Origin of the sequence: Nocardia sp. NPDC050799, assembly GCF_040654015.1 — a bacterium.
Taxonomy (GTDB): Bacteria; Actinomycetota; Actinomycetes; order Mycobacteriales; family Mycobacteriaceae; genus Nocardia.
This window is the reverse complement of the sequence record NZ_JBFAHF010000010.1, coordinates 1-215,745: the sequence shown is the minus strand read 5'-3', so window position 1 is coordinate 215,745 and position 215,745 is coordinate 1. Positions and strand designations below refer to the sequence as shown.

At 68.5% G+C, this 215,745-nt stretch carries 212 protein-coding genes, 1 tRNA gene, 2 pseudogenes and 1 riboswitch; of the genes and pseudogenes, 130 read left to right on the top strand and 85 right to left on the bottom strand.

The features are described from left to right. Positions 1–228 precede the first annotated feature (228 nt). From AB0H42_RS13455 to AB0H42_RS13440, 4 genes are all read left to right on the top strand, one after another. Entirely contained in the window at positions 229–819 is a 591-nt protein-coding gene (locus AB0H42_RS13455; RefSeq protein ID WP_030523257.1) for an ATP-dependent Clp protease proteolytic subunit, read from the top strand. 88 nt (positions 820–907) lie between these two features. After that, positions 908–1,573, top strand: a complete 666-nt coding sequence (locus AB0H42_RS13450; protein ID WP_357054507.1) for an ATP-dependent Clp protease proteolytic subunit — start codon at positions 908–910, stop codon at positions 1,571–1,573. A 360-nt stretch (positions 1,574–1,933) separates the two neighbouring features. Next, positions 1,934–3,214 carry an ATP-dependent Clp protease ATP-binding subunit ClpX gene (gene clpX, locus AB0H42_RS13445; RefSeq protein WP_357054558.1) on the top strand — a complete coding sequence of 427 codons (1,281 nt, stop codon included), beginning with the start codon at positions 1,934–1,936 and terminating at the stop codon, positions 3,212–3,214. Positions 3,215–3,315: 101 nt separating this feature from the next. Beyond that, on the top strand, positions 3,316–3,780 hold the full coding sequence (locus tag AB0H42_RS13440) for a hypothetical protein (protein ID WP_357054503.1): 465 nt from the start codon (positions 3,316–3,318) through the stop codon (positions 3,778–3,780). Positions 3,781–3,795: 15 nt separating this feature from the next. Here AB0H42_RS13440 and AB0H42_RS13435 read toward each other — a convergent pair whose 3' ends face one another. Together AB0H42_RS13435 and AB0H42_RS13430 are read right to left on the bottom strand one after the other, a co-directional pair. Then, positions 3,796–4,365 carry a carboxymuconolactone decarboxylase family protein gene (locus AB0H42_RS13435; protein WP_265806482.1) on the bottom strand — a complete coding sequence of 190 codons (570 nt, stop codon included), beginning with the start codon at positions 4,363–4,365 and terminating at the stop codon, positions 3,796–3,798. A gap of 212 nt (positions 4,366–4,577) precedes the next feature. Continuing rightward, on the bottom strand, positions 4,578–4,955 hold the full coding sequence (locus AB0H42_RS13430) for a nuclear transport factor 2 family protein (protein ID WP_357054500.1): 378 nt from the start codon (positions 4,953–4,955) through the stop codon (positions 4,578–4,580). 453 nt (positions 4,956–5,408) lie between these two features. On the opposite strand from AB0H42_RS13430, the gene mihF reads away from it, so the two are divergent. Both mihF and AB0H42_RS13420 read left to right on the top strand, forming a co-directional pair. Continuing rightward, positions 5,409–5,723 carry an integration host factor, actinobacterial type gene (mihF, locus tag AB0H42_RS13425; protein WP_030523251.1) on the top strand — a complete coding sequence of 105 codons (315 nt, stop codon included), beginning with the start codon at positions 5,409–5,411 and terminating at the stop codon, positions 5,721–5,723. Between the two features lie 173 nt (positions 5,724–5,896). Next, complete coding sequence (locus tag AB0H42_RS13420; protein WP_357054497.1) at positions 5,897–6,334, top strand: hypothetical protein; 438 nt, start codon at positions 5,897–5,899, stop codon at positions 6,332–6,334. A 36-nt stretch (positions 6,335–6,370) separates the two neighbouring features. Here the strand turns inward: AB0H42_RS13420 and AB0H42_RS13415 are convergent, their stop codons facing one another. Then, positions 6,371–7,138 (bottom strand): TetR/AcrR family transcriptional regulator, encoded by a 768-nt coding sequence (locus tag AB0H42_RS13415; protein ID WP_357054494.1) that lies wholly within the window; start codon positions 7,136–7,138, stop codon positions 6,371–6,373. Between AB0H42_RS13415 and AB0H42_RS13410 the strand changes: the two genes are divergently transcribed. Continuing rightward, positions 7,115–7,843, top strand: a complete 729-nt coding sequence (locus AB0H42_RS13410; protein WP_357054491.1) for a hypothetical protein — start codon at positions 7,115–7,117, stop codon at positions 7,841–7,843. The genes AB0H42_RS13415 and AB0H42_RS13410 overlap by 24 nt on opposite strands. A 136-nt stretch (positions 7,844–7,979) precedes the next feature. Here the strand turns inward: AB0H42_RS13410 and fdhD are convergent, their stop codons facing one another. The 3 genes from fdhD to AB0H42_RS13395 form a co-directional block, all read right to left on the bottom strand. Continuing rightward, positions 7,980–8,807: a formate dehydrogenase accessory sulfurtransferase FdhD gene (gene fdhD, locus AB0H42_RS13405; protein ID WP_357054488.1), complete on the bottom strand. Its 828-nt coding sequence runs from the start codon at positions 8,805–8,807 to the stop codon at positions 7,980–7,982. Next, positions 8,804–11,104, bottom strand: coding sequence for an FdhF/YdeP family oxidoreductase (locus tag AB0H42_RS13400; RefSeq protein ID WP_357054555.1), 2,301 nt, complete (start codon positions 11,102–11,104; stop codon positions 8,804–8,806). Before AB0H42_RS13400 ends, fdhD begins: the two co-directional genes overlap by 4 nt. A 109-nt stretch (positions 11,105–11,213) precedes the next feature. Next, positions 11,214–12,326, bottom strand: a complete 1,113-nt coding sequence (locus AB0H42_RS13395; RefSeq protein ID WP_357054485.1) for an FHA domain-containing protein — start codon at positions 12,324–12,326, stop codon at positions 11,214–11,216. A gap of 339 nt (positions 12,327–12,665) precedes the next feature. Between AB0H42_RS13395 and AB0H42_RS13390 the strand changes: the two genes are divergently transcribed. Next, entirely contained in the window at positions 12,666–13,154 is a 489-nt protein-coding gene (locus AB0H42_RS13390) for a GNAT family N-acetyltransferase (RefSeq protein WP_357054482.1), read from the top strand. Positions 13,155–13,156: 2 nt separating this feature from the next. On the opposite strand, the gene AB0H42_RS13385 is transcribed toward AB0H42_RS13390, so the two are convergent. Then, a complete protein-coding gene (locus AB0H42_RS13385; RefSeq protein ID WP_357054479.1) occupies positions 13,157–14,707 on the bottom strand; it encodes a glycerol-3-phosphate dehydrogenase/oxidase in 1,551 nt (516 codons plus the stop codon). Positions 14,708–14,807: 100 nt separating this feature from the next. Beyond that, positions 14,808–15,380 (bottom strand): helix-turn-helix domain-containing protein, encoded by a 573-nt coding sequence (locus AB0H42_RS13380; protein WP_357054476.1) that lies wholly within the window; start codon positions 15,378–15,380, stop codon positions 14,808–14,810. A gap of 119 nt (positions 15,381–15,499) precedes the next feature. Here AB0H42_RS13380 and AB0H42_RS13375 point away from each other — a divergent pair, with 119 nt between their 5' ends. Together AB0H42_RS13375 and AB0H42_RS13370 are read left to right on the top strand one after the other, a co-directional pair. Beyond that, positions 15,500–17,077, top strand: a complete 1,578-nt coding sequence (locus tag AB0H42_RS13375; RefSeq protein ID WP_357054552.1) for an FAD-binding oxidoreductase — start codon at positions 15,500–15,502, stop codon at positions 17,075–17,077. Further along, positions 17,074–17,997 carry a diacylglycerol kinase family protein gene (locus tag AB0H42_RS13370; protein WP_357054474.1) on the top strand — a complete coding sequence of 308 codons (924 nt, stop codon included), beginning with the start codon at positions 17,074–17,076 and terminating at the stop codon, positions 17,995–17,997. The genes AB0H42_RS13375 and AB0H42_RS13370 overlap by 4 nt, the downstream gene beginning before the upstream one ends. A gap of 9 nt (positions 17,998–18,006) precedes the next feature. Here the strand turns inward: AB0H42_RS13370 and AB0H42_RS13365 are convergent, their stop codons facing one another. Beyond that, positions 18,007–18,693, bottom strand: coding sequence for a hypothetical protein (locus AB0H42_RS13365; protein ID WP_357054471.1), 687 nt, complete (start codon positions 18,691–18,693; stop codon positions 18,007–18,009). A gap of 589 nt (positions 18,694–19,282) precedes the next feature. Here AB0H42_RS13365 and AB0H42_RS13360 point away from each other — a divergent pair. The 9 genes from AB0H42_RS13360 (at position 19,283) to proB (ending at position 32,247) form a co-directional block, all read left to right on the top strand. Continuing rightward, positions 19,283–21,961, top strand: a complete 2,679-nt coding sequence (locus AB0H42_RS13360; RefSeq protein ID WP_357054468.1) for a valine--tRNA ligase — start codon at positions 19,283–19,285, stop codon at positions 21,959–21,961. An 86-nt stretch (positions 21,962–22,047) separates the two neighbouring features. Beyond that, complete coding sequence (locus tag AB0H42_RS13355; protein ID WP_357054549.1) at positions 22,048–23,418, top strand: folylpolyglutamate synthase/dihydrofolate synthase family protein; 1,371 nt, start codon at positions 22,048–22,050, stop codon at positions 23,416–23,418. A gap of 39 nt (positions 23,419–23,457) precedes the next feature. Beyond that, positions 23,458–23,877: a DUF4233 domain-containing protein gene (locus AB0H42_RS13350; protein WP_357054464.1), complete on the top strand. Its 420-nt coding sequence runs from the start codon at positions 23,458–23,460 to the stop codon at positions 23,875–23,877. 123 nt (positions 23,878–24,000) lie between these two features. After that, a complete protein-coding gene (gene ndk / locus AB0H42_RS13345) occupies positions 24,001–24,417 on the top strand; it encodes a nucleoside-diphosphate kinase (RefSeq protein ID WP_357054461.1) in 417 nt (138 codons plus the stop codon). 402 nt (positions 24,418–24,819) lie between these two features. Then, positions 24,820–28,443, top strand: a complete 3,624-nt coding sequence (locus tag AB0H42_RS13340; RefSeq protein WP_357054458.1) for a translation initiation factor IF-2 N-terminal domain-containing protein — start codon at positions 24,820–24,822, stop codon at positions 28,441–28,443. 358 nt (positions 28,444–28,801) lie between these two features. Continuing rightward, positions 28,802–29,113, top strand: coding sequence for a 50S ribosomal protein L21 (gene rplU, locus AB0H42_RS13335; RefSeq protein WP_030523233.1), 312 nt, complete (start codon positions 28,802–28,804; stop codon positions 29,111–29,113). A gap of 45 nt (positions 29,114–29,158) precedes the next feature. Next, positions 29,159–29,425 carry a 50S ribosomal protein L27 gene (gene rpmA, locus AB0H42_RS13330; RefSeq protein ID WP_063129452.1) on the top strand — a complete coding sequence of 89 codons (267 nt, stop codon included), beginning with the start codon at positions 29,159–29,161 and terminating at the stop codon, positions 29,423–29,425. 203 nt (positions 29,426–29,628) lie between these two features. Beyond that, the gene (gene obgE, locus AB0H42_RS13325; protein ID WP_357054455.1) at positions 29,629–31,086 is read left to right on the top strand and encodes a GTPase ObgE; all 1,458 of its coding nucleotides are present in this window, start codon (positions 29,629–29,631) and stop codon (positions 31,084–31,086) included. A gap of 39 nt (positions 31,087–31,125) precedes the next feature. Beyond that, complete coding sequence (gene proB / locus AB0H42_RS13320) at positions 31,126–32,247, top strand: glutamate 5-kinase (protein WP_357054452.1); 1,122 nt, start codon at positions 31,126–31,128, stop codon at positions 32,245–32,247. A gap of 40 nt (positions 32,248–32,287) precedes the next feature. On the opposite strand, the gene AB0H42_RS13315 is transcribed toward proB, so the two are convergent. The 6 genes from AB0H42_RS13315 to AB0H42_RS13290 all read right to left on the bottom strand — a co-directional run bounded on the left by AB0H42_RS13315 (position 32,288) and on the right by AB0H42_RS13290 (position 37,304). Further along, on the bottom strand, positions 32,288–32,947 hold the full coding sequence (locus AB0H42_RS13315; RefSeq protein ID WP_357054449.1) for an endonuclease V: 660 nt from the start codon (positions 32,945–32,947) through the stop codon (positions 32,288–32,290). Positions 32,948–32,956: 9 nt separating this feature from the next. Next, positions 32,957–33,841 carry a hypothetical protein gene (locus tag AB0H42_RS13310; protein WP_357054446.1) on the bottom strand — a complete coding sequence of 295 codons (885 nt, stop codon included), beginning with the start codon at positions 33,839–33,841 and terminating at the stop codon, positions 32,957–32,959. Between the two features lie 195 nt (positions 33,842–34,036). After that, on the bottom strand, positions 34,037–34,186 hold the full coding sequence (locus AB0H42_RS13305) for a hypothetical protein (RefSeq protein ID WP_357054443.1): 150 nt from the start codon (positions 34,184–34,186) through the stop codon (positions 34,037–34,039). 262 nt (positions 34,187–34,448) lie between these two features. Next, positions 34,449–35,225, bottom strand: a complete 777-nt coding sequence (locus AB0H42_RS13300; protein WP_357054440.1) for an ABC transporter ATP-binding protein — start codon at positions 35,223–35,225, stop codon at positions 34,449–34,451. 46 nt (positions 35,226–35,271) lie between these two features. Further along, positions 35,272–36,228 carry an iron chelate uptake ABC transporter family permease subunit gene (locus AB0H42_RS13295; RefSeq protein WP_357054546.1) on the bottom strand — a complete coding sequence of 319 codons (957 nt, stop codon included), beginning with the start codon at positions 36,226–36,228 and terminating at the stop codon, positions 35,272–35,274. A gap of 92 nt (positions 36,229–36,320) precedes the next feature. Then, the gene (locus AB0H42_RS13290) at positions 36,321–37,304 is read right to left on the bottom strand and encodes an ABC transporter substrate-binding protein (protein ID WP_357054543.1); all 984 of its coding nucleotides are present in this window, start codon (positions 37,302–37,304) and stop codon (positions 36,321–36,323) included. Between the two features lie 86 nt (positions 37,305–37,390). Further along, positions 37,391–37,524: riboswitch (cobalamin riboswitch) on the bottom strand. A 136-nt stretch (positions 37,525–37,660) separates the two neighbouring features. Here AB0H42_RS13290 and AB0H42_RS13285 point away from each other — a divergent pair. After that, positions 37,661–38,398, top strand: a complete 738-nt coding sequence (locus AB0H42_RS13285; protein WP_357054437.1) for an SDR family NAD(P)-dependent oxidoreductase — start codon at positions 37,661–37,663, stop codon at positions 38,396–38,398. 17 nt (positions 38,399–38,415) lie between these two features. On the opposite strand, the gene AB0H42_RS13280 is transcribed toward AB0H42_RS13285, so the two are convergent. Next, complete coding sequence (locus AB0H42_RS13280; RefSeq protein ID WP_357054540.1) at positions 38,416–39,207, bottom strand: aminoglycoside adenylyltransferase family protein; 792 nt, start codon at positions 39,205–39,207, stop codon at positions 38,416–38,418. 201 nt (positions 39,208–39,408) lie between these two features. Between AB0H42_RS13280 and AB0H42_RS13275 the strand changes: the two genes are divergently transcribed. Continuing rightward, positions 39,409–39,606, top strand: coding sequence for a hypothetical protein (locus AB0H42_RS13275; protein WP_357054434.1), 198 nt, complete (start codon positions 39,409–39,411; stop codon positions 39,604–39,606). A 133-nt stretch (positions 39,607–39,739) separates the two neighbouring features. Here the strand turns inward: AB0H42_RS13275 and AB0H42_RS13270 are convergent, their stop codons facing one another. The 3 genes from AB0H42_RS13270 to AB0H42_RS13260 all read right to left on the bottom strand — a co-directional run bounded on the left by AB0H42_RS13270 (position 39,740) and on the right by AB0H42_RS13260 (position 42,298). Then, positions 39,740–40,810, bottom strand: coding sequence for a hypothetical protein (locus AB0H42_RS13270; protein WP_357054431.1), 1,071 nt, complete (start codon positions 40,808–40,810; stop codon positions 39,740–39,742). A 333-nt stretch (positions 40,811–41,143) separates the two neighbouring features. Next, positions 41,144–41,518, bottom strand: a complete 375-nt coding sequence (locus AB0H42_RS13265) for a hypothetical protein (RefSeq protein ID WP_357054427.1) — start codon at positions 41,516–41,518, stop codon at positions 41,144–41,146. An 81-nt stretch (positions 41,519–41,599) separates the two neighbouring features. After that, positions 41,600–42,298 carry an ESX secretion-associated protein EspG gene (locus AB0H42_RS13260; RefSeq protein ID WP_357054424.1) on the bottom strand — a complete coding sequence of 233 codons (699 nt, stop codon included), beginning with the start codon at positions 42,296–42,298 and terminating at the stop codon, positions 41,600–41,602. 342 nt (positions 42,299–42,640) lie between these two features. Here AB0H42_RS13260 and AB0H42_RS13255 point away from each other — a divergent pair, with 342 nt between their 5' ends. The 4 genes from AB0H42_RS13255 (at position 42,641) to AB0H42_RS13240 (ending at position 49,528) form a co-directional block, all read left to right on the top strand. Then, on the top strand, positions 42,641–44,158 hold the full coding sequence (locus AB0H42_RS13255; protein WP_357054421.1) for a PEP-utilizing enzyme: 1,518 nt from the start codon (positions 42,641–42,643) through the stop codon (positions 44,156–44,158). 10 nt (positions 44,159–44,168) lie between these two features. After that, entirely contained in the window at positions 44,169–45,128 is a 960-nt protein-coding gene (locus AB0H42_RS13250; RefSeq protein ID WP_357054418.1) for a nucleoside-diphosphate kinase, read from the top strand. A 58-nt stretch (positions 45,129–45,186) separates the two neighbouring features. Then, positions 45,187–47,046, top strand: a complete 1,860-nt coding sequence (locus tag AB0H42_RS13245) for a Na+/H+ antiporter (protein WP_357054415.1) — start codon at positions 45,187–45,189, stop codon at positions 47,044–47,046. A gap of 352 nt (positions 47,047–47,398) precedes the next feature. Then, positions 47,399–49,528, top strand: a complete 2,130-nt coding sequence (locus AB0H42_RS13240) for a RecQ family ATP-dependent DNA helicase (RefSeq protein ID WP_357054412.1) — start codon at positions 47,399–47,401, stop codon at positions 49,526–49,528. On the opposite strand, the gene AB0H42_RS13235 is transcribed toward AB0H42_RS13240, so the two are convergent. Continuing rightward, complete coding sequence (locus AB0H42_RS13235; protein ID WP_357054409.1) at positions 49,452–49,916, bottom strand: Pr6Pr family membrane protein; 465 nt, start codon at positions 49,914–49,916, stop codon at positions 49,452–49,454. The two genes, AB0H42_RS13240 and AB0H42_RS13235, sit on opposite strands and share 77 nt — an antisense overlap. A gap of 88 nt (positions 49,917–50,004) precedes the next feature. On the opposite strand from AB0H42_RS13235, the gene AB0H42_RS13230 reads away from it, so the two are divergent. Next, positions 50,005–50,757, top strand: a complete 753-nt coding sequence (locus AB0H42_RS13230; protein ID WP_357054406.1) for an isocitrate lyase/phosphoenolpyruvate mutase family protein — start codon at positions 50,005–50,007, stop codon at positions 50,755–50,757. A 36-nt stretch (positions 50,758–50,793) separates the two neighbouring features. Here the strand turns inward: AB0H42_RS13230 and ligD are convergent, their stop codons facing one another. Next, entirely contained in the window at positions 50,794–51,756 is a 963-nt protein-coding gene (gene ligD, locus AB0H42_RS13225) for a non-homologous end-joining DNA ligase (RefSeq protein ID WP_357054403.1), read from the bottom strand. 172 nt (positions 51,757–51,928) lie between these two features. Further along, entirely contained in the window at positions 51,929–52,810 is an 882-nt protein-coding gene (locus AB0H42_RS13220; RefSeq protein ID WP_357054400.1) for a helix-turn-helix transcriptional regulator, read from the bottom strand. Between the two features lie 102 nt (positions 52,811–52,912). Between AB0H42_RS13220 and AB0H42_RS13215 the strand changes: the two genes are divergently transcribed. Further along, positions 52,913–53,668: an SDR family oxidoreductase gene (locus AB0H42_RS13215; protein ID WP_357054397.1), complete on the top strand. Its 756-nt coding sequence runs from the start codon at positions 52,913–52,915 to the stop codon at positions 53,666–53,668. A gap of 62 nt (positions 53,669–53,730) precedes the next feature. Here AB0H42_RS13215 and AB0H42_RS13210 read toward each other — a convergent pair whose 3' ends face one another. Next, positions 53,731–54,252 carry a MauE/DoxX family redox-associated membrane protein gene (locus AB0H42_RS13210; protein ID WP_357054394.1) on the bottom strand — a complete coding sequence of 174 codons (522 nt, stop codon included), beginning with the start codon at positions 54,250–54,252 and terminating at the stop codon, positions 53,731–53,733. A 298-nt stretch (positions 54,253–54,550) separates the two neighbouring features. On the opposite strand from AB0H42_RS13210, the gene AB0H42_RS13205 reads away from it, so the two are divergent. Further along, on the top strand, positions 54,551–55,315 hold the full coding sequence (locus AB0H42_RS13205) for a hypothetical protein (protein WP_357054391.1): 765 nt from the start codon (positions 54,551–54,553) through the stop codon (positions 55,313–55,315). Positions 55,316–55,488: 173 nt separating this feature from the next. Here the strand turns inward: AB0H42_RS13205 and AB0H42_RS13200 are convergent, their stop codons facing one another. Together AB0H42_RS13200 and AB0H42_RS13195 are read right to left on the bottom strand one after the other, a co-directional pair. After that, complete coding sequence (locus tag AB0H42_RS13200) at positions 55,489–56,706, bottom strand: RtcB family protein (RefSeq protein WP_357054388.1); 1,218 nt, start codon at positions 56,704–56,706, stop codon at positions 55,489–55,491. Between the two features lie 154 nt (positions 56,707–56,860). Beyond that, positions 56,861–57,745 (bottom strand): ribokinase, encoded by an 885-nt coding sequence (locus AB0H42_RS13195; RefSeq protein ID WP_357054385.1) that lies wholly within the window; start codon positions 57,743–57,745, stop codon positions 56,861–56,863. A 63-nt stretch (positions 57,746–57,808) separates the two neighbouring features. On the opposite strand from AB0H42_RS13195, the gene AB0H42_RS13190 reads away from it, so the two are divergent. From AB0H42_RS13190 to holA, 12 genes are all read left to right on the top strand, one after another. Further along, positions 57,809–59,074 (top strand): glutamate-5-semialdehyde dehydrogenase, encoded by a 1,266-nt coding sequence (locus AB0H42_RS13190; protein ID WP_357054382.1) that lies wholly within the window; start codon positions 57,809–57,811, stop codon positions 59,072–59,074. Between the two features lie 248 nt (positions 59,075–59,322). Further along, on the top strand, positions 59,323–60,216 hold the full coding sequence (locus tag AB0H42_RS13185) for a MoxR family ATPase (protein WP_357054379.1): 894 nt from the start codon (positions 59,323–59,325) through the stop codon (positions 60,214–60,216). A gap of 5 nt (positions 60,217–60,221) precedes the next feature. After that, positions 60,222–61,625, top strand: a complete 1,404-nt coding sequence (locus tag AB0H42_RS13180) for a VWA domain-containing protein (RefSeq protein WP_357054376.1) — start codon at positions 60,222–60,224, stop codon at positions 61,623–61,625. 104 nt (positions 61,626–61,729) lie between these two features. Beyond that, entirely contained in the window at positions 61,730–62,395 is a 666-nt protein-coding gene (gene nadD / locus AB0H42_RS13175) for a nicotinate-nucleotide adenylyltransferase (RefSeq protein WP_357054373.1), read from the top strand. Between the two features lie 73 nt (positions 62,396–62,468). Beyond that, positions 62,469–62,873, top strand: coding sequence for a ribosome silencing factor (gene rsfS, locus AB0H42_RS13170; RefSeq protein ID WP_357054370.1), 405 nt, complete (start codon positions 62,469–62,471; stop codon positions 62,871–62,873). After that, a complete protein-coding gene (locus AB0H42_RS13165) occupies positions 62,870–63,529 on the top strand; it encodes a histidine phosphatase family protein (protein WP_357054367.1) in 660 nt (219 codons plus the stop codon). The genes rsfS and AB0H42_RS13165 overlap by 4 nt, the downstream gene beginning before the upstream one ends. Next, positions 63,519–63,695 carry a hypothetical protein gene (locus tag AB0H42_RS13160; RefSeq protein WP_156059065.1) on the top strand — a complete coding sequence of 59 codons (177 nt, stop codon included), beginning with the start codon at positions 63,519–63,521 and terminating at the stop codon, positions 63,693–63,695. Before AB0H42_RS13165 ends, AB0H42_RS13160 begins: the two co-directional genes overlap by 11 nt. Positions 63,696–63,854: 159 nt before the next feature. Further along, positions 63,855–64,589: a diglucosylglycerate octanoyltransferase gene (gene octT, locus AB0H42_RS13155; protein ID WP_357054537.1), complete on the top strand. Its 735-nt coding sequence runs from the start codon at positions 63,855–63,857 to the stop codon at positions 64,587–64,589. Between the two features lie 3 nt (positions 64,590–64,592). Then, on the top strand, positions 64,593–65,435 hold the full coding sequence (locus AB0H42_RS13150) for a DegV family protein (protein WP_357054364.1): 843 nt from the start codon (positions 64,593–64,595) through the stop codon (positions 65,433–65,435). A gap of 118 nt (positions 65,436–65,553) precedes the next feature. Further along, complete coding sequence (locus AB0H42_RS13145) at positions 65,554–66,453, top strand: ComEA family DNA-binding protein (RefSeq protein ID WP_357054361.1); 900 nt, start codon at positions 65,554–65,556, stop codon at positions 66,451–66,453. 346 nt (positions 66,454–66,799) lie between these two features. Further along, positions 66,800–68,431: a ComEC/Rec2 family competence protein gene (locus AB0H42_RS13140; protein ID WP_357054358.1), complete on the top strand. Its 1,632-nt coding sequence runs from the start codon at positions 66,800–66,802 to the stop codon at positions 68,429–68,431. Between the two features lie 395 nt (positions 68,432–68,826). Further along, positions 68,827–69,798 carry a DNA polymerase III subunit delta gene (gene holA, locus AB0H42_RS13135; protein WP_357054355.1) on the top strand — a complete coding sequence of 324 codons (972 nt, stop codon included), beginning with the start codon at positions 68,827–68,829 and terminating at the stop codon, positions 69,796–69,798. Positions 69,799–69,831: 33 nt separating this feature from the next. Here the strand turns inward: holA and AB0H42_RS13130 are convergent, their stop codons facing one another. After that, positions 69,832–70,077: a hypothetical protein gene (locus AB0H42_RS13130; RefSeq protein WP_030523189.1), complete on the bottom strand. Its 246-nt coding sequence runs from the start codon at positions 70,075–70,077 to the stop codon at positions 69,832–69,834. A 148-nt stretch (positions 70,078–70,225) separates the two neighbouring features. Further along, positions 70,226–70,486: a 30S ribosomal protein S20 gene (rpsT, locus tag AB0H42_RS13125; RefSeq protein ID WP_357054352.1), complete on the bottom strand. Its 261-nt coding sequence runs from the start codon at positions 70,484–70,486 to the stop codon at positions 70,226–70,228. A 109-nt stretch (positions 70,487–70,595) separates the two neighbouring features. Between rpsT and AB0H42_RS13120 the strand changes: the two genes are divergently transcribed. Then, positions 70,596–70,883 carry an aquaporin gene (locus AB0H42_RS13120; protein WP_357054349.1) on the top strand — a complete coding sequence of 96 codons (288 nt, stop codon included), beginning with the start codon at positions 70,596–70,598 and terminating at the stop codon, positions 70,881–70,883. Between the two features lie 11 nt (positions 70,884–70,894). Here the strand turns inward: AB0H42_RS13120 and AB0H42_RS13115 are convergent, their stop codons facing one another. After that, a complete protein-coding gene (locus tag AB0H42_RS13115; RefSeq protein ID WP_357054346.1) occupies positions 70,895–71,476 on the bottom strand; it encodes a type II toxin-antitoxin system PemK/MazF family toxin in 582 nt (193 codons plus the stop codon). A gap of 121 nt (positions 71,477–71,597) precedes the next feature. Here AB0H42_RS13115 and lepA point away from each other — a divergent pair, with 121 nt between their 5' ends. The 3 genes from lepA to AB0H42_RS13100 all read left to right on the top strand — a co-directional run bounded on the left by lepA (position 71,598) and on the right by AB0H42_RS13100 (position 77,973). After that, positions 71,598–73,475, top strand: coding sequence for a translation elongation factor 4 (gene lepA / locus AB0H42_RS13110; protein WP_357054343.1), 1,878 nt, complete (start codon positions 71,598–71,600; stop codon positions 73,473–73,475). A gap of 191 nt (positions 73,476–73,666) precedes the next feature. Then, entirely contained in the window at positions 73,667–76,066 is a 2,400-nt protein-coding gene (locus AB0H42_RS13105) for a hypothetical protein (protein WP_357054340.1), read from the top strand. A gap of 101 nt (positions 76,067–76,167) precedes the next feature. Next, a complete protein-coding gene (locus AB0H42_RS13100) occupies positions 76,168–77,973 on the top strand; it encodes a dynamin family protein (protein ID WP_357054336.1) in 1,806 nt (601 codons plus the stop codon). 10 nt (positions 77,974–77,983) lie between these two features. Here AB0H42_RS13100 and AB0H42_RS13095 read toward each other — a convergent pair whose 3' ends face one another. Together AB0H42_RS13095 and AB0H42_RS13090 are read right to left on the bottom strand one after the other, a co-directional pair. Beyond that, on the bottom strand, positions 77,984–79,996 hold the full coding sequence (locus tag AB0H42_RS13095) for a glycoside hydrolase family 15 protein (RefSeq protein WP_357054333.1): 2,013 nt from the start codon (positions 79,994–79,996) through the stop codon (positions 77,984–77,986). Between the two features lie 42 nt (positions 79,997–80,038). Continuing rightward, positions 80,039–80,701, bottom strand: coding sequence for a class I SAM-dependent methyltransferase (locus AB0H42_RS13090; RefSeq protein WP_357054330.1), 663 nt, complete (start codon positions 80,699–80,701; stop codon positions 80,039–80,041). Between the two features lie 83 nt (positions 80,702–80,784). Here AB0H42_RS13090 and AB0H42_RS13085 point away from each other — a divergent pair, with 83 nt between their 5' ends. From AB0H42_RS13085 to AB0H42_RS13055, 7 genes are all read left to right on the top strand, one after another. Beyond that, complete coding sequence (locus AB0H42_RS13085) at positions 80,785–80,994, top strand: hypothetical protein (RefSeq protein ID WP_030523180.1); 210 nt, start codon at positions 80,785–80,787, stop codon at positions 80,992–80,994. A gap of 163 nt (positions 80,995–81,157) precedes the next feature. Continuing rightward, positions 81,158–82,165: a sulfate ABC transporter substrate-binding protein gene (locus tag AB0H42_RS13080; protein ID WP_357054326.1), complete on the top strand. Its 1,008-nt coding sequence runs from the start codon at positions 81,158–81,160 to the stop codon at positions 82,163–82,165. 168 nt (positions 82,166–82,333) lie between these two features. Next, a complete protein-coding gene (cysT, locus tag AB0H42_RS13075) occupies positions 82,334–83,089 on the top strand; it encodes a sulfate ABC transporter permease subunit CysT (RefSeq protein ID WP_357054534.1) in 756 nt (251 codons plus the stop codon). After that, complete coding sequence (gene cysW / locus AB0H42_RS13070) at positions 83,086–83,892, top strand: sulfate ABC transporter permease subunit CysW (RefSeq protein ID WP_357054323.1); 807 nt, start codon at positions 83,086–83,088, stop codon at positions 83,890–83,892. The genes cysT and cysW overlap by 4 nt, the downstream gene beginning before the upstream one ends. Positions 83,893–83,914: 22 nt before the next feature. Continuing rightward, positions 83,915–84,910: a sulfate ABC transporter ATP-binding protein gene (locus tag AB0H42_RS13065; protein ID WP_357054320.1), complete on the top strand. Its 996-nt coding sequence runs from the start codon at positions 83,915–83,917 to the stop codon at positions 84,908–84,910. 335 nt (positions 84,911–85,245) lie between these two features. Then, a complete protein-coding gene (locus AB0H42_RS13060; RefSeq protein ID WP_357054317.1) occupies positions 85,246–86,259 on the top strand; it encodes a diiron oxygenase in 1,014 nt (337 codons plus the stop codon). A 17-nt stretch (positions 86,260–86,276) separates the two neighbouring features. Continuing rightward, a complete protein-coding gene (locus AB0H42_RS13055; RefSeq protein ID WP_357054314.1) occupies positions 86,277–87,869 on the top strand; it encodes an FAD-dependent oxidoreductase in 1,593 nt (530 codons plus the stop codon). A 250-nt stretch (positions 87,870–88,119) separates the two neighbouring features. Here AB0H42_RS13055 and AB0H42_RS13050 read toward each other — a convergent pair whose 3' ends face one another. Further along, on the bottom strand, positions 88,120–88,959 hold the full coding sequence (locus AB0H42_RS13050) for an NAD(P)H-binding protein (RefSeq protein ID WP_357054311.1): 840 nt from the start codon (positions 88,957–88,959) through the stop codon (positions 88,120–88,122). Positions 88,960–89,021: 62 nt separating this feature from the next. Here AB0H42_RS13050 and AB0H42_RS13045 point away from each other — a divergent pair, with 62 nt between their 5' ends. Continuing rightward, complete coding sequence (locus AB0H42_RS13045) at positions 89,022–89,417, top strand: helix-turn-helix domain-containing protein (RefSeq protein WP_357054309.1); 396 nt, start codon at positions 89,022–89,024, stop codon at positions 89,415–89,417. Positions 89,418–89,502: 85 nt separating this feature from the next. Here AB0H42_RS13045 and AB0H42_RS13040 read toward each other — a convergent pair whose 3' ends face one another. Beyond that, entirely contained in the window at positions 89,503–90,453 is a 951-nt protein-coding gene (locus tag AB0H42_RS13040; RefSeq protein ID WP_357054306.1) for an Lrp/AsnC family transcriptional regulator, read from the bottom strand. Between the two features lie 601 nt (positions 90,454–91,054). On the opposite strand from AB0H42_RS13040, the gene AB0H42_RS13035 reads away from it, so the two are divergent. After that, complete coding sequence (locus AB0H42_RS13035) at positions 91,055–93,160, top strand: Hsp70 family protein (protein ID WP_357054303.1); 2,106 nt, start codon at positions 91,055–91,057, stop codon at positions 93,158–93,160. Between the two features lie 83 nt (positions 93,161–93,243). After that, a complete protein-coding gene (locus tag AB0H42_RS13030) occupies positions 93,244–94,041 on the top strand; it encodes an HAD family hydrolase (protein ID WP_357054301.1) in 798 nt (265 codons plus the stop codon). A 126-nt stretch (positions 94,042–94,167) separates the two neighbouring features. Here the strand turns inward: AB0H42_RS13030 and AB0H42_RS13025 are convergent, their stop codons facing one another. The 6 genes from AB0H42_RS13025 to AB0H42_RS13000 all read right to left on the bottom strand — a co-directional run bounded on the left by AB0H42_RS13025 (position 94,168) and on the right by AB0H42_RS13000 (position 99,890). Then, positions 94,168–94,917, bottom strand: a complete 750-nt coding sequence (locus AB0H42_RS13025) for a CbiX/SirB N-terminal domain-containing protein (protein ID WP_357054298.1) — start codon at positions 94,915–94,917, stop codon at positions 94,168–94,170. After that, a complete protein-coding gene (locus AB0H42_RS13020) occupies positions 94,917–96,245 on the bottom strand; it encodes a GTP-binding protein (protein ID WP_357054295.1) in 1,329 nt (442 codons plus the stop codon). Before AB0H42_RS13020 ends, AB0H42_RS13025 begins: the two co-directional genes overlap by 1 nt. Before the next feature lies 1 nt (position 96,246). Further along, the gene (gene cysD, locus AB0H42_RS13015; protein ID WP_357054292.1) at positions 96,247–97,179 is read right to left on the bottom strand and encodes a sulfate adenylyltransferase subunit CysD; all 933 of its coding nucleotides are present in this window, start codon (positions 97,177–97,179) and stop codon (positions 96,247–96,249) included. After that, positions 97,176–97,904 carry a phosphoadenylyl-sulfate reductase gene (locus tag AB0H42_RS13010; RefSeq protein WP_357054289.1) on the bottom strand — a complete coding sequence of 243 codons (729 nt, stop codon included), beginning with the start codon at positions 97,902–97,904 and terminating at the stop codon, positions 97,176–97,178. The genes cysD and AB0H42_RS13010 overlap by 4 nt, the downstream gene beginning before the upstream one ends. Before the next feature lie 32 nt (positions 97,905–97,936). Beyond that, on the bottom strand, positions 97,937–99,670 hold the full coding sequence (locus AB0H42_RS13005) for a nitrite/sulfite reductase (RefSeq protein WP_357054286.1): 1,734 nt from the start codon (positions 99,668–99,670) through the stop codon (positions 97,937–97,939). Between the two features lie 127 nt (positions 99,671–99,797). Beyond that, complete coding sequence (locus AB0H42_RS13000; protein ID WP_357054283.1) at positions 99,798–99,890, bottom strand: Ms4527A family Cys-rich leader peptide; 93 nt, start codon at positions 99,888–99,890, stop codon at positions 99,798–99,800. A 198-nt stretch (positions 99,891–100,088) separates the two neighbouring features. On the opposite strand from AB0H42_RS13000, the gene AB0H42_RS12995 reads away from it, so the two are divergent. The 16 genes from AB0H42_RS12995 to AB0H42_RS12920 all read left to right on the top strand — a co-directional run bounded on the left by AB0H42_RS12995 (position 100,089) and on the right by AB0H42_RS12920 (position 115,579). Further along, positions 100,089–100,295 (top strand): hypothetical protein, encoded by a 207-nt coding sequence (locus AB0H42_RS12995; RefSeq protein ID WP_357054280.1) that lies wholly within the window; start codon positions 100,089–100,091, stop codon positions 100,293–100,295. 72 nt (positions 100,296–100,367) lie between these two features. Beyond that, positions 100,368–101,528: a radical SAM family heme chaperone HemW gene (gene hemW, locus AB0H42_RS12990; protein ID WP_357054531.1), complete on the top strand. Its 1,161-nt coding sequence runs from the start codon at positions 100,368–100,370 to the stop codon at positions 101,526–101,528. A 213-nt stretch (positions 101,529–101,741) separates the two neighbouring features. Further along, positions 101,742–102,773, top strand: a complete 1,032-nt coding sequence (gene hrcA, locus AB0H42_RS12985) for a heat-inducible transcriptional repressor HrcA (protein WP_357054277.1) — start codon at positions 101,742–101,744, stop codon at positions 102,771–102,773. Positions 102,774–103,362: 589 nt separating this feature from the next. Beyond that, the gene (dnaJ, locus tag AB0H42_RS12980) at positions 103,363–104,520 is read left to right on the top strand and encodes a molecular chaperone DnaJ (protein ID WP_357054274.1); all 1,158 of its coding nucleotides are present in this window, start codon (positions 103,363–103,365) and stop codon (positions 104,518–104,520) included. Positions 104,521–104,525: 5 nt separating this feature from the next. Then, entirely contained in the window at positions 104,526–105,278 is a 753-nt protein-coding gene (locus tag AB0H42_RS12975; RefSeq protein WP_357054271.1) for a 16S rRNA (uracil(1498)-N(3))-methyltransferase, read from the top strand. Between the two features lie 162 nt (positions 105,279–105,440). Next, positions 105,441–106,541 (top strand): PhoH family protein, encoded by a 1,101-nt coding sequence (locus AB0H42_RS12970; protein WP_357054268.1) that lies wholly within the window; start codon positions 105,441–105,443, stop codon positions 106,539–106,541. Positions 106,542–106,599: 58 nt separating this feature from the next. Then, complete coding sequence (ybeY, locus tag AB0H42_RS12965) at positions 106,600–107,169, top strand: rRNA maturation RNase YbeY (RefSeq protein ID WP_357054265.1); 570 nt, start codon at positions 106,600–106,602, stop codon at positions 107,167–107,169. Beyond that, positions 107,166–108,497, top strand: coding sequence for a hemolysin family protein (locus AB0H42_RS12960; RefSeq protein WP_357054262.1), 1,332 nt, complete (start codon positions 107,166–107,168; stop codon positions 108,495–108,497). The genes ybeY and AB0H42_RS12960 overlap by 4 nt, the downstream gene beginning before the upstream one ends. After that, positions 108,490–108,840, top strand: coding sequence for a cytidine deaminase (locus AB0H42_RS12955; protein WP_357054259.1), 351 nt, complete (start codon positions 108,490–108,492; stop codon positions 108,838–108,840). Before AB0H42_RS12960 ends, AB0H42_RS12955 begins: the two co-directional genes overlap by 8 nt. Continuing rightward, positions 108,833–109,747 carry a GTPase Era gene (era, locus tag AB0H42_RS12950; RefSeq protein ID WP_357054256.1) on the top strand — a complete coding sequence of 305 codons (915 nt, stop codon included), beginning with the start codon at positions 108,833–108,835 and terminating at the stop codon, positions 109,745–109,747. Before AB0H42_RS12955 ends, era begins: the two co-directional genes overlap by 8 nt. Before the next feature lie 342 nt (positions 109,748–110,089). Then, entirely contained in the window at positions 110,090–111,682 is a 1,593-nt protein-coding gene (locus AB0H42_RS12945; protein ID WP_357054253.1) for an ATP-binding protein, read from the top strand. A 2-nt stretch (positions 111,683–111,684) separates the two neighbouring features. Next, the gene (locus tag AB0H42_RS12940; RefSeq protein ID WP_030523153.1) at positions 111,685–112,098 is read left to right on the top strand and encodes a roadblock/LC7 domain-containing protein; all 414 of its coding nucleotides are present in this window, start codon (positions 111,685–111,687) and stop codon (positions 112,096–112,098) included. Continuing rightward, the gene (locus tag AB0H42_RS12935; protein ID WP_357054249.1) at positions 112,095–112,454 is read left to right on the top strand and encodes a DUF742 domain-containing protein; all 360 of its coding nucleotides are present in this window, start codon (positions 112,095–112,097) and stop codon (positions 112,452–112,454) included. The genes AB0H42_RS12940 and AB0H42_RS12935 overlap by 4 nt, the downstream gene beginning before the upstream one ends. A gap of 52 nt (positions 112,455–112,506) precedes the next feature. Then, positions 112,507–113,064, top strand: a complete 558-nt coding sequence (locus tag AB0H42_RS12930) for an ATP/GTP-binding protein (protein ID WP_357054528.1) — start codon at positions 112,507–112,509, stop codon at positions 113,062–113,064. After that, positions 113,061–114,344: a cytochrome P450 gene (locus AB0H42_RS12925; RefSeq protein ID WP_357054246.1), complete on the top strand. Its 1,284-nt coding sequence runs from the start codon at positions 113,061–113,063 to the stop codon at positions 114,342–114,344. The genes AB0H42_RS12930 and AB0H42_RS12925 overlap by 4 nt, the downstream gene beginning before the upstream one ends. A 41-nt stretch (positions 114,345–114,385) precedes the next feature. Then, complete coding sequence (locus AB0H42_RS12920; protein ID WP_357054243.1) at positions 114,386–115,579, top strand: cytochrome P450; 1,194 nt, start codon at positions 114,386–114,388, stop codon at positions 115,577–115,579. Between the two features lie 85 nt (positions 115,580–115,664). On the opposite strand, the gene AB0H42_RS12915 is transcribed toward AB0H42_RS12920, so the two are convergent. Further along, the gene (locus AB0H42_RS12915; protein WP_357054241.1) at positions 115,665–116,543 is read right to left on the bottom strand and encodes a LysR family transcriptional regulator; all 879 of its coding nucleotides are present in this window, start codon (positions 116,541–116,543) and stop codon (positions 115,665–115,667) included. 108 nt (positions 116,544–116,651) lie between these two features. On the opposite strand from AB0H42_RS12915, the gene AB0H42_RS12910 reads away from it, so the two are divergent. The 4 genes and pseudogenes from AB0H42_RS12910 (at position 116,652) to AB0H42_RS12895 (ending at position 119,680) form a co-directional block, all read left to right on the top strand. Further along, positions 116,652–117,149 carry a cupin domain-containing protein gene (locus tag AB0H42_RS12910; RefSeq protein WP_357054238.1) on the top strand — a complete coding sequence of 166 codons (498 nt, stop codon included), beginning with the start codon at positions 116,652–116,654 and terminating at the stop codon, positions 117,147–117,149. 88 nt (positions 117,150–117,237) lie between these two features. Beyond that, a pseudogene (recO, locus tag AB0H42_RS12905) lies at positions 117,238–117,963 on the top strand (DNA repair protein RecO); the annotation flags it as partial. Positions 117,964–118,442: 479 nt separating this feature from the next. After that, on the top strand, positions 118,443–119,258 hold the full coding sequence (locus AB0H42_RS12900) for an isoprenyl transferase (protein WP_357054235.1): 816 nt from the start codon (positions 118,443–118,445) through the stop codon (positions 119,256–119,258). Beyond that, positions 119,255–119,680, top strand: a complete 426-nt coding sequence (locus AB0H42_RS12895; RefSeq protein ID WP_357054232.1) for a hypothetical protein — start codon at positions 119,255–119,257, stop codon at positions 119,678–119,680. Before AB0H42_RS12900 ends, AB0H42_RS12895 begins: the two co-directional genes overlap by 4 nt. Before the next feature lie 5 nt (positions 119,681–119,685). Here AB0H42_RS12895 and AB0H42_RS12890 read toward each other — a convergent pair whose 3' ends face one another. Beyond that, a complete protein-coding gene (locus tag AB0H42_RS12890) occupies positions 119,686–120,339 on the bottom strand; it encodes a TetR/AcrR family transcriptional regulator (RefSeq protein ID WP_357054229.1) in 654 nt (217 codons plus the stop codon). Positions 120,340–120,443: 104 nt separating this feature from the next. Here AB0H42_RS12890 and AB0H42_RS12885 point away from each other — a divergent pair, with 104 nt between their 5' ends. Next, the gene (locus AB0H42_RS12885) at positions 120,444–121,424 is read left to right on the top strand and encodes a hypothetical protein (protein WP_357054226.1); all 981 of its coding nucleotides are present in this window, start codon (positions 120,444–120,446) and stop codon (positions 121,422–121,424) included. Between the two features lie 80 nt (positions 121,425–121,504). Here AB0H42_RS12885 and AB0H42_RS12880 read toward each other — a convergent pair whose 3' ends face one another. Continuing rightward, on the bottom strand, positions 121,505–121,948 hold the full coding sequence (locus AB0H42_RS12880; RefSeq protein ID WP_174561188.1) for a Fur family transcriptional regulator: 444 nt from the start codon (positions 121,946–121,948) through the stop codon (positions 121,505–121,507). Between the two features lie 3 nt (positions 121,949–121,951). Beyond that, positions 121,952–122,305 carry a metalloregulator ArsR/SmtB family transcription factor gene (locus tag AB0H42_RS12875; protein ID WP_030523140.1) on the bottom strand — a complete coding sequence of 118 codons (354 nt, stop codon included), beginning with the start codon at positions 122,303–122,305 and terminating at the stop codon, positions 121,952–121,954. Positions 122,306–122,580: 275 nt separating this feature from the next. On the opposite strand from AB0H42_RS12875, the gene AB0H42_RS12870 reads away from it, so the two are divergent. Then, positions 122,581–123,966, top strand: coding sequence for a glycine--tRNA ligase (locus AB0H42_RS12870; RefSeq protein ID WP_357054223.1), 1,386 nt, complete (start codon positions 122,581–122,583; stop codon positions 123,964–123,966). A 99-nt stretch (positions 123,967–124,065) separates the two neighbouring features. Here AB0H42_RS12870 and AB0H42_RS12865 read toward each other — a convergent pair whose 3' ends face one another. Further along, positions 124,066–124,332 carry a WGxxGxxG family protein gene (locus AB0H42_RS12865; protein ID WP_357054220.1) on the bottom strand — a complete coding sequence of 89 codons (267 nt, stop codon included), beginning with the start codon at positions 124,330–124,332 and terminating at the stop codon, positions 124,066–124,068. Between the two features lie 140 nt (positions 124,333–124,472). Here AB0H42_RS12865 and AB0H42_RS12860 point away from each other — a divergent pair, with 140 nt between their 5' ends. Then, positions 124,473–125,150, top strand: coding sequence for an MBL fold metallo-hydrolase (locus AB0H42_RS12860; protein WP_357054217.1), 678 nt, complete (start codon positions 124,473–124,475; stop codon positions 125,148–125,150). 85 nt (positions 125,151–125,235) lie between these two features. Further along, positions 125,236–125,781: an HD domain-containing protein gene (locus AB0H42_RS12855; protein ID WP_357054214.1), complete on the top strand. Its 546-nt coding sequence runs from the start codon at positions 125,236–125,238 to the stop codon at positions 125,779–125,781. Here AB0H42_RS12855 and AB0H42_RS12850 read toward each other — a convergent pair. Further along, on the bottom strand, positions 125,774–126,244 hold the full coding sequence (locus tag AB0H42_RS12850) for an NUDIX domain-containing protein (protein WP_357054212.1): 471 nt from the start codon (positions 126,242–126,244) through the stop codon (positions 125,774–125,776). The two genes, AB0H42_RS12855 and AB0H42_RS12850, sit on opposite strands and share 8 nt — an antisense overlap. Next, the gene (locus tag AB0H42_RS12845; RefSeq protein ID WP_357054209.1) at positions 126,241–126,996 is read right to left on the bottom strand and encodes a helix-turn-helix transcriptional regulator; all 756 of its coding nucleotides are present in this window, start codon (positions 126,994–126,996) and stop codon (positions 126,241–126,243) included. The genes AB0H42_RS12850 and AB0H42_RS12845 overlap by 4 nt, the downstream gene beginning before the upstream one ends. 143 nt (positions 126,997–127,139) lie before the next feature. Between AB0H42_RS12845 and AB0H42_RS12840 the strand changes: the two genes are divergently transcribed. The 13 genes from AB0H42_RS12840 (at position 127,140) to AB0H42_RS12780 (ending at position 136,984) form a co-directional block, all read left to right on the top strand. Then, positions 127,140–127,361, top strand: a complete 222-nt coding sequence (locus AB0H42_RS12840; protein WP_357054206.1) for a helix-turn-helix domain-containing protein — start codon at positions 127,140–127,142, stop codon at positions 127,359–127,361. A gap of 303 nt (positions 127,362–127,664) precedes the next feature. Continuing rightward, entirely contained in the window at positions 127,665–128,018 is a 354-nt protein-coding gene (locus tag AB0H42_RS12835) for a hypothetical protein (RefSeq protein ID WP_357054203.1), read from the top strand. Between the two features lie 20 nt (positions 128,019–128,038). After that, positions 128,039–128,347: a hypothetical protein gene (locus AB0H42_RS12830; RefSeq protein ID WP_357054197.1), complete on the top strand. Its 309-nt coding sequence runs from the start codon at positions 128,039–128,041 to the stop codon at positions 128,345–128,347. Between the two features lie 163 nt (positions 128,348–128,510). Beyond that, positions 128,511–128,924: an RRQRL motif-containing zinc-binding protein gene (locus AB0H42_RS12825; RefSeq protein ID WP_357054194.1), complete on the top strand. Its 414-nt coding sequence runs from the start codon at positions 128,511–128,513 to the stop codon at positions 128,922–128,924. Beyond that, positions 128,921–129,286 (top strand): hypothetical protein, encoded by a 366-nt coding sequence (locus AB0H42_RS12820; protein WP_357054191.1) that lies wholly within the window; start codon positions 128,921–128,923, stop codon positions 129,284–129,286. Before AB0H42_RS12825 ends, AB0H42_RS12820 begins: the two co-directional genes overlap by 4 nt. Then, positions 129,283–130,098, top strand: coding sequence for a hypothetical protein (locus tag AB0H42_RS12815; RefSeq protein WP_357054188.1), 816 nt, complete (start codon positions 129,283–129,285; stop codon positions 130,096–130,098). Before AB0H42_RS12820 ends, AB0H42_RS12815 begins: the two co-directional genes overlap by 4 nt. 137 nt (positions 130,099–130,235) lie before the next feature. Then, the gene (locus AB0H42_RS12810) at positions 130,236–132,218 is read left to right on the top strand and encodes a hypothetical protein (RefSeq protein ID WP_357054185.1); all 1,983 of its coding nucleotides are present in this window, start codon (positions 130,236–130,238) and stop codon (positions 132,216–132,218) included. A gap of 20 nt (positions 132,219–132,238) precedes the next feature. After that, positions 132,239–132,751: a hypothetical protein gene (locus tag AB0H42_RS12805; RefSeq protein ID WP_357054182.1), complete on the top strand. Its 513-nt coding sequence runs from the start codon at positions 132,239–132,241 to the stop codon at positions 132,749–132,751. Between the two features lie 90 nt (positions 132,752–132,841). Further along, positions 132,842–134,284 carry a hypothetical protein gene (locus AB0H42_RS12800; protein ID WP_357054179.1) on the top strand — a complete coding sequence of 481 codons (1,443 nt, stop codon included), beginning with the start codon at positions 132,842–132,844 and terminating at the stop codon, positions 134,282–134,284. After that, complete coding sequence (locus AB0H42_RS12795) at positions 134,281–135,267, top strand: hypothetical protein (RefSeq protein ID WP_357054176.1); 987 nt, start codon at positions 134,281–134,283, stop codon at positions 135,265–135,267. The genes AB0H42_RS12800 and AB0H42_RS12795 overlap by 4 nt, the downstream gene beginning before the upstream one ends. Next, positions 135,264–135,641, top strand: coding sequence for a hypothetical protein (locus AB0H42_RS12790; protein WP_357054173.1), 378 nt, complete (start codon positions 135,264–135,266; stop codon positions 135,639–135,641). Before AB0H42_RS12795 ends, AB0H42_RS12790 begins: the two co-directional genes overlap by 4 nt. After that, positions 135,638–136,495 carry a DUF2637 domain-containing protein gene (locus tag AB0H42_RS12785; protein ID WP_357054171.1) on the top strand — a complete coding sequence of 286 codons (858 nt, stop codon included), beginning with the start codon at positions 135,638–135,640 and terminating at the stop codon, positions 136,493–136,495. Before AB0H42_RS12790 ends, AB0H42_RS12785 begins: the two co-directional genes overlap by 4 nt. 33 nt (positions 136,496–136,528) lie before the next feature. After that, entirely contained in the window at positions 136,529–136,984 is a 456-nt protein-coding gene (locus AB0H42_RS12780) for a hypothetical protein (protein ID WP_357054168.1), read from the top strand. Between the two features lie 1,168 nt (positions 136,985–138,152). Here the strand turns inward: AB0H42_RS12780 and AB0H42_RS12775 are convergent. Beyond that, positions 138,153–140,018 carry an ATP-binding protein gene (locus AB0H42_RS12775; protein WP_357054165.1) on the bottom strand — a complete coding sequence of 622 codons (1,866 nt, stop codon included), beginning with the start codon at positions 140,016–140,018 and terminating at the stop codon, positions 138,153–138,155. A 136-nt stretch (positions 140,019–140,154) separates the two neighbouring features. Here AB0H42_RS12775 and AB0H42_RS12770 point away from each other — a divergent pair, with 136 nt between their 5' ends. Then, on the top strand, positions 140,155–141,270 hold the full coding sequence (locus AB0H42_RS12770) for an RNA-binding domain-containing protein (RefSeq protein WP_357054162.1): 1,116 nt from the start codon (positions 140,155–140,157) through the stop codon (positions 141,268–141,270). Between the two features lie 56 nt (positions 141,271–141,326). Here AB0H42_RS12770 and AB0H42_RS12765 read toward each other — a convergent pair whose 3' ends face one another. Further along, positions 141,327–142,769 (bottom strand): recombinase family protein, encoded by a 1,443-nt coding sequence (locus AB0H42_RS12765; protein ID WP_357054159.1) that lies wholly within the window; start codon positions 142,767–142,769, stop codon positions 141,327–141,329. 30 nt (positions 142,770–142,799) lie between these two features. Here AB0H42_RS12765 and AB0H42_RS12760 point away from each other — a divergent pair. Beyond that, positions 142,800–142,985: pseudogene (locus AB0H42_RS12760) on the top strand (MBL fold metallo-hydrolase); the annotation flags it as partial. Between the two features lie 263 nt (positions 142,986–143,248). Then, positions 143,249–144,109 carry a hypothetical protein gene (locus AB0H42_RS12755; protein ID WP_357054156.1) on the top strand — a complete coding sequence of 287 codons (861 nt, stop codon included), beginning with the start codon at positions 143,249–143,251 and terminating at the stop codon, positions 144,107–144,109. Positions 144,110–144,289: 180 nt separating this feature from the next. Here AB0H42_RS12755 and AB0H42_RS12750 read toward each other — a convergent pair whose 3' ends face one another. Continuing rightward, on the bottom strand, positions 144,290–145,192 hold the full coding sequence (locus tag AB0H42_RS12750; RefSeq protein ID WP_357054153.1) for a cutinase family protein: 903 nt from the start codon (positions 145,190–145,192) through the stop codon (positions 144,290–144,292). Between the two features lie 453 nt (positions 145,193–145,645). Between AB0H42_RS12750 and AB0H42_RS12745 the strand changes: the two genes are divergently transcribed. The 4 genes from AB0H42_RS12745 (at position 145,646) to dnaG (ending at position 150,308) form a co-directional block, all read left to right on the top strand. Next, positions 145,646–146,128 carry a hypothetical protein gene (locus tag AB0H42_RS12745; protein ID WP_357054150.1) on the top strand — a complete coding sequence of 161 codons (483 nt, stop codon included), beginning with the start codon at positions 145,646–145,648 and terminating at the stop codon, positions 146,126–146,128. Positions 146,129–146,353: 225 nt separating this feature from the next. After that, positions 146,354–146,926 carry a YdcF family protein gene (locus AB0H42_RS12740; RefSeq protein WP_357054525.1) on the top strand — a complete coding sequence of 191 codons (573 nt, stop codon included), beginning with the start codon at positions 146,354–146,356 and terminating at the stop codon, positions 146,924–146,926. Between the two features lie 55 nt (positions 146,927–146,981). Continuing rightward, the gene (locus AB0H42_RS12735; protein WP_357054522.1) at positions 146,982–148,238 is read left to right on the top strand and encodes a deoxyguanosinetriphosphate triphosphohydrolase; all 1,257 of its coding nucleotides are present in this window, start codon (positions 146,982–146,984) and stop codon (positions 148,236–148,238) included. A 144-nt stretch (positions 148,239–148,382) separates the two neighbouring features. After that, the gene (gene dnaG, locus AB0H42_RS12730) at positions 148,383–150,308 is read left to right on the top strand and encodes a DNA primase (RefSeq protein ID WP_357054147.1); all 1,926 of its coding nucleotides are present in this window, start codon (positions 148,383–148,385) and stop codon (positions 150,306–150,308) included. A 5-nt stretch (positions 150,309–150,313) separates the two neighbouring features. Here the strand turns inward: dnaG and AB0H42_RS12725 are convergent, their stop codons facing one another. Further along, positions 150,314–150,562 (bottom strand): hypothetical protein, encoded by a 249-nt coding sequence (locus AB0H42_RS12725; RefSeq protein ID WP_357054144.1) that lies wholly within the window; start codon positions 150,560–150,562, stop codon positions 150,314–150,316. 198 nt (positions 150,563–150,760) lie between these two features. On the opposite strand from AB0H42_RS12725, the gene AB0H42_RS12720 reads away from it, so the two are divergent. The 3 genes from AB0H42_RS12720 (at position 150,761) to AB0H42_RS12710 (ending at position 153,522) form a co-directional block, all read left to right on the top strand. Next, a tRNA-Asn gene (locus AB0H42_RS12720) sits at positions 150,761–150,833 on the top strand. 342 nt (positions 150,834–151,175) lie between these two features. Continuing rightward, the gene (locus AB0H42_RS12715) at positions 151,176–152,852 is read left to right on the top strand and encodes a hypothetical protein (RefSeq protein ID WP_357054141.1); all 1,677 of its coding nucleotides are present in this window, start codon (positions 151,176–151,178) and stop codon (positions 152,850–152,852) included. Between the two features lie 283 nt (positions 152,853–153,135). Then, on the top strand, positions 153,136–153,522 hold the full coding sequence (locus AB0H42_RS12710; protein ID WP_357054138.1) for a YbaB/EbfC family nucleoid-associated protein: 387 nt from the start codon (positions 153,136–153,138) through the stop codon (positions 153,520–153,522). Between the two features lie 444 nt (positions 153,523–153,966). Here the strand turns inward: AB0H42_RS12710 and AB0H42_RS12705 are convergent, their stop codons facing one another. Continuing rightward, positions 153,967–154,209 carry a hypothetical protein gene (locus AB0H42_RS12705; protein WP_357054135.1) on the bottom strand — a complete coding sequence of 81 codons (243 nt, stop codon included), beginning with the start codon at positions 154,207–154,209 and terminating at the stop codon, positions 153,967–153,969. A gap of 1,321 nt (positions 154,210–155,530) precedes the next feature. Between AB0H42_RS12705 and AB0H42_RS12700 the strand changes: the two genes are divergently transcribed. Further along, the gene (locus AB0H42_RS12700; protein WP_357054132.1) at positions 155,531–157,861 is read left to right on the top strand and encodes a zeta toxin family protein; all 2,331 of its coding nucleotides are present in this window, start codon (positions 155,531–155,533) and stop codon (positions 157,859–157,861) included. Between the two features lie 480 nt (positions 157,862–158,341). Here the strand turns inward: AB0H42_RS12700 and dhaL are convergent, their stop codons facing one another. From dhaL to AB0H42_RS12680, 4 genes are all read right to left on the bottom strand, one after another. Continuing rightward, positions 158,342–159,019, bottom strand: a complete 678-nt coding sequence (gene dhaL / locus AB0H42_RS12695; protein ID WP_357054129.1) for a dihydroxyacetone kinase subunit DhaL — start codon at positions 159,017–159,019, stop codon at positions 158,342–158,344. A gap of 10 nt (positions 159,020–159,029) precedes the next feature. Beyond that, positions 159,030–160,031, bottom strand: coding sequence for a dihydroxyacetone kinase subunit DhaK (locus AB0H42_RS12690; RefSeq protein WP_357054126.1), 1,002 nt, complete (start codon positions 160,029–160,031; stop codon positions 159,030–159,032). 326 nt (positions 160,032–160,357) lie between these two features. Next, positions 160,358–160,816: a hypothetical protein gene (locus tag AB0H42_RS12685; RefSeq protein ID WP_357054123.1), complete on the bottom strand. Its 459-nt coding sequence runs from the start codon at positions 160,814–160,816 to the stop codon at positions 160,358–160,360. A 26-nt stretch (positions 160,817–160,842) separates the two neighbouring features. Further along, complete coding sequence (locus AB0H42_RS12680) at positions 160,843–161,091, bottom strand: hypothetical protein (protein ID WP_357054120.1); 249 nt, start codon at positions 161,089–161,091, stop codon at positions 160,843–160,845. 192 nt (positions 161,092–161,283) lie between these two features. Between AB0H42_RS12680 and AB0H42_RS12675 the strand changes: the two genes are divergently transcribed. Then, the gene (locus tag AB0H42_RS12675; RefSeq protein WP_357054117.1) at positions 161,284–162,117 is read left to right on the top strand and encodes a sigma-70 family RNA polymerase sigma factor; all 834 of its coding nucleotides are present in this window, start codon (positions 161,284–161,286) and stop codon (positions 162,115–162,117) included. Positions 162,118–162,168: 51 nt separating this feature from the next. Here the strand turns inward: AB0H42_RS12675 and AB0H42_RS12670 are convergent, their stop codons facing one another. Continuing rightward, a complete protein-coding gene (locus AB0H42_RS12670) occupies positions 162,169–162,609 on the bottom strand; it encodes a PaaI family thioesterase (protein ID WP_357054114.1) in 441 nt (146 codons plus the stop codon). Next, positions 162,606–163,445, bottom strand: coding sequence for an amidohydrolase family protein (locus AB0H42_RS12665; protein WP_357054111.1), 840 nt, complete (start codon positions 163,443–163,445; stop codon positions 162,606–162,608). The genes AB0H42_RS12670 and AB0H42_RS12665 overlap by 4 nt, the downstream gene beginning before the upstream one ends. Positions 163,446–163,502: 57 nt before the next feature. Between AB0H42_RS12665 and AB0H42_RS12660 the strand changes: the two genes are divergently transcribed. After that, positions 163,503–163,973 (top strand): MarR family winged helix-turn-helix transcriptional regulator, encoded by a 471-nt coding sequence (locus tag AB0H42_RS12660; protein WP_357054108.1) that lies wholly within the window; start codon positions 163,503–163,505, stop codon positions 163,971–163,973. Between the two features lie 18 nt (positions 163,974–163,991). Here AB0H42_RS12660 and AB0H42_RS12655 read toward each other — a convergent pair whose 3' ends face one another. Genes AB0H42_RS12655 through AB0H42_RS12645 form a run of 3 tightly spaced genes read right to left on the bottom strand, consistent with a single transcriptional unit; the run spans position 163,992 to position 165,804 of the window. After that, on the bottom strand, positions 163,992–164,870 hold the full coding sequence (locus AB0H42_RS12655) for a bile acid:sodium symporter family protein (RefSeq protein ID WP_357054106.1): 879 nt from the start codon (positions 164,868–164,870) through the stop codon (positions 163,992–163,994). A gap of 47 nt (positions 164,871–164,917) precedes the next feature. Continuing rightward, positions 164,918–165,565, bottom strand: coding sequence for a MarR family transcriptional regulator (locus AB0H42_RS12650; RefSeq protein ID WP_357054103.1), 648 nt, complete (start codon positions 165,563–165,565; stop codon positions 164,918–164,920). Further along, positions 165,466–165,804, bottom strand: coding sequence for a hypothetical protein (locus tag AB0H42_RS12645; RefSeq protein ID WP_357054100.1), 339 nt, complete (start codon positions 165,802–165,804; stop codon positions 165,466–165,468). The genes AB0H42_RS12650 and AB0H42_RS12645 overlap by 100 nt, the downstream gene beginning before the upstream one ends. A gap of 326 nt (positions 165,805–166,130) precedes the next feature. On the opposite strand from AB0H42_RS12645, the gene AB0H42_RS12640 reads away from it, so the two are divergent. Then, entirely contained in the window at positions 166,131–166,598 is a 468-nt protein-coding gene (locus tag AB0H42_RS12640; RefSeq protein ID WP_357054097.1) for a hypothetical protein, read from the top strand. Here the strand turns inward: AB0H42_RS12640 and AB0H42_RS12635 are convergent. Together AB0H42_RS12635 and AB0H42_RS12630 are read right to left on the bottom strand one after the other, a co-directional pair. Then, complete coding sequence (locus AB0H42_RS12635) at positions 166,575–166,838, bottom strand: hypothetical protein (RefSeq protein WP_357054094.1); 264 nt, start codon at positions 166,836–166,838, stop codon at positions 166,575–166,577. The two genes, AB0H42_RS12640 and AB0H42_RS12635, sit on opposite strands and share 24 nt — an antisense overlap. A gap of 196 nt (positions 166,839–167,034) precedes the next feature. Further along, positions 167,035–168,288: a cytochrome P450 gene (locus AB0H42_RS12630; RefSeq protein ID WP_357054091.1), complete on the bottom strand. Its 1,254-nt coding sequence runs from the start codon at positions 168,286–168,288 to the stop codon at positions 167,035–167,037. A 221-nt stretch (positions 168,289–168,509) separates the two neighbouring features. Between AB0H42_RS12630 and AB0H42_RS12625 the strand changes: the two genes are divergently transcribed. The 4 genes from AB0H42_RS12625 (at position 168,510) to AB0H42_RS12610 (ending at position 172,181) form a co-directional block, all read left to right on the top strand. After that, entirely contained in the window at positions 168,510–168,899 is a 390-nt protein-coding gene (locus AB0H42_RS12625) for a cupin domain-containing protein (protein WP_357054088.1), read from the top strand. A 217-nt stretch (positions 168,900–169,116) separates the two neighbouring features. Next, positions 169,117–169,929 (top strand): methyltransferase domain-containing protein, encoded by an 813-nt coding sequence (locus AB0H42_RS12620; protein ID WP_357054085.1) that lies wholly within the window; start codon positions 169,117–169,119, stop codon positions 169,927–169,929. A 90-nt stretch (positions 169,930–170,019) separates the two neighbouring features. Continuing rightward, positions 170,020–170,535, top strand: a complete 516-nt coding sequence (msrA, locus tag AB0H42_RS12615; protein WP_357054082.1) for a peptide-methionine (S)-S-oxide reductase MsrA — start codon at positions 170,020–170,022, stop codon at positions 170,533–170,535. Positions 170,536–170,684: 149 nt separating this feature from the next. Continuing rightward, positions 170,685–172,181 (top strand): phosphatase PAP2 family protein, encoded by a 1,497-nt coding sequence (locus AB0H42_RS12610; RefSeq protein WP_357054080.1) that lies wholly within the window; start codon positions 170,685–170,687, stop codon positions 172,179–172,181. A 108-nt stretch (positions 172,182–172,289) separates the two neighbouring features. Here the strand turns inward: AB0H42_RS12610 and AB0H42_RS12605 are convergent, their stop codons facing one another. Beyond that, positions 172,290–172,715, bottom strand: a complete 426-nt coding sequence (locus AB0H42_RS12605) for a VOC family protein (protein ID WP_357054076.1) — start codon at positions 172,713–172,715, stop codon at positions 172,290–172,292. A 321-nt stretch (positions 172,716–173,036) separates the two neighbouring features. Here AB0H42_RS12605 and AB0H42_RS12600 point away from each other — a divergent pair, with 321 nt between their 5' ends. Next, positions 173,037–174,476 (top strand): glutamate decarboxylase, encoded by a 1,440-nt coding sequence (locus AB0H42_RS12600; RefSeq protein WP_357054073.1) that lies wholly within the window; start codon positions 173,037–173,039, stop codon positions 174,474–174,476. Positions 174,477–174,579: 103 nt separating this feature from the next. Here AB0H42_RS12600 and AB0H42_RS12595 read toward each other — a convergent pair whose 3' ends face one another. From AB0H42_RS12595 to AB0H42_RS12585, 3 genes are all read right to left on the bottom strand, one after another. Continuing rightward, positions 174,580–175,008: a hypothetical protein gene (locus tag AB0H42_RS12595; protein WP_357054070.1), complete on the bottom strand. Its 429-nt coding sequence runs from the start codon at positions 175,006–175,008 to the stop codon at positions 174,580–174,582. Positions 175,009–175,187: 179 nt separating this feature from the next. After that, a complete protein-coding gene (locus AB0H42_RS12590) occupies positions 175,188–176,393 on the bottom strand; it encodes an NADH:flavin oxidoreductase (protein ID WP_357054067.1) in 1,206 nt (401 codons plus the stop codon). Continuing rightward, positions 176,390–176,968, bottom strand: a complete 579-nt coding sequence (locus tag AB0H42_RS12585; protein WP_357054064.1) for a TetR/AcrR family transcriptional regulator — start codon at positions 176,966–176,968, stop codon at positions 176,390–176,392. The genes AB0H42_RS12590 and AB0H42_RS12585 overlap by 4 nt, the downstream gene beginning before the upstream one ends. A gap of 213 nt (positions 176,969–177,181) precedes the next feature. On the opposite strand from AB0H42_RS12585, the gene AB0H42_RS12580 reads away from it, so the two are divergent. After that, positions 177,182–178,036, top strand: coding sequence for a 3-hydroxyacyl-CoA dehydrogenase (locus AB0H42_RS12580; protein WP_357054061.1), 855 nt, complete (start codon positions 177,182–177,184; stop codon positions 178,034–178,036). A 54-nt stretch (positions 178,037–178,090) separates the two neighbouring features. On the opposite strand, the gene AB0H42_RS12575 is transcribed toward AB0H42_RS12580, so the two are convergent. From AB0H42_RS12575 to AB0H42_RS12550, 6 genes are all read right to left on the bottom strand, one after another. Continuing rightward, entirely contained in the window at positions 178,091–178,528 is a 438-nt protein-coding gene (locus tag AB0H42_RS12575) for a hypothetical protein (protein ID WP_357054058.1), read from the bottom strand. A 39-nt stretch (positions 178,529–178,567) separates the two neighbouring features. Further along, positions 178,568–179,266 carry a hypothetical protein gene (locus tag AB0H42_RS12570; RefSeq protein ID WP_357054519.1) on the bottom strand — a complete coding sequence of 233 codons (699 nt, stop codon included), beginning with the start codon at positions 179,264–179,266 and terminating at the stop codon, positions 178,568–178,570. Between the two features lie 145 nt (positions 179,267–179,411). Beyond that, the gene (locus AB0H42_RS12565) at positions 179,412–180,239 is read right to left on the bottom strand and encodes a CbbQ/NirQ/NorQ/GpvN family protein (RefSeq protein WP_357054055.1); all 828 of its coding nucleotides are present in this window, start codon (positions 180,237–180,239) and stop codon (positions 179,412–179,414) included. A gap of 89 nt (positions 180,240–180,328) precedes the next feature. Beyond that, on the bottom strand, positions 180,329–181,858 hold the full coding sequence (locus tag AB0H42_RS12560; protein WP_357054516.1) for a VWA domain-containing protein: 1,530 nt from the start codon (positions 181,856–181,858) through the stop codon (positions 180,329–180,331). A gap of 191 nt (positions 181,859–182,049) precedes the next feature. Beyond that, complete coding sequence (locus tag AB0H42_RS12555) at positions 182,050–182,658, bottom strand: TetR/AcrR family transcriptional regulator (RefSeq protein WP_357054052.1); 609 nt, start codon at positions 182,656–182,658, stop codon at positions 182,050–182,052. 237 nt (positions 182,659–182,895) lie between these two features. Next, positions 182,896–183,246 (bottom strand): DoxX family protein, encoded by a 351-nt coding sequence (locus AB0H42_RS12550; protein ID WP_357054049.1) that lies wholly within the window; start codon positions 183,244–183,246, stop codon positions 182,896–182,898. 157 nt (positions 183,247–183,403) lie between these two features. Between AB0H42_RS12550 and AB0H42_RS12545 the strand changes: the two genes are divergently transcribed. Continuing rightward, the gene (locus tag AB0H42_RS12545; protein WP_357054046.1) at positions 183,404–184,303 is read left to right on the top strand and encodes a LysR family transcriptional regulator; all 900 of its coding nucleotides are present in this window, start codon (positions 183,404–183,406) and stop codon (positions 184,301–184,303) included. A 102-nt stretch (positions 184,304–184,405) separates the two neighbouring features. Next, complete coding sequence (locus AB0H42_RS12540) at positions 184,406–185,875, top strand: class I adenylate-forming enzyme family protein (RefSeq protein ID WP_357054043.1); 1,470 nt, start codon at positions 184,406–184,408, stop codon at positions 185,873–185,875. Here AB0H42_RS12540 and AB0H42_RS12535 read toward each other — a convergent pair. Then, positions 185,863–186,117, bottom strand: coding sequence for an acyl carrier protein (locus AB0H42_RS12535; RefSeq protein WP_357054040.1), 255 nt, complete (start codon positions 186,115–186,117; stop codon positions 185,863–185,865). The two genes, AB0H42_RS12540 and AB0H42_RS12535, sit on opposite strands and share 13 nt — an antisense overlap. 77 nt (positions 186,118–186,194) lie before the next feature. Here AB0H42_RS12535 and AB0H42_RS12530 point away from each other — a divergent pair, with 77 nt between their 5' ends. Next, positions 186,195–187,550, top strand: a complete 1,356-nt coding sequence (locus AB0H42_RS12530; protein ID WP_357054037.1) for a hypothetical protein — start codon at positions 186,195–186,197, stop codon at positions 187,548–187,550. Here AB0H42_RS12530 and AB0H42_RS12525 read toward each other — a convergent pair. Together AB0H42_RS12525 and AB0H42_RS12520 are read right to left on the bottom strand one after the other, a co-directional pair. Further along, a complete protein-coding gene (locus AB0H42_RS12525) occupies positions 187,507–188,820 on the bottom strand; it encodes a cytochrome P450 (RefSeq protein ID WP_357054034.1) in 1,314 nt (437 codons plus the stop codon). The two genes, AB0H42_RS12530 and AB0H42_RS12525, sit on opposite strands and share 44 nt — an antisense overlap. A gap of 329 nt (positions 188,821–189,149) precedes the next feature. Then, positions 189,150–189,584 carry a MerR family transcriptional regulator gene (locus AB0H42_RS12520; protein ID WP_357054031.1) on the bottom strand — a complete coding sequence of 145 codons (435 nt, stop codon included), beginning with the start codon at positions 189,582–189,584 and terminating at the stop codon, positions 189,150–189,152. 56 nt (positions 189,585–189,640) lie between these two features. Here AB0H42_RS12520 and AB0H42_RS12515 point away from each other — a divergent pair, with 56 nt between their 5' ends. Next, positions 189,641–190,258, top strand: coding sequence for a class I SAM-dependent methyltransferase (locus tag AB0H42_RS12515; protein ID WP_357054028.1), 618 nt, complete (start codon positions 189,641–189,643; stop codon positions 190,256–190,258). A gap of 148 nt (positions 190,259–190,406) precedes the next feature. Here AB0H42_RS12515 and AB0H42_RS12510 read toward each other — a convergent pair whose 3' ends face one another. Further along, positions 190,407–191,174, bottom strand: coding sequence for an IclR family transcriptional regulator (locus tag AB0H42_RS12510; protein ID WP_357054025.1), 768 nt, complete (start codon positions 191,172–191,174; stop codon positions 190,407–190,409). 165 nt (positions 191,175–191,339) lie between these two features. Between AB0H42_RS12510 and AB0H42_RS12505 the strand changes: the two genes are divergently transcribed. The 7 genes from AB0H42_RS12505 (at position 191,340) to AB0H42_RS12475 (ending at position 197,429) form a co-directional block, all read left to right on the top strand. Then, entirely contained in the window at positions 191,340–192,134 is a 795-nt protein-coding gene (locus AB0H42_RS12505) for a fumarylacetoacetate hydrolase family protein (RefSeq protein WP_357054513.1), read from the top strand. Then, entirely contained in the window at positions 192,131–193,090 is a 960-nt protein-coding gene (locus AB0H42_RS12500; protein WP_357054022.1) for an acetaldehyde dehydrogenase (acetylating), read from the top strand. Before AB0H42_RS12505 ends, AB0H42_RS12500 begins: the two co-directional genes overlap by 4 nt. A gap of 190 nt (positions 193,091–193,280) precedes the next feature. Next, positions 193,281–194,327, top strand: a complete 1,047-nt coding sequence (dmpG, locus tag AB0H42_RS12495) for a 4-hydroxy-2-oxovalerate aldolase (protein WP_357054019.1) — start codon at positions 193,281–193,283, stop codon at positions 194,325–194,327. Between the two features lie 187 nt (positions 194,328–194,514). Then, positions 194,515–195,705 (top strand): FAD-dependent oxidoreductase, encoded by a 1,191-nt coding sequence (locus AB0H42_RS12490; RefSeq protein WP_357054016.1) that lies wholly within the window; start codon positions 194,515–194,517, stop codon positions 195,703–195,705. A gap of 10 nt (positions 195,706–195,715) precedes the next feature. Then, positions 195,716–196,657 carry a sigma-70 family RNA polymerase sigma factor gene (locus AB0H42_RS12485; protein ID WP_357054012.1) on the top strand — a complete coding sequence of 314 codons (942 nt, stop codon included), beginning with the start codon at positions 195,716–195,718 and terminating at the stop codon, positions 196,655–196,657. A gap of 22 nt (positions 196,658–196,679) precedes the next feature. Further along, a complete protein-coding gene (locus AB0H42_RS12480) occupies positions 196,680–196,967 on the top strand; it encodes a hypothetical protein (RefSeq protein ID WP_357054009.1) in 288 nt (95 codons plus the stop codon). A gap of 36 nt (positions 196,968–197,003) precedes the next feature. Continuing rightward, complete coding sequence (locus AB0H42_RS12475; RefSeq protein ID WP_357054006.1) at positions 197,004–197,429, top strand: nitroreductase family deazaflavin-dependent oxidoreductase; 426 nt, start codon at positions 197,004–197,006, stop codon at positions 197,427–197,429. A gap of 140 nt (positions 197,430–197,569) precedes the next feature. Here AB0H42_RS12475 and AB0H42_RS12470 read toward each other — a convergent pair whose 3' ends face one another. Continuing rightward, the gene (locus AB0H42_RS12470) at positions 197,570–198,493 is read right to left on the bottom strand and encodes a thioesterase family protein (RefSeq protein ID WP_357054003.1); all 924 of its coding nucleotides are present in this window, start codon (positions 198,491–198,493) and stop codon (positions 197,570–197,572) included. Positions 198,494–198,513: 20 nt separating this feature from the next. Between AB0H42_RS12470 and AB0H42_RS12465 the strand changes: the two genes are divergently transcribed. Continuing rightward, positions 198,514–199,704, top strand: a complete 1,191-nt coding sequence (locus AB0H42_RS12465) for an MFS transporter (protein ID WP_357054000.1) — start codon at positions 198,514–198,516, stop codon at positions 199,702–199,704. Positions 199,705–199,871: 167 nt separating this feature from the next. Here the strand turns inward: AB0H42_RS12465 and AB0H42_RS12460 are convergent, their stop codons facing one another. From AB0H42_RS12460 to AB0H42_RS12440, 5 genes are all read right to left on the bottom strand, one after another. Continuing rightward, positions 199,872–201,080 (bottom strand): FAD-dependent oxidoreductase, encoded by a 1,209-nt coding sequence (locus tag AB0H42_RS12460; protein ID WP_357053997.1) that lies wholly within the window; start codon positions 201,078–201,080, stop codon positions 199,872–199,874. A 95-nt stretch (positions 201,081–201,175) separates the two neighbouring features. Further along, complete coding sequence (locus AB0H42_RS12455) at positions 201,176–201,649, bottom strand: Rrf2 family transcriptional regulator (RefSeq protein WP_357053994.1); 474 nt, start codon at positions 201,647–201,649, stop codon at positions 201,176–201,178. A gap of 246 nt (positions 201,650–201,895) precedes the next feature. Next, entirely contained in the window at positions 201,896–203,236 is a 1,341-nt protein-coding gene (gene gudD, locus AB0H42_RS12450; RefSeq protein WP_357053991.1) for a glucarate dehydratase, read from the bottom strand. Next, positions 203,233–204,642: an MFS transporter gene (locus AB0H42_RS12445; protein ID WP_357053988.1), complete on the bottom strand. Its 1,410-nt coding sequence runs from the start codon at positions 204,640–204,642 to the stop codon at positions 203,233–203,235. The genes gudD and AB0H42_RS12445 overlap by 4 nt, the downstream gene beginning before the upstream one ends. 125 nt (positions 204,643–204,767) lie before the next feature. Further along, positions 204,768–205,700: a LysR substrate-binding domain-containing protein gene (locus AB0H42_RS12440; protein WP_357053985.1), complete on the bottom strand. Its 933-nt coding sequence runs from the start codon at positions 205,698–205,700 to the stop codon at positions 204,768–204,770. Between the two features lie 105 nt (positions 205,701–205,805). On the opposite strand from AB0H42_RS12440, the gene kdgD reads away from it, so the two are divergent. The 7 genes from kdgD to AB0H42_RS12405 all read left to right on the top strand — a co-directional run bounded on the left by kdgD (position 205,806) and on the right by AB0H42_RS12405 (position 213,535). Beyond that, on the top strand, positions 205,806–206,720 hold the full coding sequence (gene kdgD / locus AB0H42_RS12435; RefSeq protein WP_357053982.1) for a 5-dehydro-4-deoxyglucarate dehydratase: 915 nt from the start codon (positions 205,806–205,808) through the stop codon (positions 206,718–206,720). After that, a complete protein-coding gene (locus AB0H42_RS12430; protein ID WP_357053979.1) occupies positions 206,720–208,315 on the top strand; it encodes an aldehyde dehydrogenase (NADP(+)) in 1,596 nt (531 codons plus the stop codon). The genes kdgD and AB0H42_RS12430 overlap by 1 nt, the downstream gene beginning before the upstream one ends. A gap of 312 nt (positions 208,316–208,627) precedes the next feature. Further along, complete coding sequence (locus tag AB0H42_RS12425; protein WP_357053976.1) at positions 208,628–209,581, top strand: hypothetical protein; 954 nt, start codon at positions 208,628–208,630, stop codon at positions 209,579–209,581. Positions 209,582–209,661: 80 nt separating this feature from the next. Continuing rightward, positions 209,662–209,964 (top strand): hypothetical protein, encoded by a 303-nt coding sequence (locus AB0H42_RS12420; RefSeq protein WP_357053974.1) that lies wholly within the window; start codon positions 209,662–209,664, stop codon positions 209,962–209,964. Between the two features lie 149 nt (positions 209,965–210,113). Beyond that, positions 210,114–211,703, top strand: a complete 1,590-nt coding sequence (locus AB0H42_RS12415; protein WP_357053971.1) for an AMP-binding protein — start codon at positions 210,114–210,116, stop codon at positions 211,701–211,703. Positions 211,704–212,369: 666 nt separating this feature from the next. Next, positions 212,370–212,741: an STAS domain-containing protein gene (locus tag AB0H42_RS12410; protein WP_357053968.1), complete on the top strand. Its 372-nt coding sequence runs from the start codon at positions 212,370–212,372 to the stop codon at positions 212,739–212,741. A 113-nt stretch (positions 212,742–212,854) separates the two neighbouring features. After that, entirely contained in the window at positions 212,855–213,535 is a 681-nt protein-coding gene (locus AB0H42_RS12405) for a PAS and ANTAR domain-containing protein (RefSeq protein WP_357053965.1), read from the top strand. A 150-nt stretch (positions 213,536–213,685) separates the two neighbouring features. On the opposite strand, the gene AB0H42_RS12400 is transcribed toward AB0H42_RS12405, so the two are convergent. The 4 genes from AB0H42_RS12400 to AB0H42_RS12385 all read right to left on the bottom strand — a co-directional run bounded on the left by AB0H42_RS12400 (position 213,686) and on the right by AB0H42_RS12385 (position 215,451). Then, positions 213,686–213,889, bottom strand: a complete 204-nt coding sequence (locus AB0H42_RS12400) for a hypothetical protein (RefSeq protein ID WP_357053962.1) — start codon at positions 213,887–213,889, stop codon at positions 213,686–213,688. Then, positions 213,886–214,212, bottom strand: a complete 327-nt coding sequence (locus AB0H42_RS12395) for a hypothetical protein (RefSeq protein ID WP_357053959.1) — start codon at positions 214,210–214,212, stop codon at positions 213,886–213,888. Before AB0H42_RS12395 ends, AB0H42_RS12400 begins: the two co-directional genes overlap by 4 nt. Further along, positions 214,209–214,769: a hypothetical protein gene (locus tag AB0H42_RS12390; protein WP_357053956.1), complete on the bottom strand. Its 561-nt coding sequence runs from the start codon at positions 214,767–214,769 to the stop codon at positions 214,209–214,211. The genes AB0H42_RS12395 and AB0H42_RS12390 overlap by 4 nt, the downstream gene beginning before the upstream one ends. A 94-nt stretch (positions 214,770–214,863) precedes the next feature. Beyond that, positions 214,864–215,451 carry a recombinase family protein gene (locus AB0H42_RS12385; protein ID WP_357054510.1) on the bottom strand — a complete coding sequence of 196 codons (588 nt, stop codon included), beginning with the start codon at positions 215,449–215,451 and terminating at the stop codon, positions 214,864–214,866. Positions 215,452–215,745 lie beyond the last annotated feature (294 nt).

Below are 215,745 nucleotides of genomic sequence, written 5' to 3'. Positions count from 1 at the left end.
GTTCAGGGCCCGAAGTGCATGCGCCGAAGGCGCGAGTCTCGGGCCCTGAACAGCGGGACCGAGGGGGCCGCAACCCCGCGGCGCCGGAGGCGCCGCAATCTATATTGCGCTCTGAGCGAATCGGGGTGGTACCGGGAGTTCGGTGCTGCCCTGCTTCGTTAATGTTTGTGACAGCAACGAGCCGGCGAGAGAAGGCAGGTATCCGTGACAATCAATCAAGCCGAGGTCATGACAGCTCCGACCGCTGGGCTCAATCTCAGCGATTCGGTGTACGAGCGCCTGCTGCGTGAGCGCATCATTTTTCTCGGCACCCAGGTCGACGACGACATCGCGAACAAGATCTGTGCGCAGATCCTGCTGCTGTCCGCGGAGGACCCGACCAAAGATATTTCGCTCTACATCAACTCGCCGGGCGGGTCGGTGAACGCGGGTATGGCGATCTACGACACCATGCAGTACGCCGAATGCGATATCGCGACCACCGCGATGGGTCTGGCCGCGTCCATGGGGCAGTTCCTGCTGACCGCGGGTGCGCCGGGAAAGCGTTTCGCGCTGCCGCACACCCGGATCATGATGCACCAGCCTTCGGCCGGTATCGGTGGTTCGGCCGCGGATATCGCGATCATGGCCGAGCAGTTCGCATACACCAAGCGTGAGCTCAACGAGTTGCAGGCGATGCATACCGGTAAGCCGGTGGAGCAGATCAACGCCGACGCCGACCGCGATCGCTGGTTCACGCCCGATCAGGCGCTGGAGTACGGCTTCATCGACCGGGTGATCACGAATGCGCGCCAGGCGGGCGGCACGGGCAGCAACTAGGGCGTTGCCGGTGGCTCCGGGCCGGATGACCGGCCGGGGTTCGCGAATCCGTCCAGCGGACAGCTCACTCACAGACTTGGAGACGAATATGGCCAATCCGAACGATCCTCGTGGCCTCGGCGGTATCGCCCCGGCGGGCCCGCAGTCGCGCTACATCCTGCCGTCGTTCATCGAGCATTCGAGTTTCGGCGTCAAGGAATCCAACCCGTACAACAAGCTGTTCGAGGAGCGCATCATCTTCCTCGGCGTGCAGGTCGACGATGCGTCGGCGAACGACATCATGGCGCAGCTGCTGGTGCTCGAATCACTGGATCCCGATCGAGATATCACGATGTACATCAATTCGCCGGGCGGTTCGTTCACCTCGCTGATGGCCATCTACGACACCATGCAGTACGTGCGCGCCGATGTCGCGACCGTCTGCCTCGGCCAGGCGGCTTCGGCGGCGGCGGTGCTGCTGGCGGCCGGGACCCCGGGTAAGCGGGCCTGCCTGCCGAACGCCCGCGTGCTGATCCATCAGCCGTCGGTGGAGGGCGGTATCCAGGGGCAGGTGTCGGATCTGGAGATCCAGGCGGCCGAGATCGAGCGGATGCGCCGGTTGATGGAGACCACCCTGGCCCGGCACACGGGTAAGGACGCCGATGTCATCCGTAGGGACACCGACCGCGACAAGATCCTGACGGCCGAGGATGCGAAGGAGTACGGGATCATCGATACGGTGTTCGATTACCGCAAGCTCAGCGCCCAGAAGTGAGGCGCCTCCGGCTCCGGCGCGCCGTGTGAACGGAACGCCGGACCGGCCGGGCGGCGGGGCCCGGGCCAGGTGGATTCCCGCTGCGGCGTTGCGACACACCCCAGATGCTTCGGTATCCGGAAAATGTGCCGTGACGCGGTATCCGCGTGAATCCCCGCACAACCGCGACGAGAAACCTGCCCGAGTTGTCGACCTCCATCGCACACACCGGGTACGGTCAAACCCAGGGACCTTTGTTCCCGGTTGACAGCACCGCCCTTCGATCCGGGTGATCGAGCCGGATTCGTTCCACCGCAGGCGGCGGTCGGCTGGAAGCTGGACGGATGGTTGCACGCGAACAAGGAAGTAGGGACCCACGAGATGGCGCGCATCGGCGACGGCGGCGATCTGCTCAAATGCTCGTTCTGCGGAAAGAGCCAGAAGCAGGTCAAGAAGCTCATTGCGGGACCAGGGGTGTACATCTGCGACGAGTGCATCGATCTGTGCAACGAGATCATCGAGGAGGAGCTGGCCGAGTCCAGCGAGGTCAAACTCGATGAGTTGCCCAAACCCGCGGAGATCCGGGATTTCCTGGAGAACTACGTGATCGGGCAGGACACGGCCAAGCGCACGCTGGCGGTCGCTGTGTACAACCATTACAAGCGTATTCAGGCCGGCGACAAGGGTCGTGACGCGCGCGGGGAGAGCGTGGAGTTGGCGAAGTCCAATATTCTGATGCTCGGCCCCACCGGTTGCGGTAAGACCTATCTGGCGCAGACGCTGGCGAAAATGCTGAACGTGCCGTTCGCGATCGCGGATGCCACCGCGCTCACCGAAGCCGGTTATGTCGGTGAGGACGTCGAGAACATTCTCCTCAAACTCATCCAGGCCGCGGATTACGACGTGAAGCGCGCCGAGACCGGGATCATCTATATCGATGAGGTCGACAAGATCGCACGCAAGAGCGAGAACCCGTCGATCACGCGTGATGTCTCGGGTGAGGGTGTGCAGCAGGCGTTGCTGAAAATCCTGGAGGGCACGCAGGCGAGTGTGCCGCCGCAGGGTGGACGCAAGCATCCGCACCAGGAGTTCATCCAGATCGATACCACCAATGTGCTGTTCATCGTGGCGGGTGCGTTCGCCGGTCTGGAGAAGATCATCTCCGACCGTACCGGGCACCGTGGAATCGGGTTCGGCGCCGAGGTGCGGTCCAAGGCCGAGATCGACACCACCGATCATTTCGCCGAGGTGATGCCGGAGGATCTGATCAAGTTCGGTCTGATCCCCGAGTTCATCGGCCGGTTGCCGGTGGTGGCTTCGGTGACGAACCTGGACAAGGATTCCCTGGTGAAGATTCTGTCCGAGCCCAAGAACGCGCTGGTCAAGCAGTACATTCGGCTGTTCGAGATGGACGGCGTGGATCTGGAGTTCACCCGGGACGCCCTCGAGGCCGTGGCCGATCAGGCCATTCTGCGCGGTACCGGTGCCCGCGGGCTGCGCGCCATCATGGAGGAAGTACTGCAGCAGGTCATGTTCGATATCCCGAGCCGGGACGATGTGGCCAAGGTCGTCGTCGACTCGGATACGGTGAACGACAATGTGCTGCCCACCATCGTGCCGCGTAAGCGGGAGCGTCCGGAGCGCCGCGACAAGTCGGCCTGAGGCCCGCGCAGCCGCTGCGATACGCGTCGGGGGCCGGCCCGGAGCCGGGCCCGCAGTACTCTCGGTGACCCCTCGGCATTCGTGCGATAGAGGAGCAGGTCATGGCGACACAGCTGCTTGCGCGGGATATCCGGTCCGGGCGGCGTGATGACGCCGATACGCCTACGCGGTGGCGCCGCGTGGGCGTATCGCTGTCGGCGGCAGCGTCGGTACTGGTCTCATTGTTGCTTACGGCGCCGCCGGCCGGCGCGACCGTGCGCGAGGTCAGTACGACTCCGGACCTGAACGCCGGTATCCGGACGAACTACGGCACCGGGTGCAGCTATACCGTGCGGGCCTGGCTCACCGAGGCGGTGACCGCGGTGACCTTCCTCGACAACGGGGTCCCGTTCGCCACGGTCGGGCCGGACGGCGGCGGGCTGGCGCTGGTGCACTGGGTGCCCGCCTACGAGGGTGATCACACCCTGCAGGCGGTGCAGCCGACCGGTGGGAACGACCAGGCGCCCTATGTGCGGGTCTTCGTGGGCCGGGGCGAGCACATCGGCTACGCCTGCTGGGTCATCTGAGCCGCGACGCCGGTCTCACGCCCAGGGCACGCGGCAGGAATCGGTGCCGAACCCCTGCGCGGTGATGCCGAGGGCATGGTTGTTGCGGGCCCGCGAGTTCTCCAGCGCGATCTGATAGGTCAGTTCGACGACTCCCGCCCGGCCGAAGCGTTTCTCCAGGTCGGCGACCTGCTCGTCGGTGACGGTCATCGGAGTGGCGGTCATGGCGTCGGCATAGGCGATGGCCGCGCGTTCGTCGTCGGTGTAGTGCGGTGACGTCTCGTAGTCCGCGATGTGCTGGAGCCGCTCGATATCCAGGCCGTCCAGCCGCTGCAGCATGGTCCCGAAGTCGACGCACCAGGAGCAGCCGACGGTCCAGGCCGTGCGGTAGACCGCGATTTCGCGGATATTGGCCGGCAGTTTCTTCGACGCCTTCTCGGCGAGCAGTTCGTGTACGCCACCGGCCACCAGGAGGCCGGTGTGGTGCGCGCCGACGGCGAAGGGTTCGGGGACTTCGCCGAACTGACGTTTGGCGAACCAGTACAGCGCCCTCGTCAGCAACCCGGCGTTTTCGGGGGCCACGGCCGGAATGCGTGTTGTGCTCATCGGGTCTCCTCTGAGGTGGGGTTCGTTTCCCTGCAACTCGGACGAGACAGCGGCCCGCGACGTAACGCCCCGGAGCGCCTACTGTGACCGAGCGCACCCGTGCCCTGTGCTCAGGGTAGGCCGGGTACGCGCCGGGGGCCAGCGCCGGTGGTGGGCGGCTCCGGGGTGGAGCGAGGTGGCGGCTCAGCGCAGTCGAGTCGCCACCTCGCGGCTTATTCGGGTTCGACGGACATATCGTCGGCGCCCCAGTAGGCGCGCATCCGGATGATCCGGCCTTCCGCGTCGAACTCCATGGTGTCGATCGGGCTCAGCGTCATTCGCTGCCCGCCCGCTCTGGTCACCAGAGTGAACACGAAGGCGGCGTGGTTTCCGACGATCCGCACGGTCTCCGGGGCGAGGCTGGTCTCCCGCTCCAGGCTCGCGATCACGTCGTAGAACTCCCGGATGGCCTGGTGGCCCTGTTTGGGATCGGTGCCGATCGGATCCTCGATCACGGCGTCGGGAGCATAGAGATCGACGATATCGGCGGTCGGCCCCGAGCCGACCAGTTTCACGTACCGCTCGACCACGTCGCGGATCTCCCGTGCCATCACCACTCCTAACAAAATGAAACGTGTTCTAGGTTTGGGAGCGTAGCAGTCGTGAGGCGTTCGATCGCCGGATCGCGCCGCAAAAAGATAATCGCATATGTATCCGCCACTTCGGTGTGGCGGAAAAATGCCTGGTAGCCGCGCTGACCATGCAGGGCGGCCGGGTATCTTCGCTGACCCCTCGGTTCGCCGTTGAACCGCCGCCGTGCAGGTATGCGTCTGCTGTGAATTTCGCTGCAGCGGGCTCGAGTGTTACGTGTTCCAGGTGTTCTTTCGGGCCGGATCCCATTGACCGGTCCGCCGGTTTCCGGGCTCCTACCGGGGGATCGAATCAGAAAACATTGCTATGACTGCAGGTCCGGACGGTGTGTCGATCGGTCGGTGTCGGTATTGTGATGTTGAATCGACCCGGTCAAACCAGATGTTCGAGCGATGAGTGAAAGCGGAGGAGATATGGCACTGCCAACGATGACCGCGGAACAACGCACGGAGGCTCTGGCCAAAGCGGCGGCGGTGCGCAAGGCGCGCTCCGAACTGATCGGTCAGGTGAAAGACGGCAAAGTCTCTGTCGCCGACCTGCTGCGCAAGGCCGATAGTGATGAACTGGTCAAGAAGACGAAGGTGGTCGCCGTGATCAAGGCGCTGCCCGGTGTCGGCCCGGTGAAGGCCGCCAAGCTGATGGACCAGGCGGATATCCCGGAGGACCGACGGATCGGCGGGCTGGGCGCCCGTCAGCGGGCGGCGCTGCTGGAGGCGCTGGCCAACTGAGGAGGTGGAGCGTTCGAGGGTGGACGCTCCGAACTCCGGCCGTGGCCGAGCCGGTCGGTGACACGACCGGCGTGGCCCGGCGGGCGGCCCTCGTATACCGCCGTACCCGATCGGGCACGTCCATTCCGGGCGGTTCGCGGGCCTGGTGGGGGGAATGTGGATACCGTGGCGATATGGCCATCCGCGAAGAACTCGAATCGTTCCTCGACGAATACCAATCGACGCTGAGCGCCTACGACGCCGAGCGTACGGCGGCCCTGTGGGGGACTCCGGGCACCATTGTCAGTGACGATTTCGTCGGTGCGCTGCATTCGCGGGAAGAGATGGCCCAGGGGCTGGCGCAGGCTCATCCCATTTATCAGATGCTGGGTCTGGCGCGGGTCGACCACACCGTGGTCGATTATGTGGAACTGACCGGTTCACTGCTGCGGGTGCGGGTGCGCTGGCATTTCTACGACAGCGATGACGCTGTGCTCACCGACAGCGATTACGAGTACCTGCTGCGGCGGGACGACGACGGGTTGCGCACCTATGTGGCGGTCGCCATCGACGAGGCCGAGAAATTGGCCCGGGTGGCGGCGGACCGGGGCGTCCGGCTGCCGGGTATGTGAGTGCCGCGCTCTTGCCGGATCCGGGTGCGCCCGCCCCTAGTCGTCGGGCGTGCCACGTTCGGCGAGCAGAGCCGCTATTCCGTCGAGAATGCGCTCCGTGCCGAATTCGAGGGCGGCGTCGCGTTGCGTGGCCGCTGCCCCGGCGGCGGGGGGTTCCGATACGGCCGCGATCAGCCGCGGGAATCGGTCGCCCGCCAATTCCAGTGCCGCGGCCATCGCGCCGATGAATTCCTCCTCGGTGGCGCCGGGGCCCACGACCTGCTGGGCCAGGCTGCGCACATGTCCGTTCAGTACGACGAGTGTGTCCAGTCGCTCCGGGCCGGTCAGGGCGATATCCGCCATCGCCTCCAGCGCGGCCTCGGTCCAGCTCAGCTCGTGGGGGCCCATCGGCCGCGCTCCGGCGAGTAGTTCCATCACCCACGGGTGGCGGCGGTACCGCTCGAAGGTCAGCAGCGCCCAGGACCGCAGGCCGGTACGCCACCGCGGGGATCCCGAGGTGTCCAGGGCCGGCAGGCCGGTCAGGGCCTCCTCCACCATCAATGCGGTGAGTTCCGCCTTGCCCGGTAGATGGCGGTACAACGACATCTTCGTATAGCCGAGGCGATCGGCCAGTCGCTGCATGGAGAGGGCTGCCAGGCCTTCCGTATCGGCCAGCTCGACCGCCGCGGTGACGATCGCGGCCCGGGTGAGTGTCGGCTTGGGGCCTCTGGTCGGGCGCCGGTCGGTCCCCCAGAGCTCGAGGTCGAGTTCGAGTACGGTCCGGCGCGCCGCTTCGACCTGGTGTTCGGCGCGGACGGCATCCATTCCCGGGTGCGCCGGCTGGCGTTCGGGCCGGAGGAGAAGTTCGTCGGGCACCGCGGTTACTACTACGCCATCGCCGGGGAACCACTCGCCCCCGACCGCGGCGACGGACCGCGGCGGCAAATCTCCCACGCGTACAGTGCTCCGGGCCGGCTCGCGGTCCGCGGTGGGCCGAAGGCGCAGCAGATGTACATGTTCGCCGCTGCCGCACGGGTATTCGCCGACGACGCCGATAAGCGGCGTGTACTGGTCGAACACTTCGCCGGAATGAGCGGACCGGTCGCCGAAATGCTCGCCGAACTGCCCGGGCACGACGACTTCTACCTGGACGCGCTGGCCCGGGTGCGGATGCCCAGCTATGTGTCGGGCCGGGTGGCCCTGGTCGGCGACAGCGCCTACGGCAACACCCTGGCCGGCTTCGGAACCGGTCTGGCAGTGGTGGGAGCCTATGTGCTGGCGGGCGAACTCGCCGCTGCCGCGGGCGAACACACCGCGGCCTTCGCCCGGTACGACCGGATCATGCGCCGGTACGCGAAACTCGGCGGCAGCAGTAGCCCCGGCCCGTTCCTGGCCCCGAAAACGGCTCCCGGCCTGCGGTTCCGGAACTGGTTCCTGGGGTCACGCTGGTTCGACCTGATGGACAAGTTGGCCGGCGACGCCAAAGACGATATCGAGTTGGCCGACTACGCCGGTGCGGTCGCGCGATAGCGAGTACGGCTGCCGGCCCGCACCCGCCACGCCGAGGGTCGTGCGTGTCTCGCTGGTGCCGGGAAACCTGCCGTCGGCCCTGAAACCGGACCCTACGGCCGCAATCGAGGGAGGTCTCGAGGCCACCCCGCCCGAGTCATTCGGTGGTGCCGATACCGCGGATCCGCTCCGGATGGGTATAGATGTTCATGGTCTCACCGCGTACGAACCCTGCCAGGGTGAGGCCGGACTCGTCGGCCAGGTCGACCGCCAGCGAACTGGGCGCCGAGACGGCGGCGAGGACCGGGATACCGGCCAGGACAGCTTTCTGTGCCAGTTCGAACGACGCGCGCCCGCTCACCACCAGCACGAGATCGGACGCGGGAATGCGGTTTTCGCGCAGCGCCCAGCCGATCACCTTGTCCACGGCATTGTGGCGGCCGATGTCCTCACGGACCACCAGACCCGTACCGTCGGCGGTGAACAGGCCCGCCCCGTGCAGACCGCCCGTGGCATCGAAAACCGACTGGTGGGCGCGCAGACGATCCGGTAGCACTGCCAGTACCTCGGCATCGAGCAACGGCTGCGGCGCCGGCAGTGGATACCGGCTGCGCATCCGGACCTCGTCGAGCGCGGTACGCCCGCAGAGCCCGCAGGCACCGGAGGTGAGGAACGGCCGGTCCGGGAGCGCGATCGGGGCGTGCAAGCCCACATCCAGCACGTTGTAGGTGTTGCGCCCCTCGTCGTCGGTTCCGGCGCAGTAGCGGGCGCTGTGGATATCGGCGGCCGCGTCGATCAGGGTCTCACCGAACAGGAAGCCGTGCACCAGGTCGATATCGTGGCCGGGCGTTCGCATGGTGACCGTGAGCGATTCGCCGCGTACGCGGATCTCCAGGGGCTCTTCCACAGCCAAGGTGTCGGGACGGACGATCTCCCCGGCCGGGGTGATGCGCCGCATGCGGCGGCGGGCGGTGACTCTGCTCATAGCCGGTGGGTATGGGGTTCGAGCCGGACGGTGACGGCTTTCGACACCGGGGTGTTGGAGCGGGCGGCCACATGATCCAGCGGCACCAGCGGGTTCGTCTCGGGATAGTAGGCGGCGGCATTGCCGCGCGGAGTGGAGTAGGCCACCAGCCGGAAACCTTCGACCCGCCGATCGACGCCGTCGCTCCACTCCGAGACCAGATCGACGAGATCGCCGTCACGAAAACCCAGGTCGGCGATATCGGCGGCGTTCACCAGCACCACCCGGCGCCCGTGATGGACCCCGCGATAGCGGTCGTCGAGACCGTAGATCGTGGTGTTGTACTGGTCGTGGCTGCGCAGGGTCTGCAGGATCAGCCGCCCCGGCGGAACCGGCACCCAGCGCAGCTCGTTCACCGCGAAATTGGCCTTCCCGGTGGCGGTCCGGAATTCGCGGGAATCGCGCGGCGGATGCGGCAGTACGAAACCGTTGCGTTGCCGGACCCGGGTGTTGTAATCGGCGCAACCGGGCACCACCCGGGCAATGGCATCGCGGATGAGGTCGTAGTCCCCGCGGAACCGGTCCCACGGCACCGGATGGTCCGGACCCAGCAGTTCCCGGGCGAGTTCGCAGACGATGGCGACCTCGCTGCGCAGTTCCGGCCCGACCGGCTTCAGCCTGCCGGTGGACAGGTGCACCATCGACATCGAATCCTCCACCGAGACCTGTTGCCGCACACCGTTCTGGATGTCCAGGTCGGTGCGGCCCAGGGTCGGCAGGATCACCGCGGTCTCCCCGTGCACGACATGGCTGCGGTTCGGTTTGGTGGAGACCTGCACGGTCAGCGCGCACCGGCGCAGCGCCGCTTCGGTGACCGCGGTATCGGGGGTGGCGGAGACGAAATTGCCGCCCATACCGAAGAAGACCCGGGCCCGGCCGTCGCGTAATGCCCGGATGGCGGCGACGGTGTCGTAACCGTGCGCCCGTGGGCTGGTGATCCCGAATTCCCGATCCAGGGCGGCCAGGAAGGTTTCGGGAGCTTGCTCCCAGATACCCATGGTGCGGTCGCCCTGCACATTGGAATGCCCGCGCACCGGGCACAGACCCGCCCCCGGCCTACCGATCATGCCGCGGACCAGCAGCAGGTTGGCCGCCTCCTCGATCGTGGCCACCGCGTGCGTGTGCTGGGTGAGTCCCATCGCCCAGCACACGATGGTGCTCGTCGAACCGGCCAGCAGCGCGGCCGTGCGTTCGAGATCATCGCGGGAGAGTCCGGTCGCGGTGCGCACGGTGTCCAGGTCGACGGCTCGGATATGCCGCTCGTAGTCGGCGAAACCGGCGGTGTGCGCGTCGACGAAGGCCCGGTCCAGCACGGTGCCGGGAGCCCGGTCCTCGGCCTCGAACAGCAGTTTCGCCAGGCCCTGGAACAGCGCCATATCGCCGCCCAGGCGGATCTGCAGGAAATCATCGGCGATATCCACGCCGGTGGTCAGACCCCGCACGGTCTGTGGATCGCGAAAACCGATCAGACCGGTCTCGGGCAGCGGGTTGATCGCGATGATGCGCGCGCCCGCCTTCTTCGCGTCGGCGAGAGCGCTGAGCATCCGCGGATGGTTGGTGCCCGGATTCTGGCCGGCGACCAGGATCAGGTCGGCGGCCGCGAAATCGTCGATGGTCACCGAGCCCTTGCCGATACCGATCGAACCGGTCAGGGCGGTGCCCGAGGACTCATGGCACATATTGCTGCAGTCGGGCAGGTTGTTCGTTCCGAAACTGCGCACCAGCAGCTGGTACAGGAACGCCGTCTCGTTGGCGGTACGGCCGGAGGTGTAGAACACGGCCTCGTCCGGCGAGACCAGGCCGCGGAGCTGCTCGGCGATGAGCCGGTAGGCCTCCGCCCAGGAGATGGGTGAGTAGTGGGTATCGCCGGGCCGCAGCACCATCGGATGGGTGAGCCGGCCCTGCCGCCCCAGCCAGTACCCGGACCGTCGCGCGAGTTCGTCGATCGAATAGCGGGCGAAGAACTCCGGCCCGACCGTCTCGAGTGTGGCCTCCTCGGCGACGGCCTTCGCGCCGTTCTCACAGAATTCGGCGGGCCGGCGGTGACCGCTCGGCTCCGGCCAGGCACAGCCCGGGCAGTCGAATCCGTGCACCTGGTTGACCCGGGCCAGGGTCCGCGCGGTACGCACGACGCCCATATCGGATACCGCCCGCTGCAGCGCCACGGCCACCGCCCGGACGCCGGCCGCCTGCTCCTTCGGTGAAGTCACGGTCAGATCGGACTCGTCGATATCGTCGGTCGGGGCGTTGCGGTGCATACCGACCATTGTGATCCACCTTCGTGGCCGGGGCCCGCCCTGGTTCCGGAGTCGCCGCGCGCCGGAGCGAAGAACCGGGGTCACACGGGGCTCGACCGAGGCGCCGGAATCAGGCAGATCCGCCGTGGTAGGTGAGGACCTGCTCGCTGATGCGGATCCGGCCGCCGGGCGGAAGCTCGGTCGGGGACTGGCTGATCCGGGTCCAGCGTGGTTCGCCGGGAGTGGAGACGAAGGTTCCGGCGGCGGTGCCGGCGTCGCGGAGGAAGACCTTGCCCGAGTCGACCGAGAGGTAGGCGTGGACCCGGGAGATGTGGCGGTCGCGCTGCAGGACTAAAGGAGCGGCGGTTTTGCGGCGTACCGATTCGTCGACCGAGGGGCCGCGGCCGATGACGTAGGCGCGGTCCAGCGGGTAGGCGGTACCGTCCGCGGCCACCAGGGTCGGCGGGGCCGGGTGGGCTTGTTCGGCGCTGGGCGCGGCGCGGGTGTGCGGATGGGGCCGGGCCGGTTCCTTGCGCAGGCGGATCGGTTCGGGATCCACGCGCATGGGCGCCGGCGCGGCCGACCACGCGCGGGTGCCGGGCAGTGGTTCCGCGGCGGGGGCTTCGGCGAGCCCGGTGCGGGGCCCGGAGTGCGATTCGGATGCCGGCTCGCTCGCGGCGAGCCCGGCCGGTGCCGTCGCGACGGGTTCGTGGGCGGCCGCCGCTTTCTTCGCCGGGGTGGCGGCCCGGTTCTGGTTCCTGGTGCTGCGGCGCACCGCTGCCTTGATGACGAAACCCCCGCCGGGCACCACTCCGGCCCGCAGATCGGTGCGTGGATACGGGGTGATCCGGCCGTCGGCTCCGGGGCCCACGGTCAGTGTGCGCACCGGGTCGCGCACGATCTCGTCCACCCAGGTGAAGGCGCGGGCGCCGACGAGCCGCCGGGAGCCCTCGGCGCCGGAGATCATCGCCGATACCGGGCCGCGCAGCAGCACCAGGGTGCCGTCGGCGGTGGGCGCGACGAGCCCGAACGGGGGCGGTTCCGAACCGGTCCCGAAGACGACCGCGGCGAGCCGCTGCGCGATGGCTGCCCCGGGATGCTCGGCGTCCGCCACGGCTTCGACCGCGCCGAGTATCCGCTCGCTGGACGCATTGGCGCCCACGAGATAGATCACGACGTCACCGAACCGCGCGACCAGGCCCTCGCCCGGTGCGATCCCGATAGTGGACGTATCAACGCGCACCCGCGGCTCCTTCCTGGCGCACCACCGGATCCAGCATAGATGCGAATCCGTTACCCGGCTTATGAGATGGTGACGACGGATCGCCGGGGTGAGCGGGGAGACCACCTCGCCGCACGGAACAGAGAGTAGGACCGTTATGCCGCTCAGCGCATCGGACGAACACACAGCGGTGGTCGCGGTCGAGTCGACCGCGCGCCCGGCGCTACCGGTACTCCGCCCGCTTCGCGACACCGAGCAAGCGGGGCGAACTGCCCGGGCTCGGCCCCGTCCCGTCGGCTTGCCGGATGTCCCGCGGGCGGGTGCGGCGTGATCCGGGCGGCGAGCGCCGCGGATATACCGGTGCTCCAGGAGATCGAGGTGCGGGCGGGCACGCCGTTCGCCGCGGTGGGGATGGACGCGGTCGCCGGTGACGAACCGCCGGCGGCCGCGGTGCTGGGCGAATTCGTCCTGGACGATCGCGCCTGGGTCTGGGAGGCCGCGGACCGGGGCCCGGCGGGATATCTCCTCGCGAGCATCGTCGACGGGAACGCCCATATCGACCAGGTGTCGGTACTGCCCGAATATCGTGGGGCGGGAATCGGCCGGCGCCTGATCGACCGCGCGGTGCGCTGGGCCGCCGACCACCGGTTGCCCGCGATAACGCTCACCACGTTCACCGAGGTGCCGTGGAACGGGCCGTATTACCAGCGGCTGGGTTTCCGCTATCTCGATCCGGCCGCGGAGACCCCGCAACTGCGCGCTGTGCGGGCCGCCGAGATCGCGCACGGTCTCGACCGCTGGCCCCGGTCGTGTATGTGGGCCGCGGTCGAGACCTGGGAATACGCCTGAGTTCACACCGCGGCGGCCACCGCGGCCGCGGCGGCGGCCAGGGCGGCGGCCCGGTCGGCCGGGACCAGCCCGATCCGGGTGCGGCGATCCAGGAGGTCGCCGGCGTCGAGGGCGCCCTCCTGCTCCAGTGACCACCGGAACTCCGCCGCGAGCACATCCGCGCCGGGCGCGACCGGGACCGCCAGGTCGGGGTTGGCGGCGGTCAGCGCGACGACCGCGGGGGCGTCGGCGCCGTAGCGTTCGATCAGGAGCTGAGGTGCGGCCAACCGGTCCCGCGCCGCGCCGGCGACCGCGCCGGCCAGCGGCAGATTCCTCGTCCGGCACGGGCCGGCGCTCAGGTGCGCTCGGGCCACGGCGGCGTCGACGGCGTCCTGCGCCATCTTGCGGTAGGTGGTGAGTTTGCCGCCGACCACCGTCACCAGCCCGCTCGGCGCGGTGAGGACCGCGTGCTCCCGGGAGATATCGGCCGTGCTGTCGCCGGCCGTGCGCAGGAGCGGCCGCAGGCCGGCGTAACTGCCGCGGATATCGGTGTGGGTCAGCGGGATGCGCAGCACTGTGTTGACCGTGTCGAGCAGGAAGTCGATCTCGGTGCCGGTGGGCCGCGGTTCGTCGGGGACGGGTCCGGGCGCGTCCTCATCGGTCAAGCCCAGATAGACCCGTCCGTGCGGGGCGGGCAGGGCGAAGATGAATCGGCCGACGGTGCCGGGCACCGGCACGGTCAGCGCCGCGGTGAGCCCGCCGAAGGCGGCGGCGTCGAACACCAGATGGGTGCCGCGGCTGGGTCGCAACTCGATACTCGGATCGACCTGGTCCGCCCAGACACCGGCCGCGTTGACCACGGCCGCGGCCTGGACCTCGAGGCTTTCGCCGGTCAGGGTGTCGCGCAGAACGGCCCCGGCACCGCCGGCCTGTTCGGCGGCGACGCGGGTCAGCACGGTCGCGCCGTGCGCGGCCGCGGTGCGGGCCAGCGCGACCACGAGTCGCGCGTCGTCCACCAGTTGCCCGTCCCATGCCTGCAGGCCGCCGCGCAGTCCGTGCTGTCGCACCGTCGGTGCCAATCGCAGTGCCTCGGCCCGGGTCACCCGCCGCGACCGCGGTAGCAGTGCCGCCGGCGTGCCCGCGCCCATCCGCAGCGCGTCGCCGGCCAGGAAACCCGCCCGGATCAGGCTCCGGGTGGACAACCCGATCCCGGGCAGCAGCGGGACCAGCTGGGGGAGCGGCCGGACCAGATGGGGCGCAGTACGGCGCAACAGGATGCCCCGCTCCACCGCGCTCTCGTGCGCGATGCCGATCTTCCCGCTTGCCAGATAGCGCAGTCCGCCGTGCACCAGTTTCGAACTCCAGCGGCTGGTGCCGTGGGCGAGGTCGTGGCGTTCCACCAGGACGGTGCGCAGTCCGCGGGCAGCCGCGTCGAGCGCGACGCCGGCGCCGGTCACACCGCCCCCGATCACCAGCAGATCGATGGTGGGGTGGTCACCGAGGGCCGCGAGCTCACGGCGCCGGCGGTGCGCGTTCAACGCGGGCCCCGCGGTGGGGGAAGGGTTCTCGGCCATCTGTTTCTCGGCACGGCGTCCGCCGGGGAGACGGAACGGAAGGCGGGGACGATCGCCGCTTCCGGATGCGCCGGGCGCTACTCCTTCCTGGCAGGTGGGATCACGGGGCGAGATAGGTATCGAGAGCGTGCCGGAGTTCGGTGTCGAGCGCGGATCCGTCGAGCAGGTGGGCGACGGTGGCTGCCGACTGCACCGCGGACTGGGTGATCAGCAGCACCATGGCCGCCAGCCGATCGGGGTCGCCGGCCCGGACCGACCCGTCCGCCTGACCGTCCCGGATGCCGGTGCCGAACAGGTCGAGCAGTTGGCGCTGGTTGCGGCCCAGCCGGCCGAAGACGTAGGTGAGCATCAGGTCGGTATCGGTGCGGAAGATCTTGCCGAACAGCGGGTTCGACCGGACCTCCGCCGCACCGGCCACCACTCCGGTGACCAGCCGGTCCCGGGCCGGGCCACCGGTCGGTACGGCCGCGGCGATGATCTCGCTCAGTTCGCGCACCAGTAGTTCGGCGACCAGGTCGCGGCTGTCGGACCACCGGCGGTAGACGGTCGGCCGGCTCACGCCCGCGCGGCGGGCGACCTCGGTGAGCGTGGTGCGCCGGACGCCGAACTCCGCGACGCATTCACGGGCCGCGTCCAGGATCGTCTGCTCGACCGCTGCTGCGCCGGATGACACGGACTCGACCTCGTCTCCAAATCGGTTACTTCTTGACACTACATGTCAAACTGTAACGTATGACAGGTGAGCAAGGCGAACGTCCGGTGAACTCGGCGTCGAGCGCGCGGCGACCGGATATGGTGTGGGACGCCTGGGGTGTTTCCGCCGGGCACACACCGCTACCCGAGCAGATCCGCGGCCTGCTGACACAGGTGTTCGGAATCTCCGGGGAGCCGGCGACGCGTCGTGATGAGGGCGATGTGCCGCTCCGGCCGTCGGTCCTGTCCCCGGACCGGCGGGCCGGTCTGGCAGACCTCGTGGGCGCGGACAATGTCTCCACCGAACCGGTGACCCGGTTGCGGCACGCCGGTGGTAAGAGCACCCCCGACCTGCTGCGACGACGCGATCTCGCCCCGCAGGACGCACCGGACGCGGTGGTCTTCCCCGCCGGTCACGACCAGGTGGCCGCCGTCCTGGCCTACTGCTCGGAGCAGGGCATCGCCGTGGTGCCCTTCGGCGGCGGCACCAGTGTGGTCGGCGGGCTCGACCCGGTGCGCGGCGCATTCGACACGGTGATCGCGCTGGACCTGCGCCGGCTGGACGCCCTGCTGGACTGCGACCCGATCACCGGCACCGCCACCTTCGGCGCCGGGGTCACCGGTCCGCGTGCCGAACAGTTGCTCGCCGAGCACGGGCTCTCGCTCGGGCATTTCCCGCAGAGTTTCGAATTCGCCAGCATCGGTGGATTCGCCGCGACCCGGTCGTCGGGTCAGGCGTCCGCGGGGTACGGCCGGTTCGACGATATGGTCCAGCGGGTCCGGGTGGCCACGCCCACGGGAAGCGTGCTGCTGGGCCGGGCGCCTGCCTCGGCCGCCGGACCCGATCTGCGTGAACTGTTCATCGGTTCGGAGGGCGCGCTCGGCGTCCTCACCGAGGTCACGGTCCGGGTCCATCCCGTTCCGGCGACCACCACCCATATGGCCTGGTCGTTCCCGGATTTCGCGACCGGAGCGGCCGCGTTGCGCGCGGTCGTGCAGGCGGGCGCGGCGCCGACGGTGCTGCGGTTGTCCGACGAAGCCGAAACCGGGCTCAACCTGGCGCGGGCCGGAAATGTGGGCGGGACATCGGTTTCCGGTTGTCTCGCGGTGACCACGTTCGAGGGCACCGCCGCGCACACCGCGGCCCACGGCGCCGAGGCCGCCGCGGTACTGCGCGCCGCCGGCGGTACCGAACTCGGTCCGGAGCCCGCCCGGGAGTGGCAGCACGGCCGGTTCGCGGCGCCCTACCTGCGTGATGCGCTCCTGGATGTCGGGGTGCTGTGCGAAACCCTGGAGACCGCGACCACCTGGAGTGCGCTGGCCGAGCTGAAGGCGAAGGTGACGGGCGCGCTTACCGATTCGCTGACCGCCCAGGGTGCGCCCGCCCTGGTGATGTGCCATATCTCGCACACCTACCCGACCGGCGCGTCACTGTATTTCACGGTGGTGGCCACACTGCTCGACGATCCGATCGCGCAGTGGCGGGCCGCGAAAGCGGCCGCCGGGGACGCCATCACCGCCGCCGGCGCCACCATCACCCATCACCACGCGGTGGGCGTGGACCACCGCGCCTGGCTACCCGACGAGATCGGCGACCTGGGCGTGCGGGTACTGCGCGCGGTGAAACGCGAGATCGACCCGGCCGGGATCCTCAACCCTGGCAAACTGCTGCCATGACGCGCGCAGCGGATCCCCGGGAGGTGCGTACGGTCGCCGTGGTGACCAACCCCGCCTCCGGGCAGGGCCGGGCGCGTGAGGCCGCCCGCACCGTCGTGGACCGGCTGAGCGCGGACGGCGTGGCGGTCGTCGAGATCCACGCACCCTCCGCCGCACGGACCCGTGAGCAGGTGCGCGATGTGGTGACCGGCGGCGCGCCGGACGCGGTCGTCTGCGTCGGTGGCGACGGTCTGGTGAACACGATCCTGGACCCGCTGGCCCGTTCGGGCGTTCCGCTGGCCCTGGTCCCGGCAGGTACGGGCAACGACCTGGCGCGTGAACTCGGTATCGCCGACGAGCCCGCCCGCGCCGCGGAACTGGTCCGATCCGGGCAGGTGCGCACCATCGACCTGGGCCGGCTGGAACCCGCGGGGCACGACCCGATGTGGTTCGCCACCGTCGCGTGCACCGGTTTCGACGCCCGGGTCACCCTGCGTGCCAACCGGATGCGCTATCCACGCGGCCGGTCCCGCTACACCTTCGCCGCGGTCGCGGAGATCGCGCACGGGATCGCGGTGCCCTACCGGATCGAATTGGGCGGCCCGGCCGCGGAGGTGATCACCGCCGAGGCGTTGCTGGTCGCGGTGGGTAACACCACCACCTACGGCGGCGGCATGCTCATCTGCCCGGACGCCCGGTGCGACGACGGTCTGCTCGATGTGACCGTGGTCGGCAAGGTCTCGCATCCGGAGATGCTGCGGATCCTGCCCGCGCTCGCGGCGGGCCGGCGGATCGAGCATCCCGCGGTGAGCCAGTACCGGGCCGAATCCCTGGGTTTGGCCGCTCCCGGCGCCCCGGCCACCGCCGACGGCGAACCCGCGGGCCGGCTGCCGCTCACCGTGCGCGTCGAACCCCGGGCGCTCACCGTACTGACCCCCTGACCGCGGCGGTCAGGGGGCGAACCGGACCCGCAGCCGGTCCACACCGACCCGGTCGACCACGACGACCGAGGCGGGTGCGGGCCGGGGACGGGTTCCGGCCTCCAGCCGCCCCAGCATCCGTCTCCAGCGCCATACATGCCACCGGAACGACAGCAGCCCGACCCGCCGCCCCCGCGCGTACTGCCCGGCCCGGGCGACCGTCGCCGGCACATCCAGCAACACCATGTGCAGTTCGCGGCCGTGCCGGACGGCCCAGCGGGTCAGCATCCGGCGCGTGAAACCGATGGTGCCGCAGTCGTGGATCACCACCGGGCCGGTGTGATCGCGCAAGGCGACCCAGATGCGGCCGAAGTGCACCACGTGCACCACCGGCCGCCACAGCGGGTAGGGCAGCCAGGCCAGCCGGCGCCGCCACGCGTTGCGGGCGTGGATGGAATCGAGCACGATCGAGTGATCGGGACCGGGTATCGCCTGCTCGGCGTCGGGGTCGGAACCGAACAGCCGGCGCAGCGCGGTGCTCTTACCCGCGCCGGGAATTCCGGCGAACAGTACGGCCGCGCTCGCCGGGTACCGGAGCTCCGGCGTCGGCCGGCCCCGTAGGTCGTCGACGGCCCGGGGCCGGACGATTTCCGAATCCGATTCGGGGAAGATGGATTCCGCAGGGTTCAACGGTAACGAGTCGAGCGGGGGGTTCACCCCGTCCAGGGTCCCCAGTCGAACCGGTTTCGGCAAGAATGTCGGCTTTGTCCGCTCGAGGTCACAGGTTTCGGCCGAGCCGGCCGACTGCGGCGAGCCGGGCGCCCGCCTGAGAATTCCGGTGCTCAAGCTGAGAATTGTTTATGGATTAGGAGCGCGGGCCGGGATCGGCGGTAGTCTTACTGCTGTAGGCGGAGTCTTCGGTGTCCCTCATCCACCGAAGGCTCCGCCTCGGTTTTCTCCGCCACCTTTCCCGAGGTCCGGCGCGGTGTCCCCATCGTTCCCGTCCTTCGGCAGTCGCGCTCTCCCAGCTGTCCCACGTAGCGGGACTCCGGAGTGCGCATTCGCGACACCGGCCCGCCGGCAGGTCGTTCGTCCGGCCGGACCCACCCTTGTGCGCGGCGACCGGCGGTCGGCGACCGAGGGTGCGGTCGCCCGTCTGCCCGAAGTCGTCAGGAAGCCCGGCGGTGTGGTGGGCCCCTCCGGGTCGGCCGGGACGAACGCCCGCGCTCACCTCACATGTATTCCGGGCGGTCGGGCTCCGACCCCGCAACACCGGCGGCGACGCCCTAGACACTAGAATCGCGGCGTGACCAGCGCAGCCCCTGACAACACGCGTAATCGTGCCGATGCCCTCCCCAAGAGCTGGAATCCCGGCGAGGTGGAGGCCGACCTGTACGAGCGCTGGGTAGCCGCCGGTTACTTCCGGGCCGACCCGCACAGTTCCGCGCCCGCGTACTCGATCGTGCTGCCACCGCCCAATGTCACGGGCACGCTGCACATGGGTCATGCGCTCGACCACACCCTGATGGACACCCTGGCGCGCCGTAAGCGAATGCAGGGTTACGAGGTGCTGTGGCTGCCCGGGATGGATCATGCCGGTATCGCCACCCAGACGGTGGTGGAGAAGCAGCTCGCCGTGGACGGGAAGACCAAAGAGGATTTCGGCCGCGAACTGTTCGTGCAGAAGGTCTGGGACTGGAAGCGTGAATCCGGTGGCGCGATCCAGTGGCAGATGCGGGCGCTCGGCGACAGTGTGGACTGGTCGCGGGACCGGTTCACCATGGACGAGGGCCTGTCGCGTGCGGTCCAGACGATCTTCAAACGCCTCTACGACGCGGGTCTGATCTATCGTGCCGAGCGGCTGGTGAACTGGTCGCCGGAACTGCGTACCGCCATCTCCGATATCGAGGTCAAGTACGAGGACGTCGAGGGTGAATTGGTGTCCCTGCGGTACGGGTCGCTCGACGATGCCGAACCGCATGTCGTGGTCGCCACCACCCGGGTGGAGACCATGCTCGGTGACACCGCGGTCGCGGTGCACCCGGAGGATCCCCGGTACCGGGAGCTGATCGGTACCACCCTCGAACATCCGATCACCGGACGGCGGATCCCGATCATCGCCGACGACTACGTGGATCCCGAATTCGGCTCCGGCGCGGTGAAGATCACGCCCGCCCACGATCCGAACGACTTCGAGATGGGCCTGCGGCACAACCTGCCGATGCCCACGATCATGGACGAACGCGGCCGGATCGCCGATACCGGTACCGAATTCGACGGTATGGACCGGTTCGAGGCGCGGGTGAAGATCCGGGAGCGGTTGGCCTCCGAGGGTCGGATCGTCGCCGAGAAGCGCCCCTACCTGCACAGTGTCGGGCATTCCGAGCGCAGCGGCGAAGCGATCGAGCCGCGGCTGTCCATGCAGTGGTGGGTGAAGGTCGAATCGCTGGCCAAGGCGGCCGGTGACGCGGTCCGCAACGGCGATACCGTGATCCACCCGGCGAGCCAGGAACCGCGCTGGTTCGACTGGGTTGACGATATGCACGACTGGTGTATCTCGCGACAGCTGTGGTGGGGCCATCGCATTCCCATTTGGTACGGGCCCGAGGGCGAAGTCGTGTGCGTCGGCCCCGGCGAGCAGGCCCCCGAGGGATGGGTGCAGGATCCCGATGTCCTGGACACCTGGTTCTCCTCCGGCCTGTGGCCGTTCTCCACGATGGGCTGGCCGGACGCGACCCCGGAGCTGGCGAAGTTCTATCCGACCAGCGTGCTGGTCACCGGATACGACATCCTGTTCTTCTGGGTGGCCCGGATGATGATGTTCGGTACCTTCGTCGCCGACGACGCCGCGGTGTCCACCGGTAAGGGCGGGGCCTATCAGATTCCCTTCGAGGATGTGTTCCTGCACGGTCTGATCCGCGACCAGTTCGGCAGGAAGATGTCGAAGTCCCGAGGCAACGGGATCGACCCGCTGGACTGGATCAACAACTACGGCGCGGACGCACTGCGCTTCACGCTGGCCCGCGGCGCCCAGCCCGGCGGTGATCTCTCGGTCGGCGAACCGCATGCCCTGGCCGCGCGCAGCTTCGTCACCAAGCTGTTCAACGCGACGAAGTTCGCGCTCATGAACGGCGCCCGCCCGGGGACCGTGCCGGCGCGGGAGACGCTGACCGACGCCGACCGCTGGATCGTGGACCGGCTCGACGAGGTGCTCGCCGAGGTCGACGCGGCGTTCGACGCGTACGAGTTCGGTAAGGCCTGCGAGGCGCTCTACCACTTCGCGTGGGACGAACTCTGCGACTGGTACCTGGAACTGTCCAAGGTCCAGTTCGCCGAGAGCGAGGAGCGGGCCGAATCCACCCGGGTCGTGCTCGGGTCGGTGCTGGACGCGGTGCTGCGGCTGCTGCACCCGGTGATCCCGTTCGTCACCGAATCGCTGTGGCAGGCGCTGACCGGCGCGGAGTCGGTGGTCGTGGCCGCCTGGCCGGAGCGCACCGGGACACCCACCGATACCGGCGCGGCGCAGCGTATCGCCGATGTGCAGCGCCTGGTCACCGAGATCCGCCGGTTCCGCAGTGATCAGGGGCTGAACGACAAGCAGAAGGTCGCGGCACGGGTGCTCGGCCTGGACGCGGCGGGCCTGGCGCATCTCCATCCGGAAGTGAGCACGCTGGGCCGGCTCACCGAGCCCGGCGCGGATTTCGCGGCGACGGCTTCGGTGGAGGTGCGGCTCAGCGGCACCACGGTCACCGTCGAGGTCGACACCTCGGGCACCGTGGATCTCGTGGCCGAGCGGCGTCGCCTGGAGAAGGATCTGGCGGTCGCGCAGAAGGAACTGGCGGGGACCGAGGCCAAACTCGGTAACGAGGCGTTCCTGGCCAAGGCCCCGGAACCGGTGGTGGACAAGATCCGGGCCCGGCGTGAGGTCGCCGCGGCCGAGGTGGAGCGGATCGGGGCCCGCCTGGCCGAGCTGAGCGGCAAGTGAACGCCCACGACGACGATGTCGAGCCGGAGCCCCCCACCGGCGGCTCTCGGCTCGGCACCGGGCCGTCACCGGTGGATCTGGCGGAGATGGCGCTGGTCGAGGCGGAACTCGACGAGCGCTGGCCGGAAACCAAGATCGAACCGTCGCTCACCCGGATCGCCACGCTGATGGATGTGCTGGGTTCACCGCAGCGCGGGTTCCCGGCGATCCATGTCGCGGGCACCAACGGTAAGACCTCGGTGACCCGGATGATCGACTCCCTGCTCACCGCGCTGCACCGCCGGACCGGCCGGCTCACCAGCCCGCATCTGCAGCTGGCCACCGAGCGGATCAGTATCGACAATCGGCCGATCTCCCCGGCCCGCTATGTCGAGCTGTACCGCGAGATGCAGCCCTATATCGAAATGATCGACGCCCAGTCGGCGACCGCGGGCGGCCCGGCGATGAGCAAATTCGAGGTGCTCACCGCCATGGCCTACGCGGCGTTCGCCGAGACGCCGGTGGACGTGGCGGTCGTGGAGACCGGTATGGGTGGCAGCTGGGACGCCACCAATGTGATCGACGCGCAGGTCGCGGTCATCACCCCCATCGGCCTCGACCACACCGACTACCTGGGTCCGGACCTGACCTCCATCGCCAAGGAAAAGGCCGGGATCATCAAACGCGCCCCGGAGTCGCTGGTCCCCACCGATACGGTCGCGGTCATCGCCGAACAGGACCCCGAGGCGCTCGAGGTACTACTACGCCGGGCCGTGGAAACCGACGCGGCGGTAGCGCGGGCCGGTTCGGAATTCCAGGTGCTGAGCCGGCGGATCGCCGTGGGCGGGCAGCAGCTCGAACTGCAGGGGCTCGGCGGGGTCTACGACGAGATCTTCCTGCCCCTGCACGGCGAGCACCAGGCCCACAACGCGGCGCTCGCGCTGGCCGCGGTCGAGGCGTTCTTCGGTGCCGGCGCGCAGCGGCAACTGGACATCGATGCGGTCCGCGCCGGTTTCGCCGAGGTCACCAGCCCCGGCCGCCTGGAACGGATGCGCAACGCGCCCACCCTGTTCATCGATGCCGCGCACAACCCGGCCGGTGCCACCGCGCTGGCCGCGACGCTGACCTCCGAGTTCGATTTCCGCAAGCTGGTCGGTGTGGTCGCGGTGCTGGCCGACAAGGACGTCGGCGGTATCCTCACCGCGCTGGAACCGGTTTTCGACGAGATCGTGGTGACCACCAACGGGTCACCCCGGGCGCTGCCGGTGGATCAGCTCGCCGATCTGGCGGTCCAGCGGTTCGGCGACGAGCGGGTGGTCACCGCGGACTCGTTGCCGGATGCGCTGGAAACCGCCGTCGCGCTCGCGGAGGAAGTCGGCTCGTCCGGTGAGATGGTCTCCGGCGCGGGTGTGGTGGTCACCGGCTCGGTGGTCACCGCCGGTGCGGCGCGCGCCCTGTTCGGGAAGGACCCGGCGTAATGCGCCGCGGACCGGCCCCCGCCGACAACGAGGAACAGCATGAGTGAGCCCGAAGCGCCGAAACCCGAGGCGACGGCCCCGGCTCCGCCCGATCCGTGGAAGGGTCTGCGTGGGGTGATGGCGGGTGCCCTGGTACTCGAGGCGATCACGGTGCTGCTGGCGCTGCCGGTGGTCGCCGATATCGCCGGTGGTGTCACCTGGGTGTCGGGTACCTATCTGGTGGTACTCGCCCTGGTGATGATCGCGGGCGCGGGCCTGCAGCGTCGTGCCTGGGCGGTCCCGTTCAATCTGGGCTTGCAGGTGCTGGTGCTGATCGGCGGGGTGTTCCATCTGTCGATCGCGGTCATCGGCGTGATCTTCCTCGCAGTATGGGCCTTCATCCTGCTGCTGCGCTCGGATGTGAAACGGCGGATGGACGAGGGGACGCTGCCGAGCCAGCGCACGTCCGGCGGTTCCTGACCGCGGTCACCTGGCTGTCCTCCGCGATCCGCCCACCCGGCCTGGTCAGGCTGTCGCTACTCGCGCGTAGGCCGGGGGAGGACTGGTTGGGCCGCGCCCGGCGGTGCCCATTAGGCTGACCGCGTGACAGAGCAGACGTTGATTTTGATCAAACCGGACGGTGTGGCCCGCGGCTACGTCGGCGAAGTACTGAACCGGATCGAGCGCAAGGGTCTCACCATCGCGGCCCTCGAACTCAAACAGGTGACCGAGGAAGTGGCCGCCGAACACTACGCCGAGCACGCGGAGAAGCCGTTCTACCGCTCGCTGATCGAGTTCATCACCTCGGGTCCGGTCGTCGCGGCCGTCCTGGAGGGCCCGCGCGCCATCGCCGCCTTCCGGCAGCTGGCCGGCGGTACCGACCCCGTCGAGAAGGCCGTGCCCGGCAGTATCCGCGGTGACCTGGGTCTCGAGACCCAGTACAACCTGGTCCACGGATCGGACTCGCCCGACTCGGCCAAGCGCGAAATCTCCCTCTGGTTCCCCGAATTCCCCCTCTGATCACTGTCCGGTGACGGGCCGGCCGGACTCGTGCGAGTGCCGCACGCAGCGCCACGGCGAACACCTGGCGCACGGTGTGGGATACTGATACAGGTTGCGCTCCACAGTGGGCTCAACCGGATGACACACTGCGGAACGATGCCGCCATCGCTGCCGCGGACGCACAGCCGGATTTCTGGGCTGCGTCTGCCCGGCGCGCTGGACGAGCGCTCGGACCGCGGCGTTCAGCCATATGCCAGGCGCCGCGTGGCCAGTTAGCCCGACCGACGTGATAGTGGAGATAACCGGGCGCGCGGGGCGAGACCATGGACCTCGCGCCAACCGCGCGAGGCGGACGGAAAGCGTCCCCGCGACGGCCGCGTCACTCGATGAGGAACGCGCCCGGGGGCCCGAGGAGACTTTGTGGCCGATCAAGAGCCGCTGGACACAACACCACAGGACGACGATCACTTGCCGGAGCGAATCCGAGTACATGCCTTGGCCAAACGGCTCGGCGTGACCAGTAAGCGCATCCTGGCCAAACTCAGCGAACTCGGGACCGAAGCCCGTAGCCCGCAATCGAGCGTGGACCGGGCCGTCGCGGAGTCGGTGCGCGAATCACTGACCGCTCCGCCCGCACTCGCTCCGGCCGAGCCCGGGCTGTTCGAGCCCACCGGTACCTCGGCGGGTCCGGTCGGCGCGGAAGATGCCGCGGTCCCGCCCGCGACCGAGGTCGCTGCCGCTCCGGCCGCCCCGGAGCCGGCGCCGGAACCGGCCGCTGCTGCGCAGCCGGGCACCGGCTCCGGGCAAATCCCTGGCATCGGCGAGGCACCGGTGTCGGCCGGTGCCGCCGAGCAGACCCCGGAACCACCGGCCGAGTCCGGCCCCGAACCGGAACCGGCGCCCGCCGCCGGGGTCGGTTCGTCCGCCGACGCGACCGTGGTGTCCGCGTCGGCCGAGATCTCCGACCCCGCGGATTCCGCCGCCGCGAGTGGCACCCCGGCCGCGCCGGTGACCCCGCCACCCGCCTTCACGGCCGCGGTGAATCTGTTCGCGAGCCCGGTGCCCGAGGAGCCCGCCGCGGCCGAACCGATGGTGTTCGAATCCGCGGTCGTCGCGGCTCCGCTGTTCCTCTCCCCGGATGCCGCGGCGGCCGAACCGCTGCGCCGCCGCCGTAAGCCCGAACCGGAACCGGAACCGGAACCGGAACCCGAGCCCGATTCCGGCGCCGAAACCGAGTCGGACGCCGAGACCGGAGCCGATGCCGAGGATCAGTCCGAGCAGGGCGACTCCGACGATCAGCCGCGGCGTCGCCGTCGCGGCCGGCGCGGGCGTGGGCGCGGCCGGGGTGAGCAGGCCACCGATTCCGAGGACATCGAGTCCGAGGATGACACGAGCGCCGACGCCGAACAGGCCGCCGAGACCGACGACGAAGCCGACGAGACGGACGAGGCCGGGACCGACGAGTCCGGTGATGCGGGGGACGACTCGGAGAGTGGGTCCAGCCGCCGCCGGCGCCGCCGCCGGCGCCGTAAGGTCGCCGGTGAATCCGGTGACAGCGAACCGGCCGACGACGATCCGCCCAATACGGTCGTGCACGAGCGGGAACCGCGGAACAAGACCCGTACCCGTGCCACCGTCGACGAAGTACAGGGCATCACCGGCTCCACCCGGCTCGAGGCCAAACGGCAGCGCCGGCGCGACGGCCGCGAGGCCGGTCGCCGCCGCCCGCCGATCCTCACCGAATCGGAGTTCCTGGCCCGGCGCGAGGCCGTGGACCGGGTGATGGTCGTGCGGGAAAAGGAGTTCTCAGGCCATTCAGCCGCCACCCAGGTGGCCGTGCTCGAGGACAACATCCTGGTCGAGCATTTCGTCACCAGCACCGGATCGGCATCCATGGTGGGCAATGTCTATCTGGGCAAGGTGCAGAATGTGCTGCCCAGTATGGAGGCCGCGTTCGTCGATATCGGCCGGGGCCGCAATGGTGTGCTCTACGCGGGCGAGGTCAACTGGGAGGCCGCCGGGCTCGGCGGCAGGGAACGCAAGATCGAGCAGGCGCTCAAACCCGGCGACCAGGTGCTGGTCCAGGTGAGCAAGGACCCGGTCGGCCACAAGGGCGCCAGGCTGACCACCCAGATCAGCCTGGCCGGTCGCTTCCTGGTGTATGTGCCCGGCGGTACCTCCACCGGCATCAGCCGCAAACTGCCCGATACCGAGCGCAAACGGCTCAAGGAGATCCTGCGCGAGATCGTCCCGGCCGACGCGGGCGTCATCATCCGGACCGCCTCCGAGGGGGTCAGCGAGGCCGAACTCACCCGTGATGTGGAACGGCTGCAAAAGGCCTGGCGCAAGATCACCGCGGCCGCCGAGAACGAGTCGGGCGCGCCGAAAGCTCTCTACGAGGAGCCGGATCTACTCGTCAAGGTCGTGCGCGATCTGTTCAACGAGGATTTCTCGCGACTGGTGATCGAGGGCGAACGCTCCTGGAACACCGTCGAGAACTACATCGGCACCGTCGCCCCCGATCTGCTCCCCCGGGTCTCCCGGCACGAGAACAACGGCGTCGACGTCTTCGAGACCTACCGCATCGACGAGCAGCTGGCCAAGGCCCTCGACCGCAAGGTGTGGTTGCCCTCGGGCGGCACCCTGGTGATCGACCGCACCGAGGCGATGACGGTGGTCGATGTCAACACCGGGAAGTTCACCGGCTCCGGTGGCGGCAACCTGGAGGAGACGGTCACCCGGAACAACCTCGAGGCAGCCGAGGAGATCGTGCGGCAGATGCGGCTGCGCGATATCGGCGGAATGATCGTGGTCGACTTCATCGATATGGTTCTCGAGTCCAATCGCGACCTGGTGCTGCGCCGTCTCACCGAGGCGTTGGGCCGGGACCGCACCCGGCACCAGGTCTCCGAGGTGACCTCGCTGGGCCTGGTCCAGATGACCCGTAAGAAGCTCGGTACCGGATTGGTGGAGGCGTTCTCCACCACCTGCGAGCACTGCCACGGTCGCGGCCTCCTGGTGCACAGCTACCCGGTGGAGCCGTCGGGCTCCGACGAGGGCGGTGCCGGCCGGGGCCGGGAGTCGGGTTCGCGACGCCGCCGCAACCGGGACAAGCCCGCCGCCGCGGCACCCGCGGCGCCGCAGCAGTCCATCCCCGAGCTGTCGGAAGAGGAGGCGGCGGCCAAGCGGGCGCACCCCGTGGCCCTGGCCATGGCCGCCCAGCATCCGGAGACCGAGCAGGGTGAGCCGGCGCCGGAGGTCCCGCCCGCGGCCGAACAAGCCGCGGCGCCCGCTGCCGTGGCCGAGTCGGGCGGTTCCGATGCGGCAGCGAGCGGGAAGGGCGGTGCGGCACCGGCCGAACCGCGGCGCCGTCGCACCCGGGTCCGCCGGTCGGCCGGTGCTACCGGTACCCCGGCGGAGACTCCGGCCGCGGAACCGAACGGCAGCGGTACACCCACCGACTCCGGGGCCACCGAACCGGCCGAATCCGAGCCCACGGCTACCGAGCCGGTCGTCACCGAATCCACGGCTACCGAGCCGGTCGCGACCGAGGCCGCCCCGGCGGAAGCGGTCGACACCGAACCGGGCACGGTCGAGGAGAGCGGAGCTGCCGCGCCGGAGCCGGAGACCCCGGTCGGCGACGCGACCGCGGAGGTCCCCGCTGCGGCGGCCACCGCGACATCCGCACCCGCCGCGGATCGCAACGGTACGGCTGCTTCGGCGAACGGTGCGGCTCATCCGGCGGAGCCGGCCGCCGCTCCGGCGACGGAGCCGGTGGCGGCCCCCGAGCCGGCCGCCGCGGCGAGCCCTGCCGGTGGCGGTGAGACGGAAACCCGCAGCCGGCGGCGCCGGGTCGCCCGCTCGACCTCCGCCCCGGCCGCCGACAGCGCGGGCGCGGTATTCGTCCTGTCCGCCACCGAGCAGCCCGACGCGCCGGTGACCGATTTCACAGCCGATCCGCCGGAGGTCGAGGTCCCGGTGCGCCGGACGCGCCGCCGGGCCGCGGGTCGTCCGTCCGGACCGCCGGTCGACGAACAGCACTGAGTCATCGCGCCGGGTGCCCGGCCCGCATTCCGCGGGCCGGGCACCCGGCACGTCGGCGATGCCGAGTGGTCGTACTCGGCGGCCGGAGGCCCGGGTCACACCGATTCCGGCGCTCCGGCGGGTCCGCCGGGGTGCGGCGCGGGGACCGGTTTGGTCGCATGTACCGGCATCCTGTAATCTTGGCAGTCGCTGCCCGGCGACAGCATGTGCTGTTCCGTGGCCGGTTCCCGATACCGAGAGCCACCAGTGGCCGAGGCGGCGAATTACCAGACCAGTCGTGCGGTGGACCCCGGTGCGAAACCGAGGTACTACCGTGTGAACGAGTGCCGAGCACCATAGGAAGAAGGGCAGCCGACCGATGGCAACGTACGCGATCGTCAAGACCGGCGGAAAGCAGTACAAGGTCGCGGTCGGTGACCTGGTGAAGGTCGAGAAGATCGAGGGTGCGCCGGGCACCTCCGTGGCACTGTCGCCGGTGCTCGTCGTCGATGGCGCCGAGCTCACCACCGCGGCCGACGCGCTCGCGAAGGTTTCGGTGTCGGCCGAGGTGGTCGAGCAGACCAAGGGTCCGAAGATCCGCATCCACAAGTTCAAGAACAAGACCGGCTACCACAAGCGCCAGGGACACCGTCAGCCGCTGACGGTCCTGAAGGTCACCGGCATCAAGTAACCACCCCGCAGGGCCGCGCAGGCCCGCGCTGAAGGAGTATCAGCAATGGCACATAAGAAGGGCGCATCCAGCTCCCGGAACGGCCGCGATTCCAATTCCAAGCGGCTCGGCGTGAAGCGTTTCGGTGGGCAGTCGGTGAAGGCCGGCGAGATCCTGGTGCGGCAGCGCGGCACCCACTTCCACCCCGGCGTCAATGTCGGTCGTGGCGGGGACGACACCCTGTTCGCGCTCGAGGCGGGTGCCGTCGAGTTCGGTAGCAAGCGGGGTCGCAAGACCGTCAACATCGTGGTCCCGGAGCCGGTCGAAGCCTGACCGGCTGACGACTCCACCACAGCGAGCGGGTCAGGGTGACAAACCCTCGGCCCGCTTTTCGCGTTTCCACCCCCGGTGCCGCCGCCCCGGCCGGTCCCGTTTCCGGCGCTGGGCCTTCCCGACCCGGAACGCACTGCCCGTCCCACCCCTCGAACGCAGTGTCCATCCCACCCCCCGAATCTCCTGAGGAGGATGATCCGGCCATGGCCAAGTTCATCGACCGTGTCGTTCTTCATGTCCGTGCCGGCAAAGGCGGGCACGGCTGCGCGTCGGTGCACCGGGAGAAGTTCAAACCGCTGGGCGGACCCGACGGCGGTAACGGAGGCAACGGCGGGGATGTGATCCTCGAGGTGGACGCCAATGTGCACACCCTGCTGGACTTCCACTTCCATCCGCACGCCAAGGCCGGTAACGGTAAACCGGGCGAGGGCGGCAACCGGGACGGGAAGAAGGGCGGGGAGCTGCTGCTGAAGGTCCCGGACGGAACCGTCGTGCTGGACGCCGCCGGGGAGGTCCTGATGGACCTGGTCGGGGACGGTAATCGGTTCGTCGTCGCCAAGGGCGGCCGGGGCGGTCTGGGTAATGCGGCCCTGGTGTCGCGGGCCCGTAAGGCGCCCGGTTTCGCGTTGCTCGGCGAGGAGGGGGAGGCCCACGATGTGGTCCTCGAACTCAAATCCGTCGCCGATGTGGGGCTGGTCGGGTTTCCGTCCGCGGGGAAGTCGTCGCTGGTCTCGGTGCTGTCCGCCGCCAAACCGAAGATCGCCGACTATCCCTTCACCACATTGGTGCCGAACCTCGGCGTCGTGAACGCGGGCGATACGACGTTCACGATCGCCGACGTCCCGGGACTGATTCCCGGCGCCAGTGCGGGACGCGGCCTCGGCCTGGACTTCCTCCGGCACCTGGAACGGTGCGCGGTGCTGGCGCATGTGGTCGATCTGGCGACGCTGGAACCCGGCCGCGACCCCCTCTCCGATATCGACGCTCTCGAATTCGAACTCGCCGCCTACAAACCCGCCCTCCGCGGTGACGTGAGCCTCGGCGACCTCGCGGACCGGCCGCGGGTGGTGATCCTGAACAAGGTCGACGTGCCCGAGGCGGAAGATCTCGCCGACCTGGTCACGCCCGAACTGCAGGAGCGGGGCTGGCCGGTGTTCCGGATTTCGGCGGTCGCCCATTCCGGCCTGCGGCAACTGACCTTCGCACTCGCCGAACTGGTGCAGGCCTACCGTGACGCGCACCCCGCGGCCGCACCGAAGCGGCCGGTGATCCGCCCGGTCCCGGTGGACGATTCCGGCTTCACTGTCCGCGCCGACCCGGAGGAGCCGGGCGGGTTCATCGTGCGCGGCACCCGGCCCGAACGCTGGGTGCACCAGACCCAGTTCGACAACGACGAGGCCGTCGGTTATCTCGCCGACCGCCTGGCCCGGCTCGGCGTGGAGGACGAACTGGTGCGGCTGGGTGCGAAACCGGGTGCGCCGGTGACCATCGGCGAGGTGACCTTCGAATGGGAACCGCTGATCGCAGCGGGCACCGATATGGTCCCGACCGGCCGCGGTACCGATATCCGGCTCGAACAGACCGATCGGGTCAGTGCGGCCGAACGTAAGCACGCGTCGCGGGTGCGGCGCGGTCTGGTGGATGAGGAAAGCGAGGAGTAGGCGGGTGAACCAGGGTAACCACGGAGCAGGGGCACGGCCGTGACCCAGGTTTCGGCGGAACTCAGTGACGCCCGGCGTGCGATCGCCGGGGCCCGGCGGGTGGTGGTGAAGATCGGCTCGTCCGCGCTCACCAGCCTGACCGGTGGACTCGATATCGACCGGCTGGACCGGCTCGCCGATGCCATCGAGGCCCGGATGCGGGCCGGTTCCGATGTGGTCGTCGTCTCGTCCGGGGCGATCGGCGCGGGCCTGGCCCCGCTCGGCTTGACCAGGCGGCCCCGTGACCTCGCGACCAAACAGGCCGCGGCCAGCGTCGGCCAGCTGGCGCTGGTCCATGCCTGGGGCACCTCGTTCGGCCGGTACGACCGCACCGTCGGTCAGATCCTGCTCAGCGCCGACGATTTCGCCCGCCGGGAACATCACCGTAATGCGCAGCGCACCCTGGACCGGCTGCGCTCGCTGGGCGCGGTGGCGGTGGTGAACGAGAACGATACCGTCGCCACGGAGGAGATCCGGTTCGGCGACAACGACCGGCTGGCGGCGCTGGTGGCCCATCTGGTGGGCGCCGACGCATTGTTCCTGCTCTCCGATGTGGCCGGGCTCTACGACGGTGATCCGCGGAAGGGTGACGCGAATTTCATCGGTGAGGTGCGCACCAGCGCCGATCTCGACGGGGTGATCGCCGGGAGCGGCGGCGTGCTCGGCACCGGTGGGATGGCCTCGAAACTGTCGGCCGCCCGGCTGGCCGCGGACGCCGGTGTCCCGGTGCTGCTGGCCGCCGCCGCCGAGGCCGCCGAAGCGCTCGGGACCGGCACGGTCGGCACCGCTTTCGCCGCCCGCCCGGTACGGCTGTCGGCGCGCCGGTTCTGGGTCCGGCATGCCGCCGACAGCCGGGGCGCGATCCTCATCGATTCCGGGGCGGTCGAGGCCGTGGCCAATGCCCGGCGCTCGCTGCTCGCCGCCGGAATCGTCGGGGTCCGCGGCCGGTTCCACGGCGGTGATGTGGTGGATCTCGTAGGCCCGGATCGTACGGTCGTGGCCCGGGGGGTCGTGGAATACGACGCCGCCGAACTCGCGACGGTGCTCGGCCGTTCCACCCGGGAACTGCCGGACGGTATGCAGCGTCCGGTGATCCACGCCGACGATCTGGTCCGCGTCTGACCGCGGAGACGACCTCGCCGGGGCGGGTCCGGCCGCCGGATCAGGCGATACGGCCCAGATGATCGGCTGTGCGGGTGGTCTCCGGTAGCCGGTAGCGCGGGGCCAGCCGCAGCACCAGCGCGCAGGCGGAGTCGAGGGTGAAGCGGTGTCCGACCGAGACGAACAGTGGTTTGACTCCGGGTTGGGTGCGCAGGGCACGGCCGACGATGTCCCCGTCCACGGTGACCGGGCTCGAATCACCACGCACCGGGCCGGGTTCGTGATATTCGCCGGAGGATTTCTTCGCCACACCGATACTCGGCAGGTCGGTGAGTACACCCAGATGCGCGGCGAGGCCGAACCGGCGGGGATGGGCCAGCCCGTGACCGTCGCAGACCAGCACATCGGGCTCCACGCGCAGGGCTTCGAGCGCTCGGGTCAGCGGCGGTATCTCACGGAATGCGAAAAGACCCGAGATATACGGGAACTCGATACGTTCCCGGACGACCGACCGGTCCACCACGGTCAGCGAATCCACATCCAGCACGGTGACCACGCCTATCGCGATATCGGGATCGCGGTAGGCGACGTCGAGGCCGGCGGCCCGCCGGATCGGGCCGTGCTCGTCACCCACGCGTACCCGGTCTCGCAGTCGCTGCTGCACGGCGACGGCCTCGTCCGCGCTCACCGTCCATTCGTGCATCTGCCGGACCCGAACCATGCCGACAGGCTATCGGGGGCCCGGGACGACCGCGTAGCTGCGCAACCGTGCGGCGGCCCGTTCGTCGGCGAGTTCGAAACGTAGGTCGGGGTTCTCGTGGTAGAAGCGGATCAGCCAGTAGGTGGCCGCCGACCCGATCGAGAGTTTCTCCGCGTGGATACGTTTCGTGACCCGGCGACCGGGTTTACGGCCGGGGCGGGAGATCCGGATGGTGCCCTTGGAATTGTTGCGCGACACCACCTCGATCTGTTCGATCGAGGTCCAGCTCACCATGTTCGCGACCGAGGTTTTGGTGGGCAGCACGATATGCATCGGCGTCAGCACCAGCCGGCGGATCTCCGGTCGCTGCGCGTACACACAGAGATAGAGCAGAACCAGCCCGGCGGCGGTGAGGGCCACCCACGGTGGAATCGGCGGATGCGGATTCAGGGTGAGCGTGCCGGTCCAGGTGCCGATACCGAAGATCGCGCACAGTGTCGCCAGGCCGAGGAAACAGACGACCAGGGCGACCTCGTAACCGAGGGACCGGCGGATCTCCAGCGTGTCCTGCTTGTTGGCGAACCGCGCGCCTTCGATCCGGATCCGCGAACGGCCACGCGAGGTCGCCGAGAGCATCGGCAGGTAGGAGGTGACCCAGACGGCGGCCGCGATATGGAACGCCGGCTGTAACGGTTGCCCGGAATCCAGCGCGAGCGCGGCCTGCGCCAGCAGGAAAGTGGCGAGCACTGCTACCAGGAACACCGCCGGATAGGTCCAGCCGTTCAGATTGCCCCACAGTTCCCGCGGGGGCGGGAAATAGTCCCGGTCCGGAACCGGTCGCGGATCGGCCACCGCGTCCGGCCCCGCAACGGCCTTCGGCTTCTCGGGGGATACGGTGTGCGGCTGGCTTGTCATCGGTACTACCTGTACTTCAGATTCGATCGGGCGCCTGCGATGATATCGGCAATCGAAGGGCAACTCCGCCTCGTGCACCGTGTCGTCTGTGCGCCACCGTTCGAATCGGCGCCGGACCCGCCTTCGCCTCTCCGCCCCGGCCGGTGATCGCGGCGCGTTATGCCGCGACCCCCGACCGGGAGATGTTCGCGCGATTCAGGATTCGGCGGCGACGGGGGCGAGCGTCCGCGGCGGCCGGAACCGGTCGATCAGCGCCACGACGATCAGTGAGAGCACACCCCAGATGGCGAAGGTGGTGAGGTGGGTGCCCACGATATCGGCGTCGAAGTACAGGATCGAGCGCACCGATTCGACCGCCGCGGGCCTCGGGAGAACGTCGTGCAGAATCCGGTGGCGTAAATTCTGCCGTATGCGCACTGGACGGCCTCGGGCCACTTCCTCACCGACGCCTGTGCGGGCCTGCGCAGTACGGGTCACACCCGGTCGGCCACCCGGGTGTGACCCGTACTGCTCCGGCCGTCCCGGCCTGCCGTAGCGCAGACAGCGCACGGTAACTCCTGGGGTTCACCATCGCGCCGGGGCCTGTCCATTCCCCGTACCGCGTCCGTCAGCCGGAGCGAGTGGTTACGGCAGGGCGCCGATAGCGGACGACCGGCACGCCGTCGTCGACCGTGATCGTGGCGGCGACACCGTAGACGTTCCGCACGAGTTGTTCGGTGAGGGTTTCGGCGGGGGTGCCGTGCGCGGCGACCCGGCCCCGGTCCAGGACCAGCAGGTAGTCGCAGAACATCGCGGCGAGATTGAGGTCGTGCAGGGCGACGACGGTGGTGAGCGGCAACCGCGTGACCAGCTCGAGGATATCGAGCTGATGGGCGATATCGAGGTGGTTGGTCGGTTCGTCGAGCAGCAGCTCACCGGGCTCCTGGGCCAGCGCCCGGGCGATCTGGGCCCGCTGCCGTTCGCCACCCGAGAGGGTGCCCCAGAAGCGGTGTGCGTGGCCGGTGAGCCCGGTGTCGCGCAGGGCCCGGTCGATCGCCGGCTCCTCGTCACCGTCCCGGCCGAACACGTCGCGGTGCGGGATGCGCCCGAGCCGCACCACATCCCGCACGGTGATATCGACCTCGGTGTGCGCGTGCTGCCCGACCATGGCGATCCGGCGGGCCAGCGGACGCCGGCCGAAACGGTGCAGGGGCGTTCCGTCCAGGGTGACGCTGCCGCGATCCGGTCGTGAAACACCGGCCAGCAGACGCAGCAGCGACGATTTACCGGAACCGTTCGGTCCCAGCAGACCCACGGTCTGCCCGGGTTCCGGCCGGACGGTCACCGCGTCGACGACAAGGTTGCCGCCGCGGGTCCAGGACAGATCCTGTGCGTGCAGTGTCACCGTGCGCTCCGCGGGTTCGCGGGCCGGTTCGTGGCTGCCCGGCCGGTCACGGCGCGCTCCGGGTGCGGAACAGCAGCAGGGCGAAGGCGGGGACACCGATGAGTGCCGTGACGACGCCGACCGGTACCTCCTGCGGCGCGAACACAGTTCGGGCGAGCGCGTCGACCCAGACCAGCAGGATCGCGCCCAGTACCGCGGTCACCGGGATCAGCCGGCTGTGCCGGGGGCCGACGAGGAAACGCGCGGCGTGCGGTAGCACCAGGCCGATGAAGCCGATCGCTCCGGCCGCGCTGACCATTACCGCGGTCATCAGCGCGGTGATCACGAGCAGGATCAGCCGGGTCCGGCCGACCGCGACGCCCAGGGTCGCGGCGGTCGACGAGCCGAAGGTGAACGCGTCCAGCGCGGACGCGTACCACCGGCACAGCGCGAGCCCGGCGACGCATACGGCCGCGGTCGTGCCCACATCGGTCCAGGTGGCGCCCGCGAGTGAACCCAGCAGCCAGAACAGGATGCCGCGGGTCCGTTCGGCGTCGGCCGAGGACAGCACGACGAACGAGGTGAGCGCGGAGAACAGCTGGGTTCCGGCGACCCCGGCCAGGACCACCTTCGCGGTGCCGCCTCCGGCGCCCGCGGCCAGTATCAGCACCAGCCCGAACGATACGAGCGCACCGAGGAAAGCGCCGGTGGACAATGAGATCAGACCGCCGCCCACACCGAGGACCGCCACCAGTACCGCACCCGTCGACGCGCCGGAGGAGATCCCGAGCACGAACGGATCGGCGAGCGGATTGCGCAACAGCGACTGCATGACCACCCCGCACACCGCCAGACCGGCACCGCAGATCGCGGCCAGCAGGGTCCGTGGCAGCCGCAACTGCCAGACGATGCCTTCGCGGATCGGCGAGACGGCCGCGGTGCCGATGCCGAGTTTCTCGAACAGCACGGCGTAGACCTCCCCGACCGACAGCTCGGCCGGACCGATCGTGATGGTGAAGGCCATCGAGACGACCAGTACGGCCGCCCCGACCACCACCAGCGCCGCCGTCGCGGGCGCGCGGGCGAGCCGGGCGGCGGTGCTCGACGCTGCGGAGCTCACGAACCGTAACCCCACCGCTCCAGCGCGTCGGCGACCTTCTCGACCCCGTCGACCGTCCGGATCGAGGGGTTCATATCGGCGCCGTTGACCACGATGTAGCGCCGCTCGCGGACCGCGGTCAGTTTCGCGGTCACCGGATTCGATTCCAGGAAGGCGATCTTGCTGTCCAGCGCGTCCCCGGCGAGGCTGCGCCGGCTCAGGTCGGCCAGGACCAGGGCGGTGGGGTCGCGGTCGAGGAGGGCCTCCCAGCTGACCTGCGGCCATTCGTCGGTGGTGTCATCGAAAACGTTCTTCGCGCCCACCGCGTCGGTGATGATCCCGGACGAGCCGCAGCAGCCCGCGACGTACGGCGTGGAGGTGTCGGCGAACCAGTAGGCCAGCGAGACCCGCTCCGCGGCGATCCGCCCGGACGCGGCCGCGTAGCGGTCGCGCAGTTCGGTGACCAGCCGCTCCCCGCGGTCCGCGACATCGAAGACGGCGGCCAGGTCGCGGATCTCCCGGTACACCGAATCCATGGTCAGCGGTTCGGTGCGGGCACCGTCGGCATTGACGCTGATATCGGTTTTGCCGTCGCAGTCGGTCGGCGAGAGGTAGGTAGGGACACCCAGTTCGGTGAACTGCTGCCGCTCGGCCACCCCGCCGGGACCGAGGGTGCCGCCGAAGGAGGCGGCGACGAAGTCCGGTTCCTTGTCCAGGACGACCTCGAACGAGGGTCGGTTGTCGGCCAGCCGCGGCACCCGCGCGTTGTCGGCGGCCAGGTTCTCCCGCACCGGATCGGTCCAGGTGGCGGTGCCGGCCATGCGATCGGCCAGACCGAGCGACAGCAGGATCTCCGCCGACCCCTGATTGAGTGCGACCGCCCGCTGCGGCGGCGCCGCCACGGTGACCTCGACGCCGCAGTTCTCGATCGTCACCGGATAGCCGGCGGCGGACCCGGCGGCGGGACCACCCGGGCCGGGTGAACCGGCACATCCGGCCAGCAGGAGGGTGGATACCACGGCGGTGACCGCCGAAGAAAAGGACCGCGTCACGGCGTGGACTCCTTGCGTCTGGGCCTGTGCGCGAGGCCGGAACCGAGCTCGGCGGATGAGTGATCGGACTCCACCACGCGGGTGTCACCGTTGCGCGCCAGTCCCGGATTTCCACCGGGTTCCCTCATCACGCCGCGACCGCAGTGCGGCCGCCGACCATGCTATCCGACAGTGAACTGGACGTTCGACCCGCTCGAACCGGCGGACCGGCCGCGGGCGAATGCGACGGCGATTTCCTGCCAGCGCGCACCGTATGCCCTCCGCGATGCTCATAGGGCACGAACGGAAATTACGAAAGGAACGACATGTCGGAGAAGATCGTGGTGGTCACCGGGGCGACCCGCGGAATCGGACGCGCCACCGCGACGGCGTTCGCCCGCGCGGGTTACCGGGTGATCGTCACCGGACGCCGCGCGCCGGCGGTGGAGGCCGTGGTGGGCGAACTGCGGTCGGCGGGCCTGGCGGCCGAGGGGGAGGTGCTCGACGTGTGCTCGGTGGACAGCGCGCGGTGCCTGCACGATTCCCTCGCCGAACGGCACGATCACATCGATGTACTGGTGAACAATGCCGGCATCCTGCCCGAGGCCACCGCCACCGGCACGGTGAACTTCGCCCATCCCGGCGCGTTCACCGAGACATTGATGACCAACACCTTCGGCCCCGCCAATGTGATCGAAGCGCTGTTGCCGCTGGTGCGCCGCGCACCGGCCGGGCGGATCATCAATATCTCCACCGAGATGGGCTCGCTCACCGAGCAGCGGAACCCGGAGTCGGCGTACTACTCGATGGTGGTCCCGGGCTACCAGGCGTCGAAGGCGGCACTGAACAGCCTTACGGTCGGCCTGGCGAAATCGCTCGCCGATACCGCCGTCCGGGTGACCTCGGTATGCCCCGGTTTCGTCGCGACCGAATTGGCTCCCGCGGCGGCCGACGCGCCGACGACGCCGGAGCAGGCCGCCCAGGTCGTCCTCGCGGCGGCGGAATCGCCGGAAGTGTCCACCGACGGTTCCTTCGTCGGCGCGCAGGGGGCCATCGCCTGGTAGCGGTCCGGGTGGAGTGTTCAGTGCTGTTCTCGGCCGGCGACCGCGGCGGCCGTGATTCCCGCGGCGGCATATCGCACGAACGCCGCCACCTCGTCACGGTGCCCGGCCCAGTCGTCCACCGCCGCACCGAGATAGCCGTCCCGCGCGCGGCGCAGCAACGCGGCGTGTACGGCCGGCATCCGCGCCGCGAGACGCTGGGCCGCTTCGGTTTTGGAGACCACCGCCCCGGTCTCCGCGGTGATCCACATCCGGGCCAGCGTCAGGACGGCATTGCGCTCGTCACCGTCCACGCCGGCGATCAACGTGGGCAGGCTCGCCGTGATCGCGCGGACCAGATCCCCCGGCGGTACCGGATCCAGTAACCGAGCGGCGGGCGGTCCGGCCAGCGCCACGGACGAGTCGCGCACCATGCCGAGCAGGATCGCCAGATCGGGGTCTGGCGCGGGCGGTTCGACCGCACCGCGCTCGAACTCCGCTCGCAACCATTCGCCGTACACGAACTCGCCGCGCGGCGGGAAGCGCCACGGCACCACGGCGTCACGCGCCACCACGGTCAGTTCCACCGGTCTGGCCTCGCCGGTGCGGGGCCATCGTCCCGACTGCCGGAGCAGTCGCCCGGACAGACGCGAACGCAGTGCGTCATCGAGGGCCGTGGCGGTGACCGCCAGGAAATCGAGGTCACTGTCGTACTGCAGACCGCTGGTCACCGCCGACCCGTACAGGTACAGGCCGAGCAGGTCGGCACCCAGCAGATCGGTGACGATCCGTGTGATCGGCGCGGTGTCCGCGGCGAGACCGGCGGGTGGCATGGGCACGGACCCACGATAGAGACAAGGGGGTATCGACAGCGTCCGGGCATCGGCCGGAGAGCCGTGCGGACCCGAGGACCCGCCGCCGGTGCGTAGCGGAACCGATCGGTGGCTTGCTGCTGGTGCTGCGCACGGCCACCCTCGGCGCGATGCCGAGTGTGGCGAGCATGGCACAGATGTTCGTGCTCACCATGACCTTCGATGTCCCGGTCGAGATCGTATCGTGGTCGGTATCTGCTGGTCGTCGAAGTGGCGGTCCTCGGCTGGTCGAGCTGGTGGGATTACGGCGGCGGCGCACCGAAGCCCGAACTGTACGGGCTGTGGGAGATCACCGAATTCCGGATGGCCGGCCGGTCCCCCCGCTGCTCACCGACCCGGATCGCTGGCAGCGGCTGGTGATGGAGACCGAGGGCGCGGTGTCGTGGCAGCGAATGGACGGGGCGTTGGTGACGGTGCCCGCACAGGTCGACGCGACCGCGCACACCCTCACGGTCGCCGCTCCGGCCGATACCGACCCGGCGGGCATACCGACTCAGGATTGTGGCGGGATGACTCCGGGCTGGTCGGGGGCGCGCTGTCCGGGCACCGGTCCGGTGATACCGGGCTGTCCGGCCGGATCCGAGAGCGGTACCGCGGTCGGATTCGGTGCCGCGGGCGGCTCCGGCTCGGCCGGATTCGCGGGAGCGGGTGGTTGTTCGGCCGCGGGCGGTTGGACGGGTGGTGCCGGGGGTGGTGCCGGTGCGGTATCCCCGGGGGCGGGCGCCGCAGGGGGCGCCGAGCCGTCGGTCGGCTCCGAAACCTCGGGTGCCGGTGGCTGCGGGGATCCGCCGCCGTGTTCCGGGGACGGTGCGGGGGTACCCTCCGGTGCCGCGGGACTCTCCGGTGTGGGAGCCGCCGGAGCCGAATCGCTGTGCGGCACCGGCCTATCGGCGGCACCCCCGGACTCGGTGGCCTCGCCGCCGGGTGCGGGGGAATCTCCCGCCGCCGGCGCCGACTCCGCGCCGACCGCCGAATCGATCCGCGCACGAGGTGCCGGTGCCGGCCCGAGCGGGGGCAGCGGACCGGGGGCGGCCGGCGGCTCGGGCAGTGCGGGCACCGCGGTACCCGCCGCCAGATAGGCCGGTTTGTAGACCATGTTCATGGTGAGGATCGCTTCCTGGCGCAGCACCTCCTGCACCATCTGCGCGTCGATCACCTTGGCCGCCTCCAGCAGCCGGGCCAGCGCGCCGACCGGGCCGGAACCTCCGGGTGGTACCACCGCGATCTTCACCGCTTCCGCGGCCGCGGCCACCGCACCCAGGCGCAACCCCACCTGACCGAGCACGCCGGCCAGTTCCTCCACCGAATCGGCGAAACTGCGGGTGCTGGCGAAGGCGGCGTCGGCGGCCTCACCGTCCCATTCCATCGCGTTCATCACCCGGTCCGCGCCGGCGCGGGTCAGCGGCAGCGAGGTCTGCAAGGTGGTGGCGGCGTGCATCCAGGTGCCGGAGGTCCGCAGGATCTCACCGGCATCGATCTGCTGCGTGGCCCGATAGATGTCCTCGTGACGCATGGCCTCGAAATGCTCCATGGCACTGATGTAATCGGGATCGATCCCTGTCATAAGCACTCCTTCGAAGCGGTCGCATGCGGTCCGTAGAGGCCGGAGCGAGGGGGCAGGTATCGCCTCATGACGCCTCCATCGAAGCGAGTGCATGCGGTGCGCGGAGACCGAAGCAAACGCGGAGGTATCGCATCACAGGGCCTCCTTCGAAGTGACCACTCGGGTTCGGCGTAAGCCGTAGCAATGAGGAGGTATCGCCGGACCGTTTTTTCTTCGTGGTGGGTACATGTGTCGGCGGAGGCCGCAGCGAAGGCGGAGGTATCGCCGGACCGTTTTTTCTTCGTGGTGGGTACATGTGTCGGCGGAGGCCGCAGCGAAGGCGGAGGTATCGCCTCATCGGTCGAGCCTCGCTTCGAGCGCGCGTACCGCGGCGGCGTTCGCGGCGTCGGCCTCGTCGTAGAGTCCGCCGCTGATCAGGAACGCTTCCTTCATCCGGTAGGCCGCTTCGATGTAGTGGTCGAGCAGGGCGGCGGCGTCGCGGGCCTTGTGCCCGAACCCGGCTTGGAGTTGCTGCGCCGAGATCAGACCCCCGAAACCGTGCGGATCGGAGGCGTCTTCCAGGCGCTGTCGCAGATAGATGAGCCGATCGGCCTGGCGGTCGTAGAGTTCCGCGCAGCGGCGTGCCGCCTCCGGATCGAATGTGACCGTTCCCGCATGGGCTGCCTGGCGGAACCGGACGATCTCGGCGCGGCTGTCTTCGATCTTCATGACTGGCGTACCCCTCCGTCGGTCAGGCCCAGCGTAGCCGGAACCGGTGCCCCGGGGCAGCCGGTCCGGCGCGAGAACGGCTCAGCCGGGTATCCGCTTCTGCAGATGCGCGGCGAGTTGTTCAGGGGAGGTTGGCACCATGTGCACGTTCTCGTCCGCCTTGAGCAGGTAGCGGCCGTCGTTTTCGACATCGAGCCAGGTGTAGTGCAGCGGCGGCGGCGGATTCGGCCGGTCCAGATGCGGTTCGATCCGGATGTGGCCGTCGGCGGTGTGCGGTGCGCACAGCAGCTTCCGGATCAGCGGTGCGGCCCGTACTTCCTGGATGACGGTTTCGGTATCGCGCACCGCCGCGGCCGAGGCGGTGCGGGCCGGGTGGCGGCCGGCGGGCGCCTTCGGCAGCAGTGCCGCCAGCCGGGCGCCGAGTTTCGTACTGTGCCCGATGGAGAGCTGGACCGGCCCGCCGAATTCCCGGGTGCGTCCGGGGGCCTGAACCGCCAGGACCGCGCGATCGTAGACGACGCAGCCCAGTACGCGTAGTTCCCGGCCCGGTTCGGGCGCCCCGCCGATGGCGATCACCCGGGTCTGTGGCAGTGCGAGAATACGCAGGCAGGCGTCGAGATCGGGGTCCGGCGGGAACCGCTGGGCGAGTTCGGCGCGCAGGAGCCGGGCGTCGCGCTCGGTGCGCGGCGATTCGAGTACCCGCAGCGGATAGGGGATCCGGTCCAGGTCGGCGCGACGCCATACATGCGCGAACTCGTCGGGGGTCAGGCTCCAACTCACGCGGAATCACATCCTCACCGAAACCTGCGCGGGCCTTCTCAGACTATCGGTTGTTTCGCGCTGGCCCGACTCGGCACGGCCGGGGCCGGTGACCCCACGGTCGGACACAAAACTCGAATACGCGGTGGACGAGGCCGTTCTCGGGTTTACTCGTCGGCACGGACGACGGTGTCCTGTTGTGGCAGACCGGGTTGGAGGTCGGTTCTTGCGGGTGCTCGGGACGGACGACACCGAGACGGAGATCAGGGCGCGGCGTGGTGCGGCCCCCCGGCCGTGCGCGCCGGGGGAGCGACTACCAGGGTGGACGGGCGCCGCGTGCGCTTTCCACCGCGGATGCGGACGATGGCGGGGGTGATCCGGGGCGCGGGTGAGCCGGTGGCGCCGGGGGAACCGCGAATCTGGGACGATGCCACCACCGCCGAGGCATTCCCCGGGGCCACCGCACCGCTGACCTTCACCCTTGCCGCCGAAATCCAGGGGCGGGTGTGCCGCGAATACGCGCGTTCGCTCGGTGTCCCGGCGGACCAGCTGGCGCAGATGGATGCGTGGACGCCCTACCTGCTGGGCAGTTTCCACGGGCGGGTCTACCTCGATCTGCCGCACTGGTATCGGCTGGCGGCGATCGCGCCCGGCCCCCGGCTGAACCGCCGCGGGCTGGAGGCGGTGTTGGGCGCGGCCGACCCACTGCTCGACGAGATCGCGGAAACTCTGCGACCCTTCACCTTCGAGTCGCGGGGGCGCCGGATCCGGTCGCGGATTCGGACGACCGGGGTTTTCGTGCATCGGGCGTTGCGAATGGAATCGATGATGCGGGAGTTCCGCACCGAGTTCGACCGCGTCTGTGACCGTTACGCGGCGATGGACTACATGCACGGGGAGCACGCCTACGCGGAGTATCGGCGCCTGGACCGGGAGCTGGTCCTGCTGTGGGGCCCCGTGACGGTCCTGGACGCCCTCGCGCTGATCCTCACCGGCGCCGTGGTCGCGCTGACCGAGGCCTATCTGCCGGCGGCGCCCGCGTCGTTCCGGTACGCGGCGCTGCGGCCTCCCACAGCCGGCGGATCACCCGGCGCACCGGAAAACCCGGCCGCCGGGGAGCCGGTCGTCACCGGAGAGGACCCGGACGCCTATCTCGACCGGATACTGGGCGGCCCGCGCCGATGGTTCTACGACCTGGTGCGGGTGCGCGCGGCACGCTGTGCCGCGCACCGGGACACCATCCGGTCGAGCCGGACCCGTGCGACGGCTCTCGTCGAGGCCACGATCCGGGCGATGGCCAGTGACCTCGCCGGGCGCGCGATCCTCCGCGAGTCCGCCGATATCCGGTATCTCACCGCCGGCGAACTGCGCGACTGCTACGACCGGGTGCCGATACCGGATCTGCCGGCCCGGATCGCGGCCCGGAAGGCCGCCCACGCCGCCGGCGAGCTCTCGGCTCCGGTACGTTTCAGTACCGAAGGACCGGATTTCTCGGACGGGGAACTGGCAGAACAGGGTTGGTCGCCGCGTGCCCGGATCACGGCCGCGCGCGACGGCGAAGTGCTCACCGGAACCGCGTCCGCCGCGGGCGTGGCCGAGGGGACCGCGGTGGTGGCGGACCGATCGGGCGACCCGGCCCCGGGGGTCCTGGTCACCGAGGGTGCCGATCCGCGCTGGGTGGCGGCACTACCGTCGGCGTCGGCGCTGGTGATCGAACACGGTGGCCCGCTCACCGTGGTGGCGACCGCTGCCCGTGCGCTCGGTGTGCCCACGGTGGTCCGGGTGCCGGGATGTACCGCGAAACTGCGGACCGGTATGCGCCTGCGGGTGGACGGGTCCGCGGGCACGGTGACGGTGTTGTCCGGGGTGGGCCGGAGATGAGGTGGAACAGATGACCGATCCGCAGACCGCGCAACCCGCCGCGCCGCCGCCGCCGGACCCGCTGGCGGCGCTGCTGTCGGCACTCACCCCGGCCGAGGACAAGGCCGGCGCCTACCACGGCGACACCTATGTGCTCGAATGCGTCGATCAGCTGCGGCGGTTGCGGGTCGACCCCGCCGCGTTCGCGTCCCGCCATTCGCTGCTGCTGCTGGCGCCGGGCGCCATCGTCTCCCGGGCGGTGGATCCGACGCTGAAATGGCTGTCCGGCAACGGCTTCCGGGTGGTCGACGCGGCCGCGGTGCCGTTGAACCGGCATCTGGTGCGCGCCCTGTGGCGCTACAGCTGGAATACCGCCTCGCCGGAGCGGCGCCGGCTCACCGATCTGCTGGCCGGGATATCCGAGGCGCTGCTGCTGGTCGTCAGCGGACCCGACGGTGAGCTTCCGGCCCCGGTGCGGTTGGCCGAAGGCGCGGGTCCCGACGATCCGGCGCAGCGCCGCCCGGGACAGTTGCGCTATCTGCTGGGACAGCGCAGTACGGTGCTCAACCCCGTGCACACCCCGGAGGACCCCGCCGACGTCGTGCGAGAACTGGCCATCTTCTTCCCCGAGACCCGCCGTGCCGAGGTGATCTCGCGGGCCTACACCGGCGCCGACAGCGCCGAGACCGCCCGGACCCTCGCCGATGCCCTCTACGCCCGGACGCCGTGCCGTTCCTTCGACAAGTCCGTCGCGCTCGATCGCCTCCTGCGCGATCTGGATCGGGCGGGCGCCCCCGCGCCGGCGGATTTCGACGCCGGGTCCGCGGGTGCCTGCGCCGCGATGCTGACCCGGGCCCTGGCGTCCGGACTGGATATCGACCCGTGGTCGGCGGTCGTCCTGGGCGCGGAGGTGCTGCCGATGCGGGCGGACGCCGAACCACGGGCTCTGCGCCCGGTGACCGCGGCCGACTGGCGGGCCGGCGCGCGCTGACCCCGGGGTGTACCGACGAGCGTGTCACCGATAATCGGCCACCTGCGAGAATTCGCGCATGCACATCGCGATCGGCCTGGTTGTCCTGGTGGCCTCGGCGGCGGCCGTGGCGGCGCTGGCGCGCCGTGCCGGCATCTCCGAGCCCCTGGCCCTGACCCTGGCCGGGGTCGCCGCGTCGTATCTGCCGTTCGTCCCCGAGGTTCATCTGGAACCGGAGGTGGTGCTGCTCGGCCTGCTGCCGCCGCTGCTGTACACGGCGGCGATCCGTACCTCGCTGGTGGATTTCCGGGCCAATATCGGCGCGATCGCGCTGCTGTCGGTGGGGCTGGTGCTGTTCAGTACGTTCGCGGTGGCCGCGGTCGTCTGGTGGCTGCTGCCGGTGCCGTTCGCCGTGGCCGTGGCACTGGGTGCGGTGGTGGCGCCGCCGGACGCCGTGGCCGCGACCGCGGTGGCGCGGCGGATCGGGATGCCGCGGCGGATCGTGTCCATCCTCGAAGCGGAGTCGCTGTTCAACGACGCGACCGCACTGGTGGCATTGCGGACCGCGATCGCGGCGTCGGCGGGTGCGGTTTCGGTGTGGAACGCCGGCGGTGATTTCCTGCTCGCCGCCGGTGGCGGCGCGGTGGTGGGGATCGCGGTCGCGTACGCGCTCGCCCTGCTGCGGCGGCGGATCACCGACCCGGTCCTGGACACCACGCTGTCCTTCCTGGCGCCGTTCCTGGCCTATCTGCCGGCCGAGGAGATCCACGCCTCCGGCGTGATCGCCGTGGTCACCTGCGGGATGATCCTCGGGCACGGGGCGCCGGTGTGGCAGAGCGCGGCCTCGCGTACCGCCGAACGCATCAACTGGGGCACCGTGCAGTTCATCCTGGAGAGCGCGGTGTTCCTCGTCATCGGGCTGCAGGTGAACACGATCGTCCGGGACGCGTGGGCGAGCGGGCTGGACCACGGCACCCTGATCGTCACAGCGCTCGCGGTCCTGGTGACGGTGATACTGGCACGACCGCTCTGGATCTTCGGCTACGCGCTCCTCGAGCGGGTGGTCGGGCGGTCGCCGGCGCCCGCGGCCCATTCGGCGGTGGTCTCCTGGGCCGGGATGCGCGGGGTGGTGACCCTGGCCGCCGTACTGCTGCTGCCCGCGACCACTCCGCAGCTACCGGTATTGAAACTGCTGGCCCTGGTCGTCGTCGCGGGCACCCTGCTGCTCCAGGGCACCTCGCTGTCGTGGCTGGTCCGGCGGCTGCGGCTGCGTGGGCCGAGCCGTGCCGAGGACGCGCTGCAGAAGGCGAATCTGCTGACCCAGGCGTCCAACGCGGGGCTCGCCGCGCTGGACGCGGCGATCGGTCAGGGCACCCCGGAGGAGGTCGTGCGCTCCCTGCGCGACCGCGTCACCTGGCGGACCAATGCCGCCTGGGAGCGGCTGGGCCGGCCGGAATCCGAGCTGGCGACCCCCACCGCCGAATACCGCCGGTTGCGGTTGGAGATGTTGCGGGCCGAACGGGAGACGGTGCTGCGGGTCCGCGACTCGGGCGGGGTGGACTACGAGATCCTGCAGCACGTATTGGCCCGGCTGGACCTCGAGGAGTCCATGATCGACCGGTTCGACGAGGGCGACGAGGAGGAGCGGCCCGAGCCGCTGGCGGTCCCCGGCGGCGCGGCCGACGACTGCACGCATCTGCGGGCCGCCCCGCTGGTGTGCGAATCCGACGGGCCGGATGTGTGCGCGCAGTGTGTGGCGGAGGGCCTGACATGGGTACATCTGCGCATGTGCCTGACCTGCGGGAATATCGGCTGCTGTGATTCCTCACCGGGGAACCACGCGGCCGGGCACTACACATCGACCGATCATCCGGTCATGCGCAGTGTGGAGCCCGGCGAGGCGTGGCGCTGGTGCTACGTCGACGAACTCCTGGGCTGACCTCCATCGGCTGGTTGCGCGGTATGCACCGGGTGGCGCGGCCGGGCCGATCCGGACCGCCGCACCCGGCGTCGCGGGTGACGCAGGCGAGCGTGCCGGTTTCCGGGATCGCGTGCGGGCCCACGGTCGGGATCGATCCGGACCTCCAGGTGGTGCGGGCGACCAGGTGCCCGAATCGGCCCAGCCGGAGCGGCAGCGACAGCCGGCCGTATCCGCCGGCCACCGGACAGCGCTCGTGCGCCACTCGGTTGTCCCGGGGCGATCCGTCAGCCGGCGCGCGAGCCCGGAGAGATGGCGGCGGGTACGGCGGGCGGGCCGGCCGCTGTCGGTGGCCTGCGGCAGTATGGGCGCCATGACGACGGCACCGGGCAGCACCATGGGCGGGGCCGGCGAAGTCGCCGGCGAACTACGGGAGCACGCGGAGGCGCTGCTGCGCGAGCTCGCCGGGCCGGGCGCCCGCTTGCGGGAGGACCAGTGGACCGCGATCGAAGCGCTCGTGGTGGGTAAACGACGGGCCCTGGTGGTGCAGCGCACCGGGTGGGGTAAATCCGCGGTCTATTTCATCGCGGCGAAGTTACTGCGCGCGCAGGGTCGCGGGCCCACCGTCATCGTCTCGCCGTTGCTGGCCCTGATGCGCAACCAGGTTGCCTCGGCCCAGCGGGCCGGAGTGGTCGCGGCGACCATCAACTCCGGCAATGTCACCGAATGGGACGAGATCCACCAGCAGGTGGCGGCCGGTTCGGTGGATGTACTGCTGGTCAGCCCCGAACGACTGAACAACCCCGATTTCCGGGACCAGGTGCTGCCCCGGCTCGCCGCCGACGCCGGGCTGGTGGTCATCGACGAAGCGCACTGCGTCTCCGACTGGGGCCACGATTTCCGCCCGGACTACCGCCGCATTCGCACGCTGATCGCCGACCTCGGCGCCGAGGTACCGGTCCTGGCCACCACCGCCACGGCCAACGACCGGGTGGTGACCGATGTGGCCGGGCAGATCGGCACCGACACCCTGGTCCTGCGCGGGGACCTCGACCGTGAGTCGCTGCACCTGTCGGTGGTCCGTTTCGACGACGCGGTGGAACGCACCACCTGGCTCAGCGGTCGGCTGGACCGGTTACCGGGTTCCGGGATCGTGTACACCCTGACCGTGGCCGGCGCCCACGACCTCGCCGATGTGCTGAACTCCCACGGCCACAAGGTCGCCGCCTACACCGGCCAGACCGACCCCACCGAGCGGGAAGCCCTCGAGGCCGCCCTGCTGAACAACGAGGTCAAAGCGCTCATCGCCACCTCCGCCCTGGGTATGGGCTTCGACAAGCCCGATCTGGGTTTCGTGGTCCACGTGGGTGCGCCGTCCTCGCCGATCTCCTACTACCAGCAGGTCGGCCGCGCCGGGCGCGCGACCGAACGCGCCGAAGTGGTCCTGCTGCCCGGTCCCGAGGACACCCGCATCTGGAGCTACTTCGCCTCGGTCGCCTTTCCCCGCGAACATGTGGTCCGGTCCGTCCTCGAAGCGCTGGACCGGGAGCGTCCGCAGTCCACCGCCGCCCTGGAACCGATGGTCGAACTGAACCGCTCCCGGCTCGACATGGTGCTGAAGGTGCTCGATGTGGACGGCGCCGTCCGCCGGGTGCGCGGCGGCTGGATCGGCACCGGCGAGCCCTGGACCTACGACGCCGATCGGTACGAACGGCTCGAGGCCGCCCGCACGGCCGAACAGCAGGCCATGCTCGACTACCAGCGCACCACCGGCTGCCGGATGGAGTTCCTGCGCCGCCAGCTCGACGATCCGGCGCTCCTGGCCGCCGCGCCCGGTACCGGCGCCTGCGGCCGCTGCGACAACTGCACCGGCGAGTATCGCGAGACCACCGTCGACGCCGCGGCGGTGGCCGCCACCCGGGCCCGGCTCGACCGGCCCGGTATCGATCTCGCGCCGCGTAAACAGTGGCCGACCGGGATGGCGAAACTGGGTGTGCCGCTGTCCGGCAAGATCGCCGAGGGCGCCGCGACCGGACGGGTGCTGGGCCGGCTGAATTCGCTGGGCTGGGGGCGGCGGCTGCGCCCGATCCTCGACGGTCCCGACGGTCCGGTTCCCGACGAGGTGGTCGACGCGTGCATTCCGGTACTGCGGGAATGGGACTGGGCCGTCCGGCCCACCGCGGTACTGGCCCTGGAATCCGAGACGCATCCGGTCCTCACCGGTTCGCTGGCCGAACGCCTCGCCGGGATCGGCCGGCTGCGCAACCTGGGCACGCTGCGCAGCCGGCCGGACCGGCCACCGGTCTCCGCCGTCAACTCGGCCCACCGGGTCGCCGCCCTGTACGACGGGTGGGAGGTCCCCGATCTCGGCGCCGCGGACGGCCCGATCCTGCTGGTGGACACCCTCACCGACACCGGCTGGACCTTCACCGTCGCGGCGTGGGCGCTACGCCGGGCGGGCGCCCCTGCGGTTCTCCCGTTCGCCCTGGCGACCCCGGCCTGACCGGTGCGTCCGGGGCGGCCGCCCGCCGGGTTCGCCCCCTGGCGGTGGGTAGCCGGTCGAGCAGCGCGAACAGGCCGATCAGCACCACGGCCAAAACAACCACCAGGAGTGTGTTGGTCACCGCGGTCGCGTATCCAGTCCGCGTGACGTCCAAAAACGGATACGGGTACCAGTCCGTCACGGCGCCGTGGGCGAAGGTATAACCGATCCAGGCGACCGGCCAGACCAGCGCGGCGGCGATCGTGCGCCGGTCGATCCGGGGCCGGGGCCCGAACAGCAGCCAGGCGGCCAGGCCGGCCCAGGGGGCGAGGTAGTGGAAGCCGGAATTCGCCCACCACGCCGCGCCGGTGAGATGTACTTCGTCCGCCAGTACCAGGGCGAAGACCAAGCCGGTCCTGCCGTCGCCGGCCGCGCTCGTGACAGCGACACGCGCCCGCGGATGCGTAACCGGGCCCGGGTGCGGCAGGATCTGTGCGGTGACCACATTGCCCGAAAAGGCCGCCGCATTCCTCGAACTCCATCGCCCCGGTGACCCGGTGATCCTGCCCACGGTGTGGGATGCCTGGTCGGCGGATCTCGTCCAGCAGGCCGGTTTTCCGGCGCTCACGGTCGGCAGTCATCCGCTCGCCGATTCGCTCGGCAAATCCGACCACGAGGGTATGGCCTTCACCGATGTGCTCGGCCGCGTCCGGGAGATCACCTCCGCGGTGGACGTGCCGGTCTCGGTCGATCTCGAATCCGGTTACGGTGTCGAGCCGGCGGCGCTCATCGACGGGTTGTTGCAGGCCGGTGCGGTCGGCTTCAATCTCGAGGACACCGTGCACAAGGAAGGCGGCCGGCTGCGCGAACCGCAGGAGCACGCCGATCTCGTGGGCCGGCTGCGGCAGGCGGCCGATGACAGCGGTGTGCACGTCGTCGTGAACGCCCGCACCGATCTGCTGCTCGCCCCCTCCGGTGATCCGGCCGAACTCGTCGGCCCGGCGATCGAACGGTTGCGGCTGGCGGGCGCGGCCGGGGCCGATGTGCTGTATCCGGTCGGCCGCTACGGGCCGGATGTGCTGGCCCGGCTGTGCGCCGAATTACCGTTACCGGTCAACGCGGTCACTTCGCCGGAGCAGGGAAACAAGGACTACTTCGCGGAAGCCGGGGCGGCGCGCGTGAGTTTCGGGCCGTTCCTGCAGGCCGCGCTCGCGGTGGAGGCGAAACGACTGCTGGAACCCTGGAAATAGATCTCCGGCGGTGAACGGCGCGGGGGCCCGGACCGGTCAGGACTCCGGGGCGGGCTCCTCGTCGAGATCCACCTCGTCACGGTCGGCCCATTCGATCAGTTGCCGCAGATCGAATACCGCGTCGTCGATTCCCGCGTGCAGATCGCCGAGTCGGCGGTACCGGGCGGGCACGGTGGCGACGGTGAAATCGCGGGGGTGGATGTTTTCGATCTCGTCCCAGCCCACCGGGGTGGAGACCGTGGCCGCGGGATTGCCGCGGACCGAATACGCGGCGGCGATCGTATGGTCGCGCGCGTTCTGGTTGTAGTCGATGAACAGCCGGCCCGGATCGCGGTCGCGCCGCCACCAGGTCGTCGTCACCTCCTCGGGAGCCCGGCGGCGGACCTCTTCGGCGAAGGCCAGGGCAGCGCGGCGCACCTGCTGGAACCCGTGCTCCGGCGCGATCCGCACATAGACATGCAAGCCTTTGCCGCCCGAGGTCTTCGGCCAGCCGACCGCGCCGATCTCGTCGAGTACCTCGCGGACCACCCCGGCCACCCGCTGTACCCGTGACCACGGACAATCCGGCATGGGGTCGAGGTCGATCCGCCATTCGTCCGGACTTTCGGTATCGGCCCGGCGCGAATTCCACGGATGGAACTCGACCGTGGACATCTGCACCGCCCAGATGACCTCCGCCAGTTCGCCGACGCAGAGCTCATCGGCGTGCCGTCCGTAGCGCGGGAAGTACACCCGCACGGTCGACACCCAGTCCGGCGCGCCCGCGGGCAGCCGTTTCTGGTGCACTTTCCCGCCGGTCAGCCCCTTCGGGAAGCGGTGCAGCATGCAGGGCCGATCCCGCAGTGCGTTGACGATCCCGTCGCCCACGCTCAGGTAGTACTGCACCAGATCGAGTTTCGTCACGCCGGACTCCGGGAAGTAGACCCGGTCGGGGTTGGAGATACGCACCTCGCGTTCTCCGACCGTCAATTCCACCGCCGCGCCCGCGCCGCCAGCCATGGTCCGACCCTAGCCGCCGCAACCGGTTCGAGCCGGGCGATACGCGGCGAGCCGATCGAGCATCCCGCCCGCGGGCCCGGCGGAGAATCGGCCATCCGTCCCGACGTACTACGCCGAGCACGGAAGCCGATGTACCGGAAAGCCGCCCGAGGGGTCGTATCGACGGGCCGGCCTATCGATCTGTGTCGCGGGCGGCGGAGGCGGGCAGCGGGCGCGGATCGATGTCCGCGGACTCCGCGGCCGTCAGGCTGCCCAGCAGCGACAGCGCGCGCTCCGACGGTGAACCGGGCTCGGCGTGATAGACGATGAGCGTCTGCCCGGGTACGCCGTTCACGGTGAAACTCTCGTAGGAGAGGGTCAGTTCGCCGACCATCTCGTGGTGGAACCGTTTCTTCCCGGCCGTTTTGGTGCGCACATCGTGCCGGGCCCACAACTGCCGGAAATCCTCGCTCTTGAGCGAGAGTTCGCCGACGAGTTCGGTCAATTGCGGGTCGTCCAGATCGGTGCCCGCCGTCGCGCGCAGACTGGCGACCGTATCCGCGGCGATCGAGTTCCATTCGGGGTACACATCGCGCGCCCGCGGGTCGAGGAAGACCATCCGCACCTGGTTGATACCGGGGACCGAGCACGCGTTCACCGCGACGGCCAGCGGGTTGGCCGCCAGGACGTCGAGGCTGCGCCCCAGGACGAGGGCCGGCGTCCGCTCCCACAGATCCATGAGCCGCAGCAGTCCGGGCGCCACACGTTCGGGCCGGCGGGGTCGCTTCGGCCGGGCCGGCGCCGGGCGGGCCAACTCCCGCAGGTGCGCGGTACCTTCCTCGTCCAGCGCGAACACCCGGGCCAAGGCGCTGACCACCTGTTCCGACGGATGTTTATCCCGGCCCTGTTCGAGCCGGATGTAATAGTCCGCGCTCACCCCCGCCAATAACGCGATCTCCTCCCGCCGCAGTCCGGCGACCCGCCGCTGCCCGCCGCCGGGCAATCCGAAGTCCGCCGGCCGGACCAGTTCACGACGGGCCCGCAGGAACGCCCCCAGGCGGTTGTCCGAATGCATGTGTTCCAGGGTAGGGCGGGCCCTGCCCGGCCGGGTGGCCCTGTGACTACCAGGAAGTCCGCGACCTGGCAGCCTGCCCGGCGCGGACCGAGGGTTGAGGGCATGACGAACAACGAGAATCCGAACGGACGGGTGGCAGTGGTCACCGGAGCTTCCAGCGGGATCGGTGCCGCGACCGCGCGCCGGCTCGCCGCGGACGGCGTGCGGGTCGCTGTGCTGGGCCGCCGAAAGGAACGCATCGAAGAACTGGCCGCCGAACTCGGTGGCGGCGCGATCGCGGTGGTCGCCGATGTGACCGATCGGAATTCGGTGCGCGATGCCGCCGCTACGGTGCGGGCGGCGCTGGGGCCGGTGGATCTGGTGGTGGCGAATGCGGGTGTGATGCTCGGCGCGTCCTTCGAAACCGCCGAGGTCGACGAGTGGGATCAGATGGTCGCGACCAATGTGACCGGGCTGCTGTACACCGCGCGGGCCTTCATCGATGATCTGCTCGCGGCCGCCGGTGCCGGCAACCGGGCCGATCTGGTGCTGGTGGGGTCGGTTGGTGGGCACGCCGTATTCCCCGAGTACGCCGTGTACACCGCGACCAAGGCCGCGGTGGCGCATCTGACCCGCAACCTGCGCGCCGAATTCGGTCCCCGGGGAGTCCGGGTGAAGAACGTCGAACCCGGTTTCGTGGCCACCGAGCTCGGCGCGGGTATGCGCGGGGAGAAGCAACAGGCCCAGCTGTCGGAGTGGCGTACGGCGTTCACGATTCTGGAGCCGGGGGATATCGCGGACGCGATCGCGTTCGCCACCTCGGTGCCGGCGCGGCTGAATGTGGCCGAGCTGATCCTGGTGCCCACGCAACAGGGCTGATTTCCGGCGAAAGGCCCCGTTCCCGCGGAAGTCGGGCGGGAGCGGGGCCCGAGCGGCCGGGTTCAGCGCGCCGTCGTGACCAGCGACCGTTCGGTGCCGTGGTCCCGGCGCACCGCGGGCAGGATCCCGCCCACCCAGAGGGCGAGGGTGAAGTACACGATCTGCTCGGGGATCCGGAACCACAGCGGCGTGGCCGCGTCGCCGTTGAGCGGAATGTCGTTCAGCGCGGCATGGATATTCGCCGGGATCATGATCACGAGCAGCGCCGCGAGACCCAGGCCGGCCCAGCGGCGGGTAGCGGTCACCACCAATCCCACGGCACCGGCCAGTTCCAGGACGCCGGTGGCGTAGACCGCGAAGTCCGCGAACGGGACAAAGGACGGGACCATGGCCGTCAGGTCGGCGTGGCTGGGCATCACCGTGACCGAGTCGGGTAAGAAATGCGCCAGTCCGGTCATGGTGAACAGGAATGCCAGCCCGTGGGCGGCGCTGACCCGCCACGTGTCGAAGCGCCGGACGCCGATCCGGCCGAGTAGCCGCAGGACCAGTGTGGGGACCACGAACAGCATCAGGGTGTCGAACATGCGGTTCCTCCGAGGCGGGAGTCGGTTGTCCGGTCGCAAGGCGCCGGGCCAGAACTTGTGGTTATCGACTGATAACAAATCTGATGGTATGCATCGGATGATAACTAGTCAATACGCGGCCCGGTCAGGTTGCGCACAACCCGCCCTGAGGCTTTGTTGGCCCACTGTTCTCCGTGGGTTGGGCACCCGGTTTGCCGGACGGCGTAGTGGTCGGTGAACCTCGGGTGTGCGAGGGTGCGGGGCACGCGCGGTACCGGCCCGGACCGCCCGCACCCGCCGACGGCCCGGAGGAGCCCGAATGACCTCTCGACTCGAACAGCCCACCGCGGCGCAGTCACCACCGCCGGACGAGGTGGCCGAGCGGCCACAGCCGGATGTAGTCGCGCACCGGCCGCGGCGGGGCGAGGTCGACGCGCCGTCGCGGCCGGATGGCGTTGCCGCACCGGGGTCGCGGGGTGGCGCTGCTGCCGCGCAGCAGCGGCGCGACGACGGTGCTGCACAGGACTTGCTGGATGACGGTGCCACACGGGAAGTGATGGACGACGGTGCCGCGCCGAAGCTGCTGGACGACAATGCCGCACAGAGGACCCCGGCCGACGGTGCCGCGCAGGAGCGACCGGGAGCCCCGCGGAACCGGCGGCGGGAGTTGTGGCGCACAGCGCTCGCCACCCTGCTCGCGGCCGTGATCACCCCGGTTGCGGTCGGTATCGCGGCCAACGGCGCGGCGACCAGCGGCCGATGGTGGGACACCACGGACCGCTGGCTTTCACCCGCCCAGTCAGTGCTCGGCGTGGCGTTGCTATCGGTGGTCGCCGGACTGGCCGCCTACGAACCCGCGGCTGCGGTAATCGCCGGGCTGGCCTGGGGCACACTCCCCGCCGCCGTCCAGATCACCGCGCCGGGGCAGACCTATCGGCTGATCTCGTCGCTGCCCGGTCTGCCCACCGACCTCGCCCGTGCGCTGCACACCTGGTTGTCGAGCGGGGTGGTGCTGTTGATCGGTGTCCTGCTGACGGGGGCCGGGATCGCCGTCGCGCTACGCCGGCGCGGACTGCCCGGTTGAGGTCCGCCGATGACCTCCAACCGTACGATCAGCAGCTGCCGGCGATGCTCGCCGCGACCGGCGCCCCGCGCTGACCGCGTTCGGCGATTCCGCCGGCCTCGGCGTGCCGAACCTGCCGGCCGGCAGTGTGTGGGTATCGCCGGCGGCGGATCGGATCCGCACGCACCGAGACCTCAGCCCTTCACGCACAGCACCTGACGCAGCGTCGCCACCACATCGACCAGATCGCGCTGGGCGTCGATCACCTCGTCGATGTTCTTGTACGCGGCCGGGATCTCGTCCACCACGCCCGCGTCCTTCCGCGACTCCACACCCTCGGTCTGGGCGATCAGATCCGCGACGCTGAACTGCCGCTTGGCCGCGTTACGGCTCATCCGGCGGCCCGCACCGTGCGACGCGGACTGGAACGACTCCGGGTTGCCCTTACCGCGCACCACATAGGACCGGGTGCCCATCGAACCCGGGATGAGCGCCAAATCGCCCGTTCCCGCCCGCACCGCGCCCTTCCGGGTCACCAGCATGGGCACACCGTCGATCGTCTCCTCCGCCACATAGTTGTGGTGGCACGACACCGGCGTATCGAACAGGACCTCACGGGTGGGGAAATGCTTGCGTACCGCCTCGCACACCAGCGCCAGCATCACCGCGCGGTTGCGCGCCGCGTACTCCTGGGCCCAGGTCAAGTCATGGCGGTAGGCGGCCATTTCCGGGGTGTTCGCCAGGAACACCGCCAGATCGCGATCGACCAGGTTCTGGTTGTGCGGCAGTTTTCGCGCCACCGCCATATGCCGTTCGGCCAGTTCCTTGCCGATATTGCGGCTCCCCGAATGCAGCAGGATCCAGACCTGATCGTCCTGGTCCAGGCAAACTTCTATGAAGTGGTTGCCACCGCCGAGCGAACCCATCTGCTTGTGCGCCTTGGATTCCCGCGACGCCACGGCATCGTCGAGGTCGCCGAACGCCGACCAGAACCGGTCCCAGCCGGTGCGCAGGGTCGCGGTGGCGACTCCGGATGGGCCGGGCGCCAGCTTGTTCACCGGCACCGGGTGCTGGTGGGCGGCGAAACCGACCGGCACCGCCGCCTCGATCGCCGACCGCAGAGCGCGCAGATCGTCGGGGAGGTCGGCGGCGGTGAGATCGGTGCGAACGCTCTCCATCCCGCAGCCGATATCCACCCCCACCGCGGCCGGGGCGACGGCATCGCGCATGGCGATCACCGAACCGACCGTGGCGCCTTTCCCGAGGTGCACATCCGGCATGACCCGGACGCCGTGGACCCATTCCAGCCGGGCGATATTGCGCAGCTGTTGCAGCGCCTGCGCCTCGATATCGTGCTCATGGGCCCACATCAACGTCCGTGCCCGGGTGCCGGACAGCTCGACGGGAAACATCGTCTCGTTCCTTCCCTCCGGGGCGGACCGATATCCGCCGCCGTAATTCCACGGTAGGCCGCCGGATACGGGGAGGCGATCGAATTTCCGGGTGGGTGTGGGCGAGCTGTCCGGGCCCGCGGCGTGTGCCGGCCGCGACGGGAGCGGCGACATCTCATGGAGGGGGTTCCCCCGGCCCGGCGGACAGGGCGGCTTCGATATCGGCGCGCGACGGAATGGCGGCGCTGGCCCCCAGCACGGTGGTGGCCAGGGCCCCCGCGGCGCAGGCGAACCGTAATGCCGCGGCCGGGCCCCGCGACCAGCGGACGGCCAGGGCTCCGGCGAAGGCGTCACCCGCGCCGGTGGTGTCGATGACATCGACCGCCGGCCCGGCGACGGAGGTCTGCGTGCCGTCCGGCCCGCGGTGGCGCGCGCCGTCCGCGCCGAGCGTGACCACCAGATGCGGTACCCGGTCGAGCGTGTCGCCCAGGTCCTCGGCCTCGCCCCGGTTCACCACCGCCACATCCACCCGGCTCCACAACCCCGCCGGAAGACGCTGCGCGGGAGAGGGGTTGAGTATCACGGTGGTGCCATTGTCCCGGGCGTGCCGCACCGCTTCCTCGATGGTCGGGATCGGGACCTCGAGTTGGCACAGCAGGATATCGGCCGCGGCGACGGCGGCGAGATCGCCGGCGCGCAGGCCGCGCAACTCGGCATTGGCACCGCCCACCACGATGATCGAGTTCTCGCCCCCGGCATCGACCACGATCGAGGCGATACCGCTGGGGCCCTCGATTGTGCGCAACCCGGTGGTATCGACCCCGGCCCCGGTCAGCACCGCGCGCAGGCGCGGCGCGAAGACATCGGTGCCGATCGCGCCCAGAAACATCACCTGCCCACCCGCCCGGCTCGCCGCGACCGCCTGGTTGGCGCCCTTTCCGCCGGGCACCATCGTGAAGCCGCGGCCCAGGACCGTTTCGCCGGGTGCGGGCCGGTGATCGGTGGTGGTCACCAGATCCATGTTGATACTGCCGAGTACAGCGATCAGTGGGGTGGTCACGGGGAAAACCTAGCGCGGTGCGTGCCGGTAGAACCGATTTTTCCGGTGCGTAGGCTATAGGCCATGACGGTAGAGACCACCGCTGAGTTCGATATGCGTGCGGCCGTGCACGAGGCCGCCCGCCGGGCGCGGGTCGCTTCCCGGGTCCTCGCCCAGCTCACCACCGACCGGAAGAACGAGGCGCTGCACGCCGCGGCGGACGCGCTGCTCGCCGCCGCCGACACCGTGCTGGAGGCCAACGGCGAAGACCTGTTCGCGGCGAAGGCGGCCGGCACCGAGGACTCGCTGCTGGACCGGCTGCGGCTGACCAAGGACCGGATCGACGGTATCGCCTCGGGGCTGCGCCAGGTGGCCGGGCTGCCGGATCCGGTGGGGGTCGTGGAGCGTGGTGCGACGCTGCCGAACGGACTCGAGATCCGGCAGATCCGGGTGCCCCTCGGCGTGGTCGGCATGGTCTACGAGGCGCGGCCGAATGTCACCGTCGACGCGTTCGGGCTGGCGCTGAAGTCCGGGAACGCGGCGCTGCTGCGCGGCTCGTCGTCGGCGGCGCGGTCGAACGCGGCGCTGGTCGCCGTGCTGCGGGAGGCGCTGAGCGGGGTCGGCATCCCGGCCGACGCGGTCCAGCTGCTGCCGAGTTCGGATCGCTCCAGCGTGACCCACCTGATCCAGGCCCGGGGCCTGGTGGACGTGGTCATCCCGCGCGGCGGCGCGGGCCTGATCAACGCGGTGGTGCGCGACGCCCGGGTCCCGACCATCGAAACGGGTACCGGCAACTGCCACGTCTACGTGCACTCCGGTGCCGACCTGGATATGGCCGAAAAGATCCTGATCAACGCCAAGACCCGCCGCCCCAGCGTGTGCAATGCGGCCGAGACGGTGCTGATCGACGCGGCCATCGCGGAGACGGCGCTGCCGCGGCTGAGCAAGGCACTCGCCGACAAGGGCGTCACCCTGCACGGCGATCTCGACGGGATGGTGCCGGCCACCGACAAGGACTGGGGCGAGGAGTATCTGACCCTCGATATCGCGGTGAAGGTCGTGGACGATCTCGACACCGCGATCGAGCACATCAACACCTGGGGCACCGGGCACACCGAGGCCATCGTCACCGGTGAACTGGCCGCGGCCGACGAATTCTCGCGCCGGGTGGACGCGGCGGCGGTCATGGTGAACGCCTCCACGGCCTTCACCGACGGCGAACAGTTCGGTTTCGGCGCCGAGATCGGCATCTCTACCCAGAAACTGCATGCCCGCGGTCCGATGGGGCTGCCGGAACTCACCTCCTCGAAATGGGTCGTGCGGGGGTCGGGGCAGATCCGTCCCGCTTGACGATGCCCGGCGGCCGGGTACGCGGGGCTTTGCGTGTCGAGCACCCGATGACGTGGTCCGTCGATGGTGGGCGCTACCCGCCCGGTTCGCGGTGCGCGGTCGCGCCCACCCGCGGCCGTCCCGTCCTTCGAGGTCGCTCATCCGGCCTGGGGCCAGGGTGGCGCCGGTCTCTTGGCCCCGGGGGACGACGCCGGGCGCGTAACCGCCCGGTAGCGTGGGGTGCGAGAGTTCGACGGAAGGACGGCCCGATGGAGCCCGCGAGTACCCCCACCCCGCCGGTTCAGGAGCCGATCTTCGCATCGGTCGACGATGTGGTGCACCGCCTCGCCGAGACCGGATACCTGGCCGACAAGGCCACCGCGACGTCGGTCTTCCTGGCCGACCGGCTCGGTAAACCACTGCTCATCGAAGGTCCGGCGGGTGTCGGTAAAACCGAACTGGCGCGGGCCGTGGCACAGACGGCGAACGCCGGACTGGTGCGGTTGCAGTGCTACGAGGGTGTGGACGAGGCGCGGGCGCTCTACGAGTGGAACCACGCCAAACAGATCCTGCGGATCCAGGCATCCAGCGGAAACGACTGGGCCGAGACCGAATCCGATGTGTTCACCGAGGAATTCCTGCTGTCCCGGCCCCTGCTCACCGCGATCCGGCGTACGGACCCGACGGTACTGCTCATCGACGAGACGGATAAAGCCGATGTGGAGATCGAGGGCCTGCTACTCGAGGTACTGAGCGATTTCGCGGTGACCGTACCGGAGCTGGGCACCATCACCGCGACCCGGACCCCGTTCGTGGTCCTCACCTCCAACGCCACCCGTGAACTGTCCGAGGCACTCAAGCGGCGCTGTCTCTATCTGCACCTGGACTTCCCGGATGAGGATCTCGAACGGCGGATCCTCGCGAGCCGGGTCCCGGAACTACCCCAGGCGGTGGCCACCCAGCTGGTGCGGATCGTGCACGTGCTGCGCGGTATGCAGTTGAAAAAACTGCCCTCGGTGGCCGAATCCATCGACTGGGCCCGGACCCTGCTCGCACTCGGGCACACCGAGCTCGACGACGCCACCGTCCGGGAAACGCTGGGCGTGGTGCTCAAACACCGCAGCGACCACCAGCGGGCGCTGGCCGATCTGAAACCGGCCTGACCGTGGTGGCCACCGACGACCAGCCCTTCGCCCCGCACGGTCTGCCGGGGCATCTGGTCGGTTTCGTGGAGGCGCTGCGGGCGCGGGGGATACCCGTGGGCCCGTCGGAGACGGTGGACGCGGGCCGGGTGCTGTCGGTGCTGGATCTGCTGGACCGGGAGTCGGTGCGCGAGGGACTGGCCTGCGCCCTGTTGCGGCGCACCACCCATCGCGGCACCTACGACGGCCTCTTCGACCTGTGGTTCCCGGTGGCCATCGGGGACCGCGCCGCCGCGGCGGAAGCCGAGATCCCGTACCGCGACGACGGGCGGGTCGATATTCCCGAACTGCGGCGCATGCTGGCCGAGATGCTCGCCGCCGAGGGTTCGGGACAGCAGCAGGCGCTGATGGCCGCCCAGCTGGTCGAACAGCTCGGGCAGTACCGGTCGGCGCGGGGCGCGTCCTTCTCGTCATATCAGGCATTAAAAGAGGTGCAGCCGCAGACGCTGCTCGCGCAGATCCTGGCCGCCATGGCCATGCCCGGTATGAGCGATTTCGATACCGAGATCGCGCGCCGGGCCGCCCGCTCCCGCATCGAGAAGTTCCGGCGCACCGTGGAGGCCGAGACCCGGCGGCGGGTGGCCGAACGCATCGGTAAGGAGCGGGTCGCCTCCTACGGGGTCCCGCGGCAGGCCGAGGAAGTGGATTTCCTGCGGGCCTCGCAGGCGGAGCTGGCCGAATTGCGGCGCAGCACGCAGCGGCTGGCCCGGATCCTGGCATCGCGGCTGGCGGTGCGGCGCCGGCACGCCAAACGCGGCGAGATCGATTTGCGCAAAACCCTGCGCAAGTCCATGTCCACCGGCGGGGTACCGATCGATCTGGTGAACCGCAAACCCCGGCCCGGCCGGCCCGAGCTGGTCCTGCTCTGCGATGTCTCGGGCTCGGTCGCCGGTTTCAGCAATTTCACCCTGCTCTTGGTGAGTGCGTTGCGCGAACAGTTCTCGAAGGTCCGCATCTTCGCCTTCGTCGATCACACCGACGAGGTGACCAGGTTCTTCGATCCGCACACCCAGCTCGACGAAGCCATGCAGCGGATCTTCGCCGAGGCCGATATCGTCGGCTTCAACGGCCACTCCGACTACGGCAGCGCGCTGACGAGCTTCGCCGAGGCGTTCCCGGACGCCGTCACCAGCCGCAGTTCCCTGCTGATCCTGGGTGATGCCCGCACCAACTACCGCGACCCCGAACTGCCGACCCTGCGTGAGCTGGTCGAGGTCGCCAAGCACGCGCACTGGCTGAACCCGGAACCGCGCACCAACTGGGGATCCGGGGATTCGGCCGCCGACCGGTACCAGCAGGTCATCGAAATGCACGAATGCCGGTCGGCGGCGCAGCTCACGGCTGTGGTCTCCCGTTTGCTACCGGTCTGAATGCCTTCGCCGGCGCTTCGGCCGCCGCGGACCGCAGGCGCCCCCACCGGCGAAGGCCGATCGGTCGGCAGGGGCCGGTGGCCGACCCGTTAAGCTCGACACTCATGCACGGAACGGGCCGGGGTGGACGCAAGCTGGGTGTGATGGGCGGCACCTTCGATCCCATCCACCACGGACACCTGGTCGCGGCCAGTGAAGTCGCGCACCGGTTCGACCTCGACGAGGTGATCTTCGTCCCCACCGGACAGCCCTGGCAGAAGACCGATCGCCAGGTCAGCCCCGCCGAGGACCGCTATCTCATGACGGTGATCGCCACCGCCTCCAACCCGCGGTTCTCGGTGAGCCGGGCGGATGTGGAGCGGAGCAAGGTGACCTACACCGTCGACACCCTGCGTGATCTGCATGCCCAGTACCCGGGTGCGGAACTGTTCTTCATCACCGGGGCCGACGCGCTGGCCAGCATCCTCACCTGGCAGGATTGGGCCGAACTGTTCGAGCTGGCGAAATTCGTGGGGGTCAGCCGGCCGGGGTACGAGCTGAACATCGACCATCTCGCCGACCATCTGCGAGGTATGCCCGAGGACGCGGTCACCATGATCGAGGTCCCCGCGCTGGCCATCTCATCGAGTGAATGCCGCCGTCGCGCGGCCGAGGGGCGGCCGGTCTGGTATCTCGTACCGGACGGGGTCGTGCAGTACATATCGAAGCGGCATCTCTACGTGCCCGCTCGAGCGGAAGGTGATGGAAACGTGAACGAGGTGCTGGCATGAGCGGCGTACGCCCGGAGGCGGCAGCCTGCGTGACCACGGAGGCCGTGCGGCGCCCGTGCCCAGAGGTGGCAGCGTGAGCGCGACGGAGGAAGCGGTGCGGATGGCGACCGTCGCCGCGCTGGCCGCGGACGAGAAGCTGGCCGCCGATGTGGTCGTGCTGGACGTCTCCGAACAACTCGTGATCACGGACTGCTTCGTGATCGCTTCGGCGCCGAACGAGCGCCAAGTCAATGCCATCGTCGATAATGTCGAAGAGAAACTGCGCGCGGCCGGTCGCAAACCGGTACGCCGGGAAGGGACCCGCGAGGGCCGTTGGGCGCTCTTGGACTACGTCGACGTGGTGGTACACATCCAGCACAACGACGAACGTAATTTCTATGCGCTGGAACGGTTGTGGAAAGACTGCCCCGTCGTTCCGGTGGAGGGGATCGGCGCGCCACCGGCCGCCGGAGACGAAAGTGCTGGAGAAACCGAGTGAGACAGAAAACCGGTGTGCGCACCCTGATCCTGTTGCGCCACGGGCAAACCGAATGGAACGCCAACGACCGGATGCAGGGGCAGATCGACACCGATCTCACCGATCTGGGACGGCGGCAGGCGAAAGAGGCGGCGCGGGAGCTGATGTCCCACAAGGCCGTCGGCTTGATCTCCTCCGATCTGCGCCGTGCCTACGACACCGCGCTGGCGCTGTCGGAGCATTCCGGACTCGAAGTGGTCCGGGAGCCGCGGCTCCGGGAGACCCACCTCGGTGACTGGCAGGGGATGGGGGATGTCGAGGTCGATTCCCTCTATCCCGGTGCCCGGCTGGAGTGGCGGATGGACGCGACGTTCACCCCGCCCAATGGGGAATCGAAACTGGAGGTCGGTGCTCGCGCACTGCCGGTCGTGCAGGAGTTGTTCGACGAGCGGCAGGATTGGCCCGGCGCCACTATGATTCTCGTGGCGCACGGCGGGCTGATCGCCGCGCTCACGGCCGCGTTGCTCGATCTGCCGCCTCGGAACTGGCCGGCCCTCGGTGGTCTGGCCAATGCCAGCTGGGTGCAGCTGAGCAGCCACGGCCCGAGCCCGGACAGGCCCGGCTGGCGTCTCGATGTGTGGAACGCAGCGGCGAAAGTAGCACCCGATGTCATCTGAAGACCTGAACCGCCAGATACCGGACGAACTGTTCCGGAAGGTATCCGCGAAACCGGAGCGTGCGCTACCCGACGCCCTGTTCGGCCCGGCGCCCGAACGGGAGGCGGACGGGACCGCCGACGACACCGGTGCCGCCGAGGACGGCGACGTCCGGAAGGCAGTCTGACCCCAGGAGGATTTCGCAGTGACATCCACGTCGGCGGGGCCGCATGCGCCCGGTCCGGGTAGCGAACCGGAGAACACCGGCCCGGACACGGGTCCTGTCGCGGCGGCGGGTACCGCGCCACGGATCGCGCCGGACGTGGAGGTTACAACGGATCCCACAATTCCCACCGGGTCCACGGATCCCGGCGCCCCGCGACCGGTGCTGCTGGTGATCGCCGATTCACTGTCCTATTTCGGCCCCGAAGGGGGTCTGCCGGCCGATCATCCCCGTATCTGGCCGAATCTGGTGGCGGCCGAACTCGATTGGGATGTCGAACTCGTCGCCCGGATCGGCTGGACCTGCCGGGACGCCTACTGGGCGCTGATCGGTGACCCGCGGGTCTGGGCGGCTGTCCCGCGAGCCGGTGCCGTGGTCTTCGCGGTGGGCGGCATGGATTCGCTCCCCTCACCGTTGCCCACCGCACTACGGGAACTGATCCGCTATGTGCGGCCGTCGGGTCTGCGCCGGGTGGTGCGCTCGGCATACCAGTGGATCCAGCCCCGCGCCGCGAAACTCGGCCGTCCGGTGGCCCTTCCGCCCGAGGTGAGCGTGGACTATCTGGAGCAGTGCCGGACGGCGCTGGGCCAGCTCCGCCCCGAGCTGCCCGTTGTCGCGGTGCTGCCGTCGGTGCACGACTGCGCGGCCTACGGCCGGGTGCACAGCGGCCGCGAACCGGCGGTGCGCGCCCTGCAGGCCTGGTCGCGACGGCGCGGAGTCCCGCTGGTGGATCTGAAGGCGGCGGTCCACGACAACATCTACTCCGGCGATGCCAACCCCGACGGGATCCACTGGGGTTGGGACGGGCACACCGAGGTCGCCAAGGCGATGGTGAAAACGCTGCAAGAGGTCGGGTGAGACGTGGCGGTCGTGGTCGTCACCGATTCGTCCGCCAGCCTGCCCGCGGAGCTGATCGGCGAGCTGGGTATCGAGGTGGTGCCCCTGCACGTGCTGGTGGGGGATACGCAGATCCGGGAGGGTGTCGACGAATTCGCCGTCGACTACGGCGCCGATGACGTCACCACGTCGGCGCCGTCGCCGGGTGAACTGCGCGAGGCCTATACCGAGGCGCTGCGGCGCAGCCGCGGCGACGGTGTGGTCGCGGTGCATCTGTCCCGGCAGCTCTCGGCGACCTGGGAGGCGGGCCGGCAGGCCGTCCGGGATATGGACGCCGCGGAGTCGGTGCTGCTGGTGGATTCGCTCGGCGCGGGTCTGGCGACCGGCTTCCCGGTACTGGCCGCCGCGCGGTGCGCGGCCGCCGGCGGCACGCTCGCGGCCGTGTACGAGGCCGCGGTGCGGGCGGCGGCGGGATCCCGCACGTTCTTCGTGGTGAATCGCACCGAGCAACTGCGTCGCGGGGGACGGCTCAGTACAGCGGCGAGTTTCTTCGGCAGCGAGCTGGTCAGCAAACCGGTATTGCAACTGGTGCAGGGGCGGCTGGAGTTGCGGGACAAGGTGCGTACCCGGTCGAAGGCGTTCGCGAAGCTGGTGGCGGCCGCCGAGGAGGCCGCCGGGGCGGGGCCGGCCGCGGTGGGGGTGCAGCATCTGGCCGCCGCCGAGGCCGCCGAGACGGTGACGAGCCAACTGCGCGAACGTCTTCCGCAGGTCGCCGAGGTTCACATCGCCGAATTCGGGCCGGCACTGGCCGTCCATCTCGGGGTCGGCGCGGTCGGGGTACTGGTACTCCCCGGCGGATGCGGCTGACCGGCCGCGGTATCCACCACGGCCGCCGTTCATCCACAGGCCGGAGTTGTCCACAGGGCTGTCGAAATTCCAGGTGGGTCCGGGTTTTCGGTGTTCGGCCGGGCCTAGCGTCGCGGGCATGGCACCACACGACGAGCGCGAACGGGTACGCAGACAACTGGGCGGCCACCTCGGAGAGGTACCGCGGGACGACCAGGAGGGCCGGGCACGTCCGTGGCCGGAATCCACGTTCGCCGAAGCCGATGCCGTACGTACCCCTCGCTGGCTGGACGACGAACCCGCCCGGCCCGGCTGGCGGGACCGCCTGATCCCCGATCGGTTCCGGGGCGCACGCCTGGACAGCGGCCGGCGCGGGGTGGTGGCCATGGCGGGTATCGGCCTGCTCGCCGGGCTGCTGACGGTCGTGATGGTGCTGTGGGACCGTCCGGTCGCGCAATCGGTTCCCCCGCTACCCGCGGTGGCGACGGCCGCGCTGCCGGTGGATTTCCCGGCAGCCGGGCCGGCGCCTCGCGCGGCGGAGCCGGCGCCGACCGGAGCACAGGCCGCCGAACTGGTGGTGAGCGTGGTGGGTCTGGTGAACCGGGCCGGTCTGGTGCGGTTGCCACCCGGCGCCAGAGTCGCCGACGCGATCTCGGCGGCGGGCGGTGCGCTCGACGGCGCGGACCTGGCGGGTCTGAACCTGGCCCAGCGGCTGGCCGACGGCGACCAGGTCCGGGTGGGTCCCGGCGAACCCGGCGGACCGCTACCGGGCAGCACGACGATCAGCGGCGGTTCCGCGGCATCCCCGCCCGCCGCCGGTACGAACGGTGGCGGGGCCGCAGCAGGTACACCGGTGGATCTGAACGCCGCTACCGAAGCCGAGCTCGACGCACTGCCCGGAGTCGGGCCGGTGACCGCGAAAGCGATCATCGCCTGGCGCGAAACCAACGGGCGGTTCACCGATGTGGAGCAGCTGGCCGAGGTGGACGGTATCGGTCCGGCCCGGCTGGCGCGGTTGCGCGAACTGGTGACGGTATGAAGGCGCTGCCCACGCGGGTGCGCGGCGCGGGTGCGGAACCGAGGCCGAGGCCGGGTCTCGATCCGGGTTGCGGCGCGATCCCGATACGTGGTCGGCGCTACGCGCAAATGGTCCGCGGTCGGCGAACCGGACGCCGGCCGGGCGGTCGTGAACCACACCCGCGGCACCTACCCGGCGGCGCGGAGTTCGGAGTCCGGTCCGGGCGGTGGGGCCGCACCCGGCGAACGGGCGCGGTCCGCACCGTAGGGGCCGCCCTCATCGATGACTTCACCGGCCGCCCTGTTGTCCGCGGCCGAGGCCGGCGGCTGCTCTGGCAGGTCGTGCGGATATTCGCGCAGGTGTGCCGGTGAGCGCGTCCCCGGACACCGAACTCCGGCGACGAGCAGCGGGACCGAAAGATGATGCGGCGGGCGCGGATACGGTGCTGGACGCGCGTTTGCTGCCGGCCGCGCTGACCTGCTGGCTCGTCACCGTCCTCGCGGTCGGCGCCGGCTGGGTCACCGGGGTGGTCGTCGGGCTCGCGCTGGCCGTGCTCGCCTTGATGTCCTGGGCACTGCTGTGGACCGGGATCACCCACCGCAGCGAACGCCGCCGTGTCGTGGCGACCGTGGTGCTGGGTGCCGCGCTGATCGGTTCGGCGTTCGCCTGCGCCGGCGCGTGGCGGGAGCACCGGGTCGGCGCTCATCCGCTGCGCTCGGTGCCGGCCGCGGCGACGGTCGAGGTGGTGATGGTGCCGGGGGACGACCCGAAACCGGTGCGCAGCAGTGGGTCCGGGCGCGGACGGCTCTGGGTGGTGCGCGGCGAACTCCGGGAGTTCCGCTATCGCGACCAGGTGGTACGCGGTGGTGGTGCGGTGGTCGTGCTGGCTGCGGGACCGACCTGGGCGGAATTACTGCCGGGGCAGCCGATCGAATTCCGGGCCCGGCCCGCGCCCCCGCGCAGTCACGATCTGACGGTGGCGACCCTGCGGCCGGTGGATGAACCGGCCATCGCGGGCCCGCTGCCGTGGTGGCAGGCGGCCGCCGACTCGGTGCGTTCGAATCTGGTCGCGGCAGCCGGCCGGGCACTCGCACCGGAGGCGGCGGGACTGCTGCCCGCGCTCGTCGCCGGAGATACCTCGGCGCTGAGTGACCGGGTGCACGACGACTTCGTCGCCGCGGGCCTCCAGCACCTGACGGTTGTCAGCGGGGCGAACTTCTCGATCCTGCTCACCGCGGTGCTCGCCACCACCCGCCTGCTCACCCTCGGTCCGCGTCTGTCGCTGCTCTGTGCCGCGGTGGCGCTGGTGTCGTTCGTGATCATCGCCCGGCCCGACCCCAGCGTGCTGCGTGCCGCGGCCATGGGATCGGTGACGCTACTGGCCTTGCTGACCGGCCGCCGCAAACAGGCCCTGCCCGCCCTCTGCACCGCGGTGATCGCCTTGCTGGCGCTACGGCCCGCGCTCGCCGTTCAGGCCGGGTTCGCGCTCTCGGTCCTCGCGACCGGTGCTCTGCTCCTGCTCGCCCCCAGCTGGGCCGATCATCTGCGGGCCCGCGGCTGGTGGCGGCTACCCGCCGAACTGGTCGCGGTGGCGGCCGCGGCCTTCGTTGTCACCACACCACTCACCATCGCGATATCCGGGCAGCTCAGCCTGGTGGCCGTGGCCGCCAACATTCTCGTGGCCCCGGTGGTCGCTCCGATCACCATCGGCGGAGCCCTGGCGGCCGTGGCGGCCACCTGCTGGGACCCACTCGCGCACCTCGTCCTGCGGCCGATCGGGCCGCCGATGTGGTGGCTGCTCACCGTGGCGACCGAGGCGGCCGCCGTACCGGGCGCGGTCGTCACGGTCCCCGGCGGTACACCGGGCGGCATGCTCGCCGCCGTGGTCGTGGCCGGTGGAATCGCGGCCCTGCGGTGGACCCGCATCCGGCGCGTGCTGTCGGCCGTATCCTTCGGCGTTCTCGCCGCGTACCTGCTACTGGTCTTCGGGTTCGGCTGATCAGCCATTCCCGGGGCCGGCCGGGACCCTTCCCGCGGACCAGTGGCCGGCCGGATCCCGGGTGTGGGTATCGGCCGGCCACCGTGCGCGGCAGCTCGAACGGCAGCGGCGCGTCGCCGCCCGGCAGGCGAAACTCGCCGCGGACCGCCCGGTGGTCGTCGCCACGGCCACCGGGGTGCCGAACCGGATCGATGACGAGATTGCCGGGCGAGTGGACGCAATCGTCATACGCTCGACGACAGGCCGGCCCCGGCCGGGGACGACCGCGCCGGCGGCGCAGCCGACCGAGTACTTCGATCTGCCGGCAGTCTGCCCCTGCGGGATCTCGAGGGCCCTCGACTCTGCACCGCCCGGGCTGCGGCCGGTGGTCGGAGGTCGGCCGTACGATCGGAGCCGTGAGCGAGCGACCTGCGGCCCTGCATCTGGTGCTGGGCGATGAGGAACTGCTGATCCAGCGCGCGGTGGCCGGAGTCACCGGTCAGGTGCGGGCGGTCGCGCCGGACCCGGACGCGGTCCCGGTGGACCGGTTGCGGGCCGGTGATGCCGGCAGCGCGGAGTTGGCGGAACTGCTGAGCCCCTCGTTGTTCGCCGAAGACCGGGTGATCATTCTGGAGGCGGCGGATCAGGCCGGTAAGGACGCCGTCGCGGTGATCTCCGAAGCCGCCGCGGCACCACCCGAGGGAGTGGTGCTGATGGTGGTGCACTCCGGTGGGGGGCGCGCCAAGGCCATGGTGCCCGAATTGCGGAAGGCCGGGGCGGTGGTGCACGAATGCGCGAAGCTCACCAAGGCCTCGGAGCGGTCCGAATTCGTCCGGTCCGAATTCCGGGGCGCCGGGGCGCGGGTGTCGGCGGATGTGGTGCAGGCCGTACTCGACGCGGTCGGTTCGGAACTGCGTGAACTGGCGGCGGCCTGCTCGCAGCTGGTCGCCGATACCGGGGGGAACCTCGATGTCGCGGCGGTCCGCCGGTACTACTCCGGCAAGGCCGAGGTGTCCGGTTTCGAGGTCGCGGACCTGACCGTGGCCGGGAACCGGGCGGGCGCGGTGGAGGCGCTGCGCTGGGCGCAGGACCGGGGGGTGCCGCATGTGGTGCTGGCCGACGCACTGGCCGATTCCGTGCACACCATCGCGAAGGTGGGCTCCGCAGGGCGCGGGGACCCGTTCAAACTGGCGGGTCCGCTGGGTATGCCGCCGTGGAAGGTGAAGAAGGCCCAGTCGCAGGCCCGGGGCTGGACTCCGGCCACGATCGGGTCGGCGCTCCAGGTCGTGGCGACGCTGAACGCTGATGTCAAAGGTGGCGCCGCCGATTCCGGGTTCGCGCTCGAGGACGCCGTACTGAAGCTGCTCGCCCTGCACGGGCGCAGCTGACGGGGCCGGCGAACGACCGCGGGTGGATGGTCGCTATTCGACCGCGCTGAGCCCCAGCGCTTCCTCGGCGGCTTCGTCGTAGCGGCCGTCCCACTCCTCGTAGACGGGGGTCTCCTCGTCCCGGGTGACCATCCAGACCACCACCGGACCGCCGTCGTCGTCGGCCGGGACCAGCACGTTCTCGATCCTGACACCGATACCGAGGACTTCGGCGGCCCGGATCACACCGGGCAGATCCTCGGCTTGGACTACCGATTGGTTCGCATACACCGTAACCATGCGCCGCATGCTACGGCAGGAAGTGGACAACCGGATCGGCGCCATCCGGGAACGGCCGGAAAAGCCGCGCTGACCGGGCGCCGGGAACACCAAAAGCCGCCGTGGTCCTCAATGCCGCGGCGGCCGGTCGTCGAAAGAAATCAGTTGATCAGAGCTTGTTCAGCGCGGTCGCCATCGCCGACTTCTTGTTGGCGGCCTGGTTGGCGTGGATCACGCCCTTGGAGGCGGCCTTGTCGAGCTTGCGGCTCACCACACGGAGGCGCTCGGCGGCGGCTTCCTTGTCACCGGTCGCGGCGGCGGTCCGGAAGGCGCGGATATGGGTGCGCAGTTCGGACTTAACCGACTGGTTGCGCTGACGCGCCACCTCGTTGGTGCGGATCCGCTTGATCTGGGACTTGATATTGGCCACGCCGGTATCCTCTGGTTCCTGTTTGGTTCGGTCGGAAAGTCTGTGTGCACCCCCGCCCTGGTGCTCGTCCACCGAAGGGAACAGCCGGGCACGGGGTAGGCAACGCCGATTGGCCAGGTTACCAGCACGTGGCGGCGCGACGAAATCGTGGGCGGATCGTCACATCGCGGGCTTGGGCCCGCCGGGTGTGGCGCCGGCCTCCGGTCTGTCCCTGCTGCTCCGGGTCGACGCCATCGGACCGGTTTCCGGGTGTCATGTGAATCCGGCCGGCACCGTGGGGCAGTGCCTGATGGGCCGATTGTCGCCGGTCAGCGCGGTGGGTTACCTCGTCGTTCAGGTGCTGGGCGCGCTGGTGTACGGGATGCTCTTCGGCCGCTCCCGGGACCTGGAGGTCTGACCGGACGCCCGTCAGCTCCAGCGGTATTCGCGGACGAGCCGGTGGGCGACCAGGTCGAACAGTTTGCGCGGCAGGATGGCGCCCTCACGGCGGATACCGTCCTCGGGGACATCGAGCACCCGGTCCAGCCGGACCCAGCTGTCCCGGCCCTGGTGATCCCAGGTGCCCGCGCCGATGCCGATCCAGTCGGGATCCTCGCCGCGCACCGGGTTGGAGCTGAGCATGAGTCCGAGCAGCGTGTGCCCGTCGCGTCCGACGACCAGCACCGGACGGTCCTTGCCGTTGCTCGGATCCTCTTCGAAGGGGACCCAGGTCCAGACGATCTCGCCGGGGTCGGCGCGGCCGTCCAGCCGGGGGGCGTACACGACGCGTCGCGCGCGGTGGGCGGTCGGTACCGGGGTGGAGGCGGCGGGCCGTACCGGGACGCCGCCGGGCGCGGCGGGACGGCGGCCGCGGCCCGAACCGTCGCGGGCGCCCCGGCGGTCGAGCAGGGCCTCGACCAGTCGCGGCGCCTGCCGCTTGACGATCTTCGGACCCTGGTGTTTCGCGATCGCGGTGAGTTGCTTGCCGAGACTGTTCCAACTTCGGGCCATGCCAGGAGGATAACGTCACGGCGCCGCCGGGGATATCGCCTCCGGTGGGCCGCGGCGGGACCTGGGCGGCGGCGGGCGGGGTCCAGCATGGGACGATGGTCGGCAGTACGCCCGATACCCCATGAGGAGTGGAGTGCCCGCCAGCTTCGCCGATACGACGTTCACCGATCCGTCGCGGATCCGGAACTTCTGCATCATCGCGCACATCGATCACGGCAAGTCGACGCTGGCCGACCGGATGCTGCAGCTCACCGGTGTCGTGGACGACCGGCAGATGCGCGCGCAGTACCTGGACCGGATGGATATCGAGCGGGAACGCGGTATCACCATCAAGGCCCAGAATGTGCGGCTGCCGTGGATACCGCGGTCCGGGGAGCACGAGGGCGAGAATTTCGTCCTGCATCTGATCGATACGCCGGGCCACGTGGACTTCACCTACGAGGTGTCGCGGGCGCTGGAGGCCTGTGAGGGTGCGATCCTGCTGGTCGATGCCGCGCAGGGGATCGAAGCACAGACCCTCGCGAATCTGTACCTGGCGCTGGACAAGGACCTGGAGATCATCCCGGTCCTGAACAAGATCGACCTGCCGGCCGCCGATCCGGAGCGTTACGCGGCCGAACTCGCCCATATCGTCGGTTGCGAGCCCGAGGATGTGCTGCGCGTTTCCGGGAAGACCGGGGTGGGCGTGATCGAACTGCTGGATCGGGTGATCGAGCGGGTTCCGGCACCGGTCGGGGACGCGGATGCCCCCGCTCGGGCGATGATTTTCGACTCGGTCTACGACACCTACCGCGGCGTGGTCACCTACGTCCGGGTCGTGGACGGCAAGCTGACACCGCGCGAGAAGATCAAGATGATGTCCACCGGTGCGACCCACGAGTTGCTCGAGATCGGCATCGTCTCACCGGAACCCAAGCCCACCCAGGGCCTCGGGGTCGGGGAGGTCGGCTATCTGATCACCGGTGTGAAGGATGTCCGGCAGTCGAAGGTCGGCGATACCGTGACCGCCGCCCGCAACGGCGCGATCGAACCGCTCACCGGCTACCGCGAACCGCGTCCGATGGTCTACTCGGGGCTGTATCCGGTGGACGGGTCGGACTACCCGGATCTGCGCGACGCGCTGGACAAACTCCAGCTCAATGATGCCGCTCTCACCTACGATCCGGAGACCTCCGTGGCGCTCGGGTTCGGTTTCCGCTGCGGGTTCCTGGGTTTGTTGCATATGGAGATCACCCGGGAGCGCCTGCAACGCGAATTCGGTCTCGACCTGATCTCCACCGCGCCGAACGTGGTCTACCGGGTGGTGATGGAAGACGGCACGGAACATACCGTGACGAATCCGTCGTACTGGCCGGAAGGCAAGGTGCGTGACGTCTTCGAGCCGGTCGTCAAGGTCACCATCATCTCGCCGAGTGAATTCATCGGCGCCATCATGGAGTTGTGCCAGTCGCGGCGCGGCGATCTCGGCGGGATGGACTACCTGTCGGAGACCCGCGTCGAGCTGCGCTACACCCTGCCGCTGGCCGAGATCATCTTCGATTTCTTCGATTCGTTGAAATCGCGGACCCGCGGCTACGCCTCACTCGACTACGAGGAGTCCGGGGAACAGGAATCGCAGCTTGTCAAGGTGGATATTCTGCTGCAGGGCGAGGCGGTCGACGCGTTCAGTGCCATCGTGCACCGCGACGCCGCCCAGGCCTACGGGCACAAGATGACCACCAAACTGCGCGAATTGATCCCGCGTCAGCAGTTCGAGGTGCCGATCCAGGCGGCCATCGGGTCCAAGATCATCGCCCGCGAGAACATCCGCGCCATCCGCAAGGACGTGCTGGCCAAGTGCTATGGCGGTGACATCAGCCGTAAGCGCAAACTGCTGGAGAAGCAGAAAGAGGGCAAGAAGCGGATGAAGACGATCGGCCGGGTCGACGTCCCGCAGGAAGCCTTTGTCGCGGCGCTGTCCTCGGACGCGCAATCCGATAAGCCGAAGGACAAGAAGTAGCGGTCCACCCTCCCCGCTCGCGGGAACATCGCTGTGCGTTAGCCGGATCTGCTCCGCGCCTCCACCCGGCCTACGGAATCGGGCTGATAACAAAAATGTGACAGCCGCAGATGTCGACAATAGGCTATGAGCGGATCCGCGCCGGGGCGGCCCCGGCGTGGTTGCTGTTGAACGCGAGAGTGGAGTTTGGAATGGCGCGTGATCTGCCGTTCGACGGCGACGAAGAGGTCACCGAACGCGGTGGCGACACCGCCTATCGCATTGCCAGCGCCACATCGCGAGTCGCGCGTGGCGGTGCCTATGTGACCGGCGGCGCGCTGATCGCGAACAATGGCGGCGGAATCCCCGCGCCGCCCAGTGAACTGGACAGCCGTAACGCCGGCTGGGCCTACAGTGCCGATCCCGATCCCGATGTCCCCAGTCCGGTGATCACCTTCCCGGATCCGGATCCCGTGCAGCCCGAGGCACCGGGCTCCGCCGGTGACGCGAGCACAACCATGCCGCTCCCGCACGGCCCGACATTCGATATCCAGGTCGGCCGCCCCGGCGATTTCGATTTCGACGACTACTACCCGGGTGTCCACACCGAGGACATCCCCGGACTGGCGCTGGTACCCGGCTCGCCCGAGGGCGGTGCGCCCGGTGCCGATTACATGCCGGGCACCGGGGTACCCGAATCCAAGATCCCGGGTATGCCCGAGTTCGGCGCGCCGGATCCGGGTCTGCCGCCGAACAATATCCCGGGTTTCGACGGTATCCCCGGATGGGGACAGGGATTTCCGCTGCCCGGTAACGAAGGTTTCGGTGCCCCGGGCGAATTCGAGCTGCCGGCACCGGGCGACGCGTTGCAGACCGATATCTTCGACCTGCCCCGATTCGACCTGAGTCCCGATACCTCGGCGCAGGCGGTGGCGCGCAGTGCCGACGACGGCGACTGGGGTTTCGACCTCTCCGATCTCCTCGCGCGCCCGGCCGGTGATCCGGCGTCCGGCTGGTACGGCGAGGGCGGTCCGACCGGCGAGTTGGTCATCGACTACGGGGCCGACGGCGGGTTCGTCTTCGCCGACGGGTTCGGTCATGCGGTGGCAGTCGATTCCCATATGGGACTCGATATCTCGGCGGGCGCCGACGGGTTCTGGGTCGCCAGCGATTGGGATCTCGATATCACCGTCGGTGACGGCAGCCTGCTCGACGATCGGCTCGATCAGTACCTCGACTGGGCCCAGTCCGGCACCGCCGCGTCCGATTCGTGGCAGTCCGCCGGCCGCGATCCGCTGGACGCCGCCGCGCGGGCGGACGCGGGTGCGGCGGCCGCGGCTCGCGGAGCCGACTCCGGTATCGCGGCCGGGGCGGATGCCGCGGTTCCCGGTGTCGCGCCCGGCGCCGGTGCGGCCTCCGGCGCCGCGGCGTCGACCGGCGCCGGGGCAGCGATGGCCCCGGGCGTCGCGGCTCCCGGGCCGATCCCGGGCGCGGCGATGGCCCCGGGCCCCGTCGCACCCGGGCCGATCGCTCCGGCTCCGATGGCCGCGGCTCCGATCGCGCCGGCTCCGATGGCTCCCGCGCCCGTCCCGCCGCCGGTCGTCGTACCGGCTGCCATGGCACCGGCGGTGCAACCGGTCGCGGCGACCCCGCTGCAGACCACGGTTCAGCCCGATGCGGCGACCACGCCGATGGCCAATGTCCTCCATGCGCCGGCGGGACCGTCGCCGCTCACCGCGCCCGCCGCGCAGCTCCCGGATCTGTTCCACCGGCCGCCACCGGCGCCGACACCGGACCCGCAGCCGCCGGCCGAGCCGGTCCTGCCCGGGCCCTCCACCCCGGTCGTGCCGACCACCACCGCGCCGACGACCACCGGCGACGCCACGTCCACCACCGGCCCCGCGACCACCGGCCCGGACGGCAGTACGACCACGTCCCCGGACGGCAGCACCACGGTGGGAGGTAGCACCACACCGTCGATCGGCGGGAGTGCCGGTACTTCTCCGGACGGTTCGACCACCTCGCCGGAAACCACCACCGGCACCGGGGGCCCGTCCACCGGCACCACGTCGCCGGAAACCACCACCTCCGAGGGCGGATCCACCGGCAGTACCGGCGAATCGACCGGCGCCACCACCACGGGCCCGGGCTCCTCTACCGGCGAGACCGCGACCGGCGGTACCACCACCGACCCGATCGGCGGAACCAGCCCGAATGACCCGGGCACGGGTGATCAGACACCGGACGGAACCCCGTCCACGGTGGATGTCCCCACCCAGCAGGTGCCCACCGCGGATCAACCGCCGGCCACGGTGCCCACCGTGAGCGTGCCGACCCAGCAGCCGGTGCTACCGGATGTCCCGGCGCCGGTGGCGCCGCATCCGTTGCCGACACCGCTCCCGGTGGCACCCCAGGTGCAGCCGATCGCCGATCACGGTTCGCCGGTTCCGTACGATGTGCACGCGGTGGCCGTCACGCCGCATACCGAACACACCGCGTTCGGTATCGCGGGCGGTGGCCTGACCGGTGATCTGTCCGGCGGATTGCTGCCACATACAGTGGCGGTGACCGAGGACCCGATTGCCGATCACGGCCACTGGGTATTCATGTGACGGTTCACGACCGGCGGGGGGTGCTGTCCGGTCGTACGGGGGGTGATTCGACCGAACTCGGTCGATGACGGGATGTTGTGACCGACAGTGAGGAGCAGGGCTTGTCTGCCGTAGCCGGACCGCGGGCCGCCACGGTGAAGAACCCGGATGTGATGGCCCCCCTCATCCAGATCATCGATGAGCTGCGGGATGTATCACGCACCGCGAGTCGTAACGACCTACGGGGCCGGCTCGGGATGGTGCGTGCCCGGGTGGCCGATACGAGGGTGCGGCTGGTAGTGGTCGGTCCGCCGAAGAGCGGGATGAGCACCCTGGTCAACACCATGGCGGGGGCACCGATCAGCGCCACCGACAGCGCGATCAGCGTGCCCGCGATCGTGGAGTACGGCCCGGAACCCTCCGCCACTCTCATCCGCCGCGAGGGCGGCGGGCGGATCCGGCGGCAGCCCGTCGATCCGCTGAATCCGGCTCCGGCGCTCACGGCCAAGGGGGTGATCCGGGCCGATTTCACCCAGCCCAGTCCCTTGCTGGCCGAGGGGATCGTGCTGATGGACGCGCCCGGCGCTTCCGGGCAGGAACGCAGCACCTGGTCGATGATCGCCGCCGCCGACGCCGTGCTCTACGTGAGCGATGCGGACAACGAGTACAGCCGGGAGCAGATCGCGCATCTGCACCGGATCGGGCAGGTGTGCCCCACGGTGATCTGCGTGCTCAACAAGATCGACCGCAACCCGCACTGGACGCATGTGCAGGAACGCAACCGCGAACTGCTCGACGCCGCCGGACTGGGTTTCGCGGTGGCGCCGGTTTCGGCCACCATCCATCAGGAGGCGCAACAGTCGGGCGATCAGCAGCGGGCGATCGAATCGGGTCTGCCGCAACTGATCGAACATCTGCGCGACTACGTGGTCGCCCACGCCGACGCGGCGGCCGTACAGTCCGCGGTGCGCGATATCCGGCTGGTCGGCGACCATCTCGGTGTCACGCTGCGCACCGAGGCCGACGCGCTCCGTGATCCGCGCCGCCGGGCACATGTGACCCAGCAGCTGGCGACTGCCCGCGACCAGGCCGACCAGCTGCGCCAGCGCACCGCGACCTGGCAGATCACGCTCGCCGACGGCAGCACCGAACTCATGGCCGATATCGAACACGATCTCCGGCACCGGCTGCGGATCCTGGTGCGCGACGCCGAAACCGAGATTTCGCGTACCGACCCGGCGGCCCGCTGGGCGCGCTTCGGCACCGACCTGGAGGCCAGGATCGCCGAGGCGATCGCGGAGAATTTCGACACGGCCAACTATCGCGCCGAGGAACTGGGTGAACAGGTGGCCGCGCGGTTCCCCGCCGACCACCGCCGCCCGGATCTGCCCGATATCCGTCCGCAGTATCCCGCCGAGCTGCTGGAGAACGTCGCGCCGCTGGAGCCGCTGCAGAGCGCCAAAGCCGGTGTCACCGAGCAGTTCTTGACCGCGCTGCGCGGTTCCTACGGCGGTATCCTGATGGTCGGCCTGGCCACCAGTCTGCTCGGCATGTCCCTGGTGAACTGGTATTCGGCCGGCGCCGGCATCCTGCTCGGTCTGCATGCGCTGTGGGAGGACCGGCGCACCCGCCGGCAGCGGCGGCAGGCCGAGGCCAAGGTGGCGCTGGCGCGTCTGATGGACGATGTGGTGTTCCAGGTCGGCAAGGAATCCCGGACCCGCCTGCGTGAGGTACAGCGGGTGTTGCGGGATCATTTCACCGATATAGCCACCGACGCATTGCGTACCGCGGACGAGGCGCTGCGGGTCGCCGAGGAAGCGGGCGCCCAGTACGGCGATCGGGGTGCGGAGCGGCTCGCCCGGTTGGACAGCGAGCTGGGTAAATTGCGCGACCTGCGGCAGCAGGCCGACAGTTTCGTCGCCGCCTGACCGGGCCCGATCAGCGCCGGGGGCGGCTGCGCCACGGGGTGCCGCCGGTCTTGTTGTGCGCCGGGCGGAATGTTCCGGCCTCCTGGGAGCCCTCGGCCCGGATCAGGTGGGTAACCGCGTTGATCAGCGCGAGGTGGGTGAACGCCTGTGGGAAGTTGCCCAGATGCCGGCCGGTGGACGGGTCGATCTCCTCGGCGTAGAGCTTGAGCGGGCTGGCATGGGTGAGCAGCCGTTCGCACAGTCTGCGGGCGCGGCCGATGTCGCCGATCTCCACCAGCGCCGAGACCAGCCAGAACGAGCAGATGGTGAAGCTGCCCTCGGGGCTGACCTGCCCGTCGTCGGTGGTCTCGTTGCGGTAGCGCAGTACCAGGCCGTTTTCCGTGAGCTCCTCGGCGATGCCGAGCACGGTCGCGCGGACCCGCCGGTCGTCCGGGGGCAGGAACCGGGTGAGTACCACCAGCAGCAGGGAGGCGTCGAGGGTGGTGCCGCCGTACACCTGGGTGAAGCGACCGCGGTCGTCCACGCCGTGGGCCAGCACATCGGCCCGGATCTCCTCGGCGATCCGATGCCATTCCTGGGCGATATGCGCCTGACCGTGCAGTTCCGCGATTCGCGCACCGCGGTCCAGCGCCACCCAGCACATCACCTTCGAGGAGGTGAAATGCTGGGGTTCGCCGCGGACCTCCCAGAGGCTGCGGTCGGGTTCGCGCCAGTGGTCGATGGCGGCGCCGACCTGGCGTTCCAGCATGGGCCACAGCGTTTCCGGTACGTGCTGACGGGATTTCACGTGCAGGTAGACCGCGTCGAGCATGGTGCCCCAGATATCGTGCTGCTCCTGGTTGTAGGCGCCGTTACCGATCCGGACCGGCCGGGCGTTGCCGTACCCGGACAGGTGATCGAGGGTGCGTTCGGTGAGCTCGCGTTCCCCGCCGATCCCGTACAGCACCTGCAGGGGTACCGCCTCGCCGTCGGGTCCGGTGGTGGCGTCGTGCAGGAAGGCGAAGAAATCGTCGGCTTCGCGGTCGAGGCCCAGGGTGTACAGACCCCACAGGGCGAAACTGGCATCGCGCACCCAGGAGTACCGGTAGTCCCAGTTGCGCTCCCCGCCCGGTGACTCGGGCAGCGAGGTGGTGGCGGCGGCCATGAGTGCGCCGGTGGGGGCGTAGGTGAGGCCCTTCAGCGTGAGGGCGCTGCGTTGCAGATAGCGACGCCAGGGATGGTCCGGGAAGTCACCGAGGGTGATCCACTGCCGCCAGCAGTCGATGGTGGTCCACATCTTCTCGGCGGCTTCGGCGAAGGTCTGCGGTGCGGGCAGCTCCGTCCAGGTCAGCGCGACATAGGCGCAGTCGCCCTCGGTCATCCGGGTCCGCGCCCGGGCCTCGCGGCCTTCCAGGCCCAGGCGCAGATCGGTGGTGAGCACCAGGGTGGGCCCGGCCGTGGGGTCGGCGGCACAGACCGCGGAGGCCTCCTCGTACACCTTGCCCGTGTACTCCCAGGTGGCCGGGGCCCGATGGTAGTCGAACGACGGTTCACAGCTCAGTTCGAGTTCGACCGTGCCGCTGACGCATTTGACCGTGCGCAGCAGCATATGGGCGGCATCCCAATCGGTCGGCGTGCGGCGACGGGTGCGGCTGCGCTGTTCGGTGTTGTGCCACGGACCCAGCACCAGCGCGTCCCGGACGATCAACCAGCCCGTTTCGGTCTGCCAGGTGGTCTCCAGGATCATTCCGCCGGGCAGATAGCGGCGGGCGGCGGGCACGGTGCGCCCGTAGGGGCCCAGGCGGAAATGGCCGGCACTGCGATCCAGGATGGCGCCGAAAACACTCGGTGAATCCGGGCGTGGGACACACATCCACTCGACCGAGCCGTTGCTGGCGATCAGACAGGTGGTTTCGCAGTCGGACAGGAAGGCATAGTCGTCGATGACCGGGAAATTGCTCTGCGGCAGCTTGGTCTCCGGCGGAAGGGCCGGGAAAGTGCCCGGTTTCCCGTCGGCCGACGGCGCGTGCTCGGGACTCGGCATACCCCATCATGGGTCGCGCGGCCCCGAGCCGTCCACCAGGGCTCAGCCGACGCGCCGGATCCGGGCGAGCCAGGCGGCGAGCTCCACCTTGCCGGCGGCGTCGGTTGTGAGGTCCCCGGCCCGGTCGGCGACCGTCTCGGTGATCCGGCCGTAGTAATGGTCGGGCCGCAGGTCCTCGACCTCCCAGCCCGGGCCGGTGAACGAGTCGCGGATCATCGCCGCGCCGATCCGCGGACCGAACCCGGGCTCGGTATCCGAGAGCGCCAGAATGTGCACATACCCGCCCGGCGCACACAGCCGGTGCAGTGTCCGGACGTAGTCGGCCCGGGCCCCGTCGTCGGAGACGAACACGTGGAACAGCGCACTGTCGACGATCGTGTCGAAGGTGCCGAGCGGGTTGTCGTCGGCATCGGCGAGCGCGACCATATCGGCCACGTCGAACCGCGCGGCCGGCACCTCCTTGGCCGCGGCGTTGCGGCGGGCGTAGGCGACCGCGCTCGGGGAGAGATCCACGCCGAGCACGTCGTAGCCCAGGGCGGTGAGCGCGATGGTGTGCTCACCGGCGCCCGCGCCGGGGTCCAGCACGCGGCCGCGGATCCGGCCGGCCCGTTCCAGTTCGACGATCGCGGGCTGCGGTTCGCCGATGATCCACGGCGCGGTGTCGTTGTCGTAGGCGGAGTTCCATACCTCTGGTGCCTGTGTCATGACCCCAGCCTGCAATCTCGAGTCGGGTTGAGGTCAAGGCGCGGGTCGGGGTGGTCACCGTGCGGTGTTCTACGCTGGTCGCCGTGGAGCGTATTGCCGACTGGTGGGACGGGTTCGAGATGTGGGTGGCGGGTCTGCCGTTCATCCCTCAGTTCCTCGTGGTGCTGGTGGGCATGGTGCCGATCAGTTTCGCGATCGCCTACCTGATCGACCGGCTCCTGCACGTGGCGGGCGTCGCGCTGGGCCGCGACGACGCCGACGGGGACCGCGACGCCGGAAACGAGGTGTGCTGATGCCGCGCTCACGGGTGCAGATCGCGCTGCTGGCGCTGCTGGTGCTGGTGATCGTCGCCTGGCTGTTCACCCGGTGAGGCGGGTTGTCGGGCGCGCCGGTGCCCGGGCCGTACCGGGCGGGCGCGGGTTCGGCGAGCGGGCCGGCACGCATATCGGCCGACCGGTGCCTCGCCTGCTGGCGGTGCTGGTCGCGGTGCCGCTGCTGCTGGCCGGGTGTGCCGGGGGATCCAGTGACGAGGTCGGCGGCGGCGGGGCCGACGGTAGCGGCGGAACCGTCGACCTGTACGCCTACGCCATCCCCAAGTCCGGTTACGACGAGGTGATCCCGGAGTTCAACGAGACCGAGGTGGGCGAGGGCGTGGAGGTGCGCCAGTCCTACGGCGCGTCGGGGGACCAGTCCCGCAAGATCGCGCGCGGCGCGCCTGCCGATGTGGTGAGTTTCTCCCTCGAACCCGACATCACCCGCTTGGTCGACGCCGGACTGGTGGATCCCGACTGGAACGCCGACGCCACCCGCGGGGTGCCCTTCGGCTCGGTGGTGGCGCTGGTGGTGCGTGCCGGGAATCCGAAGAACATCCGGACCTGGGACGATCTGCTGCGCCCCGATGTCGAGGTGGTGACCCCCAACCCGTTCAGTTCCGGTTCCGCGAAATGGAACCTGCTCGCCCCCTACGCCGCGGCCAGCGCGGGCGGGCAGAACCCGCAGGCGGGGGTGGACTACCTGAACCAGATGCTGACCCATGTGCGCGTGCAGCCGAAATCGGGGCGGGAGGCCACCGAGGCATTCCTGCAGGGCACCGGCGATGTGCTGATCAGCTACGAGAACGAGGCGATCTTCGCCGAACGGCACGGCGACCCGGTCGAGCACATCGTGCCGGAGAACACCTTCAAGATCGAGAACCCGGTCGCGGTGCTCACCCATGCCCGGCATCCGGAGAAGGCGGTCGCCTTCCGCGACTTCCTCTATACGACCGAAGCGCAGCGTGCCTGGGCCGACGCGGGCTTCCGTCCGGTCGATCCGGGAGTGGCCGCCGAGTACACCGACGTCTTCCCACAGCCGCCCACCCTGTACACCGTCGCCGACCTCGGTGGCTGGGAGATGGTGGAAACGGCACTGTTCGCGCCCGAGTCCGGCACCATCGCCGTCGCCTACGACAACGCGACCGAGTAGCCGGGTGACCCGGCCCACACGCGATACTCGATACTCGTGACCGATCGCAGCACCGCCACCGAACCCGCGCCCGCCGGCGGCGTCGGCCCGGACGTGTACACCCGCCGGCCGATCCGGTCGTGGTTGCGGTTCACCGGTTCGGTGGGCCCGCTCGGTATCGCCACCGCGATGCTGTGGCTCAGTGTGATCGTGTTGTTGCCGCTGGCCGCACTGACCTTCAGCGCGTTCGACGACGGCTGGTCCGGGTTCTGGGGCGCGGTGACCGACCCGCTGGCCTTGGCGTCGCTGCGGGTGACGGTGCTGGTCTCGCTGGCGGTGGCGCTGCTGAACGTCGTGATGGGCACGATTATCGCCTGGGTGCTGGTCCGCGACGACTTCCCGGGCAAGGGTCTGGTGAACGCGCTGATCGACCTGCCGTTCGCGCTGCCCACAATCGTCGCCAGCATTGTGCTGCTGGCCCTGTACGGACCGCAGAGCCCGGTCGATGTTCATCTCAACGCGACCCGGCCGGGCCTGGTGGTGGCGCTGGCCTTCGTGACGCTGCCGTTCGTGGTGCGCTCGGTGCAGCCGGTGCTCATCGAGGCCGATCGCGAGGTGGAACAGGCGGCGCTGTCGCTGGGCGCCGACAACTGGACGACCTTCCGCCGCGTGGTGCTCCCGACCCTGGCGCCGGCCATCATCAGCGGCGGCGGCCTGGCCTTCGCGCGCGCCATCGGTGAGTTCGGGTCGGTGGTGCTGATCGGCGGCAACATCCCCCGTGAGACGCAGGTGGCCTCCCAGTACATCCAGCAGCAGATCGAGATCGACCGTCCGGTGAACGCGGCGGCGGTCTCGGTGGCGCTGCTGGTGATCGCGTTCGTCGCGCTGCTGGTGCTGCGGGTGTTCGCCGAGCGGACGGCCCGCAAGGAACGTGAGGCCCGATGAAACTGTCCGCTCCCGGCCGGATCACGCTGCGCGTGCTCGCCCTCGGCTACCTGTTCGTCCTGCTGGTGCTTCCGCTCGGGATCATTCTGTACCGGGCGTTCGGCCAGGGGATCGGGGCGTTCCTCGATCAGATCAGTACGCCCGCCGCCATCTCGGCCTTCAACCTCTCCATGATCATCCTGGTGATCGTGGTGCCGGTGAACGTGATCCTCGGCGTGGTGATCGCTCTGGCGCTGGTACGCGGCGATTTCCCCGGCCGCCGGTTGCTACAGGGCATCGTGGACCTGCCCTTCGCGGTCTCGCCGGTGGTGGTCGGCGTGGCGTTGATCATGCTGTGGGGTGTCGACGGCTGGTTCGGTGTGGTCACCGACTGGGGTTTCCAGGTGATCTTCGCGCTGCCGGGCATGGTGCTGGCGACCATTTTCGTCACCATGCCGTTCGTGGTGCGCGAGGTGGAACCGGTGCTGCACGAGATCGGCGACGATCAGGAACAGGCGGCGGCGACCCTGGGGGCATCACGCTGGCAGACCTTCTGGCGGATCACCGTCCCCGCCATTCGCTGGGGGCTGACCTACGGCGTCGTACTCACCGTGGCCCGCGCGCTGGGGGAGTTCGGCGCGGTCATCATGGTGTCGTCGGGGTTTCCTGGTGTATCGCAGACGCTGACGCTGCTGGTGCACGAACGCTATATCAATGATCACAACGATTTCGGCGCGTACTGCGCCGCCACTCTGCTGATGGGACTCGCGCTCGTCACCCTGCTGTTGATGACGCTCCTGGAACGTAAGCGGAACGCATCTTGATTGTTTATGCCGGAGGCTGCCGATGATCACCGTGACCAATGCGCGCAAGAACTACGGTTCGTTCGCCGCCCTCGACGATGTCAGCCTGGACATCCCCGCCGGCGAGCTGACCGCGTTGCTCGGTCCCTCGGGGTCCGGGAAGTCGACCCTGCTGCGGTCGATCGCGGGGCTGGAGAATCTCGATTCCGGGGTGGTGACCATAGGCGGCCGGGATGTGACCCGGGTACCACCGCAGAAACGCGATATCGGTTTCGTCTTCCAGCACTACGCGGCGTTCAAGCATATGACCGTCCGCGACAATGTGGCCTTCGGGCTGACCATCCGGAAGCGGCCGAAGCCCGAGATCGCGAAACGGGTCGACGAACTGCTCGGCATCGTGGGCCTCGACGGTTTCCAGCACCGGTATCCGGCGCAGCTGTCCGGCGGGCAGCGGCAGCGGATGGCGCTGGCCCGGGCGCTGGCGGTGGACCCGCAGGTGCTGCTGCTGGACGAGCCGTTCGGCGCGCTCGACGCGAAGGTCCGCGCGGATCTGCGGACCTGGTTGCGGCGCCTGCACGAGGAAGTACACGTGACCACCGTGCTGGTCACCCACGACCAAGAAGAAGCCCTGGACGTGGCCGACCGGATCGCGGTGATGAACGCCGGCCGGATCGAGCAGGTCGGCAGTCCCGAAGATGTCTACGACCGGCCCGCCGGCGAGTTCGTCATGTCGTTCCTGGGTGCGGTGGCGCGACTCAACGGGCATCTGGTGCGGCCGCACGATATCCGGGTGGGCCGGGATTCGAATATGGCGCTGGCCGCCTACGAGGGCACCGCGGAATCGGCGGGCGTCACCCGGGCGACGGTCGAGCGGGTGGTGCGGCTCGGCTTCGAGGTCCGGGTGGAGTTGCGCAATGCCGCCACCGGCGACCTGTTCACCGCCCAGGTCACCCGCGGTGACGCCGAGGCATTGCGCTTGGCGGAGGGAGAGACGGTCTACGCCCGCGCGACCCGGGTTCCCCATCTGCCGGTGTGGTGATCGAGGGCGTCGCCCTCGGTACCGCGAGATCGGGCCTCTCGTAACCCCGGGTCTTCACTCCGGTGCCGGAGTCGCTGCGCCAGGATTCTGGGTGGGCCCGCCGGTGTCGTCCATCCGGAATGGACGCGAGCGGTGGCCGGATGGCACCGCGGGCCACGAGGTGTATTCCGTGCTTCTGGCCGGTGCGATCACTGCACCCCCGCGCTGAGCTGGAGTGATACTCGCCACGTCCACGGTGTGATCCGGCCGCCGGGGGTAGTCGTGTTGACGTACCCCGGCGTAGCTGTAACTATGGGAAACAGTTAAGCCCGAATCATCGACGAGAGGCAGTGACGATGACGTCTTCAGCCACCACGGTCTCCGACGACCAACTGGTCGCGCAGGCTCAGGAATACGCGGAGAAGCTGTTGCTGCTGTCGGAGGGTTCGGTCAACCGGAACTTCGATCCCTTCACCGATATCGACTGGGATCATCCCGACTTCGCCCCCGACGCCCGGCCGGAGCGCTGGATCCTGCCGGTTTCGGGGGATACGGTCGGCCGCCATCCCTGGTATCAGGCGCTGCCGCACGAGAAGAAGATCGCGCTCGGCAAGTACCGCCAGGCCAATGTCGCCAAGGTGGGCCTGCAGTTCGAGGCCATCCTGATCAGCGGCATGATGCAGCACATCGTCGGCCTGCCCAACGGTGACCCGGAGTTCCGCTACTGCTCCCACGAGATGATCGAGGAACACAACCACACCCTGATGTTCCAGGAGATGGTGAACCGGATCGGGGTCGACGTCCCGGGTATGGGCCCGCTGGTGCGTCAGATCCGGCATATCGCCGTCCCGGTGGCGGTGGCCTTCCCGAACCTGTTCTTCATGGCCGTTCTCGGCGGTGAGGAGCCGATCGATCACATCCAGAAGGAAGTTCTGCGCTCCGGCGAGGAAGTGCATCCGATCATGCGCGGTGTGATGGCCATCCATGTGGCCGAAGAAGCACGGCACATCTCCTTCGCGCACGAATTCCTCAAGAAGCACGTGCCGGAGTCCTCGGCCCGGAACAAGTTCGTGCTGTCACTGGCCATGCCGATCGTCATGTGGATCCTCGGCCGTGCCATCGTGACGCCGCCCAAGGCGTTCTTCGACGAGTTCGATATCCCGGAGAGCGTGCGTAAGGAACTGTTCTACGGGTCCGACGACGCCAAGCAGACCTTCAGCGACTACTTCGGCGACGTGCGCGCCCTGGCCAAGGAGATCGGCCTGATGAACCCGGTCGCCAAGCGGGTGTGGAAGGCGCTGGGGATCGACGGCCACACCACCCGGTACCGCTCCGAGCCGCTGCGCGCGGTCTCCGGCAAAGCGGCCTGAGCGGCGGTAGTACCTCCATGCCCTACGTCGTCACCCAGTCGTGCTGTAGCGACGCGTCCTGCGTCTACGCCTGTCCGGTCAACTGCATCCATCCCACCCCGGACGAGCCGGATTTCCGGACGGCGGACATGCTCTATGTCGATCCGGCGGCCTGCGTGGACTGCGGCGCCTGCGCCTCGGCGTGCCCGGTGGACGCCATCACCTCGGTGAAGAAACTGACCGCCGAGCAGCAGCCGTTCATCGAGATCAACGCCGACTTCTACCGGCAGGTACGCCCCCGCCCGCTGCTGGCACCACCGGTGCCGGCGCCGGCGATCGACACCGCCGGGCGCGGGCCGCTGCGGGTGGCCGTGGTCGGCTCGGGACCCTCGGCCATGTACGCGGCCGACGAACTGCTCACCCAACCCGAGGTGCGGGTGACGGTGTTCGACCGGCTGCCGGTGCCGTACGGGCTGGCCCGATACGGTGTGGCCCCGGACCACACGAAGACCCGGCAGGTGGCCGACCTCTTCGATGTGATGTCGGAGCAGCCGGGCTTCGGGTCCTACTTCGACGTCGAGGTGGGCAAGCACATCTCGCATGAGGAACTGCTCGCCTACCATCACGCGGTCGTCTACGCGGTCGGCGCGTCGACCGACCGCAAACTCGGTATCCCGGGTGAAGGTCTGGCCGGGAATGTCTCCGCCACCGATTTCGTGGCCTGGTACAACGGTCACCCCGACCATCTGCACCACGATTTCGATCTCTCCCGGCGCCGGGTCGTCATCATCGGCAACGGCAATGTCGCGCTCGATGTGGCGCGCATCCTCACCAGCGATCCCGAAGCGCTGGCCGGGACCGACATCTCGCCGGTCGCGCTCGAGGCGCTGCGGCGCAGCAGCGTGGAAGAGGTCGTGGTGCTGGGCCGGCGCGGCCCTGCCGAATCGGCGTTCACCGTCCCGGAGTTCGTCGGGTTGTTCGGCGCGGATGTGGATATCGTCGTGGACGGCGAACTACCTCCGCCCACGGCGGGCCTGTCCTATCAGGTCGAGCGCAAACTGGATCTGCTGCGCCGGGCCGCCGAGCGCCCGCCCGGCGGGCGGCGGCGCATCGTCTTCCGCTATCAGAGCGCGCCGAGCCGCATCCTCGGCCCCGATGCCGTCACCGGGATCGAGGTGGAGCGCACCGATCCGGTGCTCGGTGAGGACGGGCGGGTACGCGCGGTGCCCACCGGCGATCTCGATCTCCTGGAGACCGGGCTCGTGCTCACCTCGGTGGGCTACCGGGGAGTGCCGACGCCGGGCCTGCCGTTCGACGAACAGCGCGGGATCATCCCGAACCAGGCCGGGCGGGTGCTGGAGGCGCCGGACGGGGCGGTGTTCCCGGGCACGTATGTCACCGGCTGGATCAAGCGCGGGCCCACGGGGTTCATCGGTACCAACAAGTCCTGTGCCCAGGAGACGGTGCAGCAGCTGGCCGACGATTTCAATGCGGGCCGCCTACCCGAACCCGCGGGCAGCGCGGCGGCCTTCGACGGCCTGTTGCGCGGTCGCCGGCCGCAGGCGCGGCCGGGTGGAGCGGTACTGCGCGCCGGGCAATCGGCACGCCACCGCCTCTTCGGCCGCCGCTGAATCCGCTGCGCGGCGGACCACGTAACCCTTATCGTGGCCCGCCGCGGAGTCGCTCGCGCACCGGCTCCGGCGCCACGCGCACGACCACCCGGTCCTTTTCCTTCTCCTCCTCTTCAGCTGTCCTCGGGAAGACCGCGCCGCCGCTCGGATACGACTTCCTCTACCGCAGGACCCAGCGCGTGCACCGTCGGCAGGTGGTTGGAAGTCTTTCCGCCGCTGGTGCCGCACGGCCTCCGGATCCGGGAGGGGGTCAGCGGAAGTCGTGCGCGTGGTCCATCGCCCAGTCCGCGAACGTCAGCCCAGGGCGGCCGGTGACCTCCTCGATGATGGTCGATACCTCCGGCGGCGCTTCTGTCCCCGCCTGCCACCCGGCCAGGACGGCCTCGACGCCGATCGCGGGCATGGTCTCGCTCAGTTCCGCGCGGGCCCGGTCGACGGAGACCACCTCGACGGCGATCTCCCGGCCGATGGCCGCACCGATGTGCTGGACCTGCTGCCGCAGGGTCAGCGCCGCGGGTCCCCACACCGAATAGGCGCGGCGCTGATGGCCCGGCTCGGTCAATGCGGTCACCGCCAGTGCCGCCATGTCGCGCTCGTGGACAGGTGCCGTCCGCGCTTCGGGATAGGGCAGGCGGACCCTGCCCTCTTCGCGAATCGACCGCTGCCACCACCACAGTGCGTTCGTGGCGAACATGCCCGGCCGGATGAACGTCCACCCCAGGTCCGACTTCTCGAGGGCGGTTTCGACAATGCGGTGGGATCGGGCGATCGGGTTCTGTTCGGCCTCGCTCTGCAGGATGGCCCCGGACGACAGCAGGACCACGTGCCGGACTCCGGCGGTCTCGGCCGCCGCCACGAATTCGCCGATTCCGTCCGGCATCGCATAGAGAAATACGCGTTCCGCGTCTTCGAGTGCGGCGGGCAGTGTTTCGGAGCGCTCCAGATCGGCCGCTACGACCTGTGCGCCCGGTGGGAAGCCCGCCGGGTCGGGTTCCCGGCTTGTCAGGCGGACCGGCCCGCCCTGCGCTACGAGTGCCGCCGCGACGCGGCGGCCGACATTGCCCCTGGCTCCGAAAACGACTGTGACCATGGCGGAAGCGTATGTCGAAGGCTTACTGAGAGTAAGAACATACCTCTGGGTAAGCTACTGGTATGGCAGTCGGTTTCCAGGCCCGCAAGACCGCCCGGCCCGCGAAGAGTGACGCATTCAACAGCGATTGCCCCGCCCGTGAGGTGCTCGACCACATCACCAGTCGCTGGGGAGTACTGATTCTGACGGCATTGGGACGTGGGCCGTTACGGTTCTCCGAACTGCACACCACGATCGGCGGGATCAGCGAAAAAATGTTGTCGCAGACGCTGCGCACACTCGTGCGGGACGGGCTCGTCTCGCGCATCGTCGAGCCCGTCAGGCCGCCGCGCGTCAGCTACGAGCTCACCGACCTCGGCCGTGGTCTCACCGTGCCGATGCAACAATTCCTGGACTGGATCCGCCTGCACACGATCGAGGTCGTGGCCGCCCAGCGCCGCCACGACCGGAAGAGCTGACGGCACGGCGGTGCACCGCAGCACTCGGCGCGACACCCTGTTCTCGTCACCGGGACCGCGCGCGGCGCCGGTCGGCTCACTCGGCTCACCCGCGCCGGGCGAAACGTTTGGCGTACGCGGTGATCGGCGCGGTCTCGACCTGCTCGACTCCGGGTAGCCTCCCGATCCGCTCGCTCAGATAGCCGTACAGGGTGGCGGCGTCGCGGCTGAGTGTGACGGCGAGCAGATTGTGCCTGCCGGTGGTCGCGCCGAGATAGGCCGTTTCGGTGTCCGCGGCAAGGCTCGCGGCGACTGTGGTCAGCCGCGACGGGGTGACCGAAAGCCACAGCAGGCACTGTGCGGAGAAGCCGAACAGCGCGGGCTCCACTTCGACGTCGAACAGCAGCATCCCGGCGGCCCGCAGTTCCGTCAACCGCCGCCGCACCGCGGATTCCGACCAGTCGACGTGCCGCGCCAGGTCCGCGTAGGCTGTCCGCCCGTCGCCGGACAGGGTGCGGAAGAGCCTGCGGTCCAGATCGGTGAGCCGAACCGGATCGGGGGCCGCGGTATCGGGCGGGTAGATCCCGGCGAGCTGCTGCTCGGTGAGTGCGGACATACGCCCGCGCCAGCGGTGGTTCATCAGATGGCACAGCAGGCGCTGGGCGGTCACCTCGACGATGCCGGAATGCGCACTGAGCATTGCCAGCGGTGCCGCACCGTTGCCGGGAACCCGGAACAGGCAGGCGATCTCGGTGCCGCCGGATAACTCGGTGACCCAGGCGGTGTCGTGGCGGCCGGCCAGAGCTCGCGCCACGCCGGCGGCGGCCCGGGGGTGGACCCGCAGGCGCACCAGCCACTGGGTGTCCGCGGCGAGATGGCTGTGCGGTACGGCGCTGACGCGGAGGGCGCCGGCGGCCCGGAGCCGGCCGAAACGGCGGGCGACGGTTCGGTCCGAGACGTCCAGAACAGCGGCGATCCTGCTGAACGGCACGCGCCCATCGATCTGCAGGGCGTGCAGCATGCACTGGTCGAGCGTGTCCAGCATGACCGATTCCACCGGATCAGGATAGGGCGATCGCCGATACCGTCCACGCACGCTGGACGGTATCGGCGGTAACGAGAACGGACCCACGGGGCGGGGTTTCTTCGCCTCCGCGCGCGGCGCCTACGGTGCGGCGCTCTTCTTCCCGGCTACAAAGTACGCACCAATCATCCACTGGCACAACGTATTAGAGGGAGACCGCCCGCACTGTGACGATAAGAGGTGCGCTCCCCGAAAAGTATTTGTACGGACGGTATTCCGGCCAATTAATGCTTGGCGATATGGCTACCTATCCGTTACCGGCGGGTAGGGTCGGCGTTCGATCAGCGCTGCGTCACCGGGGTTTACGAATCCATCGGACCAGGGGAATATCGAGTGCTTCGCTTCAGTCCTATATACGAGCTGATCAAATGCCATTTTTTCGGCTCTGTATGCCGTCTCCGGCCGGTGGGTAACACCGCTCCGTTGCGGGAAAGCCGCTCCGTAACTTCGGATTTACTTCTCGATTATTCGATGTTCGGACGAAGTTCCAGCTAACCTGTGGTCGCTGTTTGGAAGACGACCGCGCCCATGGCTCTTTCGAGGACGTGGTCACGGTGCGTTGACGGGATGGCAGATGACTTCTGGGCTGGGTATCAGCATCGGTACGGTGAACGTGGTCTCGGCGCGGGTCGGGGCACAGGACGCGCGGCCGGTGGTCCGTACTCGACGGACCGCCGTCGGATTCGACAGCGGAGGCACCGCGAGACTCGGGGGGATCACCCGGTTCTCCACGGCGATAAACGAATTCGCCGATCTGGGCCGGAATCCGGAATCGGTGTACGTGGACGGGCGGATCTGGTCGCCGGCCACCATCTTCGCCTCGGTGGTCCAGGGTCTGGTGGCCGCCGAACCGGCGGCCGGGGTGGTCGCCACCCACCCGGCCGGGTACAGCCGCAAACAACTCGGACTACTGCGACAGAGCCTGGATCTCGCCGGGGTCGGTCACGTCGAGCTGGTCCCGGAGCCGGTGGCCGCCGCGCACTGGCTCGATACCGAACACGGGCCGTTGGACGCCGGGTTCGTCCTGGTCTACGACCTGGGTGGGAACAGTCTCGATGTCGCCGTGGTACGGACCGGGCCGGACTGGCCCGATCATCCGGTGGTCGGTAACGCGGTCCGCTCCTATGACTTCGGCGCCCGGCCCCTGGGCGCGATGATCGCGCGCTGTGCCGGCGATCGGGCCATCGGGCCGGTCGAACCGGGCACCGGTGCCGTATCGCTCATGTCCTTCGTGAACCCGGAGGGTCTGCGGCGTGAACACGTGCGGGATTCCCTGGAGGTGGTCCGGGCCGCGGTGCGCTCGGCCGGTGTCGGGCTCTCCGATATCGATCGAGTGCTGGTGGTGGGCGGCGCCGCGCGACCCTCGCAGGTGGCCGAAACCCTCGCCGAACTGGGCCTGCCGGTGACCGTCGCCGCCGATTCGGGGCAGTGCGTCGCACTCGGTGCCGCCGCGATGGCCGCGGAGAGCGTGGCACCGGCGGTCGCGCACGGGTTGAAACATCCGCCGATCTTCTCCGGCGCCGCCCTCTTCTCGGCGGTCGCCATGTCCGCGGCCACCATCCTCGGTAGCGGCCCGGCGGATACCGAACATCTAGACCAGGACCGGGTTCCGCTGCGGAGTCCGGGGGCGGTGCAGTTCGAGATCCACGGTGAGGCCCGGGTGGAGCGGTCGGACACCGGATGGACGGTGTCCTATGCGCCGTTGCGCGCCCCCGCGGTGATCACACCCGCCGCGATGACAGGGCTGTACGGGCCGCCCATGCCCGGTCGTGCACCCGCTCCGGCGAAGTCCGCTCCCGAAGGGCCCGCGGACGCCGGGTCCGGAACACACCACACCCGACAGGACGAACACCCCGAAACCCGGCCGCGGCACGATGATCCCGCGCGATTCGGCCATCCGCCGTTCGAGTACGGCGGTGTCCAGCCTCCATCGCGCACCGGCGCGGGCCCGGATCGGCCCGCGCCCGGTGACAACGGACCGGGCAGCCCGGAACCGGGTGATCCGCCGGTGGTGGACGAACCGGACGGGGATACCGGCGGGCCGGCCGATGGTGGTGACGAATCCGGCGGCGCCGGTGGATGGTGGCCCGGGACACCGGGCTCCGGAGACAACACCACCGGTGGCGGCTGGACCGGCGGTCTCCCCGATGGCGGCTGGACTGTTCCGGGTGGGGCCGGCTCGGGTGACGACAGCGGCGGTGGCGCCGACTCGGGCGGTGCCGGCTCGGGTGACGACAGTGGATACGGTCCGGGCGGCGGCGGGGCGGATGACGACAGCGGCGGTGGTCTCGGTTCGGGCGGAGCGAAATCGGGTGACAACAGTGGGAGTGGATACGGCACGGAGGCTCCGGGCGCCTCCGGCGGTACGCCGAGTGGGGGCGCCGGATCCGGTACCGACCCCGGCGAAACCTCCTCCGGTCATGCCGGAGGATCCGATTCCTCCGCCGCGGGCGGACCCGGTGACTCCGGCGGGTCAGGTGACTCGCACGGTTTCGGCGGGCGTTCGGGATGGAGCGGCGGCGGTTCGGATTCCGGCACCTCCGCCGGTGGTCCGGATTCCGCCGGCGGTTCGCACAGCAACGGGTCCAAGTCCGAAGGCTCGAATCCCGGCGGCGATGGTGGGTCCTCCCGCGGCGGAAACTCGCGCGGCGGGTCCTCCCGGGGCGGAGCACACCGCTGAGGCGCCGGGTAACGGCCGACCGGCGCGAGCCGTACCGGAAAACTCGGTGCGGTCCGGCGTCGAAGCACGGCACAATCGATGAGGTGGACATTGACGGGGGCCCACCGCGGCTGATCGCGCTCGATGTGGATGGGACACTGCTGAAAACCGGTGCCCGGGTGAGCGCCCGGGTGACCGCCGCCGTGCGCGGGGCGGTCGGGTCCGGCGCGCACGTCGTGGTGAGCACCGGACGGACGGTGATCTCGACCCGGCCGGTGCTCGACGAACTCGGCCTCGTCCAGGGACACGCCATCTGCTCCAACGGCGCCGTCCATATCGATATCGAGCAGGCCCTCCCGGTGTCGGTGCACCATTTCGACCCCGCGCCCGCGGTCACCGCGCTGCGCCGGCTGTTCCCGGACATGATCTTCACCGCCGAACGGGTCGGCGAGGGATTCTGGGCCACCGGAATGAGTCCCGGCGAGTACTACGCCGGCGGTGATTACGTGGTGGTCGACGACCTCACCCTGGGCAGCGAACCCACGCCGCGCCTGAACTGCTGGTGGCCCGAGGGCGCCCCGGAGGAGATGCACCGGCTGCTGGAAGGGCTGGCGTTACCGGAGATCAGCTGGGTCTACGGCGAATTCGGCCCCTGGCTCACCATTTCCCGGCACGGGATTTCCAAGGGGTGGGCGCTGGAACATCTGCGCCGCCTGCTCGATATCCCACGCGAGGCCACCCTGGCCATCGGGGACGGCTTCAACGACCGCGAAATGTTCGCCTGGGCAGGGCATTCGGTGGCAATGGCAAACGCACCGGTCGAACTCCACGGTCTCGTCGACGAGGTCACCGATGATGTCGCGGCCGACGGGGTGGCCGCGGTGCTGGAGCGCTGGTTCTGAACTCGGTCCCTCGGGGTCGGCCGGCGATGTGACGGTTCCGCAGGTGATCCGGGAGGCCGGCCGTGTTGTGCATCGGCCGGCCACGCACGGCGGCGGTGTGCACAGGCCCGGTAGTAGTGGCCGACCTCAGGCCGACAGTGGCAGTGCGCCTGCGAGCGCGGCGTCATAGCGGTCCCAGACGATCTCGGCGAGCGCCGGGTCCGGGCCGAGGACCTCGGCGTGCGGTAGCAGCGGATCCTGGTCGCGCAGCCGGTCGGTGAGCAGGCCCGGCGCCAGGAACCAGGGAGCGACGAGCACGCGGTCGGCGCCGCGGGCCCGGAGTCGTGCCGCCGCCTGCCCGAGCGTGGGTTCCGCAGTGGCGAAACATACTTCGGTGGGATGGCCGGTCCGGTCCGCGAAACGGCGGGCCAGCCGGGCGGTCCGGCGGTTCGCCGCCGCCGCGGACGAGCCGACGGCGGCCAGGGCGATACCGAGCCGCGCGGGCGGGCCGTCCCAGCCGTGCCGCTCGCGCACCGTCCGCACCCGCTCGTACAGCACCTCGATCAGCCGCGGGTCGGCGCCGAACACTTCGGCCTGGGTGAGCCGCAACCCCGGGTTGCGGGCGGCGGCCCCGGCCAACAGTGCGGGCAGGTCCACGCGGGCGTGGAAGGCGCTGCCCAGCAGTAGCGGGACCACCACCGCGTCGGTTTCGCCGGTGGCCGCCACCGAGTCGAGTACCTGCCCGACCGAGGGCGCGTTCAGGTCGAGGAAGGCGAGGTGGGCCGGCGTCCCGGGGCGCGCGGTCCGCACCCGCTCCACGAGCGCGGCGACGGTGGCGGCCGACCGGGGATCCCGGCTGCCGTGTGCCACCGCTACCAGCGTGGGACTGCCCGGCATCAGACCTCGGTTCCGACCTCGACCGCGGTGAGCACATCCCCGACCAGGCCCGCCGCCAGCGTGTTCCCGCCTGCCGGGTCGATGAGCAGGAAACTGCCGGTGTGCCGGTTGGTCCGGTAGTCGTCGGCCGCGATCGCCTCCGCGACTCGCACCGAGATCCGGCCGATATCGTTGAGCGCCAGCGTTTCCGGGTTCGGGTCGGCGGCCAGGCGCTGCTCGTCGAAACGTTCGGTGAGCGCGCCCACGATCGCCTGCGTAGTCCGGGTGCCGTGCTTGAGCAGCAGCCGGGCACCGGGGCGCAGCGGTTTGTCACCGAGCCAGCACACGGTGGCGTCGAAAGTATCGACGGGTTGCGGGGCGTCGCCGGGTGAGGCGATGGTGTCACCGCGCGAGATATCGACCTCGTCGGTCAGCACCAGCGTGACACTGCGGCCGGCCTGGGCGACGGCCAGTTCGCCGTCGGGGGTGTCGATCCGTTCGACGGTCGTGCGGATACCGGAGGGCAGCACCACCACCTCGTCGCCGGGGGCCACCGAACCCGCCGCGATCTGACCCGCGTAACCGCGGTAGTCCGGGTATTCCGGCGTGCGCGGCCGGATGACGTATTGGACCGGGAAGCGCAGGCCCACCGCGTGTTCGCCGGTGTTGTCCGCGTCCACCGGTACCGATTCGAGATGATCGATCAGCGACGGGCCGCTGTAGTACGGAGTCTTGTCGGAACGGGCGGCGATATTGTCGCCGTGCAGCGCCGACACCGGGATCTCGAGTACATCCTCCTCCGACCAGCCGAGGGTCCGGGTGAGGTGGGAGAACTCCGCGGAGATCTCCGCGAAGACCTTGGCGGCCGCGGCCTGCCGGCCCTGTTCGCTGGGCTCGTCCCCGCCGATGAGGTCGATCTTGTTCACCGCCAGCACCAGCTTGGGCACACCCAGCAGCGCCAGGACCGCCGCGTGCCGCCGGGTCTGCTCGATCACGCCCTTGCGGGCGTCCACCAGCAGGATCACCAGCTGGGCGGTCGACGCGCCGGACACGGTGTTGCGGGTGTACTGCACATGACCGGGGGTGTCGGCCAGCACGAACGACCGCTGCGGGGTCGCGAAGTACCGGTAGGCGACATCGATGGTGATGCCCTGCTCACGTTCGGCCCGCAGACCGTCCACCAGCAGCGACAGGTCGGGGGTGGACAGGCCCTTGTCCACCGACGCCCGGGTCACCGCGTCGATCTGGTCGGCGAGCACGGATTTGGTGTCGTAGAGCAGGCGTCCGACCAGGGTGGACTTGCCGTCGTCGACAGAACCGGCGGTGGCCAGCCTCAATAGGTCGGACATATCAGAAGTAACCCTCTCGTTTGCGGTCTTCCATGGCGGCTTCGGAGACCCGGTCGTCGCCACGGGTCGCGCCGCGTTCGGTCAGCCGGGAGGCGGCGACCTCGGCCAGGATGGCCTCGTTGTCGGCGGCGTCGGACAGGATGGCCCCGGTGGTGGAACCGTCGCCGACGGTGCGGTAGCGCACCGAACGGGTCTCGAGCGCCTCGCCGTCGCGCGGACCACCCCAGACACCGGGGGTCATCCACATACCGTCGCGCTGGTACACCGGCCGCTGGTGTGCGTAGTAGATGGTGGCCAGTTCCACGTTCTCGCGGGCGATGTAGCGCCAGATATCGAGTTCGGTCCAGTTCGACAGCGGGAACACGCGGACGTGTTCGCCCGGCGCGTGCCGGCCGTTGTACAGGTTCCACAGCTCGGGTCGCTGGCGTTTGGGATCCCACTGACCGAACGAGTTGCGCAGCGAGAAGATCCGCTCCTTGGCGCGGGATCGTTCCTCGTCGCGGCGACCGCCGCCGAAGACCGCGTCGAAACGGTGCTCGGTGATGGCCTCCAGCAGCGGCACGGTCTGCAGCGGGTTGCGGATACCGTCCGGGCGTTCGGTGAGCCGGCCATCGGCGAGATAGTCCTCCACGCTCGCCACGTGCAGGCGCAGGCCGTACTTCTCGACCACATGATCGCGGAACTCGAGCACTTCGGGCAGATTGTGCCCGGTGTCCACGTGCAGCAGCGCGAACGGCAGCGGCGCCGGCCAGAAGGCCTTCAACGCCAGATGCAGCAGGACGGTGGAGTCCTTACCGCCGGAGAACAGGATCACCGGGCGTTCGAATTCACCCGCGACCTCGCGGAAGATATGGATGGCTTCCGATTCCAGCGCGGCCAGGGTGTCGAAATCCGAGAGTCCGACGGAGCGTTCGGTGGTGATGGCTTCGGTCATGAGGCGTGTAACCCGCATTCAGTCTTGGCGAGGCCGGCCCAGCGGCCGCTTCGCGGATCGGAACCCGGCTCCGGCTTCCGCGTGCACGGAGCGCAGCCGATGGACGGATATCCCTCCTCCACCAGAGGATTGACGAGAATCGAATGCTTTTCGATATAGGCCTGCATCTCGTCGTCGGACCAGGGCGCGATCGGGTTGATCTTCACCAGCCCGAAGCCCTCGTCGAAGGAGATGAGCGGGGCGTTCGCCCGGGTGGGGGCCTCGACCCGCCGGATTCCGGTGACCCACGCGTTGTAGGGCGCCAGCGAATTCGTCAGCGGCACCACCTTGCGCAGGCGGCAGCATTCGTTGGCGTCGCGGGCGAAAAGATCCTTGCCCAGCAGCGCGTCCTGTTCGGCGACCGTCTGCTCGGGGCGGGCGTTGACCACGTTCACCCCGTATACCGCCTCCACGGCGTCCCGGGTGCCGATGGTCTCGGCGAAGTGGTAGCCGGTGTCCAGGAACAGGACGTCCACACCGGGCCGGACCTGGGCGGCCAGCTGCACCAGCACCCCGTCCTGCATATTCGAGGCGACGATATAGCCGCTGCCGAAATTCTCGTCGGTCCAGCGCAGCAGCTCGTCGGCCGTGGCATCCGGGCCGAGTTCGGCGGCACCGCGCTCGGCCAGCGCCCGGAGTTCATCGGCGCTCAGTTTGGTGGGCAGCGGTTTCTGCTCGGTGGTCACAGTGGGTTCTCCCGTCACAACGCTCGCGGGTTTCATCGCAGATCGGCTTCCTCGGCACGAACGGCCCACTGCGCGAACCGTTCCCCGCCTTCGCGGTGTTTGACGAAATTGCGGACCACACGCTCGATGTAGTCGCCGAGTTCGGCGCTGGTCACCTTGTGCTGGCGCAGTTTGCGTCCGAAGGCGCTGTCCAGGCCGAGGCTGCCACCCAGATGAACCTGGAAGCCCTCCACCTGATTCCCGGCGCCGTCGTCGACCAGCTGGCCCTTGAAACCGATATCGGCGATCTGCGACCGGCCGCAGGAGTTCGGGCAGCCGTTGATATTGATGGTGATCGGGACGTCGAGTTCGGCGTTGATATCGGCCAGCCGCTGTTCCAGCTCCGGCGCCAGCACCTGGGAGCGTTTGCGGGTTTCGACGAAGGACAGTTTGCAGAATTCGATCCCACTGCAGGCCAGCAGGTTGCGCCGCCAGGCCGAGGGACGCGCCTGCAAGCCCAGCGGTTCCAGCTCGGCGATCAGCTGATCGATCTTGTCGTCGGCCACATCGAGCACGATGAGCTTCTGGTACGGCGTGAACCGGATCCGGTCCGACCCGGCGCGCTCGACCGCGTCGGAGACCGCGGTGAGGACGCTGCCCGAGACCCGTCCCGCGATGGGGGAGAAGCCGACCGCGTTGAGTCCGTTGCGCAGCCGCTGCACGCCGACATGGTCGATGGGGCGGCTGGGCTGCTCCGGTGCCGGGCCGTCGATCAGCTTGCGCTTCAGGTACTCGTCCTCGAGCACCTGGCGGAACTTCTCGATACCCCAGTCCTTGATCAGGAATTTCAGCCGCGCTTTGGTGCGTAGCCGGCGATATCCGTAGTCGCGGAAGAGCGAGACGACCGCCTCCCAGACCTCCGGCACCTCGTCCAGCGGCACCCAGGCGCCCACCCGCTGGGCCAGCATCGGGTTGGTGGACAGTCCGCCACCGACCCAGAGGTCCAGACCGGGTCCGTGCTCGGGATGCTCGACGCCGATGAACGCGACGTCGTTGATCTCGTGCACCACGTCCTGCTGACCGGAAATGGCGGTCTTGAACTTACGCGGCAGGTTGGAGTATTCCTTCTTGCCGATGTAGCGGCGCACGATCTCCTCGACCGCGGGCGTGGGGTCGAGAACCTCGTTCAACGCTTCCCCGGCCAGCGGTGAGCCGAGTACCACGCGCGGGCAGTCGCCGCAGGCCTCGGTGGTCTGCAGGCCCACACTCTCGATCCGCCGCCAGATCTCCGGGACGTTTTCGATCTCGATCCAGTGGTACTGGAGGTTCTCCCGGTCGGAGAGGTCGGCGGTATCGCGGGCGAACTCGGTGGAGATCCCGCCGAGGGTGCGCAGCTGCGCGACGTTCAGCGCGCCACCGTCGCACCGGATCCGCATCATGAAGTATTTGGCTTCGATCAGGTCGACGTTCTCGTCGCCGGTCCAGGTGCCGTCGTAACCCTGCTCACGCTGGGTGTAGAGGCCCCACCAGCGGAAACGGCCGCGCAGATCGCCCTTGTCGATACTGTCGAAACCGTTCTTCGAGTAGAAGTTCTCGATCCGGGTGCGGACATTGAGCGGGTTGTCGTCCTTCTTGGACTGCTCGTTGGGATTGAGCGGTTCGCGATAACCGAGCGCCCACTGCCCCTCGGCGCGGCGGCGCACCGGTTTGCCGGTACGGGCGCGCGTGGGCCGCTGGGCGGGGGCCTCGGGCTTCGCGATGGGATCGGCGTCGGTGCTCGACGTCATGAAGTGGCTCCTGCTTGTGGTCGTACATCCGGGCTGAAGGCGCGAGGGACTGGCTCGCGCCCGCGGTGTCAGCGGGCCGAAATCCTCGAAGGGGAATCGCCGGAAATCCGGGGAGGGCGCAGCTGAGCTACCGGGCAGAACCGGGCAGACAACAGGCGCTGCAGACGCGCTTGTAGTCGACGTGGCGACGTGCCACAAGTCGTACTCCGGATGCGCGCATGCGACCTATTGTGCCATGCCGGACCCCGCGTTCCGACCGCCCTACCAGTATTTCCCGCGAACAAGCGGGAAATTCCCTGGTTCTGCGAGTCTATTTGTGACGGTCGTCATATTTTCTCTGGTGGGGGTAGCCGGGGATGCCCCCTATGGGCTGGGCGGAGTTGACCTCGAGTTCACTCGAGGTTGCAGGCTTCGGGTCATGACGATCGACACCGCGCATACCGGTCACCATCCCGCCGAGACCGATGCCGAGATCGCCGCCCGCCACGCCGTGGTCGCCGCCGTGGCGCGCGCCCAGCGCGACGAAGACGTCGACGGCTTCACCACCCCGATGTACGTCATGACCAAGGAGGACGGCCGCTGGCTGCTGACCGCGAACCAGAACACCCCGATCGTCGAGGACTGATCCACGCCCGGTCACACTGGAGGGGTGAGTCCCGCCGCCACCACCGCCTCGCACACCGACGCCTCCGCTCCGGTGTTGCGTGATTTCGGCGGCGGTCCCTTCGGGATCTACGTGCACGTACCGTTCTGCGCGACCCGCTGCGGATACTGCGATTTCAACACCTATACCGCCGGTGAACTGGGCACTTCGGCGTCCACGCAGTCCTGGTCGGAGGCGCTGCGCGCGGAACTGGCCACTGCCGCCCGGGAGTTCGCCGCGCTGCCCACCGCGACGCCCCCGGTGGCGACGGTCTTCGTGGGCGGCGGCACGCCCTCGCTTCTCGGTGGCGACGGTCTCGCGGCCGTGCTCGACGCGATCCGCGCGGAATTCGACCTCGCCCCGGACGCCGAGGTCACCACCGAATCGAATCCGGAATCGACCTCCCCGGCGTTCTTCGACAAGATCCGGGCGGCCGGGTTCACCCGTGTCTCACTCGGGATGCAATCGGCGGCCCCGCATGTGCTGGCCGTACTCGACCGCACCCATACGCCGGGCCGGGCGGTCGCCGCCGCCCGGGAGGCACGCGCTGCCGGATTCGACCACGTGAACCTCGACCTCATCTACGGCACCCCGGGCGAACGCGACAGCGACCTGGACGCCAGTCTGGACGCAGTACTGGACGCCGGAGTCGACCACGTGTCGGCGTATTCGCTCATCGTCGAGGACGGGACCGCGCTGGCCCGCCGGGTGCGCCACGGCGAACTGCCCGCGCCCGACGAGGACGTGCTGGCCACCCGCTACGAGCGGATCGACGCGCGACTCGAAGCCGCCGGCCTCACCTGGTACGAGGTCTCGAACTGGGCGGCCGGCGACGCCGCGCGCTGCCGGCACAACCTCGGTTATTGGGACGGCGGCGACTGGCTCGGCGCCGGACCGGGCGCACACAGCCACCTCGGCGGCGTGCGCTGGTGGAATGTGAAGCATCCGGCCCGCTATGCCGACCGCGTCGCCCACGGCGGTCTGCCCGCCGCCGACTGGGAGGACCTCACCGCCGCCGATCGGTACCTCGAGCGCGTCATGCTCGCCCTGCGGCTGCGCACCGGGCTGCCGCTGGCCGATCTCGACCCGGGCGGGAACGCCGCCGCCCGGCGCATCGCAGGCGACGGGCTGGTCACGATCGTGGACGACCGGCTGATCCTCACCGACCGCGGGCGGTTGCTGGCCGACGGGGTGGTCCGGGATCTGGTCGGCTGAGCGCCGATCCCGGGCAGATCATCGATCGGCTGTCCGCTGTGTATCTTGTTCGAGCGGCCGCGACGCAGACCCGCATTCGGTGACGAGCACCGGGTGAATCCGTCGGGCGCAATTACACTGGGTGACGAACCCAGCGGTATGTGAGCCGGGTTCGCAGGTAGCGGTGCGCCGGGCGACCACCTCGACGCGCAGCGGAGCTAGGAGGTGGGGTCGATGTCGAGCACCGAGGATCGGCGCTTCGAGGTCCTGCGAGCGATCGTCGCCGACTACGTTTCCACCAAGGAGCCCATCGGTTCGAAAACCCTGGTCGAACGGCACAATCTGGGCGTTTCCAGCGCGACGGTACGCAACGATATGGCGGTCCTGGAAGCCGAGGGTTACATCACCCAGCCTCATACGAGTTCCGGCCGCATCCCCACCGACAAGGGCTACCGCCAGTTCGTGGACCGGATCGCCGAGGTCAAACCGCTGTCGGTCGCCGAACGCAAGGCGATCATGCAGTTCCTCGAATCGGGGGTCGACCTCGACGATGTCCTGCGCCGCGGCGTACGCCTGCTCGCTCAGCTGACCCGCCAGGTCGCGGTCGTCCAGTACCCCACCGTTTCTGCGTCCACCGTGCGCCATCTGGAAGTGGTAGCCCTCAATCCCGCGCGATTGCTGCTGGTGGTGATCACCGACACCGGCCGCGTCGACCAGCGCATCGTCGAACTCGGCACGGTGGTCGACGATGAGGATCTCGCCGCGCTGCGCGGCATGCTGGGCGCGGCCATGGACGGCAAACGCCTCGCCGCGGCCTCCGCCGCCGTCGCCGAGCTGCCCGAGCAGGCGCCGCTCAAACTCCGTGACGTGCTGATCAAGGTTTCGACGGTCATGGTCGAGACCCTGGTCGAACATCCCGAGGAACGCCTGGTCCTGGGTGGCACCGCCAATCTCACCCGCAATGCCGGCGACTTCGGCATCCACGGCTCCCTGCGTACCGTGCTCGAGGCGCTGGAGGAGCAGGTCGTCGTTCTGAAACTACTGGCCGCCGCCCAGCAGCCGGGCATGGTGACGGTACGGATCGGCGAGGAGACCCAGGTCGAGGAGATGCGCGGTACCTCCGTCGTCACCACCGGCTACGGCGCCGCGGGCGCGGTCCTCGGCGGTATGGGAGTCCTGGGCCCGACCCGGATGGACTACCCGGGCACGATCGCCTCGGTAGCGGCGGTCGCCCGCTACATCGGCGAGGTTCTCGCCGAACGGTAGGCCTTCGCTCCAGTGCTGTGGTGGGGCGGATCCGGGTCCGGCTCCAATGGTGCGGATCGGGGTCCGTGAGCCCGGTTGCACCCTGTCGCTTCAGCGGTGGGCGGCTGCGGACACGTGCCGACCATCCGGAGGGAGTGGGTTCGGGTGGGCCGGTCCGCGAAGGTGCTGTGTCTATTTGCGCCGCCTGCGGCGTCGCGGGGTCGAGGCCCCCTTGGTCCCGCCGTTCAGGCCTCGAGCCTTGGCCGAAGGTGCTCAATGGTCGCATTCTATGGGCGGCTCACCGCACATCGCATGCACGTCGAGGCCTGAACGGCGGGACGGGCCTCGACCCTTTGAGGGCCTCGTAAGACTCGGTACCGGGTGCTTGCGCAACGGGGGCCCGGCCGGTGGTTCGACTGCCGGGAGCGAAGGCTTACCCGCCGCGGAAGGGGGCTTGCGTGGTTCGCTGTTAGGCTCGTGTTCTCCGCCGAGATAAAGTTGAGTCGACCCGACTAAGCTCACGGGCGGGCGGCTCAATCCATCAGGAGCCACGCGGCCGGCCGTGGGAAGCCGGAGCCGTGGACAGCGACCAAGGACTAAGAGAACTCAAGTGGCACGGGACTACTACGGATTGCTCGGTGTAGGCAGGGACGCCTCCGACCAAGAGCTCAAACGCGCGTATCGCAAGCTGGCTCGCGAACTGCATCCCGATGTGAACCCGGACGAAGCGGCGCAGACCCGGTTCAAGGAGGTCTCCGCGGCGTACGAGGTGCTGTCGGATCCGGAGAAGCGCCGCATCGTCGATATGGGCGGTGACCCGCTCGACGCCGGTGGCGGCGCCGGCGGTTTCAGCGGCGCCGGTTTCGGTGGCCTGGGCGATGTGTTCGAGGCATTCTTCGGCGGGATGAGCGGCGGCGGTGGTGCCGGCGCCCGCAAACCGCGTGGGCGGGTGCAGCCGGGCGCGGATTCGCTGGTGCGGACCCGGCTGAGCCTGGCCGAATGCGCGGTGGGGGTCACCAAACATCTGACCGTCGATACCGCGATCCTGTGCGATCTGTGCCAGGGCGCCGGGACCAACGGTAACTCCAGCCCGGTGCGCTGTGAGACCTGCGGCGGCGCCGGTGAAGTGCAGTCGGTGCAGCGATCGTTCCTCGGCCAGGTACTGACCTCGCGTCCGTGCCCGACCTGCCGTGGCGCCGGCGAGACGATCCCGGATCCCTGCCACAAATGCGGCGGCGACGGCCGGGTGCGGGCGCGGCGGGAGATCGCGGCCCCGATTCCGGCCGGGGTGGCCAACGGGATGCGGGTGCGCCTGGCCGCACAGGGCGAGGTCGGCCCCGGTGGCGGGCATGCCGGCGACCTGTACGTGGAGATCGTGGAACAGCCGCATGATGTGTTCGTTCGCGACGGTGACGATCTGCACTGCACCGTCCGGGTTCCGATGGTGGACGCGGCACTGGGCACCACGGTGGTGATCGACACCATCATGGACGGTCCCACCGAGCTGACCATCGGTCCCGGTACCCAGCCCGGGGAGATCTCGGTGCTGCGCGGGCACGGGATGCCGCGGCTGCGTTCCAGCTCCCGCGGTGACCTGATGGCGCACCTGGATATCGTCGTGCCGACCAAGCTGGACAGTAAGCAGACCGATCTGCTGCGCAAATACAAGGGTTTGCGGGCCAAGGACAAAGCCGAGGTGATGTCGGCGCAGTCCGAGCACAACAGCGGCCTGTTCGCCCGGTTGCGCGCGTCGTTCAGCGGACGCTGACCCCGATGGCCGCCACGGTCTTCTACCTGGACGAGATTCCGGAACCGGGCGCCGTCGCGGTGCTCGACGGCGCGGAGGGCCGGCACGCGGCGACGGTGCGCCGGATCCGGGCCGGCGAACCCGTCACGCTGTCCGACGGCCGCGGTGTACTGGCGGATTCGGAAGTCGTCGCCGCGCAGAAGAACCAGCTCGAACTGCTGGTACGGGACCGTCGCCGCGCCGCGCCGGCAGCACCGGCGGTCACCGTGGTCCAGGCGTTGCCGAAATCCGAGCGTTCCGAGTTGGCCGTCGAGTTGATGACCGAGGCCGGTGCGGATGTGGTCGTGCCGTGGCAGGCCGCGCGCTGTGTCTCGAACTGGGAGGCCAAAGCGGACAAGGGCGTGGCCAAATGGCGGTCGGCGGCGAAGGCCGCGGCCCGGCAGTCCCGCCGTGCCTACATCCCCGAGGTCACGGCCCTGCACCGGACACCGGAGGTGGTGGACGCCGTGCGCGCGGCGACGGCACAGGGCGCGGTGGTGGCGGCCCTGCACGAATCGGGCGGGGGTATCTTCACCGAACTGCCGTGGCGCACCGCCGCGGCGATCACGCTGATCGTCGGCCCGGAGGGCGGTCTCGACGACGCCGAGTTGACCGCTCTGAGCGTGGCGGGAGCCGAGGTGGTCCGGCTCGGACCCACCGTGCTGCGCACGTCCACGGCTGCCGCGGTGGCGCTCGGGGCGCTGGGGGCGCTCACCACCCGCTGGGTGACCACCGGGTGAACAGCCGGTCGTAGCGGTCCGCTACGCCGTGATGGGCCGGAATTCCACTGGGACCTGTCGGGGCCGGGAGTTAGACTCGTGCCAGCGACAGCATTCGCACCCAGCTCCACCAGCGGCGCATCACCGCAGCTCCGAGACCGGAAAGCAGGCCATAGCGACTACGTGCGATCACAAGGCGATAGCGGCGACCAGAATCCCTCCGCGGGCGAGAACGGTGCCTCGGGGCCCGCGGCACGCACCGTCCGTTCCAGTATCGAACTCGCACCCGAATCGGTTTTCCCCTTCCTCGGCTCCGCGGACGAAAACCTCCGTGAACTCGAAGATCTGCTCGTCGCGGATATCCATGTGCGCGGCAATGTGGTCACGTTCACCGGTCCGGCGGCCGATGTCGCGCTGGCCGAGCGGATCGTCGAGCAACTGGTCGCGCTGACCGGCCGCAACCGGGTGATCACTCCCGAAGCGGTGCGGCATACGGTCTCGATGCTCACCGAGGGAAGTTCCGAATCACCCGCCGAGGTGCTCAGCCTGGACATCCTGTCCCGCCGCGGAAAGACGATCCGCCCGAAAACACTGAACCAGAAGCGCTATGTCGACGCGATCGACGAGAGCACGATCGTCTTCGGTATCGGTCCGGCCGGTACCGGTAAGACCTACCTGGCCATGGCCAAGGCGGTGCAGGCGCTGCAGACCAAGCAGGTCAACCGCATCATCCTCACCCGTCCGGCGGTCGAGGCCGGAGAGCGGCTGGGCTTCCTGCCGGGCACCTTGAACGAGAAGATCGACCCGTATCTGCGCCCGCTCTACGACGCATTACACGACATGATGGACCCGGAGGCCATCCCCAAGCTGATGGCGGCCGGCGTGATCGAGGTCGCGCCCCTGGCGTATATGCGGGGTAGAACCCTGAACGATTCGTTCATCATTCTGGACGAGGCGCAGAACACGACCGCCGAGCAGATGAAGATGTTCCTCACCCGGCTCGGGTTCGGGTCGAAGATCGTGGTGACCGGTGACGTGACCCAGGTGGACCTGCCGCACGGCGCGCGGTCCGGTCTGCGGGCGGCCACCGAAATCCTCGGCGATATCGAGGACATTCATTTCGCCCTGCTCACCAGCAGTGATGTGGTGCGGCACCGGTTGGTCTCCGATATCGTCGATGCCTACGAGAAGTTCGAGGCCGAGACCCGGCCGCCGGTGGGCCCGCCGCATATGTCGGGGAACCGGGCGCAGCGGCGAGCGGCGGGGCGTACGGCCCGGAGGTGACCCGGCCGTGCGCGAGTGCGAATGGGCTGGGCCCGACCGCACCCATTAGGCTGACCAGGTGAGTATCGAGATCGCCAACGAGTCGGGGATGGAAGTTCCCGAAGAAGACCTGGTGGGCGTCGCCCGGTTCGTGATCGACCGGATGGATGTGCACCCGGCCGCCGAACTGTCCATGGTGCTGGTGGATCTCGACACCATGGCCGACCTGCACATGCGCTGGATGGATTTGCCCGGACCCACCGATGTGATGTCGTTTCCCATGGACGAACTCGAGCCCGGTGGCCGGCCGGACAGTCCCGAGCCGGGCCCGTCGATGCTGGGCGATATCGTGCTGTGCCCGGAATTCGCCCTGGACCAGGCGGCCAAGGCCGGTCATTCCCTCGAGCACGAACTCGCCCTGCTCACGGTGCACGGGGTGCTGCATCTGCTCGGTTACGACCATGCGGAACCGGCCGAGGAGAAGGAGATGTTCGCTCTGCAGGGCCGGTTGCTCGAACAGTGGTACGAGGAGTTGCGGGAGGCGCAGCGGCGGGCCGAACTGGCCGCCCGGGACGCCCGCCTGCTGGGCAAGACGGGGTTCGCGGCCCCGGAGGGCGACCGTTCGTGGCCGGGTGACGCGCACGCGTGAACGAGATGACCCTGCTGCTGGTCGCCGTCTTGCTCGCTGCCGTGGGTGGTGTCTTCGCCGCGGTGGACTCGGCCCTGAACACGCTGTCCCCGGCCCGGCTCGACGATATGGCGCGCAGCGACCGCCCCGGCGCGGTGCGGCTGGGCCGGATCGTGGACGACCGGCCCCGCTACGTCAACCTCATGGTGCTGTTGCGCATTCTGTGCGAGATCACCGCGACCGTGCTGCTCGCCGCCGCGCTGAGCAGTTTCCTGGACAGCGGGTGGGCGCTGCTGGTGACCGCGGTGGTGATGGTGCTGGTCTCCTATGTGGTGATCGGGGTGGGGCCGCGCACCCTGGGGCGTCAGCACGCGTACACCATCTCGCTCGCGGCGGGGCTGCCGCTGCAGTTCATCGGCGCCCTGCTGGGCCCGGTGAGCCGGTTGCTGATCCTGCTCGGTAACGCGATCACACCGGGTAAGGGTTTCCGCAACGGCCCGTTCGCCTCGGAGATCGAATTGCGCGAAGTGGTCGATATGGCGCGGGAACGCGGTGTGGTCGCCGACGATGAGCGCCGGATGATCCAGTCGGTGTTCGAACTCGGCGATACCGCGGCGCGCGCCGTGATGGTGCCGCGGACCGAGATGGTGTGGATCGAGGCCGATAAATCGGTGGCGCAGGCGATGTCGCTGGCAGTGCGCAGCGGACACTCGCGGATCCCGGTGGTCGGGGAGAACGTGGACGATATTCTCGGCGTCGTCTACCTGAAGGACCTGGTGCCCTACGCCGACCGCGGGCGCAGTGTCCGGGTGCGCGAGGTCATGCGGGACGCGGTGTTCATGCCCGATTCCAAACCGCTCGACGATCTGCTCGATGAGATGCAGCGGCGGCGCAACCATATGGCGCTGCTGGTGGACGAGTACGGCGGTATCGCCGGTCTGGTGACCATCGAGGATGTGCTGGAGGAGATCGTCGGAGAGATCGCCGACGAATACGATACCGACGAGACACCGCCGATCGAGGAGATAGAACCGGGCCGGTTCCGGGTGTCGGCGCGGCTGCCGATCGCCGACCTGGGCGAGCTGTACGGGCTGCCGATCGACGAAGAGGAAGTCGATACCGTGGGCGGGCTGCTCGCGCACGAACTGGGCCGGGTGCCGCTACCGGGCGTCGAGGTCGTCGCGCACGGGCTGGAGTTGCGCGGTGAAGGCGGCGCCGACGCGCGCGGGCGGGTCCGGGTGCACACCGTGGTGGTGGGCCGGGCGTCCGAGCACAATACGGAGACCGATCCGGGACCGGCGCGGGAGAACGCGTCCGCCCGGCATGACGAGGGAGCAGCCGATGAGTGAACTGGATGCCGAGGACAACAAGTTACTGGTGCTCGCCCGGGGCGCGCTCGGTCGCACCGGCGGCGCGGCGGGCGCGGCGATCCGCGATACCGACGGGCGCACCTATGCCGCCGGTGAGGTCGGGCTGCAGGCGTTGCGGCTCACGGCCTTGCAGTCCGTGGTCGCGGCCGCGATCTCCAGCGGTGCGGAGGGGTTCGAGGCCGCGGTGGTGATCGGCGGGAAGTTCGCGGACGCCGGGGTGGCCGCGGTCCGCGAGGTGTCCGCCGGAGCGAAGATCGTTTTCGCCGACGCCTCGGGCGCGGTGTTCGATATCGCCGAGGGTTACGAGGCTTCCGATGCCTGAACCCACCGCGGGTGAGTTCCGTTCCGGTTTCGTCTGTTTCGTCGGCCGGCCCAATACCGGTAAGTCGACGCTGACCAACGCGCTGGTGGGCGCGAAGATCGCGATCACGAGTTCGCGGCCGCAGACCACCCGGCACACCATCCGCGGCATCGTGCACCGCGAGCACACCCAGCTGATCCTGGTCGACACTCCCGGGCTGCATCGTCCCCGGACCCTGCTCGGCCAGCGGCTCAACGATCTGGTGCGCGATACCTATTCCGAGGTCGACGTGATCGCGCTGTGCATCCCCGCGGACGAGAAGGTCGGTCCGGGGGACCGCTGGATCGTGCAGCAGGTGCGGCAGATGGCGCCGAAGACCACGCTGCTCGGCGTGGTCACCAAGATCGACAAGGTGGGTAAGGATCAGATCGCGCGCCAACTGATGGCGGTCTCCGAGCTGCTCGGGCCGGAAACCGATGTGGTGCCGGTTTCGGCCACCAAGGGGGAACAGGTCGAGGTCCTGGTCGATGTGATCGCCTCCCGGATGCCGCCGGGTCCGGCGTTCTATCCCGACGGTGAACTCACCGACGAGCCCGAGGAAACCCTCATGGCCGAACTCATCAGGGAGGCGGCGCTGGAGGGGGTGCGCGACGAACTGCCGCATTCGCTGGCGGTGGTGATCGAAGAGACCCTGCCGCGCGAGGATAACGAGGACATGCTCGACGTGCACGCCCTGCTGTACGTGGAGCGGCCGAGCCAGAAGGCGATCATCATCGGCAAGGGGGGCGCCCGGCTCAAAGAGGTCGGGACCAATGCGCGCAAGCAGATCGAGCACATTCTCGGCAGCCGCATCTATCTGCATCTGCATGTGAAGGTCGCCAAGGACTGGCAGCGTGACCCCAAACAACTGGGCAAACTGGGGTTCTGAGGCCCCTCGTCAATTGGTCGGACGCCCGGTTCCGGGGTGGGTGCGGGGGCATCGGGGCTTCGGGATCGCGCGGTACGAGAGTCCGATTGCGTTGCGAACGCGGTGATTTCGCCGCTGTCCGCGCGCCGGATACCGACCCGCTCACGACACTGGAAGTTAGCTGAGATTCAGCTTTCTTTGAGTGGCGGAGGTTGGACTAGGCCGATATGCTTCGGCCCGTACCCGAATTGACCGGAGCGAAACCATTTTTGATCCGACGATTCGGTAACGGCACGATGTGGTGCCGCATGCGGGCTCGGCTTTGGGTCGGCAGGACCAAGCGCGAGCGGGGGGACCCGACTTATGTACGAATCAGTGCCGGCGGCCTCGGCGTGGGCGGCGGGCCGGAGGCAATTATTGGCTCCGGTGCTGGCCCTGGGAATCTCGGTCACCGTCGGTATCGGACTGTTGGCCGCCGCCATACTGTCGGTCGCGCCGGCGGACCGGATGGTGACCGCCGTATGGGTCTCGATCGCCGTGGTGGCGGCCTGTACCGCCGTCGCCACCGCGGTCTACTTCCGCGGCCTGATCACCGCCGAGCAGCGCCGCACCGCCGAAGCGCTGGACCTGCTCGCCCGCAGCGAGCGGCGGGCCGCGGCCGCCGAACAGGCGGTGGCGGCGGAGAAAGAGGTCAGCGCGACCAGCGAACGCCGCCGGCTGGCGGCCATCGCGTCACTGGCGAACGCCGCCGGCCGGATGCAGGCCATGACCACCAGCATGCTGGCGAATCTGCAGGAGCTGGAACACCGCTACGCCGATCAGGCGGTGCTCACCGATCTGCTCGAAATGGACCATGCCACCGCCCAGGCCGGACGACTCGCCGACAGTATCGCCATTCTCAGCGGTGCCCGCACCGGCCGGCGCTGGGCCAAACCGATCCTCATGGAACGTATTCTGCGGGCCGCGATCGGACGGGTCGGCGGATACCAGCGGGTGCGGCTGCGGGCGATCGTCGATATCGCCATTGCCGGGCACGCGGCCGAGGGCGTGATCCACGCATTGTCCGAACTCGTCGACAACGCCTGCCGGTTCTCCCCGCCCACCACCGAGGTGCACATCTACGCCGCGGAGATCCCGGCCGGCCTGGTGGTGACCATCGAGGACAGCGGCCTGGTGATGAGCGAATCGTCGCTGCAGCGGGCGCAGCTCACCGTTTCCGGCGTCGAGGGGGATGCGGCGGAGGGTCTCTCCTCGCTCAACGGCACCCGGTTCGGTCTCGCGGTCGTGGGGCGGCTGGCGCGCAAACACGGTCTCACCGTCAGCTACCGGCCGTCCGCGATAGGCGGGACCGCGGCGGTCGTGATGATCCCGCGCGAACTCACCGCCCGGATCGAGCCGCCCGCCACCCCCGCACTGCCGACCGGTCATTCGGCAGGCCATGCCGTCCTTCCGCCCGGCGCCGGGGACGCACCCGATTCCGGTCCGTTCGCCGTGGTACCGGAAACCGGCGCGCGGTACCGTGCCGCGCCGGCGGAAGCCGCCGCGGCCGACTCGGACCGTCCTCGGTACAACTCCACGAGTCGGCCGGCGGCCCAGTATGTTTCGGGCCGGCACAGCGTCCAGCAGCACAGTTTCGGCGAATTCCCCGCGGTGGCCGCGGCCGAGACCGAAGCGACCGCCACCACCGTGCTGCCCAAGCGGCGGCGGGGCAGCACCCTGGCCGCCGCGCATCCCGGGGGTCTGCCCGATCCCGACTCCTTCGAGGGTGCCGCCGCGCACGATACGGCTCCGGAACACCGGTCGTCGGCGTCGGCGCTGGGTGCCTTCCAGCGGGCGGTCACCGGCCGTGCCGGGGACAACGCCCAGCCGTTCGGCGGACCGATCCGGTCGCCCGGCAACGGCGCCGGGCGACCGTCCCGTCATTCCATGACAACCGACTGGGAGAACCATCGATGACGATGACATCGGATCCAGCGCAACTGGATTGGCTGTTGCAGCGGCTGCTGAGCGAAACCGCCGGCGCGCGGCACGCGGTATTGCTGGCCGCGGACGGTATCCAGATGTGCCATACCGCGGGACTGTCCATGGACCAGGCCGACCGGCTCGCCGCGATCGCCTCGGGTGTGCAGGCGCTGGCGGGTAGCGCCTCGGCCGAGTTCGGGAACGGCCGCGGCGGGGTCCGCCAGTCGATGACCGAGTTCTACGGCGGCATCCTGTTCATCGTCGGTGCCGGCGCGGGCGCCCAGATCGCGGTGCTGGCCGACGACGATGCCGACGCCGGTCTGGTCGGCGCCCAGATGGCGGCGCTGATCGAGCAGGTCGGGGAATATCTGTCCGCACCGCCGCGAGGGAGCCGAGCGAGGCTGCTGTGAACCGCCCCGGCCGCGACGACGAACCCGACCGTTTCTACACGCTCACCGGTGGTCGCGCCGCCCCCACCACCGACGAGTTCGATCCGGTGACCCTGGTGGTCAGTGAATGCGCGCCCACAGCGGCCATGCAGTACGAACACGCGGCGATCCTGTCCATGTGCCTGCGACCCACCGCGGTGGTGGAGATCGCGGCCGAACTGCGGTTGCCGATCGGCATCGCGACGGTTCTGGTCGCGGACCTGCTGCACGCAGGCAAAGTCACCGTTCGCCACCCCGAACTCGATACGGGCCCTTACGGTGACACGTTCGATATCGACATGCTCGAGAAGGTGCTAGTTGGACTCCGTAGCCTATGACGACCGCCCCACGCGCGCCCGGGCGCCACTGAGCAGTTCGGTGCGGCATGCCCTGAAGATCGTCGTCGTCGGCGGCTTCGGGGTCGGTAAGACGACCATGGTCCGCGCGGTGAGCGAGATCCAGCCGCTGGATACCGAAGCGGTGATGACCAACGCCGGTGTCGGAGTAGACGATCTGGCCGGGGTATCCGGGAAAACGACCACCACCGTCGCCTTCGATTTCGGCCGGATCAGTCTCACCGACGAATACGTGCTGTACGTGTTCGGCGCGCCCGGTCAGGAACGGTTCTGGTTCCTGTGGGACCGGTTGTTCACCGGGGCGCTGGGCGCGGTGGTGCTCGTCGATCCGCGGCGGATCAGTGATTCCTGGTACGCGATCGACCGGCTGGAATACCAGGGCACCCCGTTCGTGGTCGCCTGCAACTCCTTCGAACCGATCCCACCGGCGTTGGACGAGGTCCGCGACGCTCTCGACCTCGATCCCCACGTACCGCTGTTCGCCTGTGACGCGCGCTCGCGCGCGGCCGGCAAACAGGTGCTGATCGGTCTCGTCGAACACCTCATCGAGCGCCAGGCCCCACCCGCGGCGACAGTGGAGGCCCGGTCGTGACCCGCCTGGAGTACAACACCGGGATGTCACCGGGCGGTTGCCCGGTCACCCCGAGCGGAGCGGTCACGCTGGACGGTCCCGGTTTCCACTCCGACCCGGCCCTCCTCTACACGCGGATGCGGTCCGAGTACGGGCCGGTCGTCGCGGTGGAGCTCATCGGCGGTATCCCGGCGTGGCTGGTGATCGGCTATCGGGAACTGCACCAGGTCACCACGGACGGCTTGCTGTTCCCGCGGGATTCGAGCCTGTGGAACCAGTGGCCGGTGATCCCACCGGATTGGCCGCTGCTGCCCATGGTCGGCCGGCCGCAGCCCGGAATCTATTTCACCGCCGGCGCCGCGCACGCCCGGCATGTGAGCCTGGTCGAACCGGCCCTGGAATCGGTGGACCCGTTCGCGTTGCGCACCGCCTGTGAACAACTCGCCGACGGACTGATCGACCGTTTCTGCGGTCGCGGTTACGCGGACGTGGTCACCGAATTCGCCGAACTGCTCCCGGTGCTGACGCTGGCGTGGATCATGGGCGTGCCGGAATCGGACGGCCCGTATCTGGCGCAGACCATGCAGACCCTGTGCGACGGCGGGCCGGAAGCGCCCGCCGCCTATCTGCGGTTCGTCGAGTACATGCAGAAGCTGCTGGTGCAGAAAAAGGTTGCCCCCGGACAGGATCTGGTGTCGCGGATGCTGGCCCATCCCGCACCGTTCGCCGATGAGGAATACGTTCTGAACATGCAGTCGGTGACGGCCGCCGGTCATCTGCCGACCGCCGACTGGATCGGTAACTCGATCCGCCTCATGCTGGTCGACGACCGGTTCGCCGCCGCGTTCGGCGCCGCCCGGCACAGTATCGGGCAGGCGATGACCGAGGTGTTGTGGGAGGACACCCCCACCCAGATCCTGGCCGGCCGCTGGGTTTCGCGCGATACCCGACTCGGTGAAGCCCTGGTGCGCCGCGGCGATATGTTGCTGCTCGGTCTGGCCGCCGCGAACGCGGATCCGCATATCCGGCAGTACTCCGGCGCCGGCGCCGAACCCGCCCACTCCGGCAATGCCGCGCATTTCGCCTTCGGCCACGGCGAATACCGCTGCCCCTATCCGGCGCAACAGATCGCCGAGATCATCGCGCGGACCGGGATCGAGGTGCTGCTCGACCGGCTGCCCGACCTCGATCTCGCGGTCCCGGCCGAGTCCCTGATCCGGCGGCCCTCGCCCTTCCTGCGCGGATTCACCGCGCTCCCTGTCGATTTCACTCCGGTACCCGCCGTTGGAGGTGGCTCTTGAGCCAGCAATGTCCGCATAACGCGGCCCTGACAATCGACCCGATGGTCGCCGATCTCGCGGGGGAGACCCGCACCCTGACCGAGGGCCCGGCGCTCACCAGGATCGAACTGCTCGGTGCGCCCGCCTGGACCGTCACCCGGCACCACCTGGCCCGGCAACTACTCACCGACACCCGCCTGGTGAAGGACCACACGCAGTGGAATCTGTGGCAGTCCGGCGCGGTGACCCGGGAGTGGCCGTTGATCGGCATGATCGACGCCGGACGCTCCATGTTCACCGTGGACGGCGCCGAACACCGCCGGCTGCGGATCAAGACCACCCGGGCGCTGGCGCCGCGCCGGCTGGGCGTGCTGCGACCGAAGGTCGAACAGTTCACCGCCGAACTCCTCGACGACCTGGCCGCCGCGGGTGCCGGGAACGAGGTGGTCGATCTCAAGCAGATCTTCGCCTACCCGCTGCCGATGCGGGTGGTCAGCGAGCTGATGGGGGTGCCGCGCTCCGATCACACCATGCTGCTGGAGTCCTACAAGGCATTCTTCTCCCTGCTGACCCCGCACGATGAGCGGATGCGGGTATATGCCGAACTCGACGACTATTACACCGGTCTGATCAAGGAGAAAACCGTCCGGCCCGCCGACGACCTGACCTCGGACTTCATCCACGACGTCGCCGACGGCGAAACCCCGCTCACCGAGGCGGAGGTGCACGGCAACCTGAAGGCCCTCGTGGCCGCCGGGCACGAGACCACGGTCAGCCTGATGACCACCACCGTTCGTGCCCTGCTCGGTCACCCGGAGCAGCTGGCGGCGATCCGGTCCGGCGACCGTACCTGGGCGGAGGCGATCGAGGAGACCCTGCGCTGGGACGGCCCGGTCATCCATCTGCTGATGCGTTTCGCCACCGAGGACATCACCGTCGACGACTTCACCATCGCCAAAGGGGACGGCGTCGTCATGTCCTATCGCGCGATCGGCCGGGACCGGTCGCTGCACGGCGCGGACGCCGACACCTACGACATCACCCGCCCCACCGCCGACCGCAACATCTCCTTCGGTTACGGCCCGCACATCTGCCCCGGTGCGGCCCTGGCCCGGCTCGAGGCGTCCATCGCCCTGCCCGCGCTGTTCGACCGGTTCCCGGACCTGCAATGCGCGATGCCGCTGAGCGAGATCGGCAACCTGCCCGTTCTCACCCAGAACGATCCGGCGGCGTTTCCCATCCGGCTGGGTAACTAGAACGCCGGTCGTTCGCCACCGGGCCTCGATGCCGAAACCCGTTCGACTGTCGAGCGGACTATACCGCGGTCGTGATGCGGCTCGGTCAGGTATTCGCGGTTCGGTGGAGCGCGTCGAGCAGATGGCGCAGGGCCGGACCCGGCGGCCCGGGCGTGACGGCGAGCGATGTCGTCACCGACAAATCGGTGAGGGGCCGGATCGCTATCCGATGGACAGTGGGCAGCGAAGCCACCTCGTAGAACACCGTCCACGACGGCGGGCCCACGGCGATATCGGCGAGAGTCTGCTGCAGGGTGGTGAACGGCGGGCCCACCGGCGGGTCGATACCCGCGGTCCCGCATGCTTCGGTGACCAGATCGTGGAAAGGCGGGTTGGCCTCCCGGGCGGCCAGGCGCAGCGGGAGGTGCCCGAGCTGGTCGAGCCGCAGCCCGGGTGCGCCGGCGAGCGGATGGTCGGCCGGGAGTGCGACGTACAGCGGATCCGTCCACACCTCGAGTGCTTCGAGGCCGGCCGAGGGGCGTAGCGCGCGCACCAGAGCGGCGTCCAATTCCCCGGACCGCACTGCGGCGAGTCGCTCGGCCGGTGCCAGTCGCCGGGGCCGGACCTGCAGGCGCGGCGCGATCGCGGCCAGCGTGTTCAACGCCCGATACAGTCGATCGCCCGGTGCGTGCAGAGTGCCCAATCGCAGCGTGCCGTCGTCGCCCGCCGCGATATCCCCGGCGATGCGACGCATCCGCCGCGAGGCCACGAGTACGAGCCGCGCCTCGTCCAGCAATCGTTCGCCTGCCCCGGTGAGCCGGACATGCCGGGTCGATCGGTCGAACAGGAGAATCCCGAATTCTCGCTCCAGCCGCGCGATCTGCTGGCTCACCGCCGACTGGACGATATTCATGCGCCGGGCCGCCCGGCCGAAGCCGCCCTCCTCGGCGACGGCCACGAAGTACTCGAGCTGCCGCAGTTCCACTGCGCCTCCAATTGATCTCGATCTGTGATCACTGCCCGGCACAGCTGCGTCTGGTTCGTGCTGTCTTCCCGGTGTGCACTGAGAGCAACAGTGAACGAAGGAGACATCATGCCGGACCGCACCCCCGAAGCCCTGGTCGTACCTGTGGCGACCGCGGAAATCGTGGACCTACCCCATGGCGGGGCCTTCCATCTGCTCGCCGATGCCGTCGACACCGGCGGTGCACTGGGCGCGAACCGGCTCACTCTCGGCGCCGGTGCGGACGGGGCCGCGCCGCACTACCACGGGCGGTCCACGGAACTGTTCTACGTGCTCACCGGTACCGCGGAATTCCTTCTCGACGGCACTTCGGCAACTGCTCCCGCGGGGAGTCTCGTCGTGGTGCCGCCGGGAGTGCCGCACGCCTTCGGCGCCGCACCCGGATCGCCGGTCGACCTCCTCATCGTCCTCACCCCCGGTATCCAGCGGTTCGAGTACTTCCGTCACCTCGGCCGGATCCAGCGCGGACACGCGGACTCGGACAGCCTGCTACCGGAACAACAGCGCTACGACGTCCACTTCCTGCCCGCGTCGGCCTGGCGCCGCCCGGCCGACGCGCCTGCGTAACCGGGCCGCGCCGACTTCGCGGCGTATCCCAAGGCCGAACGCCGGATGGCTCGAGGCGACGAGAACGAACACGTGCAAGACTGGTCGCGTGCGTTTGTATCGTGACCATGCCGTCGTGCTGCGCCAGCACAAGCTGGGCGAGGCCGACCGTATCGTCACGTTGCTCACCCGGCAGTACGGTCTCGTGCGCGCCGTGGCCAAAGGAGTGCGCCGCACCAAGTCGAAATTCGGGGCCCGGCTCGAGCCGTTCGCCTATATCGACGTGCAGCTCCATCCCGGCCGCAGCCTCGATATCGTGACCCAGGTTCATACCGTCGAAGCCAACGCCTCCGCCATCATCGCCGACTACGGCCGCTACACCACCGCCTGCGCCGTACTGGAGACCGCCGAACGATTGGCCGGTGAGGAGCGCGCCCCCGTTCCCCGCCTGCACACCCTCACCGCGGGTGCCCTGCACGCGATCGCCGAAGGGCAGCGCCCGCATGAACTGGTCCTCGACGCCTTCCTGCTGCGTGCCATGGACTACGCCGGCTGGGCCCCCGCCGTCGACGAATGCGCCCGCTGCGCCACCCCCGGCCCGCATCGCGCGTTCCATGTGGGCGCCGGCGGAGCGGTCTGCGTCCACTGCCGCCCACCCGGCGCCGTCACCCCCGCTCCCGCGGTCTTCGACCAGCTGCTGGCGCTACGTCACGGCCGCTGGGAACGGGTCGAGACAATCCCCGAATCGGCGCGCCGGCAGGCCAGCGGACTGATCGCGGCCCACCTGCAATGGCATCTGGAACACAAACTCCGCACCCTGCCGCTGGTGGAGCGCAGCAGTAGCGCACCTCGCATCGGAGCATCGGTGAACACCGGCGAAGCACTGCGCGTGGTAGATCAGGTCGCCGGTGCGGCGGGCCCAGGGTAGCGATGAATCGACCCGGCTCGCTCCGAGGGGGCCGGCGCACTCGTCGAAAATACTGAAGGGGGCCTCGACCCCGCGGCGCCGGAGTCGCCGCCAAAAACACAGCACCTCCGCGAGTAAGCCCACGTCCTCACGTTTGCGAGTAACCCCACGTGCGCAGGTCTGCGGGTAAGCCCACGTCTGCACCTTCACGGCGGGCGGGCTCATCCCATATCCGGCGCGGTGAGTCGACAGTCGCTCACTGATCAGCCCCGCCCTTCTGGCCGAACCCGCTCTCGTCTCGCCGACGACCTGCCGGTTTCTGGAGCGAGCCGAAGGGCGCCCGGGTTCACGCTGTCCCCGGCTGCCCCGTCTGGAGCCGGACCGTCGGCAGAGCTAGGCTTCGGAGCGTGATCCTGCGTCGTGACACCACCGGTTCGGACGTGCCCGCGTCCCATACCGTCCGTACCATCCGACCGCCGTCACCGCACCCTTCCGGGGCCCGCCCGCCGGAGATTCCGGCGGAACTGGTTCCTCGGCATGTCGCGTTGGTGATGGACGGTAACGGGCGCTGGGCGCAGGAGCGTGGGCTGCCGCGTACCGCGGGCCACGAAAAGGGCGAGGCCGTGCTCATGGACACCGTCGAGGGTTGTATCGAGATCGGTGTGAAGTGGTTGTCGGCATACGCGTTCTCCACCGAGAACTGGCGGCGCAGTCCCGACGAGGTGCGGTTTCTCATGGGGTTCAACCGGGATGTGATCCGGCGGCGGCGGGACGAGATGCACGAGATGGGGGTGCGGGTGCGCTGGGCCGGGCGGCGGCCGCGTCTGTGGCGCAGCGTGATCCGGGAGCTGGAGACGGCGCAGGAGCTGACCAAGGACAACACCGTGATGACGTTGACCATGTGTGTCAACTACGGTGGCCGTGCCGAGATCGCCGATGCGGCACGGGAGATCGCGCGCCGGGTGGCGGCGGGGGAGATCGATCCGGAGAAGGTCGGTGAGGATACGATCGCCCGGTTCCTGGACGAGCCGGATATGCCGGATGTGGATCTGTTCCTGCGGCCGTCGGGGGAGTTCCGTAGTTCGAATTTCCTGATCTGGCAGTCGGCGTACGCCGAGTTCGTCTATCAGGCGACGCTGTTCCCGGATTTCGATCGGCGCAATCTGTGGGAAGCCTGTCTCGAGTATGCGCGGCGGGATCGCCGGTTCGGGGGTGCCAAATGAGTGGCGAGGCCGAATCGGGCGCGCTGGCACCGGATCTGGAGTTGCAGGCCCGGGCCGGTGCCGGGCTGGGGCTCTACGATATCGACGTCCGGGTCGACAACGACGGTTCGCTGCGTTTCGATTTCCAGGGCGCATTGTGTTCGCTGAGCGCGTTCACGTTGACACCGGGCCTGGATGTGCTGTCGCTGACGTGTGTGCTGGCCTGGGATCGGCCGCTCAAACCGCAGTTGCACAAGCGGGTGGCCGAACGGAATGCGTCGTTGCAGTTCGGTTCGATCGTGTTGATCGCGCACGACAAGCTCGCCGATGTGATCCTCCGCTACACCTTCCCCGCGGCCGGCCTGGACGATATGGCGTTGACGACGATGCTGCTGCTGGTGCTCGGTGGCGCCGGTGAGGCGCGCAAGGGCCTGCTGCCCTGACCCGGTCAGGCCGGGTCGGCGACTGTCGCGGATCCGGCCGCCGACCAGGTGCGGCGGGTTTCCGGGTCGCCGTAGGGGAACAGTGTGTCCACGCCGCGTAGGTACTGGTCACGCACTAGGTCGCCCAGCAGCAGGTGCTGCAGCACGAAGCCGGGGAGCAGTCCGAAGAGCGCGGCGGCGACCGCGTCCACGTCGGCATCGGGCGGTAGCCATCCGGCCGCGCGCATCCGTTCGGCGTATTCGCGCCACATCTCCCGGACGCCCGCCATGGTCCGGCGTACGGGCTCGGCCGCCTCTTCGTCGACGAGGGCCAGTGACCATGCCTGCGGCGCCAGGCGTATCCGGCCCTCCGGCCCGCTCTGGGCGTCGATCCATTCCGTCATCCGCGCGACCAGTTGCGCCGGGGTGGGGAGTGGGTCGCTGTGGATGGCGGCCGTCATCTGCGCGCGGATATCCCCGGCGGCGGTCGACGCGAGCGCGATGACCAGTTCGTCCTTGCTCTTGAAATAACGGTAGACAGCGCCCGCGGACAGGCCCGATTCGGTGAAGACGTCCTGCATGGAGGTCTGGTGGAAGCCCTTGCGGACGAAGCAGATACGGGCGGCGTCCAGGATCTGTTGCCGGCGGCGTTCCAGGTGCTCGTCACTGACTCGGGGCATACCTCCAAACTAAAACGAATGTTCGTTCTTGACAAGGTGTGGGGGCGGTGGGACGGTGAATGCACCTAAAAAGAACGAGCCTTCGATTTTCTGGGGAGAACGTCATGAACGTCATCCAGCGCGCCGTGGCACTCGGGGTGGGCGCAGCCCTGCTGCAAGCGTTGATGCTGATCGCTTTTGCGTGGCCGGCGACCAATATCGCACCCCGCGACCTACCGCTCGCCGTCGCCGGTCCGCAGGCCGCGATGGTCGAGGCCCGGCTGACCGGCCAGAATCCCGGCGCGTTCGAGCTCACCGTCGTACCCGACGAAGCGGCGGCCCGCGCGGCCATCGGCGACCGTGAGGTGTACGGCGCGATCGTGACCGGTAGCGGCGCGCCGCGGGTGCTGGTCGCTTCCGGCGCGGCCCCCGCGGTCGCCCAGCAGCTCACCCAGATCGGCCGGCAGATGTCCGGTGCGCCGGCCGCGCCGGTCGAGGACGTCGTCCCCGCCGACCCCGACGATCCCCGCGGAGCGGGATTCGGCGCCATGGCGCTCCCGCTGGTCATGGCCGGTATCGCGGGCGGTGTGCTGCTGACCCTGCTGATTCCCGCCGCCGGGGGTCGTGCGCTCGGGGCATTCGTGTTCGGTATCACCGGTGGTCTGCTGAGCATGCTCGTCACCCAGACGTGGCTGTCCATCGTCCCCGGTAGCTACCTCGCCCTGTCGGTGGTGGCCGGGCTGGTCTCGTTCGCGGTGGCCGGGACGGTCGCCGGACTGGCCACCGTGATCGGCCGGGCCGGTATCGGCATCGCCGCCCTGACCATGCTGCTCATCGGCAACCCGTTCTCCGCCGCCACCGCCGCTCCCGAACTGCTGCCACAGCCGTGGGGCGCGATCGGGCAGTTGCTGCCCCCGGGTGCCGCGGCCTCGCTGCTCCGCTCGGTGGCGTTCTTCGACGGCGCGGGCGCGCAGCGTCCGGTACTGGTCCTGCTGGCATGGGCGGGATTCGCCCTCGTCCTGTTCGGTATCGGAGCGATCCGCGATCGGGCCCGGGTCGAGCCGGCGCAGCCCGTCGAGCCGGCGCCGGTACCGGTCACCGCGTGAGTCGCGGACGGAATACGGCGAAGGCCGCTACCACCGGGTGGTAGCGGCCTTCGCCGTGGTTCGGAGGTTCTCCGGGGGTGCTAGCCCCGGCCGACCGCGGAGCAGGAGTGGCAGGTGCCGAAGATCTCCAGCGTATGGCTGACCTCGGTGAACCCGTGACTGGAGGCGGTGCTGGCCGCCCACGCCTCCACGGTCGGTCCGGCGACCTCGACCGTGCGGCCGCAGTGGCGGCACACCAGGTGGTGGTGATGACCGGTCGAACACTGCCGGTAGACGGATTCGCCATTGTCGGTGCGCAGGACATCGACCATTCCGGCGTCGGCCAGTGATTGCAATGTGCGGTAGACGGTGGTCAGTCCGATCCCCTCGCCGCGCCGGCGTAGCTCGTCGTGTAGCTCCTGAGCCGACCGGAACCTGTCGATGTCCTCCAGTAGCGAGGCGATCGCGTTGCGTTGCCGCGTGGTGCGAATGCCGACTGCTCTCTGTGTGGCGGTCCCTTTGCCGGTGACCAGGTTCTCGGACACGAATTACCCTTCTTCTTCGGCGTGCGCTACTGCGTCGACCACGATATGCGCGAGATGGTCGTCGACGAGTTCGTAGAGGACCTCCCGGCCCGAACGCTCACCGTGTACCACCCCGGCCGATTTGAGAATCCGCAGATGCTGGCTGACCAGCGGTTGTGTAACGCCGAGGGCATCCACCAGCTCGTGCACACAGCGCGGCGACTCCCGCAGTTGTAGCACGATGGCGATGCGGACGGGTGCCGCGAGTGCGCGCAGCAGTTCTCCGGCGTTCTCCAGCACGGTCCGGGTGGGTATGGGGACCGGTGCGGGGGAGCGGTAGGGATTGTGCTGCCCGGCGGCGGCAGTGTCGGTTGTCATCATCCACTCCTTATTGGAAACCGGTCCCATTTTGATATGCATGGGTATGCATGTCAAATATCCATGCCGATACGCCCGCGAATCGTGCTCGCGCGGACCCGGTGGCGGCCCTCCGGGCGCGCGCGGGCTGCGGATGGGCCGGGCTCGCGGTCACCTATTAGGCTGTACCCGATCAGCCGTGCACGGCAGTGCAGCTACCGTGGCCAACTGCGATCACGTAGCCCGATCCGGGCAGCGTAACTACTGGCGATTCGTAGTGGATGGAGAATTCTCGCGTGGCACCCAAGTCGAAGGTGGACACCGTTGCCAACCTCGCCAAGCGCCGGGGCCTGGTGTTCCCGTGCGGTGAGATCTACGGCGGTACCAAATCGGCGTGGGACTACGGTCCGCTGGGCGTCGAGCTCAAGGAGAACATCAAGAAGCAGTGGTGGCGGTCCATGGTCACCAGCCGCGAGGATGTGGTCGGCCTCGACTCGTCGGTGATTCTGCCGCGCCAGGTCTGGGTGGCCTCCGGCCACGTCGAAACCTTCTCCGATCCGCTCGTCGAATCCCTGCACACCCACAAGCGCTATCGGGCCGACCATCTGCTCGAGGCATACGAAGCCAAACACGGCCACCCGCCGGTCAACGGACTCGCCGATATCAACGACCCGGAAACCGGCCAGCCCGGCAGTTGGACCGAGCCGAAGAACTTCTCCGGCCTGCTGAAAACCTTCCTCGGCCCGGTGGACGACGAAGAGGGCCTGCACTACCTGCGCCCCGAGACCGCCCAGGGCATCTTCGTGAACTTCGCGAATGTGATGACCACCGCGCGCAAAAAGCCGCCCTTCGGTATCGCTCAGATCGGCAAGAGCTTCCGCAACGAGATCACCCCCGGCAACTTCATTTTCCGCACCCGCGAGTTCGAGCAGATGGAGATGGAGTTCTTCGTCAAGCCGGGCGAAGACGCCGAATGGCACAAGTACTGGATCGACACCCGCTTCTCCTGGTACACCGGCCTGGGTATCGCCCCGGAGAACCTGCGCCTGTACGAGCACCCGAAAGAGAAGCTTTCGCACTACTCGGCCGGTACCACCGATATCGAGTACCGCTTCGGTTTCCAGGGCGGTGAATGGGGCGAGCTGGAAGGTGTCGCCAACCGCACCGACTACGACCTGTCCACACACGCCGAGCATTCCGGCGCGGAACTGAGCTACTACGACCAGACCACCGAGGAACGCTACGTCCCGTACGTGATCGAGCCGGCCGCCGGCCTCACCCGGTCGCTGATGGCATTCCTCGTCGACGCCTACGCCGAGGACCAGGCCCCGAACGCGAAGGGCGGCGTGGACACCCGCACGGTACTGCGCCTCGACCGTCGCCTCTCTCCGGTCAAGGCCGCGGTGCTGCCGCTGTCGCGCAACGCCGACCTCACCCCCAAGGCCAAGGACCTCGCCGCCCGGCTGCGCCAGCACTGGAACGTCGAGTTCGACGACGCCGGCGCCATCGGCCGCCGCTACCGCCGCCAGGACGAGATCGGCACCCCGTTCTGCATCACCGTCGATTTCGACACCCTCGACGACCAGGCCGTCACGGTGCGCGAACGCGACACCATGACCCAAGAGCGGATCGCCCTGGACCAGGTCGAGGGATATCTGGCGCAACGACTGATCGGCTGCTGATTCCGGTGGCGTGGCGCTGAAGGCCGGGAACGCCGGCGCGAGACGCGGACCGTCCTGCGGACCGCTCCCGCGCCGGCATCCGTGCTCAGGCCGGTCGGATCAGGTCGGGCGTCGTGGGGTTGTGGTGTTGTCGTAGCGCGTCGTGTCTTTGTTCCGCTTCGCCAGGCCGCCCAGCCCGAGTAGGCCGAGCAGGCCGAGCAGGCCCCACAAGCCGGTCTTATCGCTCTCCTTCTCATGGTCGGCGTCCACGTCGTTCTGCGCGATCACCGTCGGCTGTGGCTGTTCCAGTGGCTCGGCGGCGACAACGCCGACTCCGCCGAAGGTCAAAACGAGGGACGACAGAGCAACTGCAATGGTCTTGCGCATGTATGTCTCCTTTTCCTCGTCGGGCGACGCCGCATTACCCGGCCCCGGTCGCGCCAAACCGCACGCGGAACAATTGGCTGCCGCCTCGTCCGGCGGTCGGGTTCCCGACGGCTGCCGCGCACATCGCTAGCATCGGGGGTGTGATCACCATCGACACCTCCTACACCGGCCATGTCTCACCGGGTTCGGCGCCGCAGCGCCGCGAGGTCCCGGGCGCCCGGGTGACCAAGATGTCGGTCGGCCCGATGGACAACAACACCTACCTTGTCCAGTGCGCCGCCACCGGGGCCGCCCTGCTCATCGACGCCGCCAACGAAGCCGACCGAATCCTCGAGCTGATCGAGCAGGAGACCACCGGCGGGGTCGGCCTGATCATCACCACCCACCAGCACGGCGACCACTGGCAGGCCCTCGAAGCCGTCGCCGCCGCCACGGGCGCTCCGACGGCGGCCCACTCCCTGGACGCCGACCCGCTTCCGATACCGCCGCAGCGGATCCTGGCCGAAGGAGACACCGTCACCGTCGGCGACCTTTCCCTCGAAGTGATCCATCTGGTCGGGCATACGCCGGGTTCGGTAACTCTCGCGCTGACCGACGGGGCGGGCCGGACGCATTTGTTCACCGGCGACTGTCTCTTTCCGGGGGGTCCTGGGCGGACAACAAATCCGGAGGACTTCAATTCGCTGTTCACTGGCTTGACCAGCAAGGTTTTCGACCGGTTCGGCGATGACACCGCTGTGTATCCCGGGCACGGAGATGACACCACACTCGGCGCTGAACGGCCACATCTGGCGGAGTGGCAGAGTCGCGGATGGTGAGCGGAGAACGGATTCCGGCGGGCCGGCCAGCTTGGCTGGCCCGTTCACGGTGTCGTCTGTCGCCGCAGGTCGATACGGTCGCATTATGAGCGGCGGTGAGACTCCGGAATGGGCCGAAGGGCTGGCCCGTAAGCACCTGGCGCCGCTGCCCCGACGGTTGGCCCATGTGGAAGGGGTGGCCCGACAGGCTGCTCGCGCTGAAGAAGTAGTGGACGATCCAGCACTGCTGGTCGCCGCGGCGTGGCTGCACGATATCGGCTATGCGCCGGATATCGAGCGACTCGGGTTTCACCCGGTCGACGGTGCCGAGTTTCTGCGTGACCGCGGAGTCAGCGATCGATTGTGCGCCCTGGTCGCGAATCACTCTTGCGCGTGCGTCGAGGCCCGACGCCGCGGAGTGCAGATCGAGTGGCCCGATGAGGAAACAGAGCTCCGAGATGCTCTGTGGTGGGCCGATATGACCACGACGCCGACCGGCGGCGCTACTGCGGTCCGTGAGCGGATTGCCGAGGTCCAGGCCCGGTACGGACCCGAGCACGTTGTCGCTCAGTCGGTGGCGGAGGCCGCGCCGTACCTGCTCGGAGCATCCGATCGGACGGAAGCCAGGCTCGGAGCCCGATCGATCAAGTGAAGTATGGGCTGTCGGAGCCCTCGAGCCCTTTCTGAATCCTGAGCAGGATGGATGGGTGGATATCCCGCTCGGACAACTCCGCCGGCCGGACCCATTCGACCTCCGATGACTCCTCGCTCGTCCGCAGCTTGCCGCCGATCGGTTGTGCGCGGAAGCAGATGGAGAACTCTTGACGTACCTCGCCGTCGTCGTAGGCGATGACATGCTCAGGGTTCGAAAAGACGCCCACCAGCTCGGTCACGTCGACCTCGATACCGGTCTCTTCGCGAACTTCTCGAACCACAGCCTGAACAACCGTCTCGCCAGCCTCGAGACCGCCCCCGGGCACTGAGTACTTGCCGTTGTCGGAGCGTCGGATCAGCAGGATTCGGCCTTGGTCATCCTGAACGAGAGCGCTCACCGCCACCTTGATGCTGTTGGGTGCCGGCGCGGCCGGATCGTGGAAGTAGTCCGTTCTGCTCATGCTCGGTGCCCGAAATCGGCTTCGTAGCTCTCCGTCCAGACCTGCTCGAAGCTGGTCGTATACGTCTCGAAGAGATCGGCCGCCGGGAGCTGCCGCAAATGAAGTGCCGGCGCGTAGGCCCCGGGCTGCCCGTAGACGTGCATGTTGACGATCATCTCGTCGTCGAATCTGAAGATCGAGTTGTAGAGCGTCGTCTTGTGGTACCGGATGTCGACCCCGTCAATTGCGGCGAGAGGTTCGATCAGCGCGAGCGCGTTCCGGATCCGCGCTGGCACGGTCGCCGCCGCCAGCCGCTCTTCCGCGCTCCTCTTGGTCGCTTCGCCTTCGTCTGGATCCCCGAAGAGCATCCGGACCTTCATGCCCTCACGCGTTTTCTGCTTGATCGTCCGCGCGAACAACGGCTCTTCGGTGAGGAACAGCCCGGCGAGAACCAGGACGTCGACCTGCTCGGTTGCCTGCGACAGCAGGCGCATCCACAGATCATGCGGAATCGCGCTCCGATGAGGGTAAACGTTGATGACTTCTGACTGCGCAATCTCGGTGCGGCGTTCCGGTGCGAGCGCATCGGGCCAGAGGTAGTTCTCGGTTTCGCGCACCATCGCGGCCAGCTTGTGCCGATGTCGTGGATACGGCGTTCGACCCTTGGTGATCCATCGCTCGACTGTCTTCTCTTCGACTCCGACCTCGGCCGCGACGTCGGAGACGTCCAGGCCATTGCGCAGAAGCGCCTCTCGCAACCGATCGTTCGGCATCTCAACTCCCAAGGGACGACTAGGGACGACTTAAGTGTATGCGAGACGTCCTCAGTCGTCCAGCTATGCGGTCATTGCGGCGCCTGTTTTCCCGAAAAGTAACGGCTTACAAGCTATTTCCCACTTTTCGAAGGAGACAGAACGTGTCGCACAAGTCCAACGTCGGCGGTTCCGATGCCCGCCGACTGATCAGTCTCAAGACAGCGGCCTCCCTGGTCGATGTTGACGCGAAGACGATCCGGAACTGGATCCATGCCGGGCAGCTTCGGGGATTTCGCGTGAACGGCCACCTGCTGCGGGTTAACCATGCCGAACTTCTGGCGCTGGTGCAGCCCGTCCCCGCCTCGATTGGGGAGGACGCGTGATGACGAAGCAGCGGCAGGTTTCCAGGCTGCGTAAGCCTGAGGCGGACCGGCTGGAGGAGTACGTGGCGCAGGTTGTCGCTCAAGCACCCCCTATTTCGGCTGTGGCTCGGGCGCGGCTGGCTGCTGTGTTCAGCAGTGTGAACCGGAAGGCCGCGTGATGAGGATTCGCACATTCGGCCTTGCGATTGCGGCAGTTTCGGTCGGGTTTCTGGTGTTGACGGCCCCTGGGGTTGTGGGGTTCACGGTGATGCTGCTGGGCGCTATCGCGCTCTGGCGGATGCGTCCCCGGAAGGGGGTGCGGCGGTGAGCGTCGAGCAGGAGCGAGAGCCGTTCAACGACCCTGTGGAGTTGCTGGACGAATTGGACACGCTTATCGCGGAGCAGGAGGCGTTGCGGCTGCGTTCGCTGGCGGCGCGGTATCGGGAGTTGGAGCAGTTCGGCGACCGGTTCGATAAGCCGGGCGATCCGTTCCCAGAGGAGTACGGCCGGATCAACGCGGAGTTTGCGGGCAAGTACCTCGACAGCGCGGTCAAGGACGTTGAGGGACTGCTGAAGTACGCGCTTCGTCCGGCTCGGCAGCTGGCCGAGAAGGTTCGCGTGTACCCGCAGCGTGGACACGCTGACCGGTCGGAGTTCGCGCGGGGGCGGTCGCTGTGAGCGGGTACGGGAACGGCCGGGTGCAGGACGGTCCGTCGCATTTCGAGCGGGTGCGTGGTCATCAGGCGTTTCACAGCATGGCCGGGCCGGAGTTCATGGGTACGGGCGCGGTGTTCGCCCCGGTCCGGGCCCTGCCGATTGGCCCGCAGCTGATTGTGTGGGCGGTGCTGGTTCTGATCGGGGTCGGTGGGTGCTCGATTGCGTGGGTTGATCAGCAGTCTTATGTGCCCTCGCCGAATATCTGCCGGGCCCATGAGACGGCCCGCACCGATTGCGTGCAGCCTGAGCGGTCGGCGCCGACAGTTCAGCCGGTGGAGGTGGCCCGGTGAAGCCGGGCGAGCATATCGCCGTTGTCGCCAACACGGGCGCGGCGAAAACGATTGCGTTTTGGTCGTTCCTGGCTGCGCTGCCGGAGCGGGCGAATTGCTTGGACCTGTGGTCGACGCCACGCGAAGAGGTTCGGTCGACCCTTTCCCGAATGGTGGCGGACCGATGACCACATCCGAGCAGCAGCGAGACGGGATTCCGGTGTTCGCGTGGCGGTGTGCTCCGTCGTATCTGCGGACTCGCCGTCAGCTGACCGCGGAAGGTCTGCGGCCGAATGGGCAGGAGATCGCGGGTGTGGTCGAGCGTCCGCGTCGTCGGGGTGAGCCGTTGACGGCCTATCTCTACGACATTCGCCTTGCTGCGGCGAAGCGGGAAGCGTCTCCGGCCCAGCTCGAAGCGTTGCAGCGTGCGACGCGGGAGCGGCAGATGCGTGCGGCGGAGCGCCGCGGTATCGACCGGTCGGAGTTGGAGTCCGAGTTCGATCCGGGCCCGGCGTGGACGAGTGCGGGCAATGCGTTGGCGGGCCTGTCGGCGAATGCGTTCGCGGCAGGTCAGAAGCGTAGGGGGCTGAGCCGGTGAGCCGCCGTCGACCGAAGGTCAATCCGGTCCGTGAGGAGCAGTCCCAGGCTCACGGGCAGCGGATGGTGCCGGTCAGCGAGTTGCCGCACTTGGCCGAGGCCGCCGCGCGGCGTGGCGGGCCGGATCGAAAGGTGCTGGTCGATCTGCCGGCGCCGCAGCAGGTCCGGACCTCAGGTGGGTCGGTGGGCATGTGGCTGGGGTCGGGCAAGGCGTTGCCGCCGGTTCCGCCGCAGTACCTCACCGAGGCCGATATCGCCGCCGCCGAGCAGGCGAAGCAGAAATCGGAGTCCAGCAACGCGTTCGCGGGTCTGTCGACCAACGCGTTCGCGGCTGGGCGTGAGCAGAAAGGAATGAGCCGATGACAGGTCACCGTTTGGGCCCGCTGGATATGACGGTCTTGACGGTCCTTGCTGAGCAGTACGGCGCTCCGCTGGATCTGGTGGCCCGCATGTTGGGCACGTCGATGAAGAACGTCTACCACAAGACGGCGCGATGGCGTGCCGCGCATATGGTTTCGAACCTGCGTATCCGGCCGGTCCCCGGCCCGATGTGGGTGTTTCCGACCCGTTCGGCGACTGAGGCGCTGTTGCCGTTCTACGCCAAGTACTGGACCCCCAGCCCGAAGATGGCCGCGCACGTGCGTGCCGTGCTTGAGGTGCGGTTGGCGCTGGTCGGGCTGGATTTGGACCGGTGGACTTCCGAGCGGGAGTTGCGGGCGCAGTTGGGCTCGACCAAGCCCGGTGTTTCCCGTCCGCATGTCCACGATGGCCGGTTCCTCGACGGTGAGGGCCGGTGGTGGGCGGTCGAGGTCGAGATGACCGCGAAGAACCAGGCTGCGGCGCGGGTGGCGGTGGCGAAAGCGATCGCGGAAGCCGCATCGGCGGAGTGCGCGGGTGTGCTCTACATCTGCGCGGACCCGGTGATCGTGAGCAAGTCCGGCACCGAGACCGACCGGCGCAGCGACGAGATCCGCAATGTCGTTCGCTCGGCGGTCACGCATGCGCTGTCGGGCCCGGAGCACGGGCTGAAAGTGCGGGTGGCGGGGCTGTCGGAGGTCCTGCCGAAGAAAGGCGACACCAGTTCGGCCGTTTCGCGGCCCGGTCTGACCGTGATCGAGGGCGGAGCCTCTGATCACCGCGGCCAGGCCACCAACGGAAAGGCGGTGTCGTGGTGAGCACCGAGTTTTATGCACAGGCCCCGGAGCCGGAGTGCGCCCCGATCCTCACTCCCGGTGATTGCGGCCCGCACGCCAGGTCCTTGCCGACGGTGCCGGTCGACCCTGCGGGACAGTCCCAGCCGCAGGGTGATCCGATGCCCGAGATCAGTCCGTCGCTGCCCGGTATCGACCCGGATGGCGAGTGGTTCTCGTGGTTGAACCTGCCGGACTGGACGTGGGACGGCGTGGTCGACGGCGGGGTGGTGACTGCTGCCGGTTTGGTGTTCGTGCTGGTGTTGACGGTGTTGCTGCTGGTGCCCGGTATCCAGTTGGCGTGGACACCGGCCAAAGCCCGCAATTGGACGCTGGCCTCGCTGGTTGCGCTGCCGGGCGGGGCGATCGTGTTCGCCGGTCTGGACCCGATGGCCCCGATCGAGCAGTTCAGTGACGGCGCGGCCGAGTTGCTGGCCGGTTCGCCGGTGCACGGGCTGTTGTTGATGGCGGTCCTGTTGGTGCCGGCATCGTGGATCGCGGCTACCGCGGCCATTACGAATCGGCGGGTCAAGGCGGCCACGAACGGGTTCCAGTCCCCGGCCCGGACCGAGCGGGTGTTGTGGGCGCAGGCCCAGCGTGAGCAGCGGGCCGCGGCCAGGCTCTCGCGCTACCGGCTGCCGTTCACGACCGGCGGACTGGATCCGCATCCGGTGTTCGGCCGGTTGGCGATCGAGGAGACCCAGGCCCCGCCGAGTAGCCGGTTCAAGGCACTGACCGCTCGCACCGAGACGCGGTTGATCGTGCCGTGGATCAACATGCGTGAGCACATGGTGACCGTCGCGTCCTCGGGTAAGGGCAAGACCACGTTGATGTTCCGGGCGATCCTGTCCTGGTATGTAACCGCGTGGCTGCGGCATCGGCAGTGGTGGCGCCTGGATCGTCCGGGGCGGCCGTTGGCGATGGTGATCGACTGCAACGGCGGGCCGGAGAGCGTGAAAGCGGCCAAGGAGCTGGAGCGGTGGATGCTCAAGCTCGGGGTGCGCCAGGAGCGGATCGGGATCTTCCCGCACAACTGCCAGTTCGATCTGTGGCGGATGAACCGCGACGATATGCGGTCGGTGCTCTCGGCGATGGTCTCCGGCGGCGCGACCCCGACGACGTCGACGGAGAAGTATTTCCACGAGGGCCGGGAGAACCTGATTCACCTGGTGGTGGATGCTCCGGCGAAGGTGGTCAACCGGGAACCGGTGGGGGCGAATCCGCCCCGGTCGTGGATGGAGTTCTTGTCCCGGTTCGACCCGCAGGTTCTGGCGCAGTTGTGGGGCGGGGTGTTCGACCCGGCCAAGAACGGTGCGCCGGCCTGGACCGGTGTAGTGGGCGCGGACAAGAAGATCGCGGCCACCATGATGGGCGAGCAGCCGGTGCTGCCGTCGACGTTGTCGGAGTTCTCCAACCTGTATCGGCTCCTCGGTGACGCCTTCGACGGCGACAAGCAGCTCACCGACTACGACTGCCTGTATGTCGTGCTCGACGGTGTGACCGCACCGGACCGGGCCCGCTCACAGTTCGGTGCGCTGGGGTGCCTGTTCGAGCAGTTGGCCGACAAGGACCACGGCCGCGAATCCCTGCTCGCTGTCGACGAGTTCTCCGCGGTGTCCGACGGCAAGACCCGGGCGGACAAGTGGGTGATGCGGCTGCGTAAGGCCAAGATCGGCACCTGGTGGTTCGCCCAGGACTGGAACGGTCTCGGCTACGACGACGAGCAGCGCGAATCGCTGGTCGGCGCCGGTTCCGGTGGTGCGGTCATCGGTGGGCACCAGTTCAGCGAACGCATCAGTCAAGCGTTCGGGACGAAGAAGGGTTTCGACCTGTCCCGCAAGCTCGTCGGCGGCTCCGTCGCAGGGGACGAGGGAAATATCCAGGCCCACGACAAGCACCTGATCGACCCGAACAAGGTCCGGCGCATGGGCAAGGGCGAGATCGTGCACGTCGCCAACGGCCGCGCCCGCTGGGGCCAGGTCTCCCCACTCGACCAGGCCACCTACGACGCCCTGCGTCCCCTTCCCGGCCTGAACCGATTCAAAGAATCCGAACCCGAACAGGTCGCACCCGTTATCGACCTGGTCAAACGCCGCCCGGCGTGACACGAAAGGAGAAAACCGTCATGGCCATGCCGAATTTCAACCCCGAAGACCACGGCGAAGAGATCACCGCCGCCTCCGCCGCCCGCCGGGCGCACGAGGCCGATGTGCTCGCCGCGATGACCGCGGACCTGGAAGGCACGACCGCCGCCAAACTCGCCCAGCAGTTGGTGCCCGTCGTCCCGGACGGCGGCGCGATCGGCCGCCAGCTCACCCCGCACGTCAAGAAGGCCACGAAAACCCGTGATCGGCTGCGGATCTGGGCACCCGCGATCGGTGCGACCGGCGCATTCGGGGTCGCGGTGGTCGTGCTGCCGGTGACCGGCCCGCTCGCGGTCTACGGGGTCGCCTTGGTCGGGTTCGGCTGGTGGCATTCCGCCGGCCGACCCGGACCGGTCGAGTCGATCCAGATGCTCTTCTACACCGGCGCCGACGCCTTGGCCCGCATCCGAGCCTGGGTCGCTCGGTTGACCGCCCGACGCGCCGCGCACGAGGACCGCCGCACCGGCCGGAAGGAGGGCCCCACCACGGACTGATTCCCCCTGAAATTCCCCGCGAATTCCCCGAGAAAACCAGACGTAAAAGGAGCACTGAAAGTGTCTGAACGCCCTGTTGAGGACGAGATTATGGACGAGACCCGACGATTCGGGCACTCGATGGCGCAGTTGATGCGCATGCACGCCCAAGCCAATGGGTGGCTGGAGAAGCACAAGGTACGCCGCCAGATCAACCTGACTCTGCGGCAGCAGCGCCGTACCGAGCAGGCCGAGCGAGTGCACCACAAGGTGTGGACGGCGCAGATGATCCACCGCTACCAGATCGCGGCCCAGGCCCGGTATGAGCGATGGATCGACCCTCGCACCACCATCGAGCAGCACCGCCGCGACGACGAGGCCGCGGCCCGGCATATCGACGACCTGCGCGAGCGGATCGCGGGCAATACCCACCTGACCGAGGTCGAGCGCGGAATCGCGCTGGATTGCCTGGAATCGGCGCGGATGTGGCCCTACAAGAAGGACCGCACCCCGGAGATGCTGGCTCGCGCGCCGAAGGTCCGCGGCCTGGACGCCCTGCGATACAGGGCCCGGCTTGCCCGGGAAACGGAATGGATCCAGCGGCGCCGGATCGAACGCGACCCCGCCCAGCGCGATCTCGGCACCGCCGAGCGGTATGGAGCACAGCACCAGGTCAGCGCTGTTCAACTGAGCGAGTCGCAGCATGTCGGGCAGGAGATTGCGCGGCCAACCGGAGAACTGACCGTCGCCCAGGAAGATGCGATTCAGAAGATCCGCCACGCACAGATTTCCTGGAACACTGCGGCACCGCAAGCCAGCGATTTCCAGCGGCAGCAGCTGGCCGAACAGTGGCGCGAGGCGGGTCGAGCCGCTGACCAGGCCGGGTTATCCCCCCAGCGCATCAACTGGGAGATACAGAACGCGGAGCAGAACTCGAAGTACATCAGCGAGGTCTCTGCACTGTGCAACGGCAGTATCACCACATGGCGGACCTATAGCCCGACCGAGGCCGAGGCGACACGGTGGGCGGCCCACAATGCCCGCACCGGGGACTGGCTGCCGGATGTGCAGCTCAAGGCCACGATCCGAGAACACGGCAAACAGGCCCCGCTTCGGCTCGCCGACGGCGGAATAGAGCACGTCACCGCCCGCACCGTCGAGTGGGCCCGGCCCGAACAGGCGACGCAGCAGACACAGGACCGCGGAAACGACGAGTTGGAGTCGCTGCGGCAGCGGCACCGTCTGTCGATCGAGCACAACGCCGACCTGGCGGACCAGAACGCCACGTTGACCCAGCGGTTGACCGCGCTACGCGCTGAGCGCGACGAGCTGGTCACGGAGCGGAATCGGTACAAGACCGAGCGCGACGAGTCGGTGCAGAAACTCGCGCAGCTTACGCCGGCACCAGATCGGCTTGGTAGCCCGGAACGCCAAGCCGCCGAACACCGAACGGCCGCGGCGGGCGAGTCGCAGCACACCAACGGCAATGCGTTCGCCGGTCTGTCGACCAACGCGTTCGCCTCCACCACCAACCGGAAAGGAATGAGCCGATGACCAGCACCGACCACAACGACACAGATACTCACCCGGAACATCCGACCTACTCCGCGTACTACGCGGCCCGCGGGGTGACAAGCAAGACCGAGCAGTACATGCGCGCAGACGCCGTGCGTGCTGCAAAGTTGCGGGAACACGGCCGCAACTCCGAGTCGGAAACCGAATTCCGTAATAGTTACGGTCAGGCAGAAAAGATATGCAGCAGGTGGGAACACCACGATTCGGCCATCGTGCGGGCGGACTGGGAATACCTGACCGACGCCCTCGAAGATTGGCAGCGCACCCCTGGCGCGATGGAGCGCCTGTATGAGCAAGTGATCATCGACCGCGTCGACGGCGTCACCGACGGAATGAGCCCGGCCGAATGGCGGTCTCAGCGTCAGGCCCGCGAGATGGCCGGCCACGGGGCCTGGCCGGAGATGCGGGGCCCCTACAGCGCCGAGGCGATTCGGTCCCGGCCGACCAGCGCGGCGGATCCGGCGAATCCGAACCACTACACCGATGCGGCGGATTGGACGGAGCAGGTGATGCGGGCGGACTTCGCCCAGGTGTATCGGCTGGACCGGGAGCGGAACCAGACCTACACCGACAGCGAGTACGTGCGGCTCACCGAGCAGATGCACGATATCTCCGAGCCGTGGGTGACCCGCAGCGATGAGCTCGGGGAAACCTGGCGCGATATGCGCTGGCTCTCCTCCGGTAGTTACGGCAGCCGCGGCGAATACGCCGATGCGGTCGAACGAATCGAGCAGTACCGCCGAGAGGACAACCCTCTGTTCACGCGCAGCGCGAACCAGGTTGGCGAGCTGACGGGAATCGTTCGCCCGCGCCGGTCGACCGCCGCCCAGCCACGCGGCGAGATGCCGGTGTCTTCCGCGTTCGCTGCGGCCCGCACTGCCGAACTCGCCCACGGCAATGCGTTCTCCGGTCTGTCGGCCAACGCCTTCGCGACCTCGGAGCGCAAGGGGCTGGCTCGATGACCACCACGGAGCGAGAGATCCGTCAGCAGTCCCAGGCTGACGGGTTCACCCGACTGCGCGCCTACGGCCAGACCAGCGCGGGCGGTGATGTGGAGGCCCGGTTGGTCGCGGCCAACCAGCGGGCGGCCGAGCTGGAGGAGAAACTGGCGGCCGTGACCGCCGCACTCGATGCCGCTGAGCATCGGGCCGCGGTGCTGGAGGACCGTAACCGGGAGCTTGCCAGTGATCTTGATGACGCGCTGGATCTGGCGTCCGAACACGCCCTGGATGCCGATCACGAGCGGCTGGCACCGTCGCCGCGCTACTGCGACAACGCGCTCGCTGGTCTGTCGGCCAACGCATTCAGCTACACCCGAGGAGGTATGCAGCGATGAACAACACTGTGTCGCCCACCGAGGTCGACGCGTCGCCCACTGTCGCCAAGCGGGCCGGGGCGCTCCCTCCGGTGTCGCCTCAACCGGCGGGCACGGCGTGGAACGTCGCCGAGGTTGTCGCCTTGCTGTCGCTTGCGGCGGTGTCGATCGCAGCGTTCGCATGGTCGGCGATTGCTCTGCACGGCGTCGCGGTCATGGCCGGCATCGACTCCAAACTGGCCTGGGGCGCCCCGGTGATCGTGGATGGGCCGATCCTGCAAGCCGCGTTCGCGTTGGTCGCGCTCAACCGGCGCGAGCAAGCCGGGGTAAAGATCCCGAAGGCCACCCGCCGGTTCTTCTGGGCAGAACTCGCTGCCGCTGAGCTGCTGTCTTTGCTCGGAAACGGTGTCCACGCCTGGACTTCCGACGGACTGAAACTCCCGCAGTTGGCCGCCGCCGCGGTTGCGGGAGCCGCCCCGGTCGCCGCCCTGGCGGTCACTCACGCGCTGACCGCGCTGATGGAAGTCCCGCGGACCCCGGCCCCGCAGGCCGCCCCCGCCATCACCGGGGCGACAGGAGGCGACAGCACGGCGACACCCGGGCGAGGAGAGGCGACATCGGCCGATATCGAGGCAACACGCCATGAGCCGGAGGCGACGCCGACCGTTGCCGACGCAACACCGGACCGCGACAGCGAGATCTGGCGGCTACACCAGCAGGGCCTGTCATACCGCGAAATCGGTCCACTCGTCGGGTTGCACTTCGGCACCGTCGGCAAGATCGTCGCCCGACTCCGCGCCGAGCGCGACACCACCACCATCGAGCCGCTGGCACTCCCGGCCGCTCCCACCAACGTCCGGCCGCTGGCCGGATAACCCCACCCAACAAGTAACTAAGGAGTAACTGTCATGACCTCGTGGATTATGTCCGATGAGCCCAAGGTGATCCGTTCGGCGTTCGGCAAGAACGACGAACCCGGAACCACCGTGGCCGGCCTGGTGATCTCCCAAGAGCTGACCACCCAGAAGGACCCGAAGACCGGCAAACCCAAGCTGCGCGGCGGCAAGACTGTCCCGCAGCTGGAGGTGGTCATCCTGACTCAGGAGAAGACCGACCCGGACGACGACGGCGCCCGGAAACTGTTCGTGCGCGGCAACCTTCAGAAGGCGATCAAGAAGGCCATCCTTGCCGCCGGTGACGACGATCTGCGCAATGGGTCCCGGATCACCGTCCAGTTCACCGGCACCGGTACCGCGTTCAGCGCCGACTACGCGCCACCGAAGCTGTATCGGGCCAAGTACGAACCGCCCAACGACGACAGCCTCGCCGAAGTCGCGGCCTACCTCGGCCAGGACGACGAGTAACCGAATAGGTCCCTGACCGGAAAGAAGGCCCCTGCCGAGTCCCAGTCGGCAGGGGCCTTCGCATGTCCGGAACCGGACGTATCCGGCCGGACACATCCTATTGTCCCGCCACACCGGAACCGCAGCGGACACGGGTTCTTCTGCTCCTGGTGGGGCGCTGGCGCACCACCCCGGGCAGGCCCTGGCCTGCCCGGCAAAGCCGTGCCCTTCGCGCGTAGAGGCTCCGGGGTCAAGGGTGGCCGCAGGCCATCGGCGCAGCCGACGCGCAGCGCCCTTGACGCTGGAGGGGCGCGTGAACACAATGCCGGCGCCTCACCAGGAGCACGCGGCCGAAGGCCGCGCACGGCGCCGCCAGGCGCCGAAATCGGCTAGACCGGCATGCTCGGAAGGTGAGAAAAAGCGGCGAAAACACAGGGAATTGTGGACACAACTTGTGTCCACAATTCTCACCCCTGCCTGCTCCCCCTACCGCTCCCTGACCTGCATAGACGACGCTTCGCGCCGTCGGATCTCCTCACCCCCTCAGTCCCACATCTCATACCCACTTCGTGCGCATGAGATGTGGGACTGAGGGGGTGAGGAGATCCAAAAGAATTCAGTTCAGGAGGTAGGGGGAGCAGGCAGGGGTGAAAAGACAAAAGACATTGGTTGCGTTGGGTGGGTATCGGTGCGTTGGGTGGGTGGTTGCGTTGGCATACGTTCGACGCCGGAGGCGTCGCTTCCAGTGGCAGGGTTGGCATGTGATGTTGCGGTGAGGCGAGCGCGCACAGGGCGCACTCGACCGAGAGCTGACGCTCTCGCGTTCGTTCCGCTCATGTAGCCGTGGCGGGCGTGCCTCTCCGGTCGGCCAAGAACGGGGCTATCACACGACCACCGAACATCAAGGGCGCTACGCGTCGGCTGCGCCGATGGCCTGGCGGCCACCCTTGATGCCCGGCGCCCGTGTGATCGGGCAGCCCCAGGCCGACCGGAGAGACACACCCACCACGCCGGAAACCCGCGCTCCACTGCCAGTGTCCGCAGCCTGGCGGCTGCGCTCGGGGGCTCTGCCCCACGGACCCCCGCCGCTCGCCGCGGAGGCAGGCGCTCCCAGAGTGACAGCCGACGAAACGGTGAATTTCCTACCGGCCCGGGCTGGTTGGGAATTCACCCCTTGTACTGCCGTGGATCAGGGCGTGCCGTCTTTAACTGGCTGTTCAATTGCGTTGGTACTGACGATGGTGGAGTCTATACGTTCTAGAATCGGTCGGAAGTCGAGAAATGTCTCAGCTATCGCGTCGCTGCCGCACAGATGATTGCACAATCTCATTTTATTCAACACTGGTTTTGTTGTGGGGCGACCGTAACCGTCATCGATTGGCTTATCGTCGTAGAATTCGTCAGTGAAGACATTATTCGGAAGAAGGTTTTCGATTCCTTTTGTCACCCTTTTTTCGGTCAACTGCGGTAGGGCGATGATGTGGATGTTGTCGATCTGTTTGTCTGCTTTGTTGGCGTCGCAGTCGAAGATTGCAATTATTGTCCTGGCGGTTATTTCTGGATTGGCTTCGAGGAAATTTAGCGCGGATGTGAGGGAATTATCCCCCGTATTCTTTCCCCCTTTGCCTCCATCTGGGTGTCCGATCCATGTAAAGAATTCGACGAGGTGGCTGTATCCAAGTAGGCGTGCGGCTGCCTGAAAGTACGGCAAGTCCGTCTGCCCGGCGAGTAAGATGATCGGAGTCTCGCTCGCCGTAACCTGCGCCTTTACCGTATTCGCGAACGCTTGAGTTTCCTTTAGTGCAACTAATGCGTGTTCAAACTCTTGGTAACCTTCGGCGTGCATAGTTTGGCCTGACGGCATTTCGATAATGCGGACGCCGCCGAGTGAAAAATGTCTTTCCATGCCAAGTGCGAATAGAGGGGAGTGGCTTGATACGATGAACTGAATATCAGGAAAAAACCTGATCAATTTTGGTAAGGCTGTCATCTGTAGATCGATGTGCATGTGGGCGTCGAGCTCGTCGATGATCACGATTCCATTCATGCTTCGCGCGTCATCCCCATATCGGAGTATGGTGCCGAAGATCGCCAAGAGAGTGGCTTGGCCGCCGGATAGGCTGTCGAGGCTGGCGGCCACAATCCTGCCCTTTGACGTAATTGCGATCTTTCGTGAGCTCCTTCTACCGGCCCAACTGAACTTTGCGTCCGGATCGTCCAAAATTATTTGTATAATTCTATTAGCTGAAATTAGGGCGTCCTGAGTTGCCATGTAAGAGGATGTATCCATCTCGACCGTAACTCGAGTTTTGTCGTCAGGTACGTAGTCGACATTAGTCACGTCCAGCCTGGACTCTGTAATTACGCCGAGTAGCCACTGGGTAAACGACTCAACTCCCTGTTCGACAAACAAGGGCCTGTCTAGGTTCGAAGAAAACCGGTCCCTGTCTTCGTACGATTCTTCGACCAGGCTTCCCTTGTTCAACCAGAACGGATCTTCCGATCTGCTAGAAGGAAAGAGTGCATATACGCCACTCCCGTATATCTCACGAGCCTCTTTGGTTGCAATCCTGAACCGTTTACTCGGCTCACCCTCTTTCCAGTTCGCTCCTTTGAGTAGAGTTTCGGATACTTCGGAGCGGGCCAGCTCTCGGTCTATTTCCGCGGTTGCCTCATGGTAAAAATATTCGTTTTCCTTATGCTCAAATCTGAAGATCGAGTAACTGCCATCAGCGCCGTAGGTTATTGTCTTTCCGCCCAGTACCCGAAAATAGTCGCGGCCCCTAGCTGTTCGCCTCAGGACATCTTGATATGCGTTATTGGCCCCTTCCATTAAGGCGTCCCCGATTAGTGATAGTAGATTCGTCTTGCCTGTGCCGTTGCGACCAACGAAAATATGCGGAATGGGGCCTGTTGATTCGGTGAATGCGAAATTTAAGCCCAATTTCTCAATTGGTCCATTATTTCTGATTATCAGCTCGTGCAGGTACAATTTTCCCTCCGGATCCGCGGGGTGTCCTGCTGTGTATCGGCCACCCTGTGCGAGCTGATACACGGCAGGCTGCCATGCCGGTCTAGCTAGGCCGCCCCCATGAGGTTGGTACCACCCGCAGCATGGGAAACACGTCGGCGTCGTGGATTGAGAAGGCGCAGTTGCCCCGTGAACCCTCGGATGCGGAAGGATGGGTAGTGTGCGAAAGCGGGTAATGCTCAGGCGTGGCAGCGTGTCGGTCCTCGACGACGGGCGATACTGGGAGTTTGACGGGGTCGAGAGAGAGGCTGACGACTATGACGACGCCGTCGCTCACCTTGATGACCTAGGTCAGGTCCCTGCCGCTGACATCCAAGCCGCTTTGCGCCGATACATCGCCATCGAGGATTACGAAACACCAAAGATACATGTCATCGTCGAGGGGAATCCTGACAGTGATCTCGAATACCTTCCACGGTCGGGAGTTTCGTTCACTCTTGTCGCGAACCAACTTGTCATGGACCTTCAGATCTACTTCGACGAAGTTCCTGACGATGAGACGAACCTCCCTGTAGTGGAACGCCTCTCGCCTCTTCTGGATCGAAAGCGCTTTTCGCTACTTAAAGATGAGCAGGATTTGAGCGATGACGGGCAACTGTGGTCGATCACTCTCAGACTCGGCGTGCCTATACGTGGCAGGACCGGCCAGTCGCTTAGCCGTGACGGGCTTGAGGTTATCGCCCTGTTGGAAGCGACTGCGGGCAATCTAGAAAGGCAGAACGTAATAGACTTGCTGCGCAGTGGGTTTGCTGAATCTCTCATTGGTCAACCCGAGGGAGACTGGCTTGAGGTGAAGCGTGAACACTATTCACTCAGGGATGAGGCTGGGCAAATAAAGCTGGCTCGAGCAGTCTCGCAGTTTGCTAATGCTCGGAACGGTGGTCTGGTCGTCATCGGGCTCGCTACCAAGAAGGTGGCAGGTAAAGACCTTATCGGCGGAGTCACGCCGACGCCTCGCGACCCGAACATGCGTCGACGATATGTGCAAACGATTCAGAACAGGATTTATCCACCGCCGGATGGACTAAGGGTGGAGGTGTTAAATGGGGCGGACGGCGATATCACTCTGATTGAGATACCGGCGCAACCAGAAGAACTCAAGCCTTTTCTCGTGCATGGAGCTATTATTGATGGACGCGTAAATAACACGTTTGTGTCCATTGTCGAGCGGCTAGATGACGAGGGTATACCCAATTCAGTCGCCAGTATCCACTCTGTGCTGGCTGTCGGGAGGGCACTTCTGCGTAGAGGGAGCCTGCCAGAATCGGCAGGCTAGTTCGTTCGCTGGGAGTGGGCGCAGTCCAGCTACGAAGTGTCGGCGCGAACTCTTGGTTAGCGCGGTCCTTTGAATTCGAATACCGAGTCGTACTCGTTCCAGTCGATGCGTACTCCTTCGGGTTTGAAGCCAGGTCCTCCGCGGGCTGGGAGAATTGTGACTCGTATACCCAGAGCGCTCAGCACCGCAATCTGCTGGGTGACGACGAGACTATCCCAGACCTGGCGAGCATCGCTGGTAGTAATTTGTGACAGCAGTGCGCCATCCAACCCGGCTGCCGTCCGAGTTGCGTCAGCTTCCGCTGCGGCGAGTTCCGGCTTGAGCTTCGCGGTGATGCGCGCGAGTTGCTGGGCGTCGATGGCCCCGTCGGCGAAGGCGTCCGCCGCGCTGTCCAGTCGAGACCGGATGGCATCTGCCCGGGAGCGCGCTTCTTGGCCGGCCGTGTCGTCTCGGGCGAACAAGTCGCGTGCGTCAGGTTGCGTCAGCCTCGTGCACACGACCTTTGCAACGAACTCATCGACCCACTCAACTCGTCGGCCTACACATCCGCGACCTGTGGGGCATGCGTATAGCACGTGGGGTCCTCCGCGGTTGACGACTCGCAGTGTGGAGCCACACACGCCGCATCGACCGACCCCAAAAGACAGAAGGTGTCGCCGAGCTCCGCCCTTCGTTGTCGCACGTCCAGGAGCTGTGAGTAATGCTGTCACGCGGTCGTGGTCGGCACGATCCACTATCGCCGGCCACGCGGCCGGGTATTCCTGACCGCGGTGAGTCCTGACGGAAACGTTCATCCGGCGTAACGCCAACTTCCGGACAGTTGACGCCAGCCAGGGCCCCTTTCCTTTGGGAGTCGGTACGCCTCCCTCGTTCAATCGCTTGACGATGGCCTTCACCGACAGGCCGGCCAGTAAGTCGGCCACTATCCCGCGGACTACGTCTGCGGCTTGAGTATCTTCGATGTCTTCCCAGCTCAGAACGTTTCCCGCGGCATCTCGGTGATAGACGCGCTGCCATCCGTACGCGACATGGCCGTTGGCCCGCCCTTCCTCGGCGCGCTGCTGTGCCGCACGGGCGATGCGCTCGCCCTTGATCTCCGATTCTGCGGTGTCGAATTCTCCCAGCACTCCGGCGTACATGCGGCCGGCCGCGGACGTTAGATCGATGTCGGAGCCCTTGACGAGAGCGATGCCTACCCGAGCCTGCGACAGGACGTCGATCGCGTGTGCACGTTCGCGTCGGTTCCGCCAGAGGCGCGACAGGCCGTAAGCGACGATGTGGTCGAACTCGCCGCGGGTCGCCGCCTCGAGCATGGCCTCATAATCCTTACGGTGCTTGTCCTTCAACGCAGAGATGTCGTTGTCGGTGAACACCCGCACTACTTCCCATCCGCGCGATTCGGCGAGTCGTACGGAGTCTTCGCGCTGGCGTGCGATGCCCTTCTCTGTGCTCCGCGGATCCTCGGAGATTCGACAGTAAACAGCCGCCCTACCTGCCATGATGGCTATGTTACCCCCTAAGAACCGCTCGTATTTCCTGGAGGCATCGGGAAAACCTGGCGTCCCGAGGATTTCGCCACCTTGCTCGACGGGGTGGCCACCAAGCTCTTCGAGCGCTACGGCGACGATACGGTCGTGTACCCGGGCCACGGTGACGACACCACCCTCGGTGCCGAGCGGCCGCAGCTGGCGGAGTGGAAAAGCCGCGGCTGGTAGATCTTGGCGTGATACCGCCTCGGCGCGGGGGCGACCCGGGGAGCTGTCCGCGGTAGTGCGTGGGAGGGGAGTCGATGGGACGGGTCCGGGCGCTGCCGGCACCGGTCGGTCGCGCTGACGGAAGCACCGGCAGCCGGCCCGGCGGCGGAGTGTGGTATCTACCGCGGAACTATCCACGCGGTCTGACGGCAGGAACTGTCGCCGGTACGCTATGAGATCCGCGCGCGAACTCCGTCGGCGCGGCGACCGGGGGGTCTTGCGCGGTGAAAGACTTTCTTGACGGCTCTGCCAAGGAGCTGGTCCGGCGGTTGCGGGACGACTTGATAGAGCTGCTCAGCAGACGGGCCGGCGGCCACCTTCACGGCAACGTGGACGGCATCTCGAATGGCGCCGGCCGGGCGGCGGTTACCCATCGAGGCGCCGACGAACACGGCAGACAGCAGATCCCGACGGGTGGGCCGGAGCGGTCACCGGCGGACTCCGGGCGAGGGCCAGCGGAACGCCCGCCACAGGCATCCCCGCCACTGGAAACGGAAGCTCCCTCGCCGGTCACCGCATCCCGCGACGACGGGCCGGGATCCGATCGCGCACAACATTTCGTTCTGAGACTGACCCAAGCGGACAGAGCTGCCTTCGCCGGCCTCGCCGACAAGCTCTCTCTGCAGAATATGGTCGGCGACGCCAAGCTTCTTGCGACATTCGCGGAAATACGCGGAAAGAAGTTCTCAGCGGAGGAGAACAGGCTTATCGGTCTCTTGGACAAAATGCAGGCGGAGCAAGGCGGGAAACTGATCAAAATGAATCTGGAGTTCCGCTGGGTCTCGGCGGAGCCAGGTCTCGGAGTTCCGAAGCTCGTGGCGGACGCACGCGTGCACGGAGGATCGGAACCGAACAGACCCTGGACGCATATAGGGGGCAGCGTCGTACAGGATTTCATGGCGCGAGATCGCGATCCCGGTGTCCTGTTCATCTACGACGGCGACAAGCTCAGACCGCCGACCGAGGAAGAAAAGAAGGACCCCGGCGGGAAGCGTATGTACATGTATGCCAAGAAGCCTATCGACGGGCTGGAATTGAAAGACGCGCTGTTGGGAATGGTCCGCTTCGACCCTCCCGGCGGCTGAGAGTGCGGGACGTCGCGAGTCGGCGAGCGCCGGACTGCGGGCCCGAGTCGCCTCGTGCCTACTCGATGACCGAAGCGGTCACCGACAGATGGTGATCACTCGTCCGGAGGGAGGTTCGAATCGGACCCGCACCGCTCCCGGCAACCGCGACCCGAGCGACGGCGCCGGGAGCGGTTCGACTCAGGACAGTTCGACCAGCTTCTGCCGCAGCCAGTTCAGCGTGGTGACCCCGCCGGCCACCTGGTAGCTCGGGTAGCTCTGGTGAATACCGGATTGCACGAAGTCGTCGACCTGCTTTTTGCGCTCCTCGTAGGCGGTGCCGTTGAGCTGGTCGTGCAGCAGGCCCAGACCGCCGGCGGCGAGGGCGTCGTTGAGCAGCTGCATGCCGAGGGTCTGGTAGTTGCCGAGCTGGGTGGGGTCGGCGTTGGAGACCTGGGCGAAGAATCCGGCGATCCGGGCGGCGAAATCGCCGTCGGGGGTCGAGCAGTACAGGTCGCCGACGGCGCAGAAGGTGTAGGTGCGGTTGCTCAACCAGCCGAAACCGGTCAACCGGGGGCCGCCGGCGCCGGCGCCCTGGACCGGTGGGCCGATGAGATTGTCGAGGGGGGAGCGGCGCGGGTCGGCGATCAGGCCGACCAGGCCCACCCGGTCCGGCGGGACCACTCCGAGTCCGGTGCCGATCTCGGAGGCGAGGTCACCGGCGGCGTCGGCGCCCTGGCTGTAGCCGAGCAGCGCGAATCGGGTGTTGCCGCAGCGTCGTGCCACATCGGAGATCAGTCCGCGGGCTCCGGAGATCGCCTCGTTCTTGGAGCGACCGTAGACCTCGCCTTCCCAGGGGAAGGCGGTGGCGGTGTAGGCGACGTAATCGGTGTGGGCGTTGCCCGGCAGTCCGTCGGCGGCCAGGGCGAGCATTCCCTTGCCGGGGTCGTCCTTCGACGTCTCCCAGGTGCCCGGGATCGCGACCACGTACAGGTCGGGGCAGTTCGCGGGCGCCGCCTGGGCGGTCGTGGCCACAGCGGGCGCGAGGACCGACGCGAGGGTTACCGCCATACCGGCGGTGGCGCTCTTCCAACGAGAAAACATCGTGTGCTCCATGTGCTCACCGAGACGGCCACGGGCCGTTCACCTGTTCCCAGGATTCCCAAAACAGTCGACGGGCATGCCACGCCGTTGTGGCGTGACGTGTGGTGCGAGTTCGTCGACCCCCATGGATGGATCAGAGGCACTTCAGATCTCGCCGAGGGACAGCCAAGCACATCGGCGCCCGTTCCGAAAGTTGAATCTACCGGTGTTCGGCCCTGATCAACGGGATATTCACTGTGTGGCGGCGCGGTACCGCGAAATTCGCCCGCTCACGGCGGTTTCGGTGCTCCGGCCGGTGTGCCGCGCTCTCCGTAGCCGCGGTGTGCTCGAGGAATCGAACGAGTAGGTCGTGCAGGTTCCGGCGATCCCGTACGTGATCGAGCCGGCCGCCGGCCTAACCCGGTCGGTGGTGGTCTCCGCGTCGGCGAGCCGTTCGCGGCCGCTGGGGGTGAGGTGCACGGCGTAGCTGCGGCGGTCACGTTCGCCGCGGCGGCGCCCGGCCAGGCCGTGTCTTTCCAACTCGTCGATGATGGAGACCAGCACAGTACGACGGTCCGGACCGCGAAACCCCTACCACACCGGGAAACCGGCCCGGTCACCCTGCTGGGGGACGCGATCCACACCATGATCCCGGTGGGCAACAGTGCCGCGGTCGCGTTGCGGGATGCCGCCGAGTTGTGCCGCCGGCTCACCGAGCGGCCCGGGGAACTGCGCGAGGCGGTGCGTGCGTACGGGGAAGCGATGCTCGACTACGGTTTCCGGGCCGTGGCGGAGTCACTGCGCGCGGCCGGGTGCGGCACTGTGAAACGGGTTTCTTCCCGCGGCGGGAGGGTCGCTGATAACGATTCGGGCCACAAGAAGGGCCCGTCCGGCCGGGGAACAGATGCCCACGCGCTCCATCTCACGTCCCCGGCGGCGGCGCCTCCCCTTTCGTAACTCCGTGACCAGCACAAACCTCGAATTCTTGCGTTACGGCGGGGTGGGGGCCTGTGCTCGCGCGGTGTCCGGGGCCCGGAACCTGCCTGGCAGACTTGAGGCGTGACTTGGACGCCAGTGCGTACACGACCGGATTCGCGTGCCGATTCCGGTGCTGCGCGCGGGATCGGTGCCGGGATATTGCGCTGGGCCGGGCGGCTGCTCGGCGGTGCCTTGGTGGTGGGAATGATCCTGGTGGGCGGTACCGCCGTGCGGGTGTGGCAGGTGGCGCGGATCGAGGACTACACACCTGCCGACGCCATTGTGGTGCTGGGCGCCGCGCAGTATTCCGGGACACCGTCGTCGGTGTTCGAGGCGCGCCTCTACCAGGCGGCGAGCCTGTACGAGCAGGGGGTGTCGGACCTGGTCATCACGGTCGGTGGCAAACAGGAGGGTGATCTGTACACCGAGGCCGCCTCGGGAAAGATGTACCTGATGGATGCGGGCGTCCCGGAGAGCGCCATCCTCGCCGTGGAGACCGGTTCGGACACGCTGCGCAGTGTGGAGGCCGTGGCCGCCACGATGCAGGAACGCGGACTCGGTTCCGCGGTGCTGGTCAGCGATCCGTGGCATTCGCTGCGGACCCGCACCATGGCCCGCGACGCCGGGCTCGACGCCTGGACCGCACCCACCCGCACCGGTCCCGCGGTGTACACCCGGGAATCGCAGGCGCACGGTATCGCCCGGGAGACCGCCGCCCTGCTCTGGTATCAGCTCACCCATTTCTCGGCGGATTTCAACTACACCGCCGGGCAGTGAAACCTCACCCGCCGGTGCCGCCGGGCCTCCCGGCCGGTCACTGCCCGATGGCAGACTGGGTGCGGTGATCTACACCGAGCACGACCGCGAACGCCTGGTCGGTGAGGCGCCCAAAACGGCCGGCCTCGCCGGTGCCGGAGCCCACGGAAACGGGCACCGCACCGAATTCGCGCGCGACCGCGCGCGCGTGCTGCATTCGGCCGCGCTGCGCCGCCTCGCCGACAAGACCCAGGTGATGGGTCCCCGCGACGGTGACACGCCGCGCACCCGGCTCACGCATTCGCTGGAGGTCGCGCAGATCGGCCGCGGTATCGCCGACGGTCTCGGCTGCGACCCCGACCTGGCCGAGCTCGCGGGTCTGGCGCACGATATCGGCCACCCGCCCTACGGTCACAACGGCGAGAAAGCGCTGGATATATTCGCCACCGATTTCGGCGGATTCGAGGGCAACGCCCAGAATCTGCGGATCCTCACCCGGCTCGAACCGAAGGTCCTCGACTCCTACGGTGGCAGTGTCGGGCTCAACCTCACCCGCGCCGCGCTCGACGCCGCGATCAAATATCCGTGGCATCGTACCGAGGCGGGCGGCAAATTCGGCGCCTACGAGGCGGACGCCGACCGGTTGTCCTGGGTCCGCAAGGGCGCCCCGGATCGGCGACCGGCGCTGGAATGCCAGGTGATGGACTGGTCCGATGATGTGGCCTACTCGGTGCACGACGTGGAGGACGGCATCATCGCCGGCCGGATCGACCTGCGCGCCCTGGCCGATCCGGTGGAGCGGGTCGCGCTGGCCGAGCTGGGACATGTGCAGCATCGCGACCTCTCGGTCGACGATCTGGTGGCCGCCGCGCAGCGGCTGTCCGAACTGCCGGTCGTCGCGGATGTGTTCGTCTACGACGGCACCCTCACCAGTTCGGTCGCCTTGAAACGGCTCACCAGTGAACTCGTCGGCCGATTCGCCAACGCGGCGGTCGTGGCGACACGCGCGGCCCATCCCGGACCGCTCGCCCGCTACTCCGCCGATCTGGTGGTGCCGCCGGTGGCCGCCGCCGAGGTCGCCGTCCTCAAGACCGTCGCGCTGCGCTACGTCATGTCCGATCCCGACCACAAGTTGCGCCAGGCCGAGCAGCGCGCCCGCCTCACCGCCGTCGCCGAACACCTGCTCGCCACCGGCCCCGCCGCGCTCGATCCGCTGCTGCTGCCCTGGTGGGAGACCGCCGCCGACCACAGTGCCCGGGTCCGGGTGATCGTCGACCAGATCGCCTCCTACACCGAGAGCCGCCTGGAGCGGATCGCCGCCACCCTGGATTGAGACGGTGCTCACCGCTGCCCCCGCCCCGGGCCTCCCGCCGGCCGGTCGCTGCGGCTCCTCCTCCCGGCCGCCCCGAAGCCAGGGCGCACGCGCGGTCGGGGTGCTCGGGTTCCGGCATGTACCCGCTCACCTAGACTCGACTCCGTGACCGGACGAATACCTGCTCGCGATATCACCGCCATTCGGGAGCGCGTCCGGATCGAGGATGTGGTGGGCGAGTACGTGGCGCTCAAACGGGGCGGCGCGGACTCGATGAAGGGGCTGTGCCCGTTCCACGACGAGAAGTCCCCGTCGTTCCATGTACGGCCCAACCATGGCCTCTTCCACTGTTTCGGATGCAATGAGGGCGGCGATGTGTATGCCTTCGTGCAGAAGATCGAGCACATCGGTTTCGTGGAAGCCGTCGAGCAGATGGCCGACCGGATCGGCTACCGGATCAACTACGAGGGCGGCGGGACATCGGTCCAGCGCGACCGCGGCACCCGGTCCCGGCTGGTGGCCGCCAACGCCGCCGCCCACGAGTTCTATGCTGAACGGCTGCGCGGCCCCGACGCCACGGTCGCCCGCAAGTACCTCACCGACCGTAACTTCGACGAGGCCGCCTGGACCCAGTTCGGCTGCGGCTACGCCCCCGACGGCTGGGACACCCTCACCAAGCACCTGCTGAACCGGGGCTTCGATTTCAAGGAACTCGAGGCGGCCGGTCTGTCCCGGCAGGGCCGGCGCGGCCCGATCGACCGGTTCCATCGGCGGCTGCTGTGGCCGATCCGCAATCTCGGTGGCGATGTGATCGGGTTCGGCGCCCGCAAGCTCTTCGAAGACGACACCATGCCCGGCAAATACGTCAATACGCCGGAAACCCTGCTGTACAAGAAATCCCAGGTGCTGTTCGGTCTCGACCACGCCAAACGCGAGATCGCCAAGGGCCATCAGGCCGTGGTCGTCGAGGGCTACACCGATGTGATGGCCATGCATCTGGCCGGGGTGAAAACCGCCGTCGCCGCCTGCGGCACCGCCTTCGGCGACGATCACCTCGCGATCCTGCGCCGCCTGCTCATGGACGACAATTTCTGGCGCGGGGAGATCATCTTCACCTTCGACGGCGACGCCGCCGGTCAGGCCGCCGCCCTCAAGGCGTTCCTGGGTGACCATAAAGTGGCCGGACAGACCTACGTCGTGGTCTCGCCCGACGGCCAGGACCCCTGTGAGATGCGTCAGCATTCCGGTGACGCCGCCCTGCGCGATATGGTCGCCCGCCGCGAACCGCTATTCGATTTCGCGCTGCGCCAGGAGATCGCCAAACGCGAGGACAGCCGCACCCGGGCCCTCACCTATGACAGCCAGGTCGAGGTGATGCGCTGGGCGGTCCCCATCGTCGCTCAAATCAAGGACCACGGCCTGCGCAAACGCTATGCGACCCAGCTCGCCGAATGGACCGGCTGGCAGGACCCGCAGCTGGTGTACCGCCGGGTCGACGAGGAGGCCCGCAAGTTGCGCGGCGCGGCGGCCGCTCAGCCCACTCGTGCGCCCCGGGGCGAGCAATCCGGTTCCACGCCGCCCGCCGCCCGCCCCGACCCCCGGGACCCGGCACTGCGTTCCCAGCGTCAGGCCCTCACCGCCGGCCTGCAGTACCCCGAGATCGCCGGTCCGGCGTTCGATGCCCTCGAAGCCGACGCCTTCACCCACCCCGCCTATATCGCCGTCCGCACGCTCATGGCCGAAGCCGGGGGAGTGTCGGCGGGCCTCTCGGGTGCGGACTGGGTGAGCGTGATCAGCGACCGCACCGACGACCTCACGCTGCGCGCCCTGGTCTCCGAACTCGCCAGCGAACCGCTGCCGGTGAAGACCACCGGCGATATCCCCCGGTTCATCACCGGGGTTCTCGCCAACGCCCAGGCCGCCCTGGTCGGACGGCAGATCGCCGAACTCAAGTCACGGCTGCACCGTGTCTCCTCCGTCGACGAACCGGAGACCTATATGGCGCTGTTCGCCGACCTCGTCGCCCTCGAGCAGTACCGGAAGAGTCTGCTGGAACAGGCCATGGGCACCAGCGAATTCGGCGCCGCCTGAGCCGGCTATCGCCGCCGTAACTGATCGTGCGGAACCAGCACGGTGGTGCGCTCGTCCAGCGGCTCCATCGGCTCCAGTTTCGGCTGGGTGCTCAACTTGTCCGACAGCCTCTGTCTGCTCACCTGCACCAGCTTGCGCGTCACCGGGCTCCCCGCGACCGCGCGGGCACTCGCGCTGATCTGCTCATAGCGTGCCCGCCCGGCCTTACTGCCCAGCACATAACCGGCAGCGATACCGATGATCAACCGCAACATTGTGGGTGGAGCTCCTCCCAGTAGTCCGTGCCGACCCATCCTGCCCGACGGCACCGACACCTGTCGATCCGGTCCCCACGGCCGGTCGGGCCCGGTTTCGGCTCTCAACCCGGCTCGACCCGGCGATTTGGGCGCGCACCCACCCATACGCTAAAGTTTCCTCTCGGTCAGCCCGGTACGGGCGAGGCCACCCAGCATTCCCCTATAGCTCAATTGGCAGAGCAGCCGACTGTTAATCGGCAGGTTACTGGTTCGAGTCCAGTTGGGGGAGCATAAACAGCAGGTCGAGCCCAATAGTCAAGCTTGACCTGCTGTTCTTTTCGACTGATCACCAAAAATACACCGAAGTTTCCGCGTCGAATCCGCCGTCACCACAGATTCGGCCCACGCGTGTTATCTCGCTGAGGGCTCCCGCTCCGGAGAGCGGAGAACCCAGAGATGCTGCTCGCCACGACCGGATCCAGTTGATCGGCGCGACCTTCCGGACCCGCAGCGGCGAAGGGAAATTCGCCGTCGCGCGAACACGCCGCCACGGTCACGGCGCCCGTTTTCCTGTCTGAGAGCGGCGGGGCAAGATGTGACGGACACGTCGTGAATTCCGGCGGAGGCGAATGTGAGCGAGTCGTTTCATATCGATCCGGACGGTGTGCGCGCCTTGACCGGAGAACTGCGTGGTATCGCCGAGAGGGCGGCCCGCACCGCTCGCGACCTTCAGGACGCGCTCGCCGCCGCCGGAATGAACGAAACCACCGCAAGTTGGGGCGATGACGAGATGGGCCGGGCGTTCGCGGAGTACTACCTGCCGAGCGCCGACGAGGGTGTCGGCGCACTGGAGAACAGTGCCGGCGCCCTCCGCGAGATGGGTGCCCTGTTCACCGAAGCCCTCTCGGCTTTCGAAGACCTGGACAATGCCGGTGCGGGATTCGTGCGCGACGCGGCCGCGCTGTCGGAGCCCCCTTTCCCGGACACCGGCGCGTGGCCGCCCACCAACCAGGTCGGCCCTCCAGCACGTATTCGTCCCACGCGTACTCCTGCCCGGACCAGCGGGTACGACCTGGACCGGGGGACGCCGACAGCGGCTACCGCCGCGACACCCGGGGTCGATGATGCGGTGGAATCCAGTACGTCCGACCCCTGGACGCGACCCGCGACCGGCGCGCGTGAATCCGCGATCGATACTTCACCCGGGCCGGTAGACGACCGCCCCGACGGGAGCCGCCCACCAACCGGACCGGCGGTTCCCACCCGATCCGCGACCGGCCCCGTCCGCACGGAAACCCTGCCGGGACAGACACTCCGCGGTGCCGAGCGGTCCGCACCCGGAGCCCGCAGTTCTGCCCGCTCCCCGTGGTCCGGGCACACGCCGGTCGCGCAGGCACCTATCGAAGGCCGCCGTGCCCCGGCTTCCCGACCGAATATTTCCGCACCGAATCAGCAGGGCAGCACACCTCGGGCCGATCCACCCGACCGCCCGGGCGGCGCGCCTCGCGGTGCCTCACCGGGACGCGGGGACGGGCGCAAGCCCGATCAGCGGCTCGTGGCCGTCACACCGAAGCCGCGCAAGGCGAGCCCCCCGCAGGAGCAAGTGGCTCCACAACCGGTCACAGGTGCGGCCGTGATGCGCATAATCGACGAGTTGGGGGCCCGGTATGGACTCCGGATCATCGGATTCGACACCGCTGGACTGGACGAACCGACCGCACGTGAGATCGCCGCAGCCGTCGACCGGGTGCTGGAACGGCATCACAACATCGACCTGCGGGGGCTGGAAATCGCCGATTTGGGCGGTGCGCTGCCCGCCCGGCTGGAATGGCCGGTCGTCACCACAGCCGATCAACCGGAAATCAGAGCGGCGCATATAGTGCTCGACCGGGCCGCGACCACCGACCCCGGCACCCGGGTCGCATCCGTCGAGGTGGCGACCAGCGGCCGCCGACCGGCGCCCGGTTCCACGGAACGCCCGCTCTACGCGAACCTGGTCCGGGAACTCGGCCGCGCGTTGGCTGCCGAGGGCCACTACGCGGCACAACCGCTGGCTCAGCGCACGCTGATCGCCGAATACCTGCGAATCGCCGGCCCTGAGCACGCTCGCGATCGGCTCGGCCGGATAGCGAGTGGCTACCGGCACTGGCGCGACCAGCTCAGTGGATGTTCCCCTGCCACACGCTTCGACCCGGCCGCCGCATTGGTCGAGGCGTTCACGGAGGTCGAGTTGTGCGCGGACCGGGCAAGCGCGCCGGCTGTAGCACTGCACCGGCTGCTGACGGACACCGCGCGGCGGGGAACCTGACATGGGGCCACCGGTGCGATTCGACATCGCCTGAGCGGAAGAGTCGATTCGTCCGGTCGTCGATCGCCACACCTCGGACACCGGGGTGTGCACAAAGCACCAACGGCCGTCCGAATTATGGTGTGTCGGGACATTTCGTCATCCGCGCCCCTTCATTAACCTCTAATACCTCTTATAGGTGGAAGTAGATCGTGTCTCGTACGGATGGGCCCGGGAATCCTCAGCGGCGTATGTCTTTCCGGGACGACGCGCCGATGCCGATCCGGCTCGAATGGATGTAGATATGGACCGGAACCACTTCGAAGACTTCGGCTCGGCCACGCGTGATATGCGCTCGCGGATGCACGAATTGCTGGATGCCTACGAGCAGCAGCAGACACAGGTCGGCGAGGTGCACCAGCAGTTGGTCGACCTGCGGGTTCGGGCCACCACATCCGACGGCTCGGTGCAGGTGACCGTGGATTCCACCGGGGCGGTACTCGAGGTCTGCGTGACCCCGGCGGCTATGCGCGGTACTGCCGGACAGCTGAGTGGGCTGCTCACCGATACCGCGCGTGAGGCCGCCCGGCTGGCGAAGGAACAGGCTGCTGCCGTGGCGGCGCCGCTGGCCGGCCTTGCCGGCGGTATGCCCGATTTATCCGAGCTCTTTCCGGGGACCCCGAGTCTGTGAGCGGGACATGCAGCCGCCGCTTTCGGGAGGGACCGGGGGTTTCTCGGTGACAGGTGGCCGGGGTGAGATGTGAGACCTTGTGCCCTACCGGTGTCGAGTCTGTTGTCGGGTCGATGGTCATGTCGAGGTGAGTTTGTTGGTCGCTCTGCCGGATGGCTTTCCGTTGGGGGTGTGCGAGCCGGTACTGGGCCCGTTTCCGCGAGGTGACCCGGAGGCGTTACGAACGGGGGGCGATGCCTGGGAGCGGGCGGCACGAAGGTGTCTGTCGGAGGCCGAGGGGCTCGAAAGCGTGGCATCGTCGGTGCCGCGGTGTTTGACCGGTGACACGGCGGTCGAGGCGCAGCGGGTTCTGGACGGGTCAGCGGCCCGGAAACGGGATTTGGCTGTGTATTGCGAGAGCAAGGCAGTGGAGTGCCGCGAGACGGCCAACGCTATCGAACTGGGTCAGTTCACCTGGATTGTCATGGGTTCGGCGCTGGTGGTGGAGTTGCTGGCGTCGCTGGCGATGCCCGCGGGCGGGATGGTCGCGGCCGCCGGGGTGCGGGCGGCCGCGCGGAAAGGGTGGCAACTGGCGTGGGTGCAGTTGATCGAGTCGGTGATGGCGCTGTGTGCCCGGTTGTCGGCATCGCGTGCGGCATTGATCGGCCAGGGAATCGTGGTGGGTGGGGTACTCGGCGGTGGCGTCACCTGGGGTGCGCAGGTGTGGCAGCGGCACCGAGGGGATCGGGACAGGATCGACTGGGAAACAGTCACGGTGTCCGGCGCCGGGGGCGCGGCCGGCGGTCTGGGTGCGGGAGTGCTGTACACGCGGCCGTTGGCGGGGGCGTTGGCGCGATTGCAGGCGACCGGGACCCGGGGCGCCGGGGCGGTGGCGATGCTGTTGGCCGGTGGTGCGGCCGGGGTAGCCGGTGGGGTGACGGGCACGCTGGGGGGCGCGGTCGCCGCGAGTGGGTACAGCGGAAACCTCACGATGCCCGATGGGTCGGAGTTCTATCTGGGTGCGGTCAGCGGCGCTTTGGAGGGTTTGCTGTCCGGGGGTGTACACACTGTCGGCCATTCGGTTGTCCCAACGCATCCATCGGCCGGATTGCTCGGCAGCCCCGCCGGGTCTCCGAAACCGATCGACCTGGCAGAGATATTCACTCGTGACATGAACTCGCGCGCGTCGGATCCGTCCGGTCGCGCCCACCCGCCCGGTGCTGCCACGACCACTTCTGCGCACTCTTCATCCCCTCTCGCCGACAGGTCGTCGGCCGGTCCGGCGCGTTCGGTGAAGCCTGTTGCCGAACCGTTCGTCGGGGTAACGGAACCCGCGACCGATCTTGATCCGGCTGCGGCACCAACCGATGACCTTCCACCCAGCGACAGAGCAGCAACAGCTCCGCGCCCGGACCCCGCTGACCTCGACGTCACGGCGGAAGCCGGCACCACCGCCTATACCGGAATCGACTCACACCCCCGCCCCACCACGCACGATGCTCCGGCGGAGCTCTCCGCCACCGGCAGTCGGTACTCGACCGGCCCCGTCGGCGACGACGACGCCGCATCCTTCATCACCGCGGTTCCGGTATCCGACGGCTCGGCCACGGACCCACCGGCCCCTGTCACCGACTCGGCAACCCACACCACCGGCAACGTCGCCGGCATCCACATACCGGTCGAGGCCGACATCGCGGTGACTGCCGCCGACCCCGGCCGCCTCACCGTTCCCACCTCATCCGATCCACCCGTCGAAACCTCGGCCACACCGTTTTCCGCTGACGCCCACAACCGGTCCGAACCACAAAAGAACATTCCGTGGACACGCACCACCGAACACCTCACCCCACCAGCGCTCCCCACGCCGGAACACAGCCCCTCACCCTGGCGATCGCCGCGCAACCCACTGGAACCGGGATCCTCCGCACCGGCGGCCGGGCGAGGGTGGCGGCAGCGGCGGGTCCAGGACGAGTCCGAATTGGCCCGAGTGCTCTATCACCGGCCGGAGACCAGGCAAGCCGTAATCGCCGTGATAGATCGGTTGCGCGCGGTCCTTTCCGCCCTCCATCCGCAAGCGACTCGGGAGCAGATCGACAATGCCTTCTACACGCCCGAGGAGACGATTTCGGGAGGAATGGTCTTACGTTCGGTGCCGTTGGACGAGTTGCGGCGAGACGGCAACCTGCGTGAGCTGATGTCCGCTGTGCAGAATGCGATGTGGCGAAGCCGGGAAATCGCCGACCCTTCGGGCACGACTCTGGACGACGGTCTGGCCGGATTGCTCAACCAGCCGGACTGGGCGCAACAAGCACAGCGGCTAGGACTGAACGTCGAAGCGCTGGGCCGAGTGCGTGAATCGATCACCGGCGGCGACCCGGGCGCGGCGATCTTCGCACGAGAACTCCGCACGTCAGGCCATGCCATGAGCGATCCCGGGTATCACATGCTCCGGGAGGAGATCGTCCGCAGCGGCGCGATCAGAACGCCACGTGAAATACCGGATCAAGTACGCCGGAGCCTGACCGTCCAGGACTGGAGTCTGCTCGGTATGCCGTTGTCCATCCGGGAATTGGAAGCGATTCCCGGCGACCTGGTCGTGCTCCGGAAGACCCGGCTCGACCCACAGCTGCCGTTACCGCGTGACAATCGGGGCCGAGTCGATGTGAAATCGCTCGAAGCGCGGCTTGCCGCCGAGGACCGCGCATTTCGTTACGTCCTCCCGCTCTACCGGTACGACGAGCACGGTCGCCGGATGCGAGATGAATCAGGCCACGCTGTAGTGGACGGCGTTTTGGCATACCACGAGGACGGAACAGTGGACGCCGCCACCGCATTGCGACTCGACCCGCACCAGTTCGCAGTTCCGCTGCCGTGGCGGCCGGGTGCGGCACGGTTCGACTTCGAGAAGGACAGCGAGTGGTTCCGGCAGACCGCGGTCGAGCGTGGAGTTCCCGTGGGGTCCGGGGTTTCGGGAACTGCGGCGAGAATAGCGGCGCGATTCGACTGGATCATGCCGCCGGGCGTTTCGCAACACGATCTCGCCGGAGCAATTCTGTCGCTCCTGCTACCACAACATCATTCTCTCTACGAAACCGTGTGGGGAATGCAGATGGTCGGAATGTCAGTGGTGGACGCGGCGGTCTTCCGGGCACCGGACAGTACGGTCGCAGATCTGTATGAAGCGGTTTTCGACCTGTTCGGCATCCCCGCGCCGGAAGGTCCGGCGCGAGCCGCTCCGCTTTCCGCTGGAAATATCGGTGAGAAACTGCCCGAACCACGCGAGGGCCCCGCGGCCGGCGGGGAAGTTCATCCATCCGACCGTCCGGGGGCGGTCGCGAATACAGCAGCAAATGCTTCCCGCCCGGCGAACAACGGTACCGGCGATCCGGGACGGGGTCCGCACTCGCACAGCCGTGCTCACTATGCGATGACGGAGCCCGAGCTGCTGCCCTCCGTCGAAGAGTTCGAGCTACGTGATCGGCGAATCCAGTCGATTTTCGACGAGAAAATAGCGCCGGCGCTCCTTACCGACCGGCCGATGCGCTCCCTGAAACAGATGGAAGAGCCTGTACTGTATGTGGTCGGCGGGCAGCCCGGTGCCGGAAAATCGACACTGGTGGACAGGATTCGCGAAGAACTGTCCGAACAGGGTGGTGCGGCATTGATCCAAGCCGACGAGCTGGAAAAATTTCATCCGGCATATTCACGCCTATATCAGGAAAATGATTTCACGGCGCACGATTACCTGTATCCGACGGCTCGGAAATTTCGCGACATGCTCGAGGGTTTTCTTGTACCGCGGCCGTACAATCTCATAATGGAAGGTGGTAATTCCGATCCCCGGGGTACGCTCGCTCGAATTCAACATATAGGAGAAAGCCGCAGCCGGACAATTATGGAAGTAATAGCTCTACCGAGGGAGCAGAGTGACCTGGCTCGGTTGGAACGCTTTGTGAACGGTCGTGAAACCGATGGATTCGGCCGCTATGTCACACGTCGGACTCACGACCGTCTGTATCTCGGCTCTTCGGAGCTGGTCCGACTGGTCGAATCGGAAATGCCGATTTCGGTTGATTCATTGCGAATTCGTACCCGCACCGACCTCCTCTACGAAAACCATCGGACCTCGGATGGGCAGTGGCACGACCCGCCGCGTGCTCGGGCGACATTGGAAGACGAAAGAAATCGGGAGTGGACCAGAGAAGAGTGCCGGGCATTCGAGGACCGAATCGCCAGGTTGAGTGAGCTCGTGGACTGGAGGGTAGATCAGGACCCTGCCCGCTGGACGCCACTGGTGGACGAGATCGACGGGCTACGAGTCCTTGCGGAGCCCAAGTTGTCCTGGCCGGCGCCGCCGTGACCGGCGCGCGTGTCGTTGCGCTGCTCGGCTTCTCGCCGGGCTCGGGTGGTGCCCTGCCGCTCGGGACGCCGGCGTTCGGTCGGCTCGGGGACCATGTATGACGGCTTGGGGTGTGGGACCTGAGGCCGCGGCGAGTTCGGCGGTTTCGATGCTTCGTAGGCGAACCCGCAGGGTGCATCGATACGTTGTGTGTGTTCCTACTCGACCCCATAAGCGGAAATGCTCACCGGTATTCGGGGTCGACCAGGACATCGGCGGGGCTCGTAACGGCAGGTTACTGGTTCGAGTCCAGTTGGGGGAGCATAAATAATCCCTCTACCGGTATCGACCGGTAGAGGGATTATTAATTTCCCTGGCTGAGCAGGCAGAATCCACCATTTTCCGACTACTTTCCCGACGCGTACCCATCCAGGGCGGCGCTCCTGCTCGCCCGGGTATTCCTTCGGCGCCGAGTCCGATCGTCCGTATCGTCCGGATGGTTCAGGCGGTCGCGCTGTTGAGCCACTCGGTATCGATATCGCCCGGCGGCTCTTCGCAGGCCGCGGCGGCGGCCTGCAGGATCAGGGCGGCGGCGGCCGCGCCCGGGTCGAGCACGCCACGCGCGACCTCGCCGACGTAGCTGGCCCGGCCGCGTTTGGCCACCAGGGATACGGTGCCGGCCGCGCCCGTCACCGCGGCGTCGGCGGTGGCGATGAGGGCCGCGGCGGGGTTGCTGTCGGCGACGAGGGCGGCGAGGGTTTCGGCGGCCGGTGCGAGCGCGTCGACCATGGTCTTGTGCCCGACTTCGGCTTTCCCGTATCGCTGCACGGTGGACACACCCGCGGTCAGGCCCTGGGAGAAGTCCGCCAGGGTGGGTTCGGAACCGGTTGTGCACCGGGCGAGTTCGCGGAAGAACATGCCGAAGAGCGGCCCGCTGGTGCCACCGGTGCCGAGGAAACCGCGGGATACCGCGGTCAGCCAGTCCGCGTAGGAGGTGGGGCCGGCGGTGTCGATGTTCTCACGGGCGCGGCGGAGGGCGGCGGCGATATTGGCGCCGAAATCGCCGTCACCGGCGCGGCGGTCGAGATCGGCGAGCGCTTCGGTGCGGTCGAGGAAGGCGTCGAACATGGTGTGCACCCAACGCTGCCCGAATCCCGCGGGTAGTGCTTCGTTGTTCATGAAGGCTCCTTCACCAGGTCAAGGCCGGGGTGCGCACGGGCGCGTCCCAGAGCGGAAGCAGATCGGCGTCGGCGGGCAGCAGGGTGAGCGAGACCCCGACCATATCGAGCGAGGTGACATAGCTACCGGCCAGTGAGCGGGCGACGGTGATACCGCGTCCGGTGAGCTGCCGGTGCACCGCGCGCGCCGCGATGGACAGTTCGAGGGGATAGGCGCCGCCGAGACCGTTGACGATGGCGATCACCGTGGCTCCGCGCGACAGTCCTAGTTCGGCGACCAGCGGGTCGACCAGCAGCGATACCAGCGTATCGGCGTCGGCGAACGGCACCCGGCCGGTGCCGCGTTCGCCGTGGATGCCGACACCCAGTTCGACCTCGCCGGGCTTGAGCGTGAACGCGGGCGCGGTTTCGCCGGGGTGCGTACCGGCGCCGAGCGCGAAGCCGAGCGTCCGGGCGTTACGCGCGACGCGGCGCCCGACTTCGGCGACGGTGTGCAGATCGGCGCCGGCCTCCGCGCTCGCGCCGCAGAGTTTCTCGACCCCGAGTACGGCCGCGGTGCCGCGGCGGCCCGGACCGCCGTCGTCCGCGCTCTGAGTGGCCAGATCGTCGTCGACGAGCACGGTTTCGGTCGCGACGGCGTTGTCGTCGCCGGCCAGTTCGCCGGCGATCTGGAAGTTGAGCACGTCGCCGGTGTAGTTCTTCACGATCTGCACGACGCCCCGCCCGGAGTCGGCGGCCACGGTGCCCTCGTGCACCTGCAGTGCCGTGGGGCTGGCGAACACCGCGCCGGGTACGGCCACGTCGAGCATGCCGTAGCCGACGAAGCCGGCGTGTAAGGGTTCGTGGCCGGATCCGCCGCCGGCGACGAGGCCGACCTTGTCGCGTGCCGGGGTGGCCCGGGTGACGATGCCGCGCGTGCGGTCGTAGCCGACGAGTGTCGGATGGGTGAGCGCGAGCCCCTCGAGTGCTTCCTCGGGAGCTGTCTCGGGCTGGTTGAGGATCTGTCGGCGCACGAGGTCGTTCTCCTTCGATCGACTGTCGACCGATGCTAGTTGAGCTCGTACCGCGCGGTCCGTACAGCTCGTATGTACAAAGCGGCGCCGAGGGCGCGCGCTTTCGGTCGAACGGTTGTGGATATTCCTGTGACGGGGCCGACCGGCGGTGTGCCGATACCGAGGTGATCGCCGGCGCAGGAGCCGAGCTCGAACTCCCGACCGAAGCCGCGACCATCGGTGCCGGCACCACGGCGGCGGTGACCTCCACCGCGCCTGGCCGGGAGTGATCTGCGACCGGCGTCGGACCGATCGGCCGCCCCGTGGCTGCACCGGCGTGCGTGGGCTCAGCGGGTCGACGGGAACAGCGGCGGGGGAGTGCCGATGGGGATGATCCGCGTGCCGGACCAGGGGCACCGGGTGCGGTTGTCGCGCGGATGGTCGACTATTCGTCCCTCGTCGACCGATACCAGAGTCCCCGGGCACAGGCCCGGACAGCTGAGGGCGGTGACGGGGCCGATGAGGTTCTTGCGGAGGAAAATACGCAGGTACCGGAGGTTGATCCAGGGTCCGCGCCCGCACCCGCACGTCGGTCTGTCGACGACTTCGATTCCTATCCAGGGACATTCGCCCGGCACGTTGCGCCAATGGTCCGCGACCCGGCCGTTCTCGAGCCGGGTGCCGTGGAGGCAGTACAACTTCTCCGGGCAGTAGTAGAGCCCGGGGGCGGATTTCGGTACGAGCATTCCGGTGTGGATCCAGGGCGCGATGCGGCAGCCGCACACCGGTTCGCCTTGCTGTGGCATATCCGCCTTTCTGCACTGGGTGGTTGTCAGGCGTCGGTGGCATCCGGGTACTGCCGGACCCCGGGTGGCGCAGTCGCGCCGGGGTGTAGCTCGGCCGGGAGAGCGTCGGGTGCGGGACGGTTTCGCGGGCACTCGTCGGGTAGCTCACGCAGTCCGGCGGCGACCCGTTCCAGGACCGTGGGGTCTGTGCATCGGGTGATCTGCCACAGTCGCAGAGTTGCGGCCATGGCGCGGTTGGTGGTCCGGATGGGTAGAGGCGGGCGCTGTTCGGGCATGGTCTGACCTCGCAGGTTCGATGGAGTGAACGCGGACGTCTATCTCGGGCCGGGAGAGCGGAGCATGTTCAAAACAATTGTTTACCCCTTATAAACAACAGCCGCGCGCGGGGCCGATTGTGGTTAAGGGGGTGTAAACACGACCATACGGCCGCTGGGGGTTTGCCGTCAAGTGCCTCTAAACTGCACGGTGTGGATGGAGCCGGCGAGTTCGACGAGGTCCGTAGCGAGCCGGACCCGGTGCGCCGTGGTCAGCGGGCCACTGAACTGATCACGCTCTACCAGCAGCGGGCCGCCGAGCTGGCGAGACTTCGCAAGGAGGCGATCGAAGAAGCGCATCGGGCCGGCCTCAGTTTCACCGAGATAGCGGGGCTACTCGGGGTGACGAAAGGCCGAATCAGCCAGATCAGGACGAGCGCTCCGCCGGCCGAACGCGCGTTCTTCGGGGTCGGCCCGGTTGCGGTCGGGATTCCCCGGCCGGTCGAAAACGAGGACGAGCGCGAACATGTGCACTTCGACGTGAGTTACCAGGCGACCCGGCAGCGTGTGGAAGTCGACCTGGCCCGCCTGTCGATGGCGTCCACGCGATTCGAGATCGAGCCCGACACCGAGGACGTCCCGGCCGGTGACGCCGTGGTGATCTGCGAGCCGGAGGCGGCTCCGGTGGCGCAGCGACTGCCCGCCGCCGACAAGGCCCTGAGCTTCGAGAACATCGACGGCACCTGGTATCTCGTCGACCGAGCTTCCGGGCGCCGATACGGCTCTCCGTTCCGTGCCGACAGTACGAACCGGATCGATATCGGCTATCTCGCCCGGCAGGTGGCCGACGGCCGGGTCATCGTTCATATCGCCGGTGTGACGGGCGTTGGATCCCTGGGCATCGCCCATTGGCTGACCGGCCATGTATCCGAGATCTACGAGCGATCGGCCCGGTTCACCAGCGCGGTGATCGAATGCGATTTCGATGCCGACCTGTCGATCACCGGGAGCCGGATCGTCGCGGGGCCGTTCACGTCCCGGGAATGAACCGGCGGAGATCCTGGGCCGGGCGGACCTGTATCGGTATCCGACCGGTGCTCAGCGATCGGGACGGTTCGCCAGGCGGATCAGGGTCTGGCGGCCGGTCGCCACATGGGTCGACCGCTCGCCGACCAGCGCGTGGACATCCAGCGAGCACACCGCGATGGTCCGCCCGCTGCGCACCACCCGCCCCCGCGCGACCAGCCGCTCGCCGAGCGCGGGAGCGAGCAAATTGATGCTGTAGTCCACGGTCAGGATCGAGTCGGCGGTATCGAAGGTCGACAGGGCCGCGTAGCCGCCGGCGGTATCGGCGATCGCGCCGGTGACGCCGGCGTGGAAGTAGCCGTGCTGCTGGGTGAGCGTGGGTGCGTGCTCGAGGGTGATCTCGACGTGGCCCGGCTCGATCGTGGTCAGGCGGGCGCCCAGGTGTGCCATCAGCCCCTGACGTCCGAAGCTGTCCGTGATGTGTGCGCGCATCCGCGGGCCGACAGTGTTCACGCCCGGACCGCCGTGTCCGGGGGATCGGGCAGGCGGAACACCCGTCGGGCGGTGCCCGCGAGGAAATCGGCGCGCAGTTCCTCGTCCCAGCTCAGCCCCGCCAGGTCGCGTAGTGCCCGGACCGGGTCGATCATCGGCCAGTTCGTCCCGAACATGATGCGGCGGCGGCCAAGCGTCCGGGCGTAGTCGAGGAACGCCGCGGGCAGCCGGTCGAGTGCGTAGGCGGAGGTGTCGACGTAGAAGTTCGGGAATTTGACGGTGAGCGTGACGACTTCGTCCAGCCACGGGAATCCCACATGACCACCCACCACCACCAGATCCGGGAAATCGAGCAGGACCCGCTCCAGGTACGGGATGGGCCGGCCGGTTTCCGAGGTCTTCAACGGTCCGGTGTGCCCGATCTGGGTGCACAGCGGTACGCCCGCCTCGACGCACGCGGTGTAGACGGGGTAGTAGAGCCGATGATCCGGCGGTAGCTCCCACAGCCAGGGCACGACCCGGACGCCCACGAAGACGTCGCCGGCCAATTCGCGCACGGTCCGGGCGGCGTGCACGGGATCGCGGAGGTCGACTCCGAGCAGGCCGCGGAATCTGGTGGGCGCGTGCTCGACGGCGGCCCGTACCTCGTCGTTGGTGATCAGCGGGCCGCCGGGCCCGTACCAGGCCGACAGCAGCGCGAGATCCACTCCGGCGGCGTCCATCCGCGCGAGCGTCAGGTCGATACCGGGGGCCATGTCCGCGGCGTCCTTAGCGGTCCAGCGCAGCAGGGTGGCCAGCCAGGGCTCACGGGCCATTCGCGGGCCCACCTGCTGGGCCCAGACGTCGATCGCGCCCATGGGCGGGCTCCTTCCGGGACATATACTTCACTATCAAAGTATTGAGAGGCGGACAGGATGGCAAGAGACCCGTACCGATTGATCGGCCGGATCCAGCAGGTGACGCATTCGCTGCGCAAGAAGTCCGACCACCTACTGATCGACAGTGCCGGCGTCACCACGGCCCAGGCCGGGATCCTTTCCGTCATTGCCGACGATCCGGGCTGCTCCCAGCGTGATATCGCCCGGCGTCTGCGGCTCGGCGAATCCGCCGTGGTCGCCGCGATGGGTCGCCTGCGCGGGGCCGGCCTGGTCGAGCGGCGGATAAGCGATCAGGATCCCCGGGCGGTCGCCCTGTTCCTCACCGCCCGCGGGCGAGAGACGATCGGCCGGGCCCAGGAGACCTACGGGGTCCTCAACGGTCTCGTTCTCGACGCCCTCGGCGTCGACGGCCGGGCGCGGTTCGCCGAATTGCTGGATGCGCTCGATTCGGCTGTCACGTCGTTTCCGGGCCGGCCGGACGAGGCGGGTTCGCCCGAACCGGAGTGAGGTTGCCGGTCGCTGCGGTCAGACCGGGGCCGGATCCGGTCGAGTGCGCCGGGAGCGGGCGAACAGGAAGGTGGCGAGGGCTGCGGGGATGTTCATGAGGAAGCCGTACACCGCGCCGGAAACCGCCATGGTCTCGTTGCCCAGTACGGTCACCGCGATGGTGATGGCGAGGGCCGCGTTGTGCACGCCGATCTCCATACCCGCGGCGATCGCGTCCGCCCGCTCCACTCCGAACGCGCGCGGTACCGCGTAGCCGATGAGCAGGCTGCACACGCACAGCAGCAGGGCGATGGCGCCGAGTTGCCCGACATGCTCGGTGAAGGCGTCGAACTCCGAGACCAGGGCCGCGACGACCACCAGCGCCAGCACCACCGCGGCGGCGATCTTGACGGTGGTGTGCATCCGCAGGGCCCAGGCGGCGAAGAGGCGCCGCACCGTCATGCCGAGCACCACCGGGACCAGGACCAGGGCGAAGACCTGGAGGAACTTGCCGGGTTGCAGGCCGATACCCGTGCCGTCGTCCAGGAACACCGAATAGGACAGCCCCACCACGATCGGCAGCGTGAAAACGGCGAGCACGGAGTTCACCGCCGTCAGCGTGATGTTCAGGGCGACATTGCCGCCGGCGATATGGCTGAACAGATTCGCCGACGTCCCGCCGGGCGAGGCGGCCAGCAGCATCATGCCCACCGCCAGCGCGCCGTCGAGGCCGAATAGCCGCACCAGGCCGAAGCAGAGGGCGGGCAGCACGATCAGCTGACAGGTCAACGCGATCAGCGCCGCCTTGGGAAAGCGTGCCACCCGGGCGAAGTCGTCGACGGTCAGGGTCAGTCCCAGGCCGAACATGACGATTCCCAATGCCAGTGGCAGGGCGATCGCGAAAAGCGTTGACCCCATGTGTCATCCTTCCGACGGCCGAGTGTCGCCCGGGGCCTCGGCTCCCGTCAAGCGGGCGGGCGCGGCCCGGGCGGAGGCCGGTCGTTCGCCGGTTCACCGGTGGCCTCCGCGACCGCGGCCTCGTAGGCGAGCAGGGTGTCGACGACCGTGCGGCGCTGCATGGCAGTCAACGGTGCCAGGGCCGCGCGCCACGCGTATGCGCCGGGAGAGAGCCACTCGGAGATGGCCGGTCTGCTCGCCGGGCCGATATCGATGATGCGGCGCCGGCGATCGGCGTCGTCCTCACGGCGGACCAGGACTCCTTTGCGGCTCAGGTCGCTCACGATGAGGCTCACCGTCGTGGGCGCGACACCGAGCCGGCCGGCCAGTTGTGAGACGGTCTGCGGGCCGTCGAGCAGGAGCAGCGCCAGCAGCGACAAATGTCGCGGGGCCAGGTCGAACGACTGCAGTTCCGCCGGCGGGCGCAGCCGCTTCGCCCGGCCGATCAGTGCTCGCGGCGCACTGGCCGCGGTGCTTCGCGGGTCGCCGAGGAGCCCGGCGGCAAGGGATTCGGTGATCGGTCGGCCTCGGGCTCCCGCCCCGCGAACCCGGCGGGTCAGCTCTGCCCGCCGAGCACCTCGCCGATCGGGACCGGTGGCAGCGCGCGGACCAGCGTCATCACCGCGGTGCAGTACGCGGTGCGCAGGGGTTCCCACTGGTTGGTGTTGCAGACGTAGTTGCCCATCTTGTCGTAGTGCGAGGAATGGCCCTTGTACGACCAGGTGAGGCCATCCTGGGAGGGGCTCCACGGGCACTGGTTCGGCTGCAGTCCGGTACACGGACCCTCCACTCCCCACGGTCCGACCGGATAGGCCACGGCCTGCGGCGCGCCGGTGAAGGTCAGGGCGGCGACCGCTGCCGCGCCGGTGAGCAGGTATCGGACAGTCGATTTCACAACGCTCTCCTTCGGTGTGCGGGTTCGGAAACCCATTGCCTCTGGTATCGCCGCGATCGCGTCCGTGTTAGCCGGGTGTCCCAAAGTGTGCCCGCGCAACCGCTTTTCGAGTTCGGTCGGGTGGGCCGGAGCAGGCCGGGTGGAACGGGCCGGATCGAGCGCGTCCACCCGGGTTTCGGTCGTGCGCCCGGCCCGCCGGCCCGCGGCGCCGGTGACCGTCCGGTCGTGCGTGACGAGGCCTTGGCGAAATAGTAAACATGTGCCTATTGTAGGCGCATGTTTACCGATACTACTTTCGTTGACCTCATCACCGTGCGAGCCGGTTCATGACCGCCGCGCCGCCGTTCTCGGAGGGCACGGTGCTCATGCCGTGGAAGCCGGGCCCCGGTGCCGACCCCGCCGGGGCGGTATTCGTCAGCGTGACCGATTTCCTGGCGACATCGGAGAAAGATGTCCGGCAGATCTACCAGGAGGGACTCGAACTGGGCGAAACCTGGCCGGTGCTGCAGGGCGCGGTCGGAGTGTGGCTGTGGGGCCGGCCCGCGCAGTTGCGCGGCGGTTCCATCTCCGTATGGGACAGCGAGCAGGATATGCGGCGCTTCGTGCGGTGGCCGGTACATGCTCGGATCATGCGGGCCTGGCGTGGCCGGGTCCGGGTGGCCACCGACTCGTGGCAGGCCGGCCGGTTCGATATCGAGAGCGTCTGGGTGCGCGCCGCGCGGACCATCGAAGGTCCGCATCGCGGCGGCCGGAGCGGGGACGCGTCCGCGTCACCCGACGAAAATCGGCGGTGACGGCGGGAATTTCACCGGCAGCGCGGTGAGTGACCGGTGGAAGGGGCCCGGTCGCCGGACGGGCCCCTCGGGGGCGTCCAGCTCCAGTTCGGGAAGCGCATCGAGCAGCAGGTCGATGGCGTCCTGGGCGACCAGAGAGGCCGGGGTCTGCGCCGGGCAGTTGCGCTGGCCCAGGCCCCAGGAGAGGTGGGAGCGGTTGCCGCGGTGGTCGTCGGAGCGGATGTCGCGTGGTCCCGTCATGGCGACCCGCTCGGGCACGATACGCGAACGGGTCGCCGAATATGTTGCGGCCGATTCTTTTTGAGCCTGCGCGACATCGCCCGGTGGGGCGGTGTTCGCGGGCTACCCGGCCACTTCCGGTGGTGCTGATCGGGCCTGGTCGATGCCGGTGCGTCCGGCGGTGACCGTCGGGTCGCCCGGGCGGGCGGCCGGGATGTCAGCGGAATGTGAACGGCGGTGACGGCGGGAATTTCACCGGGAGCCCCGTCAGGGAACGGTGGAACGGGCCGGGGCGCCAGGTGGGGCCCTCGGGTGGCAGATCGGCTTCGAGTTCGGGAAGCGCGTCCAGCAGTTGGTCGATGGCGTCCTGGGCGACCAGATAGGCCAGTGTCTGCGCCGGGCAGTTGCGCTGGCCCAGGCCCCAGGAGAGGTGGGAGCGGTTGCCGCGGTGGTCGTCGGAGCGGATGGAGGGGTCGTGGTTGCAGGCGGCGATGCTGATCACGACGGGTTGGTGGGCGGGGAGCCAGACGTCGTCGATGAGGATCGGCTGGCGTGGGTAGGTGATGAGGAAGTTGGCCATGGGAGGGTTGTCGAACAGCACCTCGTCCAGGGCATCGCGGGTGGAGAGGCTGCCGCCGAGGACATGTCCACCGAAACGTTCGTCGGTGAGGATGAGCAGCAGCGTGTTGGCGATGAGATTCTGCTGTAGTTCGATGCCCGCGCCGTAATGGCTCGTTACCTGGTGGATCATCTCCACCTCGTCCAGTTCGGCGGGATGGCCCAGCAGGATCGAGGTGACATCGTTGCCCGGCTCGGTGCGCTTGAGCGCCACCAGTTCGGCCAGGGCCGCGCCGATCATCCGGTTGCCCTCGTCCGCGTCCACACCTTCGAACATCGCGGCCATACCGGCCGCGACCTGCCGGCCGATCTCGGGTGGGCAGCCGAGCAGGGTGTTGCAGACCCCGAAGGCCAGCGGGAAGGCGTACTGCATCAGCAGATCGGCTCGCCCGGTCTGGCAGAAGGAGCTGATCAGCGGTACCGCGATCTCTTCGACCGCGGCGCGGATGGCGTGCAGATCCACCTCGGCCAGCGCTGTGACATTCGCTTCCCGGTACCGCTGCTGGTCGATTCCGGTGCTGCGCGCCGCGATCGGCCGCCATTCCATGATCGGCAGTACGGGGCAGTCGGCGGGCATGCTCTGCTGCCAGGCGCGTGGGTCGGCGGGGAAGTGCTCGTGGTCGTTGAGGATGCGGACCGCGCTCTGGTGGTCGATGACCAGGGTCGCGGGGACGTTGGGAGCCAGATCCACCGGCACCAGCGCCCGGTGTTCACGGCGCATCTGCCGGAACACCCGATGGGGGTCCTCGGCGAATTCAGGTGCGTAGAGCGGGATACGCGGGCCGCCGTCGGCGAAGGGCGAGCCGTGGACCGCGCGGGGTGGTGTGTGGGTATCGGGTGGTGGCGTGCTCAAGGATGACTCCAGACTGGTCGCGATACGCCGAGATCTTCCGAGCGGTCGGCCCGTCATCTCGGCACGATGTAGCACCCTACTGGAGGTGAACATGAATTACCTTGCGGCACATTGTTTTTGGTAATAGTGACCGCGGGGTAATGCGGGCGGGCCGGAGGTATGTGCGCTCGGTGGCGGACCGAAAGCGCCCGCCGGTTGCCCCGGAGAACTCTACGGTTGTTGTGCGCGGTCTGCCACGCGAGCCCGCGATCGTCCTACGGGCGCAACCCGATCATGTCGCCGACGAATGTATCTTCGTGCTGGAGGGGGAACTCGGGGTCGACTTCGCCGACCGGTCGCTCACCGTGACCACGGGCATGTTCGTACTGCTGCCGCACGGGATCCCGCACGCGCTGTGTGCGGTCTCCGTACCGCCACCCCGGTTGCTGCAGATCTCCTCGCCGGGTGGCTGGGAGCGCTATCTGGAGGATCTCCTCGAAGCGGGACCGTCGGTGCTCACCGATGGGGCACTGGACCCGGTCAAGATCAACCCGATCGCGGCCCGCTACGACATCCGGTACGAGGAATCCGCATCGGCCGCGGTGGCCGCATCCGACCGGGCCGGCGCGTAACCGGTGACGGTGCGTTCGGGCTACACGGTTCCGTGACGGTCGCGGGGGTGGATCGAAAATCGGGGTTTGCGGCGCGAGCCGCCGGGGCCGACAATAGGACGAGCTCGGCACGCCGTTGAGCTGGCGAAACGACTACAGAGGGCGGCCGCGAAGTTGTCCGGAGGGCGCGACCTGCCGTGAGCGGTTCCAGGTTCCGATCGACTCCGAGGAGCAGACGATGACGCAGTTCGCGCCCGACCTCAAGGGCAAGCACAGAGCGATGTGGGCCTCCGGCGACTACCCCCGGGTGGCCGCCGATGTGATTCCCGGACTCGGCAGGAGGCTGGTCGCCGCCTGCGGTATCGGACCCGGGCAGCGGGTACTGGATATCGCTGCCGGTGCCGGGAACGCGGCGATACCGGCGGCCGAGGCGGGCGCCGAGGTCGTCGCGAGTGACCTCACCCCCGAACTCTTCGAGGCCGGCCGCCGCAACGCCGCCGCCGCGGGTGTCGAGCTCACCTGGGAACAGGCCGACGCCGAAGATCTGCCCTACGACGCCGGTGCCTTCGACGCCGTACTCTCCTGCGTCGGGGTGATGTTCGCGCCGTCCCATCGGACCGCCGCCGACGAGCTGGTCCGGGTCACCCGGACGCGCGGGAGCATCGGCCTGATCAACTGGACGCCGGAGGGGTTCATCGGCCGGATGTTCGCCGTCATGAAGCCGTACGCCCCCATCCCGCCGCCCGGTGCGCAGCCGCCGCCGCTGTGGGGCGACGAAGCGCATGTCACGGAGCTGCTCGGGGATCGGGTGACCGATCTGGAGCTGCGCCGGGACCACGCTGTGGTCGACTGCTTCGCCGACGGCGCCGCCTTCCGCGACTTCTTCAAGGCCAACTACGGTCCCCTGGTCACCGTGTACAAAACGCTCGCCGACGAGCCGGACCGGGCCGCGCGGCTGGATCGGGAACTGGCCGAGCTCGGCGCCGCGCACGATCTGGGCAACGGCCGGATGGAGTGGGAGTATCTGCTGGTGACCGCGCATCGGGCTTGACCGCACGACCGGTCGGACAGGAAACGGGACTTTCCGGCCCCGGTTGCGGGTTGTACCCGGGGCAGGAAAGCGGAGGACTGAGGAGGAAGCGTGACCGAAACGCGCAAGGCGATCCTGGCCGGTGGGTGCTTCTGGGGTATGGAGGAGTTGATCCGCAAGCAGCCGGGGGTCGTATCGACGCGCGTCGGCTACACCGGCGGGCGCAACGATCACCCCACATACCGCAACCATCCGGGGCATGCGGAGGCCGTGGAGATCGTCTACGACCCGGCGCAGACCGACTACCGGGCGCTGCTGGAGTTCTTCTTCCAGATCCACGATCCGACCACCAAGGATCGCCAGGGCAACGATATCGGCAGCAGCTATCGCTCGGAGATCTTCTACGTCGACGACGAGCAGAAGCGGGAGGCGCTGGCCACCATCGTCGACGTCGAGGATTCGGGCCTGTGGCCGGGCAAGGTTGTCACCGAGGTGACGCCCGCTCCGGAGTTCTGGGAGGCCGAACCCGAACACCAGGACTATCTGCAGCACTTCCCGAACGGCTACACCTGCCACTTCCCGCGGCCCGGCTGGAAGCTGCCGCGACGGCAGACCACCGCCCGGTAGGCACGGGTACCGGAGCGGCCGGCGCCGGTCCCCGCGCCGCTTCGGTTCGCGGCCCGGCCGCGGTGATGAGTAGTGTCGGGCGGGTGAGTGGTTGGGCGCGTCGTAGGTTCCAGAGAATAGGACGATTCGATCGTGCGGTGGGCGGCGCGGTGGCAGAACTGCCCGCCTCCCGGCTGGACGCGGGCTTGCTGCGACTGACCGGCAGCGCCGACCACAGTGTCCTGTGGATGGCCTGCGCGGGGCTGCTCGCGGTGCGTCGAGGGGCCACTCGGCGGGCGGCGTTGCGCGGGGTGGTTTCGGTGGCCGGCGCCAGCTTCGTGGCCAATATCGCGCTCAAGCCGGTGTTCGCGCGCCGCCGCCCGGCCGCGGAACTGATGCCGACGTCCCGGCGGCTCTCCCCGGCCCCGTCCTCGTCGTCGTTCCCGTCCGGGCACAGTGCCAGCGCGGCGGCCTTCGCGACGGCGGTCGCGATGGAGAGCCCCCGCACCGCGCTGGCGGTGGCGCCGCTGGCCGCGGCGGTCGCCTACTCCCGGGTCCACACGGGAGTGCACTGGGGTTCGGATGTCCTTGTCGGGGCCGCCGTGGGTTCCGGGATCGCGCTGGCCACCCGGCGCTGGTGGCCGGTGCGCGAATCCGATGAGGCGCGGGCCCGGCTGGTGCGTGAGGCGCCGGTGCTCGCCGAGGGCAAAGGGCTCGTCGTCATGGTGAACCCGGTGTCCGGCGACGCCAATTACGACCCCACCGACGATATCGCCGCGGCCCTGCCTGCCGCGGTCGTGCTGCGCACCCGGCCCGATGCCGACTGCGCGGAACTCCTCGAGCAGGCCATTGCCGAACAGTCGGAGCCGGTCGCGGCCCTCGGAGTGGCCGGGGGTGACGGGACCGTCGCCGCGGTGGCCGCGGTCGCCCTGCGCCGCGGGTTGCCGCTGGTGGTGATCCCGACCGGCACGCTCAATCATTTCGCCCGCGACCTCGGTGTCTACGATTTGCTCGAGGTCGTCGACGCGACCGGTGTCGGGGAGGCCGTCGCGGTCGATATCGCCGGTGTCCAGTACGGTGACGCGACCGAGATGGGGACCCGGCACCTGATCAACACCTTCAGCCTCGGCTCCTACCCGGATCTGGTCCGGTTGCGCGAGCAATGGCAGCCGCGGTGGGGTAAGTGGCCCGCGTTCGCGGCGGCGCTCGTGGTCACCCTGCGCCGGGCCGAACCGATCGAGATCTACCTCGACGACCACTGGCAGCGGGTGTGGTTCCTCTTCGTCGGCAACGGGCCCTACCATCCGCACGGCGCCGTACCGGCGTTCCGGGACAGGCTCGATTCCGGACTGCTCGACGTGCGCTGGTTGCGCGCCGATCTGCGCTGGTCCCGCACTCGCGCGGTGGTGTCGCTGCTGTTGGCCGCCATCGGGCACAGCCGGGTCTACGGGGAACGGCAACTGTCGGAGCTGTTCGTGTACCTGCCCCGGCCCGAATCGCTCGCGGCCGACGGTGAAGTGTTCGGCAGCGCCACCCACCTGCGCTTCTCGGTGGCGGGTCAGCTCACGGTGTACCGGCGTGACGAATCGAATCCGCTCTGGGCCAACCGCAGCCGGCCGCATCACCGCCGGGCTCCGTGGTTACCCGACGTATTCCGTCTCCGCTGAGCGGGCCCGGCTCAGCGGGGTCTCGGCCTCCCTGCCCGGGAACAGCGGTTGGCGCACGGCGGTTGCCCGAGTGCGCCGCCGGCTCCCCGATTCGCCGTCGGCCGGCCGCTACTGCGACGAGTTGAAGTCGATCATCCAGGGGATGGAGAACTTGTCGGTGAGCATGCCGAACAGTTCGGTCCACTCGGTCTCGGCGAGATGCATATCCACCGAGCCGCCCGCGCTCAACGCACCGAACACCCGCTCCGCTTCGTCGCGGTCGCCGACCTCGAGGCAGACGGTGAAGTTCGGCCGCTGCGGAACCTCCACGGTCTGCCCGGGCGGGCAGTCCGAGCCCATCAGTATCTGGCCGGTCCCGGCCAGCGGCAGTGCCGTATGCGCCACCAGGCTCTTCGCCTCGTCCGGCAGGTTCGCGCCCTCGCCCATATCGCCGAACCGGATCAGCTGGAGTTCGCCACCGAACACCGACTGGTAGAAGGTGAACGCCTCTTCGGCGTTGCCGTTGAACATGAGATACGCGTTGACGGATTTCACCGGTCTCCTCCTCTGGTGATGCGGATGTGCGGATATACGACCAGGGGGAATGCCACGATCCGGCGACGCCGGGCGCGCTGCCCGGTGCGTGGACCGATCGGCCGAGCGTAGCCCGCGCCGACCGGCTTCGGGGGAGATCCCGTCCAGATGAGGGGTGGTTCGGTACCGGGTAATCGCCCGGTCTCGCGGGAACAGGGGAGCGGGGCACCCGACCCGCCGGGCGGCCCGCCGTGCGCCGGAACAGGCGGTCGCCAGGTGATACTCGGGTTGCCGTCCGCCCGGGCGGTGCCACATCCGGCCCCGATGCTGGTGGAGGTCTCCATGGCATTGACTCATCCGTCTCGGCCCGGCGGCTCCGGCCGGGACGATATCGCGGTGAATCCGGTGTTCACCCGGGAGCCGGTCGAGGTGCCCCGCAACCGGTTGCCCGCCGGGGAGCTGGACAGCGATACCGCCTACCAGATCGTGCACGACGAACTGTTGCTCGACGGCAACGCCCGGCTCAACCTCGCCACCTTCGTCACCACCTGGATGGAACCCGCGGCGCAGGTACTGATGAGCGAATGCTTCGACAAGAACATGATCGACAAGGACGAGTACCCGCGCACCGCCGAACTGGAGCAGCGGTGTGTGCGGATCCTGGCCGATCTGTGGCATGCCGCCGACCCCGGCCATGCCGTCGGGTGTTCGACCACCGGCTCCAGTGAGGCGTGCATGCTGGCCGGACTGGCCATGAAGCGCCGGTGGCAGCTGCGGCGCCGGGCTGCCGGACAGTCCACCGAGCGACCGAACCTGGTGATGGGGATCAATGTCCAGGTGTGCTGGGAGAAGTTCGCCGAGTACTGGGACGTCGAACCGCGCGTGGTGCCGATGTCGGGGGACCGGTTCCATCTCACCGCCGCGGAGGCGGCGGCTCGCTGCGACGAGAATACGATCGGTGTGGTGGCGATCCTGGGGTCCACGTTCGACGGCAGCTACGAACCGGTCGCCGAGATCTGCGCGGCGCTGGACCGGGTGCAGGCCGAGCACGGCTGGGATATTCCCGTGCATGTGGATGGGGCGTCGGGCGCCATGATCGCGCCGTTCTGCGATCCCGAACTCGAATGGGATTTCCGGCAACCCCGGGTCGCCTCGATCAACACCTCGGGCCACAAATACGGGTTGATCTATCCGGGGGTGGGCTGGGTGCTGTGGCGCGACGCCGACGCCCTACCGGACGCCCTGGTCTTCCGCGTGAACTACCTCGGCGGGGAGATGCCGACCTTCGCGCTGAACTTCTCCCGGCCCGGCGCGCAGGTGGTGGCCCAGTACTACACCTTCCTGCGGCTCGGGCACCGCGGCTACGCGCGGGTGCAGGGCTACTGCCGGGAGGTCGCGTCCGCACTGGCCGACCGGATCGCGCAGCTGGGTCCGTTCCGGCTGATCACGGACGGCCGGCAGTTGCCCGTCTTCGCCTTCACGCTGGCCGAGGGCGAGACCGGGTATTCGGTCTTCGACGTCTCGGCGGCACTGCGGGAACAGGGCTGGCTGGTGCCCGCCTACACCTTCCCGGCCGACCGGGAGGATTTGGCGGTGCTGCGCGTGGTGGTGCGCAACGGTTTCAGCCACGACCTCGCCGACCTGCTGATCGAGGCGTTGCAGCGCGCGCTGCCGCGGTTGCGCGCCCAGCAGGCGCCGCAGCGCGGCGCCGAGGCGGCGGCCTTCTCCCACGGCGCCGATATCCGGCCGCACCGAGCGGGTGTGCGGTCGGCGGATGGGTGAGCGGAACCGGCCGGCACAGTCGCCGTGGCCGGCCGGTTCGCTGTCTCGGGCCGGGCCTGCCCGAGGCCTATCGACACATGACTGATGTGCCGTTGTTCAGGTCTCAGAAGGCGCTACCGCTGCCGGGCAGGAAGATCCGCGGGAAGGGCAGACCGAAACCGGGACGGTGGTGGCCGTGGTCCCAGCCGTGGTTGTGGTGCCGGCCGCGGTCCCAGTCCCGGTCGTGGCGGTTGCGGCCGCGGTCCCAGTCCCGGTCGTGGCGGTTGCGGCCGCGGTTCCAGTCGACCTGGTCGTCGTGCCGGCCGTTCCAGCTGTGGTCGTGGCGACCGTGCCGCCCGCGATCGCCGTACCCGTGACCGTGGCGGCCGGGGCGGCTCACATCCTGGACCTCGGTGTCGGCGTTCTCGGTGACCACCGGGGCGCCGTTGTCGGCGAGCGCGGGTGCGGCGGTGAGGGCCAGCGGGGCCAGGGCGATCGCGGCGGTGGCCGCGATCCGGACGGCGAGTCGGCGGGTGCGTGCGGTTCGATGCATGATTCGTCCTCGGTCGTAGCGCCGCCCGGGGGCGGTGGCGGAAGCGGTTGCACTGTGGGAGTGCGGCTTTGCTCTGATGCCTAGACCGTACCGTTAAACAACGGCGCATTCAATAGGTGTTCGTTAATCGGGGTCGACGAATTCCGTGAACAGGTAGTTCCCGGGCTCCCGCGCGCGGCCTATTCGCCTGCGGTCGAGGTATCCGGGACCGTGGCGGCGAGTTGATCGAGCCGGAGCACACACCGGGTGCGGCTGTAGATGGTCGGCATACATTCGTTGCAGTGCACGCAGGCGGATTCGGTGCTCGCATCGGATCGGATGCGGTGCAGCAGGTCCGGCTCGCGCAACAGGGCCCGGCCCATGGCGACGAAATCGAACCCCTCCGCCATCGCCAGATCCATCGACTCCCGGTCGGTGATACCGCCCAGCAGCACCAGCGGCATGGCCAGCTCCCGGCGGAACTGCCGCGCGCGTTCGAGCAGATACGCCTTCTCGTACGGGTATTCGCGCAGGAAGGCCTTCCCGATCAGCCGGAAACCCCAGCGGGCGGGCCCCGGCAGCGTTTTCGCGAACTCGCGGCGCGGTGCCGCGCCGTGGAACAGCAGCATCGGGTTCAGCAGGGAACTGCCCGCCGTCAGCTCCAGCGCGTCGAGCGCGCCGTCGGCCTCCAGCCACGCGGCAACCTGCAATGATTCCGGCAGGGTGAGGCCGCCGCGGACGCCGTCCTCCATATTCAGCTTCGCGGTGACCGCGATCCGGTCGCCGACCGCCTCGCGCACCCGGCGGGCGATATCGCGAGCCAGCCGGGCGCGGTTCTCGAGTGGGCCGCCGTAGCGATCCTTGCGCCGGTTCAGCAGCGGGCTCAGAAACGAACTCACCAGATAGTTGTGCCCGAAATGTATTTCCACCGCGTCGAATCCGGATTCGATCGCCAACAGTGCCGCGTCGGCATGGGCGGTGACGAGGTCGTGGATCTCGGCCGCGTCGGGCACCTTCATCGGGCTCATCCCGAGGGGGCTGAACATCCGGCTCGGCGCCAGCGCGGGCAGGCGATTGGACGCGGAATTGGCCACCGGCCCCGCATGGCCGATCTGCGCACTGGCCGCCGCGCCTTCGGCGTGGACGGCGTCGGTGAGCCGGCGCAGGCCCGGCACCGCCTCGGCGCGCAGATAGATCTGGTGGCGGTCGGTGCGGCCGCCGGGTGCGACCGCGCAGTAGGCGACGGTGGTCATCCCGACTCCGCCCGCGGCGACCTCCCGGTGGAATTCGACCAGGTCGTCGGTGACCAGCGCATCCGGGGTGCGTCCCTCGAAGGTCGCGGCTTTGATCACCCGGTTCCGGAGGGTGAGCGGCCCCAGCGGGGCGGGGGCGAATACGTCGGTCACGATATGTCTCCTGTCGGTGCGGTCAGACCGGCCACGACGAAAGTGCGCAGGGTGGCCACGGCCTGCGGGCTCAGCGCCCGGTCCTCGGCGGCGGCGCGGCCGAATCGCATGATGATGAGGTCGAACGCGAGCATCCAGCGGCGCCGGCTCTCGCGTTCGCCCACCTCGGGCAGCAGGCCGGTCCACGAGTCGATCCGGAACCACTGCTGCTGCCACGGGCCCACTTGCCGGTCGATCACGCATTGCGCGAGCAGCCGCAGGTGCAGCCGGCCCAGCGGATCGGCGACCAGGTCGGTGAACGGGGTCAGGACCGCGTCGACGAGATCGGCCACAGGTGCGGCAACGGCGGTGACCTCGGTGAGGCGGTCGGCCCACAGCGCCCCGAGCCGTTCTTCGAGCAGGGCCGCCACCAGGGCTTCCTTGGATCCGAAGTGGTAGTGGACGGCGGCGGGGTTCGCTCCGGCCTCGGTGCAGATGCGGCGTACCGAGACGTCGTCGTAGCGCTCGGTGAGCAGCAGGCGTTCGGCGGCCGTGAGCAGGCGTTCCCGGGTCGCGGCCGAAACTCGCTGGGGCATGCGGCCAGTGAACCACTGTGCCCGCCGTTTTTCAATCATTGATTGAAATACTGTTTGAAAACACTGGTGGCGTGCCCGGAGGCAGTCGTTATCCGATCGCAAACGGCTGCGCGGGCCACGTACCCACCGCAGCGGGCCGGTCCTGTTCTACTGGTTCCGGTAGTCGGCTCCGGTTGTCCGATATGCCCTCGATCGACCGACAAGGAGAAGACGATGGCCCTCGAGATCCGCGCGGTAACAGTGCTGGGCACCGGGGTGCTCGGTTCCCAGATCGCCTTCCAGACCGCCTACCACGGATTCCGCGTCCAGGCCTACGACATCGACGCCAAGGCACTCGACGCGGCGCGCGAACGCTTCGCCGGGCTCGCCGCCACTTATCGCGACGAGGTGATGGGCGCGACCGACGAGCTCACCGAGCGGACCCGCGCGGGGATCGGCCTGACCACCGATCTCGGCGCCGCGGTCGCCGAGGCCGATCTGGTGATCGAAGCCGTCCCCGAAGTGCTCGACATCAAACGGCAGACCTACCGGAAGCTGGGCGAGCTGGCGCCGGAGCGGACGATCTTCGCGACCAACTCCTCCACCCTGCTACCCAGCGATATGGCGGACTTCACCGGCCGCCCGGACAAATTCCTGGCACTGCACTTCGCCAACCAGGTGTGGAAGTTCAACACCGCCGAGGTCATGGGCACCGACCGGACCGATCCCGCGGTGTTCCGCGCGGTCGCCGAGTTCGCCGCCGCCATCGGTATGGTGCCGATCGAAGTGCACAAGGAGAAGGCCGGCTATGTCCTGAACTCGCTGCTGGTGCCGTTCCTGAACGCCGCCGTCGAACTCGCCGCCGGTGACTACGCCGAACCCGCGGCGGTCGACAAGACTTGGCGCATCGCCACCGGGGCGCCCATGGGCCCGTTCCAGATCCTCGACGTCATCGGTCTCACCACGCCCTACAACATCCTGAGCAGTACTGCCGAAACCGAAGGTCTCGCCCGCTGGTTGAAGGAGAACTACATCGACCGGGGCAAGCTCGGAGTGGCCACCGGGGAAGGGTTCTACAGATACTCCTGAACCCACGAGCCGGCAGCCCGGATGATCCGGGGCCGCCGGTTCTGGATGCCTCTCTCAGCGAGGCGGCGGCGCTTCGGCGGCTTCCCGGGCGAGCCGGGCTTCGTGTATCCGGACCAGTTCGCGGAAACCGATCCGGTCCCAGCCGGGCTTCGGCTGGATACTCCATTCGTCCTGCGCGGTCCGCTGACCGGCCGCCTCGGGCGGGCCGCCGAAGGGCGGACCCGACAGCGGATACGGATGCTCGCATTCGAGGGTGTCGTCGGAATACCTGACCTTCATCAGTTCACTGCAGATCTCGGTGAACGACAGGGTCGGCCAGCCGTACCACAGCGCCAGCGCCGGCACCGTGAACGCGCCCTCGATGACCAGCGCGAACAAGCAGACGAAGATACCGCGCCGCAGCCAGCGGTGCATCCGCGCGTACGGCGCGGTGGTGCCCAGCGGCAGTTCGTCGTTCTCCGGATCGCCTGCGGGGGAGAGTTTCTTGCTCATGCGGAATCCTTCGGAAGAGGGATCCGACTGCCGCCATGGTCAGTCGGAGAAGATCTCGCGGTTGACGGTGTGCAGATAGGGGATCGCCAGGAACGGCGTGATGTAGAAGATGTCGTAGAGCCACCAGCCGATCACCGGCAGCACGACCCCGTCGTAGCGCACATCGGCGTACATGGTCATGTTGAACGTGTAGCCGATCCAGATGACCAGCCCGAACCAGCAGGTGACGATCATCCACTGGTGTCCCCACCGCTTCATCTGCAGGAACGCGATCGCCGCGGCGATGCGCATCGGGAACACGGTGAGCATCAGGGCGACTTCCCAGCCCTTCTCACCGGGCGCGCCCGAACCGCCGATCCACAGCTCGTTGTAGTGCCAGAAGTAGCCGGCGTCGAAGAAGTTGCCCCAGGCGGTGAGGATCACCCGGTTGATCAGGGTGTGGTTGGCGATGAGGTCCAGTGCCCAGCCCAGGCTGTTGAGCGCGGCGTCCAGGATTACCAGGTAGCCGATCAGCGTGACGATGATCGGCCGCACCGAGAGCCCGGATTCCTGTGCCTTGCGCTGTAGCCAGACGCCGCGCAGGAAGATAGGCAGGCCGACGATACCGAGGACCAGTGTGCCCATCAGCAGGGTGCCCACGGTGAGCCACCGGTCGGCTTCGCGCTGGGCGCGGCGGGATTCGTCATGATGGGCGTCGTAGGCGTCGCCGGGTTTCGGCGCGGCCGTACGCCAGGGCAGGGAGACAGCGGAAAGTTTCACGACGGCTCCTACCAATCCCGGACCGAATACATGTGCAGCTGGATGAGGAACATCGCCAACAGGAATCCGTAGGCGAAGATCTGGACGGCGATCAGCGCGCGCCGGCGCCGGCGATCCTGTTCGTTCACGGTCGTGGTCCTCCTTCTGGAACCGGCTGCGCGAAAGAGGTCTCCGTGGTGGCCAGTGCGGCCACCGCGATCTCGCGCAGACCTTCGTTGATCGCGCCGTTGCTGCTCAGCGGCGCCAGGATGCATGCTTCGGCGGCGTCCCGGACGCCCGCGCCCGCCGCGATCAGATGCCCGGTGGTCACCAGGACCCGGGTGGACGGCGGTTCGAAATGGAACACCTCGTCCGCCTCGCGGATCACTCGTGCGCAGCCGACCAATTGCCGGGCCACCGGCGGCTCGATCCCGGTCTCGGCGACCACCACCGCCGCTTCGCGATCCGCGTCGAGATAGTCCATGGCCAGCGTCATGAACCGCTGCCGGAACGAGGGTTTCAGCTCTTTGAGCGAACTGCGGTAGGCGGGGTTGTAGGAGCAGACCAGCATGAACGGGTCCGGCGCCGGGACGACCTCGGCGGCGCGATCCAGGTAGAGCGCGCGGCGGTGGTCGGTGAGCGAGTGCAGGATCGACAGCGAATCGTGCCGGGCCTCGACCACCTCGTCCAGATAGCAGATCGCGCCGTCCTTCACGGCGCGGGTGAGCGGCCCGTCGTGCCAGACCACATCGCCGCCGGTGACCAGGAACCGGCCCACCAGATCGGAACTGGTCAGATCGTCGTGGCAGCTGACGGTGACCACCGGGCGGTCCAGCGACCGGCCCATATGCTCGACGAACCGGGTCTTGCCGCAGCCGGTCGGGCCGGTGAGCATCACCGGGATGCGGCGCCGGTACGCCATCTCGAACAGTGCGATCTCGTTACCGGTGGCGGAGTGGTATTCGCTGTTCATCCTGACCTCTCGAGGCACGGCCGCGGGGCGTACTCCGCGTTCGGTCCGGTGCTGTGCGGTGTGCGGACGAGCTCCGTCCGGGGCGCCCATCACGTGGCGACCAATTCCCGATGGACACGGTCGAGGACACGGGGAAGTTCCTCGACGCGGTGGATCCGTTGCGACCGGCGCCGCCCGAACACCGTCGGCAGCGGATCCACTCGGGCGGGGCCGACACCGACGTAATAGATCGCGACCCCGGCTTCGTCGGCCTCCTCGACCGCGTGCGCGACATCGGCCCAGGCGTATCGGCCCTCGTACCCTTCGTCGGAGATCAACCCGTCGCCGATCACGATGAGCGACCGGCGTTCGGCGGGCCGGTCGAGCAAGCGCCTGGTCAGGTGTCGCAGCGGGGCACCCAGACGGGTGTAGCCGCCGGTCCGCAGGCCCAGTCCGCCGGGGTCGGCGAGCCGCGGTTCGTCGAAATCCTTCAGGCAGCGCACCTCGACGCGGTGCCGGGTGTTACCGGTGAACACGAAGATCCCGTGTTGTTCCGCGGCCGCCGCCATGGCGTGCGACAGGGCGTCCGCGCACGCCAGTTCCAGGGCGAAGGTCCGGCCCCGGTGCGCCCCGAGTGAGGAGCTGCCGTCGAGCAGGACGGCGGTGGCCACATCGCGGTACGCGGGTAGCAGGTCACGGAAGATCCTGGGCTGGGTGGCGGTACCGGTGCGCAGGTCCACGTAGTGGCCGATATAGCGGTCGATATCGAGGTCGGCGCCGTCTTCGAGCCCGCCGGTGAGTGCGCGATGGGTGTGCTGCCGGAACCAGCGCCGCACATCCACCGCCACCGGCGCCGGAGTGTGACTCCGCGCCGGGTGCCGGCGTTCGAGGACGGCGACGTGATCGGGCAGGAAACGTTTCGTCCACAGATTCCATTCGGGATACGGGATACCCGGGCGCTGATCGGGACGGATCTCGATCTCGTCGTCCTCCGGCCGGCTCGGCGGCGGCAGGTTGGGGTTGCGGACACCGCCTTCACCCCCCACCGGCACCGCCATGGCCCGGTAGGAATCGGTGCGCGGGCTCGTCCACGGCATCCGGCCGTACATCCGCCGCAACGCCACCGCCACCCGCCCGCGCCCCGGGGCGGCCAGGGGTGGGGCGCCCAGCAGCAGGTGGGGCGCCGGGGTCTGCCGGGAGCGGGCCAGCTCCACCGCGCGCTCGAGTATTTCCGGAGCGTCGGTATCGGGATCGGCCGGTTCGAGTTCGGGCAGGAGCCGCCGCAGTTCGGGGATCAGCCCCGGGAACCGGACCGCGACCCAGCCCAGCGCGATACCGCCCTCCACCACCGCCACACTCGCGAGCTCGCGCGGGGACAACTCGGACAGCCGGTACCGTGCGAGACGGTCCTTCGAGGGTGCGCATTGCAGGGCGATTCCGCAGGTCAGCGTGCGCCGGGTCCAGTCCGGGGGCGGCGGATACGGTACCTGCACCATCGTGCGGGAGGGGTCGAGGCCGAAGAGCCGGCGTTCGCCGGTGACCAGGCGCGCGCCGTGGCGCCGCCGGTCGGAGAACGCCACGGCCGTCAGGGCGCAGCTGCGTTCCAGCGACGCGGCGGAGATGGAAGGGCTGGGCTGCACGGCGGTCACCGTCGATCCGGTGCCGGGTCGCTCAGAACGTCCCGATATTGCGCATGACCCAGTACCAGAAGCCGATCACGGCGCCCATCGCGCCCCAGCCGAGGATCAGACGAACGATGTCCTGCCACATAGTGACCTCCAGTGGTCGATTCCCGTGGGCCGGGTCTCGGAGACGACCCGCGACCGCGGGTTCATCGGGGTTCCATACCGCGCAGTGCGGTGGAGACGTAGTTGTCGAGCATGGCGGCGCGCACCGCCTTGGAATCGCTGGTGGTGGTCAGCAGGGCGTAGAGCCCGAGCAGGAAGAACACCGCGCTGTGGAAGGGATCGATCTCGGCGGCGGCCTCGCCCGCGTCGCGAGCCCGGGTGATCTCCGCGACGACCTGCACGATCAGCGGGTGATCGGTCCATTCGTCGTCGGGCGGGCGGGTCGGGGTGAAGTGCAGGCCGAGTACGTCTTTGAACAGGATCGCGCCGACGCGCCGTTCCACCGACAGCACCAGCCGCACCGCTTTCGCCAGTGCGCCCGGCAGATCGTGCGGTGCCGCCACGAAGCGGGCGAACTCCTTGGCCACCCGGGCTTCCTCGCGCCGCTCCAGTTCCAGCAGGACGTGCTCCTTGCTGGGGAAGTGGAAGTAGAAGGTGCCGCGTGCGACGCCGGCGGCCTCGATGATGGCGCCGACATCGGCACCGGCGGTCCCGGTGCGCCGGAATTCCGCGACGGCGGCGTCGAACACCCGCTTACGGGTCTCGAGTCGCTGGGCTTCCCGGCCCCGTGGTTTCTCCGTCGGCGCGTTCACGGACTCCATTAGCGGCTGTTCGTTGAAAGTTGTCAATTAGAAATTTTCAATGACACTTGTCAATCACATCCGTGTTCTACTGTTGGGTACCGTTTGCCGGAAGGTGGAGATGGTCGCCGGCGCTGCTGTAGGTGGAGCTGCCGCGCTCCGGATATCGGAGGGAGGCGTCGGTGGGTGCCTGGAATGCGGCTGTTCGGTCGTGCGTCCGCCCCGGACCGCATCGGTTCTGCCGGCCCGCTAGTGCACGACCATGAGAGCGGCGGTCGCGAGGGCGAAGGCGAAGTAGGCGCCCGGGAAGGCGAGGTTGTAGTAGACGCGCGCCCGCAGGTGGGTGAGGAGGGCGCCCGCGAAGAACAGCACCAGGCCGACCGCCGCGGCGAACCCCAGCGCTTCCATGCCGAGGAGTCCGAGCAGGACGCCGATCGCACCGGCGAGCTTGAGCGTGGCCAGCCAGGGCACCCAGCCGGGCGGTACGCCGACCTCGGCGGAATTGGCCAGGACAAACGGCGCCCGGGCGAAACTGGCGAGGGCGTCACCGGCGTTGGCCACGACGGTGACGAGGGCGACGACGAGGTAGGTGGTGTGCACGGCGTGACTTCCTGTTCGATGTGGGGTGGGCCCGACGTCCGCTACGGTGGCGGGCGGCGCGGTGTGGCGCCGGATCGAAGATGCTGCGCCGGTGGTGGAATTCAGCCTTCCGGGCCCTGGCGAAACCCGCCAATACCTGCATCCATAACCTGATGGAATGGATGTGGACACCCGCTTGCTCCGCTACTTCGCCGCGGTGGCGGCGGAGGGGAACCTGACCCGTGCCGCCGCACGGCTCTACGTCTCGCAACCGGCGCTGACCAAGCAGATCAGGCAGCTGGAGGGGCTGCTCGGCGTCGAACTCTTCGTGCGCTCACGGGCCGGCATGGCGCTCACCCCGGCGGGAGAGGCGCTGGCCGGGCGGGTACCGGGGCTGCTCACCGAATGGAATCTGGCGCTCCGGGAAACCCGGCAGGCGGCGGGCCGCGCGGCGCGGGTGCTGCGGGTCGGTTTCCTGGCCAGCGCGGCCAACGAGGCCACCCCGCGGATCATCGCCGAGTTCGCCCGTCGGCAACCCGGCTGGCGGGTGGATATGCGGCAGGCGTCCTGGGGTGACCCGACCGGAGGTCTCGCCGACGGCGAGGTGGATAGCGCCCTGCTCCGGCTCCCCTTCCCGGGGCAGGATCGGCTGCGGGTGCGGGAACTGTTCAGCGAACCGCGCTGGGTCGCCCTGGCGTCCGGGCATCCGCTGGTGGAACGCGAATCGATCGCCTTCGCGGATCTGCTGGACGAACCGTTCGTGGCGGCCCCGGCCGAAACCGGTGCCTGGCGTGACTACTGGCTCGGGGTCGACGAACGCGCGGCCCGGACGCCACGGATCGGTGCGGTGACCGATCAACCCGACGAATGGCTGAGTGCGATCGCCAACGGGTACGGGATCGCACTGGCCCCGGAGTCGAGCGCCCGGTTCTACGCCCGTCCCGGTATCACCTACCGTCCGGTGACCGGGGTGGCGCCGAGCCGGGTCGGTGTCGTGTGGAAGGCGGAGTCGGACACCGATCCGGTGGTCCGGGCGTTCGTCGAGTGCTGTACCGAGCTGTGCTCCGGGACCGACTGACACTTCGGCCGCCGAACTATTCGGCCTGGACGAAGCCTTGTAGATGCCGCATCCCACTTCTATCCTTACGAACAGAGGGAACCGACCCCTGTTGGAGTAGAGATGATCTACGACAATATGCTCGCAATGGCAGCGCAGGTACCGATCACCAGCGGATTGCGGCAGGGCGAAGTATTCACGCCCTACGCTGATGTGGTCGAGCAGATCGGCCGACTCGCCGTCGGCTTCATGGAATGTGGCATCGAGCGCGGTGATCCCGTTGCGCTGCTGCTTCCGAACTCACCCGATCTCTTCGTCACCTCCCACGCGCTCTTCGCCATCGGTGCCATCGCCATGCCACTGGCCGAGACGGCCACGCGATCCGAACTCGCCGCGCTCGCGCGAAGAACCGGGCTCGAGGCCGTTGTCTCGACCCCCGGCCGTGCCGTTGTCGCCGAGACGCTGATCGCAGATGCGGCCCCCGGTATTCCCTTGTTCCCGACGAACGCACTGCCGGACGGAAGGACAACCGTCCGGCTGCCCGAACTGCCGGCCGACACCACGGCGCTCTACCTCTTCTCGTCCGGCTCGACCGGGTTGCCCAAGGTGGTACCGCACACCCATGCCGAGATCATCGCCGATGGCGAACGAGCCAGCACGACCTGGGATATCCAGCCCGACGATATCGTCCTCGACATTCTGCCGGCCAACTTCTCGATGGGCTTCCTGATGGGCACTATGTACGCCGCCACCGGCGGTGCGACGACGCTCTACTGGAACGATCGTCTGCCGCTGGCGCTTTCACGTAAAAAGCTGCTCGACACCATGGTCCGCGAGCGCGTCACCTTCATGGGCGCCGTTCCGGCAATGTACGAGATCATCACCGGTCAGGCCGGCAGTTTCGATCTCGGGCTGCGCATGGCCGTCTCGGGTGGCGTCTCCCTGAAGCGGCCGGTCTTCGAAGCGGTACGTGAGCGCCTCGGTGTCCCACTTCGTCAAGATTACGGCTCCACCGAGGCCAGCATGGTCGCGCACAACAACTCCGCCGATCCCGACTCGACCTGGGCCTCGGTGGGTGAACCGGCGGGTGACGCCGAGGTCCGTATCGTTCCGTTCGACACCGAATTCGGCCCATCCGTCGGCGAAATGGAGATAAGGTCGTCCTCGCTCATGCGGGGCTATCTCGACGATGACGTGGCCAACACCGAGGCATTCGATGAGGGCTGGTTCAGAACCGGCGACCTCGCCTCGCTCGATGAAGAAGGCCGCATCTTCATCCGTGGCCGCAGCAAGCTGTTGATCGAAGTATCCGGGTACAAGATCGACCCCATCGAAGTGGAGGAGACGCTCATGACTCTGGCCGCCGTCGCCGAGGCCGCGGTGGCGGGACTCCCGGACGGGCGCAACGGCAATCGGCTGATAGCGTTTATCGTCAAAGAGGCGGATGTATCGGCCGAGGAATTGATCCGCTACGCCCAGGAAAGGTTGTCGGTTCAGAAGGTGCCGACCGAAGTCGCGTTCATCGACGCATTGCCGCGCAGCTCGGCCGGCAAGGTGCTCCGCGGGCGGTTGCGCGAGCTTCAGGCGGGCTGAGCCGCTCGCTGCGAAACATAGGTGGCGATCTGTGCGGGTGATTCGAACAGTTCCGGCCGTATCTCCGTCTCCGGGATACTGATCTCGAATTTCTTCTCGAGGAACTGCACCAGTCTCACCAATTTGATCGAGTCCAGAAGCCCGGCCTCGAGCAACGGGGTTTCGCGATCGACCGCCGATTCACCGGTTTCGGCCACCAAGGCGGAGATATACTCGATTATCGGTTGTTCGATATCGTTCATCACACCAGCCCCTTACGTCGTCAACATACTAACCAATTTCATCGCGACCCGAAATACGCGAAAAGATGGAGGGCGGTATGGGTGCAACGCGTCCGTTGGGCAAAAAGGAACAACTGCTCAACCATTTGCATGCCCGTGGCGGGCTGATCACCGTGCAGGTGCTGCATGTGCGCGGCCGCCTCGATCCGGCGCTGGTGCAGCAGGCGCTCAGCCGGCTACAGGCCGAGCACCCCATCCTGCGCGCACATATCCGCTACGGCAAGGTTATCTGGCGACGTCTGCCGCCGTTCGCCCATCGCCGGCCCTGGTTCGACACCGAGGGCACAACGGAGATCCGGTTGCGGGTGCTCGACGACACCGATCCGGACGCTTGGCGGAAGGTTTTCGCCTCCGAAATCCGCACACCGATACCGAAGGGCAACCATCCGCGCGTGCGGATAACGCTGGTGCGGCAGTCTCCGGACGCCGACCTCAACCACATCGTCATGTGCGCCGATCACGCGACGCTCGACGCCTACTCCGCCAACATGCTCGCTCGCCGGCTTCTCGAAATCCTGGCCGATCCGGCCGTGCCGCAACCGGAACCACCGGTCGATACGGTGCTGCCGCCACCGCTCGAGGCCGGCCTGCCCGACAAGGCCGGCAGTGACAGGAAGACCGCCTATACGCCGGCCATTCGGCTACCCAAGCAGGCGGTACCCGATCCGAAGGAAGAATCGCGAGTACTGTCGCGGCATCTCGACCCGAACACCACGGCAGCGCTGGAGGATGCCGTCAAAGCCAATAGGACGACGCTGCACGGTGCGATAACGGCGGCCTTCCTGCTCGCCATCCACCAGCGGTACCGGCTCGACACCATGACCGTGTTGAGTACGGTCGACCTCCGTCGCTTCGGTGAACTCGCGTTGCCGGCCGACACCTGCGGTTGCTACGCCGACATCCTGCGCACCGAGCATCCGATCACCGGCGACTTCTGGGCGACCGCCCGGGACGCCTCGTTCAAGCTGATCGCCGTGCTGGCCAAGGACCGGGAGGCCGCTTCGATCATGGAGTTTCCCGAGTGGGAAGTGTATCGGCGCGAAATCCGCCCGACGCTCCGGAACAACCGGCGTATCGACGGACTCGGCGTGACCACGGTAGGCGAATCCGGGCTTCGGGCCCATTACGGGGCCTACACACTCGAGGACGTCACCAGAGCCGTTTCCCTGGACATGTTCGGCCCGTCATTGTTCGTGATCGCCAACAACTGGCTCGGTGGGCTCGATCTCAGCGTCGCGTACGCGGCAACGGCCATGAGCGAGGAGGAGGTGCGGTGGCTGGCCGACCACGCGGTGGCACTGCTCGACAGTGCCGGTGGAGAACATCGCGCCGAGCGCAGTACGTCCTCCGTCACGGAGGAGGTTCCGCAGACCGGCCCGGCCGGTCGGGGGTGAGTTCGGCGGGCATGGAGCGGTAGGAGTGCAGATTCATCAGGCGCCGTGGGATCGGCGGGCCGTCCAGGCGCAGATCCGGATATCGCTCGAAGAGGGTCCGCAGGGCGATCACGCCTTCCATTCGAGCCAACCGGTATCCCAGGCAACCGTGTATCCCACTGCTGAACGCCAGGTGATCCGCGGCGTTGACCCTGGTCACGTCGAATCGTCCGGGGTCGGGGAAGACGCCGGGGTCGTGGTTCGCGCCCGCCAATGCCAGGAGGACCAGGGAACCGCGCCTGATGTGCTGATCGGCGATGTCGAGGTCGCAGTTGGCGACCCGGCCGGTGATCCGGACGGGGCAGTCGTAGCGCAGGATTTCCTCGATCGCGCCCGGCCACAGGTCCGGCTGCGCCAGTAGCAGTTCCAGCTGATCCGGATGGCTTGTCAACAGTGCGATTCCATTGCCGAGCAGGTTCACCGTCGTCAAGAATCCGGCGTCCAGCAGCAGGGCGGCGTTGGCTATCTGCTCGCGGCGGGTGAGCTCACCACTGGTCACCAGCACGGTGAGCAGGCCATCGGCCGGTTCGGCGGTGAGCGTGTCGATGCGCTGGTCGAAGTACTGCTTGACCTCTGTCAGTTCCTTGGTGGCGTCGCGATACGCGGGCCAGGTCACGGCTCGGTCGACCAGCGGCGCACTGTTGAGGCCCCACTTCAGCATGGTCGAATGCATATCGTCGGGAAATCCGAGAATTCCGGCGATGATCGCGACGGGCACCTGTTCGGCGAAGTCCTCGATCAGGTCCGGGCGCGGCTTCGACCCCATGCGTTCGATCAGGCCGTCGGTTACTTCGACGGTCCGTTGCTCCAATTTGCCGATCGCTCCCGGGCTGAACGCGTGCCCGACCAGGCGTCGGTACCGGGTGTGGTCCGGCGGATCGGTCGCCAGCATCGAGGGCGGTTCGGTGAGATTGGGAAGTTCCTGATCCGTCTTGGCCAGCACCCAGCGGATCGGCTTCGGAATGGCAGGGTGGTCGGGCGTGAGCGAGCCGAAGCGCTTGTCTCGCAGGATGCGACGACACAGTTCGTAGTCTGCGGTGACGCGCACTCCCGACAGGTCGGGTAGCCGGCCCCGCTGTCGGATATCCTCGATGAGCGGCGACGCGCCGAGCAGGCGATCCTGGCCGAAGGCGATCTCGGCGAGAGGATTGCCCCGGCGCGCCGACCACCGCAGATAGGCCCGTGTCAGGCCGTGCAGGAACAGCCAACGGGTCCACACGCGAGTCGACATGTCACCTCCGCTCTCGGCATCTCCCCATGATAGCCAATAGCTATTCAGAAGGATCGCTGTCGGGCCGGTCGGCTGTTCGAAGGCGGGTAGCCACGCGAACGTGCGCTCGACCGGGTGGCGCAGGGTCTCGGGCCGGAGTCGTGGCCGGTGTGCCGCCCGGCGATGACCGGGGAGATACCGCTGCCCGCAGTAACCGGCGGTATTCGCCGTGGTCGTAGTCGAGGTGGGGGTACGGGTGTGGCTCGGCCGCTTCCGTCCCGGTGGTCTGTCCGAGGAGTTGAGAATCGTTCGTATGCGTGGGAAGCCGCCGTTCGGATTCCGAGGTCCTGTTATTCGCGGTCGATCCCGGCGGTGGCGGCGATCTCGGCGCGGAAGCGCGGGCATTCGGTGAAATCCTCGTAGCGGCAGGTGAGTACGTGGTTGATCAGGTTCTTCGACGTCTGGATCCTGGCCAGCTGTACGTCGAGTTCGTTCAGATGTGCTCGAAGGATGCTGCGGCGGCCCGGTCCGTCGCAGGCGTCGAGCAGGTCGCGGGTGCGGGCCAGGCCCAGACCGACCTGCTTGCTGTGCAGGATCAACGCCACCCGGGCGATATGCGACTGCGTGTAGCGGCGGCGGCCGCCGACCCTGGCCGCGGGGGTGAGCAGGCCGACGCTCTCCCAGTGGCGGAGGACATGGGTGGCGAGGCCGAAGCGGGCGGCCAGTTCGCCGATGGAACAGGTCGGCTCGGGACTCGGCTGCCCGGCGGCGGGGGTTGACTTCATGTTCACATTAACTTGCAGTCTGGATCGGGACGTCAACCCGAGACCCAGGAGCAAGCATGACGATGCCCGGCGCGGCCGAGATGTGGAACGAGCGGTATGCGCAGCCGTTCACCTCCTACGGCACCGAACCCAACGACTATCTGCGCGAAGTGGTCGATCGGATACCCGAGGGCCCGGTGTTGTGCCTGGCGGAGGGGGAGGGGCGTAATGCGGTGTATCTGGCCGGTCGCGGATACTCCGTGACCGCCGTGGACCTCTCGGCGGTGGGGTTGGCCAACGCCCGGGATCTGGCCGCGCAACAGGGGGTGGGGATCGAGACCGTGGTCGCCGATATCACCGAGTTCGATATGGGCGAAGCGCGCTGGTCGGGGATCGTCTCCATCTGGGGGCATCTGTCGTCGGCGCTACGGCCCGGAGTGCACGCGGCGTGTGTGCGGGCGCTACGGCCCGGCGGTGTGTTCGTGCTCGAGGCCTATACGCCACGCCACCTCGATCGGCCCGGGGTCGGGGGGCCGCCGGTCGCGGACGGGATGCCGACACCGGAAGAGTTCCGTCGCGATCTGGCCGGTCTGCGGCTGGAGCACTGCCGCGAGGTCGACCGCGATATCTCCGAAGGAGCGTTTCATCACGGACCCAGTACGACCGTGCAGGTACTGGCGGTGCGGCCGAGCTGATCCGGCGCGTGATCGGTGAGCGCCCGATCGCGACACAAGTGGCGGCGGAGCCGGGCCGGTTTCGTGCCGAACCTGTGCGGGCCGGTGGCGCGGGGGAGTGCGCCGGCCGGGTCGGTGCGCCGGCACCTGGCGTAACCGTCGCGGGCGTTCACGCCGGGTTCTGCGCCCGCCGGGCCAGGATGGACGCCACCCCCGCGGCGGCGGCCTGCACCGATGCCGCATGGGATTCGGGGTGGAACCGGGTGACCGGGCCGGTCACCGAGATCGCCGCCAGTGGCCGGTCGTCGGAGCTGAGTACGGGGGCGGCCACGCAGACGATGCCGGGTGCGGATTCCTCGTGTTCGAACGCCACACCGCGTTCGACGATCTGGGTGAGCTGAATCCGCAGCAGGCCGGGCGCGACCACGGTGCGCGGGGTGCGTCTGGTCAGCGGGCCGGCCAGGATGCGGTCGATCGTCTCGGGACCGGAGTGGGCGAGCAGCGCCTTGCCGATCGCGGTGCAGTACAGCGGCATCCGGCCGCCGATCCGGGACGGGGCGCGGGCCTGCCGGTGGCCGCCGATCTTGCTGATGTAGACGACCTCGTCGCCGTCGCGGACGCCGAAGTGCACGGTTTCACGGGTGCGGGCGAACAGATCCTGGAGAAAGGGCACGGCGACCTCGAGCAGGGTGCGCTCGGTGGCCGCCCGCATACCCAGTTCGAACAGTCCACGCCCGAGCCGGTAGCCCTCCGCCGACGAACTCAGCAGCCGTGCGGTCACCAGGTCGCGGCACATCCGGTGCACGGTGGCCTTCGGCAGCCCGGTGCGGCGGGTCAGTTCGGATAGTCCGACGGCCTGGTCCTCCACCCCGAATGCCTCCAGGATCAGCAGCGCCCGGCCCAGCACGGAACGCTCGTCGAGGTGGTGATCCGGCATATCGGGCCCTTCTGGTGAGACTGGTCCAGTCAGTGGACCACTTTACTGTTCAGGGCCGCGCCGAGGGTGTGCACTGAGCAGACCCCGACGAAGAGGAGAACGGAGGTCGTGGTGGCCACCACTGTCGACAGCATCAGCGACAGCGGGCCCGGCGTCGACGAGTCGATCGTCGCCCGTGCCGCGCTTCGCCTGATCACCGCCGCGGAAACGCGCCGGACCTGTGCCCCGCTGCGGGACGGGTTGATAAGCCCGGACGATGTCGCCACCGCCTACCGGATCCAGGAGCGGTTCAATGCCGCCCGGGTCTCCCCGGAGGTCACGGTGGTCGGCCGCAAGATCGGCGCCACCTCGCAGGCCGTGCAGCAGCAACTGGGTGTGGACCAGCCCGATTTCGGTGTCCTGTTCTCCGATATGGCGTATTCGGACGGCGACGTGATCCCGATCGACCGGCTCTTGCAGCCGCGGGCCGAGGCCGAGATCGCGTTCGTGCTCGGCGAGGATCTGGCCGAGGGACCGCTAGATATCGACCAGTGCCGCGCGGCCGTGGCCGAGGCGGTGGCCGCGCTGGAGATCGTGGACAGCCGCATCACCGACTGGAATATCTCCTTCGCCGACACCGTGGCGGACAACGCCTCGAGTGGTCTCTACGTGCTCGGCACCGAGCGCCGGACCCTGGACGACTTCGAGCCGGTCGACGTCGCCATGAGCATGCGCATCGACGGGGAGGAAGTGTCGACCGGTACCGGCGCCGCCTGCCTCGGCGACCCGCTCAACGCCCTGTCCTGGCTCGCGCAGCAGGCCCGCACCTTCGGTGAGCCGCTGCGGGCGGGGCAGGTGATCCTCTCCGGCGCGCTCGGTCCGATGCGGCCGCTGCACCCGGGTGCCACCGTCACCGCCGCCATCTCCGGCCTCGGGACGGTCACGGCTTCGTTCACCACCGCTTCGGAGGTCTCCCAGTGAGTGACAACACGCGCACCAAGGTCGCGATCATCGGTTCGGGCAATATCGGCACCGACCTGATGATCAAAGTGCTGCGCCATTCCCGGTTCCTGGAAATGGGCGCCATGGTCGGTATCGACCCGGAATCCGACGGGCTCGCCCGGGCCGCCCGGTTGAAGGTACCCACCACCCACGAAGGGGTGGAGGGCCTGATCGCGCTGCCGAACTTCGACGAGATCGAGATCGTCTTCGACGCCACCTCGGCCAAGGCGCACAAGCAGAATCACGAGCGGCTGGCACCGCTGGGTAAACGCCTCATCGACCTGACCCCCGCGGCGATCGGGCCGTTCGTGGTGCCGCCGGTGAACCTCGAGGAACATCTCGACGCGCCGAACGTGAACATGGTGACCTGTGGTGGTCAGGCGACCATCCCGATCGTGGCCGCGGTCTCCCGGGTGGTGCCGGTGGCCTACGCCGAGATCGTGGCCTCCATCGCCTCGAAATCCGCCGGGCCCGGTACCCGCGCCAATATCGACGAGTTCACCGAGACCACCGCGCACGCCATCGAAACCGTGGGCGGCGCGGAACGCGGCAAAGCGGTGATCATTCTGAATCCGGCCGAACCGCCGCTGATCATGCGCGATACGGTTTTCTGCCTGGTGACCGCCCCCGCCGCCGATTCGCACGAGCAGATCAAGGCCTCGGTGGCGAAAATGGTCGACGATGTGGCGGCCTACGTGCCCGGCTACCGGCTCAAGCAGGAAGTGCAGATCGACGCGATCCCGGCGGACCAGCCGGTGCATACCCTGCTCGCCAAGGACAACGACTCCTTCCCGACCCATCGGGTGTCGGTGTTCCTCGAGGTCGAGGGCGCGGCCCACTACCTGCCCGCCTACGCCGGCAACCTCGACATCATGACCTCGGCCGGACTGCAGGTCGCCGAGCGGATCGCGCAGAACACCCAGCAGACCGCATGAGCGAGTCAGGCCCGGAGGCGGTAGCGCAGCGTGACCACGCAGGGCCCTCGCTCATGCCCGAACAACACCGCATGAGCGAGTCAGGCCCGGAGGCGGTAGTGCGATACCTTCGCCTGCGCTTCGGCCTCCGCATCAGTGTGCTGACCGATCGCCGGTCTCGCCTATGCCCAATAGAGAAAGAGAGCGCCCGATGAGCGAGCCCGACGCCGTGCCGACCGTTTTCGTCCAGGACGTGACCCTGCGCGACGGTATGCACGCCATCCGGCACCGGATCACCCCGGAGAACGTCGGCAAGATCGTGGCCGCCCTCGATGCCGCCGGTGTCGACGCCATCGAGGTCGCGCACGGGGACGGTCTGGCCGGTGGTTCGGTGAACTACGGTCCCGGATCGCACAGCGACTGGACCTGGCTCGAGGCCGCCGCCGCGAACCTGAAGAACGCGCGGCTGACCAGCCTGCTGCTGCCCGGTGTCGGTACCGCCGAGGATCTGCGGCGGGCCTGGGGCCTGGGTGTGCGCTCGGTGCGGGTGGCCACCCACTGCACGGAGGCCGATGTCGCCGCCCAGCACATCGCCACCGCGCGGGAGATCGGGATGGACGTCTCCGGATTCCTGATGATGAGCCATATGGCCGAACCGGGCCAGTTGGCCGCGCAGGCCAAGCTGATGGAGAGCTACGGCGCGCACTGCGTCTATGTCACCGACTCCGGCGGCCGCCTCACCATGAACGGTGTGCGCGACCGCATCCTGGCCTACCGCGATGTCCTCGACCCGGCGACCGAACTCGGTATCCATGCCCACGAGAACCTGTCGCTGTCGGTGGCGAATTCGGTGGTGGCCGTCGAGAACGGGGTCACCCGGGTCGACGCCTCGCTGGCCGGTCACGGCGCGGGCGCGGGCAACACCCCGATCGAAGCGTTCGTGGCGGTCGCCGATGTGCTGGGCTGGAAGCACGGCTGCGATGTCTTCGCCTTGCAGGACGCCGCCGATGACCTGGTCCGGCCGCTGCAGGACCGCCCGGTGCGGGTGGACCGGGAAACCCTCACCCTCGGCTATGCCGGGGTGTACTCGAGCTTCCTGCGGCATGCCGAGGCGGCCAGTGAGCGGTACGGGATCGATGTCCGGACCCTGCTGATGGAGGCCGGCCGGCGCCGGCTGGTGGGCGGTCAGGAGGACATGATCGTCGATATCGCGCTCACCATGCTGGCCGAGCGGAAGGCCGAGCAGCAGCCCGCCTGAGCGATCCGCGGCGGTTCGAGTATGCGGTCCGCCGCGGCCGGACAGTGGACAGCCCCGGTGCCGGCCGGGGCTGTCCGCGTAGTGGAGGGCGTCTTGGCCGGTGGGTGACCCACATCACCGCTCGATGCTGTCAGGAACGCGGAAGCTGTCTCGTTCAGGGAGCACGCGAACCAGACAGGAGCGAACCATGCCGCACCGCATCGTCGTCCTCGGGGCCGGATACGCCGGAGCCTTCTCCGCCGGGTACCTGGCCCGTCAACTGCACTCCGACGATTTCGAGATCACCGTCGTCAACGCCGAGCCTGATTTCGTGGAGCGGCTGCGACTGCATCAGCTCGCCGCCGGGCGGGATCTCCCGCACCGGCCGCTGGCGGAGGTGTTCGCGGGTACCGGTATCCGGCTGAGAACGGCACGGGTGACCGGCGTCGACGTCGAGCGCCGGAACGTCACCGTCGCCGATGCCACGGGCACCGACCGGCTCACCTACGACACCCTTGTGTACGCACTCGGTAGCACTGTCGCCGAGCATGGCGTCGTGGGTGTCGCCGAACACGCTTTCCACGTGGCCACGCGGCCGTCCGCGCTGCGTCTGCGCTCCCGCTTGAACGAGTTGGGCGAGGGCCGGAGGGTGCTGGTGGTCGGCGGCAACCTGACCGCGATCGAGGCCGCCACCGAGATCGCCGAATTCCGGCCGGGGCTGCGGGTCCAGCTCGTCACCGGCGGCGAGCTGGGTGGGTGGCTCGGGTCGAAGGCCCGCCGTCACCTGCTCCGCGCCTTCGACCGGTTCGGAATCACGATCCACGAGCACACCACCATCGAACGCGTCGAGGAGGCGGCGGCGGTCGCCGCCGACGGCACCGTCTTCGCATCCGACGCGACCGTGTGGACCGCCGGTTTCGCCGTCCACCCGATTGCCGCCGCCAGCGGCCTCGAAGTGGCGGCCAACGGACAGATCAGAGTCGACCGTCAGATGCGTTCGGTCTCGCACCCTGATGTCTACGTGGCCGGTGACAGCGCTTTCGTCATCGGTGACAACGGCCGGCCGTTGCCGATGTCGTGCGCTTCGGCGGGATTCACCGGTACGCAGGCGACGGCCGCGATCATCGGGGACCGGACCGAGCGCAAGGTCGAGACGACCGCGCTGACCTACGTCGGCAACCACATCAGCCTGGGCCGCAAGGACGGGATCTTCCAGCTGGTCGACGGCGACGCCGGCGCGAAGTCCGGGGCATTGTGCGGCCGGCCGGCGGCACTGGTCAAAGCGGCGATCGTGGCGACCAGCGGCTGGGCCATCGGCCACCCGACCTTCGGGAAGCGGAGCCACCGGTACCGTGCGGCGACCACGGGAGTGCCCTCGGCCGCTCTGGTCGCCGGATAGAGTCCTGCCCGTGGACACTGCCGCCGTGGCGCGATTCGAGGCCGGCCGGAACCGGCTGGCCTCGCTCGCCTACCGGCTGCTCGGCTCGGCCTCCGATGCCGAGGACACCGTGCAGGACGCCTTCCTGCGGTGGCAGGCCGCCGACCGGGAGTACATCGAGGTGCCCGAGGCGTGGCTGACCAAGATCGTCACCAATCTGGCGCTCGACCGGCTCCGTTCGGCGCGGATGCAGCGTGAACGCGCCGTCGGCGCCTGGATGCCCGAACCGCTCCTCGACGGCGACCCGATGCTGGGCCCGGCCGATACCGTCGAGCAGCGCGAATCGGTGACCCTGGCGGTGCTGACGCTGCTGGAGCGGCTGTCACCGGTCGAACGGGCCGTCTACGTGCTGCGTGAGGCCTTCGCGTACAGCCATGCCGAGATCGCCGAGTTCCTCGGCATCACCGAGGCCGGGAGTCAGCAGCACGCCCACCGGGCCCGGCGCCGGATCGGCGCGGCCGGCCACGCCGCCGATACCGACCGTGCCGCCGCGCGCCGAATCGTCGAGGCGTTCGTCGATGCCGCGTCCTCGGGCCGGACCGAGCGGCTGATCGCGCTGCTGACCGACGACGCGACCGGCGTCTCCGACGGTGCCGGGCTGAGATCGGCCGGGAAACCGATCCGCTACCCGAGCCCGCAGCGGATCGCCGCCGCGCTGCGGGCCGGCTTCGCCCCGTCTCCGGCCAAGCGGAGACTCGCCGGCGGCTCGCCCGCCATCCATGCCGCCGTGGTCAACGGCAGCCCGGCCATGCTGGCCACGCTCGCGGACCGGGTTGTGGGCGTGGTGATCCTGGAAGTACGTGGCGACCGGATCGCGGGTGTGCGCGGTATCGCCGCCGCGGCCCGGCTCGGTCGCCTCACCGCGGAATGGCAGCGGCAGGAGCACGAAGTTCCACTGATCGAATCGTGGTAGCCGGCCGGTCGGTGATCGCACGGTGTCCGTCGGTTTCCGTCCGGCGGATACCGGCCGGGCGGCGCCGGCGGCCCGGTATGTGCAGGCGTGTCCGGGAAATCTCCTGACCGGTCGCGGGGCGGGAGCGCATGCTGCCGTGCGCGAACTGTTCGAATACGCGGCGGATCTCGGGGCGTATCCGTGGCCCGCATTCGTGGCGTTGAGTATCGGGGCACTCGCCATGGCTGTTTTTCACGGGATGCGCGGGGCATTCTGGTTGAACCGGGTGCTGGGCAAACCGATCCCCGCCCCGGTGTATGCGCACCGCTGATCGGCGGGGTGCGGTTCGGACGCGGAGGACGTGCACATGGCCGCCTGGGACGACGAGGTCATCGAGGAATTCCGTGCCGGCGAGGGGCGCGTCGGCGGGCCCTTCGCGGGCTACGATCTGCTTCTGCTCACCACCATCGGCGCGAAATCCGGTCTACCGCATACGAAACCGGTGATGTATCTGCGGGACGGCGATCGGCTGGTGATCGTCGCCTCCAATGCCGGGGCGCCACGGAACCCGGCCTGGTATCACAATCTGCGCGCGCATCCGACGGTCACCGTGCAGGTGGGCGCCGAACTCTTCGAGGCCGATGCCGAGGTGATCGACGCCGGGCCCGAACGCGATCGCCTGCACCTCGCGATGGTCGCGATCCTGCCCGCGCTGGCCGAGTACGAGCGCACCGCGGGCCGGGTCGTACCGGTTGTCGCGCTCACCCCGCGCGCGCCCGGGGGAGCGGGGTGACCGATGGGTCTGTCGCGGGCCGGGCGCTGGGGAACATGGTTACGGCCGCGGCGAGCTGCCCGGACCGGGCGATCGTGACCGGCGACCACGGCGGTGGGCCGGTGGCGCAGGGTCGTTCCGGGCTGCCGTGCCCGATCCGGTCAGCGCGGGCCGAGGAACAAGGTCTGGGTGCTGCGGCCGAGCGGGCCCTTCTCGTCGAACAGCGCGGACTCGGCCAGGCCGATACCGTGCGGCTGCGGATGGGTGACGGCATCGAGGCAAACCCATTCGCCGGCCGGTTGACGGTGCAGGCTGACGGTCAGATCGGTGTTGATGAACAGGTAGCGATCCCAGTCGAGGACCGCGCTGATTCCGTTGCCGGAATCCGCGGCGGCGAGGGTGCGTTCCAGCGGGCTGGGTGTGGTGCCGGCGACGATCGGATACTTCAGCCGGATCCAGCACACCGCGGGGCCGGGCTCGCGGAAGGAGCCGGTGACATAGCGGTATTCGATACCGGTGTGGAATCCCACGGGCTGGGTGGAGGGGAACGGTTCGGGATCGGGCGTCTGATCGGGGCCGGGACGCGCCCCGGTCGGTAAGAGGTGTTCGGGAATCTCGAGTTCGGGATCGGCGAGTTTGAAGCGCCACGCCGTGGCCCGCATCACCGGACCGCGGTCGGTGGACAGGGTCGCTTCGATCAGTTCCACGCTGCGTCCCGGGCGGACGAGGCGGGCCTGCGCGGTGAGCGGGGTGAGGGGGACGGGTCCGAGTATTTCCACGGCGACGCGGCCCACCTGGAAGCCCGGCCGGGGTTCGCACCGTTCGATCGCATGACCGAGCAGCGCGGAGGGCGGTCCGGCGTGCTGGGCGTCGGGTGACCACGGACCACGAGTGAGTTCGGTGGAGAGGAACCGCTGCGGGTCCGCCGGATCGGGCAGGTAGAAGGCCTCGTTCACATCGTTGTCCGTTCGTCCGGTCGGCGGTCGTGCCGTCTGTTCGATCTCTGCCCCGACCGTACCGCCGGGGCGGGAGGATGCCGCGCGGTGGTTGACCACAACGCCTTCACCACCGCCCTGCGCGCGCATCTGGACGGAACCCACCGGCGATGAGGCAGGGTTCGTGGCACCCGGCGGTGGCGGCGATCTTCGTCTGCGCCTGGGGCGGTAACCAGTTCACCCCGCTGCTGGTGATGTACCGGGACGAGGGTTATTCCGCACTCCTGGTGAACGCGCTGCTCGGCGCCTGCGTCCTGGGTCTGGTGCCGGGCCTGCTGCTCAGCGGCGGTCTCTCCACGCGGTTCGGGCGGCGCCCGGTGGCGGTCGCGGGGGTGATGGCCTCCCTGGTGGCCAGTCCGCTCCTGGCGGCCGGGGTGTGCGGTGTCGGCTGGATCGCGATCGGCCGGTTGATCACCGGTTTCGGGGTGGCCGTGGCCATGGCGGTGGGCACCGCCTGGACCACCGAGCTCGCCGTCCGGGCCGGGCACGGTCCGGCGGCCGGTGCCCGGCGGGCCGCGCTCTGGCTGACGTTGGGTTTCGGCTTCGGCGCGGGCGTCGCGGGGGTGCTCGCCCAGTGGGGCCCGGCGCCGATGGTGCTGCCCTATCTCGTGCACGTGCTGCTCGCCGCCGCGGTACTGCCCGCGGTGATGCGGGTGCCCGAGACGCTGCCGGCCGGGACGGGTACGCCCGGGCGATCCTCCGGTCTGCGGCATCCGCGGTTCCGGCGAGTGGTCCTGCCGATGGCGCCGTGGATCTTCGGCTCCGCCGGCGTGGCCTATGCGGTGCTGCCGCAGCTCGTCGGCGACCGCGTCGGGCAGTCGGGTCTGCTGTACTCGACCACCATCACCGTCGCCACGCTCACGGTCGGCGTCCTGGTCCAGCCGCTCGCCAAACGGCTGGACCGGACCACCAGCGCGCGAGCCGTGGTGGTGGCCATGTCGGCCGAGCTGGTGGTCAGCGCGCCGGCCGCGATCGTCCGTTCGCCCGTGCTGGCCCTGGCCGCCGCCCTCGCCTTGGGGTGCGGGTACGGAATCGCGCTGGTCTCCGGTCTGCTCGAGGTGCAGCGGCTGGCCGCACCGGCGGAACTGGCCGCGCTCACCGGCGCGTACTACGCCCTGACCTATGTGGGTTTTCTGTTGCCGTCCCTGCTGAGCCTGCTCGGCCCGGCGGCCGGCTACCCGGTGCTGCTCGGCGGGCTCGTGCTGGTGGCACTGTCGGGAACCGCGGTGATCGTCCGGCACTCCCGGTCGCATCTGCCCGCCCCGGCGGCCGCCGAGAAACAGCTGGTACCGGCCGGTTGAGCAGCTGTGCTCGGCCGGCATCCACGGGATCGGATCCAGGTCTCCACGGTGTCGTCCAGCGCACGGGGTCCGGGCGCGGAGGGTTGCAGCCCGGCTCGAACAACTTCCGCAACGCCGAAACCGCACCGCACCGGCGTGACGCGGCGCGGGGAACGGCGCGGCGCGGTTCAGGGGTACGGGGTGGGGATCTCGCGGACCGAGAAGCGGTAGTCGGCCTGGCGGAGCAGTTCGCCGGGGTCGTCGGTGGGCGGGTAGATCCACCACTCGTTCACCTTGCGCTTACGTACCTTGGCGGCCTCGCCCGTCGCGGCCACCTGCCGGTCCCACCCGTTGGTGAACACCGCTCCGGCCGAGCCGAGATCGAGGCAGGTGACGTAGGGCGCCGGCGTGAACGGTACGGCCGGGAGCTCGAACAGATCGGCGGCGGCGTTGTGGCCCGCGAATTTCCCGAGTTGCAGCGCGTGCTGGCAACACTGCAGTACCGGGTGCCCCGGCTCGGCATGCGCCGCCGCGGTATCACCGGCCGCGTACACGCCGGGAACCCCGCGTACCCGGAGTTGCTCGTCCACCGCCAACCGGCCCGATCGGTCGCGGTCGGCGGGGATATCGGCGGTGAGCGGACTCGCCTGCACCCCGGCGGTCCACACCACCGTACGAGCCGCGAGACGGGTGCCGTCGGACAGTGTGACGCCGTCCGGTGTCACCATATCCAGGCTCACACCCAGGCGTTGCTCGACACCGAGGGTCGCCAGGGCTTCGCGGATCTGCGGCCGGGGGCCGGGGCCGAGTTCGGGCCCGACCGTATCGGCCCGCTCCACCAGCACGACCCGGACCTGCTCGTTCCCGGCGAGCGTGCCGAGCCGGTCCACCAGTTCGGTTGCTGTCTCGAGCCCGGTGAAGCCCGCTCCGACGACCACGGCGGTGAAGCGGCCCGGGTCGGACGGGAGGTCCGGGAGCCGGCGCAGATGCGCGTCCAGCGCCGCGGCGGCCGGGAGGGTGTCCACATTGTGGAGCGATTCGGCACCCGGCAGGGCGGGCCGGACGAGCCGGCTTCCGGTCGCGAGGATCAACCGCTGCCAGGGGATCTCTTCCGTCTCGCCGTCTCGTCGGACGACGGTCACGGTCCGGTCCGCGGCATGCACCGCGGTCGCGGTGCCCGCGATCCGGCGTACCCCGACCGGTTCGAGGATCCGGTCCAGCGAGACCCGCATGCGGTCGGGATCGGCCTGGTAGAGGCGGGGCCGGATCACCAGATCGTCGCCGGGGTCGATCAGGGTGACGGGCAGGTCGCGTCCCGCCGCGCGGGCGAGCCGGACCGCGCCCGCGGCGCTCCACACCCCGGCGAAACCGCCGCCCAGCACCACGATTCCGGACATGTCATCCTCCTCGAAATCAATCGGGATAAAAAATGTCTTCATTTAGGACCCGCGGCAAGCCGGTGTCCGGGAAGGGGGTCGGACCTGCCGCGAGATCAGGGGTTCGCGAAGTCGCGCCGGGTGCGCTCCGCCGCGGATGCCGGAGCCTCGGCGGCGAGGTCGGCGACGGTCTGCGCGGCGAGTTCCCGTCGCCACGCCAGTTCCGCGCGGCGCATGGCCAGCGAGATTCCACACGGGCGGGTGAACTCCGCGCTCCCGCTGCGACCGCTGCCGCCGCGCTGCCGGATCTCGGTGCAGCGGAACGGGTCCACCCCGCCTTCGACCGCGGTGACCACATCGAGCAGGGTGATCCGTTCCGCGGGCCGGGCCAGTCCGAAGCCGCCGCGTACGCCGGGAGTGGAGGTGAGGATCCCCGCGCGGACCAGCGCCTGCAGCCGTTTCTTCAGGTACTCCACCGGCAGGTCGAACCAAGCAGCCAGCCGGGCGATCGGCACCGGCCACCGGTCGTCCAGCCAGGCCAAGGTGACGCAGCAGTGCAGGCTCCACTCGACGCCCTCGCCCATCTTCATAACAGGGATACTAACTATCCCTGTTTATCGGACGCAAGCACGCAACCCACATGCGAGCGGAAGTCGGACAGAAACGACCGATTTGGTGACCTGGCCGGTCGCGATCACCTGATCGGTGCCGTCCAGGGTCCGGGCGGAGCCTCACAGCGGGAGGCGTCGGCCCGGTGAACTCCGGACGGGCCCACGGGGAGCGGGAGAGCGCGCGGACGGGCCCGGCTCTGTCAGGGGAGCCGGGCCCGGAATGCCTCAGCGGCTCAGCGCAGGGCGCTTGCTGTCGAACTGCCAGCCGGGGATGAGGTACTGCATGGTCGCCGCGTCGTTGCGCTCGCCCAGCCCTTCACGCCGGTAGAGCTCGTGCGCGGCGGCCACCCGCTCCTCGTCGAGATCGACACCGAGGCCGGGGCGCTGCGGGAGGGCCAGTTCACCGTCGACGATCCGGTAGGGATCCCGGGTGATGCGCTGGCCGTCCTGCCAGATCCAGTGCGTATCGATGGCGGTGATCGCACCGGGCGCCGCCGCCGCGACATGGGTGAACATGGCCAGCGAGACATCGAAATGGTTGTTCGAATGCGAGCCCCAGGTGAGTCCCCAGGCGTCGCAGAGCTGGGCGACGCGCACCGATCCCGCCATGGTCCAGAAATGCGGATCGGCCAGCGGGATGTCGACCGCCCCGGTCCGGACGGTGTGCCCGAGTTCGCGCCAATCGGTGGCGATCATATTGGTCGCCGTCGGCAGGCCGGTGGCCCGTTTGAACTCGGCCATCACCTCCCGGCCGGAGAACGATCCCTCCGGGCCGACCGGGTCCTCGGCGTAGGCGAGGACATCGGTGAGTTCCCGGCACAGCGGTACCGCTTCGCGCAGCAGCCAGCCACCGTTGGGGTCGAGGGTGATCCGGGCATCCGGGAACTCCTCGGCGAGGGCGCGCACCGCGACGGCCTCCTCGGGCCCCGGCAGCACACCGCCCTTGAGCTTGAAATCGCGGAAACCGTAGCGTGCGCGTGCGGCCCGGGCCAGGGCCACCACCGAGTCCGGGGTGAGGGCCTGTTCGTGGCGCAGGCGCATCCACTCGTCGGCGGCCGCGGGTTCGTCGGTACCGGACCGGTAGGGGAGGTCGGTGCGCGTGCGGTCGCCGACGAAGAAGAGATAGCCGAGTGCGGGCACCCGGTCCCGTTGCACCCCCTCGCCGAGCAGGGCCGCGACCGGAACCTCCAGATGCTGCCCGAGCAGGTCGAGCAGCGCCGATTCGACCGCGGTCACCGCATGTACCGTGACCCGCAGATCGAAGGTCTGGTTTCCCCGCCCGCCCTCATCGCGGGCGGCGAAGGTACGCCGGATATCGGTGAGAACGGCGTGGTACTCGCCGACGCCGCGGCCGATCACCAGTTCCCGGGCGTCGGTGAGCGTGATGCGGATCCGCTCGCCGCCGGGCACCTCGCCGACCCCGGTGCGACCGTCGGAATCGGTGAGGATCACCAGGTTGCGGGTGAAGTAGGGGGCGTGTGCGCCGCTGAGGTTGAGCAGCATGCTGTCGTGGCCGGCGATGGGTACTACACGCATCTCGGTGACGCGGGGGGTGCGGGGGGTCATGAACGCTTCTCCAGGGTGGTGACTGCGGCGGTGGCGGGGGTGGCCGCAGCGAGCGACCCGGGTTCGGGGAGGTCGGTTCCCGCGGCGGCCGGGGCCGCGGTGTCGCTGTTCGCTCCGCTCGACCTGCGGATGAGCAGGACCGAGGCCGCGGCGAGTACGGAGGCGGCGGCGAGGGCGTACAGACCCCAGGTGACCTCACCGGTGGCCGATTTGATCAGGCCGAATCCGTACGGGGCCACGAAACCGCCGAGGTTGCCGAGGGAGTTGATGATGGCGATGGCGGGCGCCAGGACCAGCGGATGCAGTCCGGACTGGGGAATGGACCAGAACAGCGGGCTGGCGCTCTTGAAGCCCATGGCCGCGATGCACAGGAAGACCAGCGCGAGCCAGGGGGACGCGATCGCGGCGAGGTAGGTGCCGACCGCCGCGGTGAGCAGCGCGATGATGAGCAGGGGCCGGCGGTTGCCGGTGCGGTCGCCGATGCGTGCCGAGGCGTACATGGCGACCACCGCGCAGATCCAGGGCAGCGAGGAAAGCAGACCGACGGTTATATCGTTCACGCCGTCGATACGGCGGATGATCGAGGGCAGCCAGAAAGTGTTCGCGTAGATGGACAGCTGAATGGCGAAATAGATCCAGCAGAAGAGGATCAGCTTCGGATCCAGCAGCATGCGCCACCGGGAGGCCCGATGCGAGACCCCGGAATTGGCGGCTTTGTCGATGTCCTCGGCGGAAATGGTGTCGGTCAGTGCCTTCTTCTCGCCGGCGGTCAGCCATTTCGCGTCTTTGATGTGGGAGTCGAGGAAGAAGAAGGCGATGATGCCGATGATCACCGATACCGCGCCTTCGATACCGAACATCCACTGCCAGCCGTGCAACCCGAGAGTGTCGTCGAGGGAGAGCAGCGGACCCGACAGTGGCCCGGAGACGGCCGCGGCGACCGAGGACCCGGCGACGAACAGCGCCGTGGCCCGGCCCCGATGGCTGTTCGGCAACCATTTGGCCAGGTAGAAGATGACCGCGGGGAAGAACCCGGCTTCGGCCGCGCCGAGCAGGAAGCGCAGCACGTAGAACATGGTCGCGTTCTGGACGAACATCATGGCGGCCGATACCAGCCCCCAGCTGACCATGATGCGGGTGAGCCAGATGCGCGCCCCGTACTTCTCCATCATCACATTGCTCGGTAGTTCGAACAGGGCGTAGGCGATGAAGAAGACGCCGGCTCCGAACCCGTAGGCGGCGGCGCCGATACCGACATCGGCCTCCAGGTATTCGCGGGCGTAGCCGATATTCGAGCGGTTGATCTGGTTGCAGATCAACATGATGACGAACAGGGGTACGACGCGTCGAAAGAACTTCGACACGGCCATTTCCAGTTCCGCAGTCGGCTGCCGAGTGAACGACATCGTCCACTCCTTTCGGTCGAACCACCACCGCGCTACGCAGTGCCGTGGGAATACGTCTGAGGCCCGGTGACTCGCCTCACAAGCACTGAATGTAAAGACCTCGGGTGATTCCGGTCCAACACCAATTACGGATGAATCGATACAGGAAAGGTATCGGAGGCGGCGGGGATGCTTTCGCCTGCCCCGGTCAATTCCGTCATCAGCCGGGTGAAGGCCGGGTTCGCGTTGCCGTGGCGCCACACCAAATCCAGCTCCACCTGGGTCCGCACCCCCTCCAGCGGGCGGTAGACCACCTGGTCGAACCGCATACCGGTGGCCGATTCGGGCACCAGAGCCACGCCCCAGCCCAGGTTCACCAGCGCCAGGATGCTGTGGATCTGGGTCATGTACTGCGTGATCACCGGGATCACGGCCGCCGCGTGCAGCACGGTGGTGATCAGGTCGTGGAAGTACCGGGCCTCGACCGGCGCGTGCATCACCATCTCGACGCCGTGCAGCGCGGTTACCGGGAGCGGTCCCGTCTCGGCCGCCAGCGCGTGGTCCGCGGGCAGCGCCGCGATCAGGCCCTCGCGCACGAAGGTGCGGGTCGTCAGGTCCGGCCGGGTGATCGGCGGCCGGACCATGCCCAGATCGAGCGCTCCCTCCGAGAGCGCCTCCACCTGGTCCATGGTCACCATTTCGCGCAGCTCCACATCGACATCGGGTAGCGCCGTCCGGGCCGCGGCGAGCACGCGCGGCAACCCGGAGTGCACACTCGCCCCGGTGAATCCCAGGCGCAGCACGCCCCCGGTTCCGGCCGAGACCCGGCGCACCGCGAGGGCGGCCCGCTCGGCCTGCTGGAGCAGCCGCCGGGCGTCGAGGAGGAAGGCGCGACCGGCGCGGGTGAGCTTCACGGTGCGGTTGGATCGGTCGAACAGTTCCGCGCCGACCTCCTTCTCCAGGAGCTGGATCTGCCGGCTCAGTGGCGGCTGCGTCATCCGCAGGCGTTCCGCCGCCCGGCCGAAGTGCAGCTCCTCGGCCACGGCGACGAAATGGGTGAGCTGGACAAAAGTGAACATCCGATACCGACCTTGTATTGATAGATATGTAATCAGTGTTGGACGTGAATCATAGGGCTTCCTAGGGTGAGGGCAGCAGGTCACCCTCGAACAGGAGCGCACGCCATGACCACTGCCCCTCCCCAGGAAATCGCCCGGAAGCTGGGCTCCGGCCTTCTGTCCTTCCCGGTCACCCACCTGCGCGCCGACGGCTCGTTCGACGAGGCCGCCTATCGGGACAACATCGCCTGGCTCGGCCAATACGACGCGTCCGGTCTGTTCGCCGCGGGCGGCACCGGCGAATTCTTCTCCCTCACCCCGGCCGAGGTCGAGCAGGTGGTGACCGCCGCCGTGCAAGAGGCGCCGGACGGACTGCCGGTCATCGCCCCCGCCGGATACGGCACCGCGACCGCCGTCGAGATGGCGCGCGCCGCGGAGCGCGCCGGCGCGAGCGGCATCCTGCTGCTGCCGCCCTACCTCACCGAGGCGAGCCAGGAGGGCCTGGTCGACCATGTGCGGCAGGTGTGCGCGGCCACCGAGCTGGGCGTCGTCATCTACTCGCGCGCCAACGCCGCCTACTCCGAATCCGCCGTCGCCGAGCTCGCCGAGCGCTGCCCCAACCTGATCGGATTCAAGGACGGTATCGGCAATATCGAACAGATGACCCGGATCTACGCCGGGGTCGGCGACCGGCTCATCTACGTCGGCGGCCTGCCCACCGCGGAGATGTTCGCCCTGCCGTACCTGGCGTTGGGCGTGACCACCTATTCCTCGGCGATCTACAACTTCGTCCCGGAGTTCGCGCTCGACTTCTACCGCGCCCTGCGTCGCGGCGACACCACCTTCGTGCTGGACGCGCTGAACGAATTCGTGATCCCGTACTGCGATCTGCGCAATCGCAAACCCGGCTACGCGGTGAGCATCATCAAGGCGGGTATGAAGGTCATCGGGCGCCCGGCGGGCCCGGTGCGCAGCCCGCTGACCGATCTCGACGAGACCGAACTCGCCGAACTGGCCGACCTCGTGAAGAAGGTGAGCTGATGACCAGTACCGAAACCGAACGCCTCACCGGCGCGAACCTGCTCGGGGGCACCGAAGTCCCCGGCACCACCGGAGCTTTCCGCGCGGTGAACCCGGCGACCGGCGCCACACTCGAACCGGAGTTCCACGAAGCCGACGCCGCCACCGTCGCGCGGGCCGCGACCGCGGCCTGGTCGGCCTTCGCGGAATATCGCGCCACCGACCTCACCCGGCGCGCCGCGTTCCTGGACGGTATCGCCACCGAGATCGAGAACCTGGGGGAGACCCTGGCGCAGCGGGCGATCGCCGAATCCGGCCTGCCCGAAGCGCGAATCCGCGGCGAGATCGGCCGCACCGCCGGGCAGTTGCGGCTGTTCGCCGAGGTGGTGCGGGAGGGCAGCTGGACCGGTGCCCGGCTCGACCGGCCCGATCCGGCGCGGACGCCGCTGCCGAAACCCGATCTACGTCAACGCCGTATCCCGGTGGGACCGGTGGCGGTGTTCGCCGCCGGCAACTTCCCGCTGGCCTTCTCCGTCGCGGGCGGTGACACCGCCGCCGCGCTGGCGGCGGGCGCACCGGTGGTCGTCAAGGCACATCCGTCGCATCCCGGCACCTCCGAACTGGTGGCGCGCGCGGTGCTCGCGGCAGTCCGGGCGCACGGGCTGCCGGAGGGGACCTTCGCGCTGGTGCACGGTGGCGTGGAAACCGGCCTCGCGCTGGTCCGCGATCCGCATATCCGTGCGGTGGGCTTCACCGGGTCCCGGCAGGGCGGCCTGGCGCTGGCCGCGGCCGCCGCGGCCCGGCCGGTACCGATCCCGGTGTACGCCGAAATGTCCAGCGTCAACCCGGTGTTCGTGTTGCCGGACGCCCTGGCCGAAGGCGGCGCGCGCCTGGGCGCGGAATTCGTCACCTCGCTGACCACCGGCGTCGGGCAGCTGTGCACCAGCCCGGGTCTGGTCTTCCTGGCCGACGGGCCCGGCGCCGACGAATTCGTGGCGGCGGCCACCGAGGCGATCGGTACCGCGTCCGGTGCGCCCATGCTGAACAAGGGGATCGCGTCGTCGTTCACCGCCGGTGTCGAGCGCCTGACCGGCACCGCGGGAGTGCGGCTCGCCGCCACCGGGACCGCGGGCGCGACGAGTTGTTCCGGCGACCCGCATCTTTTCGTCACCACCGCCGAGTGCTTCCGGGCCGACCGCGCGCTCCAGGACGAGGTGTTCGGGCCGAGTTCGATCATCGTGCGCGCCGCCGATACCGCGGAACTGCTGGCGCTGGCCGGTGAGCTGGAGGGCCAGCTCACGGCCACCGTGCACGCCACCGCCGCCGACCGGGAGATCGCCCGGCCGCTGCTCGGGGAACTGGAGCTGATCGCGGGCCGGGTGCTCTTCGACGGCTGGCCCACCGGTGTCGAGGTCGGGCACGCGGTGGTGCACGGCGGTCCCTTCCCGGCGACCACGGCCCCGGCCACCACCTCGGTGGGAACTCTTGCCATCGAACGGTTCCTGCGTCCGGTGAGTTACCAGAACGTGCCGGAGGAACTGCTCGCCGACGAGATCCGGACGGAGAACCCGCTCGGAATCTGGCGTCGGGTGGACGGGACGGTCACGCGGGACTGACCGTTCGCGAACTCCTCTCCGCCCGCATTCCCGCTGTTCGGGCGTGGAAAGGGGTTGGCCGGCGGTGACTGCGTCGTTACGCCCGCCGAAGGTGCGGTCGGCGGGCGTAAAGATGCGGAGGGGGCGGGTACCCGGCGACCACTTCCGGCGGGTGGTCGATACTTCCCATGGGCGGCAGTAGGTTTCGGCCGGGTGCCGTAGGCTCGGGACGGGGAACTGCAAGGCGGGAGCAGTATCCGGATTTCCCCGAGGAACCATATGACCGGGGCTCACACGAGAATAACCGACCTGATCACGGAAATCTCGCACCGAATGATCTACTCGGGCAAAATGGTCGGGGACTGTCTTGCCACCGAGACCAGAGGTGTGGGCGAACACCTGGCGGGACACGCGGATCGGGCGGGTCGCGATGACGAGCGGCAGGCGGATCTCCTCGGCGGAATACCCGCCGATACCGACTTCGCTTCCGGCAGTACCGTAGGGGCTGGAGCCCCTGAGTCGTACACGTTGCGAACGGGACTGGACGGCAATCGGATCACCTTCCACGACTTCTACGAGCATGTACGGCGCAACGAGTTGCCGGAGCATATCGATCCGGGCGGCCGGGAAGGCGCCGACTGGAGTGTCAATCGAGCATGGGGGCGGGCAGTTGCCGCCAAACAAGACCACCTCCGCGCGCAGGGCGTAGCGGGCCGGGAGTTCGCCGAAGCCATGTGGAGGTGGAAGAACGAGATGGAGCGCGATGCGCGCAAGATCGACGCGAAACTCGAGTTCCCACCCGAGACCGCCGGTCGAGAGCCATATCTCGACCGGCTATACCGCGGGGACGGACGCTCGCGGGAGACGATCGCGGCCGAAGGCATCCGGCCCCGGAGTGAACTGACCGATTCGACGTTATCGTGGGTGGCCGCTGACGGGCCGGGCGCCGACGACTGGGTTTGTCTGTCGAAGGATCCGGCGGAGGCCGCTCGTTTTCCACTCTGGAACTCCCGATGGGCGCGCCCTCCGGAGCACGAGGTCCACATCGTACGAGATATAACCGGTGTCGTAGACAAGACGGGTGAGTCCCGGGTCAGCTTCAATGAGGGACTCGTCGTAGTCCCCGGTGGTATCCCGGTGGAAAAAATCGAGGGAACCTTGATCGATCGGAACGACCCGAGCGGGGGATTCGATCCCAACCCGGATTTCCGGCCGCACGAACCGGCTCCGATCAGGCCGCCCCGGGAGGACGCCGGCGGGGACAACATGTACCGTGGCCCGTCCTGACCGAGGTACCGCTGCCCCGGCCGTCCGCGGTCACTCGACGGCGGTGGCCCGCCCAGCCCACCTGGGTGCGGCCCGCATTGTTGACCAGCACATCGATCCGGCCGCAGCGGGCGATCATCGGCGGTGAGATCTCGAGTACCGCGGAGACCTATGAAGCGGTGCGCGGCGGTGACGGGGTGGTGCGGCCGGCGGCGGGGAACGTGTCGCTGGTCGCCCATGAGGGCGTGGTGGTGCGGCCGCTCCACAGGGTGAGCCCGAGCGAGCCGGCCCTGGTCTGGCGGCGTGACGATATCCGGCCGTTGGTGCGCGGTTATGTGGAGGCGTGCCGGTCCGCTCTCGCCGGGACGGCCGGGTCCGGCGGATTCGCCTCGAAAATAAAGTAGAACGTGTTATAGTTTTCGCGGTTTGCGAGCCCCGTGAGTGGTTCCCGGGCTGCGGCGCCATGTGGCGGTGCCCGCGGCCCGGGACCGCGCCGGAGCACCGGTCGATTTTCGCTGGGCCGCTCGGACGGGCCGGCCCGAAAGGCAGACGAATGAACACTGAACCGCACGTCGACGACGCCGCCCTGCTGCACCGCGAGCCGCTGGCGGTGGACCTGCTGGGCAAAGCTCTCGAGCGTTATGCCGACCGCACCGCGGTCCATATCGACGACGCCACCCTGACCTACCGCGACGTGCGCGATCAGATCAGCCGGTTCGCCCAGGCGCTGGCCGCGGCCGGTCTCGGTGTGGGCTCCCCGGTGGCGGTGCTCTCGGCCAACCGGCCGGAGGTGATCTTCGCCCAGGGCGCCAACAATGTGAACGGGTCGCGGGCCATGGCGCTGCATCCCATGGGCTCGCTCGACGACCACGCCTACGTCCTCGAGGACGCGGGCGTGGAAACCCTGATCTACGACCCGAGCGGATTCGACGAACGTGCCGCGCAGTTGCGGGACAAGGTGCCCGGGCTGCGGAACCTGTTCTCGTTCGGCCCGTCCGAGGCGGGGACCGATCTCATCGAACTGGCCGCCGGTTTCACCCCCGGACGGGTGCGCGGTCCACAGGTGGATCCCAACGCGACCATGAGCCTGGCCTATACCGGCGGCACCACCGGTAAGCCCAAGGGCGTGGAGATGAGCTTCCGCGGCAGCACCACCATGCTGCGCATCCAGATGACCGAATGGGAGTGGCCCGACGAGGTCCGGTTCCTGGTGTGCACCCCGCTGAGCCACGCGGGCGCCGCGTTCTGGGGTCCCACCGCCCAGCAGGGTGGTTCCATCGTGGTGCTGCCGTACTTCCACCCGGCCAAGGTGCTCGAGGCGATCGAGAAGTACAAGATCACCGCGACCATGCTGGTGCCCACCATGCTCTACGCGCTGCTGGACAGCCCGGACCTCGACAAGTACGACCTGTCCAGCCTGCAGACGGTGTTCTACGGCGCCTCCGCGATCTCCCCGACCCGGCTGGCCGAGGCCATCGAGAGGTTCGGTCCCATCTTCTTTCAGTTCTACGGTCAGGCCGAGAGCCCGATGACCATCTCGGTGCTGCGACGCGGCGACCACGACCTGAACAAGCCGGAGCGGCTGGCCAGTTGCGGCCGTCCGGTGCCGTGGCTGTCGGTGGCGCTGCTCGACGAGAAGGGCAACGAAGTACCTCGGGGCGAGCCGGGCGAGGTGTGTGTCCGCGGCCCACTGGTGATGAACGGGTACCTGAACAAACCCGAACAGACCGCGGAGGCCACCGAATTCGGCTGGCTGCACACCGGTGATATCGCCCGGCAGGACGAGGAGGGTTTCCTCTACATCGTCGACCGGAAGAAGGACATGATCGTCTCCGGCGGGTTCAATGTGTATCCGCGTGAGGTCGAGGATGTGCTGTCGGCGCATCCGGCGGTGAGCGCCGCGGCCGTGATCGGTGTGCCGGACGAGAAGTGGGGTGAGGCGGTCAAGGCGGTCGTCGTCCTCCGTGATGGGCAGTCGGTGCCGGTCGAGGAACTGCAGGCGTTGGTGAAGGACCGCAAGGGCGCGGTCTACACCCCGAAGACCGTCGATTTCGCCGAAAGCATTCCGGTCAGCCCGCTCGGCAAACCGGACAAGAAAGCGCTGCGGGCGCAGTACTGGGGCGAAGGCCGGCAGGTCAACTGAGATCGCCGGGCAACTACCGCTCGGATAGCTCTCGTCGATGGCCGGCAGGATCACCAGCTTTCCATCGTCGCCTCGTAGACGAGCCGGTAGTTGCCCAGGAACTGCTGGGCGTGCTCGGCCGCGGGGGACCCGTTCCACGACGCGGCGACCTCACCGAATCGGGTTGGACGATGCAGTTGGCGCAGTTCTTGTGCCCGATGCAGCCTGGGAGCGGGGCGGCGTCGCGGCGGGCCGCGTCCGACCAGGCCATGCTGTCGGAGGAAGCGAGCAGGGTGCCGTAGGCGCCCGGTCCGCTGGTTTTGATGCCGAAGCTGTGGAGGCGGATTCCGGGGACGCAGTGCGCCGCCGGCACCGATCGATGTCGAATGCGCTGGTGGGGAATGGATTCGAGGGAGGCGATCCGGGCTGTAGGCCGCGGGCAGTCGCCTGTTTCCGGTCGACGATAGGCCGGAGGGAGCTGACTGGTCAACCCCCTCCGGCCCCAGCGAACTAGCCCTTCACGAGTCGGATAAACCCGCTATCGCGGGTGGGGCCCGGAGAGCAAGAAGCCAGCGCCGTGGGGGCTTGCGGCGCTGTCCTGGCTGGATCTGCCCGGTCTGCGGCGGGGAGCGTCGGCCCCGTCCGGCGCGGCTGCCCGGCCTGGTCGTTGAGGGATAGATTGGAAAGGTGACTGAAGGCGACGACGCATCGTCGGTTTCCCGAGTGGAGATCGCGCATCGGATGGCTGGTGAGGTCGCGGTCGTGGCGGTGACCGGGAGGGTCGATCACGCGACCGCCCACCAGTTGGTGGAGGCGGTGCGTACGGGGGTGGACCGCACCCACGGCGGGTTCTGCGTCCTGGATCTGACCGCGGTGCAATTCCTGGGCGGCCACGGCCTCAGCGCCTTACTCAAGGCTGCCAGGGCTGCTGAGAACCGCCGGCAGCCGCTGCGGATCGCCGTCGACCACAACCGGCCCGTGATCCGCCCGCTCGAGATCACCGGGCTGGAGGAGTTCCTTGCGCTCTACCACAGCGTCGAGGAGGCGCTACAGGCCTGAACCGGGTATCTGCGGCCACCGGCCCGGTCCGCTGCTTTGTTCGGCTTTGCGCAGGTCGCGCGATCGGCTGCTCGGGGCAGTGGCAATACTGGGGTGGTGATCGAGAAGACTCTATGACCGACCAGCCGAACCCCAGCCCTGCACCGCAGCGTGTGGGGGGTTTCTGGTTCTATGCCGACGGGCAGCGCTGGGAGTGGTCCGACGAAGTCGCTGCCTTGCACGGCTACAGCCCCGGCGAGGTCGAACTGACCGTCGAGCTGCTGTTGAAACATAAACACCCCGATGATCGGGACCAGGTCGCCGACCTGCTGTCGGCGGTCGTGGAGGCCGGCCAGCCCTACTGTTCCCGGCACCGCATCCTCGATGCCGACGGCGCCGAGCACCATATTCTGGTGGTGAGCGATCAGATGCGCGACGGGTCCGGCGCCTCGATCGGCACCATGGGCTTCTACATCGATGTCTCCGACACCGCGGCCAGCATCCACACCCAGGTGATCGACGAGGCCATGCCCGAGATCGTGGAAGCACGTTCGGTGATCGAACAGGCCAAGGGCGCGGTGATGGCGATGTATGCGATCCCGGCCGAGAAAGCATTCGATGTGCTGGTGTGGCGGTCGCAGGAAACCAACACCAAGTTGCGGGTCCTGGCCGAGAAGCTCGTCGACGGCCTCACCGAGTTCGGTGGCGTGGCGGTGCAGACCCGCACCCGCTTCGACCACCTGCTCCTCACCGCTCACGAACTCCCCGACCGCACCGCGGACAAGGACGTCGACCAGGTCAAACGCTCGTCATGACCAGGCTCGGCCGCACGGTGAGTTCCGGCAGGTACTCGTACAGCGCGGTCCCCGAGGCCCCCAGCAGCCGCGCGATCGAGGACACCGACTCACCCGGCCGGGTCAGCAGCGCGCGAGCCTGCCGGATCTGCTCCTCGCCGGTAGGGCTGTTTACAGGCCGAAGGTGTCGCGGGCGCGGGTTTTCCATTCCTCGGTGAGTTGGCGTGCTTGCCGGTCGAACTCTTGTCGGTCGGCTTCGGGCCAGGTGTCGGGGTCGGTATCGAGGCCGCGCTCGGTGACGAAGCGCATGAAGTGGTCGGAGGTGGCCTTGCTGCGAGCCCGGATGAACTCACGTTCTTCTGGGGTCGGGGTCACAGTTTCTTCATCCCGAACCACGTTGATCCTTTCATCAGTGCTTCGCCGAGTTTCGTGTTGTCGCCGGAGAGCATGACCAGCTCTTGGGGTGAAGGGAACTCCAGTGGTGAGCGGCCGAATCGTGTGCGCATATCTTCGAGTAGGGCTACGTCGCGGTCGCTCAAGGCGCCGATCTCCCCGTCGAGCAGGAGATCGATGCGGGATTTCATGTTGTTGACCGATTTCGCCAGCTTTTCGGGGTCGGTGTTCCAGTCGTAGCCGGCTTTCGCCCAGGCGACCGCGCCGTCGAGCGAGTCGTCCTGCCGCAGGTGGGTGGCTATCAACTCGATTCTGTCGACCCCTGATCGGCGGAAGTAGTCCTCGGTGGACGCGGCGAACGCGGTGGAGAACCTTTGCCGGTGAAGCCTTCCTCGAGTTCGGTGAGGTCGTGGGTGACCACCAGGTCTCCCCGGCTGTCGCGGGTGAAGCTGTAGATGAGCGATCCGGCGTCTTCTCCGCCGGGAGTTCGGATCTCCGCGGTAAAACCCACGTTTGCGGGGTGGATGCTTCCGTCCTCTCGGACCCACGGGCGTTCGTACCAGGACCAGGCATTGAGGTCTTCGACCTGGTAGGGGCCGTATCGGCGCTGTAACCCTCGCAGAATATCGGTCAGGTCGTAGTCGTCGAGCTCACCGCGGCGGGCACCGTCGTAATGGTTGCCCAGCGGCGGCATATGCGACAGGTCGGTCAGCGGTATCCGCGCAGACCGCGAGGCGGTGAGAGCCGGGCCGGCGGTGAGCTCATCCGCATGCCCGGTAGCCGCGACCCCAGCGCTCCCCTCCGCGGCAGCGCGCTCAGTGACACGGTCGGCTTCTCGAACGCCATCGGCTCGACGGTGCATCCAGTCGCTGTGACCTTCGGACCTGAGGCGAAGCAGCCCCCGCAGATCATCACGCAGGCGCGCGATCAGCTCCGGGCACTGTCGCCTGCGCCCTTCACCGGATCGGTGAAGCGTGCCCCAGTTCGGGCACGTACTTGTACAGCGTGGTCCGCGAGACCCCCAGCAGCCGCGCGATCGAGGACACCGACTCGTCCGGTCGGGTCAACAGCGCGCGGGCCTGCCGGATCTGCTCCCCGCTCATGGCAGGCGGCCGGCCGAGGCGCTGTCCGCGGGCACGGGCCGCAGCCAGGCCCTCGTGAGTGCCCTCGACGATCAGCTCGCGGATGAACTCGGCCAGCGCGGCGAAGACGTGGAATACCAGCCGCCCGCCGGGGGTGGTGGTGTCGAGGGCTTCATGCAAGGAGCGGAACCCGATACCGCGGCGCCGCAGATCGGCGACGATCGAGATCAGGTCCTGCAGGCTGCGGCCGAGCCGGTCGAGGGAGGCGACGACGAGGGTGTCGTCGGCGCGCATGTAGTCCAGGCACGCCGACAGCTGCTCGCGCTCGGCGTCCTTGCCGGACTTCTTGTCGGCGAAGGTCTTCTTGCAGCCGGCCCTCTTCAGCGCGCGGGTCTGCCGATCCAGATTCTGGTCGCGGGTGGAGACGCGGGCGTACCCGATGAGTGCTCCTCCCCCGCCGATCGGGTCCAGGGCATCGCCGTCGAGGGAAAGCGGTTCGAGCGCATCGGTCTCCGTCACCCCGCAATCGTACATAAAAGGGCGTCTCTCCATTGTTGAACAGTCGGACTTTACGACACGTTTTTTGAACAGTCGCCGTTTTTGGGTGACCTGGGCGTTCGTCCGCCGGGACTCGTTTCGGCTCGACTGTTCAAGAAACGAACTTGGGCTCAACCGGTCAACGCATCACCGCGTGGATGATCATGTCGGCGTGGAGGGTTCGATGCGGGACTACGGGATGTCACCTGCTGGTCAGGA

Coding starts and splice junctions, on each gene's coding strand:
- AB0H42_RS13455 (WP_030523257.1), top strand. CDS start 229: ATGACAGCTCCGACCGCTGGGCTCAATCTCAGCGATTCGGTGTACGAG.
- AB0H42_RS13450 (WP_357054507.1), top strand. CDS start 908: ATGGCCAATCCGAACGATCCTCGTGGCCTCGGCGGTATCGCCCCGGCG.
- clpX (WP_357054558.1), top strand. CDS start 1,934: ATGGCGCGCATCGGCGACGGCGGCGATCTGCTCAAATGCTCGTTCTGC.
- AB0H42_RS13440 (WP_357054503.1), top strand. CDS start 3,316: ATGGCGACACAGCTGCTTGCGCGGGATATCCGGTCCGGGCGGCGTGAT.
- AB0H42_RS13435 (WP_265806482.1), bottom strand. CDS start 4,365: ATGAGCACAACACGCATTCCGGCCGTGGCCCCCGAAAACGCCGGGTTG.
- AB0H42_RS13430 (WP_357054500.1), bottom strand. CDS start 4,955: ATGGCACGGGAGATCCGCGACGTGGTCGAGCGGTACGTGAAACTGGTC.
- mihF (WP_030523251.1), top strand. CDS start 5,409: ATGGCACTGCCAACGATGACCGCGGAACAACGCACGGAGGCTCTGGCC.
- AB0H42_RS13420 (WP_357054497.1), top strand. CDS start 5,897: ATGGCCATCCGCGAAGAACTCGAATCGTTCCTCGACGAATACCAATCG.
- AB0H42_RS13415 (WP_357054494.1), bottom strand. CDS start 7,138: ATGGATGCCGTCCGCGCCGAACACCAGGTCGAAGCGGCGCGCCGGACC.
- fdhD (WP_357054488.1), bottom strand. CDS start 8,807: ATGAGCAGAGTCACCGCCCGCCGCCGCATGCGGCGCATCACCCCGGCC.
- AB0H42_RS13400 (WP_357054555.1), bottom strand. CDS start 11,104: ATGCACCGCAACGCCCCGACCGACGATATCGACGAGTCCGATCTGACC.
- AB0H42_RS13385 (WP_357054479.1), bottom strand. CDS start 14,707: ATGGCCGAGAACCCTTCCCCCACCGCGGGGCCCGCGTTGAACGCGCAC.
- AB0H42_RS13375 (WP_357054552.1), top strand. CDS start 15,500: ATGGTGTGGGACGCCTGGGGTGTTTCCGCCGGGCACACACCGCTACCC.
- AB0H42_RS13370 (WP_357054474.1), top strand. CDS start 17,074: ATGACGCGCGCAGCGGATCCCCGGGAGGTGCGTACGGTCGCCGTGGTG.
- AB0H42_RS13355 (WP_357054549.1), top strand. CDS start 22,048: ATGGCGCTGGTCGAGGCGGAACTCGACGAGCGCTGGCCGGAAACCAAG.
- AB0H42_RS13350 (WP_357054464.1), top strand. CDS start 23,458: ATGAGTGAGCCCGAAGCGCCGAAACCCGAGGCGACGGCCCCGGCTCCG.
- rplU (WP_030523233.1), top strand. CDS start 28,802: ATGGCAACGTACGCGATCGTCAAGACCGGCGGAAAGCAGTACAAGGTC.
- rpmA (WP_063129452.1), top strand. CDS start 29,159: ATGGCACATAAGAAGGGCGCATCCAGCTCCCGGAACGGCCGCGATTCC.
- obgE (WP_357054455.1), top strand. CDS start 29,629: ATGGCCAAGTTCATCGACCGTGTCGTTCTTCATGTCCGTGCCGGCAAA.
- AB0H42_RS13315 (WP_357054449.1), bottom strand. CDS start 32,947: ATGGTTCGGGTCCGGCAGATGCACGAATGGACGGTGAGCGCGGACGAG.
- AB0H42_RS13310 (WP_357054446.1), bottom strand. CDS start 33,841: ATGACAAGCCAGCCGCACACCGTATCCCCCGAGAAGCCGAAGGCCGTT.
- AB0H42_RS13295 (WP_357054546.1), bottom strand. CDS start 36,228: ATGGCCTTCACCATCACGATCGGTCCGGCCGAGCTGTCGGTCGGGGAG.
- AB0H42_RS13285 (WP_357054437.1), top strand. CDS start 37,661: ATGTCGGAGAAGATCGTGGTGGTCACCGGGGCGACCCGCGGAATCGGA.
- AB0H42_RS13280 (WP_357054540.1), bottom strand. CDS start 39,207: ATGCCACCCGCCGGTCTCGCCGCGGACACCGCGCCGATCACACGGATC.
- AB0H42_RS13275 (WP_357054434.1), top strand. CDS start 39,409: ATGTCCCGGTCGAGATCGTATCGTGGTCGGTATCTGCTGGTCGTCGAA.
- AB0H42_RS13270 (WP_357054431.1), bottom strand. CDS start 40,810: ATGACAGGGATCGATCCCGATTACATCAGTGCCATGGAGCATTTCGAG.
- AB0H42_RS13265 (WP_357054427.1), bottom strand. CDS start 41,518: ATGAAGATCGAAGACAGCCGCGCCGAGATCGTCCGGTTCCGCCAGGCA.
- AB0H42_RS13255 (WP_357054421.1), top strand. CDS start 42,641: ATGGCGGGGGTGATCCGGGGCGCGGGTGAGCCGGTGGCGCCGGGGGAA.
- AB0H42_RS13250 (WP_357054418.1), top strand. CDS start 44,169: ATGACCGATCCGCAGACCGCGCAACCCGCCGCGCCGCCGCCGCCGGAC.
- AB0H42_RS13245 (WP_357054415.1), top strand. CDS start 45,187: ATGCACATCGCGATCGGCCTGGTTGTCCTGGTGGCCTCGGCGGCGGCC.
- AB0H42_RS13240 (WP_357054412.1), top strand. CDS start 47,399: ATGACGACGGCACCGGGCAGCACCATGGGCGGGGCCGGCGAAGTCGCC.
- ligD (WP_357054403.1), bottom strand. CDS start 51,756: ATGGCTGGCGGCGCGGGCGCGGCGGTGGAATTGACGGTCGGAGAACGC.
- AB0H42_RS13220 (WP_357054400.1), bottom strand. CDS start 52,810: ATGCATTCGGACAACCGCCTGGGGGCGTTCCTGCGGGCCCGTCGTGAA.
- AB0H42_RS13215 (WP_357054397.1), top strand. CDS start 52,913: ATGACGAACAACGAGAATCCGAACGGACGGGTGGCAGTGGTCACCGGA.
- AB0H42_RS13210 (WP_357054394.1), bottom strand. CDS start 54,252: ATGTTCGACACCCTGATGCTGTTCGTGGTCCCCACACTGGTCCTGCGG.
- AB0H42_RS13205 (WP_357054391.1), top strand. CDS start 54,551: ATGACCTCTCGACTCGAACAGCCCACCGCGGCGCAGTCACCACCGCCG.
- AB0H42_RS13200 (WP_357054388.1), bottom strand. CDS start 56,706: ATGTTTCCCGTCGAGCTGTCCGGCACCCGGGCACGGACGTTGATGTGG.
- AB0H42_RS13190 (WP_357054382.1), top strand. CDS start 57,809: ATGACGGTAGAGACCACCGCTGAGTTCGATATGCGTGCGGCCGTGCAC.
- AB0H42_RS13185 (WP_357054379.1), top strand. CDS start 59,323: ATGGAGCCCGCGAGTACCCCCACCCCGCCGGTTCAGGAGCCGATCTTC.
- nadD (WP_357054373.1), top strand. CDS start 61,730: ATGCACGGAACGGGCCGGGGTGGACGCAAGCTGGGTGTGATGGGCGGC.
- AB0H42_RS13160 (WP_156059065.1), top strand. CDS start 63,519: ATGTCATCTGAAGACCTGAACCGCCAGATACCGGACGAACTGTTCCGG.
- AB0H42_RS13145 (WP_357054361.1), top strand. CDS start 65,554: ATGGCACCACACGACGAGCGCGAACGGGTACGCAGACAACTGGGCGGC.
- AB0H42_RS13130 (WP_030523189.1), bottom strand. CDS start 70,077: ATGGTTACGGTGTATGCGAACCAATCGGTAGTCCAAGCCGAGGATCTG.
- AB0H42_RS13115 (WP_357054346.1), bottom strand. CDS start 71,476: ATGGCCCGAAGTTGGAACAGTCTCGGCAAGCAACTCACCGCGATCGCG.
- lepA (WP_357054343.1), top strand. CDS start 71,598: ATGAGGAGTGGAGTGCCCGCCAGCTTCGCCGATACGACGTTCACCGAT.
- AB0H42_RS13105 (WP_357054340.1), top strand. CDS start 73,667: ATGGCGCGTGATCTGCCGTTCGACGGCGACGAAGAGGTCACCGAACGC.
- AB0H42_RS13095 (WP_357054333.1), bottom strand. CDS start 79,996: ATGCCGAGTCCCGAGCACGCGCCGTCGGCCGACGGGAAACCGGGCACT.
- AB0H42_RS13090 (WP_357054330.1), bottom strand. CDS start 80,701: ATGACACAGGCACCAGAGGTATGGAACTCCGCCTACGACAACGACACC.
- cysT (WP_357054534.1), top strand. CDS start 82,334: ATGCTGTGGCTCAGTGTGATCGTGTTGTTGCCGCTGGCCGCACTGACC.
- cysW (WP_357054323.1), top strand. CDS start 83,086: ATGAAACTGTCCGCTCCCGGCCGGATCACGCTGCGCGTGCTCGCCCTC.
- AB0H42_RS13065 (WP_357054320.1), top strand. CDS start 83,915: ATGATCACCGTGACCAATGCGCGCAAGAACTACGGTTCGTTCGCCGCC.
- AB0H42_RS13060 (WP_357054317.1), top strand. CDS start 85,246: ATGACGTCTTCAGCCACCACGGTCTCCGACGACCAACTGGTCGCGCAG.
- AB0H42_RS13055 (WP_357054314.1), top strand. CDS start 86,277: ATGCCCTACGTCGTCACCCAGTCGTGCTGTAGCGACGCGTCCTGCGTC.
- AB0H42_RS13050 (WP_357054311.1), bottom strand. CDS start 88,959: ATGGTCACAGTCGTTTTCGGAGCCAGGGGCAATGTCGGCCGCCGCGTC.
- AB0H42_RS13045 (WP_357054309.1), top strand. CDS start 89,022: ATGGCAGTCGGTTTCCAGGCCCGCAAGACCGCCCGGCCCGCGAAGAGT.
- AB0H42_RS13035 (WP_357054303.1), top strand. CDS start 91,055: ATGACTTCTGGGCTGGGTATCAGCATCGGTACGGTGAACGTGGTCTCG.
- AB0H42_RS13025 (WP_357054298.1), bottom strand. CDS start 94,917: ATGCCGGGCAGTCCCACGCTGGTAGCGGTGGCACACGGCAGCCGGGAT.
- AB0H42_RS13020 (WP_357054295.1), bottom strand. CDS start 96,245: ATGTCCGACCTATTGAGGCTGGCCACCGCCGGTTCTGTCGACGACGGC.
- cysD (WP_357054292.1), bottom strand. CDS start 97,179: ATGACCGAAGCCATCACCACCGAACGCTCCGTCGGACTCTCGGATTTC.
- AB0H42_RS13005 (WP_357054286.1), bottom strand. CDS start 99,670: ATGACGTCGAGCACCGACGCCGATCCCATCGCGAAGCCCGAGGCCCCC.
- AB0H42_RS13000 (WP_357054283.1), bottom strand. CDS start 99,890: ATGCGCGCATCCGGAGTACGACTTGTGGCACGTCGCCACGTCGACTAC.
- AB0H42_RS12995 (WP_357054280.1), top strand. CDS start 100,089: ATGACGATCGACACCGCGCATACCGGTCACCATCCCGCCGAGACCGAT.
- hrcA (WP_357054277.1), top strand. CDS start 101,742: ATGTCGAGCACCGAGGATCGGCGCTTCGAGGTCCTGCGAGCGATCGTC.
- AB0H42_RS12975 (WP_357054271.1), top strand. CDS start 104,526: ATGGCCGCCACGGTCTTCTACCTGGACGAGATTCCGGAACCGGGCGCC.
- AB0H42_RS12955 (WP_357054259.1), top strand. CDS start 108,490: ATGAGTGAACTGGATGCCGAGGACAACAAGTTACTGGTGCTCGCCCGG.
- era (WP_357054256.1), top strand. CDS start 108,833: ATGCCTGAACCCACCGCGGGTGAGTTCCGTTCCGGTTTCGTCTGTTTC.
- AB0H42_RS12945 (WP_357054253.1), top strand. CDS start 110,090: ATGTACGAATCAGTGCCGGCGGCCTCGGCGTGGGCGGCGGGCCGGAGG.
- AB0H42_RS12940 (WP_030523153.1), top strand. CDS start 111,685: ATGACATCGGATCCAGCGCAACTGGATTGGCTGTTGCAGCGGCTGCTG.
- AB0H42_RS12920 (WP_357054243.1), top strand. CDS start 114,386: ATGGTCGCCGATCTCGCGGGGGAGACCCGCACCCTGACCGAGGGCCCG.
- AB0H42_RS12910 (WP_357054238.1), top strand. CDS start 116,652: ATGCCGGACCGCACCCCCGAAGCCCTGGTCGTACCTGTGGCGACCGCG.
- AB0H42_RS12895 (WP_357054232.1), top strand. CDS start 119,255: ATGAGTGGCGAGGCCGAATCGGGCGCGCTGGCACCGGATCTGGAGTTG.
- AB0H42_RS12890 (WP_357054229.1), bottom strand. CDS start 120,339: ATGCCCCGAGTCAGTGACGAGCACCTGGAACGCCGCCGGCAACAGATC.
- AB0H42_RS12885 (WP_357054226.1), top strand. CDS start 120,444: ATGAACGTCATCCAGCGCGCCGTGGCACTCGGGGTGGGCGCAGCCCTG.
- AB0H42_RS12875 (WP_030523140.1), bottom strand. CDS start 122,305: ATGACAACCGACACTGCCGCCGCCGGGCAGCACAATCCCTACCGCTCC.
- AB0H42_RS12865 (WP_357054220.1), bottom strand. CDS start 124,332: ATGCGCAAGACCATTGCAGTTGCTCTGTCGTCCCTCGTTTTGACCTTC.
- AB0H42_RS12855 (WP_357054214.1), top strand. CDS start 125,236: ATGAGCGGCGGTGAGACTCCGGAATGGGCCGAAGGGCTGGCCCGTAAG.
- AB0H42_RS12850 (WP_357054212.1), bottom strand. CDS start 126,244: ATGAGCAGAACGGACTACTTCCACGATCCGGCCGCGCCGGCACCCAAC.
- AB0H42_RS12845 (WP_357054209.1), bottom strand. CDS start 126,996: ATGCCGAACGATCGGTTGCGAGAGGCGCTTCTGCGCAATGGCCTGGAC.
- AB0H42_RS12825 (WP_357054194.1), top strand. CDS start 128,511: ATGACCACATCCGAGCAGCAGCGAGACGGGATTCCGGTGTTCGCGTGG.
- AB0H42_RS12815 (WP_357054188.1), top strand. CDS start 129,283: ATGACAGGTCACCGTTTGGGCCCGCTGGATATGACGGTCTTGACGGTC.
- AB0H42_RS12810 (WP_357054185.1), top strand. CDS start 130,236: ATGCCCGAGATCAGTCCGTCGCTGCCCGGTATCGACCCGGATGGCGAG.
- AB0H42_RS12805 (WP_357054182.1), top strand. CDS start 132,239: ATGGCCATGCCGAATTTCAACCCCGAAGACCACGGCGAAGAGATCACC.
- AB0H42_RS12800 (WP_357054179.1), top strand. CDS start 132,842: ATGGACGAGACCCGACGATTCGGGCACTCGATGGCGCAGTTGATGCGC.
- AB0H42_RS12795 (WP_357054176.1), top strand. CDS start 134,281: ATGACCAGCACCGACCACAACGACACAGATACTCACCCGGAACATCCG.
- AB0H42_RS12790 (WP_357054173.1), top strand. CDS start 135,264: ATGACCACCACGGAGCGAGAGATCCGTCAGCAGTCCCAGGCTGACGGG.
- AB0H42_RS12785 (WP_357054171.1), top strand. CDS start 135,638: ATGAACAACACTGTGTCGCCCACCGAGGTCGACGCGTCGCCCACTGTC.
- AB0H42_RS12780 (WP_357054168.1), top strand. CDS start 136,529: ATGACCTCGTGGATTATGTCCGATGAGCCCAAGGTGATCCGTTCGGCG.
- AB0H42_RS12765 (WP_357054159.1), bottom strand. CDS start 142,769: ATGGCAGGTAGGGCGGCTGTTTACTGTCGAATCTCCGAGGATCCGCGG.
- AB0H42_RS12750 (WP_357054153.1), bottom strand. CDS start 145,192: ATGTTTTCTCGTTGGAAGAGCGCCACCGCCGGTATGGCGGTAACCCTC.
- AB0H42_RS12740 (WP_357054525.1), top strand. CDS start 146,354: ATGATCCTGGTGGGCGGTACCGCCGTGCGGGTGTGGCAGGTGGCGCGG.
- AB0H42_RS12725 (WP_357054144.1), bottom strand. CDS start 150,562: ATGTTGCGGTTGATCATCGGTATCGCTGCCGGTTATGTGCTGGGCAGT.
- AB0H42_RS12710 (WP_357054138.1), top strand. CDS start 153,136: ATGGACCGGAACCACTTCGAAGACTTCGGCTCGGCCACGCGTGATATG.
- dhaL (WP_357054129.1), bottom strand. CDS start 159,019: ATGAACAACGAAGCACTACCCGCGGGATTCGGGCAGCGTTGGGTGCAC.
- AB0H42_RS12685 (WP_357054123.1), bottom strand. CDS start 160,816: ATGCCACAGCAAGGCGAACCGGTGTGCGGCTGCCGCATCGCGCCCTGG.
- AB0H42_RS12680 (WP_357054120.1), bottom strand. CDS start 161,091: ATGCCCGAACAGCGCCCGCCTCTACCCATCCGGACCACCAACCGCGCC.
- AB0H42_RS12665 (WP_357054111.1), bottom strand. CDS start 163,445: ATGGGCGCGATCGACGTCTGGGCCCAGCAGGTGGGCCCGCGAATGGCC.
- AB0H42_RS12660 (WP_357054108.1), top strand. CDS start 163,503: ATGGCAAGAGACCCGTACCGATTGATCGGCCGGATCCAGCAGGTGACG.
- AB0H42_RS12655 (WP_357054106.1), bottom strand. CDS start 164,870: ATGGGGTCAACGCTTTTCGCGATCGCCCTGCCACTGGCATTGGGAATC.
- AB0H42_RS12640 (WP_357054097.1), top strand. CDS start 166,131: ATGACCGCCGCGCCGCCGTTCTCGGAGGGCACGGTGCTCATGCCGTGG.
- AB0H42_RS12635 (WP_357054094.1), bottom strand. CDS start 166,838: ATGACGGGACCACGCGACATCCGCTCCGACGACCACCGCGGCAACCGC.
- AB0H42_RS12620 (WP_357054085.1), top strand. CDS start 169,117: ATGACGCAGTTCGCGCCCGACCTCAAGGGCAAGCACAGAGCGATGTGG.
- AB0H42_RS12600 (WP_357054073.1), top strand. CDS start 173,037: ATGGCATTGACTCATCCGTCTCGGCCCGGCGGCTCCGGCCGGGACGAT.
- AB0H42_RS12595 (WP_357054070.1), bottom strand. CDS start 175,008: ATGCATCGAACCGCACGCACCCGCCGACTCGCCGTCCGGATCGCGGCC.
- AB0H42_RS12585 (WP_357054064.1), bottom strand. CDS start 176,968: ATGCCCCAGCGAGTTTCGGCCGCGACCCGGGAACGCCTGCTCACGGCC.
- AB0H42_RS12580 (WP_357054061.1), top strand. CDS start 177,182: ATGGCCCTCGAGATCCGCGCGGTAACAGTGCTGGGCACCGGGGTGCTC.
- AB0H42_RS12575 (WP_357054058.1), bottom strand. CDS start 178,528: ATGAGCAAGAAACTCTCCCCCGCAGGCGATCCGGAGAACGACGAACTG.
- AB0H42_RS12565 (WP_357054055.1), bottom strand. CDS start 180,239: ATGAACAGCGAATACCACTCCGCCACCGGTAACGAGATCGCACTGTTC.
- AB0H42_RS12545 (WP_357054046.1), top strand. CDS start 183,404: ATGGATGTGGACACCCGCTTGCTCCGCTACTTCGCCGCGGTGGCGGCG.
- AB0H42_RS12540 (WP_357054043.1), top strand. CDS start 184,406: ATGATCTACGACAATATGCTCGCAATGGCAGCGCAGGTACCGATCACC.
- AB0H42_RS12535 (WP_357054040.1), bottom strand. CDS start 186,117: ATGAACGATATCGAACAACCGATAATCGAGTATATCTCCGCCTTGGTG.
- AB0H42_RS12530 (WP_357054037.1), top strand. CDS start 186,195: ATGGGTGCAACGCGTCCGTTGGGCAAAAAGGAACAACTGCTCAACCAT.
- AB0H42_RS12525 (WP_357054034.1), bottom strand. CDS start 188,820: ATGTCGACTCGCGTGTGGACCCGTTGGCTGTTCCTGCACGGCCTGACA.
- AB0H42_RS12520 (WP_357054031.1), bottom strand. CDS start 189,584: ATGAAGTCAACCCCCGCCGCCGGGCAGCCGAGTCCCGAGCCGACCTGT.
- AB0H42_RS12515 (WP_357054028.1), top strand. CDS start 189,641: ATGACGATGCCCGGCGCGGCCGAGATGTGGAACGAGCGGTATGCGCAG.
- AB0H42_RS12510 (WP_357054025.1), bottom strand. CDS start 191,174: ATGCCGGATCACCACCTCGACGAGCGTTCCGTGCTGGGCCGGGCGCTG.
- dmpG (WP_357054019.1), top strand. CDS start 193,281: ATGAGCGAGCCCGACGCCGTGCCGACCGTTTTCGTCCAGGACGTGACC.
- AB0H42_RS12490 (WP_357054016.1), top strand. CDS start 194,515: ATGCCGCACCGCATCGTCGTCCTCGGGGCCGGATACGCCGGAGCCTTC.
- AB0H42_RS12475 (WP_357054006.1), top strand. CDS start 197,004: ATGGCCGCCTGGGACGACGAGGTCATCGAGGAATTCCGTGCCGGCGAG.
- AB0H42_RS12470 (WP_357054003.1), bottom strand. CDS start 198,493: ATGCGCGCGCAGGGCGGTGGTGAAGGCGTTGTGGTCAACCACCGCGCG.
- AB0H42_RS12465 (WP_357054000.1), top strand. CDS start 198,514: ATGAGGCAGGGTTCGTGGCACCCGGCGGTGGCGGCGATCTTCGTCTGC.
- AB0H42_RS12460 (WP_357053997.1), bottom strand. CDS start 201,080: ATGTCCGGAATCGTGGTGCTGGGCGGCGGTTTCGCCGGGGTGTGGAGC.
- AB0H42_RS12455 (WP_357053994.1), bottom strand. CDS start 201,649: ATGAAGATGGGCGAGGGCGTCGAGTGGAGCCTGCACTGCTGCGTCACC.
- gudD (WP_357053991.1), bottom strand. CDS start 203,236: ATGACCCCCCGCACCCCCCGCGTCACCGAGATGCGTGTAGTACCCATC.
- AB0H42_RS12445 (WP_357053988.1), bottom strand. CDS start 204,642: ATGTCGTTCACTCGGCAGCCGACTGCGGAACTGGAAATGGCCGTGTCG.
- AB0H42_RS12440 (WP_357053985.1), bottom strand. CDS start 205,700: ATGTTCACTTTTGTCCAGCTCACCCATTTCGTCGCCGTGGCCGAGGAG.
- kdgD (WP_357053982.1), top strand. CDS start 205,806: ATGACCACTGCCCCTCCCCAGGAAATCGCCCGGAAGCTGGGCTCCGGC.
- AB0H42_RS12430 (WP_357053979.1), top strand. CDS start 206,720: ATGACCAGTACCGAAACCGAACGCCTCACCGGCGCGAACCTGCTCGGG.
- AB0H42_RS12425 (WP_357053976.1), top strand. CDS start 208,628: ATGATCTACTCGGGCAAAATGGTCGGGGACTGTCTTGCCACCGAGACC.
- AB0H42_RS12415 (WP_357053971.1), top strand. CDS start 210,114: ATGAACACTGAACCGCACGTCGACGACGCCGCCCTGCTGCACCGCGAG.
- AB0H42_RS12405 (WP_357053965.1), top strand. CDS start 212,855: ATGACCGACCAGCCGAACCCCAGCCCTGCACCGCAGCGTGTGGGGGGT.
- AB0H42_RS12390 (WP_357053956.1), bottom strand. CDS start 214,769: ATGCACCGTCGAGCCGATGGCGTTCGAGAAGCCGACCGTGTCACTGAG.